Raw genomic sequence first — 222,235 nt, forward strand, 5'->3', positions numbered from 1 at the left:
ATGATCCGGAAAAGTGCGAAGCGGTTTTCCGAAAAGATCATGCTCAAACAAGAACATGAAGCGCGATGACGATTCATCTCAATCTCATCGCGCTTTAGGCCGCCTTCGCCTGCACATTGTCGCAAAACTCCGCGAGCCGGTCGGCCAGCCGCAGCGTCGCGGGGCTGGCGCCGGGCGAGGCCATCAGCGCCACCTCGGTCCGGTTGATCGGCGCAAAGCCGTCCTTCGCCGTCAGCACGCGGTGGTCGGACTGGATCGACATTTCCGACAGGATGCTGAGGCCCATGCCGGCGGCGACGGCAGCCTGGATGCCGGCGAGGCTCGATGACGAATAGGCCATGTGCCAGGCGCGGCCTGCGCTTTCCAGCGCGTGGATGGCGCCGGCGCGATAGAGGCAGCCGAGCGGAAATCCGATCAGCGGCACCGACGCGGCGTTGACGTCGATCGGATGGCTCTTGCTGGTGACCCAGTGCACCTGCTCCGGCCACACCGCGATCGCGCCCTTCTCGCCGGCCCCGCGCTTGAACAGCGCCAGATCCAGTTCGCCGCGTTCGAGGTCGCGGGACAGGTTCTTGCTCTGGTCTGCGCGCACGTCGAGCCGCAGCCCCGGATGCGAGCGCGAAAACGCGCCCAGCAGCTTGGCGAGACGATAGGCGGCAAAATCCTCGGGAATGCCGAGCCGGATCGCGCCTTCGCCGCCCGGTTGGCGCAGCACGTCGCGCGCTTCCTCGGCGAGCGAGAGCAGTCGCCGCGCATAGGACAGCAGTCGCTCGCCGGCTTCGGTCGGCCGCACGTCCTTGCCGTCGCGATGCAGCAGCACCTGGCCGACATCCTCCTCCAGCCGCTTGATCTGCTGGCTCACGGTCGATTGCGTGCGGTGGACGCGCTCGCCGGCGCGGGTGAAGCCGCCGGCATCGACCACCGAGACGAAGCTCCGCAGGAGCTCGAGGTCGAGCATGGCTACCTCCATTGGAAAAATCACTGATGGCGAGTTAATCATTTAATTTCCAAATGGCAAGCCTCCTCCCTAAATCGAGGGCTCAGGAGAATGCCCCCATGTCGCTCGCCCCCTCGATTGCCGTTCCCCGCAGCCGCTTCAATACGCTTCCGCTCGCGATCGGCCTGTTCTGCCTGCTCTGGAGCTATGCCTTCGTCGCCGGCAAGATCGGCGTCACCCATTGCCCGCCGCTGATCCTGCTCGCCGCGCGCTTCTCGCTCGCCGGCATCCTGATCCTCGGGGCCACGATGGTTCGTGGCGACTGGTCCTTGTCATGGCGCGACGCCGCCATCTTCGCCGTGCTCGGCATCGCCAACAACGCGCTCTATCTAGGTCTCGGCTACACCGGCCTGCAATCGGTCTCCGCCGGCCTCGGCGGCCTGATCGTGTCGGCCAATCCGGTGTTCACCGCGGCGCTCGCCGCGCTGTTGCTCGGCGAAGGAATGACCTGGCGCAAGGCGGGGGGGCTCCTGCTTGGAATCATCGGCGTCACGCTGATCGTCTGGCACCGCCTGTCGGTCGGTACCGACAGCCTGCACGGCATCGTCTTCACGCTGGCCTCGCTTGCCTCGATCGTCGCCGGCACGATTCTGTTCAAGCTGCTCGCCCCGAAGGGCAGTCTGTGGATCGGAAACGGCGTGCAGAATCTCGCTGCCGGCATCGTGCTGACGCCGGTCGCGCTCACCTTCGCCGACGTCCACGCGATCGATGTCACGCCGAGCCTGATCGGCGCTTTCGCCTTCCTGGTGCTCGGCGGCTCGATCCTCGCCTACTGGCTCTGGTTTCATCTCCTGAAAGTGTGTGGCGCCACCGCCGCCAGTGCCTATCATTTCCTGATGCCGCCGCTCGGCATGCTGTTCGCCTACCTCGTGCTCGGCGAGCATGTCGAGGCCCGCGATCTGCTCGGGATCATTCCAGTGGCGCTCGGCATCTATCTGGTGACGCGGCCCGCAACAAAGCCGGCCGCGTAAGAGGAGTTCATCATGCCCATTTCCATCACCCTGATCGGCGGCCCCACCGCACTGATCGAGATCGACGGTTTCCGCCTGCTCACCGATCCGACCTTCGATGCGCCCGGCGCTTATCAGCTTCCGCATGTGAAGCTGGAGAAGACCACCGGCCCCGCAATGAAGGCCGATGCGATCGGGCCGATCGACGCCGTCCTGCTCAGCCACGACCAGCACTCCGATAATCTCGACAATTCAGGTCGCGAATATCTGCTCAAGGCGAAGCGCGTGCTGACGACCGAGGCCGGCGCCAAACGCCTCGGCGGGCATGTCGAGGGCCTCGTGCCCTGGGGCACCGCACATCTGAAGGATCGTGACGGCAATTCGCTGACGATCACCGCGACGCCCGCGCGTCACGGCCCGGCCGGCATCGAACCGCTGTCGGGCGACGTCATCGGCTTCGTGGTGTCGTCGAGCCGGAAAGACACCAGCCCGGTCTATATCAGCGGCGACACCACCTGGTTCGACGGCGTCGCCGAGGTGGCGCGCCGCTTCAAATGCGGCGTGGTGCTTCCCTTCGCGGGCGCCGCGCAAACGCGCGGGCCGTTCCATCTCACCATGGACACCAACGACACCATCGAGACCGCGCGCGCCTTTCCGGATGCGACGATCGTGCCGGTGCATACCGAGGGCTGGGCGCATTTCCGCCAGAACGGCGAGGACCTGCGCAAGACGTTCGACCTGCTGGGCTTCGGGACGCGGCTGCGGCTGCTGGAGCCCGGCGTGCCGACGGTGCTGGAGGCGCCGTGAACGCGCCACACCGTCGGAGGATGCCTCAATCCTTCCGGAACACGATCGAGGCCATCCATCCCGTCATCAGCGCCATGGCGGCGGTGACGAGGCCGTAGATCAACCCGTTCTGCCGGGCGGTGGTGGCGACGAACTGCTCGAAACCGACCTTGACGATCTCGAACGCGGTCTCGGTCTTGCCGATGAACGCGCCGTCGGCAAACAGCTTGATCTCGACCTCATAGGTGCCGATCGGCACCTCCGCCGGCAGCGGAATGCCGGTGCGGAACAATGTCGGCGTCAGGAACGTCACCGCGCTCGGATCCTCGCGATAGAGACCGCGCTGGGTCCGCAGGCGGATGAAGCCGGAGCGGAACGCGTCGTTCGGTACCACGTCGGCATAATCGCCGCTGACGCGCTGGGTCAGCAGCACGTTGTTGAGCCCGACCTGCTGCCGCCGTGCGATTTCGGGCGAGGTGATCGCCTCGAAGGAGCGGTTGGCGAACAGCGCGAGATAGCTCGGCACCTGCAGGAATTGCCGGTAGTCGGTGTTGATCCAGATCCCGAAGACGCGCTCCTTGCGCCGCGTCACCATGTCGGCGCGCGGGCCCATCACGGTGACGACGAGATCGTAGGTCTTGCGGCCGGCAGGCGTGGCGGTGTCCTTCTCGACCGAGCCGAACAGCACCAGTTCCTCGCCGGAATAGTTCGGGGTGACCGTGACGCGATGGTTGGAGACCGACACGATCAGCCGCTCGGCGCGTGCGGCGGAGCCGAGCAGCAGAACGAGCAGGACCGCGAGGGCTGCGCGCATCATCCGCTCACTCCCATCTCGCGGATGGTGAAGAGATCCTCGGGCCGCATCACCAGCTCGATGGCGAAGCGGACGCCGACCGAGAGGATCAGGAGGCCGAGCAGCAGCCGCAGCTGCTCGCCGCGGATCTTCTGGCCGGCGCGGGCGCCGAACTGCGCGCCGGTGACGCCGCCGACCATCAGGATCAGCGCCAGCACGGCGTCGACGAGGTGATTGGTCACCGCGTGCAGCAAGGTGGCGAACAGCATCGTCACCAGCGTCAGCACCATCGAGGTGCCGATCACCGTCGAGGTCGGCACCCGCAGCAGATAGATCATGATCGGCACCAGGATGAAGCCGCCGCCGATGCCCATGATGGCGCCGATGAAGCCGATCACGATGCCGACGATCACGACCGGAATCACGGACAGGTAGATCTTCGAGCGCTTGAACCGCATCTTCAGCGGCAGGCCGTGGATCCAGTTGTGCGTGCGCCGCGGCGGCACCGCGCCGCGCCGGGTCCGCATCAGGGCGCGCAGGCCTTCCGAAAACATCACGCTGCCGACCGTGGTGAGCAGCACGACATAGGACAGCGCGATCATCAGGTCGAGCTGGCCGAGCGCGCGCAGCTGCGTGAAGGCCCACACCCCGAGCGCCGTCCCGGTCACGCCGCCGCACAATAGCACGCTCGCCAGCGCGGGATCGATCGCGCGTCGCCGCCAATAGGCGAGCGCGCCGGAGAACGAGGACGCCGCGATGTGGCTCGCGACGGAGGCGACCGCGACCGCCGGCGTGATGCCGATGAAGATGAGCAGCGGCGTCATCAGGAAGCCGCCGCCGATTCCGAACATGCCGGAGACGAAGCCGACCGCGGCGCCCATCGCCAGCACCAGGAAGACGTTGACCGGCAGATCGGCGATGGGGAGATAGAGCTGCATCGAAGGACCACGCTCCGGCGAGACGGATCGATTGCGCGGAATGCTCGCAGGAGGGCAGAACGATTGCCGCGTCCCTCAATAGCGGAATTCGCCGCCGGGAGGGACCAGGAATTTCGGGCGTGGTGAATGTGGCGGGTGAGCGCTCGAGCGGAATAAACTTGGTTGCTACGGAGAAGGTGCGCTCCCTCCCCGGCCTGCGGGGGAGGGTTGGGGAGAGGGTGTCTCCTCAATCGAGAACCCCAAGAGGAGAAAGCCCTCACCCGGCGCTACGCGCCGACCTCTCCCGCAAGCGGGAGAGGTGCACCGAGCCCGCGGCCCGCTGGTTTGATCCGACGCTATCAGGTTTTAATGCGCGGCGGAGGCCGCGCGCTTGGTTGCGACCGGCTTGGCCGCCGGTTTTGCGTTCGCCTGCGGCGCGCTGTCCCAGCCACCATTCGGGGCCGGAACATTGACCGCATCATCCGGCTGCGGCTCGGCGCTGAAGGTCTGGATCGCGAGCTTGGCTGCGGCGAGCGATTGCGGGTCCAGACGCTTGGCGACGTCGTCGCGCTTGCCCGCCGCATCCGCATCGCCCTGCGCGGCCGCGAGGGTGAACCATTTGTAGGATTCGGCGAGGTTCTGCTCCACACCGATCCCGCGGGCATAGAGGATGCCGAGGTTGAACTGGCTGTCGGCGACGCCGCGATCGGCCGCCTTGCGGAACCATTGCGCCGCGCTCTTGTAATTGGCGCCGCGTCCGCCGCCATCGGCGTCGAGCACCGCGAGATTGTGCATCGCCTTGGCGTTGCCGCGCTCGGCGGCCTGCGCGTAGTAGCGGCGGGCGATGTCGGCGTCCTTCTTCACGCCGAGGCCCTTCTCGTAGAGCGTACCGAGCCGGAAGGTCGCGGGCACCACGCCGGCCTGCGCCGCGCGATCGTACCATTTGGCGGCTTCGTCGTAATTCGCAGCGACGCCCTTGCCTTCGGCAAAGCGCACGCCGATCTCGTAGGCCGCGGTCGCATCGCCCTTCATCGCAGCGCTGCGCAAGCCCGGGCCGCCGATGGCGTCAGGCAGTTTTTCGCTCGGCGGCACCTGGATCATGGCGAGTTTCGCGCGGCTCGTGCCCGACAGCGCGCCGGTGACGTCGCTGGAGGCAGGCTGCGGGGCTGCGGCAGGCGCCGGCGGAATTTCGACCGAGGCCGAGTTGCCGGCGTTCGCGGGCAGGGCCGGCGCGGCGTTGTTCTGCGATTGCTTTCCGATCGGCGTCGGTGAGGTCATCGACGGTGTGATCTGCTCAGGCGCCGACGGCTTTGTCTCGACCGGCGGCGGTGCCTGCGGCGCGGGCGAGGAATTCTCCATCGCCTGCGGTGCCGGCGGCGCGCTGCCGCCGTCGAGCAGATTCATCGCCATCTTGAAGGTGCCGAGCACGATCACGACCACGCTCGCGCCGACCAGCAGCGAGCGGATCTTCGAGGTGATGGTCGAGCCGCCTTCCTGGCCCTTGTCCTTGGCGCGGGCGATTGCGGCCTTGGCGCCGCGGGCCGGCTTCTCGGGCGGCTGCGCGGCGGCGGCCTGCGCCGCGCGGCGCGCGGCTGCGATGAAGCTCGATGAGGACACCGGCTCCTTCGGCGCGGCGGGAATTTCGCTGATCGCGCTCTCGGAGGCGGCAATCCGCTCCGACGGCGTGGCGACGCGTGCGCCCGGCCGTGTGCCCGGTTCGAGCGGATGATCCGGCGGCAATTCGGGCGCGAGCACGGCGCGTGCGGGCGCCGTATGCGGCTCCAGGATCTCGCTGATCGCGCGCGGCGGCAGAGGCGGCGCGGCTTGCGGCGCCATCGGCATCGGCGGCGGCGCCGCGGGGGCGGCAGCGGCGTGGAATTCGCGCGGCGCAGCGACGAAGGCGCCCGGGGGTGCGTGTTGCGCGGCAGCGGGGTTCGGCAGCTCGGGCTTCGGATCGTATTTCGGCTGCTGCTGCGCTTGCTGCCGCGGCTCGAGCGCCATCGGCGCGGGCTCCAAGGGAGCGGCCAAGGAAGCGGCCATGGGAGCGGCCATCGGCATGGGCATCGGCTGCGGCGCAGGGGCTGACGGCGCCGTGCGCACCGCGCGCAGATCGCCCTCGATCATCGAGAGGCGGTCGACGACGTGGCCGAGTGCGTTGTGAACGGCTTCGAGCGAGTCCTGGGTGGTGCGGTTGGTCTCGGCCTGGCTGAAGCGGATGTCGGAGAGCTCGCGCTTGACGATATCCACCACGCCGGAATCGGAAGGCGGGGTGGAGTTGCGGCTCTCGGCCAGCGCGGAATAGGTCGCCTGCTGGCGTTCCAGGTGCCGCAGGATGTCATGCAGCCCGTCCTCGACGCGGCTGAGATTGCCGTTGCGCGGATCGGAGGCGGCCTCGATCCGCTCCAGCAGATACGACACCCGCTGTTCGAGATGCGCGAACGTCGATGCGGAATCGTTGCCGACCTGCATGCGGTCGAAACGGTCCGACAGCGCACGGATCGCGCCTTCCAGATGCTCGGTGCTCTCGGATGGCTGAGGCCGCTCGCGCGTTTCCAGAGCGGCGGTGAGCGCCGCGATGCGCTGCTCCAGCACGGCAAAACTGTCGCCGTTGCCGGACGAACGGGTGACCTGGTCGACCTTGGACGACAACAGCTGTACGTCTTCCGAGAGCCGAGCCAGCGCTTCGTTGGAGGCGACGTTGGACACGATGCTGCGCAGCGCCGAGATCGCGCCTTCGAGCTGGCGTACTGTCGACGGATCGTCATTGGCGCGCAGGATCAGATCGAGCTTGGCGCCGAGATTGCGGATCGCCTCGTCATAGCCGGTGAGCTGCTCGGCCGGCGTCAGCGTGCGCAGCACCTGCTTGATGTCGGACAGCGCGTGCTCGATGCCGGACAGGACCTGACCGTCGGTGCCGTTGGAGCGGGTCTCGTCGATGCGCCGGTGCAGCGAGCGAATCTCGTTCTCGATCGATTCGATCGCACGGCGCGGCATCGCCTCGGTGATGGCGTGGCGGATCTCCGCAAGCTCGCTGCGGAAGGCGTTGATCGCCTGCTCGGTATTGTCAGGGCGCTGCAGCGACTCGATCTGGCTCGTGATCTTGAGCAGATGGCGCTCGAGCGCGGAGAAATCCGGCCCCGGCTGCGGTGGCGGCGGCGCGTAGGCAGGCGCGGGCGGTGCCATCGGGGGCACGAAAGGAGCCGCCGCGGGTGCGATCGACGGCGCGGCGCGCGGCGGCATCTGCCGCGGTGCAAAGCCGTCGAGCTCGCTCTGCCGTGCCGTGATCTCGGCGACCGCAACGTCGAAGGAAGCGGGGCTCAGGGGCGGTGAATTGCGATAGACCTGCGCTGCCGCGCGCTCGACCGCGTCGGCCTGGCGCTGGCGCGCGTCGATTGGAGCGGTGCGCGGGGCCTGGGGCTGCTGCGGTTGAGACTGCGGCGGCTTCGAGATCTGCGACAGCCGCGCGTCGAGCCGCGAGATTGCGTCGTTGAGCTGGCGTGCCACGCCCTGCTCGCGCGAGACCTCCTGGCGCGGCGCGGGCTTTGAAATCCGTTCGATCTGCTGGGTGATCGCGTCGAGCCGCTGGTGGATGTCGGCGACTTCGCGGCTTTCCTGACTCGCGGCCTGGCTCGGAACGTTCGGAGGTTGCGGACGCTGGTCGTGAGGTCCGCGAAAGTTCGGCGGGGCAGTCTCGCCGAGCGTGGAGTTCAGCCAATCGTTGAGTGACATGCCGGCACGACGCGCAGCGGCTTCGGCCCGCTCCCGGACGGATGGATCGATGCCGTCAGCACTCCACGATACGCGCGAATTCATGACTCTGTCCGGTTCCGACTCCGGCGCCCCATCCGGCGCCTCCAGTCTCCCCTCGCGTGCCGGTTGCAAGACAATCGGATTTGGCGCGGGTCGTCTGCCTCGAAAACCGACTTTTGTCTGTTACGGTAAATAACGGGTTAAGGAACCGGTTGACGGTGTCTTAAAGTTGGGCGGCGGGAACCCGGGGGGCGTCATCCGGGGTCGGACACCTCTCCCGCTTGCGGGAGAGGGAGCGTCGCGGCATCGCCGAGGCGATCGGGACTGCCCTCAGCCCTTCCCCTCGCGCTTGCCGTCGTCGAGCGGCACCACGGTGCCCTTGCCGCTCATCGCCGACAACGCCTCGAGAGCCTCTTCGCAAAAATCGGCGACCAGCTGCTCATGCCGGGCGCCGAGCTGAAGCAGGAGCAGATTGCCGAGGTCGAGCACGCCCGACGCCGTCCCTTCCGGAAAACGTTTCTTGAGAATCCGCTCGTAATTGTCGTGCCGGTCGCGATGGTGCTCCAGCCGGGCCATCAAATCGGTCCGCATGGGTTCGATCTCGATGCTGTCGAGCGCATGCAGCCGCACCAGGAGGTCGTCCTTGATCGACGGCGGGGTGCTTGGCCGCGCGGCCCAGTGCCGCAGCGCTGTTCGGCCCTCGGGAGTCAGCGTATAGATCAATTTATTGGGTTTGCCCGATTGCACGACCTCGCGACCCTGGATGTAGCCGCGGTCGCGCAGCTTGGAGAGCTCGCGGTAGATCTGCTGGTGGTCGGCCTTCCAGAAGAAGCCGATCGAGGAGTCGAACGTCTTGGCGAGCTCGTAGCCCGTCATCGGCCGTTCCGTCAGGCATGCGAGGATCGCGTCGCCCAGCGCCATGGCATCGGCCTCTCTTCATCGACAATTAACCAACCAGCTTGACTTTATGCGCATCGGCGCATATGCGTCAATGTGCATATGAGTAGCCCCGGAAAGAGGGCCAGCACCGCCCCAACAACCTCAACGGAATCAGACTTCGCGCTACTGTGCATGGGGTTGTTTTCGCGTTTTTTGCCAAGGCCCTTTAGGGAGGCACCCTGACAATGACCGGCCTCGACTCCTGGTACGGGTACATGAAGTCCCACGACCGCGCCGCGTTGTGGGACCTGCTGCATCCCGACGCCGTCTTCGAAAGCCCCGTCGTGCATTCGCCGCAGCGAGGCCGCGACATCACCTTCAAATATCTCGCCAGCGCCGAGAAGGTGCTCGGCGGTCCCGGCTTCACCTATGTCGGGGAATGGAAGAGCACCAGCGGCGCCGTGCTCGAGTTCAAGACCATGATCGACGGCATCGAGATCAACGGTGTCGACATCATCACCTTCGATGCCGAGGGACGCATCACGCATTTCAAGGTGATGGTGCGTCCGCTCAAGGCGATCAACATGCTGCATCGCCTGATGGCGGAGCAGCTTGCCGCCCAATCGTAGAAACCACTTCGAGGCCCAACTACTTCAAGGTTATGCCGGGAGACCACCATGCCGATCTATAAAGCCCCCGTCGAAGACGTGAACTTCCTGCTCAACGACGTCTTCCAGATCGACCGCTACGACAATCTGGCCGGCTTCTCCGATGCGTCGAGCGACGTGCGCGAGGCGATCCTGGGCGAAGCGGCCAAGCTTGCCGAGGAAGTGCTCCAGCCGCTGAATCGTGTGGGCGATCTCGAAGGCTGCAAGCGCGCTGACGACGGCAGCGTCACCACGCCGAAGGGATTCAAGGACGCGTTCAAGCAGGTCGCCGAGGGCGGCTGGCTCGGTCTGTCGGCTCCGACCGAGTTCGGAGGGCAGGGGCTGCCGGTGACGCTGAGCCAGGCGGTCAACGAATTCCAGATCTCCGCCAACATGGCGTTCTCGATGTATGGCGGCCTCACCATGGGCGCGACCGCCGCGCTGATCGTGCACGGCTCGCGGGAGCAGAAGCAGACCTACGTGCCGAAGATGGTGGCGGGCGAGTGGACCGGGACCATGAACCTGACCGAGCCGCATTGCGGCACCGATCTCGGCATGCTCCGCACCAAGGCGGTGCCCCAGGCCGACGGCAGCTACAAGATCACGGGCACCAAGATCTTCATCTCGGCCGGCGAGCATGACCTCGCCCCCAACATCATCCACCTCGTGCTCGCCCGTATCGAGGGCGCGCCGGCCGGCATCAAGGGCGTGTCGCTGTTCGTGGTGCCGAAATTCCTGGTCAATGCCGACGGTTCGGTCGGCGCCCGCAACGGCGTGGTCTGCGGCTCGATCGAGCACAAGATGGGCATCCACGGCAACTCCACCTGCGTGATGAACTACGACAGCGCCACCGGCTGGCTGATCGGCGAAGAGAACAAGGGCATGCAGGGCATGTTCGTGATGATGAACGAGGCCAGGCTCGGCGTCGCCGTGCAGGGCCTCGCGCAGTCCGAGGTGGCCTATCAGAACGCGGTCGCCTATGCCCGCGAGCGCATCCAGGGCCGCTCGCTCACCGGCGTCAAGGCGCCGGACAAGGCGGCCGATCCGATCATCGTGCATCCCGACGTGCGCCGCACGCTGCTGTCGATCCGCGCCTTCAACGAGGCCGCGCGCGCCTTCGTGATGTGGACCGCGCTGAAGAGCGACGTCGCCCATCGCTCCGAGGATCCCAAGGACCGCCAGGCCGCCGACGATCACATGGGCCTGATGACCCCGGTGCTGAAGGGCTTCCTCACCGATTACGGCTTCGCCAACGCGGTGCAGGCGCAGCAGATGTATGGCGGCCACGGCTACATCGCCGAGCACGGCATGGAGCAGTTCGTGCGCGATGCCCGCATCGCGATGATCTACGAAGGCGCCAACGGCATCCAGGCGCTGGACCTCGTCGGCCGCAAGCTGCCGCGCGACGGCGGCCGCGCCATCATGGCCTTCTTCGGCGAGGTCATGGCCTTCGCCAAGGAGAACGGCGGCGACGAGGCGATGAAACCCTTCATCACCCCGCTCTCGGCCTCGCTCGGCCATCTCCAGCAGGCCACCACCTGGCTGATGCAGAACGCGATGGCAAAGCCGGACAATGCCGGCGCCGCCGCAACCGATTACCTGCATTTGTTCGGCTTCGTCGCGCTCGGCTACATGTGGGCGAAGATGGCGAAGGTGACGAATGCCAAGATTGCCGAGAGCGGGGCGACGCCCTATCTCTCCACCAAGCTCGTCACCGGGCGCTTCTTCATGGAGCGGATGCTGCCGGAGACCGCCGCCAATCTTGCGCGCATCCAGGCCGGCTGCGCCACCATCATGGAATTGCCGGCGGAAGCGTTCTGAGGCTTCCCGCTTCACCAATGATTGCGACCGCGCCGCGGTCGCCACCAACATAACTGCAATCAGGAGGCTCCCATGGCAGATGCCTATATCTATGATCACGTCCGCACCCCCCGCGGCCGCGGCAAGGCTGACGGTTCGCTGCACGAAGTCACGGCGCTCGCGCTCGCCACGGTGCCGCTGAAGGCGCTCAAGGACCGCAACAATTTGCCTGAGGATTCCGTCGACGACGTCATCCTCGGCGTGGTCGACCCGGTCGGTGAAGCCGGCAGCGACATCGCGCGCTTTGCCGCGCTCAAGGCAGGCCTCGGCGAAGCCGTGCCCGGCGTGCAGATCAGCCGCTTCTGCGCCTCCGGCCTCGACGCCGTGAACTTCGCCGCCGCGCAAGTGATGAGCGGCCAGCATGATCTGGTGATCGGCGGCGGCGCCGAATCGATGAGCCGCGTCGGCATCGGCGCCTCCGGCGGCGCATGGCCGATGGATCCCTCGATGGCCGTGCCGGCTTACTTCATGCCGCAGGGGGTCTCCGCTGATCTGATCGCCACCAAATACGGCTTCTCGCGTGACGACGTCGATGCCTATGCGGTGCAGAGCCAGCAGCGCGCGGCGAAGTCCTGGGACGAAGGCCGCTTCGACAAGTCGATCGTCCCTGTGAAGGACATCAACGGCCTCACCATCCTCGCCAGGGACGAGCACATGCGTCCCACCACGACGATGCAGTCGCTGGCGCAGCTGCAGCCGTCTTTCACCATGATGGCGCAGATGGGCGGCTTCGACGGCGTCGCGGTGCAGTCGCATCCGGAGATCGAGCGCGTCAATTACGTGCACCACGCCGGCAATTCGTCGGGCATCGTCGACGGCGCCGGCGCCGTGCTGCTCGGCAGCAAGGAGGCGGGCGCGAAATACGGCCTGAAGCCGCGCGCGAAAATCCGCGCCTTTGCGAACGTCGGCTCGGAGCCCGCAATGATGCTGACCGGCCCGGTCGACGTCACCGAAAAGCTGTTCGCGCGCTCCGGCATGAAGAAGTCGGACATCGACCTGTTCGAGCTCAACGAGGCCTTCGCCTCCGTCGTGCTGCGCTACATCCAGGCCTTCGACATCGACAACGCCAAGATCAACGTCAATGGCGGCGCCATCGCGCTCGGCCATCCGCTCGGCGCCACCGGCGCGATGATTTTGGGCACCGTGCTCGACGAGCTCGAGCGCACCAACAAGGCGACCGCACTGGTGACGCTGTGCATCGGCGGCGGCATGGGCACCGCCACCATCATCGAGCGCGTTTAAGGGTAGGGAGCAACCAACATGGCTTACAACAACTTCAAGGTCGAGACCGATGCCGACGGCATCGCGCTCGTCACCTGGGACATCCCGGGCCGTTCGATGAACGTGCTCGACGAGACCTCGACCAGCGAGCTCGACGCGATCGTCAAGGCGACCACGGCCGACGCCGCGGCGAAGGGCGTCGTCATCACCTCGGCCAAGGAGGCGTTCTGCGCCGGCGCCGACCTGTCCATGCTCGAAGGCATGAACCAGGCCTACGCAAAGGTGTTCAAGGAGCAGGGCGAGACCGCGGCGAACCAGATGCTGTTCGACCAGAGCCGCCGCTTCTCGCAGGTGCTGCGCTCGATCGAGACCTCCGGCAAGCCGTGGGCCGCCGCGATCAACGGCCTCGCGCTCGGCGGCGGCTTCGAGATCACGCTGTGCTGCCACTATCGCGTGGCGTCGGAGAATCCCAAGACGCGGCTCGGCCTGCCCGAGGTCAAGGTCGGCCTGTTCCCCGGCGCCGGCGGCACGCAGCGCGTGCCGCGCCTGGTGCCGCCGCAGGACGCCATGACGATCCTGCTCAAGGGCGATCCGGTCACGGTCGAGAAAGCCAAGGCGCTGAATTTGATTCACGCCATCGTTCCGGCTGCCGATCTCGTCAAGGCGGCGAAAGACTGGATCAAGGGCGGCGGCAAGGCCATCGCGCCCTGGGACGAGAAGGGCTTCAAGCTGCCGGGCGGTCCGGTGTTCTCCAAGGCCGGCATGATGATGTTTCCGGCCGGCAACGCCATCTATCGCCGCGAGACCTACGACAATTACCCGGCCGCGCGCGCGATCATGAGCTGCGTCTATGAAGGCCTGCAGTTGCCGATCGACGCTGCGTTGCGCGTGGAGTCGCGCTATTTCACCTCGGTGCTGCGCTCGAAGGAAGCGGCCGCGATGATCCGCAGCCTGTTCCTGTCGATGCAGGAGCTGAACAAGGGCGCGCGCCGTCCGAAGGATGTGCCGCCGACCAAGGTGAAGAAGATCGCCGTGATCGGCGCCGGCTTCATGGGCGCGAGCGTCGGCTACGTCTCGGCCCGCGCCGGCCTCGACGTCGTCCTGATCGACCGCGACCAGGAGAGCGCCGACAAGGGCAAGGCGCATGCGCAGAAGGTGATCGAGGAGCAGATCAAGAAGGGCCGTGCCAAGCCTGGCGACGCGGAAGCCCTGCTCGCGCGCATCACGCCCACCGCCGACTATGCCGCCTTGAAGGACGTCGACCTCGTCATCGAGGCCGTGTTCGAGGACCGCAAGGTCAAGGCAGACACCTTCGCCAAGGCGCAGGAGCACATGAAGCCGGACGTGGTCTTCGCCTCGAACACCTCGACCCTGCCGATCACCTCGCTGGCCGAGAGCTTCAAGGACCAGGGCAAGTTCGTCGGCATCCACTTCTTCTCGCCGGTCGAGAAGATGATGCTGGTCGAGATCATCAAGGGCAAGAACACCGGCGAGGTCGCGCTCGCCACGGCGCTTGATTACGTCCGGCAGATCGGCAAGACGCCGATCGTCGTCAACGACAGCCGCGGCTTCTTCGCCAATCGCTGCGTCGGCCGCTACGTCGCCGAAGGCAACGAGATGTTCCTCGAAGGCGTGCCGCCGGCGATGATCGAGAACTGCGCCAAGATGGCCGGCATGCCGGTCGGCCCGCTCTCGCTGTCGGACGAAGTCGCGCTCGACCTCGGCCTCAAGATCATGAAGGCCACCGAAGCCGACCTCGGCCCGAACGCCATCAACCCCGATCAGAAGAAGCTGATGGTGGAGCTGGTCGAGAAGCAGGGCCGCCTCGGCCGCAAGAACAGCAAGGGCTTCTACGACTATCCCGAGAAGGGCAAGGGCCAGAAGAGCCTGTGGCCGGGCCTCTCGGCGCTGCAGCCGAAGCAGCTCGACCCCGACACGCTCGATGTCGAGGAGCTGAAGCAGCGCTTCCTGGTGGTGCAGGCGGTGGAAGCCGCGCGCACGGTCGAGGGCCACGTCATCACCGATCCGCGCGAGGCCGATGTCGGCTCCATCCTCGGCTTCGGCTTCGCGCCGTTCACCGGCGGCACGCTGTCCTACATCGACTTCATGGGCGCGAAGACATTCGTCGAGCTTTGCCACAAGCTCGAGGCCAAATACGGCTCACGCTTCACGCCGCCGAAGCTTCTCGAGGAGATGGCGGCGAAGGGCGAAACTTTCTACGGCCGCTTCGCGCCGAAGAAGGCTGCGGCCTGAGTCGCAACCTTGGCCCGGATGTCCCGCAGCGGCATCCGGGCTCCGCCTCCGAAATATTGAGGCAACAAATATTGATGCAACAAAGGCCGGATCATCGATCCGGCCTTTTGTCCTTCCAGGCGGTCCCATCACGGTTGCGTCAGGATCATTTCCGCTTTGTGGAACCCGTCACAGAATTCGCGTAGAGACCGTGCCAGAGTTAAAGGCGTCGCGATGTCGCGCAATTGTCATATGCGCGTCAAAGCGGCGCCGTTCTTTTGCTCGGCCTTGGCATTACTTTTGCTCACGGAATGAATCGACTTGGACTGCGAGCCTTGATGGGACACTTGCCGATCCATCGGCGGGTTGAAGACGAAATAAGAAAGTGCGTTTGATGAACTCTTTGGTCCTGCGGAAGACCGCGCTCAGTCGCGATCTCGCCGGGAAGTACGCGGTTGCCTCCGCACGAACATGCCCGCTGCCGATGCAGAAGCCTGCGCGTTTGCGCCGCAAGGGGCCGGTGTTTTGGGCAATGCTGGCGTTAGTCGTTCTGGCCGCGGATCTTGCGCTCGCCCTGCTCGCGTGGCTCGCCGTTGATCTCGTCATGAGCTGAGACGTCCTGCCCATACAGCAGATAAGTCATGGCCAGATAGGCGAGCTGACAGACGGCAAGGCAGGCGGCAATGATGGTCACGCCGACGACCAGGCCGTACTCGTTATATTTGAGGACGCCTGCGGAAAAGATCGCGATCAACGGGGAAATCACCACCAGCGCCCAGATCCTGAAAAAATAACCTGTCGCCATCCCCACCAATGCGCTCGCAACGATCAGGACGAAGGCAATCGTCAAGCTCAACTCCAATGAGAGTGCAAATAATTTTCAATCAATTCTGACAAGCTCGCCCGCTTTGCGAGCAGTGACAAGACTGCACCACTTACTTTTGACGAACAGTAGTTCATAAGTATCATAACGCGCAGGTACGATGATCCGGCGGCATCCGTTGGCGCCGTCGCGAGGCAACAACCTGGGGCAAGAAAAAGGGCCGGATCATGGACCCGGCCCTTGGCAGACATTGTTGCCCTGGCTCAGGCCGCCTGGATCAGCCCTTCCTTCTTCAACGCCTCCTGCACCTGCGGCCGTGCCGCGACGCGGGCCTTGTAGGCGGCGAGATCAGGCATCGCCGAGAAGTCGAACTTCATCCGGTCAGCCCAGGTCAGCATCGTGAAGAGATAGCCGTCGGCCACCGTGAACTGCTTGCCCATGAGGTAGTCGCGGCCGGCGAGCTGACTGTCGATGTATTTCAGCTTGCCCATGACCCGGTCCTTGAAGAACGCCTTGGCCTCGTCGTTCAGGGCCGGGGCGAACAGGGGACCAAAGCTCTTGTGCACCTCCGAGGTGAGGAAATTGAGCCACTCCAGGAGCTTGTAGCGCTCCGAACTGTCGCGGGCCGGCGCCAGCGCCTTGGCCGAGGCCTGATCGGCGATCATCTGGACAATGACCGGGCCTTCGGTCACGATCTCTCCGCTGTCGAGGCCCAGCGCAGGGACCTGGCCCTTGGGGTTCAGCTTCAGATAATCCTCACCATTTTCGAGCTTCTTGGCCCTGATATCGACCTTGACCAACTCATAGGGCAGGCCGGCTTCCAGAAGCGCGATGTGGGGGGACAGCGAGCAGGCACCGGGCGAATAGTACAGCTTCATGGAATTTCCTCCTCTTGATGCTTGGTTCGGGCGAAAGAACGACTACATGCATCTGCTTGAAATAGTCAAGATTGATGCAGCTGCATCGAATGGGGTAAGAGACGGGCGACGAGCTTGAGCGGGACCATGAAACGCAAACCATCGACCGAGGCAACTGCCGCCTGGATCCGCCTGATGCGGGTGCAGAGCCGTGTGCTCGATTGCGTCGAGCAGGACCTGAAGAAGGCGGGATTCCCGCCGCTGGCCTGGTACGACGCGCTGCTCGAACTGTCGCGGGCGCCCTCGGGCGAGCTCCGGCCGGTCGAACTCGAACGGCAGATGCTGATCCCGCAATATTCGACGTCGCGGTTGATCGACCGTCTGGTCGATGAAGGTCTTGCCTCGCGGCGCGAATGCAAGATCGACAAGCGCGGCCAGTTCGTGGAGATCACGGAAGCCGGCCGCGAGCTGCAGAAGCGGATGTGGGGCGCCTATTCGGCCGCAATCGAGAAATATGTCGGTTCGAAACTGTCCGATGCGGATGCCGTCAAGCTCAGCGGACTGCTCGACCGCCTCGGCTGCTCGTGCGGCGAGATGAAGCTGCCGCCGGCCCACGTCAACGAAACCACGCCGTTGCGATGATCGCGCGGCCAACCAGCTCGTCCGCGCAACCGGTGGGTTCGCGGACCATCCCTGCCACCCGCGCGCGTTCGGTCGAAGCGCCTTTGATTAGAGTTTGATATGGCGCGAGACCAGATCGATATGACGCCGCTGCAATCGCGTGACGAGCTCGTCGCGTGGTTCGAGGCCGGCTGCAAGGACCCGTCCGAATTTCGCATGGGCACCGAGCACGAGAAGACGCCGTTCACGCTCGAAGGCCACCGTCCGGTGCCCTACGAAGGCCCGCGCGGTATCGGTGCGCTGCTCGAAGGCATGAAACTCCTGCTCGGCTGGGAGCCGATCATGGAAAAGGGCAACATCATCGGCCTCTACGACGTCACCGGCGGCGGCGCGATCTCGCTCGAGCCCGGCGGACAGTTCGAGCTCTCCGGCGCGCCGGTCGAGAACGTTCACCAGACCCAGAGCGAGCTGATGGCGCATCTCGCCCAGGTGCGCGAGATCGCGACTCCGCTCGGCATCGGCTTCCTCGGCCTCGGCATGACGCCGTCCTGGTCGCGCGCCGACATCCCCGTGATGCCCAAGGGCCGCTACAAGATCATGACCAACTACATGCCGAAGGTCGGTCAGTACGGCCTCGACATGATGTACCGCACCTGCACGGTGCAGACCAATCTCGACTTCTCCTCCGAGGCCGACATGGTCAAGAAGCTGCGCGTCTCGCTCGCGCTCCAGCCGGTCGCGACCGCTTTGTTCGCCAATTCACCGTTCACCGAAGGCAAGCCGAACGGCTTCCTCTCCTTCCGCTCCGAGATCTGGCGCGACACCGACAATGCACGCGCGGGCATGATGCCGTGGGCGTTCGAGGACGGCATGGGCTTCGAGCGCTATGTCGATTACGCGCTCGACGTGCCCATGTATTTCGTCAAGCGCGGTGACGATTACATCGACGTGTCGGGCTCCTCGTTCCGAGCCTTCTTCGATGGCCGCAACAACAATCTGCCGGGCGAGCGTCCGACGCTGTCGGACTGGGCCAACCATCTCTCGACGATTTTCCCGGAGGTGCGCCTCAAGCGCTATCTGGAAATGCGCGGCTCGGACGGTGGCCCGTGGGGCCGTCTGCCGGCGCTGTCGGCGTTCTGGGCCGGGCTGCTCTACGACGATGTGTCGCTCGATGCAGCATGGGACCTTGTGAAGCACTGGAGCGCGCCTGAGCGCCAGGCCCTGCGCGACGACGTGCCGCGCTTCGGCTTCAAGTCGCGGATCAAGGACCGCTATCTGTTCGAGATCGCCAAGGAATGCCTCGTTCTGGCTCATGCCGGCTTGCGCCGGCGCGGCCGGATCGACCAGCTCGGACGCGACGAGACCCGGCATCTGGAGCCGCTTGACCGCATCATCGATTCCGGCCGGACCCCGGCCGAGGAGATGCTCGAAAAGTTCAACGGCCCCTGGGCCGGCTCGGTGGAACCGGCCTACGCGGAATACGCGTTCTAGAGCAGAGGCCGACGATCGGGACCCTGCGCCGTTCATCGCCCATACAGGTTTGCGGCGATCAAATGACCGACTGAAAAACCTGAGCGTCGTCAATAACTCGAAAGCTGTTCCGATGGGGAAGGGCCGCCTGTCCGGGGCCGTCATGGCAAGCGCCGTGGCCTGCGCCGCGCTGCTTTCGCTCGCGGTCGCGAGCGGGCCTGTGCGCGCCCAGACGGCGTTCGACCGCCCGGGCGGCGACTATTTCAGCACGCCGGTCACGTCCGGCGATCCGGAGGACTGCGCGCTGCTGTGCGAGCGCGACCGCCGCTGCCGCTCCTGGAGCTTCAGCTATCCCGATGTCGAAGGCGGCTCGGCGGTGTGCTGGCTGAAGAACACGGTGCCGTTGCGCGTTCCGGGCAGCTGTTGCATTTCCGGCGTGCGTGGCGCCGGCGTGATCGAGCCGCGCGTCGAGGGCGTGGAAACGTCGATCGATCGCCCCGGTGGGGATTTGCGCAATGTCGAGCTCAAGGACGGCGAAGGCGAAGAGGCCTGCAAGGCCGTCTGCACCGCCGACAACAAATGCCGCGCCTTCACCTACGCGCGCCCCGGCTATGCCGGACGCGAGGCCCGCTGCTTCCTGAAAAAGGAAATCAAGCCGCCGCGGCGGAAGGCGGGGTTTACGTCGGGCGTGGTGCGGTAGGCGGCACTTCACTCCGCCGCAATCACCGTGAGTTCCGGCCACAGCGCCTTCCAGCGGGCCGCCTTCGTATCGTAACTGGCGGCGGAAAAATTCGGGCCTGGATTAGGACGCGCGATCAGCTTCGCGATGTCGTCAAAGCCATGCGGTGCGTAGACGTCGTGGCTGTCGCAGGCGCGCCTGACGCCGACCTGGGTGTTTTGGGTGAGGAAGCGGTCGATGCCGTCGGTCGAGGACGACAGAGGCGGATAGGGCAGACCGTGCTTGGCCGAATACCACAGATGCACCCGTGCCTGATTGCGGATCTCGATCTTGGCGCCGAGATGCCCGAGGCGCGCTTGCAGCTCGCGGATCACCGCGTCCTCCGCTTCCCATGACGTGTCGGGATCGAAGTAGAACACGTCGTAGTCGGCGATGCCGTGATCGACGGCGCGGCCCGTGAGGACGTTCCACACCGTCTGTACAAGACATCCCGAGACCAGCCATGCGTCGGGCAGCGCCAGGCGCGCGAGTTCGTCGATGATCGAAACATTGACGGGATTTCTCAGCGCGGATGCGAGGAATTCGTCGCGGTCCATCGTCAGGTGAGTGGCTTCCGCTCAATGCACGGCGGTGAAGAACCGCGCGAGACGGAAACCGGACAGCCAGGTCCACACCGGCTGGCCGCGCATGCCGAGATCCCAGGAGCCGAGCACGGCATCCGCGCGTCCGACCAGATTGTCGATCGGCAGCATGCCGACGCCGCCGGAGCGCAGGGGCACGCGGCTGTCCGCGGAATTGTCGCGGTTGTCGCCGAGCACGAACAGATGGCCGGCCGGCACCGTCACTTCCTGCGTGTTGTCGAGCGGACCGTTGTCGCGCATCTTGAAGATCAGATGCGAGACGCCGTTCGGCAGCGTTTCGACGTAGCGATAGGCGGGCTCGCTGCCGCCATTGTCGTCCTCGGCAGCCCCAACGCCATCCGGCTTCAGCTCGGCGGGACGGTCGTTGACGAAGAGCTGGCCCTGCCGCATCTGGATGCGGTCGCCGGGCAGACCCACGACGCGCTTGACCCAGGCCTGCGAGCGATCGCCGGGCCAGCGGAACACGACGACGTCGCCTTGCTTCGGTGTCTCCGCGAAGACGCGGCCGCTCTCCGGCAGGTTGATCTGGATCGGCAGCGACGAGGTGCCGTAGCCATAGGGGAATTTCGAGGCGATCAATGCGTCGCCGATCAACAGCGTCGGCTCCATCGAGCCGGACGGCACGTAGAACGGCTCGGCCAGCGCGCCCTTGGCGATGAACACGGCGGCGACGATGCCAGCGAGTTGTACGATCTGCCCAGCCCAGCCGCCGCTCTTCCGCTTGGCAGGGACGGTTACCTTGTCGACACTCATGCGCCCGTTCCACCCACCGTAATGCGTTCCATCAGAAGTGACGGCTGGCCGACGCCGACAGGCACGCCCTGGCCGTTCTTGCCGCAAGTGCCGATGCCGGTATCGAGCGCAAGGTCGTTGCCGATCATGCGGATGCGATGCAGATCGGTCGGCCCGTTGCCGATCAGCATGGCGCCCTTCAGCGGCGCGCCGATCTTGCCGTTCTCGATCTTGTACGCCTCGGTGCACTGGAACACGTATTTGCCCGAGGTGATGTCGACCTGGCCGCCGCCGAAATTCGCCGCGAAGACGCCGTTCTTCACCGAGGCGAGGATCTCGGCCGGATCGCGGTCACCGGCGAGCATGTAGGTGTTGGTCATGCGCGGCATCGGCACATGGGCATAGCCCTGGCGGCGGCCGTTGCCGGTCGGCTTCATGTTCATCAGGCGCGCATTCTGGCGGTCCTGCATGTAGCCGACCAGGATGCCGTCCTCGATCAGCACGGTCCGGTTGGTCGGCGTGCCCTCGTCGTCGATCGAGAGCGAGCCGCGGCGCGAGGCAATGGTGCCGTCATCGACCACGGTGACGCCCTTGGCCGCAACCTGCTGGCCCATCAGGCCGGCGAACGCCGAGGTCTTCTTGCGGTTGAAGTCGCCCTCGAGGCCGTGGCCGACCGCCTCATGCAGCATCACGCCCGGCCAGCCGGCGCCGAGCACGACGTCCATCTCGCCGGCGGGGGCCGGAATCGATTCCAGATTGACCAGGGCCTCGCGCAGTGCGCCGTCGGCGGCGTCACGCCAGTTCTTACTTTCGATGAATTCGGCATAGCCGGCGCGGCCGCCATAGCCCTTGCTGCCGCTCTCCTGGCGGTCGCCCTGGCCGGCGACGACCGAAACATTCACGCGCACGAGCGGGCGGATGTCGCGATAGCTTTCGCCGTCGGGCCGCAGGATCTCGACCACCTGCCAGGTCGCGCCCAGGCTGACGCTGACCTGCCGCACGCGCGGGTCCTTGTCGCGCAAATACGCGTCGATCTCGGCGAGCAACTTCACCTTGGTCTCGAAGCCCGGCGCGTCCAGCGGATTGTCGTCGCCATAGAGCCGTACATTGGTGTGCGGCGGCGGCGCGGAAAAGCTGCCGGAATAGCCGCCGCGCACGGCGGCGACCGCGTCGGCGGCGCGAATCAGCGCCGGCAGCGACACGTCGGAGGAATGCGCATAGCCCACCGCATCGTCCTTCACGGCGCGCAGGCCAAAACCCTGCGAGGTGTCGTAGGTCGCCTGCTTCAGCCGCCCATTGTCGAACATCAGCGCTTCGGTCTGGCTGTATTCCAGGAACAATTCGCCGTCGTCGGCGCCGGCAAGCCCGCGCGCGATCTCGTGGCGAACCTGGTCGCGGTCGAGATTGGCGCGGTCGAGCAGGGAGGATGTGGCAGGGTTGGTCATGCGTCCGTCCATTATCGGAGAATGTGGGGCAAGATAATGGTTTCCCGCCGGTTCCGCGAGGGGCGGGCCGTCACATTACGGAAACGATAGGATGAGGTTGCCCGGCGTGACGACACGAGGCGGGGTGGTGCACGCGATCAAATGGCCTGACTTGGCGTGGACGGCGGCCCGTCCGCGTCCTGCGATCGAAAGGGCGAGCCGCCGTCCGAGGCGCTATTTCAGCGGCAGGAAAACCTCCGCGACCGTCTCATGCTCCGGCACCTCAGGAAAGAAGCTCAGCCGCTGGCAATAGATCGGAAAGTCGCGTGCTTCCTCGCCGCTGGCCGGAAGCCAGTCGCGGTAAAGGTAGAGCGCGGCGGGTTCCAGATTGTCGGTGTAGCCGACGACCCGCAGCACCGCGCAGCGTCCGCCGGGGATCTCGCCGGCCTTGATCTCCTCGCCATTCGCCTCGATCGGCCGGTCGGTCCCGACACAGAGATCCGTGCTGTAAGCGGCGGGCGAGGAAGGACGCCGCTCGGACCGCCAGACGTTGAAGGTCGGACTGGTCTTGGGGTGCAGTCCGGCGGCCCTGCGCCACGCGATGAACCGCTGGATGGTGGCGCCGAGCGTCGCCGGGTCGCCCCGATGCTCCATGATCGCCACCTTGGTGGGGGGTACATCGCGTATCGTCACGTCGTCACTGGTAAAGGTCTTCATGAGCTTGCTCCTCGCATTGTCGAGAGGCCCGAAGGCCGCAAGCCACGGCTCCCAGTCGGGAGAGTTGCGGAACGACGACGGCGATTGCCCGAACCGTTGCCGAAAAGCGCGGGCGAAGGCATCCGGGGCATCGTAACCGGCATCCATCGCGATGTCCGTGACGCTTTGGGCGTCCGTGTAGGCCAGCAGGTAGGAAGCACGTTTCATGCGGGCCAGCTGGACATAGCGATGCACGGACAGCCCGAAGGTCGCCGTGAACTGCCGATGGAAATGAAATTTTGAGAAGGCCGCAACGCCGCTCAGCACTTCCAGGTCCAGATCAGCGTCGAGATGCCGGTCGATGTGATCCAGCACGCGCTGCATCCGGGCATGATAGTGTTCGAGTGCCGCCTTCATCGTTCCTTCCTCCGTGGCGAGACCAGTTAGGCGCTCACGGACATCGCGCGCTCGACCGATATTGCGGTTCGGATGGATCAAAGGCGGCTGCCGGCAACCGCTCGCGGGCGGCTCGCGATGACGGGATCGGCTTATCCGGAAAAAGGGCGCCCTACGGCAGCTTGTCGTAACCCTCGCCGAGCCCATTCAGGCTGAGCGGGAAGCCGATGCCTTCTTCGGGGGTCTCGAAGATGATGAAGGTCGCGGTCTTGGCGGTGCGGAGCTGGCCGAGCAGCTTGTCGTCCATGACGACTTCGGCGACGCAGCCATTGGGCAGGCAGCGGACGAAGCCGGCACGGCCGACGTCCTGGTTGTCGAGCTTGAGGCCGAGGCCGGAGGGCAGGAGGACGCCGAGGGGGGCGACCACCCGCATCAGGCGGCTCTTCTGGTCAGCGGTCTTGAGCACGATCACGGTCAGGCCGGCATTGGAGCGGTCTTCGGCCACCACGCTTTGGATCAGGGCGCATTGCTCGGCCTGGGCGCCCGGCGGGGTGTCGCAGCGGATCTGCCAGTCGCCATGGACGGAGCGCACCGCGCCCTGCGCATGGGCAAGGCCAGGGAGCGCCAGGACGACGACCACCGCCAGCAGGGCGGCCAGCATCGCGAGGCTGCTAGCCCGCCTTGCCATGCATTTCGAAAACCCCATCGGGTCGGTCCCTCTGCTCGCCTGGGTCGCTCGCGCCTGGCGGACTGATACGGGAATGACGGCGTCTTGAAGGCAATTCGCAAGCAAATTCCGCGCCGCCCACACCGCCATCGCCCGCACGAATCAAGCTCCTGCGCGGCTATCTGCCAGTGCCTACCGCGGGCAAATCCGCTGTCAAGCCACAGCATCCCGGGAAACGGTATTTTTGTCTGATCTTACTAGGAAATATCTTGCGGGTGATGGCTGACAGACGGGGCTCAAGACTGCATTGCGATATATCAAGAATTATGGTTTGAGAGGCTTGATTTCGGCGTTCTAGCGATCTGGCCCCAATTCCTCTTAGAGGTATTCTTGCGCGGCGGTTTGTCAGACGGGCGGATCGAATAAGCGTTTCCCGGAAATAGGGGAATGCACTTGGGGTGATTTCGTTAGGGGAGCGCGAACGGCATGAAGATGTCGATGGGCCCGGTGGGCCGGCACTTGCTGGGATTGGCCGTGGCGGGTCTGACGCTGGCGACGGGCGGTGCGGCATTCGCCGAGCTCGGGCAACCGGCGCCGTGGGAGTGGAAGCTTCAGGAATCCGGCTCCCCGGTGATGGACAACATCGTCTGGTTCCACAATTTCCTGTTCGTGCTGATCACCCTGATCACGCTGTTCGTTCTGGCGTTGCTGGTGATCGTGGTCATGAAGTTCAATGCGAAGGCCAATCCGGTGCCGTCGCGGACCACGCACAACACGCTGATCGAGGTGGCCTGGACGCTCGTTCCGGTCCTGATCCTGGTTGGTATCTCGGTGCCGTCGTTCCGCCTCCTGTTCCTCGAGCTCGACGTGCCGAAGGCGGACCTGACCATCAAGGCGACCGGCAAGCAGTGGTACTGGTCCTATGCTTATCCGGATAACGGCAAGTTCGAGTTCGATTCGCTGATGGCCCAGGACAAGCAGCCCCGGCTGCTCGGTGTCGACAACGAGATGGTGGTGCCGGTCAACAAGGTGATTCGTGTCCAGGTTACCGGCGCCGACGTCATCCACGCCTTTGCGCTGCCGGCTTTCGGCGTCAAGATCGACGCCATTCCGGGGCGGCTGAACGAGACCTGGTTCAAGGCCACCAAGACCGGCATGTTCTATGGCCAGTGCTCGGAACTCTGCGGCAAGGACCACGCCTTCATGCCGATCGCGATTCGCGTGGTGGAGGACAAGGACTTCGCCTCTTGGGTCGAGACCGCGAAGAAGAAATATGCGAGCGGCGGCACCAGCACTTTCGCCTCCGTGGCCGGCCCGACGCAGTAAGCGTCGGGTGACGGCTGAAGGGGACTGAACGCGACATGAAGGGCGGGACCTCCAAAGGTCCGAATGGGACGCAAGGCAGGATTTGAAAATGGCAACGAGCGCAGCGGCACACGGCGATCACGCCCAGGACCACGGACATGACGAGCACGCCCATCCGACCGGATGGCGGCGCTACGTCTATTCGACCAATCACAAGGACATCGGCACGATGTACCTGATCTTCGCGGTCATCGCCGGCATCATCGGTGCCGCGATGTCGATCGCGATTCGTGCCGAGCTGATGTATCCGGGCGTGCAGATCTTCCACGAGACGCACACCTACAATGTGTTCGTGACCTCCCACGGCCTGATCATGATCTTCTTCATGGTCATGCCCGCGATGATCGGCGGCTTCGGCAACTGGTTCGTGCCGCTGATGATCGGCGCGCCCGACATGGCGTTCCCGCGCATGAACAACATCTCGTTCTGGCTGCTGCCGGCCTCGTTCGGCCTGCTGCTGATGTCGACCTTCGTCGAGGGCGAGCCGGGTGCCAACGGCGTCGGCGCCGGCTGGACCATGTACGTGCCGCTGTCGAGTTCGGGCCATCCGGGCCCGGCCGTCGACTTCGCGATCCTGTCGCTGCATCTGGCCGGCGCCTCGTCGATCCTCGGCGCCATCAACTTCATCACCACCATCTTCAACATGCGCGCGCCGGGCATGACCCTGCACAAGATGCCGCTGTTCGTGTGGTCGATCCTGGTGACGGTGTTCCTGCTGCTGCTGTCGCTGCCGGTGCTCGCCGGTGCGATCACCATGCTGCTCACCGACCGCAATTTCGGCACGACCTTCTTCGCGCCCGACGGCGGCGGCGATCCCGTGCTGTTCCAGCATCTGTTCTGGTTCTTCGGTCACCCCGAAGTGTACATCCTGATCCTGCCCGCCTTCGGCATGATCAGCCAGATCGTCTCCACCTTCTCGCGCAAGCCCGTGTTCGGCTATCTCGGCATGGCCTACGCCATGGTCGCGATCGGCGGCATCGGCTTCGTGGTGTGGGCGCACCACATGTACACGGTCGGCATGTCCAGCGCGACGCAGGCCTATTTCGTCGCCGCCACGATGGTGATCGCGGTTCCGACCGGCGTGAAGATCTTCTCGTGGATCGCCACGATGTGGGGCGGCTCGATCGAGTTCCGCGCCCCGATGCTCTGGGCGGTCGGCTTCATCTTCCTGTTCACCGTCGGCGGCGTCACCGGCGTCGTGCTGGCGAACGCCGGCGTCGACCGCGTGCTCCAGGAGACCTACTACGTCGTCGCGCACTTCCACTACGTGCTGTCGCTCGGTGCGGTGTTCGGGATCTTCGCGGGCTGGTACTACTGGTTCCCGAAGATGTCGGGCTACATGTACAACGAGACGCTCGCGAAGGCGCACTTCTGGGTCACCTTCGTCGGCGTCAATCTGGTGTTCTTCCCGCAGCACTTCCTCGGCCTGTCCGGCATGCCGCGCCGCTACGTCGATTATCCCGACGCCTTCGCGGGCTGGAACCTGGTCTCGTCGGTGGGTTCCTACATCTCCGGCTTCGGCGTGCTGATCTTCCTCTACTGCGTGATCGACGCGTTCGCGAAAAAGGTGCCGGCGGGCGACAATCCTTGGGGTGCGGGTGCGACCACGCTGGAGTGGACGCTGCCCTCGCCGCCGCCGTTCCACCAGTTCGAAGTGCTGCCCCGCGTGCAGTAATCAGTCTCCCGCGGCGCCCATCACGGGCGCCGCGGATCTAGAACAAGCGAGTCAAAGCTAGTGTCCGTCCTCGACCACAACGCCATCGACCTCAATCCCCGCATCTCCGAGGCGGAGGTTGGCGACTACATCGCGCTGCTGAAGCCGCGGGTGATGTCGCTGGTGATCTTCACCGCGTTGGTCGGCATGGCGATGGCGCCCGGGCATTTCCACCCGGTGCTGGCGATCACCTCGCTGCTCTGCATCGCCGTCGGCGCCGGTGCCTCCGGCGCGCTCAACATGGCGCTCGAGGGCGACATCGACGCCAAGATGTCGCGCACGGCGAACCGGCCGATCCCGCGCGGCCGCATCACCCGTCCCGAGGCGATGGCCTTCGGCATGACGCTCGCCTTCTTCTCGGTGATGACGCTCGGCATCCTCGTCAACTGGATCGCGGGCGCGCTGCTCGCCTTCACCATCTTCTTCTACGTCGTGATCTACACGATCGGCCTGAAGCGCTGGACCGCGCAGAACATCGTGATCGGCGGTGCCGCCGGCGCGCTGCCGCCGGTGGTGGCCTGGGCCGCGGTGACGGGCACGGTCGACGTCGAGCCGCTGCTGCTGTTCGCCATCATCTTCTTCTGGACGCCGCCGCACTTCTGGGCGCTGGCGCTGTTCCGCTCGGACGATTACGCGCGTGCCGGCATCCCGATGCTGCCCAACGTCGCCGGTCCCGACGCGACGCGGCTTCAGATCCTGCTCTACACCGTCGTGCTGATCGCGGTCGCCGCGGCGCCCTGGGCGCTGGGCTATTTCGATGCCGTCTATGGCGTCGTCTCGCTGATCCTCGGCGCCGGCATGCTTGTGCTCGCCATCAACGTCTATCTGCGCCGCGAGCGCAGCCAGTCGCTGCGTGCGACCCGCAAGCTGTTTGCCTTCTCCATCCTTTATCTGTTCGCGCTGTTTGCGACCTTGCTGGCCGAGGTCGTGTACCGGGCGCTTGCTCCGATGGCAGGGGGCGCATGATCGCGGTAATGGTCGACAAACCCGAGCCCAATGGAATCGTCCTCACCGAGGCGCAGAAGAAGAGCCGTCGTCAGCGCTCGATCGCGATCGCGCTCGCGCTCGGCGTGCTCGTGGTGCTGTTCTTCGCCGTCACCATGGTCAAGGGTCCGGCCGTGCTAGTCCGGCCGATGTAGGGAAGATGGATCAGAAGCCGACCATATCGCAAAATCGGAACCGAAAGGCCAGGAAGGGCCTCGGTCGCGACGTGCTAGTCGCCTCGATCTGCGGCGGTGTGGTCGCGCTGATGGTCGGCGCGTCCTACGCGGCGGTGCCGTTCTACAACTGGTTCTGCCGCGCCACCGGCTTCAACGGCACGACCCAGGTCGCGACCTCGGCGCCGGCGACCGGTCCGATCGCACGGAAGATCGCGGTGCGCTTCGATTCCAACGTCGCGCCCGGCCTGCCGTGGAAGTTCGAGCCGGAGCAGAGCGAGATCGAGGTCAATATCGGCCAGGTCGTGACCGTCTTCTACACCGTGACCAACCAGGCCGCGCGCACCACCGCAGGCCAGGCCGCCTACAACGTCGCGCCGCTGACGGTCGGATCCTATTTCCAGAAGATCAACTGCTTCTGCTTCACCGAGCAGACCATGGCGCCCGGCGAGAAGCGCGAGATGCCGGTCGTGTTCTACGTCGATCCGTCGATCGCCGACGATCACGAGAACGACGGGCTGAACACGATCACGCTGTCCTACACGTTCTATCCGGTGCGCGATCCGGTGGTGAAGCCGCTTGCAGCCAGCGAAGACGACAAGCGCAAGGGAAATCTCTGATCGCCGGGCTCGCGCCAGGGTGGTTGGACACAAGGGGATAAGTGCCGGACAGGCACGGGATTGAGGAGAGAGACCGCAAATGGCAACGGCGCACACCAAGCAACACGACTACCACCTGGTCGATCCCTCTCCGTGGCCGGCGGTCGGCTCCGTCTCGGCCTTCATCATGGCGGTCGGCGCGATCACCTGGATGCACCACATGTTCTCGGCCGCGCCGATTCTGTTCGGGGTCGGCACGGTCGGCGTGCTCTACACCATGGCGAGCTGGTGGGGCGACGTGATCAAGGAAGCCCAGTACAAGGGCGACCACACCCGCGTCGTGCAGCTCCATCACCGCTACGGCATGATCCTGTTCATCGCCTCCGAGGTGATGTTCTTCGTTGCCTGGTTCTGGGCCTATTTCAACGCGGCGCTGTTTCCCGCCGACGCCGTCCACGCCACCCGCGATGCGATATTCGGCTGCGGCCTCGGCACCGCGGCCGGCGCCTGCGCCGTGCCGGGCACCTGGCCGCCGCATGGCATCGAGACCTTCGATCCCTGGCATCTGCCGCTGCTGAACACGCTGATCCTGCTCACCTCCGGCACCACCGTGACCTGGGCCCATCATGCGTTGCTCGAGAACGATCGTCAGGGCCTCAAATACGGCCTGATCCTCACCGTCGTGCTCGGCGCGCTCTTCACCTGCGTGCAGGCCTATGAGTACAGCCACGCCGCGTTCTCCTTCGGCGGCAACGTCTACGGCGCGACCTTCTTCATGGCGACCGGCTTCCACGGTTTCCACGTGCTGGTCGGCACCATCTTCCTGCTGGTCTGCCTGTTCCGCGCCTATGCCGGCCACTTCACGCCGACCCAGCATCTCGGTTTCGAGTTCGCTGCCTGGTACTGGCACTTCGTCGACGTGGTCTGGCTGTTCCTGTTCCTGTGCATCTACGTCTGGGGACACGGCGCCGAGACCATGGCCCACGGCGCGCACTGAGCTACCTTTGATCGATCAGAAAGGGCGGCCGCAGGGCCGCCCTTTCGCTTTCAGGCCGCCGGAAGCTTTGGCGGAAACTATGCTAGACTCTTTCATCATGAACGATACCTCTGACACCTCCGAGCCCAAGACGACCGTCCTGCAGAGTGCGATGCGGGGGCTCGCCTGCAAATGCCCGCGCTGCGGCCAGGGCAAGCTCTATGCGGGGTTCCTGACGCTGGCGCCTTCCTGCGACCGTTGCGGCCTCGATTACGCCTTCATCGACAGCGGCGATGGCCCTGCCATCTTCATCATCATGCTGGCCGGCGGGATCGTTGTCGCGTGCGCGCTCATCGTCGAGGTCAAATACCAGCCGCCGTACTGGCTGCATGCCGTGCTGTGGCTGCCGCTGATCCTGGCGACCACGCTGTTGCCGTTGCGCGCGATGAAGTCGCTGCTGATCGCGCTGCAATTCCACCACAAGGCGGCGCCGGGCCGGCTGGTCGACCGCGCGAAATGACCGATACGGCGCGCAAGCCTCGCGTGGCCGGCTTCGCGCTGTTCACGCTTTTCCTGATGGCGGTGTTCGTCGCGCTCGGTGTCTGGCAATTGCAGCGCCGCCTCGCCAAGCACGAGCTGATCGCCGCGCTCACCGAGCGTCTTGCGGAGGCACCGGTCGCCCTGCCGTCGCCGGCGCGATGGGCCGCGCTCGATCCCGCGCGCGATGAATTCCGCCGCGTCAGCTTCACCGCGACCTATGCGCCCTTGCCCGATGCGATGGTCTATTCCCCCGGGTCCGCCGTGCGCAAGGACGCCTCCGGTCCCGGCACCTGGGCCTTCCTGCCGGCGCGCCTTACGACCGGCGAGACGGTCGTGATCGATGCGGGATTCGTCGAGAACACGATGCAGGACCGCAGCGTCGAGGATAGAGCGGTCAAGAAGCTCGTCACGGGGCAGGCGGTCGCGCTCACCGGCTATCTGCGCTTCCCCGAGGCGCCGGGCTGGCTGACGCCGGCGGAGAATCGCGACAAGCGGCTCTGGTTCGTGCGCGATCATGCGGCGATCGCAAGCACGCTCGGCTGGGGCGCGGTCGCGCCGTTCTATGTCGATCTCGAGCAACCCGCGCCGGACAACAACATTCCGCGTCCCGGAGCGCTCGACGTGCATCTGAAGGACGATCATTTGCAATACGCCATCACATGGTTTGCGCTTGCCGGTGCGGTGCTGATCGCTTTCGGCGTCTGGGTGAAGGGACGGCGCTCAAGTTGAATTCTCCGTAGGTTCCCGGAAGGAACCCGGTATCGCCCGGGGTATATTATTCGGCGCACATTCACGAGTGTGGTCCGGGGCCGCAGCGCAAAATTTCGCGGCAGACAGGATGTTGCCGTGAGCGATTTCGATCAGATGGGAATTGTCGTCGATTGGGTGGACGCCTGCAGGAAGGGCGACCTCGCGACGCTGCTCGACCTCTATGCGGACGACGCCGAGGTCGAATGCACCTGCAACGGCACGCAGAGCTATCGCGGCCGCTTCGAGCTCGAGACCTATTGGGGGCCGCGGCTCAGCGCATTCTCGTTGGCCGGCTTCGGTCTCGAGGAGATCCATCCCGTGCCGAACGGCGTCGATCTCGAATATTCCGTCGCAGGCTCGCTGCGCGTTCACGCCACGTTTCGCTTCAGTGCGGAAGGCAAGATCCACAGCACGCTGTGCGTGCCGGCGCGACAGCACGCGCATCACGGCTGCGCGTGCTAGCTCTGCGCCGGCCCGTCGCGCGTCGTCTGCACCGGCAGACGGCAACGCACATAGGTTCGTTCATCCGCACGCAGCAATGACAGCGATCCGCTGAGTGCACGCACGCGCTCATGCATGCCGGTCAGGCCCCGGCCGAAGACGTTGTCTTCGGGAAATCCCGCGCCGTCGTCGGAGATCTCGATGACGAGCGCGTCGTCGGAGACGGCGGCCTGGACATGGACATTGCGTGCTGCGGCATGGCGCAGCACGTTGGTCAGCGCCTCCTGGATTACGCGATAGACGGTCTGGGCCAGCGGCCCGTCGATCCCGTTGAGGTCAGGATCGACCGAGGCCGTCAGGCCGATATGCGGGGCCTGCTTGCGAAGGTTCCGGAGCAGCGTCTGCACGCTGGTCTCCAGGCCCAATTCCTCGATATAGAGCGGCCGCAGCCGCTCGAGGATGCGGCGGTTGGTCTGCTGGAGCGCCTCGACCGACTGCAGCACCTCCTGGGCCGAATTGCCGAGATATCCCACCGGCGGTGAGGCCTCGACCAACGCGATCGTGCCGGCGCGGATACTGAACAGCAGCGGGCCGAGCTCGTCGTGCAGATCGCGGGCGAGATCGCGCCGCTCGTCGTCCTGGAGCGACACCAGGCGGTGCAACAGGTCGCGATTGTCCTGGCTCAGTTGCGCGAGCGTCGCGGCGAGCGCATTGGCTTCCTCGCAACTTTGACGTATTTCCGGCGGTCCTGCTATCGGGATCGGCGTTGCGTAGTCGCCGCTTCGTAACCGCGTGAGACCGTCGCCAAGATCTTGCAGGGGGCGTAGCGCCGAGCCCGCAAGGACGTAGGCAATGATCGCCGTCAGTCCGATGAGCGCGAGAACGAAGCCGGAAAGCGCGAGAAAGCCGACCCACTTCTCGAACAAAGCAGCGGACAGATCTGGCGTGAACACGATGTTGCCGGCGTGCTGGCCGTCGACGGTAACGGGAAATGCGATATGCAGGTCCGGGATGGTGAGGAGATCGACGAACCATTTCGGCGGGCCGTGCAGAGGCCTCGGCGCCAACGAGGGTGAACCAGCCCCCACGGGACGGAATTGGATATCCGAGGATGTGTCCAGCATCCGGACGAAGTCGTCCAAGGTCCTGCGCGGGTTACCGGACGAACGCAGGGCGCTGTTCAGGGCCTCCGCCACCGCCCGGGTCGATCGCAGCGCCGGCTCGTTCTCTTCGGCGAGCTGGCCGATCGTGAAGGCATGCAGCAGGACGCCGCCCATGAGCAACGCCGTGATGAACATCACACCGAGAGGGAGAAACAATTGGGCCCTGAACGAGAGTCGCTGCCACATTAGGTCGATTCTAACGCGCATCGGCGGAATTTGCTCTTTCCATTTGTTCCCGTCGGTCTATGAGTCGAAAAACGAGAGAGCGCGCGATGCAAGATACTGCCAGGCCGGCGACAAGGATCCTGATCGTCGACGACCATCCCGTGGTGCTGTCAGGTTGCCGCACCCTGTTCGCTTCCGATCATTCGATCCGGATCGACGAGGCGACCGACGCCAAATCCGGGCATCGCGCCTATGTCAGCAAGCGGCCCGACGTCACGGTGATCGACATCAGCCTGCCCGACGTCTCCGGCTTCGAGCTGATGCGACGCATCCGCAAGGAAGATCCGGACGCCAAGATCATCATGTTCAGCATGAACGAAGACCCGGCCTTCGTGGTGCGGGCGGTCGAGCTGGGGGCGCAGGGCTATGTCTCCAAGGGCGATGATCCCAGGATCCTGCTCAAGGCGGTGCGCAAGGTGGTCGCGGGGGACAATTTCATCTCGCCGCAGCTTGCGGAAGCCGTGACGTTTTCCGGCGCGGCGATCAAGGCCAATCCGGCCTCGCAGATGACGCCGCGCGAACTCGAGATCCTTCGCCTGCTGGGGCGAGGCGACAAGATCGTGGAGGTCGCCGAGGCCCTCGGTATCTCCTACAAGACCGTCGCCAACACCACGTCCCTGCTCAAGCAGAAGCTGGGTGCCAAGAACCATTCCGACCTGATCAGGATCGCGGTGGAAATTGGAATGAACTGATTTTCCGCCGCCGAACCGGCTGCTCCAGGATGCTGCCGGTTCGGCGGGTCGGACAGGTCTCGGCGCTCAGCCGGGCAATGCATGGATCGCGCCGCCACCCAACCGCCGACACAATGGGTTGAGGTGGCATTCGTTCCCTGAATCGCCCGTTGCCTGGGAAATAGCGGCAAGACGCGACGACCGGCTGCACGGAGGCGTTCCCCGGTGCACGACCCGTGACGGGAAAAATAGGAACATCTTCTCGCATTCGCCGTTTTCGCCCTTGACGGTTTCGTGACAGGCGACGAAAGCTTGCGTCCACAGTTTTAGCGGGTCCGCGACCCGCGCCCGGCAAACTGGTCTGCAAACGTCAACGACAGACCTTCCAGGAGAGAGGGCTGCGGCATCGCCGCAGCCCTTTTTCGTTGGGGTGTGGCTTTTTTGTTGACGCGGCCCTTGTCGATGAAAAGGTCTTGGCGCGAAGCGGTTTCCCGATGCCACAAAACACTTTATGGTGGCCCAAAGCCTCTGGCTGTTGACAAGTAATTTCGTAAAATCAAAGGCTTGCGGATCGAGCCCGGCTCGGCCGGCCTTTGGAGGGCAGTTTGACTCGTTATATCTCGACCCGGGGGGAGGCCCCCGAACTCGGCTTCTGCGATGTGATGCTGACCGGGCTTGCCCGTGACGGCGGCCTCTATGTGCCGGCTACCTGGCCGCAACTGTCGACTGAAACCATCGCCGGCTTCTTCGGTCGTCCCTATTGGGAGGTCGCGGTCGACGTGATCCGTCCCTTCGCCGGCGGCGAGATCACGGACGCCGAGCTCGGCCGCATGGCCAACGAGGCCTATGCCACCTTCCGACATCCGGCGGTGGTGCCGCTGCGCCAGATCGCGCCGCACCAGTTCGTGCTGGAGCTGTTCCACGGTCCGACGCTCGCCTTCAAGGACGTGGCGATGCAGCTGATCTCGCGGCTGATGGATCATGTGCTCGCCAAGCGCGGCCAGCGCACCACCATCGTGGTCGCGACCTCCGGCGACACCGGTGGCGCCGCTGTCGATGCGTTTGCCGGGCTGGAGAATGTCGATCTCATCGTGCTGTTCCCGCACGGCCGCATCTCCGAGGTGCAGCAGCGCATGATGACGACGACGGGCGCGGCCAATGTCCACGCGCTCGCCATCGAAGGCAATTTCGACGATTGCCAGGCACTCGTGAAGGCGATGTTCAACAACCATCGCTTCCGCGACGCGACCTCGCTGTCCGGCGTCAATTCCATCAACTGGGCGCGCATCGTCGCCCAGGTGGTTTACTACTTCACCTCCGCCGTTGCCGTCGGGGCGCCGGCGCGCGCGGTGGACTTCGTCGTGCCGACCGGCAATTTCGGCGACATCTTTGCCGGCTATGTCGCCAAGCGCATGGGCCTTCCGGTGCGGACCCTGCGCATCGCCGCCAACGTCAACGACATTCTGGCGCGTACGCTGAAGACCGGCATCTACGAGGTACGGGAGGTACACGCCACGGCGTCGCCTTCGATGGACATCCAGATCTCCTCGAATTTCGAGCGGCTGATGTTCGAGGCCGGCCGGCGCGATGCCGCCGGCGTGCGCCGTCTGATGGATTCGCTGAAGCAGTCGGGGCGCTTCGTGCTGCCCGATGCGACGCTGGCCGCGATCCGCGAGGAGTTCGACGCGGGCCGCGCCGACGAGACCGAGACCTCGGCCGCGATCCGCGCCGCCTGGCGCGAGGCGGGCGAGCTGGTTGATCCCCATACCGCAGTGGCGCTCGCTGTCGCCGACCGCGATACCACCGACACGACGGTTCCCAGCATCGTGCTGTCCACGGCCCATCCGGCGAAATTCCCGGATGCGGTCGAAGCGGCCTGCGGCCAGCGGCCGCAACTGCCGGCCTGGCTCGACGGTTTGATGACCAAATCCGAATACAGGAAGGTGATGAAGAACGATCAGGCCGAGGTCGAGCGGTTCGTGCTGTCGGTCAGCCGCGCCGCAAAACAGGGAGTTGCCGGATGAGCGTCGAGATCTCCAAGCTTGCCTCCGGCCTGACCGTCGTCACCGACAAGATGCCCCATCTCGAGACTGCGGCGCTGGGTGTCTGGGCCGGCGTCGGCGGCCGCGACGAAAAGCCGAACGAGCACGGCATCTCGCACCTTCTGGAACACATGGCGTTCAAGGGCACGACGAAGCGCTCCTCGCGCGAGATCGTCGAGGAGATCGAGGCGGTCGGCGGCGACCTCAACGCCGGCACCTCGACCGAAACCACGTCCTATTACGCGCGGGTGTTGAAGGCCGACGTGCCGCTCGCGCTCGACGTGCTCGCCGACATCCTCGCCAATCCCGCCTTCGAGCCCGACGAACTCGAGCGCGAGAAGAACGTCATCGTACAGGAGATCGGCGCCGCGCAGGACACGCCGGACGATGTCGTGTTCGAGCATCTCAACGAGCTCTGCTATCCCGACCAGCCGATGGGCCGTTCGCTGCTGGGTACGGCCAAGACGTTGCGCGCCTTCAACCGCGACATGCTGCGCGGCTATCTGTCGACGCATTATCGCGGCCCCGACATGGTCGTGGCGGCGGCAGGCGCAGTCGATCACAAGCAGGTGGTTGCCGAGGTCGAGCAGCGCTTTGCGAGTTTCGAGGGGACGCCGGGCCCGAAGCCGCAGACAGCCCAGTTCGGCAAGGGCGGCACCAAGGTGGTGCATCGCGAGCTCGAGCAGGCGCACCTGACGCTGGCGCTGGAAGGCGTGCCGCAGAGCGACTTGTCTCTTTTTTCGCTCCAAGTTTTCACCAACATCCTCGGCGGCGGGATGTCGTCGCGGCTGTTCCAGGAGGTGCGCGAGAAGCGCGGCCTCTGTTACTCCATCTACAGCTTTCACGCCCCCTATACAGATACCGGCTTCTTCGGCCTCTACACCGGCACCGATCCGGCCGACGCGCCGGAGATGATGGAGGTCGTGGTCGACATCATGAACGATTCGGTGGAGACTCTGACCGAGGCGGAGATCGCGCGGGCCAAGGCGCAGATGAAGGCGGGCCTGTTGATGGCGCTGGAGAGCTGCTCTTCGCGGGCCGAGCAGCTCGCCCGCCACGTGCTGGCCTATGGCCGGCCCCAGACGGTCGAGGAGCTGGTGGCCCGGATCGACGCCGTCAGTGTCGAATCGACCCGGGATGCTGCGCGTGCACTGTTATCGCGGAGCCGGCCTGCGGTTGTCGCATTAGGCAGTGGCAGGGGTCTGGACACGGCGGTGTCTTTTGCGGAAGGATTGACGCGGGCACGCGCCAAGGCGCGGCTGCATTAGGAGCCGCCGCGTACGGGCTGACCCGCCTCGGGAAGCATCACCATGGCTCTCTTTCGCCTGCCATCCAGTGGACCCGCCGCCCTCGCGCCGCGCGGCAACGGGCTGCTGCTGCGCGCGCCGCAGATGTCGGACTTCTTGCAGTGGGCGCATTTGCGCGAGTCCAGCCGCGACTACCTCACGCCCTGGGAGCCGATCTGGCCGTCGGACGATCTCACCCGCTCCGGTTTCCGCCGCCGCCTGCGCCGCTATTCCGAAGACATCGCCGGGGACCGCTCCTACCCCTTCCTGATCTTCCGCGAGCTCGACGGCGCCATGGTCGGCGGCATCACGCTTGCCAATGTCCGGCGCGGCATCGTCCAGGCCGGCACCATCGGCTACTGGGTCGGAAAGCCCCATGCCCATCGCGGCTACATGACGGCCGCGCTGCGGGTGCTGCTGCCGACGCTGTTCGGCGAGCTCAATCTGCACCGGGTCGAAGCCGCCTGCATTCCCACCAATGCGCCGTCGATCCGGGTGCTGGAAAAGTGCGGATTCTCCCGTGAGGGCCTGGCGCGCCGCTATCTCTGCATCAACGGGGTCTGGCAGGACCATTTGCTGTTCGGCCTGCTGCACGAGGATTTCCGCGGCTGAGTCCGTCCATTCATGTGAAAGTCTCTTTGGGGCGACCCGGTTGCGCCTTGGGTTCGCCGATTTTGGCGATATAACGCGCAAGCCCGGCCGGCGCTCGGCCGGATAGTTGTCATGGAGTACGGGTGTCGATGGTGAATGAGCTTCGGTCTTCGCGGAATGCGTCGCGTCGGGCAGCGGCCGTGCTGGCGTTGTCGGTCGCGCTCGCCTCGGTCTCGCCGGTGGCGGCCCAGTCCTTGACCGACCGCTTCAAGGGCCTGTTCGGCGGCAGCTCCGACGAGCCGGCCCAGAGCAAGCCGGCGCCTGCGCCCGGCCAGCCGGCGGCCAATGACGACCTCGATTGCCCGCAGGTCACGGTGCGTGCCGGGGCCTCCACCTACGCGGTCGGTGTCACCGGCAAGCCGGCCGTCGGCAATGAGATCCGCTTCCAGGCCACCATCACCAAGATGGCGCGCGAATGCGCCCGCAATGGCGGCGATATCACCGCCCGGATCGGCATCCAGGGCCGCGTCATCGCCGGCCCCGCCGGCGCGCCTGCGACCGTCGAGGTGCCCCTGCGCGTCGCCGTGGTGCAGGGCGGTGTCGGCGAGAAGGTGATCGCCTCCAAGGCCTACCGGACCAAGGTCGAGATGCCGGAGGGCGGCAGCGTGCCCTTCACCTTCGTCGCGGAGGATATGGCCTATCCGATGCCTTCGGCCAAGGACGCTGATTCCTACATCTTCTATGTCGGCTTCGATCCGCAGGCGCTCTCGCCCGAGCCGAAGGCGCGGGCGAAGAAGAAGTAGGGTCGGTCTCGCGTGCGGGACACGAGAACAAGCCCGACAAACAAAGAAGCCGGCGCTCATCGCGCCGGCTTCTTGATTGGTGAAGGCGAAATCCGTCAGTTCAGCTTCTGCCGGACCTCGGTGATGCCCTTGGCGAGCAAATCGTCGGCGACCTGGCCCCTGACCGACTGCGACAGGATCGTGGATGCGGCCTGGACGGCGGCCTCCGCGGCTGCGGCGCGGACATCGGCCAGCGCCTGGGCCTCGGCGAGCGCGATCTTGCTCTCCGCGGTCTTGGTTCTGCGGGCGACGAAATCTTCCACCTTCGCCTTGGCCTCGATCGCGATGCGCTCGGCTTCGCTCCTGGCGTTGGCGATGATGTCGGCGGCCTCGCGCTCGGCCGAAGCGGTGCGCGCCTTGTAGTCGGCGAGCACCTTGGCCGCCTCCTGCTTGAGGCGCGTCGCGTCGTCGAGCTCGGCCTTGATGCGGTCGGCGCGGTGATCGAGCGCTTTCATCGCCGACTTGAAGACCCCAAGATAGCCGAACACGACCATCAGGATTACGAAGGCGATGGCGACCCAGGTTTCAGGATCGAAGAACATCTCGACTAACCTTTCAGCGTCGCATCGACCGCTGCATTGACTGACGCAGCGTCGGGAACGACGCCGGTGAGCTGCTGCACGATCTGGCCTGCCGCATCGGCCGCGATGCCGCGGACGTTGCTCATGGCGGCGGCGCGGGTCGAGGCGATGGTCTTCTCCGCCCCGGCGAGCTTGGCCGCCAGTTGCTCTTCCAGGGCCTTGCGCTCGGCTTCCGCCTGCGCATTCGCCTTGTCGCGGGATTCGTTGCCGATCGCCTGCGCCCGCGAACGCGCCGCAGCGAGTTCGCTTTCATAGGCCTTCAGCGCCGCGGCGGACTGGTCCTTCAGCGCCTGTGCCTCGTTGAGGTCACCCTCGATCTTGTTCTGGCGCGCTTCGATCGCCCCGCCGACCTTCGGCAGAGCGAGCTTGGACACGACCACATAAAGCACGACGAAGAAGATCGCGAGCGACACCAGCTGCGAAGCATAGGTGCTGCTCTCGAACGGCGGAAAGCCGCCACCGTGACCGCCTTCGGCCCCGGTATGGGCGCCCGCCGCTGGACCCTTCGCCCCGCCATGACTCTCAGCCATGGAGTACTCCTGTTGCTGTCATGCGCGCCGCTTCGGTTGAAGCGGCGCGAAGAACGTCGTCCTCAGAGCGGAACGAACAGCAGCAGCAGCGCGATCAGCAGCGAGAAAATGCCGAGCGCTTCGGTCACGGCGAAGCCGAAGATCAGGTTGCCGAACTGGCCCTGAGCGGCCGACGGGTTGCGAACGGCCGCGGCGAGGTAGTTGCCGAAGATCACGCCGACGCCGACGCCCGCGCCGCCCATGCCGATGCATGCGATGCCCGCGCCGATAAGTTTTGCTGCTGCCGGATCCATTTTAGACTCCTTGGAAGAAAGATTGGGTTTTGGGTGGAAATTCCCCGGACTGCTCAGTGTCCCGGATGAATGGCGTCGTTGAGGTAGATGCAGGTCAGGATCGCGAACACATAGGCCTGCAGGAACGCGACCAGAATCTCGAGAGCGTACAGCGCGACCGTGAGCGCCAGCGGCAGCACGCCGCCGACCCAGCCGAGCGCGCCGAGCGAGAAGCCGAGCATGGCCACGAAGCCCGCGAACACCTTCAGCGCGATGTGGCCGGCCAGCATGTTGGCGAACAGACGGACGCTGTGGGAGACCGGCCGCAGGAAGAACGACAGGATCTCGATGAACATCACCAGCGGCAGGATGTAGCCGGGGACGCCGTGGGGCACGAAGATCGAGAAGAATTTCAGGCCGTTCTTGGCAACGCCGTAGATCAGGACCGTGAAGAAGACCAGGAGCGCCAGGGCTGCCGTCACGATCAGATGGCTCGAGATCGTGAAAGTGTAGGGGATGATGCCGACCAGGTTCGAGACGCAGATGAACATGAACAGCGAGAAGATCAGCGGGAAGAACTTCATGCCTTCCGAGCCGGCCGTCGAGCGGATGGTCGAGGCGACGAACTCGTAGGAGATCTCGGCGACCGACTGCAGGCGCCCGGGAACCAGCTGCGTGCCGCTGGCGAGCATCAGGATCGAGATGATCGCGACCGCCACCAGCATGTAGAGCGACGAATTGGTGAAGGCGATCGTTTGATTGCCGATATGGCCCAGGGTGAAGAGAGGCTCGATGTTGAACTGGTGGATCGGGTCGATTTTCATCAGCGCGGCATCTCTTGGTCTGCCGGGCAATGCCGGCGGGTCTCGGTCTGCCGGCCGGGCCGGCCCGTACCGGCGATGCCGGCACGATCATTCCTCTCCGTGCGGATCGCTTAAGAACCACCGCGCCTGTTTTGACCCGCGCCCGCCGTTCTCACCACATTCACCACGCCGGCCACGAAGCCCAGCAGCAGGAACACGATAAATCCGAAAGGCGACGTCGACAGCAAGCGGTCGAACCCCCAGCCAATCCCCGCTCCGACAACGACACCGGCGACCAACTCGGAGGATAACCGGAAACCAAGCGCCATAGCCGAAGCTCTGGCCGCTCTGTCTTCGCCGTCACCTGCGGGTTGCTCGGTCTTGACGTGGCGGCCGCGAAATTCGGACAACCGCTGGTCAAGATTTCCGAGCCGTTCGGAAAGCGCAGCTTCCTCGGACGATCTATCGCGATCTCCATTCTCGCCGTGCCCCGTGCCCTGTGCCATGCAACGAAGACCCGAAACGACGCGGCTGAATGGAAATTACGCCCGCCACCCTCAAAAGCCGCGCGGACCATACTGATGGCCCATAATCAAGTCAAGCCAAGTCACGATTGTGTCGATTTCAATTATGTATCTGATTTATTTGACGATATTGGCGTGCACGGCGGCGCTGTACACGGCGTGACGCCGCACCGCAGCAGCTCTCCGCATGATCGGCGAATGCCATCGCCATTTCGCCCTGCTGCCGGGATCAAAGCGGCCGCCGCGATCGTTCATGTCAGGTGGGGGTTTTGGGCGGCAGATCGTCTCGCCGGGGTGTAGAATCTGCCGGAATGCCACCTGCGCGTCGTGGCGGAGAGCGCGATGAGACCTGCGAATTCATCCACAACTTCATGGCTTGCGGCGGCGGCGTTCGTCGCGGCAATGACCATCAGCGGCGGCCTCGGTGCCGCGCAACCGGCCCCCGACAGCGAAAACGGTCGCTTCAGCATGACTCCCATCCCCGAGGGCGTGCTGCGGCTCGACACGCGCACCGGCACGGTCTCGACCTGTACCAGGAACGGCGCCGGCTGGGCCTGCTACGCGGTGCCCGACGAACGTTCTGCGCTGGACGCCGAGATCGGCAGGCTCCAGGCCGAAGTCGAGAAGTTGAAGGGACAGCTCGCGGCCGGCCCGACCGTATCAGGCAAGATCGACGAGGCGTTGCCCAAATCGGATCCGCTCAAGAAGACGGAGCCGAAGGTTGCGGAGGGCGATCGCAAGATCGAGATTCCGCTGCCGAGCGACCAGGACGTCGATCGCGTGATGTCGTTCCTGGAAAAGGCCTGGCGCCGGCTGATCGACATGGCCAACCGGGTGCAGAAGGACGTGTCGGGCAGGATTTGAGAGTTTGAATGACAACTGAGAAAAGCCTCACACGTTCGGCGCCATCGTCAGTGCAGGCCACTACCATCGCATCGTCGCTGCTGACCGTGCAGACGCCAGGGCGCGGCTTCACCGATCTCACCGCTGAAGCCGCGAAATTCGTCGCCGAGGCCCGCGCGCGCGACGGCGCGCTGACGCTCTTCGTCCGCCATACCTCGGCGTCGTTGACGATCCAGGAGAACGCCGACCCCTCGGTGCTCGTCGACCTCACCACGGCGCTGTCCCGGCTCGCGCCGGAGAACGCCGGATGGACGCATGATACCGAGGGACCCGACGACATGCCGGCGCATGTCAAGACGATGCTGACGGGGGCGTCGCTGCAGGTGCCCGTCCTGAACGGCAAGCTCGCGCTCGGCACCTGGCAGGCGATCTATCTGATCGAGCACCGCAAGCGTCCGCACCGGCGCGAGGTCGTGCTCCAATTCATCGGCAGCAATCAGTAGAGCGTTTTCGAGCGAAGTGGATACCGGTTCGCGTGAAGAAAACGCGTCAAAACAAAGAATCCGGAGCTCAAAACAAAACCGGCCGCGAAAGACCGCGGCCGGTTCGTGTTGTCGATCGGTGCTGTCGATCAGGTCGACTTGATGTCGACGTCCTTGGTCTCGGGCAGGAAGAACAAGCCGATCACGACGGTAATCGAGGCGAAGATGACCGGATACCAGAGGCCTGCATAGATATCGCCGGTCGAGGCCACGATGGCGAAGGCGGTCGCAGGCAAGAGGCCACCGAACCAGCCGTTGCCGATGTGGTAGGGCAGCGACATCGAGGTGTAGCGGATACGGGTCGGGAACAGTTCGACCAGCATGGCGGCGATCGGGCCGTACACCATGGTGACGAAGATCACCAGGATGAACAGCAGCCCGATGACCGCCGCGACCTGCGGACGGAAGATGTCGAACGGATGCGCCATCTTCACGATGCCGGCGTCGCCCGTCTTCGGATAGCCGGCCTCCTGCACGGCGGCGAGAACCGCCGCGTTACCGTCCTTGGCGTTGGCGTAGGCAATTTCCTTGCCGTTGACCATCACCTTCACGCCGGAGCCTGCCGGGCCAGGCGTGGTTGAGTACTTGACCGACGACTGGGACAGATAGGCACGTGCGGTATCGCAAGGTGCAGAGAAGACGCGGGTGCCGACCGGATTGAACAGGTCGCCGCAGCCTTTGGGATCGGCCACCACCTCGACCTTGGTCTGCTCGATGGCCTTTTCCAGCGCCGGGTTGGCGTTGGTGGTGATCATCTTGAAGATCGGGAAGAAGGTCAGCGCCGCGATCAGGCAGCCGCCGAGGATGATCGGCTTGCGGCCGATCTTGTCGGAGAGCATGCCGAACACGATGAAGAAGCCGGTGCCGAACAGCAGCGACCAGGCGATCAGGAGGTTGGCGGTGTAGCCGTCGACCTTCAGGATCGATTGCAGGAAGAACAGCGCATAGAACTGGCCGGTGTACCAGACCACGCCCTGGCCCATCACGCCGCCGAGCAGCGCGAGCAGCACGAGCTTGCCGTTCTGCCAGTTGCCGAAAGCTTCCGTCAGCGGGGCCTTCGAGCTCTTGCCCTCGTCCTTCATCTTCTGGAAGATCGGCGATTCATTCAGCCGCAGCCGGATCCAGACCGAGACGCCGAGCAGCAGCACCGAGACCAGGAACGGAATGCGCCAGCCCCAGGCGGCGAATTCGGGCTCGCCGAGGGCGGAGCGCGTGAACAGGATCACCAGCAGCGACAGGAACAGGCCGAGCGTCGCGGTGGTCTGGATGAAGGAAGTGTAGTAGCCGCGCTTGCCGTTCGGCGCGTGCTCCGCGACGTAGGTCGCCGCCCCGCCATATTCACCGCCGAGCGCCAGGCCCTGGGCAAGGCGCAACGCGATCAGGATGATCGGGGCCGCGATGCCGATCGTTGCCGCGTTGGGCAGCAGGCCGACGATGAAGGTCGACAGACCCATGATCAGGATGGTGACGAGGAAGGTGTATTTGCGGCCGACGATGTCGCCGACGCGGCCGAACACGATCGCGCCGAACGGACGCACCAGGAAGCCCGCGGCGAACGCCAGCAGCGCGAAGATGTCGCGGGTGGCCGGCGGGTAGGCCGAGAAGAACTGCGCGCCGATGATGCCGGCCAGCGAACCGTAGAGGTAGAAATCATACCACTCGAAGACGGTACCAAGCGAGGAGGCGAGAATGACGAATCGTTCGTCCTTCGTCATCCCTCCGGCGCGGGCTTGAGATACAGCCATTGTCGACATGTTGAGTCGCTCCCCGAAAATCGTTTCCTCGCGCCCCGGATGTCCGGCCATGCCAGATCAACCCAGGTCTTGCCCGCAAGGTAACATTGCCGTGAAACCCGCCCCAATACGACTTTCGGCCTTTCGCACTGACGCGCAGCTGAACGTGCGGTATCGGGGGCCGGTCTGATGCGCGATGGCTCGGGATTAACCCCTTTGCAGCAAAGGGATAATGTGCACTTGCATGCCACGGCCGCTCAGGGAAGAATTGAGCTGCCCCCAGCGTTGACTCGCCGCCCGGCGCGAACGACAGCAAGAGAACGATGAGCGCTCCTTCCACACATCTCGTCATTGCCGATGACCATCCTCTGTTCCGCGACGCGCTGCGGCAGGCGGTGGCGGGAGTCCTGACCTCGGCCAGGATCGACGAGGCCGGATCGTTCGAGGATCTGACCGGGCTTTTGGAACAGACCTCCGACGTCGACCTGATCCTGCTCGACCTCTCGATGCCCGGGATCTCCGGCTTTTCCGGCCTGATCTATCTGCGCGCACAATATCCGGCGATCCCGGTGGTGATCGTCTCGGCCTCCGACGACAGCGCCACGATCCGTCGCTCGCTCGATTTCGGGGCTTCGGGCTTCATTCCGAAGCGTTTCGGCGTCGAGACGCTGCGCGACGCCATCCTCAAGGTGATGGAGGGCGACGTCTGGGTTCCCGCCGACACCGACCTGTCGGCCGCCGCCGACCCGGACATGACAAAGCTGCGCGACCGCCTGGTGACGCTGACGCCGCAGCAGGTCCGGGTCCTGATGATGCTGTCGGAGGGGCTGCTCAACAAGCAGATCGCCTATGAGCTCGGCGTCTCCGAGGCCACCATCAAGGCGCATGTCTCGGCCATCCTGCAGAAGCTCGGCGTCGAGAGTCGTACACAGGCGGTGATCGCCGCCGCGAAGATCGCGGGCGGTCAATGGAAGCAGGGCACCCCGACGGGGTAGGGCGTTCACCTTCCAAAGTTGCGGATCTCCGATGCCGAGGGCAGAGCGGAATGATTTCGCTCGTTCGAAATATGAACAGTTTCGCTCGGAGCGATCATCTGGCTGTCCCAATGCGAACTTCAACCTTAAAGGTGACAAATTTCGGACCTTGAGAAGAGCGGACGAGACCTGTTGCATTGAGTCGGAGTGCATGAATGGGCCCTTCCGGATCTTTGATCGCGATCCTCCCGTGTAATGACCTTGATGCGTCGGAGCGGTTCTACAATCGATTGGGCTTCACGCGCCCGGAGAGCCAAAGGCCTGCTCCGGGAGAACCCGACACATATCGCATGCTGTCGAACTCAAAAGGCGGATATCTGCATTTGACGGACGCAGTCGAGGGATGGCTAATACCGGGCAGAAATCCTTTCGGGCTTTATCTCTACCTTGAGAGTGTTGACGCTGCGGCGCGCGAATTTCGGCAATCACCCGAAGACAAGCCGTGGGGGATGTACGAATTTGCCATGTCGGATCCAGATGAAACATTGGTCCGTGTCGGGTGGCCAACCCGTCTCCGCGCCGCAGCTCAATAATTCGTCCGCAGTGGCCCAATCCCGAAGTTGGACGATAAGCGGATGGATTGAGCCGAGCCCCGCGCGATCGCCACGGCGACCGCGGTTTTGCCGACGCCGCCGGGGCCGGTGATCGTGACGAACCGTGAGGTGATCAGCCTGTCCGAGACGGCGGCGATCGCGTCGTCGCGGCCGACCATCCGATGCAGCCGGTTCGGCAGTTTCACGGGCGGCAATTCCGTTTGCGCAACGGGGCGCCGCTCCGCCGGGATTTCCACCTGCGAAATGGGCGCCACGAAGCAATAGCCGCGGCCGGAGAGTGTGGTGATGTAGCGTGCGCCGTCCTTGCCGTCGCCGAGCGCCTTGCGAAGCGCTGCGACGTGAAAGCGCAGATTGGTGTCTTCGACGGTCAGGCCGGGCCACACCAGCGCCATCAGATCCCACTTGCCGACGACCTCGTTCGGCCGCGACATCAGCGCGATCAGGGTATCGAAGGCTTTTGCGCCGAGTTGGAGCGCGACGCCGTCGCGCGTCACGAGCCTTTCATGCGGCGTCACGGTGAATGGCCCGGACGATAATGTTCCCGTTGCGGTGCCGGCCGGCTCGGTCATGGCGAAAACTCGGTCCTTTGACAGGACCGGATAGCCAGATGATCGCGATCGGCAAGGCCGTCGCTGCATCGGCATCAGACCGCGGACGCAGCCCTCGTTAGGCCCTGCAAACCTGGTCCTCACAACTTCTCACAAGTCCAAACGGGTGTGCTGCGCCAGCCGCTGCTAGTCAGTTGCGCGACGGCAAGGAGACCTCCATGACGCAAGCGGCACAATTGCCTTACACGGCCAGGACCCACACCAGCGGCGCGCGACACGACGGCATGTCGCGCAGTTCCGACGGTCGCCTCGACGTCAAGCTGTCGCCGCCGGGCGTCGTAGGCATCGGCACCAATCCCGAGCAATTGTTCGCGGCCGGCTGGTCGGCCTGCTTCGAAGGCGCGATCGAAATCGCGGCCCGCAAGCGGAAGATCGAGCTTCCCAGGAGATGCGCGATCGATGCCGAGATCGATCTCGTGCTCGATCGCGGCGCTTATTCGCTCAGCGCACGCCTCGATGTCAGCCTTCCCGGTCTCGATCGCGAGATCGCGCGCGGTCTCGTCGATGAGGCGCACCAGGCTTGTCCCTATTCCAAGGCCGTCCGCGGCAACATCGACGTCACGGTCGCGCTGATCTGACGTACCACCACCAACCATCAACGAGGTAGCACCATGAAACGGATCATTAATCAGCACCGGCGCCGGTTTTTCGGCGTCGCCGCGGGAACCGTCGCCGCCGGGCTCGGCGTGATCGGCCTCGCTCGCGCGGAATCGGAAGCGCCGCGCGCGTCGGCAACGAATGCGTCGTTTGGCGCGATCAAGCAGATCGATGCCGGCGTCCTCAACGTCGGCTACGCCGAGGCGGGTCCTGCGAACGGTCCCGTCGCGATCCTGCTGCACGGCTGGCCTTACGACATCCATGCCTTCGTCGACGTCGCGCCGATTCTGGCAAAGGCCGGTTATCGCGTCATCATCCCTTATCTGCGCGGCTACGGCTCGACGCATTTCCTGTCCGGCGAGACGCCGCGCAACGGCGAGCCGGCGGCAATGGCTTCCGACATCATCGCGCTGATGGACAAGCTCGACATCAGGAAGGCGGTCGTTGCCGGTTTTGACTGGGGCGCGCGCACCGCGGACATCATCGCCGCGCTGTGGCCCGATCGCTGCCGCGCGCTGGTGTCGGTCAGCGGTTATCTGATCTCCAGCCAGGCCGCAGGCAACGCGCCGCTGCCGCCGCATGCCGAGCTGCAATGGTGGTACCAGTTCTATTTCGCCACCGAGCGCGGCCGGGCCGGCTACGAGAAGTACACGCATGATTTCGCCAAGCTGATCTGGAAGCTCGCCTCGCCGCAGTGGAAGTTCGACGACGCGACTTTCGACCGCAGCGCGGCGGCGCTGGACAACAAGGATCATGTCGCGATCACGATCCATAATTACCGCTGGCGGCTCGGGCTCGCCCAGGGCGAAGCGAAGTACGAGGACCTCGAAAAGAAGCTCGCGGCAGCTCCCGTCATCGACGTGCCGACCATCACGATGGAGGGCGATGCCAATGGCGCGCCGCATCCCGACCCGAGCGCCTATGCGAAGAAGTTCTCCGGCCGGTACGACTATCGCCTGATCACCGGCGGCATCGGCCATAATCTGCCACAGGAAGCACCGCAGGCCTTTGCCAAGGCCGTCATCGACGCCGACGGCGGCGCCTGAGGATTTGTTCGACAGCTCGGTCCGGAACGGGCCGGACCGAGCCCTCGCATGCGACCGTACTTCGATGAAACGAAGACCATGAAATCCGAGACGACCAAATTTCCAACCTATCCGACGATGATCGTGCTGGCGGTGCTGCTCCTCGTCGTTGTCCTGACCTGCGTGCCGTATCTGGTCACGATCGCTTTCGCGGAGGACACGGCGGCTGCTTCGCCGATCTTCGGCGTCACGGTCCCGCCAGGCTACAGGCAGTGGGAATTGATCGCGCCGGCCGAGGAGGCGGCCCCCTTGGACGAGCTGCGCGCCGTCGTCGGCAACCAGATCGCGATCGATGCCTATCAGGCCGGAAGACTTCCGTTTCCGGACGGCACCATTCTGGTCAAACGTGCCTGGAAGCGGAAGCAGTCACCCGAGTTTGCGTCCGCGACGATTCCCGGCGCCGCCACCACCGTCCAGGTGATGGTCAAGGATTCGAAGAAATATGCCGCCACCGGCGGCTGGGGCTTTGGCCGTTTCGTCAACGGCAGGCCGGTCGACGAGGCCCAGCACCGCACCTGCTTCGCCTGCCACGAAGCCCGCGCCAAGGGCCGCGACTACGTGTTTACGAGGCTTGCGCCTTGAGTGCGGAGGTTCATTCCGCCGCCACCATCTGCTGCGTGCGCCACTGGCCGAGCAGGGCGCGGAGCGAAGCCGGCTTCACCGGCTTGTTGAGCACCGCGACCTTTTCATCCCGCGCGGCCATTTGCACGGCGGGGCTGCGGTCGGCGGTGATCAGGATGGCGGGGATGCCGTCGCCGAAGCGGCGGCGGATGTCGCGGATCGCTGCGATGCCGTTGCCGCGGTCGAGGTGATAGTCGACCAGCAGGCCGGTGACGCGGCGGCCGGCAGTTTCGATCGCGGCGATCGCGCCTTCAGGGTCGGCCACCGCAATCACCTCGGCGTCCCAGGCCTTCAGCAGCGTGCGCATGCCGTCGAGAATCGCCGCGTCGTTCTCGATGCAGACAATGAGGGCGCCGGCGATCGGCGTGCGCGCCAGCGGCGTCGCGCTGGTCACGGCGGCGGTGTGGGTGATCGCCTTCGCCGTCGGCACGGTCGCCGAAAACACCGAGCCGCCGCCGACGTTAGAGTCGATGGCGATGCCGTGGTCGAGCACGCGCGCCAGCCGTTCGACGATCGAGAGGCCGAGCCCGAGGCCTCGCGCGATCCGCGCGCCCTGCTCGAGGCGGTGGAATTCCTTGAAGATCTCGTTGCGCTTGGCCGGGGGGATGCCGACGCCGGTATCGTACACGCAGATCTTGAGCGAGGCACCGCGGCGGCGACAGCCGACCAGCACGCGGCCGCGCGGGGTGTATTTGATCGCGTTGGAGATCAGGTTCTGGAGCAGGCGCCGCAGCAGGAGCCGATCCGACTCGACCGGCAGCGAGCACGGCACGAAGACCAGCTCCAGGTTCTTGGCGCGTGCGATCGGCGCGAACTCGATCTCCAGCGAGCGCATCAGATCGGCCATCTTGAAGCTCGAGATCGAGGTCGCCATCGCGCCGGCGTCGAGCCTGGAGATGTCGAGCAGCGCGCCGAGAATCTCCTCGATCGCCTGGAGCGATTCGTCGATGTTCTCGACCAGCCGCGTCTCCTCGCCGCTGTGCTGGCGCTCGACCAGGCTGGTGACGTAGAGCCGCGCCGCGTTGAGCGGCTGCAGAATGTCGTGGCTGGCGGCGGCGAGGAAGCGCGTCTTGGAGATGCTGGCATCTTCCGCGGCGCTCTTGGCCAGCGCCAGCTCGGAATTCAACCGGGTCAATTCCTCGGTGCGGTCGCGCACCCGCTTTTCCAGCGTCGCATTGGCGCGCTCCAGCGCCTCGGCCGCCTCGAACGTGGGCGTGACGTCGGTGAAGGTGATGACGAAGCCGCCGCCGGGCATGCGGTTGGTCAAAATCTCGATCACCATGTGGCGGTCGGGCAGACGCTCGAGATAAGGCTCGCTGTCGGTGGTGTAAGCCGCGAGCCGTTGCTCCAGCATGGCCTCGCGCTGGAGCGGATCGGCCGGCTCGCTCACACCCATGAATTCCAGGATTTCACGGAGCGGCGTACCGAACTGGATGAAATGCGGGGGAACGTTGAGCAGGTCGCCGAACTGCCGGTTGGAGCAGATCAGTTGCAGATCGGCATCGAACACCGCGATGCCCTGGCGCACATGGTTGAGCGCGGTCTGGAGGATCTCGCGGTTGAAATGCAGCGCCGCATGGGAATCGTCGAGCAGTTTCAGCGCGGCCTTGGCCGACACGGTCCGCTTGCGCAGCAGCAGCGACATCACCAGTCGCGAGGAAGCCGCGCCGATCGAGGAGGCGATCAGGTGCTCGGCGTGCTGCAGCAGCTCGAAATCGGCGGGCGCCCCGGGCTCCAGCCGCACATTGCGCCGCGCGGAGAACGCCTCGAACGAATGCCGCGCGCGGTCGGGCCCGAGATATTGCGCAACGGTGGTCTGGATGTCCTGCACCGTGACGGTGGTGCGCCAGCGGCGGAAATTCGGCGAGATCGGCGCCAGCGTGTTGGGCACGAACAGATCGGCCTGCACCAATTCGATGGAGGACGGCCGGCGTGCCAGCGATAGCAGCACATAGGTCAGGATGTTGAGCGACAGCGACCAGATGACGCCGTGCATCAGCGGCGGCAGGTCGGCGCCGAACAGCGCCTGCGGCCGCAGCGCCTCGATCCCGAACGGACCGTGCAGCAGCAGCAGGATGCCCGTCGTCGAGGTATCCATGAAGCTCGGCACGAACAGCGTGTAGAGCCACACCACGAAGCCGACCAGCATGCCGCCGATGGCGCCGCGCGCGGTCGCGCGCCGCCACAGCAGCCCGCCGAAGAAGCTTGGTGCCAGCTGGGCGATGGCGGCAAAGGAGAGCAGGCCGATCGCCGCGAGCTGGGTGTTGCCGAGGGCGCGGTAATAGAAGTAGGCCATCACCATGATGGCGAAGATCGCGAGCCGCCGCGAGCGCAGCAGGAAGTCGCTGAAATCGGCGCCGCCGGTGCGTCCCTCCGGCCGCCGTTGCAGCACCAGCGGCACCACGAGGTCGTTCGAGACCATGATGGAGAGCGCGACGCATTCGACGATCACCATCGCGGTCGCCGCCGACAGGCCGCCGACGAAGACGGCAACGCTGAGCAGGTTCGCGCCGCCCTCCATCGGCAGCGCCAGCACGTACATGTCCGGATCGGCGGCGCCGAACGGGAAGCTGACGAGGCCGGCGAGCGCGATCGGAATCACGAACAGATTGATGGCGACGAGATAGAGCGGGAACAGCCAGCGCGCGCGGCCGACCTCGGCGTCCGAGGAATTCTCCACCACGCTGACGTGGAACTGGCGCGGCAGCAGCATGATCGCGCAAAGCGACAGGAGCGTCATGGTCAGGAAGTTGCCGATCGACGGCGAATAGTTGATGACGCGAACCGCCTCCGGGGTCTTCATCGCGCGCTCGATCAGCTCGTGCGGCGAGAACATCCAGAAGGTGACGAAGATGCCGGCGGTGAGGAAGGCGACCAGCTTGATGATGGATTCGGTCGCCACCGCGAGCATCAGGCCGTGCTGATGCTCGGTGGCGTCGGTCTGCCGCGTGCCGAACAGCACGGCGAAGGCCGCCATCGCCAGCGTCACCATCAGCGCCATGTCGCCGAGGATCGGGATGTGGGAGAAGGCCTGGTCCTCGCTCAGGATGGTTTCGAGCGAGGAGGCGACCGCCTTGAGCTGGAGCGCGATGTAGGGCACCGAGCCGATGATCGCGATCAGCGCCACGGTGGCCGCCACCGCCTGGCTCTTGCCGTAGCGCGCGCCGATGAAGTCGGCGATCGAGGTGATGTTGTGGGCTTTGGCGAGCTGGATCACCCGGCGCAGCACGCCGGCCCCGAGCCCGATCATCAGGATCGGGCCGACATAGATCGCGAGGAAGTCGGTCGAAGTGCGGGTGGCAAAGCCGACCGAGCCGAAGAAGGTCCAGGAGGTGCAGTAGATCGCCAGCGACAGCGGATAGATCAGCCCCGGCGCGCGGCCGCGCCCGGCCGGCGAGCGGCGGTCGCCATGGCTCGCCACCAGGAACAGAAAGCCGATATAGCCGAAAGCGGCGGCGATCACGCCCCAGTCGTGCAGCATGGCGAGCGTGCTTCTCCCAGGGCGCAAACGCGCCCGCTCTCATTTTCTCTGCAAATCTAGCGCGTTGGGCGGGTGGAGGCGACAGCGAAATGCCCCGTCGGGGCAGGAACCGGGGTTGTCGTTAAGGTGAAAACCCCAACGCCAGGACGACCCAGAGCTACTCCGCCGCCATCGACTTCTCGCGGAGCGGCAGGCCGAGGCGGTCCCACACCTGCAGCAGCGCTTCGGCGAGCTGATCGATCAGGCCGTCGTCGTGGTAGGGCGAGGGCGTGATGCGCAGACGTTCGCTGCCCTTGGCGACAGTCGGATAGTTGATCGGCTGGATGTAGATGCCGTGCTGCTCGAGCAGCAGGTCGGAGGCCTGCTTGCACTTCTCGGCATCGCCGATGAACAGCGGGACGATGTGGGTGTCGCTCGACATCACCGGCAGACCGGCGGCGTTGAGGATCGCCTTGACCCGGGCGGCGCGGTCCTGGTGGCGCTCGCGCTCCCAGTTCGAGGTCTTCAGATGCTTGATCGCGGCGGTCGCGGCCGAGCAGATCGCCGGCGGCAGCGCGGTGGTGAAGATGAAGCCCGGCGCGTAGGAGCGCACGGCGTCGATGATCTGGCCGTTGGCGGCGATGTAGCCGCCGAGGCAGCCGAATGCTTTCGCCAGCGTGCCTTCGAGAATGTCGATGCGGTGCATCACGCCGTCGCGCTCGGCGATGCCGCCGCCGCGCGGGCCGTACATGCCGACCGCATGGACCTCGTCGACATAGGTCATCGCACCATACTTCTCGGCGAGGTCGCAGATCTTCGCGAGCGGGGCGACGTCGCCGTCCATGGAATAAAGGCTCTCGCAGGCGATCAGCTTCGGCCGGCTCGGGCCGGCGGCCTTCAACTTCTCCTCGAGATCGGCGAGATCGTTGTGGCGGAATACGACGCGCTCGCAGCCGGACTGGCGGATGCCCTCGATCATGGAATTGTGGTTGAGCTCGTCCGACAGGATCAGGCAGTTCGGGATCAGCTTTGCGATGGTCGCGATGCCGGTCTGGTTCGAGACGTAGCCGGACGTGAAGAGCAGCGAGGCTTCCTTGCCGTGGAGATCGGCGAGTTCGGCCTCGAGCTGCACCAGCGGATGATGCGTGCCGGCGATGTTGCGAGTGCCGCCGGCGCCGGTGCCGACGCGCGTCGCGGTCTCGACCATGGCGCCGACCACCTTCGGGTGCTGGCCCATGCCGAGGTAATCGTTGGAGCACCAGATCACGACGTCGCGCTTGCCCTTGGGCGAGTGCCAGAGCGCATGCGGGAACCGGCCGGCGATGCGTTCGAGATCGGCGAACACGCGGTAGCGCCGCTCGGTGTGGAGACGATCGAGGGCGGAATTGAAGAACTGGGCGTAATCCATCGGCAAAACCTGCAACGGAACCTGACCAAGGGGCGGCATCTTCTTAGAGCTTTTCCAGCTCTAATGTCTATGCGCTACCCCACACTTGGCGCTGTGGGGCATTTGGGCAAAATGCCCTATCGGCCAAAGAGCGATTTGATTCCGATCAAGGCGCTCACGGCTATTTGTATGTTGCTGTGCGGCAGGCCGGTGAAGCGCCGGTCTAGCCGGTCTTCGCCTTCTTGCGCGGCTCGGCGCGGGGCTCTTTGGCCGCGGCCACCGGCTTTAACCAATCCGAATTGCGCAGCGCGTGCGCGACGCAATCGTGGATGTGGGTGTGCAGCACCTTGTTTGCGCCCTTGGCGTCGCGCTTCAGCGCCAGCTCCTTGAGGTCGCGGTGCTCGGCAGCCGCCATCTCGCCGCGGAAGACGACCGCGATCATCTGGTAGCGCAGATAGCGATCATAGACCGCAGCATGCGCATCGAGCAGCACCTTGGAGCCGCAGGCGGCGACGAGTGCGCGGTGAAACTGGAAATCGCACTGTTTCCAGCTCTCGGCGTCGGACCGTTCGCCCGACAACAGCATCCGTTCCATCGCCGCGAGCTTGTGATGCGCCGAGACGATGCGCGCCTCCCAGTCGAGATCGCCGGCGGCAAACGACTTCTCGATCATGTGGCCTTCGAGCAGCTCGCGCAGCTCCGCGATCTCCTGGAATTCGGTCGCCGAGATCGGCGCGACCTCGAAGCCGCGCTGCCCTTCGGCGACGACGAAACCTTCCGAGCACAGCCGGTTCAGCGTCTCGCGCAGCGTCGAGATGCTGGTGCCGTAGGCGGCGCTGATCCGCTCGAGCTTCAGCTTCTGGCCCGGCGCCAGCTTGCCGAAGATCAGGTCGGTGCGGATGCGGCGGTAGGCGCTGTCGCCCACCGTCTCGGCGGTCGTGTCGGGAAGGGTGTCCATGCCTCATCCTAGCGCTTCGGGCGTGCGTTTTGACAAATTTCCCATCTTTATCAAGTGTTTCTAATAATATCGGATGAAGCATAAAATATCAGTTGATTTATAATACGTCCTATAAGATCGTCCCACCCCTAAGAATGAGATCAACAGGGGGAGGGGGCGATGCCCGTTCGATTCAAGGGTCTGGCTGTGATGGCGGCGATCGGAGCGGTCGCCTTGTGCGCGATCGGGCCCGCCTCGGCGCAGGCCATCCAGGAGCGCACCATCCGCTGGGGGCACCTCAACAACACCGACCATCCCGTCAGCAAGGGCGTGCAGAAGTTCGTCGAACTCGTCGCGGCCAAGAGCGGCGGCAAGATCAAGGTGCGCGAATATCCGGCCAATCAGCTCGGCAGCGAGATGCAGCAGCAATCGGCGCTGCGCGCCGGCACCCAGGAGATGCAGTCGCCGGCGACGACGTCGCTGGTCGGCATCGTCAAGGATTATGGTCTGATCGACTTCCCCTTCATCGTGTCGACGCCGCAGCAGGCCGACGCCTTGCTCGACGGTCCGCTCGGCGCGGCGCTGCTGGCAAAACTGCCGGAGAAAGGGCTCGTCGGCCTCGCCTATTGGGATCTCGGCTTCCGCAACGTCACCAACAGCCGTCGTCCGATCACCAAAGGCGAGGACCTCGACGGCATCAAGATCCGCGTGATCCCGAACCCGGTTTATCTGGAGACCTTCAAGGCCTTCAACGCCAATCCGGTGCCGATGAGCTTTTCCGAGCTCTACAGCGCGCTGGAGACCCGCACCGTCGACGGCCAGGAGAATCCGTTCTCGGTGATCCTGTCGAACAAGTTCTTCGAGGTGCAGAAATATCTCAGCGTCACCAACCACACCTATTCGACCAACATCATCCTGGTCAGCAAGAAGTTCTGGGACCAGCTTTCGCCCGACGAGCAGAAGATCCTGCAGGATGCCGCAATCGAGGCGCGCGACTATCAGCGCAAGATCAGCCGCGAGCAGGCCAGGGCCGCGATCGACGAGCTCAAGGCCAAGGGCATGGAGATCAACGAGGTCGCGCCGGCCGAGCTTGATCGCATGCGCGTGAAGACAAAGCCGATCGCGGAAAAATTCTCCGCCGATTACGACCCCGCGCTCGTCAAGCTGTTCAACGGCGAGCTCGACCGCGTGCATGCGCTCAAACCCTGAGCGCGGCGAGCCCGACGCCATGAAAACGATCGTCGATGCCTGTTTCTGGCTGTTGCGCGCAGTCATCGCCGTGCTGCTTGCCGCCATGGTGGTGTTGGTGTTCGGCAACGTGGTGCTGCGCTACGGCTTCAACTCCGGCATCGCCATCTCGGAGGAGCTGTCGCGCTGGCTGTTCGTCTGGATGGTGTTTCTGGGCGCGATCGTCGGCATGAAGGAGCACGCCCATCTCGGCGTCGACACCCTCGTCAAGGTGCTGCCGCCGCTCGGGCGCAAAGCCTGCTACGGCCTCAGCCACGCCCTGATGCTCTACGCCTCGGTGCTGCTGACGGAGGGATCGTGGAAGCAGACGGTGCTGAACTGGGACACGGTGGCCCCGGCTTCGGGCCTCTCCGTCGGACTGTTCTATGCCGCCGGCATCGTGTTCGGCGCCGCCTCCTGCGTGATCATCGTCTACGAGCTCATCCGGCTCATGACCGGGCAGATTGCCGATGTCGATCTCATCGCCATCAGCGAATCCGAGGAGCTCCCGCATTCTCCTGACGCCGCCGGCGGGAAGCTCCAGGGATGACCGTCGCCGTATTCACCTTCTCGCTGCTGGGCGCCATGGCGATCGGCATGCCGATCGCGTTCGCGCTGATCGTCTGCGGCATCGCGCTGATGACCTATCTTGCGATGTTCGACTCCCAGATCATCGCGCAGAACGTCATCAACGGCGTCGATTCCTTTCCGCTGATGGCGGTGCCGTTCTTCATCCTCGCCGGCGAGGTGATGAACACCGGTGGCCTCGCACGCCGCATCCTCAACTTCGCCATCGCCTTGGTCGGGCATTTCCGCGGCGGCCTCGGCTATGTCGCGATCCTGACGTCCTGCATCCTGGCCTCGCTGTCGGGCTCCGCGGTCGCGGACGCCGCAGCGCTCGGTGCGCTGCTGGTGCCGATGATGGCCGCCGCCGGCCACAACCGCGCCAGCGCGGCCGGTCTCGTTGCGGCCGGCGGAATCATCGCCCCGGTGATCCCGCCGTCGATCGGCTTCGTCATCTTCGGTGTCGCCGCCAATGTCTCGATCTCGAAGCTATTCCTGGCAGGCATCGTGCCGGGCCTCCTGCTCGGCGTCGGCCTCTGCTTTGCCTGGTGGTGGGTGGTGCGCAAGGAGAACCCGGCGCGGCTGCCGCGCAAGAGCGTCGCCGAGATCTGGCGCGCGCTGATCGACGGCTTCTGGGCCCTGATGCTGCCGATGATCATCATCTTCGGCCTGCGCTTCGGCATCTTCACGCCGACCGAAGCCGCCGTGGTCGTCGCCGTTTATTCGCTGGTGGTCGCCATGGGAGTCTATCGCGAGCTGAAGCCGTCGCAATTGCCGGCGCTGCTGGTCTCGACCGCCAAGACCACGGCGGTCGTGATGTTCCTGGTTGCCGCCGCCCTGGTCTCGTCCTGGCTGATCACGGTCGCCGAGATCTCCGACCAGATCGTGGCGCTGACACAGCCGTTCGCCGGCAACAAGACGCTCCTCACCATGGCCCTGATGGTCATTGTCGTGATCGTCGGCACCGCGCTCGACATGACGCCGACGATCCTGATCCTGACGCCGATCCTGATGCCCATCGTCAAGCAGGCCGGCATCGATCCGGTCTATTTCGGCGTGCTCTTCATCATCAACAACGCCATCGGCCTGATCACGCCGCCGGTCGGCGTGGTGCTCAACGTCGTCGCCGGCGTCTCCCGCGTCTCGATGGACGATTTGATCCGCGGCGTCTGGCCCTTCATGATTGCGCAGCTGGTCGTGCTAGCCTTGCTGACGCTGTTTCCCGTTCTCGTCACCGGCCCGGCAAAGTGGTTCGGTGGATAACAAAGGACCCGTCCATGAAGCGCGTGATGATCCTCAACGGTCCCAACCTCAACATGCTCGGTATCCGCGAGCCGCACATCTACGGCACGACGACGCTCGCGGAGGTCAATGCCAGCTGCGAGGAAGCTGCCGCCAAGCTCGGGCTCAGGCTCGCCTTCCACCAGTCCAACCATGAGGGCGTGCTGGTCGACCTGATCCAGTCGGCGCGGCAGGATGCCGATGCCGTCATCATCAATCCGGCCGGCTTCTCCTTCACCTCGGTCGCGATCATGGACGCGATCAAGATATTCGAAGGGCCCGTGCTGGAGGTCCACATCTCCAACATCCACGCCCGCGACGAATATCATCGCCACTCCAGGATCTCGTTCGTGGCGACCGGCGTGATCTGCGGGTTGGGGCCGTTCGGCTACATCGCGGCGCTGCACGCGATTGCGAACATGAAGTGAGCCGGTGCCGTCGGGACGGTATGATCCTTCGCCCATGAGAACGGGGCGAGGGAGCAGGACCTCACCCAAAATACCTGGTCAATATCCCGCGATACACCTGCGTCAGCCGCTCCAGATCCTTGACCGGCACACGCTCGTCGACCTGGTGCATGGTCTGGCCGACCAGGCCGAACTCGATCACGGGGCAATAGCTCGAGATGAAGCGTGCATCCGAGGTGCCGCCTGACGTCGACAGCTCCGGCCTGCGGCCCGTCACGTCCTCGATCGCCGACACCGCGAGATCGGTGAACGGGCCGGGCTTGGTGACGAACACGTTCGAGTTCGACGGCTCCCAGACGATGCGGGCGCGGATGCGGTTGCCGCAGGCTTTGGTCAGCCGCGTCTCGACCAGTTCGCGCAGGCTCGCCTGCGTATGGTTGTCGTTGTAGCGGATGTTGAATTTCGCGCGGGCCTGGCCGGGGATGACGTTATTGGCGGTATTGCCGACGTCGACCGAGGTGAATTCGAGATTGGACGCCTGGAACTGCGCGCTGCCATGGTCGAGCGGCTCGTCGGAGATCGCCACGATCAGCCGCGAGATATCGGGCACCGGATTGGCCGCGCGATGCGGATAGGCGACGTGGCCCTGCACACCGTCGACAAAGAGCGTGCCGGATTGCGAGCCGCGGCGGCCGACCTTGATGGTGTCGCCGAGCGTCTCGACATTCGAGGGCTCGCCGAGCACGCAATGGTCGAATTTCTCGCCGCGCTCCGCGGCCCACTTCAAAAGCTTGATGGTGCCGTTGATGGAGACGTCTTCCTCGTCGCCGGTGATCAGGAAGGAGATCGATCCTGTGCCATCCGCGCGCGGCTTGCCGCCGTTCGCGGCGAGATGCTCGAGCACGGCTGCTACCGAGCACGCAATGCCGCCCTTCATGTCGACCGCGCCGCGGCCGTGCAGAAAGCCGTCCTTCACCTCGCCCGAGAACGCGCCGACGCTCCAGGCGCTCTCGTCGCCCGGAGGCACAACGTCGGTGTGGCCGGCAAAGCTGATATGCGGTCCCTCAGTGCCGATCCGCGCATAGAGATTGTCGACGTCGGCGGTGCCGGGCTCGGAGAAGGTCACGCGGTGGCAGGTGAAACCGGCTGCGCTCAAGGCTTTTTCAAGCACGCCGAGCGCGCCGGCGTCGGCCGGGGTTACCGAGGGGCAGCGGATGAGATCGCGGGCAATGGAGAGGGCATTGGTCATGTGCCCCGCTTAACATGCATGCCGCCGGGTGGGCTAGCGCTGGGCGGGACAATTTCGAGCTCGCTCTGTTGCTCCCAGCTTTTCGCCGCGGGCGAGGCGGTCGCGGAGCCGTCTTCGATGTCGGCCAGCGGGTCGGCGCCGAACCGGTTGTCGCCCGAGGTGCCGCGCAGGCAGAACATCTCGACGAGACCCCACAGCCATAGAATGGAGGCTGCCAGGGCGAATGGAAGAACCCAGTTGGAGTTGGGCAGCAGGTCCGAGAACTGGTCGAACAGGCCGGGCACGACGAAGAACGGGATCATCCACCAGCCGCTCCTGTTGCGATCGTGCAGCCGCTTGGTGGCGGTCGCGAGGTAGATCCACAGGAACAGCGGGGTTGCGAACACCTTGAAGATCAGGGCCGGACGGTCTGCGGATGCCAGCAAACGGTAGGACCGGGGGTCGACGGCGTTGAAGAGTTCGTCGAGATTGAAGTCGAGGGAGAAGATGAGGGTGGTGGAGGTGGATTTGTGACCGTTGAAGACGCGGATAACCTCACCGATGATCCCGAGCACGGCGGCCAGCAGCATGACGGCCAGCAGCGCCTGCCACAGCAGAGCGCGGTTGATGCGGCCGTCGAAGCGGAAGAGGTACCAGGTCCAGTCCATACCAAGGGCTCCGGGCGGTCGAGGCCACCCGGTGATTGGTCGCGATGGAGGGAGGGCGGGTTCGATACCGCAGCCGGGCCGTCGCCCTTCGAGGGCCGCCGAAGAGGCGGCCACGTCAGGGTGACGGTGCGGGATGAGGGCTCGTGGCCCGCCAACTAATCCCGCAGTAGCTCGTTGATGCTGGTCTTCGAGCGCGTGCGCTCGTCGACGCGCTTGACGATCACGGCGCAGGCCGTGCTCGGGCCGATCTGGCCGTTCTTCATCGGCTTGCCGGGCAGCGCGCCGGGCACGACGACCGAATATTCCGGCACTTCGCCAATGAAAATCTCGCCGGTCTCGCGGTCGACGATCTTGGTGGAGGCGCCCAGGAACACGCCCATGGACAGCACAGCGCCCTTGCGCACGATCACGCCCTCGGCGACCTCGGAGCGCGCGCCGATGAAGCAATCGTCCTCGATGATGACGGGCTCGGCCTGCAGTGGCTCGAGCACGCCGCCGATACCGACGCCGCCGGAGATGTGCACGCGCTTGCCGATCTGCGCGCAGGAGCCGACCGTCGACCAGGTGTCGATCATGGTGCTTTCATCGACATAGGCGCCGAGATTGACGAAGGACGGCATCAGCACGACGTTGCGGGCGATGAAGGCCGAGCGGCGCACGATGGAGCCGGGAACGGCGCGGAAACCGGCGTCGCGAAAGCGGTTCTCGCCCCAGCCGTCGAACTTCGAGGGTACCTTGTCCCACCAGGTCGCCTTGCCGGGGCCGCCGGGAATGGCGCCCATGTCGTTGAGGCGGAACGACAGCAGCACGGCCTTCTTCAGCCACTGATTGACCTTCCACTTGCCGCTGGCCTCGCGTTCGGCGACGCGCGCCTCGCCCTTGTCCAGAATCTCCAGCGCCTGGTCCACGGCCTCGCGCACCTCGCCCCTGGTCGAGGTCGAGACGCCGTCGCGCGCGTCGAACGCGCTGTTGATGGTGGATTCGAGGGCGGACAGGGACATCGGGATTTCCTCTTCGGAACGGGAATTTTAATGGATTGGGGCGCTTTTTCGGGATTTGGGGGGACGGAGTCAAGGCTGGGTTCGCGATCACCCTCCTTGCTCGACCGTCGTCCGGGCTTTCGCCAGGACGACGGCGGTCAGTGTGGCGACAACTTCGCCAAAAATCCCGTCAGATCATCCGTGACGTGGTCGACATGGGCGGCGTCCCGGCCTTCCAGCTCCCAGTCCTCGCGCACCACCTCCTTGGTGCCGTCGGGCACCACCAGCACCGTGGTCATGCCGAGTTCGTGCGGGACGGTGAGGTTGCGGGCGAGGTCCTCGAACATCGCGGCCCGGGTCGGATCGACCGCATGGTCGCCGAGGAATTTCCGGTAGGTCTGCGGCGCCGGCTTGGGCTCGAACTCCGCCGCGATGATGTCGAACACGCCGTCGAAATGCGTGGCGAGGCCGAGCCGCGCCAGCACCGCATCGACATGACTGACCGAGCCGTTGGTCAGGATCAGTTTCCGCCCCGGCAGTTTTGCGATGGCGGTGCCGAGCGCCGGGTTCGGCTCCAGCGGCGAATGATCGATCTTGTGCACATAGGCAAGATAGTCGTCGGCGGAGACGCCGTGCAGGCTCATCATGCCGCGCATGGTGGTGCCGAAGCGCTGGTAATAATCCTTCTGGATCTTCCGCGCTTCCGCGGGCGTGACGTTCAGCCAGTTGCAGACGAACTCGCCGATCCGCGCATCGACCTGCTGCCACAGATTGACGTGATGTGGATAGAGCGTGTTGTCGAGGTCGAACACCCAGGTGTCGATATGGCTGAAGGCGCGGGGTGGGTTCATCACAATTCTCTCGATCACGGCATCGCAAACCGCAGCGTCTTGCCGCCGCTCGACATGTCCACCGCACCAAAGCCGGTCGCCGCGAATCCGCGCGCGCCGCAATCTGTCTGCTCGTTGGTCTCGAACTTGGTCTCGCGCGTGCAGAGCTGCCTGTCGCCGCCCCAGTTCAGCGGCTTGTCCTTCAGCTTGATGGCGCGGTTGTCGGCGTCGATGGCTTCCGCGAAACTGAAGATCTGTTTCGGCTGGCCGGTCACATCGGGGTGCAGGCAGGTCCTGGGGTCGATGCGATACCAGCCGCGGCTCGTCACCGACTTGCCGTCGTCGGTGGCGACCGCGGCCATCACCTTGTGCGGCGTGTCATTGCACCAGGTGAGGCCGGTCGCGGAGGGCGTCTGCACCGCGTCGACCATGGTCTTGAAGAAGTTCGGCGACGACACGATGTCCGACGGCAGTCCGCGGCTCTTCAGGAACGCAGCCAGCGCGCCTTGCGTCTTCGGTCCGTCGACGCCGTCGATCGGCGCGGCGTCGTAGCCCGCGATCACCAGCAGCCGCTGGATGCCGGCGAGGCGCGCCTGCTCGTCGTCATATTCGGAATCCTCAGCGAGATAGGCGACGAGATTGCCGTCGGCGCCCTGCGTCGGCGTGATCTGGGTGAAGGCAGCCTGGGTCTGGCCGCTGCGGCACTGCCGCGCGGCCGCGATGACGAAATTGTCCTGCGCGACGCACAGCGTGTCGCTGCCGTTCTGCGGGATCGGCGAAGCGCCGTAGACCCCGAGCGCGCGGGCGTTGAGCAGGATGCGGTCGGCGGAGAGCGTGCCCTGCACCACCACGCGGCAGGTGGCTGGATCGATCCTGAACCAGCCGCGCGTCGCGGTCGCCGCCTTGTCGTCGATGCCGATCGCGGCCTCGACGACATAGGACATGCGGTTGCAAATCTTGAGGTCGGCGAAGGCCGGCGCGGAGGAGAAGACGAACGAGACGGCTGCGGCAGGCAGCGTCATCAAAAAGCGCGCCAGGGCCGGGCGGCGGTGCCGCTGAGCTCTGCGCCCCGCCATGACGTCTTTCGTTGTCCGCTCCTGCTTTAGCTCTTGCCTCACTTGTGGATCAGCGTTCCCGTGCCCTGGTTGGTGAAGAGCTCGAGCAGCACCGCGTGCTGCATCTTGCCGTCGATGATGACGACGCCCTCGACGCCCTGCTCGAGCGCGTAGATGCAGGTCTCGACCTTCGGGATCATGCCGCCGGAAATGGTGCCGTCGGCGATCAGCTTTCGCGCGTCCTTGACCGAGAGCTGCGGGATCAGCTTCTTCGACTTGTCGAGCACGCCCGGCACGTCGGTGAGCAGCAGCAGGCGCTTTGCCTTCAGTGCGCCGGCAACCGCGCCGGCAAAAGTGTCGGCGTTGACGTTCAGCGTCTGGCCCTCTTTCGAGGTCGCAAGCGGCGCCAGCACCGGGATCAGCTCATAGCCGATCAACTGGTTGAGCAGCGTGAGGTCGACCTTCTCGGGGTCGCCGACGAAGCCGAGATCGATTGCTTTCTCGATGTTCGAACCCGGATCGATGATGGTGCGCGTCGTCTTCGACGCCTTCACCATGTTGGCGTCCTTGCCCGACAGCCCCACTGCCTTGCCGCCGGCCTCGTTGATGTAGCCGACGATCTGCTTGTTGACGGAACCGGCCAGCACCATCTCGACGATCTCGATGGTCGCGGCGTCGGTGATGCGCAGGCCGGCCGCGAATTCCGAGACGATGCCGAGGCGCTTGAGCATGGTCGCGATCTGCGGCCCGCCGCCATGCACGACCACCGGGTTGATTGCGGTCTGCTCCAGCAGCACGATGTCGCGGGCAAAGTTCTTCGCGGTCTCCTCGTCGCCCATGGCATGGCCGCCATATTTGATGACGATGGTCTCTTCGTCATACTGCTGCATGTGCGGCAGCGCTTCGGACAGGATGCGGGCCTGGTCGAGCGGGGAGATTTCGGTCATGAGGCGGATCTCGCTGGCGGGACTGACGGGCGGCGTTCTATCCGATTGGCGGCCTCGGCGCAAAGTGCTCTTCTGCGGAGGGTCACCATAGCGCGTCGAAGACGCGCGTAATCGCGCTTTGGGTGCCGCACCGCGTCCGGGACACGAACGCTACTTATTCGCCGTCACCGCCGCCAGTGTCACCGCCAGCCAGCTCCCAATCATCACCGTTCCGCCGGTCGGCGCCGCATAGGGAAACAGCGAGTGCCCCGCATATTGCCGCAAGGTGAGGTCGCCTGCGAACAGCGCGGCGCCGATCACGAAGCCGAACGCGGCGATGAGGCCAATTCCGTCGTGCAGAAGGCCGCGCGCGAGCAGGGCTATGGCGGCGAGTATGGCGGTTGCATGAAACAGCAGCATGGCGCTGGCGGAGGCAAGCCGGCTGGCGTCGCCGCCATGGGCGGAGGCCGCGGCCAGCGCCACGCCGGCACTGCCCATCAAACCGGCAAGCCCGATCAGCAGGCGAGGTGTCGCCGTCACTTGGTTCGCTCCTCCAGCAGCTTCGCCATCGCGGCGCGCAAGCTCTCCATGCCGGTCGAGCTCCGCGACGAGGTCGCGAGCACGTTCGGGAATGCGGCCGGATGCTTGGCGAGCGCAGCTTCGGTCTCGGCGATGCGCGACGGAAGCTCGGTGGCCTTCACCTGGTCGGTCTTGGTCAGCACGATCTGGTAGCTGACCGCGGAGCGATCGAGCGTCTTCAGGACCTCGAGATCGACGTCCTTGAGGCCGTGCCGCGCGTCGACCAGCACATAGACGCGCGCGAGAGAGGCGCGTCCCAGCAGGAATTTGTGGATCAGCTCGGTCCAGGATGCGACCTGGCTCTTCGGCGCCTTGGCGTAACCGTAGCCGGGCATGTCGACAAGGCGCAAATCGGTCTTGCCGGGGACCTCGAAGAAGATCAGCTCCTGGGTGCGGCCCGGCGTATGCGAGGTGCGCGCGAGCGCGTTGCGCCCCGTGAGCGCGTTGATCAGGCTGGACTTGCCGACGTTGGAGCGCCCGGCAAAGGCAATCTCCAGCCCTGCCATCGGCGGCAGCGTTTCGATCGAGGGCGAGGCCCAGATGAACTGCCAGTCGCGCGTGAACAGCTTTCGCCCGGCCTCGATCAGCTTCGCATCTTCGTCGTCGGTCATGCGAAGGCTTTCTGTTTCCTCACGTCATTGCGAGCGAAGCGAAGCAAGCCAGACTTTCCTGTGGAAACAGTCTGGATTGCTTCGGAGCTTCGCTCCTCGCAATGACGGGCGCTACGTCGCCTTCTTCGCGAACGTCGCCTTGAGATTGTCGAACAGCTCCACCTTCACGCCGTTGCGGCGCATGATGAAGCTCTGCTGCAGCACCGAGAGCGTGTTGTTCCAGGCCCAGTAGATCACGAGGCCCGCCGGGAAGCCCGCCAGCATGAAGGTGAAGATCAGCGGCATCCAGTTGAAGATCAGCTGCTGGGTCGGATCCGGCGGCGTCGGGTTCAGCTTCATCTGGAACCACATCGTGATGCCCATGATGATCGGCCAGATGCCGAGCGCGAGGTAGTGGCCGAACAGCGGCAGCGTGGTCGGATCGAACGGGATCAGCCCGAACAGGGTGAACAGGTTGGTCGGATCGGGCGCGGAGAGGTCCTTGATCCAGCCGAAGAACGGTGCGTGCCGCATCTCGATGGTGACGAACAGCACCTTGTAGAGCGAGAAGAACACCGGGATCTGGATTACCACGGGAAGACAGCCGGCGACCGGATTGATCTTCTCCTTGCGGTAGATCTCCATCATCTCCTGCTGCTGCTTCACCTTGTCGTCGGGATAGCGCTCCTTGAGCGCCTGAAGCTGCGGCTGGACCGACTTCATCTTCGCCATCGAGGCGTAGGACTTGTTCGCCAGCGGGAAGAACAACAGCTTCACGATCACGGTCACGAGCAGGATCGAGATGCCGAAATTGCCGAAGAAGCGGTAGAAGAAGTCGAGGCCGAGGAACATCGGCTTGGTGATGAAGTAGAACCAGCCCCAGTCGATCAGCAGATCGAAATGGTTGAGGCCGAGCTCCTTGTTGTAGCCGCCGAGGCCGGCGAACGGGAACACACCGACGACGCCGGCTTCCTTGGCACCGGCGAACAGCCGCGCGCTCGCGGTCGCGGAGCCGCCGATCGCGACGGTGACGGGATCGAGCAGATAGTCGGTCTGGTAGGTGTGGACGTTGCCGACCGGGTTCGACGAGAAGCGCGCCTGAAGCTGCGCACTGGTGTCCGGCAGCAGCGCCGAGGCCCAGTACTTGTCGGTCATGCCGAGCCAGCCGTTGGTGGCCTTGAAGTTCACCGTCTTGGATTCGTCGATCTTCTTGTAGGCGTATTCCTGCAGGCCATCGAGATAGCCGATCAGGCCTTCATGCAGGATGTAGTAGCCGGAGACATGCGGCGTGCCGTGACGCGAGATCAGCGCGAACGGATAGAGCGTGACCGGCGCGTTGCCGACATTGCTCACCTCGTCCTTGACGGTGAAGAGATAGTGGTCGTCGACCGCGATGGTGCGGCGGAAGCTGAGGCCCTCGCCATTGTCCCATTTCAGCACCACCGGCGTCGTCGGCGTCAGGCTGCCGCTGCCGTCCTGCTGCCAGACGGTCTGCGCGTCCGGCAGTTTCGCCGTCACGCCCGTCGCCGGCACCCAGCCGAACTCGGCGTAATAAGGCTCCGCCGTGCCCGAGGGCGAATAGAGGATGATCGGCGGCGATTTCGGGTCGACCGTTTCGCGGTACTGCACCAGCGCCAGGTCGTCGATGCGGCCGCCCTTCAGCGAGACGCTGCCGGCGAGCCGCGGCGTGTCGATCTTCACGCGGGGGCTGGCTGCAATCGCGCTGTCGCGCGCAACCACCGGCTGGGCCTGCTGGTTCGCGCTCGGCGTCGACGGCTGGGCCGTGCTGCCGGCCTGCGGGGTTGTGCCCGGCGTCGCGGAGGCCGTCGGCTGCGGCGTGGTCTTCTGCAGCTCGGCCTGCGTCTGCTGCAGGGCGCGCTGCTTCTCCATCGCCGGCACGTTGTAGAAATATTGCCAGGCGATCAGCACCAGGCCGGACAGAATGACGGCGAGGATGGTGTTGCGATTGTCGGTCATCATTCTCTCGTCATCAATCCGGTTTGCGGCCTGTCGCGGGGCCCGGCCTCTGGCCGCGCCCCTTGGCCGTATGACGCAGGGGCCGTGTGAACGCCATGCGCAGATCGTCGAGCATGGTGGCGAAGTCGCGCGAGAGCGCGTCCCTTCGGCCGACCAGCACATAATCATGATGGGGCTGTATCGATACCGGATCGAGCCGCTTCACGAGTTCGCGAAGCCGGCGCCGGATGCGGTTGCGCTCGGGGGCGTTGCCGTTCTTTTTGGTAACGGTGAAGCCGATCCGGATCGGGCCGTCGTCATCGCGGCGGCGGCTTTGCAGGACGAACGCGGCGCTATTCACCCGCGCGCCATTGGCAACGGCGAGGAAATCCGCTCGCTGCCTCAGCCGATCCATGATGAAATCCCAAAAGGGTCAGGCTCAGGCGCTCAGACGCTTGCGGCCGCGGGCGCGGCGGGCGGCGAGAACCTTGCGGCCACCGGCCGTGGCGAGACGGGCACGGAAGCCGTGGCGGCGCTTGCGCACCAGTTTGCTGGGTTGATAAGTCCGCTTCACGGGTTTTTCTCCGCTGACCGGGCAATTTGCCTGTAGAATTAAGGGTAAAGTCCGGAAGATGCGGCCCAAACGGGCCTTTTTCGGCCCCAAGAGAGCCGCTCCCGGCGTCACACCGGGTCATCGCGGACAATTTGGCCGGCTTATAAGCGAGCGCCTTCTTTTCGTCAACGCCGCACTAAGCGCGCGATTCCGGTGAATATCGCTGTTTGTGCGGGGTTTTTAACCCTTGAGGTGGCGACTCGCGATATCCGGGCTTACATCCCACCTTGGCAGATGAGCGATCTGTAATTTGACCGGGCCGGGGGTGGGCCGCATCCTCATGTCCGCCAAATCCTTGACCGGGCCAAACCCTATAAACCGGCAAAAGGCAGCGAGGGCGAATTTCGTGGCAGCGACAGACTTCCAGCCGGTCCAAGATCAGGATCAGCGGGACCCGCCCGCGGCGCGGCCGCGCGGGCCTGCCGGGCTGGGGCTGTCCGGCAAGCTGCTGCTGCTCACCGTCCCCCTGGTGATGATCGCAGCGGTCCTGCTCTACGTGCCCGCCATCGCCAATTTCTGGGTCAACCGGCTCAACGACCGGGTCGCTGCGGCCAACACTGCGGCGCTGGTGCTCGATGCCGCGCCGCTCGGCATGGTTCCCGATTCGCTGTCGCGCCAGATCCTGAAAAGCATCAATGCCCGCGCCGTCGCCATCAAGATGGGCCAGCAGCGCCGGCTGCTCGCCAGCGACAATCTTCCTGCAGCCATCGAGCATGACATCGACCTGCGCGACATGACGGCATGGGAGGCGATCACCGGATCGTTCCGGATGATGCTGGAGACCGGCAACCAGGCCATCCGCATCGTCGGCCCCGGCGTCGGCAACGCCCAGTTCATCGAGATCGTCACCGACGAGCTGCCGCTGCGGCAGTCGATGTACCGCTTCTCCCGCAACGTCGTGGTGGTCGCGCTGATCATCGCGGTGCTGACCGCGGGCCTCGTCTATCTCGCCCTGCATTATCTCTTCGTGCGCCCGATGCGGCGGCTGACCGCGAGCCTGGTCGGCTTCCACGAAAACCCCGAGAGTTCGGTGGGGATCATCGTGCCGAGCCAGCGCAGCGACGAGATCGGGGTCGCCGAGCGCGAATTGTCGGACATGCAGCGCGACCTGATGTCGATGCTGCATCAGAAGAGCCGGCTTGCGGCCCTCGGCCTCGCCGTCTCCAAGATCAACCACGATCTGCGCAATCTGCTGGCCTCGGCGCAGCTCTTGTCGGACCAGCTCGCCAGCGTGCCGGATCCGCGGGTGCAGCGCTTCGCGCCGAAGCTCGTCCGTTCGCTCGAGCGCGCCATCGCCTTCTGCCAGTCGACATTGTCTTACGGCCGCGCCCAGGAAGCCGCGCCCGACCGCCGCATGATCCTGATCGAGCCTGTCGTGCTGGAGGTCCGCGAGACCGCCGGCCTTGCCTCCGATGCGGCGATCGTCTGGGTCGCCGCGATCGAGCGCGGGCTCGCCGTCGATGCCGATCCCGACCAGCTGTTCCGTGTGCTGCTCAACCTCGTCCGCAACGCCGCCCAGGCGCTGGAGAGCCATGCGTCGGCCGAGGGCGGCGCGCAGCAAATTCGGATCACGGGAAAACGCGAGGGCGCCGTCGCCATCCTGGAGGTCTCCGACACCGGCCCCGGCGTCCCCCAGAAGACCCGGGAACATCTGTTCGAGGCGTTCCAGACCTCGGGGCGCCCCGGCGGCAGCGGGCTTGGTCTGGCCATCGCCGCCGAGCTGGTCCGCGCCCATGGTGGCGACATCCATCTGGTCGAAGGCACCATCGGCGCCACCTTCCGGATCGTCATCCCCGACCGCCCCGTGGAACTCCTCTCCATCCGCAACGAGCGGCAGAGGGCGTAGAGCATGATCCGGAAAAGTGCGAAGCGGTTTTCCGAAAAGATCATGCTCAAACAATAACCTAAAGCGCGATGACTTTTCATCCCGACCCTTCGTCGCGCTTTTGTCGGCCAGCGGCCGAGCGCGCAAACTGTCATTTCCCTGCAAAATCTCCCTCACCCGGACCTTGCCAATCGGGGCAAGAGCGGTTAGTCAGAGCGCTCTTTCGCACCCCCTCCGGCGTCGCCGGGGGCTGCCTGCGGGCCAAGCCCGCGCTGTTTGCGAAAAACGCGCCCGTAGCTCAGCTGGATAGAGCATCAGACTACGAATCTGAGGGTCGGACGTTCGAATCGTTCCGGGCGCGCCATTTCTCCACTTTGTGCCCCTTCTTGGCTGCATCTACTGCGCTGGCCGCAATGTCGCCGAGCCGATCGAGCACATTCTCCGATCCAAATCTTTGACGGAAGGCAGAGGCCAAAGGGGCTCGCGCTGCTTTTCGACGGCCGCCGCGTATTCGCGCTTGATCCCTTGACCCGTACGTTTCGCAACGGGCGTTTTCGCCCGAAAGCTATTGTGGCTCGGTTGGCTTATCCCGCTCATGGCTTTCGGCTTCAACGGCCGCGCACGCGTCCATGCCATGGCATTTGCTTGAGTAATACCGAGCGCTCGCGACGATCGAGCAAACGATCACCACGGAAAGCAGCAGGAAGATCATCCACCGTCGATTCGACATTTCATGACCTTCTGCAGTGAGAGCCTTCTACGCCAGCGCGGCCGCTTGGCCGGCCAACCGAGGCGAAAGGAGTGGGGTGCCGAATCAAATCAGGCCTTTGGCTTCGCCTTCGGTCTAGCCTCGCGCTCAAGCCGCTCGGCTTTGAGGCGTTTGAGGTTCTCCCGAAACTCAGGAGTGGCTTGGCTGTCCGCTATGGTCTGCCTCGCCCCCGTCGGATTGAGGCTCCGTCGATCGACTTCGTCCGCAATCTGTTGCTCGGCCGACCGCGTAGGCTTGATCATTTGCTTTTTGCCTTCAGATCGATATCCACCAACGAACGTGGCGTCCATCAGTTCATTTCGATTTGGACGGGCGCGTCGGACGTTCTGGAATTCCCCGGATCCTTTGACGAGCCGCTTACGGCTGACTTGGCCGCTTGAGGTAGCTGTGGAGTCCGTCAGATCGTCTGCCTGCGAGCTCTTAACCTGCGACACTGCCGTGGGCTGAATGATTGGCTGATGGGAGGCGTCGCCGGGCCCGCTTCGCCAGCTCGGCGGCAAGCTAATCGATCTCCGCCTTGGTCTTCAGTCCGGGCAGCACGGTGCGAACGTGCTCGGCCAGCGTTGTCGCCAACAAGGACGGCCTGGCCTCCGAGAATTCCAGCGCGATGCCGATCGTCGGAAGCAGAGGCAATCCGGCCGACACGACGTGAAGATCGAACGGAACGGCGGTTCGCGTCAGGACGCTGATCGCGTGACCGGACCGCGCGATCGCGATCAAGCCGGCGAGACTGTTGCTTGCGTAAGCGACCCTGTAGCGTCGGTTGACCGCGTTCATCGCGGCGCATGCTGCGCGGTAGTCCAGGCTCATCGGCGCCGCTAGGGCCAGAGGCAGGACGTCTTGCGTCAGTATTTTCGGTTCGGCCTCGTTCGCCACCCAGACGAAGCGCTCCTGGCGGATCACATCGCTCGCGCCGGCATCAGACAGCGAGACCAGCGCCATGTCGATCTGGCGCCGCGCCAGCATGGGGCGCAGCTCGGACGTCGGGGCGCAGACCATGCGCAGTTCGACATTGGGATGGAGCGCGCAGAACCCCTTCAGCAGCGCCGGCAGGAAGGCGATCGAGTAGTCCTCCGGGCAGCCCAGGCTCAACGCTCCCTTGAGGCCCTCACCGCTCATGTCGGCCAGAATCTCATCGTGCTGCGCCAGCAGCGTCTCAGCGTGTGCGAGCAGTTTCTCGCCGGCCGCGGTCAACCTCATTCCTGACCCGCTGCGGTGAAACAGCGGTTGCGTGATCGTCTCTTCCAGCCGTTGCATTTGCATGCTGAGCGCGGATTGCGTCCGGCCGATCTGCAAGGCGGCCAGACTGATGGAGCCGACACGGGCCACGACGACGAAATTTCGCAGGAGTGTGAGATCCAGCATCGGTATCAGTCTGATTGATATTCAGCTTGAATAATATCAATTAGCCTGAAGTCAAATGATTGACTAGAGGTCTGACATTCCAAGCGGAGGTGGCCTGTCATGACCTTGAACGCCGATACCGATTTCTGGGCTTCCGCCAACACGCATCTGACCCGCTACGGCCCGAGCTTCGAACCCGTCATTATCGAGCGGGCGGCCGGCAGTTTCGTGTACGACGCCGACGGACGCGCCATCCTCGATTTCACGTCGGGTCAGATGAGCGCCGTGCTGGGGCACACGCACCCCGATATCGTCGCCACCGTCGCGCGGCAAATGGGTGCGGTCGCTCATCTCTTCAGCGGCATGCTCTCGCGCCCGGTGGTGACGTTGGCCGAGCGTCTCGCCGCGCTTGCTCCCGGCCTCGACCGCGTGCAGTTGCTGACGACAGGTGCGGAAGCCAACGAAGCGGCGATCCGAATGGCGAAGCTGGTCACCGGCAGGCACGAGATCGTTGCCTTCGCGCAAAGCTGGCACGGCATGACCGGCGCTGCGGCATCGGCGACCTACAGCGCGGGCCGGCGCGGGTACGGGCCGGCTGCGGTTGGATCGTTCGTCATTCCCGCGCCGAACGCTTATCGGCCACGTTTCAAGACCGCCGATGGCAGCAACGACTGGCAGACCGAGTTGGACGATGCCTTCGTGCTGATCGACAGCCAGTCGACCGGCAATCTGGCGGCCTTCATCGCCGAGCCGATCCTGTCCAGCGGCGGCATTCTGGAACTGCCGCTCGGCTATCTCGCCGCACTGAAGCGAAAATGCGAACAGCGCGGGATGCTGCTGATCCTCGACGAGGCCCAGACCGGAATTGGCCGCACCGGGCACATGTTCGCCTTCGAGCGCGACGGCGTGGTGCCGGACATTCTCACGCTGTCGAAGACGCTCGGTGCCGGCCTGCCGCTCGCCGCCGTCATGACGACCCAGGCCATCGAGCAGGCCGCATTTGAGCGTGGCTTTCTGTTCTACACCACGCATGTCTCCGATCCGCTGCCCGCCGCGGTCGGCGTGACGGTCCTCGACGTCGTCGAGCGCGACGGGCTGGTCGCGCAGGCGACCGCCAGGGGCGACAGGCTCCGACAGGGATTGCTGTCGCTGCAACAAAGGTTCGAATGCGTCGGCGACGTCAGGGGCCGCGGGCTTCTGCTCGGTCTTGAAATCGTCGTCGACCGGCAGTCGAAGGCGCCGGGCTTCGAGCTCGGCGCGCGGATCATGGAGGAAGCCATGCGTCGTGGTCTCAGCATGAATATCGTCAAGCTGCCCAGCATGGGCGGCGTCTTCCGCATCGCGCCGCCGCTCACGGTGTCCGAGGCCGAAATCGATCGCGGTCTTGAGATCATGTCGGAGGCGATCCAGGCCGCAGCGAACGGGCACTGATCGCCGGGAAGCCTGAACAGATGCAACTCGCCAGGACATATGGCCGTCCGACGCTGTTCTCGCGGCACGGCATGGTCGCTGCCGCGCATCCGCTTGCGGCGCAGGCTGGTGCACGGCTCCTGATCCAGGGCGGCAATGCTTTCGATGCGGCCGTTGCCACCGCGGCCGCCCTCAATGTGGTCGAACCGTTCATGTCCGGACTTGCCGGGTTTGGATTGGCAACGATCTGGGCGTCAGACGAGAAGCGCGTTCGCGTGCTCGACTTCACGCCGCCGATGCCCGCGAGCTTTCCGGTTGGAAGATACACCAGCCGCCTCGATCTCGAGCGCGGCCCGCGGGCGGCCTCAACGCCTGGAAATCTCGCGGGCTGGTGTGAGCTGCTCTCGCGCTATGGCCGCAAATCGCTTCCCGACGTCCTGGCCCCGGCGATCACGCTGGCGCACGACGGCTTTGCTCTTTCGGATTTCGGTCGCGATGAGATCAACGAGCAAGTGCCGCTGCTCGAGCCTTGGCCGGAACTATACGGTGCGTTGGTCAAAAACTACCTGCCGTACGGCATGCCGGTGAAGCTCGGCACCATCATCCCTCAGCCTGAACTCGCGCGAACGCTTGCCGAGATCTCCGAACTGGGGCCGGAGCATCTGTATGGCTGCAAGCTCGGCCGACGGATCATAGATCATCTCGGCACGCTCGGCGGCAGCCTGACGCTGGCCGATTTCGTTTCCGTCAAGCCGCATTGGCGCGATCCCCTGACCGTGTCGTATCGAGGGCTTGAGCTTCACGTCCCGGCGTCGCAATGCGGCGGCTTCCAATTGGCCCTGACCCTCAGGATTCTTGAAGGTTACGACCTTGGGCGCCTGCCGAAGGACGGCGCGGATCATCTCGACACGGTCTATCGTGCGATCCGTCTTGCAGCCGGCGAGCGCATCACACACGATCATATGGGGCTGGATCAATCTGACGTCTTGTCCGACGCGGTGATCGCGCGGCTCCGGCAGCGCGTCAGCGACGGCCGGCCGATCACCGGTCCGACCGAGCAGTGGATGCCGCAGGATCGTGCCGACCCCGGGCACACCACCTCGTTCTCGATCGCAGACGCCGAGGGCAATCTGATCTGCATCACGCAAAGTCTAGGCAGCCCGTTCGGCAGCGGCGTCGTGGTGCCGGGGACCGGCGTTTGCCTCAACAACCACCTCCATTGGGCCGATGTGCAGCCGGGAAGCCCCAACCTGGCCAAGCCAGGCGACGCATTGCCGGTGACCCTGGCGCCATCGCTTGCGACGCGGAGCAACCGTCCGGTGCTCGCGCTTGGTACGCCCGGCAGCTACGGCATCCCGCAAACCCAGGCTCAGGCTTTCGTGCAGTATGTCGAGTTCGGCCTTCCGCTGCAGCAGGCTATCGAGGCGCCGCGTGCGCGGCTTTGGGATGGCCGCTTGATTCAAGCAGAGAACCGCATCGCGCCGGAAACGATCGCCGACCTGAAACGCCGCGGCCACGAGATCGAGATCCTGGACACCGGGTGGACCATGCTCTGCGGCGGCATGCAGGCCATCGCGCTCGATCCGGAAACCGGAGTGATGACGGGTGCCGCCGATCCGAGGCGGGACGGGTACGTCGTCGCCCTGTGAACGGGCCGCCGACCCGCGACAACTCGGGTGGCCCCCGTCACGCGCCGCGCCGCCTCCCGGCGAGGTGGGTCGACACTCCGCCGCGCGATCCTGGTGGTTGATTTGAAACAATGATGATCGCGAGCACAAAGTGCTAGGCTCAGCACGTGTTCGAATCCGAGGACCCCATGGGACGACTGCTCAATATCGTGACGCCGCTGCATACTGCGACCAAGCGCGACTACATGGCCCGCATGAACGACGACAAGATCGCCTGCTCGCTGAAGGCGCGGGAATACGAGGCCGATTATTGGGATGGCGACCGCCGCTTCGGCTATGGCGGCTACCGCTTCATCGAAGGGCGCTGGGCGCCGGTCGCCAAGGCGCTGATCGAGACCTATGGTCTGAAGGACGGCTCCAGCGTGCTCGACGTCGGCTGCGGCAAGGGCTTCCTGCTGTACGAGATGCAGAAGATCCTGCCGGGCCTGAAGGTCGCCGGCTTCGACATCTCGAAGCACGGTCTCGAAAATGCGCACGAGCAGGTGAAGCCGTACCTCTTCAGCCATCGCGCCCAGGACGTCTATCCCTATGGCGACGACAGTTTCGACCTCGTCATCTCGCTCGGCACCCTGCACAATCTCCGGCTCTATGAGCTCGATGTGGCGGTCAAGGAGATCGAGCGGGTCGGCAAGAACAAATACATCATGGTCGAGGCCTACCGGAACGTCGCCGAATTGCACAACCTCGAATGCTGGGCGCTGACGGCGGAGTCCATCCTGCACACATCGGAATGGGTCTGGTTGTACGAAAAGCTCGGCTACACCGGCGATTACGAATTCATCTATTTCGAGTGACCGGGCGCTCTGATGGACATCAAGACTGCCAAGGCTGCGATTCTGGTCGAATCGGGCAAGCCGCTGATCGTCGACGAGTTCACCTTGCCTGATACGCTCGAGCACGGCCAGGTGCTTGCGCACGTGCACACCTCGAGCATCTGCGGGGCACAGATCAACGAGATCGACGCCGTCAAGGGCGCCGACAGGTTCCTGCCGCACCTGCTGGGGCACGAAGCGCTGGCGACCATCGTCGAAACCGGGCCCGGCGTCGTCTCCTGCAAGCAGGGCGACACCGTCGTCATGCATTGGCGGCCGGGCAAGGGCGTCCAGTCCAATACGCCGGTCTATTCCTGGCGCGGCAGACGCCTCAACGCGGGCTGGATCACCACCTTCAACGATTATGCCGTGGTGTCGGAGAATCGCGTCACGCCCGTTCCCGCCTCGATCGATCGCAGCAGCGCGCCGCTGCTGGGCTGCGCGGTGACGACCGCGCTCGGTGTCGTCAACAACGATGCGCAGATCGCCATCGGCGAAGCCGTCGTTGTGTTCGGCGTCGGCGGCGTCGGGTTGAACATCGTGCAGTTTGCAGCGATGGTCGGCGCCTGTCCTGTCGTCGCGATCGACCGCCTCGACAACAAGCTCGAGATGGCGAGGCGGTTCGGCGCCACCCACACCATCAACTCCGACGCGGCAACGGATCTGGCCGCCGAGATACGCGCCATCACCGGAGCCGACGGGCCCGACAAGGTGATCGAGACCACCGGCGTCAGGAATTTGATCGAGCTCGCCTACGAGGTCACCGCGAAGAAGGGCCGCTGTATCCTTGTCGGGGTTCCCCGCGAGAAGGTCGAAATCTACACGCTGCCGCTGCACTTCGAGAAAGTGCTGAAGGGCTCGGAAGGCGGGCAATGCCAGCCGGCGCGCGATATCCCGCGTCTCGTTCGCCTCGACGAGGCCGGCAAGGTCAGTTACCGCGGGATCGTGACCGACGCGTTCGCGCTCGATGACATCAATGACGCGCTGGATTTGATGCGCAGCGGCAAATCGGGGCGAATCCTTCTGAACATCAGCTGACCGCTCACGGCTGGCGGCGCCGCACGCAAGTTCAGCTGTAATCTGCTTCACACGCAAAACGCGCCCGATAAGGCTAGATGAAACAGGCCGTGCCTCCGCGCGGCCCGTTCGGAGCTGGCGATGATGGCTGCACTGGCAAAGGCAATATCCCGCGCGACGAGAACCAGCGTTGATGTCGAAACCCTGAAAGTCCTCGTGATCTTCTCGGGCGCGGGCTTGCTGCTCTCTCTCGTGGCCGCAATGATCTACGGACAGGCTGTCAACGCCGCCTTGTTTTGAGCGCGCGGTAGACCGCGTCGGCGCCGGGCGGGCCGGGAATCATCGAAGATGAACCCGCGCGCGGCGGGTGCTCCCCCGTCCTCCGCCTGCCCTCGCTCGCTTCCAGCGTTCGGGGGGAACTCTCGCCCCCCATTGGGCGCATGGCGAGGCTGCGGGCCATGACGGTTCTCGGCGGCCGTAACCGGCGGTTAACCATGGATATTTACGGTGTAGCAAGCCTCTGAGCTTGTGGCGGTCAGTTGATTTCGAGTCCAACCCTATGGCGTTCGGTAGAAGCGCATCTCCGCGAAGCATCGCCCCGACGGAGCCTGCGGCTTCGTGGGAAGCTCCGCGGGCTGCGACGGGCAAGCCCGACAGCGATGGTCCTGCGCTGATCAGGGGATCGCTGACCGTCTCCGGGGCGCTCTCCTTCCTGCGCGAGAATGGCCGCCGCATCCTGACGCTGGCGCTGGCGCTGTTCGCTTTGGGCGTGCTCGTTCTGATGGTTGTTCCGGTTCGATATGCCGCGACGGCGCTGGTCGTGGTCGATCCCCGCGAGCTGCGCGTGACCTCGGATCAGGACGTGCTGCCGGGTATCGGCCAGGATGCCGCGGCGCTTCAGAGCCAGATCGAGATCGCCAAATCGGACGGCTTTCTCCGGCCCCTGATCGAGAAGCTCAAGATCGCGGACGACGAGGACATCGCGGGCGGTCATACCGACATGACCCGCCTGCTCGAAAAATTCCGCAGCCGCCTCGAGATATCCCGCCGCGGGCTCACTTATGTCATCGCCATCTCCTTCACCTCGAACAGTGCGGATCGGGCGGCGTATTACGCCAATGCCATCGCCGATGCGTTCGCCGCGAGCCAGGGCCGCGTCCGCACCGATGCCACGGACGAGGCGGCCGACTGGCTCAAGGACCGGCTGAAGGCGCTGAACGAGCGCCTGCGCGCATCGGAAGACGCGGTCGCGGCCTTCCGCCTCGAGCACAAGATCCTCAATGCCGGCAAGGATTCCACCACCCAGCAATTGCGGGTGACGGATATCAATCAGCAGGTCTCCGCCGCCCGCGCGCGCACCGAGGAAGCCAAGGCGCGTTACGAGCAGGTGCAGCGCGATCTCAAGGCCAATGTCGAAGGTCCCGTGAAGCAGGACCTTCTGAGCATGCTGCGCGCGCAGCGCTCGACCCTGAACGACCAGATTGCGCAGAAGAAAGCGGTCTACGGCGACCGCCACCCCGATCTTGCGATCTCCTACAGCCAGCTTGCCGACATCAACCGGCAGATCGAGGTCGAGCGGAAGAAGAACATCGACACGGCGAAGTCCGAATACGAGTCGCAGCTCGAGCAGCAGAACGCGCTGGAAAAGCAGCTCAAGGCGGTCGAGACCCAGATGCTGGTCGACGGCCAGGCGCTGGTGAAGCTGCAGGAGTTGCAGCGCGACGCCGATGCCAACAAGAACATCTACGAGCAGTTCCTGTCGCGGTTCAAGACCACCAACGAGCAGCGTCAGCTGCAGAGCTCGCAGACCAAGGTCGCGTCGCCCGCGATTCCGCCGCTGCGCTCGACGCGTCCACCGCTCGCTTTGCTGCTCGCCGCCCTCGCGATCGGCTCGCTGCTGACCTCGACCGCCGCCGTTGCGGCGATGGGAAGCATGCCTGACCGGGCCGCGCCTGCGGAGGCTCCTGTTCAAACGCCTGTGGGCACGGAAGCGATCAACGTGCCCCATCGGCAAGCTCCGCCTGCGGCATCTGCCGCGCGCCAGCCCGAGGCGATGCCGAATCTCCCGGTCTGGGCCCGCATTCCCGATCTGGCGTCTGGCGCCGCTCCCAATACTGTCTGGCAAAGACCGGTCGCGGCCACGGCCGAGCTCGATCTCGGCGCTTATCTGCGTCCGCTTCTTGAGAGAATCGATCGCACGCCGGTGCGCGGCTGCAAGGTCGCCCTCGTGCTGTCGGTCGGCAAGAGCGCCGGCGGCAACACCGTTGCGCGCTCGCTGAACCGCGCGGCCGTCAATCGCGGCATGATGAGCGTGCTGATCCGGCTGCAGCCGGAATTCGCCGGTGCCCAGCCTCCCGTCACCGAATGGCAGGATGGCTCGACCACGGCGGGACTTCAGTCGATCGACGAGCTCTTGAGTGCCGGCCGCAAGGCCGATGCGAGGCCGGAGGACGACATTCGCTCGGAATTCGATCTCATCATCGTCCATGCGGGCAATCTCGCCTTGCAGCCGGACGCCATCGCGCTGGCCGCGCATGCCGATCTGATCATCCCGGTGGTTCGCGCCGGCGAGCTCGGTTCGGCGGCGATGCGGCGGGTGACCGCGGCGCTGTCGAGATACAACAATGTGCCGACCGGTCTCGTCGTCAATCATGCGCCCGCGGGTACGGCGGCGCCTCATCCCGAGGGCGGCGCATTGAGCCGGGCGGTGTGACGGTGACGCCGCCGCGCCGTCGCCTGTTCGTCGCCGCGATCTTGCTGTCGATCTCGCCAGGCCCACCGGCGCTGGCTGACAATTGTGTGCCTGTGCCGCAGACGGTCGCGCCGGACAAGCTTGCCGCACTGTCGCGCGGCTTCAATGCCGACGGCTGGATCAACGGGCCGGGATCCGCAGCCCCCCGCCGCGAGTTGCTGCTGCAGCTTCGCAAGGCGGGAATGAGCCATGTCCGGCTGCCGGTACCCGCCGAGCGCGTGATGCTTCGCTTCGCATCAAAGGCGGAGCGCGACGAGACGCTGCGGGCGCTCGACGGCGCATTGAAGCAGCTCATGGCGCTCGGCTATTCCACCTCCGTCGATCTCCATCCCGGCGACCGCTTCAATCGCCTGCACAAGGACGATCCGGACGCGGCGTTGCGCGAGATGGAGGAGGCATGGAGCGGTCTGGCCGGGATCATTCGCGCCTATCCGGCCGATCGCGTCTTCGCCGAGCTGCTCAATGAGCCCGATGTCGAAGCCGACCGGTGGCAAAAGGAGGTCGAAGCGCTTGCCGCCTTCGTGCGCCGATTGCTCCCCGCCACCACACTGGTTGTCGGGCCGGTCAACTGGCAGCGCGCGGACTCGCTTCCGCAATTCCGCCCGTTGCCGGATCCGAACGTCGTCTACGCCATCCACTTCTATGATCCCATGGTGTTCACCCATCAGGGTCACTGGGATGCGCAGGATCCGCTGCACGACATCATCGATCTGCCTTATCCGATCAACGCCGGTGATCCCAAGGTCCAGGCACTCCGCCGGGATTTGCAGGACAGGGGCGCGACCAAGGCGCTCGGCATGCTCGACACCGCGATTGCGGTTGCCAGGGACAAGCCTGATGTCGATCGCTGGCTCGCGCCTGCCGTCGCGTGGCAGCAGCAGTTTTCGCGGCCGATCATCGTCAACGAGTTCGGCGTGCTGAAAGCAGGCGCCCCGCGGGACAGCCGGGTGCGCTGGCTGGCGGCGGTGACCGCCTATGCCAGGGAGCATTGCTGGGGGTGGACGCATTGGGAGCTGCAACAGGGATTCGGCCTCGTCGACAGCAGCACGGGCAGGCCCGATCCCGGCGTGATGCGCGCGTTGCTGGGCGCGACCAGACCGGCCAGGCGCTGACCCTTATCGTTAACGAATCCTTACACATCCCGCCGCTATCGTGGCCCCGCGCTACGCCAAAGGACGACGCCATGGTTGGCGGGACCTCACCGCAATATCAGACCGTGCAGGCTGGCTCTGCCGAGCCTTCGCCGCTGCGCGAGTTGATCCCGACGTTCTGCATCGCCGTGGCGGCGATCGGCTTTGTTCCGATACTGCACGTCGCGAGCCCTGTGCTGTCCCTGACCGTCGAAATCCTCGTCGCGATCGCCATCGTCTTTGCGGTTCCGACCTACGCGCCGGCCGTCGCGATCTTCGTCCTGTTCTTCCAGAACCTGTTCGTCTCGACCCTGTCGCCGCTCATTTCGGTCCCGTCCGATCTGGACTTCATCAAGGGCTACAATTTCCTCCTCTGCTCCGTGATGTGGCTGACGACGTTCGGCCTCTACGTGTTCGGCCGGAGGAATCGGTCGGCCGAGGTCAACCGGATCATGTGCTGGGGTGTCGTCACCCTCGCGGTGGTGGCGCTGTATTTCGCGATCGGTTTCGTCCAGAACGGGCAGGCGGCGTCGGTCTATTTGCGCAACATCGTGCTTCCGCTGTTCCTGTTTCAGCTCTCGCTTCTGACGGCCGCGAGCTATGAGGTTCGCGCCACGCCGTTCCTGGTAACGCTCGGCGTCGCTCTCATCATCTGCGGCTATGTCGAGTTTGCATTCCGCGATTTTTGGCTGGCCATCACCAACGGCTACACGTTCTGGGGCTTCGACGAGCTCAAGGCGACCCATTCGGGCGTCTGGGAAGCCGAAATGCGCGCCACCGGAAACGTGCCCGTCGACCTCAAGGATCGCTTCAGCTTCGACTTCCTGAACACGCCGCTGCTCGAAGGCTTCGGCCTGTCGAAAATCCTGCGCATCCACGGGCCGAACATGAGCGCGATCAGCTTCGGCTACGGCATCGCCTTTTTCGCGCTGTTCCTGTTCTCGGTGGGGCGTCCGTTCCTGGCTCTCGCTGCGTTGCCGCTCCTGATCGTCTGCAGCGTCAAGGGCGCGCTCATCACGCTGGTGTTCGTGATCGCGGCCTGGATCTCGACCCGTCTGCTCGGTGCGGTGGTGACGCTGGTGCTCGGCTTGCTCGGCCTGATGGTGTTCGCGCTCGTCGCGATCCGTGTCGGCTTGCAGATCGGCGACTACCACGTCATCGGCCTAATGGGCGGCCTCAACGGATTTCTCGCGAAGCCGTTTGGCCGCGGTCTCGGCATCGGCGGCAACCTGTCGGACAGCTATTTCTCGATCGACTGGAGCGCCGCGCAGGCTGCCGGGACGATCGACGGCGCGGTCGAGAGCGCGATCGGCGTGCTGATCTACCAGATGGGCATTGCCGCGCTGGTGCCGCTCGGCTTCTATTTCGCCATGGCGCTCAAGGCGTGGCGCCTCTACGCCTCCTCAGGATATCTGACGCAGGGCCTCGCCGGCTTCGGCGTCATGGTCGTGCTGCTCAACGGCCTGTTCCAGGAAGAGGCCCTGTTCGCGCCGCCGGCGCTGGGCCTCATGCTCTCGCTCACCGGACTCGTGATCGGAAGCCAGATCAGGATGCGGGCGGCCGCCGGACAGGATGCCGAGTCTTCGTCGGATCGCTCCATTCCGCGTCCCGTCACCGCCACCCCAGCGCGGGCGCGACATGCGTGAGGATCGCCTCGATCGCATGCGCGCAGTAGTCCACGCCTAGCTGGTTCGGGATCGTCAGCAGCAGCGTATCGGCCTCGGCGATTGCCTCGTCCTGCCGCAACTGCTCGATCAGCGCATCCGGCTCCGCGGCATAGGAGCGGCCGAAGATCGCGCGCGTGCGCGGGTCGATGAAGCCGATCTGGTCCTCGCCGCCGCGCTCCCCGCCGAAATAGGCGCGGTCGCGATCGTTCATCAGCGCGAAGATGCTGCGGCTGACGGATACGCGCGGCTCGCGGCTATGGCCGGCCTCCTTCCACGCGGCGCGATAGGCGCGGATCTGGGCGGCCTGCTGCAGGTGAAATGCCTCGCCGGTCTCGTCGTTCTTCAGCGTCGAGCTCTGCAAATTCATGCCGTGCTGCGCGGCCCACACCGCTGTCGCGTTCGAGCCGGCGCCCCACCAGATTCGGTCGCGCAGGCCTTGCGCATGCGGCTCGAGGCGCAGCAGCCCCGGCGGGTTCGGAAACATCGGCTGCGGATTGGGTTTTGCAAAACCCTCGCCGCGCAGGATGTCGAGAAAGACCTCGGCGTGGCGCCGGCCCATGCCGGCGTCGCTCTCGCCCTCGGCCGGCTGGTAACCGAAATAGCGCCAGCCATCGATCACCTGCTCGGGCGAGCCGCGGCTGATGCCGAGCTGCAGCCGCCCGCCGGCGATGAGGTCGGCGGAGCCTGCATCCTCCGCCATGTAGAGCGGGTTCTCGTAGCGCATGTCGATCACGGCGGTGCCGATCTCGATCGTGCTGGTTTTCGCGCCGACGGCCGCGAGCAGAGGAAAGGGCGAGGCCAGCTGGCGCGCGAAATGATGCACGCGGAAATAGGCGCCGTCGGCGCCGAGCTGTTCGGCTGCGACGGCAAGCTCGATCGATTGCAGCAGCGTGTCCCCGGCCGAGCGGGTCTGCGACTGCGGCGAGGGCGTCCAGTGTCCGAAGGACAGGAATCCGATCTTCTTCATGGAGGTAATCTATGAATGATGAGGAGGCGGGCGTATTCTGACATTCGGTTGAAACCGAAGGTGTGGTCAGGAAAATCCACAGGCGCCCGATGATGCCATCCTGCCCCTGTTTTGCCCGACGGGTCAACCGCTGCACAACAGCGCCTAAGCCATTGATCCCGCTCATGCCGGCTACTGTGCATGGGGTTGTTTTCGATGTTTTTATTGTGCGGGCCGCGAACGCCGGGGGCGCCATGATGATTTGTCACGGTGACGACGCAGCCCGCGAGGGCAACAATCGGCCGGGGCGGCCGTTTGGGCATTTCGCCCGAGACCTTGAGCGGCGCTCGCTTATTCCCAGTCCATTTTCAGGAGGCGCACATGCAGGTTTATAATGTGGTCAGGTTCAAGGTGAAGCTTGGCGAGGAAACCGCCTTCCTCGACGCGCATCGGAACGGCAAGGCCAAATGGCCAGGCCTCGAGCACGGAATCATCATCAAGACCGGCGAGCAGACCTTCTGCCTCATCGGCACATGGTCCAGTCAGGACGCGCTGGTCGAGGCGCGGTCCGCGATGATCAAGACCCTCGACAGTTTCAGGTCCGTGCTCGAGGACCAGGGCAACGGACGCGGTGTGACGGATGCCGTGTCGGGGCCGGTCGTGCTCGATCTCTAGAAGGTGATGCGGCGCGCGGTCACTTCATCACCCGCAGGCCCTTGGTCGTGAACCGCTGCGTCTTGCCGCCGGGGCGGACGGGCCGCCTCGTGCCGGCGGCCTTGCCGGTGCCGGGCGGCTGGTGCGCGGGAACGAGCTGGTCGGGACGGGAGCCGATCAGATCGGCGCGGCCCATCTCCTTCAGCGCCTCGCGCAGCACTGGCCAATTGTCGGGGTCGTGATAGCGCAGGAAGGCCTTGTGCAGGCGGCGCTGGCGCAGGCCCTTGATCGCCTCGACCTTGTCGCTGCCGCCGCGCCGCACGCCGCGCAGCGGATTGACGCCGGTGTGGTACATCGCGGTTGCGGTCGCCATCGGCGAGGGCAGGAAGGTCTGCACCTGATCGGCGCGGTAGCGGTTCTTCTTGAGCCACAGTGCGAGGTTCATCATGTCCTCGTCGGTCGTGCCCGGATGCGCCGCGATGAAATAGGGGATCAGGTAATATTTCTTGCCGGCCTGCTCGGCGGCAGCATCGAACATCCGCTTGAACTGGTTGTAGGCGCCGATGCCCGGCTTCATCATCTTGTCGAGCGGACCGCGCTCGGTGTGCTCCGGCGCGATCTTCAGATAACCGCCGACGTGATGGGTGACGAGCTCCTTGATGTATTCGGGGCTCTCGACCGCGAGGTCGTAGCGCACGCCGGAGGCGACCATCACCTTCTTGATGCCCTTGGTCTCGCGCACCTTGCGATAGAGCCGGATCAGATCGTCATGCGAGGTGTTGAGGTTCGGACAGATCTCCGGGAAGACGCAGGACGGCCGCCGGCACGCCGCCTCGACCTTCGGATCCTTGCACGCCATCCGGTACATGTTGGCGGTGGGACCGCCGATGTCGGAGATCACGCCGGTGAAGCCCGGCGTCTTGTCGCGGATCAGTTCGATCTCGCGCAGGATCGAGCCTTCCGAGCGGTTCTGGATGATGCGGCCCTCATGCTCGGTGATCGAGCAGAAGGTGCAGCCGCCAAAGCAGCCGCGCATGATCGTCACCGAGAACTTGATCATGTCCCAGGCGGGGATTTTTGCCTCGCCATAGGACGGATGCGGCGCGCGCGCATAGGGGAGGTCGTAGACCGCGTCCATCTCGTCGCTGGTGAGCGGGATCGGCGGCGGGTTCAGCCAGAGATCGCGGTCGCCGTGACGCTGCACCAGCGGCCGCGCATTGCCGGGATTGCTCTCCCGATGCAGCACGCGCGAGGCGCGCGCATAGGCTTCCTTGTCCTGCTCGACCTGCTCCAGCGCCGGCAGCCGGATCACGGTCAAGCCTTTCGTCCGCGATGCGCCCTCGTCGGCGGAATCGAGATCGTCGGCGTGCAGCTCCGCATAATCCTCGGGCACGCGGCGGAACAGCGCGACGCCCCTGATGTCGTCGAGCGCGCGCGGCGCTTCGCCGGCGGCAAGCCGCTGCGCCACCTCGACCACGGCACGCTCGGCATTGCCGTAGAGCAGGAGGTCGGCCTTGGCGTCGGCCAGCACCGAGCGGCGCACCTTGTCCGACCAGTAGTCGTAATGCGCGATCCGGCGCAGCGAGGCCTCGATGCCGCCGAGCACGATCGGCACGTCCTTGAACGCCTCGCGGCAGCGCTGGGCGTAGACGACGGTGCAGCGGTCCGGCCGCTTGCCGCCTTCGCCGCCGGCCGTATAGGCATCATCGCTGCGTATGCGGCGGTCCGCGGTGTAGCGGTTCACCATGGAATCCATGTTGCCGCCGGTGACGCCGAAGAACACCTTTGGCTTGCCGAGCACCTTGAACGGTTCGGCCGAATGCCAGTCGGGCTGGGAGATGATGCCGACCCGAAAGCCCTGTGCCTCCAGCAGACGGCCGATGATGGCCATGCCGAAGCTCGGATGGTCGACGTAGGCGTCCCCGGTCACCAGCACGATGTCGCAGGCATCCCAGCCGAGCGCATCCATCTCGGCGCGGCTCATCGGCAGGAACGGCGCCGGCTTGCGCGGGCGCGCCTGCGCCATCAGGGGCTTTTCGGCGGTCATGATCTGGGTGTCCATGCGCTTACGCATAGGACTCCGGCGCCGCGAATACAACCGATCGATGGGCTGTCTTCGCCGATTCCGGTTCCCGCGTGGCGCGCAATTCGGCAACGCCAACCGCGCGCGGGAGCGGCGTTGCCGGACTGTGACACGGTCCACATACGGCCGATACGCGTCGCGTCATCCTCCCCTCAGTTTCGAGGGAGAGATCCATGCTTTTTCTGGTCGACGCACTGCTGATCCTGGCGATGATGTTTTTCCTGCTACTGCCGATCACCGATCGCAGGACGGTGCGGATGAGGCTCTGCATGGTCTGCGCGCTGCTGGCGGTGTTCTCGGTCTCCGTCACCCGCACGCCAATTGTGCCGGCGTTGCTCGCGAGCATTGTCTCGCCGCCCGGAGCACTGCGAGCGCCGCATATGCAGCCCTCATGGGATATGCGCGTGCTCCATGGGCAGGGGAACAGCTGAAGGCGGTCATGAGCCCCGCTGCTGGTTCCGCCGGAAGCATCGTGGTTCAATCGCAGGAACCAACCGTCTCCGCGAACATTCTGATGGAGGGTTTGCGCCGGGCCGGCCTGCGCGCGCTCGCGTCCGGGCCGGGATTCCTCGATGTTCGCCCTCTGGCGATGGGGGAGCTGTGAGCACAGTCATAGAGAACTTGCTGTTGCGAAAGCAGAAGCTCGTGGAGCAGCTCGCGAAGGCGCCGTCGGTCGAGGATCGCGACAAGATCGAGCACCAGCTCGAACAGATCAACACCGCGCTGGATTTTCTGGACAGGCCGGGCTCGAAGGAGCCGCGCTAGAGCACGATCCGGAAAGGTGCGAAGCGGTTTTCCGAAAAGATCATGCTCAAACAAGAACCTAAAGCGCGTTGACGATTCATCCAATCTCATCGTGCTTTAGAAGCGTTCAATCGACCTGCAGCGCCTTTGCATAGACCACGCCCGAATTGGTGATGTGCGTGGTCATCAGCGCTGCGAAGGCGCCGAACTCGCCGCGCGCGAACAGATCGAGCAGCCTGCGATGCTCGTCGAAGGACGTGCGCGTGCGCACGTCGATCGGCGAAGTCAGGTTGGTGCGAAGCGCGGCGACACGGCTGGAGGCGAGCTGATAGGATTCGGCGAGATAGCGGTTGCCGCAATGGGCGAACAACGCCTCGTGGAAGGCGGCATCGGCGCGGCCGTAGGCGATGTTGTCCCTGGCCGCGATCGCCGGCTCCATCGATGCGATCGCCTCGCTCATCGTCGTGATCGCGCCGTCACGGTCGTGGCGGAAGGCGAGTTCGGCGGCCTTGGGCTCCAGCGCGATGCGGAAGGTGCAGAGCGCGGTGATGTCCTCGGCGCTCGGCGTGAACACGAAGCTGCCGACCTGCGGCCGGATCACGACGAGGCCCTGCGCCTGCAGCTGGCCCATCGCCTCGCGCACCGGGGTGCGGCTGACCCCGAAGGAATTTGCCACCATCTCCTCGGAGATCGCGGCGCCGAGCGCGAACTCGCCGTCGATGATGGCCTGGCGCAGCCGCTGCATCACCCGCTGCGACAGCGATTTCGGCACATCGAGCTTCAGCGATCGCATCGGCTTTCTCAGATCACCTTGCCGGGATTGAGCAGATGATCCGGATCGAGCGCGGCCTTCAGCGTCCGCATCAGCGCGATCTCGGCATCGCTGCGGGCATGACCCAGCCACTTCTTCTTCAGCGTGCCGATGCCGTGCTCGGCGGAAACGCTGCCGCCAAGCTCGCGCACGAGATCGTAGATGATCGCGTCCATCTCCTCCTTCGGCTGCTGCTCGACGGCAAGGCCGGTCACCCAGGAGACGAGATGCAGATTGCCGTCGCCGATATGGCCGTAATAGACGCTCTCGCAGCCCTTGATGCCTTTCGCGAGCGCGGCCTTGCAACGCGTCACGAACTCGTCCATCCGCGCCACCGCAAGGCCGATGTCGTAGGAGATGTGCGGGCCCAGCACCTGGCCGAATTCGGCGCAGATGTCGCGCACGCGCCAGAAGCTTTGCGTCTGCGCCAGCGATTGGGCCACGGCGGCATCGGCGAGCAGCCCGCGCTCCATCAGCTCTTCGAGCCAGGCCTGGAAACGCGGCGCATCCAGGCTTTCGTCGGTGCCCTGCGCTTCGACCAGCACGTAGAGGCCATGCCCTGCGGCGACCGGCGGCTTGACGCCAGCGCGATTCGTGATCACGTCCCAGTAATCCGGCCACATCACCTCGAACGCCGACAGCAGCGGGCCGAGCCCGCTTCGCGCGGCGCCGAGCAGCGCGATCACCGCGGCATAGTCCTTCAGCGCGCACAGCGCGGCCATGGTCGAGCGCGGTTTCGGGAACAGCCGCAGCACCACGCGGGTGATGATGCCGAGTGTGCCTTCCGAGCCGATGAACAGATGCTTCAAATCGTAGCCGGCATTGTTCTTCATCAGCTTGTTGAGGCTGGTGATGATGGTGCCGTCAGGCAGCACCACTTCGAGTCCGAGCACCAGCTCACGCGTCATGCCGTATCGGATCACGCGATTGCCGCCGGCATTGGTCGAGAGATTGCCGCCGATCGCGCAGGAGCCGCGCGAACCGAGGTCGAGCGGAAAGAAGAAGCCGGCCTCGTCGGCCGCCTGCTGAATCGTCTGAAGCGGCGTGCCGGCTTTCACCGTCATCGTCGCCGACGCCTGATCGATCTCCTCGATGCCGCTCATGCGCTCCAGCGAGATCGCGACCCAGCCTGCTTCCGGCGAGGCACCGCGGCACAGCCCGGTCAATCCGCCCTGCGGCACGAACGGCAGCTGCGCCTTCCGGCAGGTCGCAATCGCGTCGGCAACGCCTTGGGCGTCGACCGGGCGGATCACCGCGAGCGGGGTTTGCGGCAGGCTCGCGCTCCAGTCGTTGCAATTGCGCGCGGGCACGTCGGCGCCGACAAGCACGGCAGCCGCGCCGAGCCTGTCGCGCAAGGCGCCAAGCAATTGGTCGGGACGCTCGATCGGGGTCACCATGTTCATGTGAGACCTCCCCTTGGAATTGGTCGCGTCCAGGGCGCGCCGCGACAGCGGAAAAGGATTTGCGTCTTCCTTGTATGTAAGGTACAAGATGGAAAGTAAAGCAAAATCAAGACTCGGGAAGCTTCCGAAGATCGTTGGCGATCAGAGGCTTGGTCCGGGGCGCAGCAAAAGGCAGTGAGATGGCGGCGGAGGCAATTCGCGGGTTCTGGGTGGCGTCGGCGACGCCGCTGGCGACGGACGGCAGCGTGGACTCCGCCAAGCTCGCGGCCCACGCCAAGCAACTCTTCGGCAAGGGCGTCGACGGTGTCGTGCTGTTCGGCACGACCGGCGAGGGCACCTCGTTCAATGTCGCCGAGCGCGTCGCGACCATCGAAGCCGTGCTCAAGGCCGGCGTCGCGCCTGACCGCATCGGCATCGGCGGCGGATTTCCCGCCATCACCGACAGCATCGCGCTGACGCGTGCCGTGCTCGGCCTCGGCCTGCGTCACGTGCTGTATCTGCCGCCTTATTTCGACCGCAGCGTCACGCCCGAGGGCATCGAGGATGCCTTTGCAGCGATCCTCGACGGCGTCGCCGACGATCGCCTGCGCGCCTTGCTCTATCATATCCCGCAGGTCTCGGGCGTTGCGATCCCGACCAGCGTGGCTGCCAGTCTGCGCAGGCGCTACGGCAAGGTCGTTGCGGGTCTGAAGGACTCAAGCGGCGACTTCAAGCAATTCCAGGCGTTCCGCGCCGCCGCGCCGGAGCTCGCCATTACCGTCGGCAACGAAGCCGACATTGCCCGCGCGATCGCTGCCGGCGGCGCCGGCACCATCTGCGGCATGGCCAATGTCGCGCCGGAGCTGGTCAAGGGCATGGTCGACGGCAAGGATGTCGAAGCGCGGATGCAGGCTGCGGTCGACGTCGTGCTGAAGACGCCGTCGTTCCTCGTGACGCTGAAGGCCATCCTGGCGGCACAGACCGGTGATGCTGCGTGGTTGCGCGTGCGCCCGCCGCTCCGTGCCTTGTCCGACGGAACCGCGTTCAAGCGGCAGCTCGACGAGCTGATCACTCCCGCCATCGTGTGAGATCGCGCAACACCGCAACACCGTGACACGTTGCCACGAATTCGCGTGCAGCGTGTCGCGGTCGCGACAGCGTCAATCAGTGAGTGACGTTCGGCGCTGCTCTACGCTTAGAACGATTCAACACTAGAGCTATTCAAGCCCGACTACGGTTCTCTTTGATCGCCGCGACTGTTAGACGCGCCAGCTTCTGCGTCTGACTTGGAAGTGAATCGAAAGTGCGTGTCTCTGTGGATGGCCAGCGCGTCAGCGGCCGTCGTCATCGTGCCGGCGAGAGCCGCGCGGGTCTTCTCATCGGCGCAGCCGTGCTGCTCGCCGAATTTCCCTCCGGCACGGCGACCGCGCAGGCGCAATCGGCACTGCCGCCGGTGACGGTGGAAGCGCCGGCGCCGCGGCCGAAAGCGGCGCGCCCATCGGACCAGTCTCCGCGCCGCGCTCAAAGCGTCGCGCGCCAGCGGAGCCGGAACGCCGCTACACCCGCAGCGCCGACGCTCTCGGAGCGCGCCGCCGCCGAGGCCGCCACGCAACAGGCCGCCAAGCTTGGTTATCGCGCGATGCCGAGTTCGACGACGCTGCGCAGCGGCGCCTCGCCGCTCGACACCTCGCAGACCGTCAACGTCGTGCCTGCGCAAGTGCTGAAGGACCAGTTGCCGCGCAACATCGACGATGCGCTGGTCAATATCAGCGGCATCGCCCAGACCAATACGCTCGCCGGCACCCAGGACGCGGTGATCCGCCGTGGCTTCGGCGACAATCGCGACGGCTCGATCATGCGCAACGGCATGCCGCTGGTGCAGGGGCGCAGCCTCAATGCCGCGGTCGAGAGCGTGGAAGTGCTGAAGGGACCGGCTTCGCTGCTCTACGGCATCATGGATCCCGGCGGTATCGTCAACACCATCAGCAAGCGTCCGGAGCTCTACCAGCACGGCTCGGTCACATTGCTCGGCTCGACCTTCGCGAACAACCGCAGCGGCGCCGACGGCACGCTCGACATTACCGGTCCGATCGGCGACGGCGGTCTCGCCTATCGCTTCATCGGCTACGGCGTCAGCGAAGACTATTGGCGCAACTTCGGCCGCCACAGGGAAATGCTGGTGAACCCGTCGCTGGCCTGGTACGGCGACACCACGACGGTCCAGCTCACCTATGAGCACCGCGAATTCATCTATCCATTCGATCGCGGCACTGCCTTCGTCAAGGGCGCTCCGCTGGCGATCCCGAAGACGCGCCGGCTCGACGAACCCTTCAACAACATGTGGGGCACTTCCGACCTGGTGCAGGCCTCGGTCGAGCAGAAGCTGGACGACAATTGGAAGGTCACGGCGGCCTACAGCTACAACACCGAGACCTTCAGCGCCAACCAGCTTCGTATCACCGGCGTCAACGCCACCACCGGCGTCGAGACCCGCAGCAATGACGGTACGCGCAATTCGCTGAGCAACGCCAGCTACGGCACCTCCTATCTTCAGGGCGACGTCTGGATGGGCGGCTTCCGCAACGAGATCCTGTTCGGGGGCGAGGCGCTGTATCGCACGATCGATCGCCACGATTTGATCCGGCAAGCGACCCCGAGCTTCAATTTCTACAACCCGGTCTACGGGCTGATCGTGCCGGGCACGACCGTTTCGGCAACCGATAGCGAACAGACCGACAAGCTCGGCACCCGCGGCTTCTTCGCCCAGGACACGTTCCATCTGACCAACTGGCTCTCCGTGGTCGGAGGTGTGCGCTGGATGGAATACGAGCAGCTCGCAGGGAAAGGCCGGCCTCTCTTCGTCACGAACACTAATCTGGCGGGCGACAAGGTACTGCCGCTCGGCGGCGTCGTCTTCAAGCTGAACGATCAGCTTTCGTATTACGTGAGTTATACGCAGTCGTTGAAGCCGACATCGGTCATCGCGGCGTTCACCACCGGCTTTGTCGTCGATTCCACCATCGCGCCAGAAGAGGGCACGCAGTGGGAGACTGGTTTGAAGTTCGACGTCAGCAAGCGGCTGTCTGGCACATTGGCGTTCTACGATATCCAGAAGAAGAACGTGCTGGTGCTGGACGATATCGGCAACGGCAAATCGGCGGCGCGCACATCCGGCGCAGCCAGGTCGCGCGGCATCGAACTGGACGTGACCGGCAAGTTGAGCGATCAATGGAGTCTGATCGGAAGCTACGGCTATACCGACGCACGCTTGATCAACGATCCCGTCGTCGGCAATGCGAAGCTGTTCAACGCCGCAATGAACACGGCTTCGCTCTATCTCGTCTACGATTTCGGCGACGCGCTCCCCGGCCGTCTGCGGCTCGGCGGCGGTGCGCATTATGTCGGCGACAGGCCGGGCGATTCCGCCAACACGTTCGTCATGCCGGCCTATACCGTCGCGGACGTCTTTGCGACCTACGACACCAAGATCGACAAGCTGCCGGTGACCTATCAGTTCAACGTCAAGAACCTGTTCGACAAGCTCTATTATACGTCCAGCACCGGGAATGCCTTGAACGTTGCGATCGGCGATGCCCGCCGCTTCTCGCTGTCGGCGACAGTGAAGTTTTAGGGATGGTCGCGCGGATCGCCCATGCCGATTTGTGGATCGCGCCGATCATGGAGATCGGGAGCGATGCGTAGGATGGGGCGCGCGATCAAGGCCGGTCTGCTCCAGGTCCATTCAATCGCCGGCCTCGTGCTGGCGCTGATGCTGTCCCTGATCGCGCTGACCGGTGCGATCATGAGTTTTGAGGACGAGATCGGCGACTATCTGAACGGCGGCATCTTGCAGGTCGCGCCGCGTCAGGCGCCGGCGCTGATGCCCGACGAACTGGTGGCACGGCTTAAGGCCGGGCAGGATGCCGGCAAGGTGACAGCCGTCACGCTGTCGAGCGATCCGTCGGCCGCGGTGCATGTTCGCTTCGGCCGCGACGAGCAGGGCGTGCGGCCGGCCTCACTGTATGTCGATCCTTATGACGCTCGCGTGCTGGGATCGCCGCGCGGTGAGGAGTTTTTCGCGACCGTCCGCCGGCTGCATCGCTGGCTCCTGATTCCCGGCGATGCCAAGGGGTGGGGGCGTCAGACCACCGGCATCGCCGCGCTCGGCCTGATCGTCATGCTCATCTCTGGACTTGTGCTGCGCTGGCCGCGTCGCGCCGGCAGCGTGAAGATGTGGCTGAAGCCCAATCTCGGCCTCAGCGGGCGCGGGCTGCACCGGTCGCTGCATGCGGTGATCGGCACCTGGGTTTTGCCGATCTATCTCGTGATGACGCTCACCGGCCTGTGGTACTCGTTCGACTGGTACAAGGACGGCGTCGTCCGGCTGCTATCGCGTCCGCAAGTCGCCGCGGCGAAGATGCAGCCGAAACAGCCGCGTGCACCCGGCCATCCCGAGCCGGCTCAGGCGGTGGGCCTCGATCGTGCGTGGACGACGTTCCAGCGCGAAGAGGGCGACCGTTTCTCCAGGGCGTTGCTGGCGCTTCCCGCCGGCCCGGGCACGGCGATACGGATCCGCTCCTGGGGTAAGGGCTCCACCCTCGACACCACCCGTGACGAATTCCGCGTCGATGCCGCCACCGGCCAATTCGTTTCCGCGGAGCGTTACGCCGACAAGACCCTCGGCGAGAAGACCATCGCAAATCTGCTCGACATCCACCGCGGCGCAATTCTGGGTTGGCCCGGCAAGCTGGCGTTCATGATCGCGGCAGCGCTGATGCCGCTGTTCGCGGTCACCGGCGTGCTGCTTTATCTGTCGCGCCGCAGGCTGCGGCGCCCGGCGCAGCCGCCGCTCGGGCAGCTGGTTCCGGGCGAGTGAACCGGCGCGAAGGCTAGCCAAGCGCGCGACGATCGTTCAAAACCCGTGGCCTGTCCTCGCCAAGGTCTATGCCATGAAGATCACCACCGTCACTCCCGCCGATATCCGCCGCGCGTTGCTGCTCCGCGAGGAGATCGCGTTGCTCGATCTCAGATACGAGGCCGCCTTCGCGACCGGTCATCCGCTGTTTGCCGCCAACATGGCTGCGGACAGGATCGCGGTCGAAGCCGAGGTGAGGCTGCCGCGCAAAGATGTGCCGATCGTGCTCTATGACGACGGCGAGGGACTGGTCGCGCCCGGCGCTGAACGGCTTGCCGCACTCGGTTATACCAACCTCAGCGCGCTCGACGGCGGGCTGAAGGCCTGGCGCGCGGCCGGCTATCAAATGTTCGAGGACGTCAATTCCTATTCCAAGGCCTTTGGCGAGCTGGTCGAGTCGCGCAGGCACACCCCCTCGTTCAGTGCCGATGAGGTGGCAAAACTGATTGCGGACAAGGCCAATATCGCCATCCTCGACGTCCGCCGCTTCGACGAATATGCGACGATGAACATTCCGGGCTCGGTCAGCGTACCCGGCGCGGAGCTGGTGTTGCGGGCAGGCCAGGCGGCGCCCGATCCCGACACCACCATCATCGTCAATTGCGCCGGCCGCACCCGCTCGATCATCGGCACTCAGTCGCTGATCAATGCCGGCGTGCCCAACAAGGTGCGGGCGCTGCGCAACGGCACCATCGGCTGGACGCTGGCGCGGCATACGCTCAACCATGGCGCCGACCGGCGCGGGGCGATCGGACCCTTCGAGGGCGGTCCGGCCAATGCGCGCGACGTCGCCTATCGCGCCGGTGTTCGCCATGTCGGCGCGGGCGAGGCGGGGGCGCTCGCGGCGCAGACGGAGCGCACGCTCTATCGCTTCGACGTGCGCGACGCGGAAGAATATGCGGCCGGCCATCTCCCCGGCTTCCGCCATTATCCTGGCGGGCAGCTGGTCCAGGAAACCGACATGGCCGCGCCTGTGCGCGGCGCGCGTATCCTGCTGAGCGACGACAAGGGCGTCCGGGCCGACATGACGGCATCCTGGCTGGCGCAGATGGGCTGGGAGGTTTACGTGCTCGAGGGCGGCTATGACGGCGCGCTCGAGGTCGGTCCGCCGCGGGTGTTGCCGAAGCCCGACCCGGCCCACCGCTACCGCCGCCCCTATGAGGGCACCGATGTCGCCGAGCGCGCGATGCAGGCCTATCTCGACTGGGAGTACGGTTTGGTCGAACAGCTCCGCCGCGACGGCACGCATGGATTCTACGTCATCTGACTACCGTCCGGTCATCTTGTTCCCATCTCCAAACCCTATTGTGCTGAGTCTGCCCTGCGGTCTATGAGCTGCGGCAAAGTCTACCTATGGAGATTCTATGCCAGCCCCAGGCCAAAGCCCTGAGCGGAACGCGAAGGCGCTGCTGCTCGAAGGCGTCAACGACAGCGCCGTGGACCTGTTCAGAAGCGCGGGCTTCGCCAATGTCGAGCGGCTGACCAAGGCACTGGACGGCGAGGATCTGCGGCGGGCGCTCAAGGGCGTGTCGCTGCTCGGCATCCGCTCGCGCACCCAGATCACCGACGACGTGCTCGCGGCGGCCGACCAGCTTCTCGCAGTCGGCTGCTTCAGCGTCGGCACCAACCAGGTCGATCTCATGGCGGCGCGCAAGCGCGGCATTCCGGTGTTCAACGCGCCGTTCTCCAACACGCGCAGCGTCGCCGAGCTCGTGATCGGCGAGATCGTGATGCTGCTGCGGCGCATCTTCCCTCGCTCGGTGTCGGCTCATGACGGCGGCTGGGACAAATCGGCGACCGGCAGCCGCGAGGTGCGCGGCCGCACGCTCGGCATCGTCGGCTACGGCAATATCGGCTCGCAGCTATCGACGCTGGCCGAGGCCATCGGCATGCGGGTGATCTACTATGATCGCACCGACAAGCTCCGCCACGGCAACACCGAGCCGGTCGAGAAACTGGAAGAGCTGCTGGCGCAGAGCGACGTGGTCAGCCTGCACGTGCCGGAGACGCCCGAGACCGCCGGCATGATCGGCGAGAAGGAGCTGCGCACGATGAAGCCCGGCTCGTTCCTGATCAACAACAGCCGCGGCACCGTGGTCGATCTCGATGCGCTCGCTGCAGCATTGCGCGACGGCCATCTCGCCGGCGCCGCCATCGACGTGTTTCCGGTCGAGCCCTCGTCGAATTCCGATCGCTTCAAGAGCCCGATGCAGGGGCTCGAGAACGTCATCCTCACGCCGCATATCGGCGGCTCGACCGAGGAGGCGCAGGAGCGCATCGGCGGCGAGGTCGCGCGCAAGCTCGTCGACTATTTCATCACCGGCTCGACCATGGGGGCGGTGAATTTCCCGGAGGTGCAGCTGCATCTGCGCCCCGCCGGCGCGCGCTTCAGCCACGTCCATCGCAACGTGCCCGGCATGCTGCGCCGTCTGAACGAGGTCTTCCTCCAGCGCGACATCAACATCGTCGCACAATATCTGGAGACCGCCGGCGACCTCGGCTACGTCGTGCTCGACGCCGACCTCGGCGGCGAGGATTCAGCCGCGCTGCTTGCGCAGATCCGCAGCCTCGAAGGCACGGTCGGCGCGCGGCTGGTGTTCGAGCACTAGCACTGCATTGACGACCGGCCGGAGGTGGCCTTGAATGAGGCCTCCTGACGGAACGAACGAAAACAACAAAGCAGGGGGAAATGATGGCGCGGATGCGTGTGAAGGTCTGTGCGTTGCTTGTGGGGACGGCGGCCGCGCTGGGCGCCGGCGCCGCGTCGGCGGCGACGCTCGCCGAGGATGCGGACACGGTCTGCAAGGGCCTCGCCGGCAGCGCGGACGCCGTGACGATCGATTCCGCGACCTTCCTGGCGCCGTCGCAGATCGCCGTCGCCGAACGCGGGCCGACGCCATCGGGGCGCATCATTCCGGCCAATCCCGGCTTCTGCAAGGTGCTCGGCCATATCGATCCCACCGACCCCAAGGCGCCGCCGATCAGGTTTCAGGTCAATCTTCCCGTCGAATGGAACGGTCGCTCGCTGCAATATGGCGGCGGCGGCTTCAACGGCGTGCTCATCACCGGCCTTGCGCTGCCGCCGGCCTATCCGTTCGACAAGCCGTCGCCGCTCGCGCGCGGCTTCGTCACCTACGGGACCGATTCCGGCCATGAGTCAAAGCCGGGTGAGCCGCCGCAGCTGTTCGCGCTCAACGACGAAGCGTTCGAGAATTTCGCCCATCGCGCCTACAAGAAGGTGCGCGATGCCGCCGTCGGGCTGATGCAGCGCGCCTACGGCAAGAGGCCGGAGAAAATGTACTTCATGGGCTCGTCCGAAGGCGGCCGCGAAGGCCTCACCATGGCGCAGCGCTACCCTGACGATTTCGACGGCATCTTCGCCCGCGTGCCTGTCATCAACTGGGTCGGCCTGCAGCATGCCGGCACGCGCTCGGGTCTCGTGACGATGGGTGACGGCTGGATCAATCCGGCGCAGGTGAAGCTCGTGGGCGATGCTGTGCGCACAGCTTGCGACAAGGCCGACGGCTCCGACGACGCGCTGGTGCAGGATCCCGTGGCGTGCAAGGCCGCGTTCAAGGTCGAGGCGCTGCGCTGCGCGCCTGGTCAGAGTGGCGACCAGTGCCTCACCGATGCGCAGATCGACGCGGTGGACAAGCTGCACGCGACCTACAAATTCCCGTTCGCACTTGCCAATGGTCTCGACGACTATCCGGGCTGGGGCGTCTCGGGTGAGGACACGCCGGCCGTCGGCCCAACCGGCGGCTGGATCGCGTGGTGGCTCGGCACCGCGCCGCCCGCGCAGCCGCCCGCGCCCAAGAATGGCATCGCCTGGATCTACGGCGCCGGCGGCATCCAATACGTGTTCGCACGCGACCCCAAGCTCGACGTCACCACCTACAAGGTCGAGGACCACAAGGCGCGGCTGCTCGAGGTATCGAGCCTGATGGATTCGACCGATCCCGATCTCAGCCGTTTTCGCGCCCGTGGCGGCCGGCTGATCATGCTCGAGCACATGGCGGACTACGCGCAGAGCCCCTATGCCGGCATCCGCTATTTCGAGAGCGTCGAGCGCAAGCTGGGCAAGGCGGAGACGGCGGAGTTCGCGCGGCTCTACACCGCGCCCGGTGTCGATCACGTCGGCTCCGGCGCACCGGCCAATGTCGACATGCTGAGCGTGCTGGTCGACTGGGTCGAGAAGGGCAAGGCGCCCGGCGACCTGGAGGTTGCCGAGCAGAAGGTCGAGGCGCCGTCGTTTGCGACGTTGCGCGCGATGCCGCTATGCCGCTGGCCGGGCTGGCCGCACTACAAGTCGGGTGCGGTGACGGAGGCGTCGAGTTTCACCTGCGCGCCGTGAGACGAATCTGAGCGAACCGCCATGGTGGCGGGTGTCATCCCGCCGCCATCGCCTGCGCGCCACCGAGCAGTTGCGCATTCAGCCGTCCGCCGGAGAACAGCATGTCGTCGAGCGCCTCGTCGATGTTGGCGGAAACGACGGAGTTGCCGCCGTCACGCGCGAGGCTGGCCTGCGCCAAGCGCCGCATCAGCTCCTTGATGAAGGCACAACTCGTGCCCTCGCTACGCCGGGCGGCCTCGGCGACGACGGCCTCATCGAGCGGCAGCCCTTTGCCGTAGAGTCGGACCAGCTTGCTGCGGCCGGTCTCGTCAGGAAGAGGCACCTCGATGGCCTGATCGATACGGCCGGGGCGGCCGGCGAGCGCGCTCTCAAGCTGCTGGGGACGGTTGGTGGTCAGCACGAACAAGATGTCAGCGTCTTGCTTCAAGCCGTCCATTTCGTTGAGGAGCCGGTTGAGCAGCGGTTCCTCGCAGCCGCGAAATTTCAATCGATGGGTGAGGTCCTAATGTGCCGGTCCGCCCGCCGCCTTCACGCGCCGCGTCAGCAGGACCGCGATGGCGGCGATCACGAGCACGATTCCGATCACGGCAAAGGCGTCCGAATAGCCCATCACCAGCGCCTGGCGCTTCACGGTCTTGCCGAGCGCGATGATGGCCTGCTCGCGTGCGGCGTTGGGGTCGGGCACGCCGTGGGCCATGAAGTAGTTCGTCATCTGTGCGATGCGGGCGCGGACCTCCTCGCGGCCGAGCGTGACCGACTGGCCGATGATGTTGGAGTGGAATTGTTCGCGCTTGGTGATGATGGTCGCGAGCGTCGCCGTGCCGATCGCGCCGCCGAGGTTGCGGAACATGTTGCTGATGCCGGAGGCCGCGGCCGCATCCTGCGGAGCGATGCCGCCCGTCAGCACCGAGGTCAGCGGCGTCAGCACCATGGCCTGCCCCACGGCGCGCACGATGTTCGGGATCCAGAGCTGGTCTCCGGCATAGTCCGGCGACATCGCGGTGTTCATGAAGCAGCTATAGGCGAAGATCAGAAGTCCGGTGATGGCGATGTAGCGCGTGTCGAAGCGCTGCATCAGCTTCGGGATCAGCGGAATCAGCACGAGCTGCGGCAGGCCGGTCCAGGCCAGCACGTTGCCGATCTGCTCGGCATTGTAGCCCTGCGCCTGGCCGAGATAGGCAGGCAGGATGTAGACCGAGCCGAACAGCGCGAATCCGACCATGGTCATCGCGACGGTGCCGAAGCCGAAATTGCGTTGCGTGAGCAGGCGCAGCCGGATCAGCGGCTTCTCGATCGTGAGCTCGATCGCGACGAACAACGAGAGGCTCACGGCTGCGATCACAGCCAGCTTGACGATGAAGGGCGAGGAGAACCAGTCGTCCTTGTTGCCTTCCTCGAGCACGGCCTGCAGCGCCGACAGCCCGATCGCCATCGTGAAGATGCCGCCCCAGTCACCCTCTTTCAGCAGGCCAAGCTGCATCTTCTGCCGCTCCAGCGTCAGATAGAGCGCGGCCACCATCACCGCCGTCGGGATCACGTTGACGAAGAAGATGGTGCGCCAGCCGTAGTTCTCGGTGAGATAACCGCCGATGGTCGGGCCGATCGCGGGAGCAAAGGTGACTGACAGCGCGAAGATCGCGAGGCCGACCGGCTGTTGCGGCTTGGGCAGCTTGGTCAGCACCAGCGTGAATGCCATCGGGATCAGCACGCCGCCGGCAAAGCCCTGCAGGCCGCGCATTGCGATCATCGACGGCAAATCATGGGTGAAGGCGCAGGCGACGGAGAAGGCGGCGAACAGCGTCGCGCTCGCCAGCATGTAGCGGCGGAACGAGAACACGCGGCTCATATAATCGGTCAGCGGGATCACGATGATCTCGCCGATCAAATACGACGTCGAGATCCATGAGCCGTTGTCGGCGCCGGTGCCGATGCCGCCTTCGATGTTGAGCAGCGAGGCGTTGGTGATCTGGATGTTCAGGATCGCCATGAACGAGCCGATCATGGCGGCGAGCACGGCGATCCAGGTCGCGGCGCTCGCGCGGTTGGGGTCGCTCGCCGTGCGATCAGGCGTCGCGGCCGGTGTGGCTTGCGTCGAAATTGAGAGGCTGTTTGACATGGCACGACCCTCCAGAAACGAGCTTGGCTTTGGGCGTCGTTGCCGCATTTGCGGTCGGCGCGGCCGAACGTGTTGCAATGGTCGGTATCACCGACATGCCGGGACGGAGCGCAATTGCGGGTCCACGCCCGGCATCGAGCGCGATCCTGACCGGGATGCGCTGCACGACCTTGGTGAAATTGCCGGTCGCGTTGTCCGGCGGCAGCAGCGCGAATTCCTGGCCGCTGGCCGGCGCGATCGAATCGACGTGGCCGTGCATGACCTGGCCCGGGAACGTGTCGACTTCGATATCGACGCTCTGGCCCGGCTGCACATGCGTGAGCTGCGTCTCCTTGAAATTGGCGACGACGTAGGCGCCTTCGGCCGGCACGATCGCCATCAACTGCGTGCCCGCCTGCACGAACTGGCCGACGCGCAAGGAGCGGTTGCCGACCACGCCGTCGATCGGGGAGACGATCGTGGTGTAGCCGAGATTGAGCTCGGCCTGACGCTGGAGCGCGGCTGCGCGGGCGGCCGCGGCCCTGGCCTGCAGGATCTCGGCTTTCAGGAGGTCGACCTGCTTGAGTGCGGAGGTGAGATTGGCGATATCGCGCTGGATCGCCGCGTCGGCGCCGGCATCGCGCGCCTGCGCCTGCTGCGCGTTCTGCACACTGCCAAAGCCCGTTGCGGCAAGATCGGTGTAGCGCTTGTTCTCCTGCCTGGCGAAAAGCTTCGCGGCATTGTCGACATCGATGGTCGCTCTCGCCGCTGCGATCACGGCTTCCTGAACGTCGAGCTGCGCTTCCTTGCTCGTCACCGTCGCGTTCGCGGCGGCGACGTCGGCCTTGGCCTGGTCGAGTGCGACCCGGAAGTCGCGGTCGTCGATTCTGGCCAGCACCTGGCCGGCTTTCACATGCTCGTTATCGCCGACCAGGACACGGTCGAGATAGCCGCTGACCTTCGGCGCGATGGTGGTGTTGTCGGCCTTCACATAGGCGTCATCGGTGGAGACGAGGTACTGACCGACGGTCCAGTAGTCGTAGCCGTACCAGCTCGCGCCGGTCAGCGCGACGATCGCCGCACCCATCAGCAACAGTTTGCGAATGTTGGGCGTTTGCCGGCGGACGACACTCGGCGCGGCGGGCAGGACGCCTTCCGGCGCGGTCGCGGGAATGGCGGTTTGGGCGGCAGCAGAGGGGGTGGTGTGGACGGTCATGGCCGGCTCCCCGGAATTAGGAAACTTGATAATTTCCAAAATGAGACTAGCTTCGGAATTGTCAATGGAATGACAGGCATCATTTAAAGACATGGCTCCGGCAAAATCGGAAAGCGCAAGATCTTCGGGCGAAAGCCGCCCGCGCGGACGGCCGCCGGTGCGCTGCGACGAGGAGACGAAGCGGATCGTCCTCGAGGCCGCGCGGCACGCGTTCGCCGTTGAAGGCTATGCGGCGACCAGCACCGAGGATCTGGCGCGCCACGCCGGCATCTCGACCAGGACGCTGTATCGTCTGTTTCCCAGCAAGGCCGCGCTGTTCGAGGCGATGTGCGCCGACCGGCTCGAGCGGCTGCTCTCCGCCGTCGATCTGCAGGCCAACGACGAGGTCGATATCGAAACCGGCTTGCGCGCCGCGTTGCTCGCCTGCGCCGATCTCGCGCTCGATCCGGAGGTCGTGGCGTTGCAGCGCATGGTGCTGCAGGAATCCGCCGCATTCCCCGAGCTTGCCCTGAATTTCTACAAAAACGGCATTTCCCGCACCGTCAGGGCGCTGGCCGGCTGGCTGCGCGTCCAGGTCAAGCGCAAGCGTATCGCCATCGACGATGCGGAGGAGGTGGCCGGCATGCTGATCGGCATGGTCGCATCGGCGCCGCAGCGCGCTGCGATTTACGGCAGCATGCCTCTGCCGTCGCGCCAGCAGATCGAGCGGCGCGTGCGACGCTGCGCGGCGCTGTTCCTGGATGGCTGTCGCGCCGCGCGGGCCTAGCAATGCGCTTTTGACAATCCGATCCGGCTGGGCTATGTATTTCGCATGCGAAATAATGAGGCTGGCGCGAAGCATCATCGGCTGATCTACCTGTTGAGCGTTGCGCAGCGGCGCTTGCAGCGCTGGATGGCGGCGCAGCCCGAGACCGATGTGACACCCGCGCAGGCGGGGCTCTTGTTCATCCTCGGCAAGCAGGACGGCGTCCTGATGGGCGAGGCGGGCGCGGCGCTCGATTTGGGGCCGGCCGGGATTTCCGGCCTCGTCGATCGCACGGCGGCCGCCAGACTGGTAGAGCGGCGCGCGGACCACGAGGACGGACGCGCTTGGCGCATCTGGCTGACGCCGAAAGGCCGCACGGCGCTGGCGCAGGCGAAAGCCGGCGCTGCCGAAGTCAATGCGGCGTTGACGGAAGGATTTACCAGCGCGGAGATCGACATCGTCGTGCGCTGGCTGACGAGCATCCAGGATAAATTCCCAAGAGGAGCAAACGAATGACTGACCAGGTCCGGATCGAGAACAACGGTGGAATCCTCACGCTCACGCTGGCGCGTCCCGACAAGAAGAACGCGCTGACCGATGCGATGTACGGCAAGCTCGCCGACACCATCGAGTCCGCCGAGTCCGACCCGGCGACGCGCGTGATCCTGATCCGCGGCGAGGGCGACATGTTCACCGCCGGCAACGACGTCGGAGAATTCGCCGCCGTCGCCGCGGGCAAGTCCGAAGGTAGCCGCAACGTCGTGCGCTTCATCCAGTCGCTGGCGCGCTGCACCCGGCCGCTGGTCGCCGCCGTGCAAGGCCGCGCCGTCGGCGTCGGCACAACGATGCTCCTGCATTGCGATCTCGTCGTGCTCGCCGACAATGCGCAATTGTCGACGCCCTTCGTCAGCCTGGCGCTGGTGCCGGAGGCCGCTTCCAGCCTGCTGATGCCGGCGCGCATCGGCTACGCGCGCGCCTACGAGATGTTCGCGCTCGGCGAGACGGTGCCGGCCAGATCCGCGCTGGAATGGGGGCTCGCCAACCGCGTGGTGCCGCTGGGCCAGCTCGACGCCGAGGCGCTCGCGCTGGCGCTGCGCCTAGCCCGTCAGCCGGCCGGCGCGCTCATCGCCACAAAGAAGCTGATGCGCAACGGCGAGGCGCTCGTCGCGCAGATGAACGCCGAAGGCGAGCAGTTCGGACAGCGTCTGCGCACCGCCGAGGCGCGCGAGGCCTTCACCGCTTTCGCCGAGCGGCGCCCGCCGGATTTCACCAAACTCGCGTGACATCGGGCGCTGCGTGGAGGGTCTGTCAGGGCTGAAATTCACGGCAATTCGATTAAAAGCTTAACGAAACATTGGCATGTCCCGGGGCAAGGTGGCGCTCGAAAAAGTAGGCCCCCGGCTCATGACAATGTTTAAGAAATCGGTAAGTTCGCTCCTCCTGACCTTGATGGCCCTGCTCGCCGCCGGTGCGCTGATCTCTACGGCGCTCCAGATGGTCGGGGCGTTCGGCCGCTACAGCGACAGTCTCGAAACCGCGCGGCTCGCCGCCGCCGACAAGGCGATCTTCCACGGCGTTCTGTCGCTGCGAAACAATCGCGGCGATGCCCAGAGCGCGATCCTCGGCGACGACGATCCGCGCACCAAACTCGAAGCAGCGGAGAAGGCCGAGCAGGGCGGCTATGACGCCATTGGCGCTGCGCTCGCAACGATCGAGTTCGCCCGCCGTGACGAGCTCGCCCGCACGCTGAAGCAGCGTTGGGGCGAAGCCGCTCCGCAATTCCAGCTGTTCTACGACGAAGCCAAGCGTCCGCGCGCCGAACGCAAGATCGAGCGGACCAACTCCTGGTACGATGCCGTCACCAAGGTGATCGACACGGCCAACCTCGCCTCCACCGCGGTGTCGAACCGTGCCTGGATGAACGACCCCTTCATCGCCCGCATGATCCAGGTCCGGCGCTTTGCCTGGCAGGTGCGCGACCGTTATGGAATCCATTGTTCGTCCCTTCGCTCGAACGTCAACAGCAGCAAGCCGCTCGACGACAACCAGAAACGGTCGCTGGCGCAATGGGACGGCACCATCGCCTCCGGCTGGGCGGGCATGGCCGAATTGCTGGCTGCGCCCGACGTGGCGGCGGAGCTCGTCACCGCAGCGACGGACGCCAAGGCCAAGACCGATGGTGTCATGAAGCAGATCGGCGAGATCACCAAGAATTTCGACGGCAGCGGCAAGCCCGCGCTTCCCGCCTCGGAGTGGAACACGCTGTGCCAGTCGCCGTTCCCGCTCATCGTCGGGGTCGCGAACAAAGCGCTGGATCAGTCGATCGCGCGCGCCGAGACCGTTCAGGCCAAGGCGCTCTCCAATCTCGTCGTGCAGTCGCTCGCGTTCCTGCTCGCATTGGCCGTTACCCTGGCCGGCGTGTTCGTGGTGCGCAATCGCCTCATGCGCCCGGTGCGCGCCATCCTCGACGCCATCGCCAAGATCAGCGCCCGCGACTACGCAACGCCCGTTCCGCAATCCAGATATCCCGACGAGTTCGGCACCATGGCGGCCGCGCTCGAAAGCCTGCGCGAGAGTGCGGCGACCGCGGAACGGCTGGGCCAGGAACGCGAATCGCAGCAGGCGCTCCAGCTCGCCCGCTCCGGCACAGTCGATGCAGCGTGTCGCAGCTTCGACGACACCGTGCAGGCCGTCATCCAGAGCGTCGCTGCGTCGGCCAGGGAACTCGATGCGACCGCGACCGACGTGCGCTCGCTGGTCTCGGAATCGAGCAGCCAGACCGCGGCGGTCTCCTCCTCCGCCGAGCAGGCCACGAACAATCTCGAGACCATCGCGGCCGCGACCGAGGAACTCTCCGCATCCGTCGGCGAGATTTCCGCCCAGGTGCAGGCCAGCGCGCGTGAGGCGCGCGAGGCCGTGGCGCAGGCCGAGCAGACCAACGCGACGGTCGAGATCCTCGACCAGACGGCAAGCCGCATCGGTGAGGTCGTGAAGATGATCAACGCCATCGCCGGTCAGACCAATCTCCTGGCGCTGAACGCGACCATCGAAGCCGCGCGGGCCGGCGAAGCGGGCCGCGGCTTTGCCGTGGTTGCCGGCGAGGTCAAGAACCTCGCCGCCCAGACCGCAACGGCCACGGAAGAGATCTCGCGCCAGGTCGAGGAGATTCAGGGCGCCACGGGCCAGGCCGTCGCTGCCATCCGGTCGATCGGCGGCGCCATCGGCGGGATCGACGAGAAGATGACGGCGATTGCGGCCGCCGTCGAGGAGCAGCGCGCGGCCACCACCGAGATCTCGCGCAACTTCCAGCAGGCCGCGCAGGGAACCCGCGAGGTCACCGACACCATCGGCAGCGTCGCCAGGCTCAACGAGGAGACCGGCAACGCCGGCACGGTGCTGTTCGAGTCCGTGAAGAAGATGTCGGCCGATTCCGATCGCCTCCGCGTCGCGGTCGAAGGCTTCCTCGGCGCGGTGAAAACGGCGTAATTCGATATCTCTGCATCCCAACGGCGTGCGGATCGGCATTGCCGCCGATCCGCGCGCCGGGTACATCTGTCGTGCTGCACGAGCGCAGCAACTGACGTAATAGCCTATCAGGGATGGAGAGTTCGATGCCGGTTACGCCACACCACAAGGCCCAGCGCCCCTATCGCGGCGTGTTCCCGGTCGCGCCCACCATCTTCGACGAGCGCGGCGAGCTCGACCTCGAGGGCCAGCGCCGCTGCATCGATTTCATGATCGATGCCGGCTCAAACGGTCTCTGCATCCTCGCCAATTTCTCCGAGCAGTTCGTGCTCACCGATGCCGAGCGCGAGACCGTGATGCATGCGGTGCTGGAGCATGTCGCAGGCCGGCTTCCCGTGATCGTCACCACCACCCATTTCAGCTCGGCCGTCTGCGCCGCGCGCAGCCAGCAGGCCGAGGCCGCCGGTGCCGCGATGGTGATGGTCATGCCGCCTTATCACGGCGCGACCTTCCGCGTGCCGGAGAAAGGCGTGGTCGAATTCTTCAAGGTGCTCTCGGGCGCGATCAACATTCCGATCATGATCCAGGACGCGCCAGTGGCGGGCACGCCGCTCTCGGTCGAGCTGCTTGCCCGGCTCGCGCGCGACTTCTCCAACATCCGCTATTTCAAGATCGAGGTGCCGGGCGCGGCCGCAAAGCTGCGCAGCCTGATCGAGGCTGGCAGCAAGGACATCGAGGGTCCCTGGGACGGCGAGGAGGCGATCACGCTCTTGGCCGATCTCGATGCCGGCGCCACCGGCGCCATGACCGGCGGCGGCTATCCCGACGGCATCCGTCAGATCATCGATCCCTATTTCGCGGGCAGGCGCGAGGAGGCGAAAGCCGCCTATGAGCGCTGGCTGCCGCTGATCAACTACGAAAACCGCCAATGCGGCCTGATCGCCTGCAAGGCGATGATGCAGGCGGGCGGCGTGATCAAGTCGGATGCGGTGCGCCATCCGCTCCAGCCGCTGCACCCGGCGACGCGGGCAGGGTTGCTGGAGCTCGCGAAGGAGCGCGATGCGCTGGCGCTGCGGTGGGGGAAGTAGTGTTGCACCCATTCGGTTGTCGCTAGGTCTCTCGGCAACACCGCCTTTGCGCGGGCGAAGCCGAGTGTAAGGTGCGCGCTTGGCCTGTTCCCACCGGCTTCCATGTGATTGAAAGCGTCGAATCAGCGCGGTTCGGGCTGTTTCCCGCAGGCCGACGATGACGTATTATACGCCCGCCAACCAGGTCCGCGGAGCTTCCCAAGACGCCGCCTAGCGGCTCCTCAATATGCCGCTATTCCGGGCCAGGTTGGAGCAAGCCGACGAAACAGGGAGGCAGTGCCATGACGATGAGGCCGGATCCCACCTTTCACGCATCGCCCAAGCTGGCGATGGAAGCGCCTGCGGAGAACTTTGCCTACACGTTGCTGCTCAGTCCGGACTTCTCAAAACCCGATGCTCTCGCGGTCATCGACGTCAAGCCGGGATCGCAGACCTACAGCCAAATCGTCCACACGGTGACGATGCCCAACAAGGGCGATGAGTTTCATCACTTTGGCTGGAATGCCTGCTCGTCCGCCTTGTCGCCGCTCGCCGGACATGCCTTCATCGAGCGACGCTATCTCATCATCCCCGGGATACGCTCGTCCCGGATCTACATCATCGATACCAAGCCCGATCCGACCAAAGCCAAAATCCACAAGATCATCGAGCCCGAAGAAGTCTTCAAAAAGACCGGCTATTCGCGGCCGCATACCATCCATTGCGGGCCGGACGGCATCTATGTGAGCACGCTGGGCGGCGGCGGCAAGGACGGCACCAACGGGCCTCCAGGCGTCTTCATCATGGATTGCGAGACGTTCGAGATCCTTGGACGATGGGAGATCGACCGCGGTCTGCAGACGCTGCACTATGATTTCTGGTGGAACCTGCCGCGCGACTACATGGTGACGAGCGAATGGGCGTTGCCGCCGCAGTTTGAGAACGGGATCGTCCCGGAAGACCTGCTGGCGAACAAGTATGGCCATCGTCTCCACTTCTGGGATCTCCGCGCCCGTCGCAACGTGCAGACCATCGACCTTGGCGCCAATCATCAGATGGCGCTGGAAGTACGGCCGGCGCACGATCCGGTTCGCGAATACGGCTTCGTAGGCGTTGTGGTCGACACCACGAATCTCGAAGCATCGATCTGGACCTGGTGGCGCGAAGGCGGAAGTTTCCATGCGGAGAAGACAGCGACGATCCCGCCCGAGCCCGCGCCAAAGGAGAAGCTCCCGCCGCTGCTCCAGGGCTTTGGTGCCGTGCCACCGCTGGTGACCGATATCGACCTGTCGATGGATGACCGGTTTCTCTATGTCTCGTGCTGGGGCACGGGTGAAATGCGCCAGTACGACGTGAGTGATCCGCGAAAGCCGAAGCTTGCGGGCTCGGTTCACATCGGCGGCATCGCGCGCCGCACCCCCCATCCGAACGGCAAGGCATTTGCGGCCGGTCCGCAGATGGTGGAGATTAGCCGCGACGGCAGGCGCGTGTACTGGACCAATTCGCTCTATTCCACCTGGGATGACCAGTTCTATCCCGACGGCGTTCCGGGTGTGGAGGTCATGGCCAATGTCGGTCGCAATGGCGGCCTCGAGCTCGACAAGAACTACTTCGTGAGCTTCCCCGACGGATATCGTGCGCACCAGATCAGGCTGGAAGGCGGCGATTGTTCGACGGACTCCTTTTGCTACCCGTCGGCCTAGATTGGGCACACGCGAGCCTCGGCTGGCTGTGGCTCGCCCTCGTTGCGAGCGGCCTCTATCACGGGGTCAATCCGGGAATGGGCTGGCCGCTCGCCGTTTCGGCCGGGCTCATGGACAGGAGCCCGCGCGCGCTCTTTCGTGCGTTGTGGGCTCTGGCGGCCGGACATCTCCTGGCAACACTTCTCGTGCTGCTGCCATTCGCGTTCCTGCTCGTGCTGGCCAAGTGGCAGCATTCGATCCAGCTCGGCGCGAGCCTTCTCGTCATCGGCTTCGGCGTCTATCGGCTGGTCGAGCGGCGCCATCCGCGCACGCTGGCACGAATTCCGCCAACGCAATTGGCGCTCTGGTCATTTGCCGTTGCCATTGCTCACGGCGCCGCCTTGATGCTCGTGCCGATCTATCTCGGGCTGTGCCAGGCCTTCGAACTCGATGCCGGCCATGAGGCTGCCGGCGCGCTGATGAAGGCAAGTCTCGGGATGGCGGTGCTGGTGTCTTTGGTGCACGTGGCCGCCATGGTCAGCGCCGGCGGATGTCTGGCGTGGCTGGTCTATCGTCATCTGGGATTAAGGTTCGTCTCGCGAAGCTGGTTCAATCTGGATGTCATCTGGGCGACCAGCCTCGTTCTGGTTGGCGTTGTGGCGCTCGTCTTCAATCTCGCGAGCTGGCACTGACGCCTATCGCGTCAAAGCCCACTCGCCGATGATGCGAAACCTCGCCTTGGCATCGTCCTGCCTGAACAGTGCGATGCGATCGATCGCCAGCGTGTCGAGACCGAGCGTCGCAAACCTCGCCCGCAGCATGTCCAGAATCGGCCCGCGCCGCTCCGCGTCCAGCCGCCCCGTCAGCGTCATGTGGAAGCGGAATTCCTCCATCACGTAAGGGTAGCCCCAGCGATCGAGATTGTCGCGCTGCCGTTCGCTGAGCTTCTCGGGCTTGCGCCGCGCGCGGTCCTCACTGGTGAGAGCGACGCGGAAGGAATCGAAATCGCGAACGCAGTCTGCGGCGAGCTCTTGAAGCGCGTCGACCGGCACGGCCGGGATGACGGCGATGAAGCCGCTGATGGAATCGACGACCGGGCGGATCACGGGAATAGGCCGCGCCTTGCCTGCGAACGCGGCACAGGCCGCCATGAGATCGGCCTCGCTCTTGTCGGGCGCGAGCGCCATCGGCGCCTTCAGCGTGCCGTGAAAGCCGTATTTGCGCGGATCGGCGGTGATGTCGCGCCAGTCCGGCGCGAGATGCGATGCGTCGGCGGGAAAAGGCAGCTCGTCGCCGGTGGTGGCGTCATAACCGAGCAGCTCGGCGCCGAAGCGGGAGAGGGCGCTGTCGGCGTCTGCGGCAAAATAGATCGCGTAGCGGGGAAAACCTGTCATTGCCTCAGCATAACGAATTTAGGCCGCGACGACAGCCTCGCGCGGCGTTGCCACTGCTGCGAGCAGCCGCGTCGCATCGGTAAGATGGACGAGCTTGCCGCCTGATATCACCGCGATCAGACGCGGCCGCAGCAGCACGCTGTCGTCGACCAGCAGAATGTCCGCGCGCCGTCCTTCCGCGAGCACACCGCGATCGGCAAGGCCGGTCGCGCGCGCGGGCGCGGCGGAAACCAGGTCCCAGGCTTGCGTCAGCGGCAGCACGCCGTCGGCGGCTAGACGGAACGCGGCGAGCAGCTGCGCGGGATAGTAATAGTCCGACGCCAGCACCGAGCAGAGGCCCTTGCCGATCATGTCGGATGCCTTGGTCCAGCCGGTGTGGCTGCCGCCGCGTACGACGTTCGGCGCCCCGTAGACGATGGCGTCGCCGTGGCTTGCGGCCTCCCGCGCCGTCTCCTCGTTGATCGGAAACTCCGCGATACCCACCCCCATGGCGCGAAATTCCTGCCGCATCGCCGGCGTCGCATCGTCGTGCGAGAGCATGCGTACCTCCGCTGCCCGGGCCGCGGCGGCGAGCCGGGTGATCGAAGCGGGAACGTCGGCGGCGCGCGAAACGATGTGCGCGACCAGGGTGTCGAAATCCTCGCTCGACAATCCCGTGCGCTCCACCATGCGGTTGCGCTTGCGCGGGTTGGAGATGTCGGCAACGACCCCGTCCATGTGGTCGTTGAAGGCGAACAGGTCGACGCGGCCCTCGGCGAGCCACTGGCTGATCTCGGCTTCGGCCTCGAGATTGTAGGTCTCGTGCCGCAGGTGGAAGCGGGTGTCGGCAGCGAACTGTGGGCGCTGCCGCTCGATCGCCTCCATCAAGCCACGCGCATTTCCGGCGCTGCGCAGGCCCGGCTCCCACGAACAGGTCGTGGCGTGAAACACCGTGGTGATGCCGTTGCTGATCGCCTGGCGGTCGCTGTCGGCGAGCGCCACGTCGATCGGGAAGTCGACGCCGGCGCGCGGCATCATCTGGCGCTCGAAGGCATCGCCGTGCAGATCGACGATGCCCGGCAGCACCAGCAGGTTGCCCGCATCGAGCGCCAGCCGTGCACGGTCGCGCGAGGCATCGACCTGCGCAATGTCCGTTCCGGACACGAGAATCGAAGTCTCGACGAGTTCGGAGCCGATCAGGGCGCGGCCGCCTTCGAGAAAGATGTCTGTCACGCGACCGCGCTTCGCTTGCCGCTGCGGGAGGAGCTTGCCCGTGCTTCGTATGTCGAAAGAAAATCTTCAATCCCGAGCTTGCGGAAATCGGGCAGTGCTTCACGCAATTTGTCGTGATCCCAATCCCACCAGGAGAGCCTGGCAAGCCGCCCTGCGACCTCTTCCGAAAATCGACGCCGCATGATGCGGGCCGGATTGCCGGCGACGATGGCGTAGGCCGGCACGTCCTTGGTGACGATGGCGCCGGCGGCGATCACCGCGCCGGTGCCGATGTTGCGGCCCGGCAGCACGATGGCGCCGTGGCCGATCCAGACGTCATGGCCGATATGGACGTGGTGCTGCCGCCGCCAGCCGAAGAACTCGGTGTCGTCACTCTCGCCGGGGAAGTAGGCGCTGGAGCGATAGGTGAAATGCGCCTGGGTCGCGCGATGCATCGGATGATTGCCGGGGTTGATGCGCGTCATCGCCGCGATCGAGCAGAATTTTCCGATGGTGGCGTAGGTGATCTGCGCGTCGTTTACGACATAGGAATAGTCGCCCATCGTGACTTCATTGAGGATCGTGCGTGCGCCGACTTCGGTATAGGTGCCGAGCCTGGTCTCATGGAGCTTCGCCGTGGAATCGATGGTCGGTTCGACCGAGAGCGCCTTACCGGCCATATGGCATCCGAAAGATCGAGGGCGGGCGTACCTCTTCGAGCGGCTTGATGACAACGTCATGACGATGTGATGACAGGGGAAAGTGTGCATGATCGTCGCACCGCAGCGCGCGTGTCACACAAGTGTCAAGCACCAGCGATAGCGGTTGGTCCCAGCATACTCTGGAGCCCTGCATGCTGGTGGTGGAAGGTCTGACGTGTCGCTTCGGCGTGAAAGCCGCGGTGGACGACGCTTCATTTCAAGTTTCCCCCGGCGGCTTCGTCGGTGTGATCGGGCGCTCCGGCGCTGGCAAGTCGACCATGCTGCGCATGATCAATCGCCTCGCGACGCCGACGCAGGGCCGCATCCTGTTCGACGGCCTCGACGTCACCGCGCTGCGCGGCAAGGAGTTGCGGCAGTGGCGGGCGCGCTCGGCGATGATCTTCCAGCAGTTCAACCTGGTCGGGCGGCTCGATGTTCTCACCAACGTCCTGATGGGGCGCCTCGCGACGATGCCGGCCTGGCGCTCGCTGACGCAGACCTGGCCCGAGACTGACAAGGCGCTGGCGATGTCGGCGCTCGAACAGTTCGACATCGCCTCGCTCGCCGCCCAGCGCGCCGACCAGCTTTCCGGTGGCCAGCAGCAGCGCGTCGCGATCGCCCGCGCGCTGGTGCAGCAACCCGACATCATCCTCGCCGACGAGCCGATCGCCTCGCTCGACCCGCGCAACACCAAGATCGTCATGGATGCGCTGCTGCGCATCAACAAGCACTTCGGCATCACCGTGCTCTGCAACCTGCATTCGCTCGACCTGGCGCGCAGCTATTGCGACCGCCTGATCGGCATGGCGCAGGGCCGCGTGGTGTTCGACGGCGCGCCGGCCGAGCTGACCGACCATGTCGCGCGCGAGCTTTACGATCTCGAAGCCACGGACGTCATGGGCGGCACGCCTGTACCGGCGCCCGAGGGCATTCCAGCGCTTGGAACGGCGGCCGCCGCCTGAGCGGCGCCTCATCTGCTTAGTTGCCAGTTTTGCGTCAACCGACCCCAACCGATGGAGAGGGTACCATGATCACTCGCAGACTAGTTCTCGCCGGCACTGCCGCGCTCGCCTTTGCCGGATCTGCTTCCGCCGAAGACTGGAAGACGAAATATCCGGAGATCACCTTCGCCGTGATCCCGGCCGAGAACGGCTCCGGCGTCACCGAGCGCTACGGGCCTTTCGTCAACTATCTGTCGAAGGAGCTCGGCATCAAGGTGACCCTGCGTGTCGCCAACGACTACGCGGCCGTCATCGAAGGCCAGCGTGCCGGCAACATCCATATCGGCTATTACGGCCCTGCCTCGTTCGCGCGCGCCCGCCTGACCGGCGTCAAGACCGACGCCTTCGTGATCGACGTCAACGCCGACGGCTCGAAGGGCTACTACTCGGTGTTCTACGTGCTGGCGAAGTCGCCGTACCAGAAGGTCGAAGAGCTCAAGGGCAAGAATCTCGGCCTGGTCGATCCGAACTCGACCTCAGGCAACAACATGCCGCGTTTCAAGCTGAACCAGATGGGCATCGATCCCGACGCCTATTTCTCCAAGGTCATCTTCACCGGCAGCCATGAGAACGCCGTGCTGGCCCTGGCTCAGGGCACGGTCGACGTCGCCGCCAACTGGTGGAATGCCGACGACGATTCCAACCTGACCCGCATGCTCAACAAAGGCATGGTGAAGTCGGCTGACGGCACCGTGATGAAGAAGGAAGACTTCCGCATCATCGTGAAGTCCGACCTCATCATCAACTCGCCCTACGCCTATCTCAGCGACCTCCCGGACGACATGAAGGCGGCGATCAAGAAGGCCTTCCTTGAGGCGGCGCAGAAGGATCCCGAGGCGTTCAAGAAGCTCTCCGACGGCAAGAACAAGCCGTGGGAGCCGACCGTCAATGACGATTACAACAAGACCATCGAGCTGATCAAGTTCGTCGACAATCTGCGCAAGAAGGCGTCCTGATCACGTCAGGACGATGCACTGGAGCCGGGTCGATGGACCCGGCTCTTTTTCTTGATGGACCGCCCGACACATGACGCTCGCCGTTTCGATTCTCCCCGAACAGCAGCTCGCGGTGCTGAATGTGGCCTACCGCAAGGCGGTTGCCCGCAAGCGCCTGCGGCTTATGGCAGGTGCAGGGCTGTTTGTTGCTGCGCTGATCGTGGCCTCGATCGGCGCCGAAGTTAACCTGCGCACCTTCTTCACCTATTTCGGCAATTTCATCAGCTATTTCGACCGTATTCTCACGCTCGACAACGGCCAGCGGGTCTGGACCAATTTTGGCGAGTGGTTCTGGGGGTGGCGCAATTGGCTGAAGCTGCTCGCCGAGACCCTGCTGATCAGCTATGTCGGCACGCTGATCGGAGCGGTGTTCGCGTTCGCGCTCAATTTCTTCGCGGCCGAGAATACTTCGCCGGGACCCTGGCTGCGCTTCGTGGTGCGGCGGCTGCTCGAGTTCGCCCGTACCGTGCCGGGCATCGTATTCGCGCTGATCTTCGTGATCGCCTTTGGTCTCGGCCCGATGGCTGGCGTGCTCGCGATTGCGATCCACTCCACAGGCGCGCTCGGAAAGCTGTTTTCCGAGATCGTCGAGAATGCCGACATGAAGCCGGTCGAAGGCATCCGATCGACTGGCGCGAGCTGGCTGTCCTGCATGCGCTTTGCGATCCTGCCCCAGGTCTCGGCCGGCTACGCGAGCTACGCGCTGTTGCGTTTCGAGATCAATGTGCGCGAGGCCTCGGTGATGGGTTTCGTCGGTGCCGGCGGCATCGGACAGGAGCTCATCGTCGCGATCCGCAAGTTCTACTACTCCGATGTCAGTGCCATTCTCGTGACGATCATCGTCACGGTCTTCCTGATCGACATCACGACCGGCTGGGTGCGCGGCCGACTGTTCGGCAAGGAGGCGCGGACGTGAGCAAGCGGCCCGAAGTCGATGCCGCGCAGATGCGCGCGCGCTATCCCGATGTGTTCGGGCGGCCGGCCGCGGCGCGGCTCGCGACGCCGACGATGATCGTCGCGGCGTTCGCGATTTTCGTCTATGGCCTCGTCGACCTCGATTTCTCTCCGTCGCGGCTCTTCAACGGCCTCAGCCAGCTCGGCTGGATCAGCATGATGATGATCCCGCCCGATCCCGGCTCGTCGCTGCCGCTATATCTGAAGGCGATGGGCGAGACGCTCTCGATTGCGCTGCTCGGCACCACGCTGGCTGCGCTGTTCGCGCTTCCGGTCAGCCTGTTTGCCGCGCGCAACGTGGTTCCGTCGAAAATCCTGCGCTTTCCGATCCGCCGTTTCCTCGATTCGATCCGCGGCGTCGACACGCTGATCTGGGCGCTGGTGTGGATCAACGTCGTCGGGCTCGGCCCGTTCGCCGGCGTGCTCGCCATCGCCGTGTCGGATTTCGGCGCCTTCGGCAAGCTGTTCTCCGAGGCGATCGAGGGCGCTGACCAGAAGCAGGTCGAAGGCATCCGCGCCTCCGGCGGCAGCGCGCTGCACGAGATCCGCTTCGGGCTGCTGCCGCAGGTCCTGCCCGTGATCGCCGGCCAGGTGCTCTATTTCATCGAATCCAACACGCGCTCGGCCACCATCATCGGCATCGTCGGCGCCGGCGGCATCGGCCTCCAGCTCGCCGAACAGATTCGCGTGCTGGAGTGGCAGAAGGTGTCGTTCCTGATCCTGATGATCCTTGTCGCAGTCGCCGCGATCGATTTCATCTCGAGCAAGCTGCGTTTTGCCATCATCGGGCGGCGGGCGGTGGCCTGATCATCAATGCGCCTTTGCCCGCCCTACGATTCCGGTTTCGCGGAGAGAGGGGAAGAGCCTACGACTCCACCAGAAACTCCACCCGCTCCGCCGCAAACCGCGAATGCTTCGTCACCAGCGGCTTGTCGTCGAGATCGTGGTCGGTCGCGTCGACCACCAGGATCGGCCGTCCGAGCGGCAGATCAAGCCGTGCGGCGTCCGTCGCATCGACGATGCCGGCGGTGATGCGGGTCGCGCCGCGGCGGTAGTCGCGGACGCCGTAATGCTCGAGCAGCTTGGTCATGGAGCGCGTCGCCGCGAATACGACTCCCGCATTCGGGAACAGCTCGGCCGACAGCCACGTCGTGGAGACACAGATCGGCGTCCGGTCGGCGAGGCGGATCGCCTCGATCCGCACCAGCGGCGCACCGACTTTCAAGCCAAGCTCACGCGCGACCTCGCGGGTTGCGACATCATCGGACGCTTCGATCAGGCGGCCGTGCGGTTCGCGGCCCTCGGCGCCGACGATCTCGGAGAAGCGGGTCCGCGAGCGCAGCGGATAGGCGAGCTTCTGCGCCTCGACATAGGTTCCGCTGCCGCGCTCGGCGCGCACGATGCCGCGTTCGGCAAGCGCCGCCAGCGCCCGCCGCACGGTGTGGCGGTTCACGCGATAGGTTTCGGCAATCTCCATCTCGCCCGGCAGCTTGTCGCCGGTCGCAAAGCGGCCGTCGGCGATGCCGCGCTCGATGCCGTCGGCAACGAGGCGCCACAGCGCGACGCCCGAAGAGGCTGTGTCCTGCATGCTCATATTGCCGGCAAGCTACTCCAGAAATCACATCTTTGTCACGAAACAGTCATGGCGCTCTCGTATCAAGTTGTCTAGTATCATAGACAACTTGGATTCGGCAAGTTCTGCAGAAACATTCGGTGGATTTGGTGACCCAGCACAACAATCAGCAAGCCCAGCGCAAGGCCGCGATGGCCGTGCTGGCGCACGCGGAGGCGGGCGAGATCGCCGCCCGCCTCCGCGCTCTCGCCCTGCCGGCCCATCAGGATCTGCGCGCACCGGAAAACGGCCTCGTCATGCTGCGCGGCCGGGTCGGCGGCGACGGCGCGCCGTTCAATCTCGGCGAAGCCACGGTCTCGCGCGCCGCGGTGCGGCTCGCGAGCGGCGAGGTCGGCTTCGGTTACACGCTCGGGCGCGACGGCGATAAGGCGCGGCTGATCGCGCTGTGCGATGCGCTGGTGCAGTCCAGCGATTTCGGCGCAGCGGTGGAGCGCGAAATTATCGCGCCGTTGCGTGAGCAGCTTATGGTCAGGCGCAGACAGGCGGCGGCCGAGACCGCTGCGACGAAGGTTGATTTCTACACCATGGTGCGCGGTGAGGGGTGAGATCATGACCACGATTGCGGAACTGCCCCCGGGTTTCGCCGACAAGGTGCTGTCGGCGCAATCGACCTTTCGTTCGGTCATGGACGCGATGGCGCGGCCGGGCTCGGTCCAGCGCATCGTGCCGACGGCCGGAACGGCTCATACGATGATGCGCGGCACGGCCGCGATCGCGCTGACGCTGTTCGACCATGACACGCCGCTCTGGCTCGACGCGCGGATGACGGAAGCTTCCGATGTCGTGAAATGGTTGAAGTTTCATACCGGCGCGCCGGTGGTGCAGGATTCCTCGATCGCCGCATTCGCGCTGATCAGTGACGGCGGGTCGCTGCCGGCGCTGGAGCGCTTCGCGCTCGGCACGAACGAATATCCCGACCGCTCGACCACGCTGATCCTCCAGGTCGATAGCCTCGACGCGGGCCGCGGTTTCGAGCTGCGCGGCCCGGGCATCGATGGTGTCGCCACGCTTCATGCGTCGATCAAGCCTTTCGACCTGTTCGAGCGCTTGCGTGTGAACGAGGCACTGTTTCCGCGCGGCATCGATCTGGTGCTGGTCGCCGATGACGCCGTGGTTGCGATCCCGCGCACCACGCGCGTCGTGAACAAGGGAAGCTAGTCGCATGTATGTCGCAGTCAAAGGCGGCGAACGCGCCATCGAGAATGCCCATCGCCTGCTCGCCAACGCGCGTCGAGGCGACCAGGGGGTTCCGGAACTTACGCTCGACCAGATCTCGGAACAGCTCGGCCTCGCCGTGGATCGCGTCATGAGCGAAGGCTCGCTCTATGATCGCGAGCTCGCGGCGCTGGCGATCAAGCAGGCGCGCGGCGACCTGATCGAGGCGATCTTCCTGGTCCGTGCCTTCCGCGCCACGCTGCCGCGTTTCGGCGCGAGCGAGCCGGTCGATAGCAGCGCGATGCGGGTGCAGCGGCGGGTGTCCTCGACCTTCAAGGACATTCCCGGCGGCCAGATCCTCGGGCCAACCTTCGACTACACCCATCGCCTGCTCGATCCGTCTCTTGCCGAGGGCTTTGTACCGGAAACACCGGCAACGGCCGAAGCATCCACGGCGCCGACGCCGCGCGTGACCGACATTCTGGGCCGCGACGGGCTGATCGAATCCTCGCCGCAAGCCGAGGACGGTGCGGGCGTCGGCGATCTCACCCGCGAGCCGCTGAACTTTCCGGCGGATCGCGACCTGCGTCTGCAAAACCTCGCGCGCGGCGACGAAGGCTTTCTGCTGGCGATGGGCTATTCCACCCAGCGCGGCTATGGCCGCAACCATCCCTTCGCCGGCGAGATACGCTTCGGCGAGGTCGAGGTCGAATTCGCAGCTGAGGACGTCGGCTTCGCCGTGCCGCTCGGCTCCATCGAGCTCACCGAGTGCCAGATGGTCAACCAGTTCAAGGGCTCCGCGACGGAAGCCCCGTGCTTCACCCGCGGCTATGGCCTCGCCTTCGGCCAGAGCGAGCGCAAGACGATGTCGATGGCGCTGGTCGACCGCGCGCTGCGCGCCCGCGAACTGGGCGAGGAGGCATTGGCACCGGCGCAAGATGAAGAATTCGTGATGTCGCATTCGGACAACGTCCAGGCGACCGGCTTCGTCGAGCATCTGAAGCTGCCGCACTACGTCGACTTCCAGTCCGAGCTCGGCCTGCTCCGCAAGCTGCGCCAAGAATTTTCTGAAGCGTTTGCGAAGGCCAATGCGCCCGATGCCATGAAGGAGGCCGCGGAATGAACGCGCCCGCCTACAATTTCGCCTATCTCGACGAACAGACCAAGCGGATGATCCGCCGCGCGATCCTCAAGGCGATCGCGATCCCGGGCTATCAGGTGCCGTTCGCCAGCCGCGAAATGCCGATGCCCTATGGCTGGGGCACCGGCGGCGTGCAGGTCACCGCGGCGATCCTCGGGCCCCAGGACGTGCTGAAGGTGATCGACCAGGGCTCCGACGACACCACCAACGCGATCTCGATCCGAAAATTCTTCGCCAAGACGGCCGGCGTCGCGACGACGACGGCAACGATTGATGCGACCGTGATCCAGACTCGTCACCGCATCCCGGAGACGGCGCTGCACGAGAATCAGGTGCTGGTCTACCAGGTGCCGATCCCCGAGCCCTTGCGCTTCCTCGAGCCGCGCGAGACCGAGACGCGGCGCATGCACGCGCTGGCCGAATACGGCCTGATGCACGTCAAGCTCTACGAGGACATCGCCCGCTTCGGCCACATCGCGACGGCCTACGCCTATCCGGTGAAGGTGAACGCGCGCTACGTGATGGATCCGTCGCCGACGCCGAAATTCGACAATCCCAAGATGGACAATTGCCCGGCGCTGCAATTGTTCGGCGCCGGCCGCGAGAAGCGCATCTACGCCATTCCGCCCTATACGCAGGTCGTGTCGCTCGATTTCGAGGATCACCCGTTCGAGCCGTATCGCTTCAACGCGCCCTGCGCGCTGTGCGGCACCGAGAATTCCTATCTCGATGAGATCGTGACCGACGACCAGGGCAGCCGCATGTTCGTCTGCTCGGACACTGATTATTGCGAGGGCCGCCAGGCCGTCGGCCATCACGGCAGCCTCAGCGCCGCGCCGTACAAGGACAAGGCTGGCCCACATGGCTGATCTCGACGTGCTCGAAAACGACCAGCCGCTGCTGGTCGCCGAATCCCTCAGCAAGTCCTATGGCCGCATCGCCGCGTGCCGCGACGTCTCGTTCGCGCTCTATCCCGGCGAGGTGCTGGCGATCGTCGGCGAGTCCGGCTCGGGCAAGTCGACCTTGCTGCAGATGTTGTCAGGACAGCTCACGCCGAGCGCCGGCCAGGTCTCGTACCGGATGCGCGACGGCGTCACCCGCGATCTCACGAGCCTCGGCGAAGCCGAGCGGCGCTTTCTGTTCCGCACCGACTGGGGCTTTGTCCACCAGGATCCGGCGCAGGGCCTGCGCATGGCGGTTTCGGCCGGCGCCAATGTCGGCGAGCGGCTGATGGCGGTCGGCTGGAATCACTACGGCCGCATCCGCGATACCGCCTCCGACTGGCTGAGCCGCGTCGAGATCGACATCACCCGCATCGACGATGCGCCGCGCACCTATTCCGGTGGCATGCGCCAGCGTCTCCAGATCGCGCGCAACCTCGTCACCGAGCCCCGGCTGGTGTTCATGGACGAGCCGACCGGCGGCCTCGACGTCTCGGTGCAGGCCCGCCTGCTCGACCTCGTGCGCAGCCTCGTTGCCGAGTTGCACCTCGCCGTCATCATCGTCACCCACGATCTTGCGGTCGCGCGCCTGCTGTCGCACCGCGTGATGGTGATGAAGGGCGGCCGCGTCATCGAGACCGGTCTCACCGACCAGGTGCTCGACGATCCCCGCGAGCCCTATACCCAACTCCTCGTCTCCTCGATTCTGCCGCCATGAGCCTTCCAGTATGAGCCTCCCAATATGAGCCCTGCAATGACCGCCATGATCGACGTCGCCGACGCCAACAAGACGTTCACGATGCACCTGCAGGGCGGCATCGAATTGCCCGTCGTCAGCGGCGTGACGTTTCGCGTCGACCCTGGCGAGTGCGTCGTGCTGTCGGGCCCGTCCGGCGCCGGCAAATCGTCGATCCTGAAGATGATCTTCGGCAACTATCGCTGCGACTCCGGGCGGATCGGCATCCGCCATCGCGGCGCGCTGATCGATCTTGCCACCGCCGAGCCGCGACAGATCCTCAACGTCCGCCGCGCCACCATCGGCTATGTCAGCCAGTTCCTGCGCGCGGTGCCGCGGGTCGCGACCATCGACGTCGTCGCCGAGCCGCTGATCGCAGGCGGCCTTGCACGTGCGGAGGCGCAAGTCCGCGCCGGCGAATTGCTGCATCGTCTCAACATCCCCGAGCGGCTCTGGCAGCTCCCGCCCGCGACCTTCTCCGGCGGCGAGCAGCAGCGCGTCAACATCGCGCGCGGCTTCATCTCGGAGCTGCCGATCCTTCTACTGGACGAGCCCACCGCTTCGCTGGATGCCGCCAACCGTGCCGTCGTCGTCGAACTGATCGCCGGAAAGAAGCGCCAGGGCGTCGCCATGGTCGCCATTGTCCACGACGACGAAATCCGTCATCTGATTGCCGACCGCATCGTCGACGTCACCAGCTTCGCCGCTGCGGCCTGAAGGGAATGGACATGAACGCCAAGCCGAAGGACACATTGATCGCCAACGCCAGGATCGTGCTGGCCGACCGGGTGATCGAGCAGGGCTGGCTCGCTCTGGCCGACGGACGCATCGCCGAGATCGGCGAGGGCAGGGCGCCTTCGGGCGCTGATGATGCCGGCGGCGACCTGATCATGCCCGGCCTGATCGAGCTCCACACCGACCATCTCGAAGCGCACTACGTGCCGCGGCCAAAAGTGTTCTGGAATCCGGTCGCCGCCGTCGTCTCCTATGACGGCCAGCTCGCCACCTCGGGCATTACCACCGTGTTCGACTCGCTGCGGGTCTGGCGCGAGGACGGCGCCGAGGAAGTCGACGGCCGGGCCGGCACGCTCGCCGCCGCGATCACGACCGCGCGCGACGCTGATTTGTTGCGCGCCGATCACTTCTTGCACCTGCGCTGCGAAATCCCGATGCCGAGCGTGGTCGAGGAGGCCAGGGAGCTGATCGACCGCCCCGACGTCCGCTTGATGTCGCTGATGGACCACACCCCCGGCCAGCGCCAGTTCCGCGACGAAGGCAAGCTGCGCGACTATTACCGCGGCAAGAACGGCGGCAAGACCGATGCCCAGCTCGACGAGCTGTTCGCGCGGCGCTTCGAGTACCAGAAGGCCTATGCCGCCACCAACATGCGCCAGATCGTGGCGCTGGCGCATGAGTACAGGATTCCCCTCGCCAGCCACGACGACACCACGGAGGAGAACGTCGCGGACGCCGTACGCGATCGCGTCTCCGTGGCGGAATTCCCGACCACGCTGGAGGCTGCGCGCGGCCTGCACCAGGCCGGCATCGACATCCTGATGGGCGCGCCGAACGTGGTGCGCGGCGGCTCGCACTCCGGCAACATCGCCGCGGTCGATCTCGCCCGCGAAGGCCTGCTCGACATCCTGTCGTCGGACTACATTCCCTCGAGCCTGCTCATGGCCGCGCTGCAATTGCCCGAGCATGTGCCCGCCATCGGCCTTCCGGCGGCGATCCGCACCGTGACGAAGGCACCCGCGGAGGCGGTCGGCCTGTCCGACCGCGGTGAAATCGCCGTCGGCAAGCGCGCCGATCTGATCCGCGTGCATGTCGCAGGTCACGTCCCCGCGGTCCGCAGCGTCTGGCGCGAAGGGAGCCGTGTCGCATGAGCGAGACCGTGACCGCGGCGGACGAGAGGATCGGCGCGATCGGGCCCGGGCGGCTCGTGCTCGTGGTCGGTCCCAGCGGCGCGGGCAAGGATACGCTGATGCGCCTTGCGCAGGCGGCCTGCGTCGACGATCACGATATCGTCTTTCCGCGCCGCGTCGTGACGCGCGAGCCATCCGCCGACGAGGACAATATCGCGCTGAGCCAGGAGGAATTCGGCCGCGCGCGTGAGCATGGCGATTTCGCCGTCAATTGGCAGGCGCACGGGCATTCCTATGCCCTGCCGCTCGAAATCAACGACGATATCCGGGCGGGCCGCGCCGTCGTCGCCAATGTTTCACGCACGGTGATCGGCGCGTTGCGCCAAGCTTACGCCCATGTCGTGGTGGTCGCGATCACGGCGCCGCCGGACGTGCTGGCGCAGCGGCTTGCCGCCCGGGCGCGGCACAGCGACGGCAACATCGCGGACCGTCTCGGCCGCAGCGTTGACGACGCATCGGCCGGTGCCGATGTCACCATCCTCAATGCGGGTAGTGCGGAGTATCACGGCCGCCAGCTCGTGCGCGTGATCAGGAACGAAGGCTGGCACGAATAGCCAACAAGGAGAACGGAATGTCGGTGATTGAAACGGTCGAGCAGCTAGAGGCCATCTACGGCGCCGTTGGTGATGCCTCGACCGTCAAAGTCGCCGACCACGTCACGCCGCTCTACCGCATCTTCATCGAGAAGGCGCCGTTTGCCGCGCTCGCCACCATCGGGCCCGAAGGCATCGACTGCTCGCCGCGCGGCGATGTGCCCGGCTTCGTCCGCATTCATGACCCCAAGACGCTGATGCTGCCGGATCGGCGCGGCAACAATCGTGTCGACTCCCTGCGCAACATCGTGCGCGATCCCAGGGTGTCGCTGATGTTCCTGATCCCCGGCTCGGGCAATGCGGTCCGTGCCAACGGCCGGGCTCATCTGTCGGTCGATCCGGAGCTGCTGGCGTCGTTCAAGGTCGAGGGCAAGGCGCCGCGCAGCGTGATGGTGATGAATGTGGACGAGATCTACTTCCAGTGCGCCCGCGCCATCGTCCGCTCCGACCTCTGGAATCCCGACAAGCGCGTCGATCCCAAGGCGCTGCCGACGCCGGGGCAGATTCTCGCCGAGATGAGCGAGAACCGGGTCGGCGGCGCCGAATACGACCGCATCTGGCCCGAGCGTGCGGCCGCGACGATGTGGTAATCTCTTCTTCCCCTCTCCCACAAGAGGAGAAGGGAGGGCCACGGTCACCCTCCTAGTTGAACGCCATCCCGCCGCTCAGCGCGATGGTCTGTCCGGTCATGTAGGCATTGTCGACCAGCAGCATCACGGCCTTCGCCACTTCATCCGCTGTGCCGAAACGGCCGAGCGGGATGCGGCTGACGAGTTGCGGCTGCCCGCTCATCATGTCGGTCTCGATCAGCGACGGCGCCACCGCGTTGACGGTGATGCCTTCCTTGACCAGCCGCGCCGCGTAGCCGCGCGTCAGCCCCTCCATGCCCGCCTTGGACGCGTTGTAGTGCGGCCCGATCGAGCCGGCGCCGCGCGCAGCGCCGGAGGAGATGTTGACGATGCGGCCCCACTTTTTCGCGCGCATCCCGGGCAGCACCGCCTGCGTGCACAGAAAGACGGATTTCAAATTGACCAGGATCGTCCGGTCGAAATCCTCTTCGGTGAGATCGTCGATGCCGCGCGTGATCGCGATGCCGGCATTGTTGACAAGGATGTCGATGGGCCCAAGTTCGGCCGCGACGCGCTCGACCATCGCGGCCACGGCGTCGCGCTGCGAGACATCGGCTGCAATTGCAACGGCGCGACCACCGCTTTTGCTGATCTCCCCCGCCAGTTGCTTGGCCTGTCCGATCTGCTCGCGGCAATTGATCGCCACGGCAGCGCCTGATGCGGCCAGAGCACGACAGACGGCTGCACCAATCCCGCGCGAGCCGCCGGTGACGAGCGCCGTGCGCCCCTTCAGATCATCCGTCATCTCCGGACCTCCCGAATTGCCTGCTTTGTGGTTGCTGGAAGCGTACGATGCCGGCCGCATGCCCGTGTTGAACTCATCGCGAGATGAATCCGTCTGTCGGTGCTTGCGACGGGAGAAGCGCCCCGGCGCGCCGGTGCCAAATATGGAGTGCCATTTCATTGACCAATCGCGACAATCGCTCGATATTTGCAGCATCGAAACTGCTCATCGAGCATGATGCCGCGATATGGGAACCGATCACCAGCGTAACCTTGACGACATGCATGCGGGCATGACGCGGCGCTGTTTCTCGGCGGCAACGGGCGCCTGTTGTTGTTGCTGATCGCCTTCCAGCAGCAACTCACCCCACTAAAAATCCGACAGGAACGCCGGGCGAACGAGCAGTGATGTCCCAAACCCAATACAAATCCCGATCGAACGCCTACATCATCGAAATCCACGACCGCGCTGCCGGCATCATCACCCGCGATGAGTGCGGCTACCGCTTCTTCTCCTCGGAGCGACTGCTCGACAGCCTCGAAGGACGGCAATTCCGCTCGGCGCGCGAGGCTGAGCGCGCCGTCCGGGCGGTGCTTTCAGAGCGCCGCCATCGCGCGAATTCCCAACTCTTCGCCATCTGATCGCGAGGACTCAACCCCTCAGCGCCGCCAGCAATTCATCCGGGCGTTCGGCCATGATCATGTGGCCGGCGCCCGGCACCACGACAGTCTTCGCATGCGGCATCGCCGCTGCGAGCGCCTTGCCTGCCTTCGCGGGCGTCATCATGTCCCGTTCGCCGAGGACGAGGGTCGCAGGTACCTTCACGCCAGCGGCCGCGGTGAGTGCGTTCGCGTAAGCATTGCAGGCCGACAAATCCCTGAACAGCACGCCCGGCTCGCAGTGCTTCAACACGGCCTGCGCGCCGCCATGCATCCACAGGCCCGGTGCGAGGCTGCCGCCGAGTTCGGCGTTGAAGCCGAGCCCCCAGATCGACACCATGTCGTTCGCATCCTGCGAGTTGGCCTCGGCGGCCTTCAGCAGATCCGGCCCGACCGTCATGGTCGCAGCGGTGCCGATCAGGCTCAATGCAGAGACCTTGTCGGGATGCCTCGCCGCCGTCTCCAGCGAGATCAGCGATCCCATGGAGTGGCCGATCAGATGCGCCTTCGCAGCTCCGGCGGCATCGATCAGCGCGGCGGTCCAGTCGGCCATGTCGGCGATGCTTGCGAGTGACGGTCCGGGCGAGCGGCCATGGCCGGGCATATCGGGCGCCAGCACACCAAAGCCGTGATGGGCGAACCAGCGCGTATGCAGGGCCCAGGTCGAATGATCGAAGCCGGCGCCATGAATGAAGACGACCGTGGGCAGGGATTTGTCGAAGTCGCGGCCGCCGGTTGCGACAAACACCTCGGCGCCGTTGACGGAGAGCTTCATGGCCTAGACCTTTTGCGAGATGCGCAGCGCTTGCGCGAGATCGTCGATGATGTCGGAGGCGGTCTCGATGCCGACCGACAGCCGCACCAACTCCTCGCCGATGCCGGCGGCCTTGAGCTGTTCGGCGTCCATCTGCTGATGTGTGGTCGAGGCGGGATGGATCACCAGCGTCTTGGCGTCGCCGACATTGGCGAGATGGCTGATCAGGCGCAGCGATTCAATGAACTTGCGCCCGGCGGGCCGGCCGCCCTTGATGCCGAAGGAGACGATCGAGCCCGCGCCGCGCGGCAGCAATTGTTTTGCGAGCTGGTAGTCGGTGTGGTCCTCAAGCGAGGGATGCAGCACCCAGTCGACGGCCTTGTTGGCCTTCAGCGCTTCCAGCACGAGGTGCGTGTTCTGCATGTGGCGGTCCATGCGCACGCCCAGCGTCTCCACGCCCTGGAGAAGCTGGAACGCATTGGTCGGCGACAGGCAGGCACCGAAATCGCGCAGGCCTTCGGTGCGCGCGCGCATGATGAAGGCGGCCGTGCCGAACTGCTCGTCGAAGACGATGCCGTGATAGCCGCCATAGGGCTCGGTCAGCACGCCGAATTTTCCGGATGAACGCCAATCGAAGCGGCCGCCGTCGACGATCGCGCCGCCGATCGCGATACCGTGGCCGCCGATCCATTTGGTCGCCGAATGCATGACGATGTCGGCACCCAGCTCGATGGGGCGGCTGAGATAGGGCGTGGCGAAGGTGTTGTCGATCAGCAGCGGTATCTTCGCGTCATGCGCGATCGCCGCGACCTTGGGAATGTCCAGCACCTCGAGCCCAGGATTGCCGATGGTCTCGCCGATCACGAGTTTCGTGTTCGGCTTGATCGCGGTGCGGAACGCGTCGAGATCGCGCGGCTTGACGAAAGTCGTGGTGATGCCGAAGCGCGGCAGCGTATGCGCCAGCAGGTTGATGGTGCCGCCATAGAGCGAGCTCGATGCCACGATGTGGTCGCCGGCGCTCAGCAGCGTCGCGATGGCCAGATGCAGCGCGGCCATGCCGCTCGCGGTGCAGATCGCGCCGACACCGCCTTCGAGCGCTGCAAGCCGCTCTTCCAATACGCCCGTGGTCGGATTGGAGATGCGCGTATAGATGTGGCCGGCGCGCTCGAGATTGAACAGCGCGGCGGCGTGGTCGGAATCCTGGAACACGTAGGACGTGGTCTGGTAGATCGGCACCGCGCGGGCGCCGGTCGCAGGATCCGGATGCTGGCCGGCATGCAGGCTCAGGGTCTCGAAGGCAGGCGGCTTTGGCGCGGGCATGCGTGGCCTCGTTGGTCGTTCGGCGATGGCGGCTCTTGTGCCACAAAAACGCGGGGCACGTCAGCCCATTGACAGCGCCCCCTAACCGCGGATCGCCTGCTCGATCGTGCGCGCCTCCCGCAACAGGATCTCCGCGACCTCCTGCTCGCGGCGGGGGCCGAGCCTCGTCCGAACGGCGGAGACGGTCATCGCGGCGGCGGGGCGGCCGTCCGGGGTCTTGATCCAGGTGGAAATCGACTTCGTGCCCTGCACGAGACCGATCTCCCTCATGCCGTATCCCAGCCGTCTTGCCGCGGTGACCTCGCCGAGCACCGTTGCGACGTCGGTCCGGTAGGCCTCGAACCTCTTTTCATTGGCCGCGACGATTTTTCGCGCGTCCTGCGCCGGCATCGCGGCGAGGATCGCGACGCCTGCGCTGGAGACGCCGAGCGGCCGGCGCGCGCCGACTTCGATCGACAGCACCTGGAGCGGATAGATTCCGATCCTGCGATCGACGCACAGCGTGTCGTTGCCGGTCCGGACCGTCAGGAACAGCGTGTCGCCGATCTCGGTGGAGGCGCGCCGCAGCGACGGATTGGCGGCGAGCAGCAGCCGGGAGGGCCGCGGCCGCGCCAGCGCCAGCTCCGGCACCTGGTTGCCGATCGCATAGCGGCCGGTTCGCTCGTGCCGCTCGACGATGCCTTCCTCGATCAGCACGTGAACGATGCGATGCACGGTCGGACGGGTGAGGCCGGTCGCCTGCACGACCTCGGCCAGCGGCACGCCGGCTTCGCGCCCTGCGGCAAGAATGCGCAGCACCGCGAGCGCGCGCCGGATCGCCTGCGCGCCCTGTCGCGGTTCTGTCACGCGGGTGGATTTCGATGAGGCCGTCTTGTCCATAATATGGACAAGAACGCCACAATTCACTCGACAGGTAAAGCGCGCATCTGAAGATTGCGCCCCGATCGAGATGCCTTTCGAGCTGCCATCCGCTACGTCTGGGCATTCGACGTTGAATTAAAAGCGCCGCCGGGAGGTTGACATGAGATTAATCTGGATTGCCATAGCTGCCGCAGCGGCGATGTTGGCGGGACCGGCGGCAGGCCAGCAATGGCCGGCGCGCAACGTCAAGCTGATCGTCCCCTATCCCGCCGGCGGCAACGTCGACAGCGCGGCCCGCATCATCGCCGACAAGCTCCAGGAAAAGCTGGGCCAGCCCTTCATCATCGAGAACAAGGCCGGCGCCGGCGGCATGATCGCGGGCGAGGCGTTCGCGAAGTCGGCGCCCGACGGCTACACGCTGTTCGTCGGCGCCAACGGTCCGGTGCTGTTCGCGACCGAGATCAACAAGCGCGACGCCTATAACTGGAAGAAGGATTTTATGCCGATCTCGACCATCTCGATGACGCCGCTGGTGCTCGAGGTGCATCCCTCCGTGCAGGCCAATACCTTCAAGGAGTTCATCGACCTTGCCAAGCGCGAGCCCGGCAAGCTGACGATGGCCTCGCCCGGTCCGGGCACCACCAACCATCTGCTCAGCGAGCTGATGCAGTCCAACCTCGGCCTGCAATGGGTCACGGCGCACTATCGCGGCAATGCGCCTGCCGTCAACGACCTGCTCGGCGGGCAGGTGCAGTTCGCGTTCGACCAGCTCACGGTCAGCCTGCAGCACATCAAGGCCGGCCTGTTCCGCGCGCTCGCCGTCACCAGCCCGCATCGCCTGAAATCGCTGCCCGACGTGCCGACCTTCACCGAGCTCGGCTACAAGGATTTCGACGGCCAGACTTTCACCGGCCTGTTCGCGCCGGCAGGCACGCCGGCGCCTGTGGTCGAGAAGCTGCATGAGGCGCTGAACGCGATCCTGAAAGATCCCGCCGTCGTCGACCGGTTCGAGAAGCTTGGCGGCGAAGCCGTGGCGATGACGCCGGACGAGTTCAGGGCCTATCTCGAGCGCGAGGACGCCAAGTGGATTCCGGTCGTGCGCAAGGCCAACATCAAGGCGGACTGATCGATGCGGATCGACCCCGGCGAGCTCGGCGCGGAGCGCATCTACCGGCTGATGACGGGTATCGTCGTGCCGCGCCCGATCGCCTGGGTGACCAGCCTGTCGCGGAGCGGCGTGCTCAACCTCGCGCCGTTCAGCGCCTTCACCTTCGTCTCGCAGAAGCCGCCGATGCTGGCCATCAGCGTCGGCCGCAAGGGCGCCGACTACAAGGACACCGCCCACAACATCCTCGATACCGAGGAATACGTCATCCATATCGCCGATACCCCGCTGATGTCTGCGGTGCACGACAGCTCGATCGAGCATCCGCCCGAAGTCAGCGAGGTCGCGGAGCTCGGCCTCGAAACGCTGAGCTGCGAGCGCATCAAGGTGCCGCGCCTTGCCGCAGCACCGGTCGCGATGGAATGCCGCTTCCGGCAGTGCCTGGAATTCGGCGACGCGCGCAGCCGGCTCATCGTTGGCGAGGTCGTGATGTTTCACTTCCGCGACGGCCTCGTGACTGACGGCAAGGTCGAGACCAGGGCGCTCGATCCGATCGCGCGCATCGGCGGCCCGCGCTACGCCCGCCTCGGCGAGATCGTGACGCTGAACGCCGTCTTCCAGACCCCCAAATCGAAAGACTGAGCGCGGTCACCTCGCCTGCACCGCGTCAAGATCATTGGAGAGAACGACCATGCGACTCGTGAGCTATCTGTTGGACGGAGAGCCGCGCTATGGTGCTGCCGCTGATGGCGGGGTCGTCGATCTGACGAAGCGCATCGGGCACGACTTCTCCGACGTCAAGGCGCTGATCGCGGCCAACGCGCTGGCCGATGCGCAAGAGGCGGTGGCCGGGCAGCAGCCCGACTACGTGCTTGCGGATCTCGTCCTGCTTCCGCCGGTGCTGGCGCCCGAAAAGCTCTGGTGCATCGGCGTCAACTACGCCGAGCGCAATGCCGAGTACAAGGACAGTTCGGACCTGCCCAAATATCCGAGCCTGTTCGTGCGCAGCATGTCCTCGATGACGGGCTCCGGCCAGCCGATCGAGAAGCCGAAGGTTTCGGATCAGCTCGACTATGAAGGCGAGCTCGTCATCGTGATCGGGCAGGGCGGCCGCCACATCCCGCGCGAAAAGGCCTTCGCCCACATCTTCGGCATGACGCTGTGCAACGAGGGCACGATCCGCGACTGGCTGCGCCACGGCAAGTTCAACGTCACGCAAGGCAAGAACTTCGATCGCTCCGGCAGCATCGGCCCCTGGATCGTCACGGCCGACGAGCTCGACCCGCGCGGACCCCATGACATCGTCACGCGCGTCAACGGCGAGGTGCGGCAGCAGGACACCACCGAGCGGCTGATGTTCCCGTTCGATTTCCTGATCTCCTATCTCTCCACCTTTGCCACGCTGAAGCCCGGCGACATGATCGTGACCGGCACGCCGACCGGGGCCGGCGCCCGCTTCGACCCGCCGCGCTGGCTGAAGGTCGGCGACGTCGTCGAGGTCGAATCCACGCATATCGGCGTGCTGCGCAACAAAGTCGCCGCGGAGAGTTAAGCATGCTGGACGCCGCCACGATCGAACGCCTCGCTGCGCGCCTCGATGAAGCCGAGCGCACCAAGGCGCTGATCCCGATGTTCACCAAGGAATATCCCGATTTCAGCATCGAGGACGCCTATGCCGTCCAACGCGCCTGGACGAAACTCCAGATCAGCCGCGGTCGCATCATCAAGGGCCACAAGATCGGGTTGACCTCGAAGGCGATGCAGAATGCGGTTGGCATCTCCGAGCCGGATTACGGCGTGCTGTTCGCCGACATGTTCTATGCCGACGCCACGCCGATCCCGTTCGACCGCTTCCACGCGCCGCGGATCGAGGTCGAGCTCGCCTTCGTGCTGAAGGCGCCGCTGCGCGGGCCCGACTGCACCATCTTCGACGTGCTCAACGCCACCGACTACGTGACGCCCGCGCTGGAGATTCTGGAGACGCGCATGCACCGCATCGATCCCGAGACCGGCAAGACGCGAAAAGTCATGGACACGATCTCGGACAACGCGGCCAACGCCGCGCTGGTGCTGGGCGGCCGGCCGTTCCGCCCGATGGATGCGGACATGCGCTGGATCGGTGCGCTGCTGTTCCGCAACGGCGAGGTCGAGGAGACCGGGCTTGCCGCCGGCGTGCTCAATCATCCGGCGAACGGCATCGCCTGGCTCGCCAACCGCCTCGCGCCGCATGACGAGCATCTTGCGGCCGGCGAGGTGGTGCTGGCGGGCTCGTTCACGCGTCCCGTCGATATCCGCCGCGGCGACACGTTTCATGCCGACTATGGCGCCTTCGGCTCGGTGTCGTGCCAGTTCGTCTGAACCAACAAAAGAGAGGGAGCGCACCATGACGAGTCAGAAGCGGCGCAAGAGCATCCACATCGGCGGCTTCAAGCACGCCAACCCGATCCCGAACGCCTGCCGCATCGGCAATCTCGTGATGTCGGGCGTCATCCTGGGCCGGGATGCGGCCGGCGCGATGCCGGAGAGTCTCGACGCCCAATGCGCCAACATGTTCGCGCACATGAAGGCGATGGTGGAGGCCGCCGGCGGCACCACCGACGACATCATCAAGATGACGGTGTGGCTGAAGGACCGCTCGCAGCGCGGGCCGGTCAATGTCGAGTGGCTGAAGATGTTTCCGGACGAGCATTCGCGGCCGGCGCGCCACGCGCTGCCGATGGACAACATGGACGGCGGCGCGCTGGTGCAGTGCGACTTCACCGCTGTGATCGACTGAGGGAGTTTTGCGCATGCCGACCTATCTGCCGTTCGATCCCAATCCACGCCGCCCGGTCAAGGCGCCGCCGCCAAAGACCGTGGACAGCCAGTTCCACGTGCTGGGCCCCATCGACAAATATCCGGAGCGTCCCGGTGCGGCCTACCGGATGCCGACCGCCACCTGGGAAGCGGCGCTGCGCGTGCACAAGACGCTCGGCATCGAGCGCGGCATCATCGTGCAGACCACCACCTATGGCGCCGACCATTCCGTCGTGCTCGACGGCCTCGCCGCGATGGGCCCGAACTATCGCGGCTGCGCCAACGCTCTGGTGTTCGCGGAAGCGAACGATTCCTATCTTGCCAGGCTGCACGATGCCGGCGTGCGCGGCGCCCGCTTCAGCTTCCGCCAGGAACTCGGCGCCGTGCTGTCGGACGCCGATTTCGCCCGCGCCATCGCCCGCATCCGCGAGCTCGGCTGGTACGTCAAGATCCAGCCGGAGAAGGACGGCATCGTCTCCAGCGTTGCCAAGTACGAGAATCTCGACGTGCCCGTGCTGATCGACCACATGGCGCGGCCCGATCCGGAAGCCGGCAGCAACGATCCGAATTTGCGCAAGATGCTGGAGCTGCTCGCCAAGGGCAATTTCTGGGTCATGCTGTCGCTTGGCGAGAAGACCTCGAAGCTCGGTGCTCCTTACGACGACGTGATCCCGATCGCGCGCGCCTATATTGAGGCCGCCGTCGACCGCTGCGTCTGGGCCAGCGACTGGCCGCATCCGGTCTCGGTGAAGCAGCCGCCCAACGACGCCGATCTGCTCGAGCTGATGTACCGCTACGCGCCGGACCAGGCCACGCTGGAGAAGATCCTGGTGCACAATCCGGCAAGGCTGTTCGGGTTTCCTGATTAGTCTAGAGGGCTCGAGGCTCGCCACGAGCGCGGTGCGCTCCCTCTCCCGCTTGCGGGAGAGGCGGGGGGAGGGCTCTTACCTCTCGGGGATTCTTCGTTGTTGTGACACCCTCTCCCCAACCCTCCCCCGCAAGCGGGGAGGAAGCGCACCTTCCTGGTCGCTGCCACAATCGAGCCCGATCTCATTCTGCTTCAGGAGGCGCCGCGCTCACCCAGCCAGCCGATCCCGCACGCCGGCTGCGATCTCGAACGAGTGCAGCCGCGCGGCGTGGTCGTAGATCTGGCCAGTGGTCATCAGCTCGTCCGCGCCGGTCTCGGAGATCAGCGTCTTCAGTTTCTGTTCGACCACTTCAGGCGTGCCGACCGCGGAGCAAGACAGCGACTGGCCGACCATGGCCTTCTCCGCGGGCGACCACAGTGCGTCCATGTCGTCCGTGGGCGGCGGCAGCGGGCCCGGCGTGCCGCGGCGCAAATTGATGAACTGCTGCTGCAGCGATGAGAACATGCGCTGCGCCTCCGCGTCGCTGTCGGCCGCGAACACATTGACGCCGACCACCGCGTAGGGCTTGTCGAGCTGCGCCGAGGGCTCGAAGCGCGCACGATACTCGCGCAGCGCCGGCATCATCATCTGGGGCGCGAAATGCGAGGCGAAGGCGAACGGCAGGCCGAGCATGCCTGCAAGCTGCGCGCCGAAGGTGCTAGATCCCAGGATCCACAGCGGCACCTTGGTCCCCATGCCGGGCACGGCGCGGATCGCCTGGTTCGGCTGCACGTCGCCGAGCAGCGCCTGCAATTCCAGCACGTCCTGCGGAAAATTCTCGGACGTGGTGGCAAGGTCGCGCCGCAGCGCCCGTGCCGTGAACTGGTCGGTGCCCGGCGCGCGGCCGAGCCCGAGATCGATCCGCCCGGGATAGAGCGATTCCAGCGTGCCGAACTGCTCGGCGATGACCAGCGGCGAATGGTTCGGCAGCATGATCCCGCCGGAGCCGACGCGGATCGTCTTGGTGCCGCCCGCGATATGTCCGATCACCACCGACGTCGCCGCGCTCGCGATGCCCGTCATGTTGTGATGCTCGGCCAGCCAGAACCGCTTGTAGCCCCAGGCCTCGGCATGCCGGGCCAGATCGAGCGAATTGGCAAACGCCTGCGCCGCATCGCCACCCCTGCGGATGGGAGCGAGGTCGAGCACTGAGAAGGGGATCATGGCGGGTCCGGATGAGGGCGCGCGGGGATGCGCGCCGGGCTCTCACATGTAGTGCCGTCCGGGTCCCGATGTTAGCGCGGCACGGCCACGCAAATGCAGGCGCAAAGATGCCATTCAAAATCGCTGTGCCCGACCGGACGCGGGGTCGGCCGCCAAAAGAAGCCGGGCATGTGGCGCCAGCGTTACAGCGAAGGCCGCGAAACTCAGCTAGGTTCATGAGGATTGCTTGACTTTTGATATCGAGCTGGAGAGCGGTTATGAAGCGCATCCTCAGTGGTATCGTGTGTTTGGCGTCATTGATCGCGGCCGACGCACACGCGGCTCCGCCTGCCGTCTACAATTGGAACGGCTTCTACGCCGGCCTCAATCTCGGCTATAGCTGGGGCAACTCCTCCACCACCCAATCGTTTTCTGACTCGGCAAGCGGAGCGTTGCTGAGTTCAGGCACCAGCGGTTTCGACATGACCGGTGTGATTGGCGGCGGCCAGGCCGGCTACAATTGGCAGCGGATGAACTGGGTGTTTGGCGTCGAGGCCGACTTCCAGGGATCGGGACAAAAGGGCAATAATACTGCCGTTTGCGCCGGCGGAACCCTGGCCGCGGCTCCGTTCAACGGCGCCTGCACGCCGGGCCATATCGGCGACACCGCGCCGTTCAACACTCCGGGCGTGCCGGTCGTTTTCGGTCTCAACCAGAGCCTGGAATGGTTCGGCACCATCCGCGGCCGTGTCGGCACCACTTTCACGCCTGTCATTCTGGGTTATGTGACAGGCGGTCTCGCCTATGGCGAGGTCAGCACCAGCGGCGCCGTCAGCGGCACCAATATCACCGGTCCGCAGGGCACGAACGTTGTCGTTCTGACGTCGGCCGCGACGTCGTTCGGCGATCGCAGCACGCGGGCGGGCTGGACCTTGGGCTGCGGCCTCGAAGGTCTCATCGGCGCGAATTGGTCCGCCAGGGCCGAATATCTCTACATCGACCTCGGCACGGTCTCGGGAACGGCCATCACGCCGGTCACCTCTCCCAGCGGCGCACCGGTGGCAGTGCGGTATTCGTCTCACGTCACCGACAACATCTTCCGCGTCGGCTTCAATTATCGGTTCGGCGGGCTGTGACCGCGATCTGCGGCATGAAGCTGCAGGATAGACAAGGCTCAGCGAAACCCATCCGGTCTTAGCCGTTCACAACGCTGTTATTGCAGCCTGTCGCACCCTTGGTCCCAACTGGGCGTCTTGCGCTTGTTGTTGTACGCTTGGCGGAGCAACTGCGCGCTCGCCGGGAGGAAGCATATGACCATGGTCGTACTCAGCCGCCGCAGCCTCCTAGCCGCCAGTGGCTCCGCTCTCGCAACCGGGGTCCTGGCAACCAGCGTCTCCGGCCTGCTGTTGCCTGCCCGCGCGGACGGGCTCGCACCGACCGACTCGATGTCGGGCGGGGCGAACAACTACCGCAAGGGCGCGCCGGTCGTGGAGCGGATCGGCAAGGGCGGCTTCTGGATGAGCGGCACCGTCCGCCGCGCCGGCGACGGCGCTCCGCTCGCCGGCCAACGCATCCAGATCTGGGCGCACACGGTCGAAGGGCAGGAGCACGAGCCGCAGAGTCACGGCGCCACGCTCACCGACAAGGACGGCAAGTTCCGGCTCGAGATGCCGCAGATCATTCCCATCTTCGGCCAGCCGCATGGCCACCTCGCCTATGACAGCGGCGACTTCAAAACGGTCTTCCTGCGGCCGGTGATGCGGAGCGCAAAGGAAACCAGCCTGGAAGCGCACTTCGTCCTTCAGTCGGCCTGATCGAATTGCGAACCACGCGGTGGAGACTGGCCAAGGTGATCCTGATCTGGGTCGCCCTTGCTTTGGCCGTCTGCGTTCCGATCGCCGCCGCCGCGGGGAGCGAGCAACTCGCATGGCGCGGCCCGGTCTACATCCTGGCCGGCTTCGCGGGGATCATTGCGCTCGGTCTCGTGCTCATTCAGCCCCTGCTGATCGGCGGATACTTACCGGGATTCTCGGCCTATCGCGGCCGGCGCGCCCATCACTGGATCGGCGGCGCGCTTGCTCTGGCGATCGTGATCCATGTCGCCGGCCTCTGGATCACCAGCCCTCCCGACATGATCGACGCCCTGACCTTCTCATCGCCGACGCCCTTCTCCCCCTTCGGCGTGATCGCGATGTGGGCCATCTTCACCGTCGCGCTTCTGGCGCTGCTGCGCCGGCGATTGGGACTTCGACCGCGAACCTGGCGCTTCGTTCACATACCGCTGGCGATCGTCATCGTCGCAGGCAGCGTGGTCCATTGCCTGCTGATCGAGGGGACAATGGAGACGATCTCGAAGGCGGCGCTCTGTGCGCTCATCCTTGGGGTAACCGTAAAAGCCATGGTCGACCTGCAGGTGTGGCGAAAGCGAAGGACGCTCCGTGGGGAGAGTGTTGCGCGGCAGTGAGCCGAGGCGACCAAGTCCCATCCGAGACTTCCCGATCCCATCCTTTATGTGCAGAATGGTAGGAGCCAAGGATCGTCGTCGAGCCGGGAGGATCTGGAAATGGCAGAGCAGACAATTCACTTCGACGACGGTGCCGCCTACGAACAGATGATGGGAATTTGGAGCCGGTTCGCTGGCGAGATATTCCTTGATTGGCTGGCGCCTCCCCGGGGTTTGCGGTGGATCGACATCGGTTGCGGCAACGGGGCCTTTACTGAACTGCTGGTCGAGCGATGCAGCCCCGTCGAGGTCCAGGGCATTGATCCCTCGGCAGAGCAGCTCGCTTATGCGCGTACACGGCCCGCGGCGCGCGTGGCCAGGTTTCGCCAGGGTGATGCCATGGCGCTCCCTTTCGCCGACGGCAGCTTCGATGCGGCGGTGATGGCATTGGTTCTCGTGTTCGTTCCGGATCCCGCCAAGGGCGTCAGCGAGATGGTGCGAGTCGTTGTCCCCGGCGGTGCGGTCGTGACGTACATGTGGGACATGTTGGGTGGCGGCTTTCCGCTTGATCCGATCTACGACGAGATGAAGGCAATGGGCATTGCGGCAACCCGCCCGCCGCGGATGGACGCGTCACGAACGGAAGCGCTGCGAGACCTGTGGACCGGAGCAGGTCTCGAGGATGTGCAAACGCGAGAGATTACAGTGCACCGGACGTTCTCCAGTTTCGATGATTTCTGGGCAACAAATCTGAAATCTCCTGCGGTTCGGCCTGCGGTCGCAGCGATGAAGGCGGGAGACGTCGAGATGCTCATCTCGCGGGTCCGTGCGCGCCTGCCGGCGGATGCCGATGGTCGCATCACCTACAATGCGCGCGCACACGCGATAAAGGGGCGCCGGCCCAGATAGCTTGCAGCGCGGAGGATCGCCATGGCTGTCAGTGCCCCCGATCTGAAAGCATTCCTGCTCGCGACGCCGTTCTTCGGCGGCCTCACGGACGCGAGCCTCGACCTGCTGATGTCGATGCTGGTCGAACGCAGCTTCGATGTCGGCGCGACCGTCGTGGCGGAAGGCGAGCCGGGACGCTCGCTGTTCATCGTCAAATCCGGCCGGCTGGCGGTGAGCAAGCGGACGAATTCGGGCAACGTCATCCCGATTTCCGTTTTGGAGCCCGGCGACTTCTTCGGCGAGATGACGCTGATCGAAATGCAAAATCGATCCGCCACGGTGATCGCGCTGAGTCCGACGGTGCTCTACGAACTGACCGCCCAGAAGCTCTACGCCTGCTACAAGGCCGATATCCACGCCTATGTGATCGTCCTGCAGAACATCAATCGCGAGCTATGCCGCCGGCTGCGCCGGGCGGACGATCGCTTCACCGGGCATCAGGTGGGTGAAGATGAGGCTCCTGCGAGATGAGTGCGCTGTAACTCCCGGCCAAAGCTGACCTTAGCTATTGCTCGCGCGAGGTCGCAGGTGATCCATAGCGGACCTCAGACCATCGAGCTGCCCTGATGTGGTCGACAGGCTCGTTGACATGTCGGCAAGCTCCGCCATATCGCCGTCAATGGCGCGTGATAGCATTCCGCTGAAGTCGGGCTACCGCCGGAAGGCGGTGTACACAACCGACCACGTAGCCTTTAAATCCGGGATCGCCTCTCACAACCCGTAAGCCCATTGCGCGCGCCTCATCCTTGCAGCGCTCGACTTGGGCGCCGAACGCGGGATACTTTGCTACCGCGCAGGCCAATCGCATTCGGCCGGAAAGTGCCGCGCATTCCTGTGCATCGGCCGGCTTGGCGGCCGCGGTCATGCAAAGCAACAAAAGGACTCGGAAAGAGCGATGCATCTCAATTCCCAGAACTTGATTGAGACGGCATGAACTCTAGCTAAACCTTGAGCAGCAAGCGAGTCTCGATGCGCCGACGGCAAAAAACCAGGTTCAGCGCGATCCCACCCCCAGCCGGAAAATTGCCGCTTGAGATGTCCTCCGCAATCATGAAGGGATTGGACTTTGCTGGTCCGCTTGCGCGGTGCAGCTTGAGCCGGCGGCTGCTCATTCCGCAGTCCCGCATCTGGCCCCATAGCGGAAGTCTGCTCGATGTCAGTTTGTGTCCCTTTCCTGTGGTGGGGCGATATACGAGCTTAAGCCCACGATGTGCGCCAATCTGACCCGTCGGGCAAAACACCCGCGCCACCCAAAACCCCGTCAACCCTCCCTCACAAAAATATTCCACTTTACCGAAATTCGGTTTTGCGGCATATAACCGCCATCCCGATCCAGGGAGAGGGGCGATCGTCCGTCGTAACGAAACGTGGATCGGGGTGCGGTGGACGCGGCAGTGCCGGGCACGCGAAGGCGGGACAAGGGCGAGATGAACCTCGTGAGGTCTTGGCTAGCGTGCGGACGAACGGCGCCCAAGTCCTGCGAAGCCCTTCGGGCGAAGCAGGATGAGCTGCGTACGGCAAAATCGTGTGGTCCTGGCCGTCGTTGCTACGGTCAAGCCTTGCGGAGATGGATCGGGGCTCAACCGGGTCTTTGGCCATCGCCAATTCGCAAGGCGACGGTGACAAGAAGGAACTCGTCGCCGGGGAGAGCACGGCATAAGCCGTCAACCCACTGCGCAGGGAAGGCCGAGTGTTCGGCTACACCTGTATGCTGCTGTGCGGTCTCTTTGCGCTACGTTTTCGCGCAGCGGACCGCGGGTGCCAGCCGGCACCCGGTCTTCCCTGCGCCCTCTTCACTTAAGGGGGCAACGGAAACCAGCAAAACTCGGGCCTCCAATGCCGCGAGAAGGCTGCTTCATGCGTGATTCAGCTGAAGAATGGTGCTGCCAGACAGGATTGAACTGTCGACCTCTCCATTACCAATGGAGTGCTCTACCACTGAGCTACGGCAGCATGTGCTGGGATGAGAATCGGCCGCCACAGGGGCCTACCAAGCGGGCCGATATCTGCCACAAGCCCCCCTCCTGTGCAAGCTTGCCGGCCCCGCGAAATCGATAAAATCGGGCCGGTTGCGCGCCGGAATCGGCCATTTCGTCCCGAAATGACCGGTTTTCGGCGATCCGGTTCCGCAAATTCCCAACCAACTGGCCAGTTGGCCGCGGTGCCGGAATCGGCCCATTTTGAGTTTCGCACGATCGGATCGCGCTTGCCTCTTGAGCTGCCGTATTCGCTGGGCATGTTATCGCCGATCGCTGTAATGGACCGGTGATGGCTGACGAGAACGACAACAGCGCGAGGCAGGACGCAAAGCAGGACTCGCGACAGGCGCGAGCGTCCCGGGACGACCGTCTGAAATCGGCGCTGCGCGAAAACCTGAAGCGGCGGAAGCTGCAGGCGCGCGAACGCGCCGCAACCGCCGAGCCCTCGCAAAATGACGATGGTTCCCTAAATGAGGACGTCGCCGGCAAGACCGGTGGCTGAAGACTGGCAGCTAGAATCCGGCGGCTGGAATTTTTTGGAGTGCATGGAAGTGGCAATGGGGCAGGACGAATCGCAACGAACCGACGGTGACGCGCAGATGTCGCGGTTCACCCGCCCTGAGCAGACGTTTCCGGCACTGACATCGGCCGAGATCGAGCGCATGCGGCATTTCGGCGAGGTTCGCACCTACGCAGATGGAGAGCTGCTGTTCGAGACCGGCAAGCCCGGGCCGGGCATGTTCGTCGTGCTCAAGGGCCATGTCGCCATCACCCAGCGTGATGGCCTCGGCAACGTGACGCCGCTGATCGACCAGGGGCCGGGACAATTTTTGGCCGAGCTCAGCCAGTTGTCCGGCCGCCCGGCGCTGGTCGACGGCCGCGCCGAGGGCGATGTCGAGACGCTGCTGCTGCCGCCGGAGCGCCTGCGGGCGCTGCTGGTCGCCGAGGCCGACCTCGGCGAGCGCATCATGCGCGCGCTGATCCTGCGCCGGGTCAATCTGCTCCAGGCCGGCGTCGGCGGCGTGGTGCTGATCGGTCCGTCGCATTCGGCCGGCGTGGTGCGGTTGCAGGGTTTCCTCACCCGCAACGGCCAGCCGCATCATCTGCTCGATCCCGAGCGTGATCGCGACGCCGCGGAAGTGATCGCGCGCTATTCGCCCAAGCCGGAAGACTGGCCGCTGGTCGTCGCCGCCAGCGGCGAGGTGCTGCGCAACCCCGGCGAAACCGAGCTTGCCCGCGCCATCGGCATGATCGGCGGAGCAAAGGACGATCGCATCTACGACGTCGCGGTCGTCGGCTCCGGACCGGCCGGGCTCGCCACCGCGGTCTATGCCGCATCCGAAGGGCTGTCGGTCGCGGTGCTCGACACCCGCGCCTTCGGCGGCCAGGCCGGCGCCAGCGCGCGCATCGAAAACTACCTCGGCTTTCCGACCGGCATTTCCGGCCAGGCATTGACCGCGCGCGCATTCACCCAGGCCCAGAAATTCGGTGCCGAGATCATGATTCCCGTCACGGTGAAGTCGCTCGACTGCACGCGCAGGGATGGCGCATTCTCAGTGGCGCTCGACGGCTGCGACCCCCTGCGCGCGCGCGCGATCGTGGTCGCCAGCGGCGCGCGCTATCGCCGGCCGGAGATCGAGAATCTCGACAGGTTCGAGGGCCGCGGTGTCTGGTACTGGGCCTCCCCGGTCGAGGCGAAGTTGTGCGCCGGCGAGGAGGTCGCGCTGGTCGGCGCCGGCAATTCGGCGGGGCAGGCGGCCGTGTTCCTGTCGGGGCACGCCAGAAAGGTGCTGATGATCATCCGCGGCGGCGGGCTGGGCGCCAGCATGTCGCGCTATCTCATCGAGCGCATCGAAGCGACACCCAACATCGAATTGATGTTCAACACCGAGATCTCCGCGCTCGAGGGCGACGAAGCCTCGCTGCTGCGGCGCATCCGCCTGAAGAGCCGGCTGTCGAACGACGAGGAATCCGCCGACATCCGCAATCTCTTTCTGTTCGTCGGCGCCGATCCCGCCACCGGCTGGCTCGACGGTTGCGGCATCACGCTCGATCGCGGCGGCTTCGTCGTGACAGGCGCCCAGTCCGAGCAGAACCAGGGCCGCCTTGTCGCGCCGCTGGAGACCTCGGTGCCCGGTGTCTACGCCGTCGGCGACGTCCGCTCCGGCTCGGTCAAGCGCGTCGGCGGCGCCATCGGCGAGGGCGCGCAGGTCGTGGCCTCCCTGCACGGCTATCTCGGCGACGCCGCAAAACCGGCGCTTTAGATCATGATCCGGAAAAGTGTGCAGCGGTTTTCCGAAAAGATCATGCTCAAACAATAAGCCTAAGGCGCGATCACGACTGGAACCAACCACGATCGCGCGTTAGTCAAGGAGAAGACGAGGGAACGGCAAGTCGATTGAGGCTTGCCATCTTGCCGTGTCATGCGGGACTATCGCCTCATCCTGAGGAGCCGCGACAGCGGCGTCTCGAAGGATGAAAGGCCCAGCCGCCAAAGCCGGGCCTTCATGGTTCGAGACGCGTGCTTCGCATCATGAGGATCTACAAACAAAACGCTTAAAGGGAGGACTCAATGGCCGAACTCGTCGTGCTCTACAAGACGCCCAAGGATGCTGCCGCCTTCGACAAGCATTATGCCGAGACCCACATTCCGCTCGCCAAGAAACTTCCCGGCCTGAAGAAATACGCAGTCAGCACGGGCCCGGTCGGCTCCCCCGCCGGACCTTCCGGAGTCCACCTCGTCGCCATTCTCAGCTTCGACAACGTAGCCGCCATCCAGGCGGCATTCGGCAGCGAAGCAGGCAAGGCGGCCGCGGGTGACGTGCCGAAATTCGCCAGTGGCGGCGCCGACCTCTTGATCTTCGACACCAAGGACGTGTGAGGCTTCGTCGTGTCGGCCCGCCGACCGCGGGCCGGCGCTGCGGCGATCGATTCAACTTTCGTCGAAAGCCTGCCGTCGTTTGCGACAACGATGCAAAAAATTCAGCCATGCGTTTTTCGATTCGCACGATGACGCATGGCTGCGCACGCATGTGTGACGCCAGCGCATGTGGCAATCTGATGAGGGCCGTAATATCAATCCCCGATCTCAATGCGCAGAGTAGGAGAGATGTCATGGTTCTTGGGTTGAGCTTGCCCGCCTTCACACTGGTCCATGTCATCATCAGCCTGATCGGCATCGCCGCCGGCCTCGTCGCGATGTTCGGCCTGCTCGGCTCCAAGCCGATGCCGGGCCTGACCGCGATCTTCCTGCTGTTCACGATTCTGACCAGCGCCACCGGCTTCCTGTTTCCGTTCAAGGAGCTGCTGCCGTCGCATATCATCGGCATCATCTCGCTGGTCCTGCTCGCGGTCGCCTGCATCGCGCTCTACGGCATGAAGCTCGCCGGCATCTGGCGTCCGGTCTACATCGTGACCGCGATGATCTCGCTCTATTTCAACGTCTTCGTGCTGGTGATCCAGTCGTTCCTGAAAGTGCCGGCGCTCGCCGCGCTCGCACCGGCCGTACCGCCGGCGCCGCCGTCGGGCCCGGTGTTCGCCGTGGTGCAGGGCATCGTGCTGGTGTTCTTCGTGCTGCTCACTATCCGTGCCTGGCGCCGCTTCAGGCCGATGGCGTTTGCCTGATCGCCCGATCTTCGCCACCGCAGGGCGGTGCGCGGCATCGACCTCGAACGCTTGCACAACCATCTCCCGCTTGCCGGCTCGCGCCTCGCGCGCGCCGCACTGAGTCTCACTGAAGGAGCCATTCATGCCCACGATCACCACCAAGGACGGCGTCGAGATCTTCTACAAGGACTGGGGTGCGGGCCAGCCGATCGTGTTCAGCCATGGCTGGCCGCTGTCGGCCGACGACTGGGACGCGCAGATGATTTTCTTCGCTAACCAAGGCTACCGCGTCATCGCCCATGACCGTCGCGGCCATGGCCGCTCCTCGCAGGTCTCCGACGGCCACGACATGGATCACTACGCCGATGATCTTGCGACTGTCACGGCGCATCTCGACTTGAAGAACGCCATCCACGTCGGCCACTCCACCGGTGGCGGCGAGGTCGTGCACTACATCGCGCGCCATGGCGAGAGCCGGGTGGCGAAGGCCGCGATCCTCTCCGCCGTCCCGCCGCTGATGGTGCAGACCGCGGCCAATCCCGGCGGCCTGCCGAAGAGCGTGTTCGACGGTCTCCAGGCTCAGCTCGCCGCCAGCCGCACCGGCTTCTACCGCGACCTCGCCGCCGGTCCGTTCTATGGCTACAACCGCCCCGGCGCACAACCGTCGGAAGCGGTGATCCAGAACTGGTGGCGCCAGGGCATGATGGGCGGTGCGAAGGCGCATTACGACGGCATCGTCGCGTTCTCCCAGACAGACTTCACCGAGGATCTGAAGAAGATCACCGTGCCGGTGCTGGTGATGCACGGCGACGACGACCAGATCGTGCCTTACGCCGATTCCGCGCCGCTGTCGGCCAAGTTGCTCAGGAACGGCACGCTGAAGACCTACAAGGGTTTTCCGCACGGCATGCCGACGACGCACGCCGAGACCATCAACGTGGACCTGCTGGCGTTCTTCAAGGGGTGAGGGCGCTCACTTCAATATCGCCCTGATCGCATCGAAGGTGCGCTTCACGAAAGCTTCCGGCTTCTCCCGCGCGCCTTCGCCGATCCAGCTCTCGCCGCCGACGCGCATCGCGCCGGTGGCGATCATCGCGACGAGCCGCGCGTTCAGCTTGTCCGATTTGCTTCGGGCGCGCTGCGCGAGCCCGTCCGCCAGCGCCCGCTCGATCGTCTCGTATTTGAGCTGGTCGCGGGCCTGAAGCGCGGGATTGTCGCGCTTGAGCCGCGACATCGCCGCAGCCTCCGCCGGATCGATCCGCTTGACCGCCGCCGCGATCGCATTCTCCGCCGCGGTCAGCATGGATTCGTCCGCGGGCCGCGCCACGACCTCCGCGACCAGCGCGGCCGCGGCGCCCTCCTGCCAGGCAGTGACCACGTCCTCTTTCGAGGCGAAATAATGGAAGAAGCTGCGGCGCGACACGTCCGCCGCGGCCGCGATATCGTCGATGGTCGTGGCCTCGAAGCCGCGCTCCAGGAACAGCGCCATCGCCGCGCGGGCCAGCCGCTCGCGGGTGGCCTGCAGCTTGCGTTGGCGCAGGCCGGTACTATCAGGGGATTTGACCCGTGCCGGCAATGGCTTGGCGCGTGTCCTGACCGATATTCTGGCGGGCTTCGAAGCCTTCAAATGATTTCACCTCTTGCAAAGTTGCACCAAGTGCACATTTAGACCGGTCGCGGGCCTCATTCCAGCCCCGAACGGAGACCGGCATGACCGACTGGACCACGGCAGACATCCCCTCTCTGGGCGGCAAGACCGCCGTCGTGACCGGAGCGACGGGCGGCCTCGGCTACGAGACGGCGATGGCGCTGGCGGGCGCCGGTGCCATTGTCATACTCACCGGGCGCAACGACGCAAAGGGCCTGCGAGCGATCGAGGGCATTTGCGAGCGCTTTCCCAACGCATTGATCGCCTACGAGCATCTCGACCTCGCCAGCCTCGCATCCGTCGCCGATTTCACGAGGCGCTTTGCCGCCAGCAACGAGCAGCTCGACCTCCTCGTCAACAATGCCGGCGTGATGGCGCTGCCGAAGCGGCAGCAGACGGAGGATGGTTTCGAGATGCAGCTCGGTACCAATTATTTCGGCCACTACGCGCTGACGGCGCGGCTGTTGCCGCAGCTTCGCCGTGCGAAGGCGTCGCGCGTCGTCAATCTGTCGAGCCTTGCGCACCGCTCCGGCGCGATCAATTTCGAGGATCTGCAAGCCAAGCATTCCTATCGTCCCTGGCGGGCCTATTGCCAGTCCAAGCTTGCGATGCTGATGTTTTCGCTGGAGTTGCAGCGCCGCAGCCTTGCGGCCGGCTGGGGCCTGACGAGCCTTGCCGCCCATCCCGGCTACGCGCGGACCGATCTCATCGCGAATGGCCCGGGCGCCAACACCCTCCAGTCGCGGGTGAGCCGCTGGCTGCAGCCTTTCATCAGCCAGTCTGCCGCAGACGGCGCGCTGCCAACCCTGTTCGCGGCGACCTCGCCGGACGCGGAGCCCGGCGGATATTACGGTCCGGACTGGTTCTACGAATTGAAGGGGCCACCCAGGCCGGCGAAGGTCATGCCGCAGGCGAAGGATCTTGCCGCCGCAGCCATGCTGTGGGATGTCTCGGCAACGTTGACCGGTGTATCCTTCGACGAAATCGCGGCCGCCGCATGAGCCGCGACCTTGGTGGAAGCGTCCCGATGCAAGTCATCGTCTTCGGCGCGACCGGCATGGTCGGGCAGGGCGTCTTGCGCGAATGCCTGATCGATCCCGGCATCGCGCGCGTGGTTGTTGTGGGACGCAGCCCGACCGGCGTGCGCAACCCCAAGCTCACCGAAATCATACACGGCGATTTCACCGACTACGCGGCGATCGCAGCGCAGCTCACGGGCTTCGACGCCTGCTTCTTCTGCCTCGGCGTCTCCTCGATCGGCATGACCGAGGAACGCTACCGCCATCTCACCTACGACCTCACGCTCGCGGCGGCGACGACGCTGGCGAGGCTCAATCCGCGAATGACGTTCGTCTATGTCACCGGCGCCGGCACCGATTCCACCGAGCAGGGATCGCGGATGTGGGCGCGGATCAAGGGCAAGACCGAGAACGATCTGCTCAAGCTGCCGTTCAGGGCCGCCTACATGTTCCGGCCCGGCGCGATCCAACCCCTGCACGGTGCCCGTTCCAAGACCGCCTGGGTGCAGGCCGTATATGCCGCGACCTGGCCACTCTGGTCGGTGCTGCGCCGGCTCTCGCCGCGGCTCGTCACCTCGACCGAGCAGGTCGGCCGCGCCATGATCCGCGTCGCCCGAGAGGGGTATCCGCGGAAGCTGCTGGAGATGGAGGATATCAATAGCCTCTAGTCCGCCGGCCCGCTAGTTTGCGCGGAAATTTCGCGGTCCGCGCGCGTTGAGCCCGGTCCGCCCTGAAGGAGAAGCACCGGCGATGTCTCCCCAGCTCAAATTGATCGCGCTCGATGCCGACGACCTCGCCGTGATCTCGGCCCATGTCCAAGACGCCCGCGTTGAGACCGGCGACATCATCTGGCGGCAAAGCGAAAAGCGGCTTGTGGTCGGGATGAGCCGGCTGGACTGGGAGCAGACGCTGGACGGCGACGCCGCGCCGCGCCGTCTGGTCGCCGCACTTCGCTTCGACCGCGTGCTCGCGTGCAAATCGCGCAACATCGACCTTGCCGCGCCGGACAACGTCCTGGACCTCGTCGGCATCGAGTTTCACCCCCAGGACGGCCGCGACGAGGAGCCAAGCGGCAGCGCCCTGCTGTTGTTCGCCCAAGGCGGCGCCATCCGTCTCGACGTCGAATGCCTGGAATGCGAGCTGACCGACCTCGGGGGCGACGAACTGGGGGCGGGGTTGGAGATCGAGGGGGAGGGGTGAGCTGGCCGGTATACCAGCCAGATTTGCTCGGGCATGGTCCCAGCCTTCGCCGGCACGACACGTCTCAAGGGTTGACGGCGGGGGGCCGCCGCGCCATTGCAGGGGGCCTTGTGACGCCAATCTGCCCCCCAAAGACCAGCCAAAAGACTGTCGTAAAATGCCCGTTCGCCTCGACCGCAGCAGCGCCGATTTTGACCAGCGATTTGCGGGCTTCCTTGCCGCCAAGCGCGAGGTGTCGGCCGACGTCGAGGCTGCCGCGCGCGGTATCGTCGACGATGTGGCGAGGCGCGGCGATGCCGCCCTGCTCGAGGCCACGGCGAAGTTCGACCGGCTGACGCTGGACGCATCCGGGCTTCGGATCACTGCCGCCGAGATCGAGGCTGCGGTCAAGGCCTGCGATGCCGCGACACTGGACGCGCTCAAGCTCGCGCGCGACCGCATCGAGACCTACCACCGCCGCCAATTGCCGAAGGACGAGCGCTTCACCGACCCGCTCGGCGTCGAGCTCGGCTGGCGCTACACCGCGATCGAATCCGCCGGCCTCTACGTCCCTGGCGGCACCGCAGCCTATCCCTCCTCGGTGCTGATGAACGCGGTGCCGGCAAAGGTCGCCGGCGTGGCGCGTCTCGTCATGGTGGTGCCGTCTCCCGACGGTAAGCTCAACCCGCTGGTGCTGGCGGCGGCCTCGCTTGGCGGCGTCACCGAAATCTACCGCGTCGGCGGTGCGCAGGCCGTGGCCGCGCTCGCACACGGCACCGCGACGATCGCGCCGGTGGCCAAGATCGTCGGACCCGGCAATGCCTATGTTGCCGCCGCAAAGCGGCTGGTGTTCGGCAAGGTCGGCATCGACATGATCGCCGGTCCCTCCGAGGTGCTGGTCATCGCCGACGATACCGGCAATGCCGACTGGATCGCTGCCGATCTGTTGGCGCAGGCCGAGCACGATGCCAGCGCGCAATCGATCCTGATCACCGACTCGCCGCGCCTTGCCGCCGATGTCGAAAAGGCGGTCGAGGCGCAGTTGAAGACGCTGCCGCGGGCCGCGATCGCCGGCGCCTCGTGGGCCGATTTCGGCGCCATCATCATGGTGAAGAACCTCGACGACGCCATTCCCCTTGCCGACGCCATTGCCGCCGAGCATCTCGAGATCATGACGACGGATCCCGACGCGCTCTCCGCCAGGATACGCAATGCCGGCGCCGTGTTCCTCGGGCCGCATACGCCGGAAGCGATCGGCGACTATGTCGGCGGCTCCAATCACGTGCTGCCGACGGCGCGCTCGGCACGGTTCTCGTCGGGTCTATCGGTGCACGATTTCCTCAAGCGCACCTCTATCCTGAAATGCGGCCCGGATCAGCTTCGTGCGCTGGGCCCGGCCGCGATGACGCTCGGTAAGGCGGAGGGGCTCGACGCCCATTCGCGCTCGATTGGATTGCGCCTCAATCTGTCATGACCCAGCCGCCCGAACATGACGACTCGACCAATCGCATCGTCGCGGTCACGCTCGATGAGGAGTCGATCGGCCGTTCCGGTCCCGACATCGAGCACGAGCGCGCGATCGCGATCTACGATTTGATCGAGCAGAATTTGTTCGCGCCTGATGGTGCCGACGGGAAGGGCCCGTTCACGCTGCATATCGGCATTACCGGCAGCCGCCTGATGTTCGACATCCGCCGCGAGGACGGCACGCCCGTGGTCGCGCATCTGTTGTCGCTGACGCCGTTCCGTCGGATCGTGAAGGACTATTTCATGATCTGCGACAGCTACTACCAGGCGATCCGCACCGCGACGCCAGACAAGATCGAGGCCATCGACATGGGCCGCCGCGGCATCCATGACGAGGGATCGCGCACGCTGCAGGAGCGGTTGAAGGGCAAGGTGCGGGTCGATTTCGAGACCTCGCGCCGGCTGTTCACCCTCATTACTGTTCTGCACTGGAAGGGCTAAGCGCGATGGCGGGTCCGCCACGCGCACGCGATCCACAATCGGTGCTGTTCGCCTGCGCCATGAACAGCGTGCGCTCGCCGATGGCCGAGAGCCTGCTGCGGCACATGTTTCCTCAAGGACTCTACGTGAAGTCGGCCGGCGCGCGGCGCGGCGAGCTCGATCCGTTCGCGGTCAGCGTGATGGCCGAGCTCGGCCAGGACATCTCCAGCCACAAGCCGCAGACCTTCGAGGAGCTGGAGGATTGGGAGGGGTTGAATTTCGACCTCATCATCACGCTCTCGCCGGAGGCGCACCACAAGGCGCTGGAGCTGACCCGCACGCTCGCCGCCGACGTCGAATACTGGCCGACGCACGATCCCACCACCACCGAAGGCAGCCGCGACCAGAAGCTCGCTGCCTATCGCGAGGTCTGCGACCAGCTCCTGATGCGCATCCGCAGGCGGTTTACGAAGGTCGGCGCGGCGAGCGGCTAGCCGTAACACCCGCGTCACAGACTGAGGGCACACGCATGTCGGAAGCCACGAATCAGTAAAGTCCGGGTTCCGGGTTGTGAAATCAGCCCCCTTCCGATAGGTTCCGCGCGCAATTCACCCCCTGCTTCATCCCCCAAATCACCTGATGCTCGGCCGCCCCAAATTCGTTCTTGCCTCCGGTTCGCCGCGGCGCCTGTCGCTGCTCAACCAGGCCGGCATCGAGCCGGACGCGCTCCGGCCGGCCGACGTCGACGAGACGCCGAAGCGGGGCGAGCTGCCGCGTGCTTGCGCCAACCGCCTCGCGCGGGCCAAGGCCGATGCGGCGCTCAAATCGGTGCAGCTGGACGACGAGCTGCGCGGCGCCTTCATCCTCTCCGCCGATACGGTTGTGGCGGTCGGCCGCCGCATCCTGCCCAAGGCCAACCTCGTCGACGAGGCCGCGCAGTGCCTGCGGCTGCTGTCGGGTCGCAACCACCGGGTCTACACCGCAATCTGCCTCGTCACGCCGCGCGAGGCCTTCCGCCAGCGCCTGGTCGAGACCCGGGTCCGCTTCAAGCGCCTGTCGGAGGATGACATCCAGGCCTATATCGGCTCCGGCGAATGGCGCGGCAAAGCCGGTGGCTACGCCGTGCAGGGCATTGCCGGCTCGTTCGTGGTGAAGATGGTGGGCTCCTACACCAACGTGGTCGGCCTTCCGCTCTACGAGACCACCACGCTGCTTGGCGGCGAGGGTTTTCCGATCCGCTTCGGCTGGCTCAACGCCACCGCGGTGTGAGCGCACTGACAAAAATCTCGAAAACAACCCCATGCAAAGTAGAATGGCCCGACCGGACTCCGGCGGGGAAGCAGGCGCCGCCGCCCGTGGAACCCGTTTGCCGACAGGCTCTTAAACTTCCTCACTCCGTACAAGCTGCCGACATGATCGACGACCACGCCAAAAAGCCCGCCGCGCCCCTCAAAACCTGCCCGATCTGCGGCAAGCCGCAGTCCGAGGCAACCCGCCCGTTCTGTTCGCCGCGCTGCCGCGACGTCGACCTGAACCGCTGGCTGAAAGGCTCCTACGTCATTCCCGGCCGGGATGATGAGGCGGATGGCGAAGAATAATTGAACAATATCAATAATTTATAGGAGTCTCCGGTTTGCCGCGCGCCAGCCGCGGCAACGCCGCCGGATCTTGTGCACAGCCGGGCCGCGCCCGGCGAAGCCTTCAGGCGAAGCCGGGTGGACAGGCAGCTTCCAGCCCACTATAAACCGCCCGCTCGATGGGCCTTGACCATCTCTTTGGCCCTCATGTCGAGCATGCCCAGGTAGCTCAGTTGGTAGAGCATGCGACTGAAAATCGCAGTGTCGGTGGTTCGATTCCGCCCCTGGGCACCATTTCCTCGCTTCCCAAGCCGATGATCGGCCTCCTCCCGGCAGAGGCAGCCGCGGTTCGATGGTCGCATCAGCTTCGGCGCGCGAATACCAGCTGCCGGACATCGATCTTTCCGGCCCTGAACCCTGCCTCGCAGTAGCACAGATAATATTCCCACAGCCGCCGGAAGGGCTCGTCAAACCCGAGCGAGGTCAGGTCCGTCCATGCCTGGCCGAAGCTCGTTCGCCAGACCGCGATCGTCTTTGCATAGTCTTGCCCAAAGACCTGCTCGCGTACCAAAGGCATTTGCACGCGTTCGCCGAGCGAGCGCAGGACATTCGGCGAAGGCAGCATGCCGCCCGGAAAAATGTATCTCTGGATGAAGTCCACGCGCCGACGGTAGCTGTCGAAGAGCTCGTCCCGGACGGTGATCGCCTGGATACCGGCAAGACCACCCGGCTTGAGCCGCTGATGCAATTGATTGAAGTACGTCGGCCAGAATGGCTCGCCGACGGCCTCGATCATCTCGATCGAGGCGATACGGTCGAACTGCCCGTCCTGATCGCGATAATCCTGCAACCGGACCTCGACGTTTTCGCCGAGCCCGGCTTCGTGGATTCGTCGGCTCGCGAATGCGTGCTGCTCCTTGCTGATGGTGAGCGCCAATACCTTTGCGCCGCAAGTCCTGGCGGCATACTCGGCAAAGCCGCCCCAGCCGCAGCCGATCTCGAGTAGGGTATGGCCGGGCCGCAGCTCGATCGCCTTCGCCAGTTGGGCGTATTTGTGCCGTTGAGCGGCGAGCAGGTCGGTCGTCTCGGGCGAGAACAATGCCGACGAGTAGGTCATGCTGGGATCGAGCCAGGCCGCAAAGAACTCGTTCCCGAGATCGTAATGCGCGTGGATGTTCAGCCGCGATCCCTGCCTCGTGTTTCGGCGCAATCGATGAAGCGCCCGCCGGCAAAGCCGGACGAGCGCACTGCCGGCAAAGGCGTTGTCGACCAGGTCGTCGTTGAGACAGAACACGTAAAGAAGCTGGGATAGATCCGGCGTGCTCCAATCGCCGCGAACGTAAGCCTCGGCCATGCCGATATCGCCGCCAAGGACCAGACTTCGCGCGAAGGCGTAGCTGTTGATCTCGACGGTCGCCGACGGACCCGGATGCGTTCCTCGCAACGCGACGGTCCTGCCGTCGGGTAGGCGAACGTCCACGGTGCCAAGCTTGAGCCGCGAAGCAAGCCGCAGGGCGAGCCGCGCGAGGAAGGGAACGTCATCGAAGCGAGCAGTCTGGTGTGTGGCTGCGAGATCCATGGCTTCACATCTGGCGTTGGTTCGGACGGGGAACGTAGGGAACATTCTTCAGCCAAAGCCGGATCGCTTCCCAATGAATGGCCGCGATGACCTTGAAGGTGACAAAGGGCAGGGTGACGAGCGTCGCCAACAGCGAGCGGCTGGTCAGCGGGCGACGTTGCCCGGAGAATGCAGCCGCAAATATTGCGCCATGCTCGTCGGTCTGCACGATCCTGACCTTCAATTGCCGGTCGGGCGGGGAAATGCTGAAGCGATAACGCGTTTGCATGTCCATGAATGGCGAGACGTAGAACTCCTTCGCCTGGCATTGTCGTATGGTACGGCCGGCAGCAGCGTCCTCTACCGGGAGGACGTAGGAATGGATTTCGCCAAAGGTGTTGCGCACCTCGTAGATCAGCAGCGCAAGATTACCGCAACTTCCATAGCAGAAGTAGATCGAAAGCGGATTGAACACGTAGCCGAAGACCCGCGGATAACATAAAAGGAGGATGCGCCCTCCCGACAGATCGATATCGCGTTGTTCGGCCAGGCTTCGCACATGGTCGCTCAAGGATGCGCCGTTGCGCTTCCCGTGATCGGACTCGTGAAAGCTGAAGGCTGAGGCGCGATTGACGCCGAACAGGCGAGACTGGCGATCCGCCTCATCGAGCCGGTCGAGGTCGATCAGCAGGTTCATGACGCGGTAGGTGAACCTGTGGTGCGCAGGCCGCATTCGCGCGTGCATCACCCTGCCCAGGTAGAGCGCGGCTGCAGATGACGTCGCCGTTCGTTCTGGAGCGCTCGTTTGCAACATCTTTCTACTCAGCAGCCTGCGCCAACGCGCCGGATCGTCGCCACGGCACGGCACTGCCGAGTGCCTCGGCGACGGCGATGCCGGAGCGCAAGCCGTCCTCGTGGAATCCATAGCCGGTCCAGGCGCCGCAGAACCAGGTGCGGCGGTGCCCCTGAATTTCGGGAAGACGCCTCTGCGCGGCGAACGCGCCCGCGTCAAATTGTGGATGCGCGAATGTGAACTTGCCGAAAGTGAGATGAGGCGCCGGCTCGCAAGGGGGATTGAGGCTGACGAATAGCGGCTTGCGGTCGTCGATGCCCTGCAGCCGGTTCATCCAATAGGTGACGGCGACGTCGTTCTGGGCAGGCGCTTCGCGTCGCCAGCGCAGGAAGTTCCAGGATGCCCATGCATTGCGGCGTTTCGGCATGAGGTTGAGGTCGCGGTGCAGATAGGCCGTGTTTGGCGCGTACCGGATCGCGCCGAGAATGGATCGCTCGCGCGGGTCGGCGTCCGACAGCATCGCCAGGGTCTGATCGCTGTGACAAGCCATCACGACGGCATCGTAGGCGTCCTCATTGCCGTGACTGTCGCGGATCGTCACACCGTGCTCGGTTCGATGGACCGACGTCACGGCACGGCCGAGCCGGATGCAGCCCTTGAAGCTGGCCGTGAGCTTCTCGACATAGCGCCGGCTGCCGCCCTGGACGGTACGCCAGCGCGGCCGATCCAGATGCAACAGCCGGTGATTGTCGAAAAAGGCGGTGAAGTTTTCCGCGGGAAAGGAGAGGATGTCGGCCGAGGGCGACGACCAGATGGCGGCTCCCATCGGTCCCAGATAATCGCTGAACAAGCGCGGGCTGAATGCTCCCTTGCGCAGATATTCGCCGAGTGTGAGGTTCTGGAGCCGGCCAGCTCGCAAGTCGGAAACGCTTTCCCTGTTGAAGCGGAGGACCTCGGCCAGCATGCGAAAATACGACGGGGAGAAGAGATTACGCGGCTGAGCGAACAGACCGGAGGCGACCTGCAGGAAGGTCTCGCCGCCGCCCCGCCATTCGAATCGGCCATGGTCTGCCGACATCGCGAAGCTCATGCATGTCTCCTCGGTTTTCACGCCCAGATGCGCGAACAGAGACGTCAGTTCCGGGTAGTTTGGCTCGTTGAACACGATGAAGCCGATGTCGACGTCGATCTGTTCGCCATCGTAGTCAACGCGCACAGTATGACTGTGTCCGCCCGGTCGCAATTCGCGTTCGTAGACCGTCACGGCATGACGTTCGGACAGGAGCCATGCGGCGGCGTTGCCGGCAATTCCCGTCCCGATCACCGCCAAACGCATGCTCTGTCGCCCCCACTGTAATACCACCAGCGACGGCCGGAACATCCGGTTTCGGGCCAATGTCGTCCGTCGCCCGGCTCGGGACAGCTCCGATCGCTGACCGGCCACATGCGCACTCAGGAAACGTCGGCACGGACGGCCTGGATCACCCCCTTTCGTCCGGCGCATGGCGGGATATGAAACCGGGGCCTGGGGCGGACGTAATGATCAGAGTTTCCTTGCGGTGAGGGCATGGGTTTCCTGCAAATACTGACCATCGCTGGCATCGCCCTGGCCCTTTCGGTGTTGATGGGGCTGGCCTGGATCGTTCAGCAGCGAACGGGCAATTCCGGGTGGGTCGATACGATCTGGACTTACTCCGTCGGCCTCGTTGGAGCGGTTGCGGCCCTTTTGCCGCTCGCCGGGGCGCTGCCAGCGCGCCAGATGCTCGTGGGTACACTCGTGCTGCTGTGGTCGGCGAGGCTCGGGACGCACATCGCGCGCCGCGCCGCGGCGGGTATCGACGATCCGCGATATGCGAGCTATGCGCAGGAATGGGGCCCACGGGCGCCGCTTCGAATGTTCGCGTTCCTGCAGTCGCAGGCGTTCGCTTCGGTGCCGCTGCCATTCGCGGTCTTCCTGGCTGCACACGCTCCACGGGCCGCCCTGGGAGTTCAGGATTATGCCGGCGCGGCCATCATGCTGGCGGCGATCGCAGGCGAGGCGGTCGCCGACGAGCAATTGCGGCGCTTCAAGCGCAACAAGGCCAACGCGGGCCTCGTCTGCGATGCCGGGCTTTGGCGCTGGTCGCGTCACCCGAACTATTTCTTCGAATGGCTCGGATGGCTCGCCTATCCGATCATCGCGCTGTCGCCGGGCTACCCATGGGGCTGGGCGAGCCTGATCGCGCCGGCGATCATGTACTGGATCCTCGTGCACGTGACCGGAATACCTCCGCTCGAGGTCCAGATGCTTCGATCCCGTGGCCACCGGTATCGGGACTATCAGGCACGAACCAGTGCTTTCTTTCCACGACCGCCAGGACCAGCGCCGGAATGATCGGACTTCGCGCCATGCGATCCGGCTCGCTGGGCCCGACAGGCCGCGCGAGCCGCGCGGAACCAGTGTGCAGCGTGATCCGGCGAGGGACTTGCGTCGTTTAAGCAGGCGTTGCCTTTGTAAAACCGGTTGCGAAGCAACCGGAGGGGAGACCGGACATGAGCTTGCTTTTCACATATCTGTCGGTGGCTGTGACCTTCGTTGCGCTCGACATGATCTGGCTCAAGACCATGGTCGAGAGACTTTACCGGCCGGTGCTGGGCGACATGTTGCGGTCTGAGCCCGACCTCGCCGCCGCTGCAGTGTTTTATCTGGCCTATCCCGTCGGTTTGATCTGGTTCGCGGTGCTGCCGGCTCAGCAAGACGGCAGCGCTCTGCGCGCTTTCACGTCCGGCGTGCTGCTGGGTTGCTTTACCTATGCGACTTACGATCTGACCAACCAGGCAACGCTGCGGAATTGGTCGACGGGGCTAACTCTTGCGGACGTGTGCTGGGGATCGTTCCTCGCCGGTGTCAGTGCCTGGATCGGATTTCTTGTCGCTCAAAGGATGGCGCATTGACCATGCATGGGGCGCACAACGGGGCGCTGGGGCAAGATGGCGAGCGGAAGCGCGGCAGATGGTCCAGATGCGCCGCTTTCCTCTGTCTCGTTCCTGCCGCGGGGCTTCTGATCGGTGTGCTCAACCGTCCGGGAGCGTGGTACGCGGCACTCAACAAGCCGTCCTTCAATCCGCCCGATGCGGTGTTCGCACCCGTCTGGACGATCCTGTTCCTGCTGATCGCCGTGGCGGGATTCCGCACCTTCGAGGCGGAGCCGCGCGGAAAGTCGATGAGATTGTGGGGCCTGCAGATGATCCTGAATTTTGCATGGTCTCCCATCTTCTTTTCGCTTCATCGCATGGACGTGGCGCTCGGCGTCATTGTTGCTTTGCTGGCCGTGATCCTCGCGTTTGTCTGGCGCCGATGGCAGACCGACCGGTTGGCAGCGATGCTTTTCATTCCCTATGCCGGCTGGGTCGGTTTTGCGACCCTGCTGAACATGTCGCTGCTCCGCCTCAATTAGGGTCGACAGCGCAGAGCTGACTTCATCGGCGTCGAGCAGGCGAGCGTGGTTCCGAATTCAAGGATCCCTCGGTGCATCGCACCCGTCAAAGGCGTCCCTGGTCTCCGCGATCTTGTCGGACAGCGACGCGAATGCGATCTGGACTCTCCGCTTTCCATCTTCGTCGAGCACGAGATGCGCGAGGTCGACCAGTCGATCGCCGAGGTGCTCCATGACGCCGAGCAAATGATCGAGGCCTTCCGCGGGCTGATCGGCTGCCAGACGGTCCACCTCTCTCACCATCTGCTCGAGCCTCGCAAGAGAGGACACAAGCGGGTCCACATGTCCACGGTTGGGGAATTCGATGATCTCTGCGGCCACGCGCGGGTTCCTCGCCTGCTTCAGGCTGCGGCCGATGCAGCAAGGCAGTCCTTGCGAACCGCCAGGAGAGTTCGGTGCAGCCAGGTCTTGATGGTGCCGACCGGCACCCCGAAGCGCCTTGACAAGCTCGCGCGGCTTTCGCCCTCGAGGTAGGCCAGAGCCACCAGCCGGCGGCGATCTTCCGGCAGACGAGCCAGCACGCCGCGCGCGATCGGTTCGGCGCGGGCGTAGTCGAAATCGTCAATCCGGGACGGATCAGCGGTGGCCGGAACCAGAAGTGCCTCGTCCAGCGCGTAAGTCGGTAGTCTCCTGGTCCGCAGATGGTCGATGGCGGTATTCCGGACGATGGCGGACATCCAGGTCATCGCTGAAGCACGGCTGCTGTCGAACCGACCCGCGTTGCGCCAGATCTTCAGATAGGTTTCCTGAAGAATGTCCTCGATGTCGTGGGGCGGAGTTCCGACGGCGAGCGCAGTCCTGCGCAGCTTGCTCCGCGTCAGCATATGCAGCTCTGCGAAGGCCCGTGCGTCGCCCGCAGAAACGCATGCCAGCAATTCGAGCAATGTTTCGCTCTGCGCCTGTCGTTCCAGGCTTAGGCCGGCCATGTCCTGTCTCCCTCGCGTTCCTTTCGAAACGCTCCGGGCTCGCCTTCGGATCACCCGGCGGAAAAGGACGCAAGCGGATCAAAGCCGCACGAATGGCCCGATCAGTCTGCCGAGCAGGCCGTTCATGCGCAGGTCGCCCGTCATTGCGACGAGGCAAACACAGGGGCCCTCGTCGCCCACGATCGGTCGATGGTCGGTCTCGTCGTCGCCATAGTCGAAATCACCCGGACCAAACCGGCCGCCTTCGTGGCTGAAGCTGCCCTCGAGCACGAGGGTCAGCTCGGTGCCGGTGTGAGTATGTTCGAGCATGCGCGTCCCCGGCGCGGACCGAAGCAGAAACGCTCGCGCCTTGCCCGAACCGGACAGCTCGATCGATCGCATGCTCAGACCCGGAGCGACGCGCCTGCGCTTGCCGATACGGTAGTTCCGCAGCGCCGCCGGAACATCCTGGTCCCTGCCACGAGCGAGATCGGCAGTCCGCGCCGCTCGTTGTTCAGGAGCGTCGTGAATTCGCGACATCACCTGCTCGAACGCATCCGATGCGACCGGCACCGGCTCGACGTCTTCGAGCGCCAAGCCGCCAAGTTGCTCGATGGCCTGCACGAACCGGCCGCACCGTGCACAACCTGCAACATGCACCCCCACCACCAATTGATGGGCCTCTTCCAACCTGCCGGCCGCAAAGTCGGCCAGAAGATCTTCCGGCGGATGATGGCTGATCGTCATGCTTCTTCGTCCAATATGTCTCTCAGGCGGTTCATCGCCAGTCTGATCCGCGATTTCACCGTTCCGAGCGGAATGCCGAGCAGGCTCGCGATTTCCGGGTGCGGCCTCTCCTCGATGAACGACAGCCGCACCACCATGGATTGCTCCGTCGAGAGCCGCTTGACGGCCGAATTGATCCGCGCGGCATCCTGCACGCGGGACATGACGGCATCCGCGGACTCGGCGGGATCCGGCGCATCGGGAAGCTCCGAAGTGCCCCGCAGTCGGTCCGCCCGCGCTCTGCTGCGGAACAAGTCGATGCGCAAGTTGCGCGCGATGGTGAATATCCATGCCGCGGCCCCTGCCGTCGCAGGATCGAACTGGCTCGCCTTCCGCCAGACGGCGATCATGGCGTTTTGAGCAATCTCCTCTGCCTCGTCGGAACTGCACCCGCCCTTCAGCATCAACCCCTTGATGCGGGGCGCGAAATGCTCGAATAGGCGCTTGAAGGCCTCCCGGTCTCCGGTCGAGGCGACGCGTCCGATCAGATCAGCCCAGTCCACCTTTGTCTTCGGCCCTTTGCTCGCGCCAGTCGACAGCCGCGCTTCAATCCTCCAGGGAAAACCAGCTTTCGCCCGGATTGGCGCATCTAAAGCTCGGATAGCAGCGATCATAGCGCCTCGACAAGCGACCTCTGGGTCTGGGAACGAACGAGGGCAGGCGCTGGATCACCGCGGAATGCTCATCGTGACATTTTCCTGAGCCTGTCGCCGGGCGGGTCCGGCCGACCGCGCCGTCATCCCCGCGCCTCACACCGGGAACGTCAGCGATTTCGCGAGCCTGACCAGGTCGACCTGGCGCCTGCAACCCGTTTTTTCGAAGACGTGAACGAGGTGGCTCTTCACGGTGCTGACGGACACGCCGAGCAATGCCGAGATCGCGTCGCGGGTGTGCCCATCGCAGATTAGCTCGAAGATGCGAATCTCGGCCGGCGTCAGGTCATAGAGTTGGTTGAGCGCATCGTGAGGCAGTCGCGGCGGGCCCGCGGCTGACGTCACGAACAGGGCGGCGGCGGCGCGCTGGACCAGACCGGATCGCATCTGGCTGCGCCGCAGCGGCAGAACGTGGACGACGAGAGGGTCGGCGCCCTGGCGAGGGATCGGAATGCCGATGCCTTTCTGGCCGAGCGTCGCCTCGTCTTTTGCGGCCTGGGCGACGGCCGACTGCAATGTGGCGGTGGTCGCCGCCGATTGAACGGCGATGCGGCCATGCCTTGCCACGATCGGATCGCCGGCCGCGAGCATCGCGGTGGCCGCGGCGTTGGCGTGAACGATGTTCGAATCCTCGTCGGCCAGGACGACGCCGACCGTCAGCGCCTCCACCGTGGCGGCGAATGTGGTGGCTTCGACCGCCTTCATGTCGAACAGGTTGCTGATCGTCACGGCACGGCGGATGTGAGGTGCGAGCAGGCGCAATCCATTGAGCTGCGCTTCGTCGATGGTGCCGGCCGATTCGTGCTGGCTGAAGATCGCATTTCCGACCATCGTCCTGTCGCGAACGAGGCCGACGGCCACGGCGTCGAACAAGCCCTTGGGCATGGCCCATTCGCGATAATAGCGGTTGCCGGCAATGATGTCCTGCCGAACGGCCTGGGATTGAACGATGGGTTCTCCGAGCGGATATTGTTGAATGCGCTCGGCGCCGCCCCAGAGCTCGATGATGTCGGCCCCATAGCCGATGCCGTTCTGTGCCATCTCGGCCAGATCGGACCCGGAGACCGCATTGACGACGGCCTTCATGTTGGTGAGGCTGGCGACCGAGAGCGCGCCGGTGGCAAAGCCGAACTCTGCGCAAATCCCGTCCAGAACTCCGGTCCAGCGTTCAGGCGCGATCACGCAATCATAGATACCGCCGATGAGGTCCGAGAACTTCTCGACCGAAGCCTGCTGCATTCCAAACTGCTCACTTCAAAGTCACTGCCGTCGCTCGACGTCCGCTCGGGCATTATCCGCGCAAGGAGGTCGTCACAATCCCATCAGCCAATGGTCTTAGCATTGCGATTCCGCGGCGCAACGGGAACGCCGAACACAAAAACTTGGGAAGCATCGGCGCCTGATTAAAACTGAGGCAGTTGTGGGCGAGGCGGCAGCGCGTAAGCTGCGATCGGGTTTGTCGGTATCAACTCGAGAAGCCCGGATGAGCGAAGCCACATCCGGGTTCTGATTCAAGGGATGCTCGCGCATGCGGCATTGCTCGTGCCGGCCGCTCGCTGATCACTTGTTCTGGATCTTGACGCCGTTGGGTCCGAGATTGATCTGGAGCCCTTCCGGCTGCTTCTTGTCCTGATAGAGGTTGTAGCCGAGGACGCCGACCACGACGACCAGCGCGCCGATAATGAGAAACAGGATGTTGCGATTGACAGGCATGATGTTTCCGTTGGGCATGGGTTATCGGCGTGCGTGCCGCGCAAGGCCTCGAACCGATGATTCCGAGTCGGCGACCGGTTTCATACGTTGTCCTGGCGGTATTCGCCAGCCGAACACCTGCCCAAAATGCCCGGTTCAGGCCAAGGGGCGTCGCCGTTGATGCCGAAGCTCTGAGATCATGAATCAAGGACCATCTGTGCATGGCTGCAACGCCAGCCGCCGCTTGCGTGGGTCATAGGTGAAGCCATGCCGCCCATCCCCGTGATATGGCTGTTCCCGCAACTTTCCGCGAGGACCCCATGCTTCCCCTTCCCGCCGATATCTTCACCGAGCCGGAGGACGTCTCGCCCGATGGCCTGGCCAATCTCGGCCCGCTTCGCCGCCTCGCCGGCGTCTGGCAGGCCGACAAGGGCGTCGACGTCAATCCGAAGGCGGAGGGGCCGGAGCGGCGGACCTTCATCGAGCATATCCGGATGGACCCGATCGATCCGCAGGCCAACGGGCCGCAGCTGCTTTACGGGCTGCGCTATCACATCCACATCAACACGCCGGAGGAAGACATCACCTTCCACGACCAGGTCGGGTACTGGCTGTGGGAACCGGCGACCGGGCTGATCATGCAGACGCTGGCGATCCCGCGCGGGCAGGTGCTGCTGGCCTCGGGCAAGGCCGGGCCCGACGACAGGAATATCTCCGTCACGGCGAAGCGTGGCGACACCGCTTACGGAATCTGCTCGACCGACTTTCTGGAACAAGCCTTCCGCACCGATGCCTACCGCTGCGACATCACCTTCAACGACGACGGCAGCTGGACCTATCTGATCCAGACCGAGTTGTTCGTGCGCGGCGCGCCGTTCAACCATCGCGACACCAACACGCTGCAGCTCATCGCGCCGCCGAAGCTCAATCCGCTTGCGGTGATCGTGAACGATCGCTCCAAGGGCGGCGGAACGGCGGCCTGACGCGCGGCGCGGAGATTTGCATGAAGCCCTACGTCATCTGTCTGATGCACTCCAGCCTGGACGGACGCACGCATCCGAGCCGCTGGCGCCCGAAGGGCGCGGGCACGGACTGGTTCGAGAAGGTCCACGATGAGCTCGGCGGCGATGCCTGGGTGATCGGCCGCGTCACCGGTTCGGAGTTCGCCAAGGGCAAGCCCTATCTCGAGACGTCGAACGAAAAGCTCCCGCGCCAAAACTGGTTCGCGCGGCGCGATGCCGAGACCTATGGCGTCGTGCTCGACGCGCAGGGCAAGATCGGCTGGGGCCGCTCCGATATCGGCGGCGATCCGATCGTCGTGGTGCTGACCGAGAGCGTGCCGGATTCTCATCTCGTGGGCCTGCGCGGTGAGGGTGTCTCCTACATCTTCGCGGGCAAGTCCGAGATCGACCTGGCACTGGCGCTCGACATTCTCGCCCGCGAGCTCGGGGTGAAGCGTCTGCTGGTGGAAGGCGGCGGCGTCGCCAATGGCGCGTTCCTGCGCGCCGGCCTGATCGACGAGTTCAACCTGATCCTCAGTCCCGCGATCGATGGCGCCAGGGGCGCGCCCTTCGTGTTCGACTCCTCCGACTCCGACAGCGACCATCGTGCGCCGCTGACTGCGATGACGCTGGAGAGCGTGCGGGAGCTCGGCGGCGGTGTCCTGCTGCTGCGGTATCTGATCGACAACGACGCGCAAGCTGCGAGCCGGTAAGAGCGCGGCATGTTAGATACGTCAGAGCACATCGTCATCGTCGGCGCCGGCGCGGCCGGCCTGATGGCGGCGCGCGAGCTGGCGCGTGCCGGCCGCAAGGTGACGATCCTGGAGGCGCGCGAGCGTTGCGGCGGACGCATCCATCCGCTGCCGGCGTCGGAGTTCGGCTATCCCGCCGACGGCGGCGCCGAATTCGTCCATGGCGAGGCGCCGGTCACGCGCGCTTTGCTGCGCGAGGCCGGGCTGTCCCTGCAGAGGATCGACGGCGAGCAGTGGAGTTTCGACGGTGCGAACATCTTGCGCGAGGATCGCCACGATCCGCACGTGGCGGAGCTGCAAGCCGCGCTTCGGGACCTCAAGGACGACCTCACCGTCGCCGATTTCCTGCGCCGGCATTTTGCCGGAGATGATTACGCGCCGATGCGCCATTCGATCGAGCGCATGGTCGAGGGCTACGATGCGGCCGACCCCGAGCGCGCCTCGACGCTGGCGCTGCGCGAGGAATGGATGGATGGCGGGCACTCTGCGCAGGCGCGCATCGATGGCGGCTATGGTGCGCTGATCGGCTTCCTGGCGGCCGAGTGCCGCAGGCGCGGGGTTGCGATCCGGCTTGGTCGTGCGGTGTCGGCGATCGAGGAGGCGAGCGGCGCGATTGCCGTGCGCTGCGCCGGCGGCGATGTGCTTACCTGCGATCGCGTGATCCTCACCGTGCCGCTGCCGCTGCTGCGCGAGATCGCGCTGCCGGGCGGCGCGCGCGCGAAGGCGGCGGCTGCCGCCGATATCGGCTTCGGCAATGTCGTCAAGATCCTGCTGCGCTTCGGACGGCCGTGGTGGCGCGAACGCAGGCAGGAGCTCGCGGGCATGACCTTCCTGCTGTCGGACCAGACGATCCCGGTGTGGTGGACGCAAAATCCGAACCAGCATCACGTGCTCACCGGCTGGTCCGGCGGCCCGGGCACGGCGACGCTGTCGCAACTCGATCCGCAAGGGCTGATCGATGCCGGGATCGATTCGCTCGCGGCCGTCTTCAAGCGGCCACGCGAGGACATCGCGGGCGATCTCGTGGCGGCCGCCGCGACCAATTGGGCGCACGATCCATTCGCCGGCGGCGCCTATTCCTGGGCAACGCCGCGGACGCGCGAGGCGCAAACGATCCTCGCGCGTGCCGACGGCGCGGTGCTGTTCTCCGGGGAGGCGCTCTATCGCGGAGCCGACATGGGCACGGTCGAGGCGGCGCTGGCGAGCGGTCTGGGGACCGCGGGGACGATCTTGCGAGGATAGTGCCTCGTGAGCGAGTATCGGAAAAAAGGCCCGCATTGCGCGGGCCTTTCATCTTACCAGCGGCTGCCGCCGAAGCCGAAACTCACGCTGGGACCGCCGCCGTAATATCCGTACGGTCCCCCGCCGTAATAGCCGTGGTGGCGCGGGTAATAGCCGTAGCTCCGGTAGTGCGGACGGTAATAGCCGTGATGATGGCGAGGACGCCAGTGATGGCGATAGCCGTGATGGTGGTGCCTGTGCTGCGCACTGATGTCGGTCGATTGGCCGGCCTGCGCGTTCTGCCTCGCGCTCGAATTATTGGCCGCGTTCGCCGCCGAACCGCCGGCAAGCGCCGCCGCACCGATGGCCATCGCGACTATGAGATACTTCATGTCATCACTCCAGTTGAATGTCGTGTGACAACACATGGGCATCCGGCGCGTTCCGGCGAGTGCGGGCGTCGAAACGACGCAGATGTCAGTTCCGATTCGCGCGTGAAGGGTGGAACGTCGGGCGATCTATCGTCGCATGGCCGCGGTCGCCATGTAATCGCCTTGCAATCGCCTTGCTGTTACGCCGCTCCGAGCGCAGCGATGACCTCGCCCGCGGTGACGATGCGGGCGAACTCTCCGTCGAGGTTCGACAGCGTCATCGCATGGATCGCCTCGGCCGAATGCGCATCGCCATCGGGGCCGACGCGATCGAACGTCCAGGTCGCGTCGCGCACGAGCCTGGTGTCGAAGCCGAGATTGCCGGCCATGCGTGTCGTCGTCTCGACGCAATGATTGGTGGTGGCGCCGCAGATGACGACCGTCGCGATGTTGCCTGCGCGCAGGCGCTGTTCGAGGTCGGTGCCGATGAAGGCGCTGTTGACGCGCTTGACGATCACGGCTTCGCCGGGCTGTTCGCGCGCCTCGTCCTTGACGACGTAGCCGGGGTCCGTCGGCAGGAATGACGAGGACGGCTTGGTACCCTCATGGCGGATGTGGAAGACGGGCGCGCCGCTCGCCCTGAACGCCTTCAGGAGATCGGCGATGCGCGCGGCCGCGTCCGGATTGTTGCGACGCTTGCCCGCCGCCTCCCACTGGTCGAACGCGCACTGGACGTCGACGACGATGAGGGCAGGGAGGGAGCTGGTCATGGAGAGCGGATTCCGATTTGTCGCGCCGAGTATGCGAGGCGCCGGCTGGCGCAGGCAACGCCGAATTTCCCTCGTTTCGTGACGGCGCGAAACCGCTCACGGATGCGGGTGGGGGAAGCCGTGGCGCTCGGACAGCGCGGTGAGGATCGCGTCCTTGTCGGCGATGAGGGCGCGGCCGTGATGGCTGCCGGTCTGGTTCGGCGAGGTCGTCCCCCTCGATCAGCGCGCAATGCCTGCGAGCGGCAGGCTGATATGAAAGACGGCGCCTCCTGTCGGCGCGTTCTCGGCCCAGATGCGCCCGCCATGTGCCTCGATGATCGTGCGCGTGATCGAGAGGCCGATGCCCATGCCCTGCGTCTTGGTCGTGAAAAACGGCTTGAAGATTTCGGCCACCTTTTCCGTAGAGATGCCGTCGCCGGCATCCGCGATGGAGACCATGGCCTGATTGTCGCTTGCGAGGCTGGTTCGACCGACGATGCGTCGCCGATCCTCCGGCAGGTCGGTCACCGCATCGATGGCATTCATGACCAGGTTCAGAATGGCCTGCTGCAGCTGCACCTTGTCGGCATTGACGCGGATATCCGAGGACGATGGGTCGGTCGCGAGCGCGACGTCGTAGGTCAGGGCCTGGATCGATAGGAACCGAAACACCTCGCCGACCGTCGCGTTGAGGTCGAGCTCGCGGCGTTCTGTGGGGACTCTCTTCAGAAACGAGCGCAGCCGAACCACGATCTCGCTTGCGCGCCGATCGTCGCGGCGAATATCACCCAGTATATCCCTGACGACGCCGAGGTCAGGAGCCGGCGCCTGCAACACCTGCTCGGCGGTCTCAGCATTGATCAGAATGGCGGCGAGCGGCTGGCTCAGCTCGTGCGCGATCGAGGCAGACATCTCGCCTGCGGTCGCACGGCGGTTCATGTGGGCAAGCTCCGACATGCGCTGGCGTGCCTCGACCTCCGCCAGAAATCTCAGCCTGCGCTCGCGCAGGAGGATGGCGATCATCATCGTCTGCGCCAGCACCACGCCTGCGCTGATCATGACGCGCCAGTAATACTGCTCCCAGAAGCTCGGTTCCCGGAAACGCACCTGGCTACCCGGGGGCAGATGGGCTTCGTCCACATTCCAGAGCTTGAGCTGTCGCCAGTCGAAGATCGGCTTCACGTTGTCTCCGGCAACGGGCGGGATGCTCGACGGCGCTTCGCCGCCGAGAATCCGCATGGCCACTTGGCCGGCTTCCCGTCCAATGGTTTCGGGCAGCAGCAGGAAGCCGCCAACTCCCGTCCGCCCAAGAAATGTATCGGAGGTGATGATGATCGGGCGGTTCGCGTGCTCGGCGACGCGCGCAAGCGCCGCGGCCGGCAGATAGTAGGTGCCTTCGCCGTCGGAATACATCGCCGAGGTCAGGATTGCAGAGCGCGGGGGCAGGGAGCGGACCCGTTCGCGCACCTCCCGCATCACCCTGTCGGACAGATCGATAACCTCGAGATCCGGCATCGCGGCCGCGAATTCTTGCTTCCAGTGGCCGTATGTCAGCGGATTTTTCCATGCCTCGCCCACGAGGACGACGCTAGTCAGGTCGGGGACGACAGCGCGTGCCGCAGTCAGCAACTGCGTCGGTAGCACCTTGGCGAAGATCGCGGTCGTGCCGGGCAGAAACAGCGCGCGCACCTCGGGCAGATCGGGCACGAAGCCGTAAACCACGGGTGCGGCGGGCCAGATGTCGTGCTTGCGTCCCTGAAGGAATTTCGCCGATGCGACGCCGATCGAGACGATGACGTCGATCGACCGGTGCGCGTATTTGGTCTTGAGATGACCGACCAGGCTCTCCTCGTAGTCCGGTCCCGGGAAACGGGCGAGATCGAGGCTTTCGCCGTAGATCACGGTATGGATATGTCCATTGTCCTTCGCGGCGGTGCGGATACCGGCAAAAATCTCCGAATAGAACGGCGAACGAAAGTCGGCGTCTTCCAGCACCAGGATCGAGCGCTGCCCCGGACCGTCGGCTGCAGCGCATTCATGCGCCAGGCTTGCGAACAGGCAGACGATCAGGATCCGCTTGATCGCGATGATCGTTCGCATTGCTGGGTTGGCCTGTGGTTTGCTGCCGGCGCCTCCTCGAGGAGGACGCATCCGAGCATACCTGCCGGTCCCATAGTTTCAACGAAAGGATGTGATCCGGCGGTGCCGCGCAGGCGGCAGTTCGCCTCGCCCGCATGCAGAGCGGTAAGGAAGGACCGTTACTTGAACGGATCCTGGATCGACGGCGCCGATTGCCTGATACGGCGCACGCTCACCGGCGTACCGTCGGAGACGAACAGCAGTTCGTAGCGGCGGCCCTCGCTGTCGGTGGCAGAGCAGGTGACATCAGTCACCTTCCTGGCGGCAAAATTGCCGGTCTGGCGGCAGATGCCGGTGGAGGTCTGCTCCGCCGGCACCGGCAGGCCGTCGACCTTGGGGCGGTCCTTGGAATTGAGCAGCATGCGGTCGATCGGCAGCTCGTAGGAATTGTCGTCGGCGCGCTTGCCGTTCTCGCCGGAGAACGACACGACGTGATTCTCGTCTGTGGGGTCGTCGACCGCGACCGCGAAATTGACCCGCCCCCCGTCACCATGGGCGTAGGCGACCGTCTTGCAGGCGAACGTGCGCCCGGCCACCTTCAGCGTCTTGCAGTGGCCGGACATCAGCGCCAGCAGGTCGACGAAAGCGTTTGGGGCCGGAGGGTTGTTGACGGGAATCGGCAAGGAAGACTCGCCAAAACAAGGGCTTGCGAGAGCGATGAGTGTTGCAGCCAGGACCGGTCGGCGGAGGCGCATCGTCAGGCTCGTATGCCAGGGGCCACGGAAAAGGTCCGTCCAACAACCATTGAACCGCAAATTGGTTGCGATCCCGTTCGTCCGGCCATGCCTCTCTGGAATACCACCGTGCCACCCATCGGCGATCAGACCGATCGCGCCAACCCCGCCCTAGCAGGCACTTGCCGCCAGGCCGATGTTTTTTTCGTGGCAAACTAGCCCATCGCCGCCTGCCAGCGCGTATCCCGGAGCGAGGGCCGGCGGTGCAGGCGGGCATCGAGCAGCGCGCGGGCGCGGGGCAACTCGCCGCTGCGCATGAGGGCGACGACAAAAGTGTCCTCGATCAGCTCGCGCTGGGCGTGGCTGCCGCCGATGCGCACGACGTCAGCGAGAACCGGCGTGAGCATTTGCACGCATGCCGCGTAATCCTCGTCGGCAAAGGCCGCCAGCGCGCGGCAGATCGCCGGCACCACGGGGCCGGCCGGCAGCTTGCCGTCAGCGAGCCGTTGCTCGATCACGGTGAGCCGCGCGGCGAGCGCCTCGCGGTTTTGCGTTGCCGCGGCGAACAGCGCCATGTGGACGTCGGCAAAGGGCAGGCTCGATTTCGGAAACAGTCTTTGCGCGGTGGCATCGGCATCGCGCCAAAGTGCCTCCGGCACCGTGTGGCCGTAAGCCGACAGGCGCCACAAAAGCGACGCGCCATCGGTGATGACGTTGAGCGGCGGCGCTTGCGTGGCGGAAGGCTGGAGCACGTCGGCATAGATCGCAAGCGCGCGGGCCGCATCGCCATGCTCGAGCGCGCCGAGCGCCTGATGCCAGCGGATGTGGCCGTGCAGGATTCCGGCGCGGTCGTAGGAGGGGATCCATTCGTCGACGAGCCGGTCGGCCGCCTCGATCGAGCCGTCCTCGAACATCGCATGCAACACCGCGTGCGCGGCATGGGCGTTCTGACGTCGCAGGTCGAAGCCGCGCTCGGTGACGCCGCGGCCGCGCGCGACGTCGCCGTTCTCGGTCATCGCCCAGCCGGACATGGTCAGAAACCACCAGTCCTCGCCATAGTGATGCGCAAGGCGCTCGCACAGTTCGTGCCGCGCGCGGTCGTGATCGGCCATGCCGGAAAAGGCGAACAGGCCGAACGCGCCGAGCGGCAGCGACAGCACCACGGCATCGCGCGGCCACGCCTCGATGTGCTGCATCGTCGCCGCGACCGCCTCGGGCAGCCGGCCCTCGATCGCCAGCGCCAGCGCCTCGACATGCGAGCGTTCGCGATCGGTGCCGCGTCTTGCCGCGAGCTCGCGCGCGAGCGCCGCCTTCTGCCGTGCCAGATCGCCCTGCTGATAGAAGGCATGGACGCGGGCGCGGGCGATATGGGCCAGCGCAAAATCCGGATCGGCCGCGATCGTGCGCTCCAGCGTCTCCGCCGTGCCGGTCCAGCCAGCGAGCATGTGGTCGACACCTTCGCGATAGGCGTTTGCTGCCTCATCCGAAGAGGTGGAGAGCGGCAGGCCGTAGCGGTCTTCAAGCGCCATCGTCGTCTCCGCGATTCAAGCCGTCCGTGCGCGGCGGCCCTCGATCGGATAGGCCGGGTCGTTATAGCCAGGCGTCGAGGGATGACCCGGAACGACCAGCCTGTCGATCAGCGCTTCGTCGTCCGCCGTGAAGCGATAGTCGAGCGCGCCCGTGTAGCCGTTCCATTGCTCCTCCGTGCGCGGGCCGGCGACGATCGAGGAGACAAAGGCGGAGTTCAGCACCCAGGCGACCGCGAACTGACCGGCGGTGATGCCCTTCTTCTCGGCGTGGGTCTTGATCTCCTGCGCGAGCTGGAGCGATTCCGGCCGCCATTCGGTCTGCATCATGCGGGTGTCGTTACGGCCCGCGCGCGTCTCCTTGTCCGGGACTGCATCCGGCTTGTATTTGCCGGTGAGCACGCCGCGCGCCAGCGGGCTGTAGGGCACGATGCCGAGGCCGTAATAGGAACAGGCCGGAAAGTGCTCGACCTCCGGCATGCGGTTCATCGCGTTGTAATAGGGCTGGCTCACCGCGGGTCTGTCGATGCCGAGCCGGTCACAGATGTTGCAGATCTCGGCGACGCGCCAGGCGCGGTAGTTCGAGACGCCGAAATAGCGCACCTTGCCGGCGCGGATCAAATCGCCCATCGCGCGCACCGTCTCTTCCAGCGGCGTCGCATGATCTTCCTTGTGCAGATAATAGACGTCGATGTGATCGGTGCCGAGCCGCTTCAGGCTTTCGTCGGCGGCCTGCAGCACCCAGCGCCGCGACAGGCCGGCGCGGTTGGGATCGTTGCCCGCACCATTGTTCATGGGATTGGCGAGCTTGGTGGCGAGCACCCAGGCGTGACGGTTGCCGGCGATGGCGCGTCCCACCACCTCCTCGGATCCACCTTTCGAATAGGCGTCCGCCGTGTCGATGAAATTGATGCCTGCCTCGTGCGCCTTCGCGATGATCCGCTTCGACGTGGCTTCATCCGTCGGCCCGCCGAACATCATGGTGCCCAAACAGATTGGCGACACTTTCAGGCCGCTGCGGCCGAGTTGGCGGTATTGCATGGGCTGTTTCCTCGACTTTATCGGAAGCTTCAGCATAGCCGCCCGGTTCGGTCATTGCGAGCGCAGCGAAGCAGTCCAGGAATGCGTCATCTCTCGTCGTCCCGGCCTTCGCCGGGACGACAGCTGTGGGTGGGGAGCGCGGTGGCAGTATGACCGGCCGCCTACTCCGGCCCCTTCAATATCTTGAAGACGCCATTCGCCATCACCACGCAGCGGTCTTCAACCAACACCTCCGTGCTCATGAAGATCAGGCTGCGCGTCGTCCGCACCACGCGCGGGCGGGAGATCAGGATGTCGCCGATCTTGCCGGCTTCGACGAAATGGGTGTCGAGCTGCACCGTCGCCATGTAGTGCTTGCCTGTCTCGTAGCGGGCGGTCATGCCGCAGGTGCGGTCGGCGAAGGTCATCATCACGCCGCCCTGGACCATGCCGCGGCGGTTGTGGTGCTTGTCCTCGGTGGCCAGCGCGAACTCGTAGTGGCCATCGACCTTGCGTTCCCAGAGCGGGCCGATGAGGTGAATGAAACCGCTGGTGTCGACGATCGTCCAGCCGTCTGATTTGAGCTTTGCGGCGGTCTTGTCGATCATCGCCCAGTCCATCCTTGCACGCGTCTTTCTCCTCGTTTCATCAGATGCAGTCCTGGTGTAGTCAAGCATCATGAGAGCTTTCGATGATGCCACCAGACGGAATATCGCAGACGCCTGCGCGTCCTTCGCGCGGCTGCCTGACGAGGCCGAGCCGTCCAAGTTGAAGCGTGCTGCGGTGGTGCTTGCGCTGACCGCATCCGATGAAGGCGACGACACCGCCTTCCTGCTCACGCTGCGCGCATCGCATCTACGTGCCCATCGCGGCCAATGGGCCTTGCCGGGCGGACGCTGCGACGCCGGCGAGACACCGGTCGAGGCGGCGCTGCGCGAGCTCGACGAGGAGCTTGGCCTTCGCCTCACCGGCGCAGAGGTACTCGGCACGCTCGACGATTATCCGACCCGCTCGGGCTATCTGATCACACCGGTCGTGGTCTGGGCCGCCGATAGCGCGGCGATCAAGCCAAACCCGGACGAGGTGGCTTCGGTCCACCGCATCGCGCTCGCGACGATCGAACGCACTGAGGCCTTCGATTTCGTCGCGATCCCCGAGAGCACGCGCCGCGTCATCCGTTTCCATCACCAGGCGAGCCTGATCCACGCGCCGACGGCGGCGCTGATCTACCAGTTCCGCGAGGTGCTGGCGGGACGGCATACCCGTGTCACCGAGCTGGAACAGCCGGTGTTCGCCTGGAAGTGACGATGGTAAACGGCGCGTTAACGTGACGGTTACCGGATGCCTGCTAAGAGGGCGGCATGCGTCATTCGATTCGAAATGCCGTGAGGCTGGTTCCACTCGCGCTCGTTCTGCTCGCGCCCGCCGCGCGTGGTGGCGGGGCCGACGCGCTGGCGCCCGCCGTCCGCGATGCCAAGGCGCAGTTGCTGTCGCAGTTTTTTGCGCAAGGTGGGGCGTCGCCCGCCGTGCTCGAATATCGCCGCAAGCTGCAGGAATATCAGGCCGCCCGCGCGGCCTTCGACGAGGAGGCCGGCGCCTATTGGAGCCAGATCTCCGAGAAGCGGAAAGGTCGCAACGCCAAGCGGCGCAGCGGGCAGCAGATCACGCTCGACGACTATGTGCTGGAGCATCCGCCGCTCTACAGCGGGCCGAAGCGGCCGGCGAACCCGGAGCCGGAGGAAACGCCGGATCGCCCGACCAGGAAGCCGATACCCGTCGTCGCCGATCTCCTCCGCGCGGCGCAAGACCTCTACCATTTCACGCCGCAGCGGCCGGCCAGCGAGATCGAGTTCAAGCGTGCCTATGCGCGCTACGCGCTCGCTTCGGGCCTGACGCGCGAGCAGGCCGTGCGGGTCTATTCGTTCGAGACCGGCGGCACCGGCAGCTACGACGTGCAGGCGGGAATCGAGCATGGCGGCAAGCGCGCGATCTCGACCGCGATGGGCTACAATCAGCTCTTGACCACCAACAGCGTCGAGCTGCTGGCCGAGCAGGGCCATGAATTCATTCGTGCGCTGAGTGAAAAGGTCGCACGGACCTCAGGGCCGGCGCGCCAATCGCTCGAGCACAAGCTCACTGTCCTGAAGAAAATGGTGGCGCATGCGAAGTCGGTGCCCGACTCCTGGTCGGAGCACGAGAAGATCGGCAACACCGCGCAGGGCTGGGCCATGCATGCGATGGTGCTCGACATCGATATCGGTCCGATGTTGCAAACCCACAAGCTGCTGACGTCGGTGCTGTTCGCGCGCGCCAAGGGCTACACCCGCCCGCTCAGCGCGGCCGAGCTCGAGATGATGAACCTCACCGGCGACGGCACCGGCCTCGACATGGTGACGATGCCGCAGGCGATGCGCGAGCAGGTGCCGACCTCGAACTTCTTCCAGCGCGGCGGCTATGAGCGCAACCCGGTCGCGATCCGGCACAACACGGTGGCCAAGCTGCTCGCGGTGACGGACACGCGGATGGACAGCAATGGCAAAAATGCCGGCGCGCGGGAGCTGGCGGGGGCGTTTTGACGGCAGCGCTATGAAAGGTGACGCCCCCTCCTTCCGGGACGACGCCGAACGCGTGGCGCCGCGCCGCCCGCCTGCTAATTCGACCCGAACTTGAACTTGCCGTCGCCTTCCAGATACGGGCCGCTGCGCATGTAGAGCTGGCCGTTCTGGCCGATGAAGAACAGCGTGCCCTTTGGCACCTTCTTGGCACCCTTCAGCAGCTCGCCGGCATTGTTGGTGCCCATCTTGTAGGAGAGGGTCTTGCCTTCCTTGTCATAGGCATAGCCGGTGTCGGATTTGAGCTCCCACGGCGTGGCTGTGGTCTGCGCGAATGCCGGCGCGGCGAACGCGCCGAGCGCCGTTACGAGTGCAACCGAAACAAGTGCAAATGTCTTTGTTGAAAATGCCATCATCCATCCTCCCCGCCATTGGGGTCCGCGACTTGAACAAATCACGAACGATGTGTCCTGGTCAATTTGCGAAAGCGCCGCAGCGCATCACGTCTTTCCCAGCAGTTTGTGATTTTCCCTTCGTCCCCGCGCGACTATGTTCCGCTTTCCGTCTAGAACGCAATTCGACAAAAATATGGGGTAGGGGATGATTCGGATGAACCTCGTCACTAAAGCTTGCTCGGCCGCCGGCCTGTTGCTGACCGCGTTGGCGCCGGCCGCCTGGGCCGATGATTACCAGCTCAGCCACAACCAGCGGATTTCGTGCAGCCGCGGCCTTGCCCCGGGCAAGCTGAACACCGCGACCTGCAAGTCCTACACTTACCTCTTCAACACCAAGACCTCGGAATATTTCCGCTGCCAGGTCTCGCTGGCGCTGACCCGCGACAACAAGGAAGTCATCAACGTCCAGACCGACGGCGGCTGCACCAAGAAGCCGCGCATCTTCGAGGGCGACGGCCATTATGATTTCGACGTGACCGAGACCGAGCCGCCGAACACCAATTCGTTCTTCGGCCCCGGCGGCTACTCGGTCTGGGCCGCCGACGTCAACGCGCAGAAGATCCGCGGCTGCATCACCATCTCCTCGGGCCTCGGCTCCGACATTTCCAAGTGCCTGGACATGACTTTCCAGTAGGGCTTGCCAGTAGGGCATGCCAGTGAGCTGGTCGCGCGCTCGAACCCGATCGGTTCGGGCGCAGCCATCGTCTCCGGCTGCGCCACCTCGCCGCACCCGCCGGGTTCCCCAAAAGCCGAGCCGGATCGGCCGTTTACTGCAGTCCTGTTTTGCCTATTGGATGGGTTGACCCGCACCCCTCATCCGGCCAATTTCGCCGCCGGTTTGGGGAGTACAAAATCATGAAACGGACGATCATCGGCGTGGCCGCGGCTCTTGCTCTGGCGGCGTCGGCACCTTGCGCCCAGGCGCAATCCTTCATCAACGTGCTGACCGGCGGCACCTCCGGCGTCTACTATCCGCTCGGGGTCGCGATCGGGAAGATCTACGGCGACAAGATTCCGAACGTGAAGACGCAGGTGCAGGCCACCAAGGCGTCGGTCGAGAATTTGATCCTGCTCCAGCAGGGCCGCGGCGAACTGGCGTTCACGCTGGGCGACTCGCTCAAGGCCGCCTGGGATGGCGACGAGGAGGCGGGCTTCAAGACCAAGCTCGACAAGCTGCGCACCATCGGCGCGATCTACCCGAACTACATCCAGATCGTCGCGACCGCCGAGAGCGGCATCAAGACGCTGGCCGATCTCAAGGGCAAGAGCCTGTCGGTCGGTGCGCCGAAGTCGGGCACCGAGCTCAATTCGCGCGCGATCCTCGCGGCGGCCGGCATGAGCTACAAGGACCTCGGCAAGGTCGAGTATCTGCCGTTCGCCGAATCCGTCGACCTCATGAAGAACCGGCAGCTCGCAGCGACGCTGCAATCGGCCGGCCTCGGCGTCGCCTCGCTGAAGGATCTCTCGACGTCCAGCCCGATCACGGTGGTGTCGGTGCCGAAGGAGACCGTCGACAAGATCGGCCCTCCGTTCATCGCTGCGATCATTCCGGCCAACACCTATGCCGGCCAGGACAAGGACGTTCCGACCGCAGCCGTCGTGAACTACCTCGTCACCAGCTCGGCGGTGTCGGACGATCTCGCCTACCAGATGACGAAACTGGTCTACGAGTCGCTGCCGGAATTGCAGAACGCGCACGTGGCCGGCAAGGAGATCAAGCTCGAGACGGCCGCCAATGGCAGTCCGGTTCCGCTGCACCCCGGCGCGATCCGCTATTACAAGGAAAAAGGGCTGATCAAGTAGGACAGGTGTCATGGCCGGGCTTGACCCGGCCATCCATCCTCAAACAATCGCCTTTCGATGGATGCCCGGGTCTACGCGAAGACGCGCTTCGCGCTTTGGCCCGGGCATGACGTATTCAGGGCGCAGCGCGAATGCTGTAAGAACGCCCCAGCAGGGCGCGGGGACATATCGATGTTGCAGGCAGAGGGTAGCCAAGCGGCGCCCATCAAGGTCGAGTTCGACAATTTCGAGCATGGGTTCCCGGAAGGGTTCGGTCCGGGCTGGTGGGGCCATCTCGCCTACTGGATCGGCATCGCGTTCGCGACCTTCCAGCTCTATGTCGCCGCCTTCAACTATCTGCCGAGCCAGGTGGTGCGCGGGGTCCATGTCGGCTTCCTCGTTCTCCTCACCTTCGGCCTGATCGGCAACTTCACCGCGAAGAGCGCGGCCGGCCGCGCGCTCGGCTGGGTGATCGGCGGCGCCGGCTTCTTATGTGGTCTCTATCAGTGGATCTTCTACGCGGATCTGATCGCGCGCGACGGTGATCCGACCCGCCTCGATCTCGTGGTCGGCACACTGCTCGCGGTGCTGATCTTCGAGGGCACACGGCGCCTGATGGGCGCGGCGCTGCCGCTGATGTGCGGCGCCTGCCTCGTCTACTGGTTCTTCGGGCAGTATCTGCCGTCGCCGCTCAACCATCGCGGCTACGATTTCGACCAGATCATCACGCATCTGTCGTTCGGCACCGAAGGTTTCTACGGCGTGCCGATCTACGTCTCGGCGACCTACATCTTCCTGTTCATCCTGTTCGGCTCGTTCCTGGAGCGCGCCGGCATGATCCAGCTGTTCACCGACGTTTCTCTTGGGCTATTCGGCAGGACCCGCGGCGGCCCGGCCAAGGTCGCGGTGTTCGCCTCGGGGATGATGGGCACGATCTCCGGCTCGGGCGTCGCCAATGTCGTCACCGTCGGCCAGTTCACCATTCCGCTGATGATCAGGTTCGGTTACCGCCGCGCCTTCGCCGCCGGCGTCGAGGCCACGGCCTCGATGGGCGGGCAGATCATGCCGCCGGTGATGGGCGCGGTCGCCTTCATCATGGCGGAGACGCTCGGCGTCCAGTATTCGGAGATCGTGAAGGCGGCCGCGATTCCCGCGATCCTCTATTTCGCCTCCGCCTTCTGGATGGTGCATCTGGAAGCCGGCAAGCACGGTCTCACCGGCATGAAGCGCTCGGAGATACCGAGCGCCTGGAAGGCGCTGGTGACACGCTGGTATCTCGTGCTGCCGCTCGCCGCGCTGGTCTACATGCTGTTCGAAGGCTTCACGCCGCTCTATGCCGGCAGCATGGGCCTCGCGCTCACGGTGGCGTTAATCCTGGGCGCCAGCATCACGGCGGGCGTCTCTCACACGGCGATCCGCACCATCTTCTGGATCGGGCTTGCGCTCGTCGTCGCGGCGCTGTCGCGTGACGGCCTTCAGATCGTGCCGGTTGCAGGCGTCGTCGTCGGCTTGATCGTCATCACCGCGTTCGTGCGCGGCGGGTTTGCCGCCCTGCGCGCCTGCCGCGATGCGCTGGCCGAAAGCGCCAAATCCGCCATCACCGTCGGCATGGCCTGCGCCATCGTCGGCGTCATCATCGGCATGATGTCGCAGACCGGCGTCGGCACCATCTTCGGCGGCTGGGTGATCGGTCTCGGCGAGAAGAGCCTGTTCCTGGCGCTGATCATGACCATGCTGCTGTCGATCCTGCTCGGCACCGGCATTCCGACCATCCCGACCTACATCATCACCGCTGCGCTCGCCGCGCCCGCGCTGGCGAAACTCGGCGTGCCCCTGATCGCGAGCCACATGTTCGCGTTCTATTACGGCATCATGGCCGACCTCTCGCCGCCGGTGGCGCTGGCAGCGCTCGCGGCGGCTCCGATCGCGAAGGAGAACCCTGACAAGATCGGCTGGGAGGCGATGCGCATCGCGCTCGCCGGCTACGTCATTCCCTTCATCTTCGTCTATTCGCCGGCCCTGATGCTGCAGGCCGGCGATCCCATGGCGGCCAAGCTCGGGTTCTACGGCGCGGTGGCGCTCGCGAGTTTCAAGGCGCTGGTGGCGATTGCGCTGTTCGGCATGGTGGCGATCGGCTTCCTGTTCACGCGCCTGACGCTGCTCGAACGCCTGGTCGCGCTCGGCGCCGCGCTCTGCCTGCTCGGCGACTTCCCGTTCAGCGACACCGCAGGCTTTCTGCTCTCTGCCGCGGTGGCGCTGTGGCAGTGGCGGCAGCGTCCGCCGGCAACGGTCGAGGCGGTGTGAGCCTCTGTCTTGCGACAGCCTCGGGCGTGAAGGCGCTGGCGCTGACCGCCTTCACGCTGGTGTGGACGCATTCGATCGCAAGGGTCGACTGGCAGGAGGACTGGCGCGTCACCCCCGCCGGTCTCGAACTGGTGCAGGCGCGGGTGAAGGGCACCGGCCCCGGCATGGAGCCGCCGCCCGAGGCGCGGCTGGTCGACGGCTGGTTTCAGTGGAGGCCTGAGCGAGCGCCGATGCCGGAGGTCGTGCTCGGCAATTCCGGCGCGGCGGGGGAATGGCGGCTCTGCCATGACGGCACGTGCCGGACGTTGTCGGAGATTGTCGGTCATCCCATTGGTGCTAACGTCACCACGATGAAGGTCTGCGAAGAACAGCAGAAATAAGGGAGACACGCGATGGATCGGCTCAAGGGCAAGGTTGCGATGGTGGTGGGCGCCGGTTCGATCGGACCGGGCTGGGGCAACGGCAAGGCTACCGCGGTGACCTTTGCGCGCGAGGGCGCGCAGGTGTTTTGCGTCGACCGCAACGGCGCGGCGGCCGAGGAGACCGCGAAGCTCATCACGGATGAAGGTGGCAACGCGACCGCTTTCACCGCCGACGTCTCGCGGCCTGCCGAGATCGAGGCGATGGTCGCGGCGTGCCTGAAGGCCTATGGCCGCGTCGACGTGCTCGACAACAATGTCGGCATCGCCGAAATGGGTAGCGTGGTCGAGGTGACCGAGGAGAGCTGGGACCGCGTCTTCAGCGTCAATCTCAAGAGTGCCTATTTCGCCATGAAGCATGTCATTCCTGTCATGGTGAAGCAGGGCGGCGGCTCGATCATCAACATCTCCTCGATCGCCTCGATCCGCCACATGGGCATCTCCTACGTCACCTACGGCACCTCGAAGGCGGCGATGAACCAGATGACCCGCACCACCGCGATCGAGTTCGCGCGCCATCATGTGCGCGTCAACGCGATCCTGCCCGGCTTGATGAAGACGCCGATGGTGGAGCATTCCGCCGGACTTGCGAACAGCTACGCCAAGGGCGACGTCGAGGCGATGTGGCGCGCGCGCGATGCGCAGGTGCCGATGGGCCACATGGGCGACGCCTTCGACGTCGCCAACGCCGCGCTGTTCCTGGCGTCGGACGAGTCGAAATATGTGACGGGGATCGAGCTGGTGGTCGACGGCGGGATCACCTGCAAGGCGGGCGCGTAAGCCGTCTCATACTCCGCTGTCGCCCCGGGGCGCGCAGAGCGCGAACCCGGGACCCATAGCCACAGGGTAGAGTTGTTTTGCTGAGTAGTCACTCCGAGAATTCGTAAACACGGCGTCCTGTGGTTATGGGTCGCCGATCGGCGCTGCGCTTGTCCGGGACGACGGTGGAGTGTCTGGCTGCTACTGCGCCAGCGCCAGAATCCCGCCGGCGAATGAATGCCACGCCGTCGTCTCGCTGATCGGCCAGTTCAAGACCTTCACCGCGAGCAGCGCGAGCGTTCCGGTGATGTAGACCGGATGCACGCGGCCCTCGGTGCGCCAGTCGCGCACCATGGCGACGACGAGCAGCAGCGAGGCGACCACGGCCGGCGCGATCGTGACCGGCACCGGCGGCGGGCCGGGTGGTCCCGGAGGCGCGAGGAAGGTGAGGAACCAGCGCGCGATCGCGGCATCGAGGATCGAGACCGCTGCGAGCAGCATCAGGCGCTTGTGAATATCGGGCTTCCGCGTGTTCATGATCGCGAGCACGAACGCACCTGCGAAGAACGCGATCCCGCTCATCGGCACGATCGAGAAGGCGATGCCGGCGTCTTTCTGCCCGAGCGCGGCGGAATGCTGCATCACATGCACGGAGGCGAGGAAACCGAAGATCGTCATCGCGGTCGCGAGCGAGACGCCGGCGATGCCGAGCGCCCGGTGATTGACCACGCGGCCTGAGGCTGCGAGCCAGGTCTGGATCACGAAATAGAGAGACCAGGTGAAGAACAAGAGTCCGTGAAAATGGATCACCGGGCTTGCGGAAAATGTCCGGTGGGCGAGCGGCACAAAATAGGTCGGTGCAAAGCCGAGAAATGCGGTGGCAGCACAGGCCAGGGACATGTGGAAATAAAAATATCGTGCAGGCGACGCATCACGCGCGCGTACACGACGGTCGTCGATCAGGGTCGTCATGAGTGATGAGTCTGGACAGGCGGCGTTTGGTTCAAACGCCAATGTCGTCCCGGATCGGCGCGTGCCTGTCCGGGACGACGAGCCTCATCCCCCCGCGCTCAATTCCGCGCGATCGAGCTCCTCCTCGATCCGGTGAAAGGCGTCGTCACCGATCACCTCGGTGGCACGCAGGCTGAAGATCGATTTGCGCGCGGCTTGGATGGCGCGGCGGCGCAGGGGATCGGCGGGCAATTCGCCGTTGGTGATGCCGCCGTTCGGATCGTCGTCCGCCTGCATCAGGATGGCGCGATATTCGAGCCGCAGGATCTCCGCTTCTTCCGACGGATCGTCCTCGATCGCGTCGAGCGCGGCGCGATAGGCCGCCGCGCGAGCGCGCGCGACCTCGATGCCGACGGGATCGTCGTCCTTGAGGTTGAAGGCGAGGATCAGCGGCCGCAGCGTCAGGCCCTGGATCACCAGCGACCCCAGCACCACCGCAAAGGCGATGAAGACGATGAAGTCGCGATAGGGAAAGTTCTCCGGCAGGGCAAAGGCAGTCGCGAGCGTGACGAGGCCGCGCATGCCGCACCAGGAGATGATGAGGCCGCCCTTCGGCGAGGCGACGGCCTTGGGATCCTTCGGATGATAGATCTCGCGCGCGATCAGCACGCGCAGCGTGGTGCGGTAGAATGTGATCCAGAGCAGCCGCACCAGCACTACGGTGAGCAGGATCCAGCCCGCCGCCACGCAATATTCCCAGCGTACCTCCGCGTCCAGCCGGGTCCAGATCGGGCGCATCTGCATGCCGATCAGCATGAAGGCGAGCACGTTGAGCACGAACACCATCGTCTCCCAGACCGCGTAGGACGGCACCCGAAGCCGTGCCGGCATGCGCTCGCCCGCCGTGCGTGCGATGGTGATGGCGTAGACCACGATGGTGAGGATGCCGGAGAGGCCGAGATGCTCGGCGGCGATCCAGACCATGAAGGTGGTGGCGAACTGCACGATGATCGCGCTCGGCGCTTCCTTCACGCGCTCCATGAACAGCGGGATGATGCGCCCCGCGACAAGACCCGCCACGACGCTGCCGACCAACCCCAGCGCAATCGTCGGCGCGACCTCGCTCCATTTGAGGTGCTCCATGACGACGGCGCCGACCGCGATCCGATAGATCAGGAGCGCGCTGGCGTCGTTGAGCAGGCTCTCACCCTCCAGCACCTTCACCATGCGGTGGGGCAGCTTGACTTGGCTCAGGATCGCGACGGCGGCCGCGGCGTCCGGTGGCGCCACAATGGCGCCGAGCGCGATTGCGGCGGCCCAGGGCATGTCAGGCATCAGCCGGTGCGCGACATAGGCCACGCCGACCGTGGTCAGGCCGACAGCGGCCACCACCAGGGTCGAGACCGGAACCCAATTCTTGCGCAGATCGCGCAGCGAGGTGTCGAAGGCGGCATCCAGCAGCACCGGTGCGACAAAAAGGGCCAATGCCAGGTCGGGTTCGAGCGTCCAGGACGGGCTGTTCGGCACGAAGGCGATCAGCGCCCCGCCGATGGCAAGAAAGGTCGGGTAGGGGACCTTGATCCGCCGGGCCAGCGCCGATAATGCAACGGCGCCGAGCAGCAAAGCGATGATCCATTCGAATGTCGACACGTCAATCCCCGAAACCGATTTGACCGGCGCCACAAGCTAGCACCAATCCGGCCGTATGATGGATAGTGCGGCCCAAAGGCAAGACCCCAAAGGCAAGATCCGAGGCAAGACTTTCCGACTGTGATCAGCATGCGTTCCTTTCTCGTTCAGTTGCCCGGCGCCGCACTGCTCTGCGCGCTCTCGCTCGTCGCGGCCCAAGGCGCGGCCCATGGCGCGACCGGCGGCGAGCCGGTTGCGGCGGCGCCGCAGGTCGACGTCGCGCCATGCCTCACGGCTGCCGCGGCCGACGACGTCGACAAGGCGGCCACCGCCTGCGCGGTCGTGATCGACAACGAGAAGACGGCCAAGGCTGACCTGATCAAGGCGCTGATCGCGCGCGGCGCGCTGTATGCGCGGCACGACCAGACCGACCGGGCGATCGCCGACGACAGCCGTGCTCTTTTGCTCGATTCCAGCCTCGCCGATATCTTCAACGCGCGCGGCGAACTCTGGCTGAAGAAGGGAGACAGGCCCAAGGCGGTACAGGATTTCGGTGCGGCGCTGAAGATCGACCCAAACCACGAAAAGGCCAAGGCCAACCACAAGGCGATGGCGCGTGAGCTCGAGCGGATCGGGGCGCAGATGGCGGTCGCCGGCAAGCCCAGCTTCAATTGCAGGAGTGCGCGCCGCGCGGTGGAGAAGGCGATCTGCGCCAACCGCGAACTCGCCGACCTCGATCGCGAGGTCTTTGCATCCCATGCGCGTGCCGTCCGCGAGGCGCAAAGCATGCGGAACCCCAACCCCGACGCGCGAACGCTCCAGCGCGAGCAGGACGACTTCGTCGCGCGCCGCAACGCCGAATTCGGGCGTCCCGGCTACGATCTGAAGAAGGCAATGCAGGAGCGCTTGCTGCGGCTGAACGGGGTGGATGGGTATTGAGATTCTTCGCCTCTCCCCGCAGGCGGGTGAGGAGAGCAGGCACCGTCCGCCTCTGATGACGGGCCCGGTTTTGAACCGATTCTTTGCTCCCCGCGACAATGGTGAAAACCTGACGTCATGGAGCCCTCTGTCATGTGCGGCACGCAACCTTCCGCGCAAACCTTGCCATTTACCGGGTCGCCGCTGCGCGCCCTGCTGCTCGGCGCGGCGATGAGCCTTGTCCTGGCGGCGCCAGCGTCGGCCGCCGTCGATTGCGCGCTGGGCAGCAAGGCCGCGCCCGCCGAGTTGATCCCTGCATGCAGTGCCATCATTGATCAGGCTGCCAATCCAGCTTCCGGCCGCGCCGGGGCACTGCTGGTTCGCGCCGACGCCAATGCGCGGACTTCGGGGGGCCTCACGCAGGCGCTGCGTGATATCGACCGCGCCATCGCGCTCGACGGCAGGAATGCAAAGGCCTGGCGCCTGCGCGGCGATCTGCTGCGCGAGGCCGGCGGCGATCTCAACCGCGCCGCGGCGGACCTCGGCAAGGCGATCGAGCTCGATCCGCAGGATGCGGAGTCCTACGAGCTGCGCGGCGTGGTCTACACCAATCAGCGCCGGCTCGACCGCGCGCTCGCCGACTACGACCAGGCGATCAAGCTGAAGCCGGACTATGCGCAGGCCTGGTCCGATCGCGGCGTTACCTACTATCTCGGCGGCGACAACGAAAAGGCGATCCGCGATCTCTGCGAGGCGCTGCGGCTCGATCCGAACCGGCCGCGGAGCTACACCAATCGCGGCGCCGCCTACAAGAAGCTCGGCCAGCTCGACAAGTCGGTCGCCGATGACGGCGAGGCGATCAGGCTCGATCCGAAAGTGCCTGAGTATTACGACAATCGCGGCCTGTCGCTGGCTGCGATGGGCGAGTACGACAAGGCGATTGCCGACTACGATCGGGCGTTGCGGCTCGCGCCGAAGCCGAATTTCTTCACCAACCGCGGCGATTCCTATCACCTCAAGGGAGAACTGGGTGCGGCGCTGAGCGATTACGACGCCGCGCTGAAGCTCGACCCGAATTTCGCACAGACCTACAACAATCGCGCCGTGCTCTACAAGAAGATGGGCGAGCGCAGGAAGGCGCTGGCCGATTACGAGACCGCGTTGAAGCTCGATCCCGGCAATGACAACGCCGCCGCCGGCCGCCGCACCATGATCGCGGAGATCGCCAAATTCGGCGCCGAACCGCTGCGGCCGCTCGCGGCGAATTCCGGCAGCGGCCCGTCGTTCGATTGTGCCACGGCTAGGCGCGAGGTCGAGAAGGTGATCTGCGCCGACCCGCAGCTCGGCGTGCTCGACCGCCAGATCGCCGAGACCTACGAGCGGCTGCTGAAGGCGACGAAAGGGCGCCCGGCGAGCGACCTGCGCAAAACACAGCGCGATTTCCTCACGACGCGCAATGCGAGCTTCGGCCGGCCGGGCTATGATCTGAGGAGGGTCATGCAGGAGCGGTTGCAGCGGCTGAACGGGATGGAGAGCTAGCCGTCTGCTCGCCTCTACCCGCAAGAACGGGAGAGGGAGAAGATTCGTTCTTTCAGCTTGAACCGCAGCCCGTTCCCGGGAAAATACCTCCCAAACGAGGCCGGCACTTGATCCGGGTCATGGCGGGACTTTTGTCCTGCCGTCAGGTCAAGGCCAAGCCAATAAAGGGAACGGGAGCGCGGGACATGAGCATCCAGGGGAAGAGCAGCTATCACGAGGTCCATGCGCGGTCGCTGGCCGATCCCCAGGGCTTTTGGGCCGAGGCGGCGACGGAGATCGACTGGATCGAGCCGCCGAAGACCATCTTCGATGCCTCGCAGGGCGTCTACGGCCGCTGGTTCAGCGGCGGCGTCGTCAACACCTGCTACAACGCGCTCGATCGCCATGTCGAACGCGGCCGCGCCGACCAGGTCGCGCTGATCCATGATTCGCCGCTGACGAACAGCGTCACCAAGTTCACCTATGCCGAGCTGCTCAGCGAGGTGCAGGCGCTCGCCGCCGTCATGCAGGATTTCGGCGTCGCCAAGGGTGACCGCGTCATCCTTTACATGCCGATGGTGCCGGAGGCGGTGGTCGCGATGCTCGCCTGCGCGCGTATCGGCGTGGTGCATTCCGTCGTGTTCGGCGGCTTTGCCGCCAAGGAGCTCGCCACTCGCATCGACGATGCGCAGCCGAAGCTGATCCTGTCGGCGAGCTGCGGCATCGAGCCCGGCCGTATCGTGCAGTACAAGCCGCTGCTCGACGAGGCGATCAGGCTTGCCGGCAGCAAGCCGAAGGCCTGCATCGTGCTGCAGCGTCCGCAGCTCACCTGCGACCTCACGCGGGGCCGCGACTACGATTGGGCGAGCCTGCGCCGCAAGGCGATGAACGACAGCAAGAAAGCGCCTTGCGTGCCGGTTGCCGCCACCGATCCGCTTTACATTCTCTACACCTCGGGCACCACGGGCATTCCCAAGGGCGTGGTGCGCGACAATGGCGGGCATCTCGTCGCGGTGAAATGGTCGATGTTCAACCTCTATGGCGTCAAGCCCGGCGAGGTCTGGTGGTGCGGCTCCGACATCGGCTGGGTGGTCGGCCACAGCTACATCGTCTATGGCCCGCTGCTGCATGGTGCGACCTCGATCATGTATGAGGGCAAGCCGATCGGCACGCCCGATGCCGGCGCATTCTGGCGCGTCATCAGCGAGCACAAGGCGGTCGCACTCTTCACCGCGCCGACCGCGTTCCGGGCGATTCGCAAGGAGGATCCGGAAGGCAAGTTCATCCGGCAATACGATCTCTCCCAATTCCGCACGCTGTTCCTCGCCGGAGAACGCGCCGACCCGCCGACGGTGGAATGGGCGGAGCAGCAGCTGAAGGTGCCTGTCATCGACCATTGGTGGCAGACCGAGACCGGCTGGTGCATCGCCGGCAATCCGGTCGGTCTCGGCATGTTGCCGGTGAAGCACGGCTCGCCGACGGTGCCGATGCCGGGCTATCAGGTCGACGTGGTGGACGAAGCCGCAAAGCCGGTCGGGCCCAACACCATGGGCTCGATCGTCATCAAGCTGCCGATGCCGCCGGGCTGTCTGCCGACGTTGTGGAATCAGGATTCGCGCTTCAAGGAAGCCTACCTCAGCGAATTCCCCGGCTACTACAAGACCTCCGACGCAGGCTACAAGGACGAGGACGGCTATGTCTTCGTCATGGGCCGTACCGACGACATCATCAACGTCGCCGGCCACCGGCTCTCCACCGGTGGCATGGAGGAGATCCTGGCTTCGCATCCGGATGTCGCCGAATGCGCCGTGCTCGGCGTCAAGGACGCGATCAAGGGCGAGGTGCCCTGCGGCTTCCTGGTGCTCAAGGCCGGCGTGAAGCGCGCGCCTGCCGAGATCGAGAAGGAGATCATCGCGCTGGTGCGCGACAAGCTCGGTCCCGTTGCCGCGTTCAAGCTTGCGATCACCGTCGGCCGCCTGCCCAAGACGCGCTCCGGAAAGATCCTGCGCGGCACCATCAAGAAGATCGCCGACGGCGAATCCTGGACCATGCCTGCGACGATCGAGGACCCCAAGGTGCTCGACGAGATCGGCGAGGCGCTGAAGGGGCGGGTGTGACGGTCGCGATGGGGCTTGAATAGGCCGCATTTTTCCGCTCAACCCTCATCCTGAGCCGCGCGCCTGGCGCGCGTCTCGAAGGATGAAGGGCCTGCCATGAATTCGAAGCCGTTTCTTGCGATTGCGTTTGCGGGCCTCGTCCTTTCCGCCTGCTCCGCGCGCTATCAGACGCCGGTGGCGATGGGCGGCGATGATGACGATGCGGTCTGCCAGGGTCGTGGCTATGCGGCCGGCTCTCCCGAATACGTGGCCTGTCGCAAGGACCGCGACGTCCAGCGCAGCGCCGCCACCGCACGCTCCGACCGCCGCCAGCGTGATCTCGGCGAGTACATGCTGAACCATCCCGATCGGCCGTAAGGCATTGAGACCTGTAGCCCGGATTGCGCTGCGCCCCATCCGGGCCACGTCGTGCCCCGACGGATTGCGGGGCTCGTTCAGAAGCCGAAATAAAAACGCGGCAGGTTTCCCCGCCGCGTCCAAATCTCATCCGATGGTAAACGAAGAAGCGGAGCTCTACTCCTCGTCTTCGTCCTGCTTCTTGCCGCCGAGCGTCTTCAGCTTGGCGAACACGGCGTCGACGTTGAGGTCGTCGCTCGATCGCTCCGCCGGCTCGAACTCGTCCTTCTTGGTGGTCTCGGAGGCCGGCAACAGGGTCGCGCCGCCATAGGCTGTGTCGATCGGCTTTTCCTTGGCTGCGCGCGCGACCTCGAAATCCAGTTCGATCTGCGAGCAGAGACCGAGGGTGACCGGATCGATCGGGGTCAGCGACGACGTATTCCAGTGGGTGCGATCGCGGACGCTGGCGATCGTGCTCTTGGTGGTGCCCACTAGGCGCATGATCTGGGCGTCCTTGAGCTCGGCATGGTTGCGCAGCAGCCAGAGGATGGCGCTCGGGCGTTCATGGCGGCGCGAGACCGGGGTGTAGCGCGGGCCCTTGCGCTTGGGCTGGGGGGGCAGCACCACCTTGCTCTCCTGGAGGCGGAGCCTGTAGTCCGGGTTCTTCTCGCCCTTCTCGATCTCCTCACGGGTCAGCTGGCCGTTGGAGAGGGGGTCCATGCCCTTGATGCCCTGGGCCGCGTCGCCGTCGGCGATCGCGCGCACCTCGAGGGGGTGCATTTTGGTGAAATCGGCGACCTGGTCGAAGGTCAGCGCGGTGTTGTCGAGCAGCCAGACGGCGGTCGCCTTGGGCATCAGAGGTGCGTTGCTCATGGCAAATCTCCTTTGTGCTTCGCCCACCCCTCAGGAGGCGAAACCGGTAGTCATCAGCGATGACAGGGAATTGGCGCTATATAAGCCCGGAGGGGGTAGCCACGCAATGGTTCTGCTATAGATAGTGCCTTGACAGCGCCCGAAAGGGGGCCCAATTCCCTCTCAGGTCGCCGTAAGCTCGTACCTTAGCCCTATTCCATCCATCGACCGCTTCCCGCCATTTGGCGAGGTGATTCGGTCCCGAGATCGCTCAATGTCAGCCAAACCAGACCTCAAGATCGTGCTTTGTTCTCCCCGCGGCTTCTGCGCCGGGGTGGTCCGGGCGATCGACACCGTGGAACGGGCGCTCGATAAATACGGCGCCCCCGTCTATGTTCGCCACGAGATTGTGCACAATAAATACGTCGTCGACGGGTTGAAGAAAAAGGGCGCGATCTTCGTCGAGGAGCTCGCCGAGATCCCGGAAAATACCACCGCGCCGGTGGTATTCTCGGCCCATGGCGTGCCGAAATCGGTTCCGGCCGACGCGACGTCCCGCAATCTGTTCTCGCTGGATGCGACCTGCCCGCTGGTGACCAAGGTGCACCGCGAGGCCGCGATCCATTTCAAGCGCGGCCGCGAGATCTTCCTGATCGGCCATTCCCATCACCCCGAGGTGGTGGGCACGCTCGGCCAGCTTCCGGTCGGCGCCGTGACGCTCATCGAGACCGCCGAGGACGCCAAGACCATCTCCCCGAAGGATCCGAACAATCTCGCCTTCGTGACCCAGACCACACTGTCGATCGATGACACCGCGGAGATCGTGGCGCTCCTGAAGGAGCGCTTCCCGAACATCAACGGGCCGCACAAGGAAGACATCTGCTACGCCACCACCAACCGCCAGCTCGCGGTGAAGAAGGTGGCGCCGGTGGTCGACGCGCTGATCGTGGTCGGTGCGCCGAACTCGTCGAACTCGCAGCGCCTGCGCGAGGTCGCCGAGCGTGAAGGCTGCCCGATCGCAGTGCTGGCGCAGCGCGCCACCGAGATCGACTGGAAGCGGTTCGAAAACATCACCAGCCTCGGCATCACCGCGGGCGCCTCGGCACCGGAAGTGATCGTCGAGGAGATCATGGACGCGTTCGCCGAACGCTTCACGCTGCATGTGGAGACGGTCTCGGCCGCGGAAGAGAACGAGTTCTTCCCGCTGCCGCGCCAGGTGCGCCCCGAAGCCGCCGCCGAGTAGACCTTCATGGCGGTCTACACCGACGTTGCCGCCGACGAACTTGCGGACTTTCTGAAACAATACGATCTCGGCGAATTGCTCTCCTACAAGGGCATCGCCGAGGGTGTCGAAAATTCCAACTTCCTGCTGCATACGACCAAGGGGTCGTTCATCCTCACGCTCTATGAGAAGCGCGTGGCGAAGAACGATCTGCCGTTCTTCCTCGCGCTGATGACGCATCTGGCCGAGCACGGCGTCAACTGCCCGCTGCCGGTGAAAGGAACAGACGGCGAGGCGCTGCGCGAGCTGTCGGGCCGGCCGGCCGCGATCATCACGTTTCTCGAAGGCGTCTGGCCGCGCAAGCCGAACGCCGCCCATTGCGCCGGCGTCGGCGAGGGGCTCGCCAGGATGCATCTGGCCGGCGCCAATTTCGCGATCGAGCGGGCGAACGCGCTGTCGGTCTTGGGCTGGCGGCCGCTGTTCGATACGGCGTCGCCCCGGGCCGACGAGGTTCAGCCGGGTCTGCGCGCGTTTCTTGCGGCCGAGCTCGACTATCTCGCGAGCGGAATCTGGCCGACCGATCTGCCGGAGGGCGTGATCCACGCCGACCTCTTCAACGACAACGTCTTTTTCCTTGGCGACAAGCTCTCGGGGATCATCGACTTCACCTTCGCCTGCAACGACATGCTGGCCTATGACGTCGCGATCTGCCTCAACGCCTGGTGCTTCGAGCCGGATCACTCCTTCAATGTCACCAAGGCGCGCGCCTTCCTCAACGCCTATGGCCGGGTGCGCAAGCTCTCGGAGGCGGAAGAGGCCGCGCTGCCGCTGCTGGCGCGCGGCGCCGCGATCCGCTTCCTGCTGACGCGGTTGGTCGATTGGCTCAACGTGCCGCCCGGCGCGCTGGTTCGCCCGAAGGATCCGCTGGAATATTTTCGCAAGCTGCGTTTCCACCAGAGCGTTTCGAGCGTGCGCGACTACGGGCTGATGCCGTCAGGACTGGTCGCGTGAGCGAGCTTCCCAATGTCACGATCTATACGGATGGCGCGTGCTCGGGAAATCCCGGGCCCGGCGGCTGGGGCGCGATCCTGAAGTTCGGCGACAAGGAAAAAGAGCTGAACGGCGGCGAGCGCCACACCACCAACAACCAGATGGAATTGATGGCGGCGATCTCCGCGCTCGAAGCGCTGAAGAAGCCGTGCACCGTCGATCTCTACACCGACAGCCAATATGTCCGTCAGGGCATCACCGGCTGGATCCACGGCTGGAAGCGCAACGGCTGGCGCACCGCCGACAAGAAGCCGGTGAAGAATGTCGAGCTATGGCAGCGCCTCGACGCCGCGCTGAAAGCACACGAGGTCCGCTGGCACTGGGTCAAGGGCCACGCCGGCCACCCGGAGAATGAGCGGGCAGATCAGCTCGCACGCGACGGGATCGTGAAGGCGCGGCTGCAGCAGCGGGTGGCGGAGTAGGCGCATTGCGCCCACTTACTACCGTCATCCCGGCCTTCGCCGGGACGACACGGAGGATATGGCTGATAGCAGGGGTCGTGTTACAGCTGCCCCAGCAGCGTATCGCCGCCGGACACTTCGACCTTGCCGGGCATCGCCTCGAGGTTCAGTTTCTTGACCACGCCGTCCTCGACCAGCATCGAATAGCGCTTCGAGCGGATGCCGAGGCCGTTGCCGGAAGCATCCAGCTCCATGCCGATCGCCTTGGCGAATTCGGCATTGCCGTCGGCGAGGAAGATGGCCTCGTCGCGCTGGTCGGTATCGCGCTTCCAGGCGTTCATGACGAAAGCGTCGTTGACGGAAACGATGGCGATGGTGTCGACGCCCTTGTCCTTCATGGCGTAGGCGTTGAGGAAGATGCTCGGCAGATGCATCTTGTGGCAGGTGCCGGTATAGGCGCCGGGCACCGCGAACAGCGCCACCTTCTTGCCCTTGAAGATATCGTCGGTGGTCTTCACCTGCGGGCCTTCCGCCGTCATTACGCGGAATTTGGCCTCGGGCAGCTTGTCGCCAGTCTGGATCGCCATCGTCAGTCTCCCTGAAAATCGGTCCCGCTTTTTAGACCGTGCGGCGGGCCTGCACAATATTGCCGGCAGGGAAAGCGGCGACGGATGCCGCCCTTCACCTTGATGTCATCAGCCGGAAAAGCCGCCATTGTCGAGGAAGGCCTGTTCTTCCTCGGTGGTCGGGCGTCCGAGGAGGCGGTTGCGGTGGGGGAAGCGGCCAAATCGCCGGATGATGTCGGCGTGCTCGCGCGCGTATTTCAGGTTTTCGGCATTCTCGGTGCTTTGAAACAGCGCGACGCAGTGCATCTGGTCGGGCAGGTGCTCGGAATGCATGAAGGGCATATAGAGGAATTCGAGCAGGACCGGATCGATCCTTTGATCTGCGCCGCGCTCAATGGCGCAACGGGCGACGTCGCGCGCCAACGCATCGCTGGCAAAGGCCTGCGTTGTACCGCGAAACATGTTGCGGGGAAACTGATCGAGCACGATGACGAGCGCAAGCGCGCCGTCGTCGGTCGCCTCCCATGACGCGAGTTCGCCGGCGGCCGCCGTCTGCCACAGCGCGAGAAAGCGGCGCCTGACTTCCGCGTCGAAAGCGTCGTTGCGCTTGTACCAGGCATCGCGGCCGGCCTCGCGCCAGAAGGCGAGGATGCCGGCCGGGCCGATGTTGCCGACGTCAGTCATGAACGAAAGAGGCGCTTACGCCGCCTCCGCCTTCTTCTCGTCGCGCAGCTGCCGGCGCAGGATCTTGCCGACATTGGTCTTCGGCAGGTCGGCGCGGAATTCGATGTGCTTGGGCACCTTGTAGCCGGTCAGCTGCTCGTGACAGAACTTGATCAAGGCCTCCGCCGTGAGGTTCGGGTCCTTCTTGACCACGAACGCCTTCACCGCCTCGCCCGACTTGGAATCGGGGATGCCGATCACGGCGCATTCGAGCACGCCCGGATGGCTCGCGATCACTTCCTCGATCTCGTTGGGATAGACGTTGAAGCCGGAGACCAGGATCATGTCCTTCTTGCGGTCGACGATCTTGGTGTAGCCCTTCTCGTCCATCACACCGATGTCGCCGGTGCGGAAGTAGCCGTCCGATGTCATCACCTTGGCGGTCTCCTCCGGCCTGTTCCAGTAACCCGACATCACCTGCGGGCCCTTGGCGCAGATCTCGCCGGGCTGGCCGAGCGGCATCTCGTTGCCGTCGTCGTCGCGGATCGAGATCCAGGTCGAGGGCACGGGAATGCCGATCGATCCCGAGAATTCGGTCGTGGTCGCGGGATTGCAGGTCAGGGTCGGCGAAGTCTCCGACAGGCCGTAGCCTTCGGCGATGAAGCAGCCGGTCACCGCCTTCCACTGCTCGGCCACGGGGCGCTGTACCGCCATGCCGCCGCCGTTGGAGATCTTGAGCTTGGAGAAGTCCAGCTTCTTGAAGTCGGGATGATGCATCAGGCCGTTGTAGAGCGTGTTCACCGCCGGGAAGCTGTTGACCTGGTACTTCGCCAGCTCCTTGACGAAGCCCGCGATGTCGCGCGGATTGGGGATCAGCAGATTGCAGCCGCCGGCGCGCACGGCGAGCAGGTAGCAGGCCGTCAGCGCGAAGATGTGATAGAGCGGCAACGCGCAGACGATCATGAGCTGATCGACATGCGGCGGCGAGGCGAGCGCCGGCTGCAGCCACGCGTCGTTCTGCAACACGTTGGCGACGATGTTGCGGTGGAGCAGCGTGGCGCCCTTGGAGACGCCGGTGGTGCCGCCGGTATATTGCAGGAACGCGACATCGCCGGGCGACAGCTTGGGCTTGTTGAAGCTCAGAGAGCGGCCGGCCGAGATCGCGTCGTTGAAGGACACCGCGCCCGGCAACGACCAGGCCGGTACCATCTTCTTGACGCGGCGGACGACGAGATTGACGATCACGCCCTTGAATCCGAGCAGATCGCCCATGCTGCCGACGATGACGTGCTTCACTTGCGTCTTCGCGATCACCTGCTCGACGGTGTGGGCGAAATTCTCCAGCACGATGATGGCTTCGGCGCCGGAATCCTTGAGCTGATGCTCGAGCTCGCGCGGCGTGTAGAGCGGGTTGACATTGACCACCGCGAAACCGGCGCGCAGCACGGCGGCGGTGGCAACAGGATATTGCAGCACGTTCGGCATCATGATCGCGACGCGGGCGCCACGCTGCAGACCGCGGCCTTGCAAATAGGCCGCCATCGCCAGCGACATCTGGTCGAGATCGCGATAGCTGATCGACTTGTCCATGCAGATGAACGCCCTGCGGTCGGCGAACTTGGTGAAGCTCTCCTCCAGGAGGTCGACCAGCGATGCGTATTGCGTCGGCTCGATATCGGCGGGGACGCCGGGCGGATATTGCTTGAGCCAGATGCGCTCCATGGAAAACTCCCCTCATCTACCAGAGCCCGTTGTGTCTCGGGCTTGCCTCATTGCAGACAGTATCGAGCCTGCCGGAACGGGTGGCAAGCCGTCGAGGCTTAGGACAAAGGTCAGGGAGTGGCTACTGGAATCCTCGCAAGCGGCGCCGCCGCAAGTGCGAAGTGCGCCGCGGTCTCGCCTCGCCGGGGCCGCTAACTATTGTTGGCCGGCTTGGCGGCGGGCTTGGTCGCTGCCTTGGGCTTGGCGGGCTTGGGCGCCCGATCGCCGGCCGCCGCAGGTTTTGCCGACGCATCGGGCTTGGCCGCGGCATGCTTGGTGCCGGCCGGCTTGGCTGCGGACTTGCCGTCGGTCTTGACGTCGGCCGGCTTGGCATCCGGTTTCGCCGCCGCCGTCTTGGCATCCGCCGTCTTGGCATCCTTCGGCTTGTCGGCCGTCTTGTCTGCTGCGTCAGGCTTCTTGGCGACGCGCGACTTCTTGCCACGCGGCTTTGGCGTGGCCTGCTGGTCGGCATCGGCCGCGACCGCCGCGATCAGGGCGGTGCCCGTGCGTGTCGGGCCGGTATAGACCAGCACGGGCTCGGCCGCCGCCGGGGCCGAGGCCATCAGCTCGGAGGCTTTCATCAGGGGCGGCTGGAGGCCGGCTGTGAAGAAGGTGACCTGGGCTTCGCCGCCGGTGGCGGAGGCCGATCCGGACGTGCCGCCATTGGTCGCGATCAGCGCGTCGTCATCGTCGCTGGCCGGCCGCTTGCGATGGCCGCCGCACATGTCCTCGCGCAGGTTGGGCGGCGAGGCGTCGACCGGCACGAGATTCTCGACGGTGCCGAGCGAGGGGCGCAGCCACGACAGAGTGTCCTGGCTGAAGCCGCGCTCCAGGAGCTGCGCTGCCTTGATGGCGCGCGCGGTGCCGGAACTGGCGCCGAGCACCACCGCGATCAACCGGCGGCCGTTGCGCGTGGCGGAGGCGACGAGGTTGTAGCCGGAGGCGCAGATGAAGCCGGTCTTGAAACCGTCGGCGCCGGGATAGCGGCCGATCAGCTTGTTGAAATTCCCTGTGACGCGCTTGCCGAAGCGGATCGCCGGGATGTGCACGAAGTACTCGTATTCCGGCAGGTCGCGCAGGAAGGAGCGCGCCAAAATTCCGAGATCGCGCGCGGACGTGATCTGGCCGTCGGCAGGCAGGCCGTTCGGATTGACGTAGCTCGTCTGCGTCATGCCGAGCTTCCTCGCGGTGTCGTTCATCATCACCGAGAAGCCATCGATCGAGCCGCCAACGCCTTCGGCGAGTACCACGGCCATGTCATTCGCCGACTTGACCATCATCATCTTCAGCGCGTTGTCGACGGTAAGCTGCGTTCCCGGGCGGAACCCCATCTTCGAGGGCGATTGCGAGGCTGCCGTCGGCGACACCGTGAGCAGCGTGTCCAGCGTAAGCTTGCCGTCCTTGACCGCCTTCAGCGTCACATAGGCGGTCATGATCTTGGTGACGGAAGCCGGATACCAGGGAATGGTCGCGTTATCCGCCTGCAACACCTTGCCGCTGTCGGCCTCGATCAGGAGCAGTGCTTCCGCGCTCGCCGCGCGCGGGGTGAGCAATGCGGCGCATGCGAGGATCGCAGCGAACAGGTTGAACAGCGATTTGCGAAGCAGCGGGCGAATGGCGTGCACTATCCGATTCCGGTCCTTGGAGACCCGCCGGTTCCGGAGGGCTTCTCGTGATCTGATGTTCGGTTCTGAAATCCAGCGTCGCCGCTTGCGGCGTCGCAAACCTATACCGGCTCGCGCGCCGGGAATAGGGGCTTCCAGCCGGTATTCCGCAATGAAATAGGCCGAATTTCGACGGTCCTGTGAGGACTTGCTAGGGAGACTTGGCAGCAGTCGCAGCAGCCTCAGCCGCCGTCACGCTGGCCCGTGCGTTCTCCTGAACCATGAACTGGGCCCTGGCGAGCTCGGCGAAATGCCCGCCTTTGGCCACGAGTTCATCGAAAGTTCCGCTTTCGATCACACGCCCGTTCTCGAACACCAGGATCCGCGTGGCATTGCGGATCGTGGAGAGACGATGGGCGATCACGAAAGTGGTGCGGCCCTTCATCACTTCGTCGAGAGCGGCATTCACCTTGGCCTCGGTGACGGCGTCGAGCGCGCTGGTGGCCTCGTCCAGGATCAGGATCGGCGGGTCCTTCAGCAGCGCCCTGGCGATCGACAGCCGCTGCCGCTCGCCGCCGGACAGCATGCGGCCGCGTTCGCCGGCATTGGTCTCGAAGCCGCCGCTGCGGTCGATGAAGTCGATGGCCTGCGCGCGCTCGGCTGCCTTGCGCATTTCGGCCTCGGTCGCGTCCGGCTTGCCGACGCGAAGATTCTCCGCGATCGAGCGGTTGAACAGCAGCGCCTCCTGGAACACCACGCCGATGTTCCGCCGCAGCGATGTCAGCGTCACCCCACGCACGTCCATGCCGTCGATCCTGATGAAGCCGGACTGCGGATCGAAGGCGCGATGCAACAGCGCAATCGCGGTGGACTTGCCGGCGCCGGTCGCGCCGACCAGAGCGATGGTCTGGCCGGGCAGTGCGGAGAAGGAGAGATCCTCGATCGCCGGCCGTTTGCCGTCGTAGGAGAAGGTGACGTCGTTGAATTCGACGAGACCGGAGAGCCGCCCCGCGTCGATCGCGTCGGGCCGGTCGTGCACGGCCGGTACGGCATCGAGCACGTTGAAGAATTCGCGCAGGCGCGGGGCTTCCATGAACACGCTGTTGATGAAGCTCACGACCTGCTCGAGCTTCTGGATCAGAAGCGTCGCGAAGCTCACGAACATCACGATTTCGCCGACCGATGTCAGTCCCTGGTCGTGCAGCGCGATGCCCAGCGTGAAGATCGCGAGCACCGTGATGGTGGTTGAGGCGCGCGTGATCACGGTGACGAGCGCCCACCACGACAGCACCGGCATCTGTGCGGCCAGCAACTGGTCGGCGACGGAGCGCAGACCCTGCACCTCGGATTCGACGCGGACGAAGCTCTGCACCAGTGCGACATTGCCGAGCGCATCGGAGGCGCGGGCGGAAAGCTCGCTATATTGCTCCTCGACCGCCATCTGCATGCCGAACGTCTTGCGCACGACGAAGGTGGTCAGCGCGGTGAAGACGATGCAGAGCACGAACAGCAGGATCGCGAGCCGCCAGTTCAGATAGAGCGACAGCGGCAGCAGCACGACGACCGAGAGGATCGCGGCAAAGTGCTCGCGGAAGAAGCCCAGCCACAGCCGCCATAGCGCATCGGTGCCGTTGAGCATCACCTTCATCAGCCGGCCCGAATGGGTGCCGGAGTGGAAGGTCAGTGGCAGTTGCAAAATGTGCTCGAAATAGTCGGTGAGCACCGCCTGGCGCTGGCGATGGGAGAGCCGGTCGGCTTGCAGCGCCACGATTGCGCTGCAGGCGATGGTGAACAGCCCGAACGCGACCCAGGCCATCAGGAACGGCCAGGCCGAGCTGGAGCCTGCGACCGTCTTGCCCGAGAGCACGTCGACGATCCGGCCGAACAGCACGGGCTCGGCGAATTGCGAGGCGGCGAGCAGGAGATTGGCGAACGCCAACAGCCAGCCCAGCCGCGCCTCCTTGCCGAGCAGCTCGAGGACGCGGGTATAGAGGCTGAAAATGGACATGCGGGCGAGGTGCTCGGGCTCAAAGCAGAAAGGTGGGCCTATATTCTAAACAGGGATTGCCAGCGAGATACAGCGGAAGCTGTCAGTTTTACTCAGTTGATCAGCCGCGCCGCGACCGGCGGAAGGAACCGGTCGTCGAAGATATCTCCTGCCGCGGGCCGCTTGCGGAATTTGAAGTCCCGGGCGATCTGGTCGATCGAGCGATCCAGGCGCGCCGGGTCGACGCCGCCGAGGCCGTTGCGGCGGACCTCGTCGGTCAGGATGTTGTCGACGAGGACGGTGCGCAGGCGTGCCAGCTCCAGGTCGCGGTCGCCGTCGTCGATGCGGCTTGCGGCCTCGTCCGCCGCGCGTGCCGGCTCTTTGACGGTTGCGTTGACGCCGGCGATCAATGCGCGGACGAATCCCTTCACCGCGTCCGGCTTCGCCGCGGCGAAGGCGGGATTGACTACCACGGCAAAGCCATAGGCCTCGCAGCCATAGTCGGCGTAACGCAGCACGACGAGATCGGCTCCGGGCACGCCGCGGTCGCGCAGGTTCACTGCCGAGAGATAGCTGAAGCCGGCGACCGCATCGACCTGTCCCGCGGACAGGATCGGTTCGCGCACTGCAGCGCTCATCTTGTGGAATTTCACATGCGATGCGTCGATGCCGTTTTGCTTCGCCAGCGCCGGCCACAGCCGCATCGACAGATCGCCATCGGCAACGCCGACGGTCTTGCCGTCGAGATCGGGCAGGAGGTGGATGCCCCGGCTCCTGCGCGCAATGATGGCGTAGGGCGCGCTGTTGAACAGCACGAACACCGCCTTGACCGGTGCCGCATCGTCCCTGTCGCGGAAGCGGATCAACTCGTTGATGTCGACCAGTGCGAGTTCGCTGTCGCCCTTGGCGACGCGCGCGAGCGCTTCCGGCGATCCGGCCGTGCTGCTGAAGGAGACGTTGAGGCGTTCGGTGCCGAAGCTGCCGTCCTTTGCGGCAAGGAAGAACGGCGCCATGCTCGCATCGATCGGGCGGTCGAAGGTGAAGCGGATCGCAATCGAGGGGCCGGCGGTCTCAGCCGCCGTGACGTCGCGTGCGGCCAGCGCGGCAAGCGAGATTGCAAGGGCCAACAGGCCGCGAAGGGCGATCGTCCTGAATCCTGACATCAGTCGCGCCGGTCCCGCATTGTTATGATTTGGTGACGCTCGCAGCGCCGGCTGACGAGCAGTCTGTCCGCGCCATTATGAACGGCGGATGAGCGGCAGTTGCGTCATGATCACGCAACCCCGTTCAGCTTGTGTTGGGGTTGGGGAACCCAACATGGGATACGGGTGTTTGAAAGACATGAGCCTGTCGTCAGGCACCATTCGAGGTCCCAAGGAGGGTCCAGGACATGTTTGACAGATTTTCGAGATTTGCCGGCCGCAAGGCCGTTCTTGCCACCGCCGCGGTGCTGGCGTTGACCGCAATGACCCCGACCGCTTCATACGCAGGCGGCCGTCACTGGCATGGCGGTGGCGGCGGAGCGGCGGCTGCCGCAGCCTTTGCCGGCATCGTCGGTACCGGTCTTGCGATCGCCGCAAGCCGCGACGCCTACGCGTATGACAACGGTCCGGGCTATTATTACGGCGGCGGCCCGGTCTACTACAGCAGCCCCGGCTACTACGGCCCGAGCTATCCGCAAGAGCGCTATGGCGGTTACGACAAGGTTTGCGCTCACGGCTATTCCGGCTACGGTTGCTATTAACCGATCCGCCCTGAGCCATCGACCAACAGGCCGTCGCGCTTGCCGCGGCGGCCTGTTTTCTGCTTTTATTGCCGTGCGTTAACACGCTTACAATGTGTTTCGAGTAGTTTGAGTACCATGAGTGATTCGCTTGAGCGGCTATATCTGGCTGTGCTCGCGGCCAGGGATCTTGATCCGGCAACATCGCGCACTGCGCGGCTGTTTCAGCGTGGTCCATCCAAAATGGCGAAGAAGCTGGCCGAAGAGGCGATCGAGGTCGTCATCGACGCGGTCAATCGCGATAGCGAAGCCGTGATCCGGGAAAGCGCCGACCTGCTCTACAATCTCACCGTATTGTGGGCCTCGGCCGGCGTTCGCCCCGAGGATGTCTGGCGCGAGATGTCGCGACGGGAAGACATGCTCGGCATCGCGGAAAAGCTGCCGAAGTCGCCGATGAAGCTGCCCAAAGTCGCGTCACCGCGCGTTGCCGCCAGGCGGCCAATTGTCGCGATCGAGGGCCGGGTGGCGCGCAAGCGCCACTAAAAGCGTCACAAAACGCTCAAAAACTCGCGATGGACAAATCCGTCCCATGGTGCTTCATCGCGGCGCCATGCTGAAACGTATCTACGACTGGTGCATCGACGCCGCCCACAAGCCCTACGCGCTCTGGATCATGGGAGCCGTGGCTTTCGCAGAAAGCTCTTTCTTTCCGGTCCCACCGGATGTGATGCTGATCCCGATGTCGCTGGCGCGCCCGCAGCGCGCCTGGCTCTATGCCGCGGTCTGCACCGCCACTTCGGTGGTGGGCGGTCTGCTCGGCTACGCCATCGGCGCGCTGCTGTTCGACTCGGTCGGCCACTGGCTGATCCAGGTCTATGGCCTCGGCGACAAGGTCGATGCGTTTCGCGCCTCCTACGCGGAGTGGGGCGCGGTGATTATCCTGCTCAAGGGACTGACGCCGATCCCCTACAAGCTCGTCACCATCACCTCGGGCTTTGCCGGCTACAATCTCGTCCTGTTCATCCTGTGCTCGATCGTTGCGCGCGGCGGGCGCTTCTTCATCGTCGCGATCCTGCTCAACCGTTATGGCGACTGGATCCGGGTCAGGATCGAGAAGCATCTTGGTCTCTGGGTGGCACTTGGAGCCGCGGTGCTGGTGCTCGGCTTTGTCGTTGCGATCAAGTTGATCTAGGGCTGCGGCGGCTTTGCCGCTGCGCCGGCTTCGGCTACGGTTGCCTCCATGATGGTTCAATCCGGCAATCCGGCCGTCCGGCTGGGGACGCTGACTTCAGCGGTGCTGCTGCTCCTGCTTGGCTCCGGCACAACCGGATGGCCGCAATCCGCGCCGCCCGCGCTCGGCCTGCAGGAGCAGGGGCCGCCGGCCGCGCCGCCGCCATCGACACCCGCTCCGCCGACAGGTGAGGAAAATCCCGGGCTGATCAACGAAATGGGCAAGCTGTTCGACAAGCTGCCCGCGATCCTCCCTCCGATCAAAAGCCCGAGCGAGACCTTGAACGATTTGTCGCGGCTGGCGAAGCCGTCGAGCATGGTGTCGGGTCGCATGGCTTGTCCGGCCTCGTCGAATGGCGCGCCGGATTGCAAGCAGGCAGCCGACCAGCTTTGCCAGAGCAAGGGCTACCGGGAAGGCAAGAGCCTGAATGCCGATTCCGCGGAAAAATGCTCGGCCAAGGTTCTGATCCCGGGCCGGCAACGCAAGCCAGATGACTGCCGGACTGACACCTTCGTCACCAGCGCGCTGTGCCAGAACTGAGGACGTCGCGCGAGCAAGCAAGGAGCGCCCATGAGCCGTACGGAGCAGGACTTCCTCGGACAGCGTGAGATCGCGGACGACATCTACTACGGCGTCCAGACCATCCGCGGGAAGGAGAACTTCCACATCACCGGCATTCCGATGAACCAGGAGCCTTACTTCGTGAAGGCGCTCGGTTACGTGAAGAAGGCCGCCGCCATGGCCAATCGCGACCTCGGCGCTGTCGACACCAAGGTCGCCGAGGCGATCATCACGGGCTGCGACCGTGTCATTGCCGGCGACATGATGGACCAGTTCGTCACCGACTTCATCCAGGGCGGCGCTGGCACCTCCACCAACATGAACGCCAACGAGGTGATCGCCAATCTCGCGCTGGAATCGCTCGGCTTCGCCAAAGGTGACTATCAGCACGTCAGCCCCAACGATCACGTCAATTACGGCCAGTCGACCAACGACACCTATCCGACCGCTTTTCGGCTGGCACTGATCCTGCGGCTCGAGAGCTATATGACGGCGCTGCGCCAGCTCCAGGAGGCCTTCTTCGCCAAGGGCCGCGAGTTCGAGCGGGTGCTGAAGATGGGCCGCACCCATTTGCAGGACGCGGTGCCGATGTCGCTCGGCGCGGAATTCCGGGGATGGGGCACCACGATCGGCGAGGAGGTCGACCGCATCTCGGAAGCGCGCGCGCTGCTGCGCGAGATCAATCTCGGCGCCACCGCGATCGGCACCTCCGTCACGGCGGCCCACGGCTATCCCAAGCTCGCGGTCCGGCATTTGAGCGCGCTCACCGGCGTCGACTTCATCCTCGCAGGCGATCTCGTCGAGGCGACCTCGGATACCGGCGCCTATGTGCAGCTCTCCGGCGTCCTCAAGCGCACTGCGAGCAAGCTGACGAAAATCTGCAACGACATCCGTCTGCTCGCCTCGGGCCCGCGTGCCGGTTTCAACGAGATCAACCTGCCGCAGCTCCAGCCGGGCTCCTCGATCATGCCCGGCAAGGTCAACCCTGTGATCCCCGAGGTCGTGAACCAGACCAGCTTCCTCGTCATCGGGCTCGACACCACGGTCACGCTTGCCGCAAGCGCCGGCCAGCTCCAGCTCAACGTGATGGAGCCGGTGATCTCATTCGCGCTGTTCTTCTCGATCCGCACCATGGAGCGCGCAGTCAACAGTCTGCGCGAGAACTGCGTGGTGGGCATCACTGCCAACGAGGAGCACACCCGCAACATGGTGCTCAACTCGCTCGGTATCGTGACGGTGTTGAAGCCGTTGCTCGGCTACAAGCAATGCGCCGAGATCGCGCGCGAGGGCTACAAGAGCGGCAAGTCGCTGCACCAGATCGTCGTGGTCGAGCGCAAGCTGCTGACGCAGGAGAAATGGGACGAGATGTTCTCGTTCGAGCGTCTGATCAATCCGGACCTGATTGCGTAGCTATTGCTCATCCGCAGCTTTCAACTCGTCATTGCGGAGGAAACGGAAAGGAGCGAATTCCGCGGCTTGGAATTGCGGTCGCGGCATCCGCAATGGCGTCAGGACGCAATACTTGACAGTGGAAAGATTTGCCTTGTTGGTATGGTCCCCAACCTTCGATTTGCTCGTCAACAAAGGATCGTTCCGCAATGTCCATACCTGCCTTGTTCAAGGGACGCCTGTCGATCCCCGTGATCGGTTCGCCGCTCTTCATCATCTCGGTGCCCGATCTCGTGATCGCGCAGTGCAAGGCGGGCGTGGTCGGCTCGTTTCCGTCGCTGAACGCGCGTCCGCCGGAGCTGCTCGACGAATGGCTGGCGCGGATCACCGAAGAGCTCGCCGCCTATGACCGCGCGCATCCCGACAAGCCGTCGGCGCCGTTCGCGGTCAACCAGATCGTGCACAAGTCGAACAATCGGCTCGACCACGACATGCAGCTCTGCGCCAAGTACAAGGTGCCGATGATCATCTCCTCGCTCGGCGCGCGCGAGGAACTGAACCAGGCCGTGCACGGCTGGGGCGGCATCGTCTTCCACGACGTGATCAACCAGAAATTCGCGCACAAGGCGATCGAGAAAGGCGCCGACGGCCTGATCCTGGTCGCTGCCGGCGCCGGCGGCCATGCCGGCACGATCTCGCCGCTGGCGTTCGTCGCGGAAACGCGAAAATGGTTCGACGGGCCGATCGCGTTGTCGGGCGCCATCGGCAACGGCAAGGCGATCCGCGCCGCGCGCATCCTCGGCGCCGACTTTGCCTATATCGGCTCGGCCTTCATTGCCACCAAGGAAGCCAACGCGGTCGAGCGCTACAAGGAGATGATCGCAGGTTCGACGGCCGACGACATCGTCTATTCCAACCTTTTCACCGGCGTGCACGGCAATTACCTGAAACCCTCGATCCTCGCCGCCGGCATGGATCCGGAAAACCTGCCGACCTCCGATCCGTCCAAGATGAATTTCGGCACCGATGCCTCCGGTGAGCGTGCCAAGCCCAAGGCCTGGAAGGAGATCTGGGGCTCCGGCCAGGGCATCGGCAGCGTCGACGGCATCCTGCCCGCCGCAGAACTGATCGCGCGCTTCAAGAAGGAATATGAGGAAGCGATCGATCCGCCGTTGTGAACCATGCTGTCGTCCCGGCCTTCGCCGGGACGACACTTTTTGTTTAACTCCGAATGTGCACCACGGAGAAGCGATGACCGCGATCTACCGCGTCGACGGCAACAGCGTCGTCACCAGCCCGGATGCGGCGGGTCCGTGGGACCGACGCATGCAGCACGGCTCGGCGCCGGCTTCGCTGGTGACGTGGGCGGCCGAACGCATTCCGACCCCGGTGCCGATGGATATCGCGCGCGTCACCATCGATCTGATGCGCCCCGTTCCGGTGGCGCCGCTGACGATTGCGACCGAGGTCTTGCGCGAGGGTCGCAAGATCCAGCTCTGCGAAATCAAGCTGCTTGCCGACGGCGTGCAGGTGGTCGGCGCCACCGTGCTCAAGATCAAGCGCCAGGCGCTGACGCTGCCCGACGACATCAGGGCGCTGCCGGTCGAGTTGCCCGCGCCCGAGGATTCGCTGGTCGAGGATGGTCATGCCGCCACCAGCCCGTTCGTGCGTTCGGTCTCGATGCGTGCTGCGCGCGGCCGCTTCGGCCAGGCTGGGGCCGGCGCGATCTGGTTTCGCGTCGACCATCCCCTGATCGAGGGCGAAGCGGTCTCGCGGGCGATGCGCGCCGTGGTCGCGGCCGATTTTTCCAACGGCACCGCCTCGACGCTCGACTTTCGCGCCTGGACCTACATCAACGCCGACCTTACCGTGAGCTTTTCACGCCAGCCGATCGGCGAATGGGTCCTGCTCGACGGGGACTCCTGGATCGGTCCGGATGGCGCCGGGCTCGCGATGTCGCGGCTTGCAGACAGGCAAGGCTATTTCGGCCGGGCCGTGCAGAGTCTGGTGATCGAGAAGCGGTGAGCGTGACGGCTTTGGCCGCGCCCAGTCCCGGTGCCATTTGAATGGCAGGCTTTGAATGGCAGACTTCCGCCGCCGCGGAAGGGATGCCCTGGTCGCGAACCCCTTCTTGTCCGGAGGCTCTCTTGTTCGACGCCAGCGTCCTGCCAGTTCACATGCCGTAGAAGATCTTGATCTCCCACAGCACCACAACGATAGCCGTGATCAACGTGACCGCAGCCACCGCACTTTCCAAGGAAGCGACTCTCATTTGATACTCCGCTTCCCAGCCCCGTTCAGCGATCTAGTTGATTCGTAGATTCGCCGGCAATTGCCCGCGCACCGCCTCTTCACGCTCTGTGGCGCGCTGTTGTTTGCGGGCCACAACAACCCGTAAAATCCCGGGTGAGAACGCTGCGGCGCGTCGACTTTCCCGCGGCATGTGTGCAGGCAGGAGAGTGGGCTTCGGCCCCGAGTACAGTTAATCCCGCATACCTTCGGTCCGCTGCGTTTAACGGCAGATTAACCATCGCCAGCCCAGAATCCCCCTCACGGCCGCCAATCGGGGCCGAGAGGGACAGGCGATGGACTTCGATTTTCTCAACGCCAAGACGGCAGCTTCGCTGGACGAAATCCGCGTTCGCGTGGCGCATGCGCTGGCCCGCCACCCGTTGTGCCGCAATGTGCGCTTCGACATCCTCAGTGTCCCCCGCACCCGCCGGGGCGGCAATTGGACGGTGACGCTGCAATCGGTCGAGCCGCGCGCGGTCTGGGAGGCCTCGGAGATCGTAGCGGACATCCAGGACGCCTACGATCTCGCGTTAGCCGCCTGATTTCGTTGGATTTTTCTGATCATGTCGCGGCAGTCCGCGCGATTGCCGCCGCAATGGCACGCTTAAGCCTTAATTTTCGCCCAGTTTCCGGGCACTGATCACATGGACTTGAAGTCGGACGCGGAGAGACGTTTGTCCAGAGCCATCACCATCCTCGTGCTGACCTGTTTCCTCGTCCTCGGCGCTGCCACAACCGCCATTCTCGGCCGCGACAGCGTGCCCGATGTCAGCGCAGAAATGATCTCGCAGACGCCGCCCAAGCCGCTCGCGACCAACCGCGCAGCCAAGGCCGACCGCCTGGTTCCGACGCTGGCGCTGGCCTCGGCCGCGATCGACCCGGTGCAGGTTCCCGCGGACAAGCTGTCACGGATGCCGGTGCTGACCGAGCCGCTGCGCCAGGCGTTCGCTGCCGCGTCGCCGACGGATTTCCCGATGCCCAAGGCGAATGTGAACGAGGCACCCGCGGCGGCGGAGGTTCCGGCGGTCGAAGTCCCGGCCAAGCCCAAGGTCGTGGCCAAGCCGCAGCCGCAGAAATCCTATTCGCTGCTCTCCGACGTTCAGATATCGGGCATCAAGGATCGCCTGAAACTGTCGTCGTCGCAGGAATATTACTGGCCCTCGGTCGAGGCCGCGCTGCGTAATGTCGTCCGCAAGATTTCGGCCAACAAGCTCTCCAATCCACATGGGCAGGCCGTGCCGATCGATCCCAATTGCGACGAGGTCCAGCAGTTGAAGTCGGCGGCGATGCCGCTGCTGTTCCAGTTGCGTGACGACCAGAAAGAGGAAGTGCGCAAGCTCGCCCGCATCATCGGGCTCGAGAAGGTCGCGCAGCAGATCTGACGCGCAGGTTCCTCCGGAAACTGCACCGGTATCAGGAACATCCGGCAATCGACAAGCGTTGCTCGCTCCAAAGAGGGAGTGGACCAATGCGCGCCTCGACAGCCTATTTCGTCGGTGCCGGAACCATCGTCATGGCCATCGCCATCGGTCTCGGCGGCGGCATTGTCGCCGGCAATATCATGAATCCGGTCTCGCCCAAGCAAGGTCCGGACACGAGCAAGCTGGCGCAGCGCGCTGAAGCCGCCAAACCCGCAACGACGGACGCGCCATCCGAACGCCTGCAATATCTCACCGGTTCGCAAGCCTTCGGCACCATGATCGCCCCGCTGGCGCAGGCCGAAGCCAAGTCTGACAAGAAGTCCGAAGAAAAGTCCGAAGCCGCCAAAACCGAAGCCGCAAAGCCCGACACGCAGACCACTCAGGCGAACGCGGAGCCCCCGGCGCCACAGCCTTCGCAAGCGGCCGCAGTGGAGCCGCCCAGGCCGGCACCGGCATCGCATCCGCAAGTCGAAAAGCCTGCCGAGCGGCAGGCATCGACCGAGCCGTCATCCTCCCCCGACAACGCTTACGCTAAAGCCAGGGATTCTGACGTGAAGCGTGCCGCGTCCGAACGGCGCCGGACGGAGCGCCGCGACCGTTGGGCAGAGCGCCGTCACTATGATTCCCGCGAGCCGCGAAGTATGCGCGACCGCACGGATTGGGACGACGTCGCGCGCAACATCCGCGAGGATTCCGATGCGCGCGATGTCGCAAGCCGTCCGCGCGGCGGCTTCCCGCAGATCAGGCTATTCGGGTCTGACGACGACTAGCCCGCAAGGTCGCGCGACCCCGATACCATGAGCCGTACCATGACCTGAAGCTGCGCTCGGCCCCGTCCCGTGGTCGCGTAGAAGCGTTGAGCCGAAAAGCCTTGAGCCGTGCGTCAGCCGAGAATCGCTGCCGCCGCGCGTTCGGCGATCAGGATGGTCGGCGTCTGGATGTTGCCGGAGATCATGATCGGGATCGCCGAGGCGTCGGCGACATGCAGGCCATCGATGCCGCGCACCTGCAAGCGCTGCGGATCGACGACGGCCATGGCATCCGTGCCCATCCGGCAGGTCGAGGCGGCGTGATAGAGTGTCGTGCAATGACCGCGAATATAGTCGGCGATTTCGCTGTCGCTCACCGCTTCCGCGCTCGGCGTCACCTCGCTTGCGATCATCTCCTTGAGCGGTGATTGCGCGGCGATGCGGCGATTGAGGCGCACGCCTTCGATCATGGTCGCGAGGTCGTTGCCGCCGGCGTCCGACGAAAAATAGCCGGGATCGATCGCGGGATGCTCGATCGGGTCCGACGAGCGCAGCGTGATCTGGCCGCGGCTGTTCGGCCGCTGCAAGGTCGCATGCAGCGTGATGCCCGGCTTGGACGACAGGAAACGAACATAGTCGCGGTGCGGGCTGATCGCGCCGTAGAGCTGAAGGTCGGGCTCGACGCCGGGACGGCTCCGCACATGTGCGCCGGCGGCGACCCAGGGAGACGTGCGCGGGCCGCTGCGGTGCGCCTGCCATTCCGCAAGGCTCGCGGCGAGACTCTGGTCGGTCCAGGCACCGACGCCGATCTTCTCCTTCGTGTAGAAGGTGATGGGAATGTTGATGTGGTCCTGGAGATCCTTGCCGACGCCTGCCAGCTCATTCACGACGTCGACGCCGACGGCCTTCAATTCGTCAGCCGGGCCGACGCCCGACAGCAACAATTGTTGTGCCGAGCCGATGGCCCCGGAGGCGAGCACCACCTCGCTGGTTGCGAAGGCGCTCTTCGGCTGCCCGTCCTCGAGATATTCGACGCCGATAGCGCGGGAGTGCTCGATGATGATGCGGGTGACGCGCACGCTTGTCTTCAGCGTGAGATTGGCCCGCGTCAGCGCCGGCCGCAGATAGGCCTTGCCGGTGCCGAAGCGCTCGCCGTCCTTGATGACGAACTGGAACAAGCCGGCGCCTTCCTGGGTCGTGCCGTTGAAATCGGGATTGTACGGGAGCCCTGCGGCCCGTGCCGCCTCGAGCCATTTCAGTTCGTTCGGGTCGACATGGGGAACGTCGGCGACGTGCAGCGGCCCGCTCGTGCCGTGCAGGGGATCGTCGATGAAGCGCGCATTGTTCTCGAACGCGATGAACTTCGGCAGCACGTCGCGCCACGCCCAGCCGGCGCAGCCTGCCTTCGCCCAGCCGTCGTAATCGGAGGGCAGGCCGCGGATATAGATCATCGCGTTCATCGCGCCGGAGCCGCCGACCATCTTGCCGCGCGGCCAGAAGATCCGCCGGCCGCGGCAGCCGGCTTGCGGTTCGGTGTAATAGCCCCAGTCGACCGCGGTGTTGAACATCGTCGGCCAGTCCGACGGAATGTCGGACGCCAGCGGCGCCGCACGGCCTGCCTCCAGCACCAGCACCTTGCGGTGCGGATCGGCCGACAGCCGGTTGGCCAGCACGCAGCCGGCCGAGCCGGCGCCTACGATGATCGTGTCGTACATTGGGAAACGCTCCGCGAAGACCTTCATCCCGCGGAGCGCTTGCAAGATTTGTGCTTCGGAAACGATCGTACGCTCTCACCCTTCCCTCCAGAGGAGGGTGAAACCGTGCTCATCCCCCACGCGACTCGACGACCTTGCGGCAGGCATCGGAGAGCTTCGACTTGTTCTCGCGCAGGCAAGCGTTCATCTGCGGCGGCTTGCCGACATGTTCAGCGCAGAATTTGCTAGCGTCGCCGCGGCAGGCCATCTGCTCCTGCAGCGTCGGGCCGGATTGCGCCGCGGCGCGCAGGGCGGTGGCGGCGAGCAGCAGCGCGGCAAGAACCGAAATCTTCATAGAGCACCTCATTGGGAATGTCGTTGGTCCCGCTTGGGATCGAACGAGCCGGACCATCTCGCGAAGGCCGGGCGCAGGTCCATGCCATGTTCATGGCGTCGGCCGGTCCATCAGGCTGCCGTACCCCCATTTTCATGGCATGTATCTGTCCGCCGTCTTTTGCCATTCAGGCTGCACGTCGGCTGCGAGACCCGGTGATTGCATCGGGACGCCGAACGGGAAGCAGGAGAGCAAGATGTCGAAAAGAGCGGGAGCGCTGAGCGCCGGGCTGACGATCATGGCGCTGGCGGGTGCGGCGATGGTGTCGATGGGCACGAGCCCTGCGCAAGCGGTGGTCTATTGCAAGACGGTCGGCGTGCCAAAGGGCTGCGTGGTGCGGCCGACCGCGGCGGTGGTGGTCGCGCCGGTTGCGGCGGTCGCGGTCGCGACACCCGGTGTCGGTGCGCCCGGTGTTGGCGTGCGCGCGGGCACGCCGATGAATCGCGGTGGTCCGGTCAATCGCGTCGGCGTGCGCTGAGCTTGTCTTCACCTCGTCCCGCTCTTGTCCGCCGAAGCTTTGGCGAACGCGGATGCGGGATGAGGGATGAGGGAGAAGAGTTCGGGCGAAGGAGCCTTGCGGACGAACCCCCCGTCCTCCGCGGGCAAAACATCCGGCCCGTCCCTCTCTCCGCGCGTCCCACACGTTCGGAGAGGGGGCTTTTCAGCTCGCGGCGGCATCGCTGTCGGGAAAAATCTGCGGCAGTTGCAGCCGCACGCGCGTCCCCGAGGAATCCGAATGCAGATCGAACGCCGCCCCGCAGCGCGCGGCGCGGCTCCTCATGTTGCGCAGGCCGCGCGCGGTCTGGCCTGCGCTCGCAACCTCGCCGGCGAGCGCGAAACCCTTGCCGTCGTCGGCAACGCTGATCACGCCATACGGCCCACGACCACCATGACCACCCGCTTGACCATCCCCATGGCCATCGCCACGCGTCTCGATGGTGACGGTGATGTGGCGGGCCTGGGCGTGCTTGACCGCATTGGTCACGGCTTCGTCGAGGATGCGCACGATCTGGATGACGTGCCATGGCCTGAGCTCGGGATGCAGCGGCAGCCCCTGTGGCGTCGCCACGTGCCAGTCGAGCGCGATGTCGTGCGGTCGCAACTGCGCGGTCGCACGTTCGCGCCAGGAACCGAGTGCAAGCATCAGGTCGCCGCCGATGTCGTCCATGGAATCTATGACGAGGCGGAGGTCCTTCAGCGCGGCGCGGGCGGCGTCAGTGATGGTCGGGCCCTCATGGCCGCGCTCGGAGAGTGCGACGATGCTGACCAGCTGGCCGCCGAGGCCGTCATGCAGGTCCCGCATCAGCCGCGTGCGCTCATCGGCGAGCGCGGCGGCGCGGGCGCGCGCCTCCTCGCGGACGAAGCTCGCCTTCAGCCGCTCCTCGACCTCTCGCACGCGCGTCACGAGCTGGCCTGCAAAACTGTCGACCTGGTTCAACGCGCGGGCGAAGCGCCAGGTCAGGCCGGCGCCGATCGCGACCAGCATCGCCGAATAGGACAGGCGCGAGACGAAGATGCGCTCGTTGGACATGATCTCGAACACCGACAGCATGTCGTGGACCCAACAGGTCAGCACGATCGACACCGCGCAGCCGAGCGTGAAGCTGGCCGCGTCCTGCCGCCGCACCACCGCGGCCGCGGTCACGCAGGCCATCAGGAACAAGCAGACCCCGACCGTCGGGATGCCGAGAACGAGAAAGAGAATGCGCGGCAGCGGCGGGCCGGCGATCAGTCCGACGACGAACACGACAATCCCCGGCGCGAACAGCAGTGTGCCGTAGCGCGGCCAGCGCCAGCCGAAGAACAGCACGCCGAACACCACGATCAGCGCACTCTCCATCGGAGCGGACGCCAGCAGCACGGCGGCGAGCCGGGATACCGTGGCCGGCGGCACCGGCGGCGGCGAGAAGGCCTGGATGACGCCGAGCACCATTGCCGCGGCCAGCACGCCATAGACCGGCTCGCGGCGGCGCATCAGCCACATGATGGCGAGGATGACGGCGAGGATCGACTGCCAGGCGGAGAACACCACGGGCAATGTGACGAACAGCAGCGTGCGTGTTTCATAGGCGGGCCGCAAGGCGGCATCCGGGCCGACATAGACGGTGTCGAGAAAGCCCTTGAGCGGTCCCCACACCAGCAGCCGCACCGTGATCTCGTTCGCCCCCTCGCGCAGCAGCGAGGACGGGATCGCTGCGATCTGGGGTGTGTTCCGGTCGGGCCGGTTGGCATTGGCATCGCGCCGGGAATCCAGGACGACGACGCCGTTGACGGCGACCTCCACCGCGTTGCTGAAGCGCGGCAGGAATACCGACCATCCGGGCGCTGCATCGCCGCGGCGGAACGTGAAGGCGCCGGTGTAGAGCGGTGGGTCGGCGAGCGAATAGCGTGACGAGGTGAAATGCGGCAGCATCACGGGGCGCGCCACGCCGTCCTCCCGCAGCGAGAATTCGCCCAACGCAAAAGCGTCGGGATCGCTGGGCTGGAGCAGCCGCAGCCCGAGGATGGTGGCGACCACGATCAGCGCCTGGATCAGCAGATAAGGCACAAGGCGCGAGGCCAGCAGCCGGCGCCGCGCGGGTTTGACCGCTGCCTTTGCCGCGATCTCGCTCACAGCTTGATCAGGCCCTGCTGCACCGCCTCGAACACCGCTTCGCTACGGGTGTGCACTTCGAGCTTGCGATAGATGTTCTTGATGTGGCCGGGTACGGTCTGCCTGGAAAGGCCGAGATGGCTCGCGATCTCGGCGTAGCTGAACCCTTTTGCGATGCCCCAGAGGATGTCGATCTCGCGTGGAGTGAGTCTGGCGGTATTGAGCACGGGACCCGGCGGAGGCTCGGCCGAATTCTGCGCGGCACCTTGCGTTCTGCGCACGATGAAGCGGGCAATCGAGGCCGAGATCGGCGAATGGCCGGCGACCAGATCGCGCACGGTGGTGGCGATATCGGTGGGGAACGCATCCTTCAGGAGATAGCCGGTGGCGCCGACCGTGATCGCGGAGATGACACTCTCCTCGTCGCCGAGCGCCGAGATCACCATGATCTCGGTGTCGGGAAAGCGCTGCCTTGTCTCGCGGATCAGCTCGACGCCATGGCCGTCGGGCAGCCGCAGATCGGTCAGCAGCACGCGCGGCGCACGCTCGCCGAGTCCGGTGCGGGCCTCGGCGAGCGTGCCGGCGCTGCGCACCTCGTAGCCGGCCTTGACCAGCGCGTCCTGGAGCCGCCAGCAGGTCGGCGCGTCGTCCTCGACGAGGAGGATGGTGATGGCTTCACCCGTCTCGCCCTGTTCGCTCATGTTCATCGTCCTGCACCGCGTGTCCCCCGCGGCGCAAGGCCAACTTTAGCGGCGGCGCGGACGCCGCGACACCCATAATCATGGGGGCCGAATAATCAGGGGGGCCAAGGCGGCGACACCGGAAACCGCTGCATCGTGATGTGCATGGTGTCGCTGGTCATGGGCCTGGCCTCTACCTGCCATTGCCGCGGCACGCGCCGCCGGGGCCGATATGGTAGCCGCGCGGGCAGGCATGCGCGGCCGGGTTGGCGTAATTTCTGAGGCAGCCGCCATTGGGGCCGCGGTGCCAGCCGGGGCCGCAGCCGCCGGCGACCGCGATGACGTCGCCATTCGCGCTCCCGCCGGGCGAGGCGAGCGGCATGGCCTCGGCAGAGCCCGTGATTGCGCCGAGCGCGAGGGCTGCGGCGAACATGGTTCGCATCATGTCTTGTGCTCCCGAATGCCGTTGCTTCAATGGCCGGCGGCGAACGCAATGCCGGCGCGCACCTCGGCGATCGCCTGGTCGATCAGCCCGAGCGCCTTCTCGCGATGGCCGCCCTTGTTCGGCTCGGCCTTGCCGAGCTCGGCGCGGGCGGATTGCAGGATCGCGATGGCTTGGTCCATGTGCGGCTGCGCGCCCAGCGCGTAACCGACGCAGAGGCTGGTCGCGATGCCGCCGCCGAGCACGAGGCTGCGGGGTAGAGAGGTTCGCATGTCTTCTTCTCCTCCAGCGGGCGTCAGGCTGAGGCCGCCCGTTTGCCCGGACGCAGTCCGTCATGTCGCGGAATGCCGCATCCGCCGCTTGAATAGGGCTCGCCCGTGCAGTCAGTCTTGGACTGTCCGGCGCCGGCGGCGTCGAGGCTTGGACTGACCGGCGCAGCTTGATTCACGTTGGCGTGCTGATACCCTGCGCTCGCCGGGCTTCAACAGGCGTTCGTTTCAGGCCTGACAGACTTCGGCACGCTTTCGTGCACGAGCTTTTCCCAAAAGTCTTTCTTGGAAATTCTTTCGATGTCCGTCATCAGGAAGGCGCTCTCGACAGACATGCTGCCGCAGGACCTGTCCGACCGGCAGCGCTTCATCCGCTTCGCGGAGCTGTTCGAGCATTTCTCCAACACCGGCGAGCTCGATCCGGCCTCCGACGTGCCGTTCCGCGCCACGATGAACTCGATCCACATCGGCACCACCATGCTCGGGCGCTGCGACGGCAGCTTCGTGACGGTTCGGCGGGAAAAACGCCAGGTGCTCGAGACCGGCGACGACCGCTTTTGCCTCGCGCGCAACACGGGCGACCGCTCTTCGCAGGTGGTTCATCGCGGCCGCGAATTCACCATGCGGCCGGGATCGATGGTGCTGCTCAAGCTCGACGAGCCGTTCTTTGCCGCCGACGGCGCAAGCCACAAGCGCTTCACCAACGTGCATCTGCCGGTCGATACGCTGCGTGCGATGGTCGCCGACGTCGACGATCTTGTCGGCTGCGAGCTCGAGCCCGGCGGAGCATTGTCGCTGGCCATGGACTACAGCGATCTCCTGCTGCGTCATTCAACGGCGGCGGACGAAGCCGGAATGGCAATCGCTGCGCACCTGCTCGACCTCGCCGCGATCGGTCTCGGTGCCCGCAGCGATATCGCGACTGCGGCGCGACGCCGGGGCCTGCGCGCCGTACGGCTCAAGGCCGTGCTGACGATCCTCGAGGCGCGCTTCCACGAACCGGATTTTTCCGCGCAGAGGTTAGCCGCCGCAGCCGGTCTCTCCGAACGGTACGTCAACGAGTTGCTGTTCGAGGCCGGCGCCAGCTTCACCACGCGCCTCAACGAGCTCCGCCTGCGCAAGGCGGCCGATCTTCTCGCCCATCGCGAAGGTCGCATCAGCGACATTGCCTTCGCCTGCGGCTTCAACGACCTCTCTTATTTCAACCGCTGCTTCCGCCGGAGGTTCGGCCTGACGCCGACGGCGGCACGCGGGAAGTAGCGAGACCGCACTCTATGAACTTTCCACCCTTGGCGGCGGATAGCGCCGGGCCAGCATCGACAGCGACAGTTGCCGTTCGTCCTCGGGCAGCGCCAGAAAGGCCAGCACCAGCGGCCGCTTCCAGTCGCCGACGCCGAAATCCATCGCCCTCCATTTCTGCGGCTCGGGGCCTTCGAGACCCCGGACCCAGACGAAATAGCGGGGAAGGTCGTCGGCGTCCGCTTGCGTCGTGCGTCCCCTGGCCATCCAAGCTGCTCACTGCATCGATCTGAATTGCCACACGATATAGGGATAGGCGCGGCGAAGTCGAACCCGGCGAGGGAGGCTCGTGCCGGGAAGTACGCGGCTCTCTGCTGGCGAAGTGTCTCGGGACCCGGATGCGGGCCGTACGGCCGCACGCGCCGTCAGTGCCAGAGTTCGCAGGTTGCAACCCGATTGATGTCGGCGAGCCGCCGGCTGGGGTCGCCCTCGAGATCGAGGCTCGCGACCAGCGTCAGCAGGCGATGATAGGCGCCGTCAGCGATTTCGACGGGCAGCGGGGCTTCGTCGAACGTCTCGACATAGCTGCCGACGAGACCGCTCAACAGGCGGCACAGGCCGCGCTGTTCGGGATCGTCCCGGCCGAGCGTCTCGAGCTTTTGCTGGAAGATACGGAAGGTCCGCAAACCGTGGTGCTGCTGTGAAAGCCACGCGTGCAGGTCGTTCATATGAGCTCCTTCGAATGAGAGAAGAAGCTACCGGCTTATACAGTGCAGGTGTGACGATTGCCAGGGAGGGGAGGGGCTGGATTCGTTGAACCAGTCCGCCTTCGCCAAGGCTTCGGCGGGACAGCCTTCACCGCTTCGCATGGATAGGATTGCGCCTGGCTTGCCAAGCCGTAGCTGCGAAGCAGCGAAGGCTGGTGCCCCTGGCCGGAATCGAACCAGCACTCCTTGCGGAACTCGATTTTGAGTCGAGCGCGTCTACCAGTTCCGCCACAGGGGCCCTCGGTCGGCCCCAAACAGGGCGTCGCGAAGCCGGCGGACTATAGCTATGGACAAAGCGGGGTCAACCCGCGCCAAAGTGATCCCGGCTGTTCTCGACAGCCGCATGGGCCGGGGCTAGAGGCTTGGGAGCGCGACCCATCCGAAGAGGCTGCCGTGACGACCCAGAGTGCCGCAATACCTGCGTTCAAACCGGCGGCCACGAACCCCGCGCTGACCGCTTCGCTGCTCGTCACGCTGATTGCGGCAGCCACGATCGCGGGCGCCTGGTTCTTCCAGCTCGTGCTGGAGATCCTGCCCTGTCCGCTCTGCCTCGAGCAGCGTTACGCCTATTATCTCGCGATCCCGCTTGGCGCGCTCACGGCGCTTGCGGCGCGGAGCGGCGCGCCGCGGCCGCTGCTGCTCGCGGCCCTCGCGATCCTGGCGCTGGCGACCCTCGCCAATGCCGGGCTCGGCACCTATCACTCCGGCGTCGAATGGGGTTTCTGGAAGGGACCGACCGACTGCTCCGGTCCCGTCGTCAAGCTCGGCAATGCCGCCGATCTCCTGTCGAAGCTCGACACCGTGAAGGTGGTGCGCTGCGACGAGGTGCAGTGGCGCTTCCTCGGGCTCTCCCTCGCCGGTTACAACGTGCTGATCTCGCTGCTCATGGCCGCGACCGCCGCTTGGGGATTCGTGGCAACGGCGAAGCGCTAGAGCTTAGTCGTCCACGTCGTCCTGCGTGCGCCCGAACAGGTGCACGATACCCGGCGTCGCGATCGTCACGAACACGAAGCGCGACAGATGATGGGCGCCGACGAAGATCGGGTCGATGTGCAGCGTCAGGGCCAGTGCCAGCATGGCGTCCATCGCGCCCGGCGCGTAGGCGACCACGACGTCCGAGAACTTCACCTGCGTGGTGAGCGCCACGATGCCGACGAAGATCGCGGAGACGGCGATGGCCACCGCAAACGAGCCCAGCGCCGCGTTGATGTGGCCGGCGAGCGTCCTGATCCGCATCCGCGCGAAGCGGCTGCCGATCAGGGCGCCGATGCCGACCAGCGCCACGCCGCGCACCCAGTCCGGCAGGCCGCCCTCGACCCAGCCTGCGCCATGCAGCACGCTGGAGCCGATCATCGCGCCGAACATCCAGCTCGCCGGAAACCTGATCAGGCGCAGCAGGAGTGCCGCGGCCAGTGAGGCCGCGACCAGTTCGACGAGGTCGAGCGGCGAGGCAATCGTCGTCGTCAGCGATGGCGCGACGGAGGGCGCCACGCCGGCGAGCGCCAGCACCAGTGGCAGCGCCGCGGTGAGGATGATGACGCGCATGGTCTGCACCACCGCAATGCCCGGCAGGTCGGCGCCGCGCTCGACCGCCAAAATCGTGATCTGCGACAGCGCGCCGGGACTGCCGGCGAGGAAGGCCGAGGTGCGGTCCCAGCCGTGGACACGCTGGAGGTAATAGCTCGAGCCGAAGGTCGAGCAGAAGGTCGCGAGCGCAAGCAGGCCGATGGTGAGCGGATAGGCGCTGACCTGTTGCAGCAGGTGGCGCGAGACGACCGATCCCAGCGAGATGCCGAGCAGCACCAGCACGGTCTGGGTCAGGATCGGCGGCAGCGCCAGCTGGCGGCCGGCGACCGCGGCGATCCCGACCGCGATCATCGAGCCCGAGATCAACCCGCCGGGCAGGCCCGCGAGCAGAAACACGAGGCCTCCGGCAGAGCCGATGACGAGCGTCTCCACCGTGCTCAAGATCTTGGCACGGCTCGGCCATTCGAACGGCAGGGAGGCGGTGATTTGCTTCACGCCACCTTATCGCAAATCAGCGAGAGGCGCACAATTGCAGGCTCGTCATGCCGCAATGCGCGCGCCACTCGCCGACCCTCGCGAACCGTATTGTGCCGGATTTACTTCTTGTCGGCCGCGGGGGCGGCGGTGCCGGCCTTCGCTTCCTTCTTGCACTCGCGGCGGAATTTCTTGCGCTCCTTGCCCTTCAGCCCCTTGGCGTCCGCCTGCTTCGAGCATTCGAGCGACTCGGCCGAGCGCTCCTTCGTTACCTTCTTGTCGGCGGTGGTAGCCGCGTCGGTCTTGGCCGCCGGCGCGGCGGTCTGCGCGAAGGCAGTGCCGGTGGCGAGCAGGGAGGCGAGGGCGACGACGGCGAGGCGAGACGTGAAGGTCATGGTGTTGCACTCATCTTGCGAGAATGGCGAAGGGTTGGGACCGTCGGCTCGCCTTGCTGAACGCGACATGAATAATCCGAACCGGCGGGATCACTATATTTTGGCGGCAGGAGCCATCGCTTCCTTGTCGCCAATCGCCGGCACGCTAGGATAGCAATCCTCGTTTCACTTCCCCGGGGGGAAGACCAAGGAGGAGACCCAAGGATGACCATTCGATCAAAATTGCTGTGTGCGGTGGCTTTGTCGGGCTTCGCGGCGCTGGTGGTGAGCGCGCCGGCGCAGGCTCTGACCTCGCAGGAGTGCAGCGCGAAATACCAGGCCGCCAAGAAGGACGGCTCGCTCGGCACCACGAAGTGGAATGACTTCCGCAAGGCCCAGTGCGGTGCGGACGCGACGCCTGCGGCTGCGCCGACCGCGGCCGCTCCTGCTGCGCCTGCCGCTCCCGCCGAGCCGAAGCAGGCGAAGAAGGAGGCCGCCCCCGCTGCCGCGCCGACCCTGCCGGCCGGCCCCGCGATCTATCCGAACGCGGTCGATCCGAAATATGCCAAGGAGACCGCCGGCAAGGCGCGCCTCCACACCTGCGTCGACCAGTACAACGCCAACAAGACCACCAATGGCAATGGCGGCATGAAGTGGATCGAGAAGGGCGGCGGCTATTACAGCGAATGCAACAAGAAGCTGAAGGGCGCCGCCTGAGCTTCGGCCTGATGCGATGGCCGGAGCAAAGCTCCGGCCATTTCGCTTGATCCGATGGCCTAGCCCAACAGCTTCTCGGCCGATTTCGCCACCAGCTGCGTGCGCTTGCGCCGGCTGCGCTCGACGAACAGCAGGCTCTGGCCGAAGATGAAGCAGTAGAACAGGAAGGCCTGTGCTTCCGCCTCGTCGGCTTCGAGGCCAGTCGCGCGATAGAGCTCAGCGACATGCTTGAGCCGCGCCGCGTCCACGTTCGCTACCGCTGCTGCGGCGCTCTCGTCCGAGCGGGCCCATTGCCGGATCGCCAGCTCGATCGCCATGCCCTCCGGATTGAGCCGCTCGGAATAAAGCTGGATCACGGCCCTCAGCCGATCGCGGGGTTTCTGCCCGTCGAGGCTCGTCTGCTGAGCGATCGCCGCCGAGCGCCCCTCGCGCCAGCGCTCCAGCATGGCGCCGAGTAGCGCGGCACGGTCGGCGAAGCGGCGGTAGAAGCCGCCCTTGGTGACGCCGAGGTTCTTGGCCAGCACCTCGACCCGCACCCCCTCGACTCCCGAGCGCGCGAGTTCGGTAAACCCCGCCTCGACCCAGACGTCACCCTTGCCGTCGCTCATGAAGGAAGCCTCACCGGTTCTTGATACGGTGCCGTATTGCTAACGCGAGGGCACCTTGATACGCTACCGTATCAAAGATCGAAGGGCGGAAAAGAACAAGGGAGGACTGGCGATGGCGCAGGAGGCGACCTATCGCGGCACGGTCTATCCGTGGCAATGCGATCACGTCGGCCACATGAACATCATGTGGTATGTCGGCAAATTCGACGAGGCCAACTGGAATCTGTTCGCCCGCCTCGGACTGACGCCGAGCTATCTGCGCAGCTCCGGCCGCGGCATGGCCGCCGTGCAGCAGAACATCACCTACAGGCGCGAGCTCCTCGCCGGCGACATCGTCGAGATCCGCAGCCATCTGCTCGAGCTTCGCGACAAGTCGATCTGCTTCCGGCACGACATGGCCAACGCCGAGACCGGCGAGATCGCCGCGTTTTGCGAGATCACGGGCGTGCACATGGATCGCAGCCAGCGCAAATCGGTGCCGTTCATGGATGCCATCCGCGAGATCGCCTCGAGGCATCTCGCTGCACCCGCCGAGGTCTGAACCATGGCCGCATTCGAGCCGAAAAACCCGGGCTATCGCGCGGCGGCCATCGCCATGTTCGACGGCCAGACGGCGATGCACACGCTCGGCATCGTGATCGTCCGCCTTGCGCCGGGCGAGGTCGAACTGGCAATGCTGCACTCGAGGGCTTTCACGCAGCAGAACGGCTTTGTTCATGCCGGCATCATCACGGCGGGGCTCGACAACGCCTGCGGCGTTGCCGCCTTCACCTTGATGCCGCGCGAGGCGGATATCCTTACCGTCGAGTTCAAGACCACGCTGCTCGCGCCAGCCCGCGGCGAGCGTTTCGTTTTCAAGGCCGAAGTCGTCAAGCCAGGCCGTACGCTGACCTTCTGCGAGGCCAGGGCGTTTGCCGAGCATGACGGCAAGACCACGCTGATTGCCACCATGGCCGGAACGCTGATGGCGATGCTGCCCCGGGCTACGGCATCGCAGGTGGCGGCCCCGGTCCGCGCATAGCATCGCGGTGACATCGCGCCCGCAACGCTCTATATGACCCGTAACATTTCCCGGTCCCGAACCGTATTTGCGGCGATGGGACCGAAACGGGACGAGATATGGCTGAATTCAGGAACAAGGGCCTTGTGCCGACGCGGCGCGCGGCGCTGACGCTGATCGGGGCGGGCGCTCTCGCCGCGACCGGCGGGATTACCTTGGCGCGTGCGGCTACCGACGATGACGAGGTGCTGACCGAAGCCAAGGTGCTGCGCGATCCCGATGTTCCTGTCGCCGGAAATCCCGACGGCAATATCAGCATCATCGAATGGTCCGACTACAATTGTCCCTATTGCCGCAAGCTCGAGCCCGAGCTGCGCCAGGTCGTCCAGGACGACGGCAAGGTCAGGCTGGTGATGAAGGACTGGCCGATCCTCGGACCGGTCTCGGTCACGGCGGCGCGGATCGCGCTCGCGGCCAAATATCAAGACAAGTACCATCAGGCCCATGACGCCATGATGGCTGTGAGCTCGCGCCTGACCGAGCCGCGTATCAACGAGCTGCTCGCGTCTGCCGGTGTCGACATGAATCGCCTGAAGCGCGACCTTGCCGATCGCGCCAAGGACATCGATGCCGTGCTCAAGCGCAACAACGACCAGGCTGAAGCCTTCGGCTTCCGCGGCACACCGTCCTTTATCGTCGGCAAGTACCGCGTACCGGGCGTTCTGAGCATGACCGAGTTCGAACAGGTCATCGCCGACGCCCGCAAGGCCAAGATGAACTGACGCGCCGATCGCCAGCAACGCAAAGGCGCCGCCGCGAGCCGCGACGGCGCCTTGTTCATTGGTCGGTGGCGTTACTTCGAGAAGTTATTTGGACGAGATGCGGACCCAGTCCTTGTGCGCGCGATCCTGCAGCGCGTTCCAGTCGGCCTTGGCGACGTCCCAGTTCACGATGGTGCGATTGGCCGTCGCGACCTCGCCGTTGGCGACCGACGATGTTTGCATCGAGTCATACACGTACACGCCGCAGCCGAGCAGCAGCGCTCCCAAGATCATTCCGAAAAAAGTCTGCATGGCGAACCTCCGGTGACGGGCGATAACGTCGGCCCGGAGTGATGGTTCCGCGGCAGTACGGCGCAGGCAAGGAGAGGTTGTTCATTCTCCATTCAGCCACTCCACCAGCTCCACGTTGATCTCGCGCGGATAGGTGTGGCTGAGGTCGTCGATTTCGCGATAGACGACATCGGCGCCGGCGGCGGAGAGGGCCGCCTGCGTCTGCCGCGCGGTCTGCACCGGAAACATCCAGTCGAGCTTGCCGTGGGTGATGTAGATCGGCAGGCGCTGCAGGCGTGCGGCGTCGGCCATTTCGGCCATCAACGGATGGAAGGTCGCCGACACCGGCGCGAGATGCGTGAAAGGCGAGGCGCCATCGAGCCCGGTGACGTAGCAGAAGGTGCCGCCGTCGCTCATGCCGGTCAGCAGCATGCGCGAGGCGTCGATGGTCCAGCGGCCGCGCACGGTTTCGAGAATCCGCATGAGGTTGGGTGTGTCGGAATCGTCACCCATCAGCGCCCAGGTCGGGCCGGTCGCGGTCGGCGTCACCAGGATCGCGCCCAGGGTGCGGGCGTCGCGCAGCCAGCTCCACAGAAAACCGCGGCCGTTGCCGCTGCCGCCATGCAGCGCCATCACCAGCGGCATGGCGCGGTCGGGCGTGTAATATTCGGGCACGTAGACCGAAAAGCCGCCGCGGGTGCCGGGCTCGTTGTGATCTTGGAAGATTCCGGTGTGCTCGCCTTGGACTGCTTCCAGCCGCGACAGCAGGTCGGTATTCTCGCGATTGGCGGCGTTGAGGAAGAAGCTGCTCACCGGCGGAAACTGCACCGCCAGCGGATAGAGTGCCTCCTGGGCGCGCGGCACGTGGCGCAGCGCGCGGAAGACGGCGACGAGATCGCCGTTGCCGCGCTCGACCTCGCGGATGCCGGCAAAGGCGGCGAGCGTCTCGTCGCAGGCGCGATCGAGCCGCTCGCGCAGTCCGGCGAACTGCTCCGGCCAGGCGCCGATCGCCGTGCGCGCCGTTTGCAGCGTCTCGTCCGGCGTGCCGATCGCATTCATCACCGAGCCAAAGGCCGGCGGATGCAGATGCCGGGCGAAGAAGCCGAGTGCTTCCAGTGCATTGAGCAGCCGCGGCAGCACGGTCACGATGTCGTCAATGACGGCCTCGCTCATCGCCGCTTGTCCTTGCCTTGGTTCGGTTTGTCAGTGCAGCTTCGGCGCCTTCAAGAGCTTGAAGCGATCGGTCGAGGTCACGGTGACGTCGAAGGTGACGCCCTCATGGTGCACGGTCAGCGGCACGTCGACACCGGCGGCGCCGAGCCCCCACAGCTTCTTGTAAAAGCCGGTCTGGCTCGTAACCTTCTCGCCGTCGACAGCGAGGATGACGTCGCCGGTCTTGAGCTCGGCACGAGCGGCCGGGCCGTTGGCGGAGATCCCGATCACCACCACGCGGTTGTCGATCTCGGTCGAAAACAGTCCGAGCCACGGCCGCGCCGGCTTGTTGACGCGGCCGAACCTGCGCAGATCGTCAAGGATGGGTTTCAACAGGTCGATCGGCACGATCATGTTGACGTGCTCGGCCTTGCCGTCGCGTTCGCGTTCGAGCTGGAGCGAGCCGATGCCGATCAACTCGCCGCGCTCGTTGAGGAGCGCCGTGCCGCCCCAGTTCGGGTGCGCGGGATGGGTGAAGATGGCCTCGTCCAGCAGATATTCCCAGTAGCCTGCGAATTCCTGCTTGGCCACGATCTGGCTCGCGACCGAGCGCGTGCGTCCGCCGGCGCCGCCGACCACGACGCGGTCGCCGAGCCGGGTCTCGGCCGAGATGCCGAGCGGCAAGGGTTCGACGTCGAGCCGGCCGAGCGCCTGCACCAGGCCAAAGCCGGTGACGGAATCGAAGCCGAGCACATGTCCCTCCACCACGCGCCCGTCGCCGACATGCAGCCACACGGACTCGGCTTCGGTGATGAGATAACCGATGGTGAGCACCAGCCCCTCGTCGATCACGACGCCATTGCCGGCGCGTTCGGTGCCCAGCGTCTCGGCGCTGAAGGCGTCTGGTGGGATGATGGCGTGCAGGCCGACGACGGAGGCTAGCGCGCGGTCGAGATCGAAACCGTAATCGCTCGCACGCGGCTGATTGGCCGGCGGCACTCTCCATTCGGTCAGGGCGGGCATGGAGTTCTCCTGGCTGAGTGCATCGCCCGCCGCGGCTAGCGGAAAGACGCGCGAAGCACGCATAATTTAGGCCGGTGGAGGCCGTCTTGAAAGCCTCGTCCCCCAACTATTCCGGAGAACGCCGCGTGAAATATTCGAAATGTACGGGGCGGTTCGCGCGCGGTCGGCAAGCAGGTGGTCGTTCGATCCGGCATCCGCCGCATGGCTGGTGTCCGGCGAGGTGCTAGGCGCCATGCAGTGAAGCTGCTAACCATTGCCGCTTCGTTTGACCCAGGGATCACGGACCGAAGCATGGACAATCGCAGCGACATCTGGCGTGGCATCGACACGATCAAGGCACGTTTCATCGACCTCAGCGACAAGGTCTGGGGCATGCCGGAGGTCTGCTACACCGAAGCGCGGTCCGCCGCCGAGCATCTCGCCGAGCTCCGCCACCAGGGTTTCCGCATCACCGAGCAGGTCGCGGGCATTCCGACCGCGGTGATGGGCGAATGGGGTGAGGGCGGACCGGTCATTGCCTTCATGGGTGAATATGACGCGCTGCCGGGCCTCAGCCAGGAGGCCGGCGTTGCCGAGCACCGTCCGGTCGAGACCGGCGGCCACGGCCATGGCTGCGGTCACAATCTGCTCGGTTCCGCGGCGCTGCTCGCCGCCACCGCGGTGAAGGACTGGCTCGCCGAGAACAAGGTGCCGGGCCGCGTGCGCTATTACGGCTGCCCGGCCGAAGAGGGCGGCGCGGCAAAAGCGTTCATGGTGCGCTCCGGTGCATTCGAGGATGCCGACATCGCCATCACCTGGCATCCGCACAGCTTCTGGGAAGTGGCGGTGACGCCGTCGCTCGCCAACACGCGCGCAGACTTCATCTTTACCGGCCGCACCTCGCATGCCGCGGCTTCCCCGCATCTCGGCCGCTCCGCGCTCGACGCGGTGGAATTGATGAATGTCGGCGTGAACTACATGCGCGAGCACATGCCGAGCGATGCGCGCGTGCATTACGCGTTGCTGGACACCGGCGGCATTGCCCCCAACGTGGTGCAGGCGCATGCGCGCGTGCGCTACTCGATCCGCGCCCGCGATCTGCCCGGCATGAACGAGCTCGTCGGACGCGTGAGCAAGATCGCAGATGGCGCAGCGTTGATGACCGAGACCAAGGTCGAGATGAAGATCATCTCCGCGGTCTCCAACATCCTGCCGAACACGCCGCTGGAGCAGGCGCTGCATCGGGTCATGGAAGAGCTCGGACCGCCGCATTTCGACGACGCGGACAAGGGTTTTGCCAGCCAGATCCGCGCGACGCTGAGCGACAAGGACATCGCGTCGGTCTATTACGCGATCGGCATGGAGCCGACCGATCGGCCGCTGGCCGACTTCCTGGTGCCGCTCGATGCCAAGCGCAACCCGCTGGTCGGCTCGACCGACGTCGGCGATGTGAGCTGGGTCGTGCCGACCGTGCAGGTTCACGCACCGACGGTTGCAATCGGCACGCCGTTCCACACCTGGCAGGTGGTGGCGCAGGGCAAGAGCGGACACGCCCACAAGGCGATGGTGCAGGCTGCCAAGGCGATGGCGGGTATCGGCATCAAGGCGCTGACGGATCCGGAGCTGATCAAGGCCGCCAAGGCTGACCTCAAGAAGCGGACTGCCAAGACACCTTATGTCTGCCCGCTGCCGGACCACGTGGCGCCGCCGCTCAACATGTCCGTGGCGTAGAATTTCGCCTCAATACTTCGTCTGATGTGGCGAACAAATTTTCTGCAGTGCAACGCGGAATCCGGCGTGTTTTAGCGCCGGATTGCCGAACGCTTGGGCTGCGGAACATGGTTTTGCCCAACAGACAGCCACAACACTGTTTGCATACACACGGTCGCAGTTGACGCGCGGCCCATTCGGTGTGCCATCTACCGCGAGCCAAAACCCGGCGGCCGCCCCGCGGCTGCCTTCATCCATACGGGAACCAGACGGGGGACAACCATGCTGGATAAAGAACTGCGTTCGATGATCGGCGACGTGAAGGACGGGCGAATGGATCGCCGCGCCTTCATCAAGCGCATGGCCGCTGTCGGTCTCACCGCTCCCCTCGCCAATCAGATCCTCGCGCTCGGCGGCGTT

Annotated in this window: 231 protein-coding genes and 4 tRNA genes (1 of these 235 cut by a window edge); 139 read left to right on the forward strand and 96 right to left on the reverse strand. The window is 65.1% G+C overall.

Features of this window, described 5'->3' with window-relative positions:
* Positions 1–94: 94 nt before the first annotated feature.
* Entirely contained in the window at positions 95–958 is an 864-nt protein-coding gene (locus OC450_RS23200) for a LysR family transcriptional regulator (protein ID WP_211381000.1), read from the reverse strand.
* 98 nt (positions 959–1,056) lie between these two features.
* On the opposite strand from OC450_RS23200, the gene OC450_RS23205 reads away from it, so the two are divergent.
* Together OC450_RS23205 and OC450_RS23210 are read left to right on the forward strand one after the other, a co-directional pair.
* Positions 1,057–1,968, forward strand: coding sequence for a DMT family transporter (locus tag OC450_RS23205; protein ID WP_262048754.1), 912 nt, complete (start codon positions 1,057–1,059; stop codon positions 1,966–1,968).
* A 12-nt stretch (positions 1,969–1,980) separates the two neighbouring features.
* Positions 1,981–2,754, forward strand: coding sequence for an MBL fold metallo-hydrolase (locus tag OC450_RS23210; protein ID WP_211381002.1), 774 nt, complete (start codon positions 1,981–1,983; stop codon positions 2,752–2,754).
* A 25-nt stretch (positions 2,755–2,779) separates the two neighbouring features.
* Here the strand turns inward: OC450_RS23210 and OC450_RS23215 are convergent, their stop codons facing one another.
* From OC450_RS23215 to OC450_RS23230, 4 genes are all read right to left on the reverse strand, one after another.
* A complete protein-coding gene (locus tag OC450_RS23215; RefSeq protein ID WP_211381003.1) occupies positions 2,780–3,550 on the reverse strand; it encodes a TIGR02186 family protein in 771 nt (256 codons plus the stop codon).
* On the reverse strand, positions 3,547–4,464 hold the full coding sequence (locus tag OC450_RS23220) for a sulfite exporter TauE/SafE family protein (RefSeq protein ID WP_262048755.1): 918 nt from the start codon (positions 4,462–4,464) through the stop codon (positions 3,547–3,549). The genes OC450_RS23215 and OC450_RS23220 overlap by 4 nt, the downstream gene beginning before the upstream one ends.
* A gap of 345 nt (positions 4,465–4,809) precedes the next feature.
* On the reverse strand, positions 4,810–8,256 hold the full coding sequence (locus OC450_RS23225; protein WP_262048756.1) for a tetratricopeptide repeat protein: 3,447 nt from the start codon (positions 8,254–8,256) through the stop codon (positions 4,810–4,812).
* Between the two features lie 267 nt (positions 8,257–8,523).
* A complete protein-coding gene (locus OC450_RS23230; RefSeq protein WP_211381006.1) occupies positions 8,524–9,114 on the reverse strand; it encodes a PadR family transcriptional regulator in 591 nt (196 codons plus the stop codon).
* A gap of 203 nt (positions 9,115–9,317) precedes the next feature.
* Here OC450_RS23230 and OC450_RS23235 point away from each other — a divergent pair, with 203 nt between their 5' ends.
* The 4 genes from OC450_RS23235 (at position 9,318) to OC450_RS23250 (ending at position 15,053) form a co-directional block, all read left to right on the forward strand.
* Positions 9,318–9,701, forward strand: a complete 384-nt coding sequence (locus OC450_RS23235) for a nuclear transport factor 2 family protein (RefSeq protein ID WP_211381007.1) — start codon at positions 9,318–9,320, stop codon at positions 9,699–9,701.
* A 48-nt stretch (positions 9,702–9,749) separates the two neighbouring features.
* Entirely contained in the window at positions 9,750–11,540 is a 1,791-nt protein-coding gene (locus OC450_RS23240; protein WP_262048757.1) for an acyl-CoA dehydrogenase C-terminal domain-containing protein, read from the forward strand.
* 72 nt (positions 11,541–11,612) lie between these two features.
* Entirely contained in the window at positions 11,613–12,821 is a 1,209-nt protein-coding gene (locus OC450_RS23245; protein WP_211381009.1) for an acetyl-CoA C-acetyltransferase, read from the forward strand.
* An 18-nt stretch (positions 12,822–12,839) separates the two neighbouring features.
* Positions 12,840–15,053 (forward strand): FAD-dependent oxidoreductase, encoded by a 2,214-nt coding sequence (locus tag OC450_RS23250; protein WP_262048758.1) that lies wholly within the window; start codon positions 12,840–12,842, stop codon positions 15,051–15,053.
* A gap of 520 nt (positions 15,054–15,573) precedes the next feature.
* On the opposite strand, the gene OC450_RS23255 is transcribed toward OC450_RS23250, so the two are convergent.
* Both OC450_RS23255 and gstA read right to left on the reverse strand, forming a co-directional pair.
* Positions 15,574–15,882 carry a hypothetical protein gene (locus OC450_RS23255; protein WP_211381011.1) on the reverse strand — a complete coding sequence of 103 codons (309 nt, stop codon included), beginning with the start codon at positions 15,880–15,882 and terminating at the stop codon, positions 15,574–15,576.
* A gap of 236 nt (positions 15,883–16,118) precedes the next feature.
* Complete coding sequence (gene gstA / locus OC450_RS23260; protein ID WP_211381012.1) at positions 16,119–16,733, reverse strand: glutathione transferase GstA; 615 nt, start codon at positions 16,731–16,733, stop codon at positions 16,119–16,121.
* Positions 16,734–16,859: 126 nt separating this feature from the next.
* Here gstA and OC450_RS23265 point away from each other — a divergent pair, with 126 nt between their 5' ends.
* From OC450_RS23265 to OC450_RS23275, 3 genes are all read left to right on the forward strand, one after another.
* On the forward strand, positions 16,860–17,354 hold the full coding sequence (locus OC450_RS23265) for a MarR family winged helix-turn-helix transcriptional regulator (protein ID WP_211381013.1): 495 nt from the start codon (positions 16,860–16,862) through the stop codon (positions 17,352–17,354).
* A 99-nt stretch (positions 17,355–17,453) separates the two neighbouring features.
* Positions 17,454–18,824, forward strand: coding sequence for a glutamate--cysteine ligase (locus OC450_RS23270; RefSeq protein WP_211381014.1), 1,371 nt, complete (start codon positions 17,454–17,456; stop codon positions 18,822–18,824).
* Positions 18,825–18,936: 112 nt separating this feature from the next.
* The gene (locus tag OC450_RS23275) at positions 18,937–19,503 is read left to right on the forward strand and encodes a PAN domain-containing protein (RefSeq protein WP_211381015.1); all 567 of its coding nucleotides are present in this window, start codon (positions 18,937–18,939) and stop codon (positions 19,501–19,503) included.
* An 8-nt stretch (positions 19,504–19,511) separates the two neighbouring features.
* Here OC450_RS23275 and OC450_RS23280 read toward each other — a convergent pair whose 3' ends face one another.
* The 5 genes from OC450_RS23280 to OC450_RS23300 form a co-directional block, all read right to left on the reverse strand.
* A complete protein-coding gene (locus tag OC450_RS23280) occupies positions 19,512–20,078 on the reverse strand; it encodes a nucleotidyltransferase family protein (RefSeq protein WP_256807383.1) in 567 nt (188 codons plus the stop codon).
* Positions 20,079–20,099: 21 nt separating this feature from the next.
* A complete protein-coding gene (gene lepB / locus OC450_RS23285) occupies positions 20,100–20,876 on the reverse strand; it encodes a signal peptidase I (protein WP_211381017.1) in 777 nt (258 codons plus the stop codon).
* Positions 20,873–22,300 (reverse strand): metalloprotease TldD, encoded by a 1,428-nt coding sequence (gene tldD / locus OC450_RS23290; protein ID WP_211381018.1) that lies wholly within the window; start codon positions 22,298–22,300, stop codon positions 20,873–20,875. The genes lepB and tldD overlap by 4 nt, the downstream gene beginning before the upstream one ends.
* Positions 22,301–22,513: 213 nt before the next feature.
* Entirely contained in the window at positions 22,514–23,392 is an 879-nt protein-coding gene (locus OC450_RS23295) for a GyrI-like domain-containing protein (RefSeq protein WP_256807380.1), read from the reverse strand.
* A 151-nt stretch (positions 23,393–23,543) separates the two neighbouring features.
* Positions 23,544–24,077, reverse strand: a complete 534-nt coding sequence (locus OC450_RS23300) for an invasion associated locus B family protein (protein WP_211381020.1) — start codon at positions 24,075–24,077, stop codon at positions 23,544–23,546.
* A 447-nt stretch (positions 24,078–24,524) separates the two neighbouring features.
* On the opposite strand from OC450_RS23300, the gene coxB reads away from it, so the two are divergent.
* From coxB to OC450_RS23345, 9 genes are all read left to right on the forward strand, one after another.
* Positions 24,525–25,364, forward strand: coding sequence for a cytochrome c oxidase subunit II (coxB, locus tag OC450_RS23305; RefSeq protein ID WP_211381021.1), 840 nt, complete (start codon positions 24,525–24,527; stop codon positions 25,362–25,364).
* Positions 25,365–25,452: 88 nt separating this feature from the next.
* Entirely contained in the window at positions 25,453–27,078 is a 1,626-nt protein-coding gene (gene ctaD, locus OC450_RS23310; protein WP_211381022.1) for a cytochrome c oxidase subunit I, read from the forward strand.
* A gap of 60 nt (positions 27,079–27,138) precedes the next feature.
* Complete coding sequence (locus OC450_RS23315; RefSeq protein ID WP_211381023.1) at positions 27,139–28,083, forward strand: heme o synthase; 945 nt, start codon at positions 27,139–27,141, stop codon at positions 28,081–28,083.
* A complete protein-coding gene (locus OC450_RS23320; RefSeq protein ID WP_211381024.1) occupies positions 28,080–28,256 on the forward strand; it encodes a CoxF protein in 177 nt (58 codons plus the stop codon). The genes OC450_RS23315 and OC450_RS23320 overlap by 4 nt, the downstream gene beginning before the upstream one ends.
* Before the next feature lie 5 nt (positions 28,257–28,261).
* The gene (locus tag OC450_RS23325) at positions 28,262–28,894 is read left to right on the forward strand and encodes a cytochrome c oxidase assembly protein (RefSeq protein ID WP_211381025.1); all 633 of its coding nucleotides are present in this window, start codon (positions 28,262–28,264) and stop codon (positions 28,892–28,894) included.
* 79 nt (positions 28,895–28,973) lie between these two features.
* Positions 28,974–29,870: a cytochrome c oxidase subunit 3 gene (locus tag OC450_RS23330; RefSeq protein ID WP_211381026.1), complete on the forward strand. Its 897-nt coding sequence runs from the start codon at positions 28,974–28,976 to the stop codon at positions 29,868–29,870.
* Positions 29,871–29,967: 97 nt separating this feature from the next.
* The gene (locus OC450_RS23335; RefSeq protein ID WP_211381027.1) at positions 29,968–30,369 is read left to right on the forward strand and encodes a DUF983 domain-containing protein; all 402 of its coding nucleotides are present in this window, start codon (positions 29,968–29,970) and stop codon (positions 30,367–30,369) included.
* Positions 30,366–31,118, forward strand: a complete 753-nt coding sequence (locus OC450_RS23340; RefSeq protein WP_262048759.1) for an SURF1 family protein — start codon at positions 30,366–30,368, stop codon at positions 31,116–31,118. Before OC450_RS23335 ends, OC450_RS23340 begins: the two co-directional genes overlap by 4 nt.
* Before the next feature lie 117 nt (positions 31,119–31,235).
* Positions 31,236–31,601 carry a nuclear transport factor 2 family protein gene (locus OC450_RS23345; protein ID WP_211381029.1) on the forward strand — a complete coding sequence of 122 codons (366 nt, stop codon included), beginning with the start codon at positions 31,236–31,238 and terminating at the stop codon, positions 31,599–31,601.
* Here the strand turns inward: OC450_RS23345 and OC450_RS23350 are convergent.
* On the reverse strand, positions 31,598–32,929 hold the full coding sequence (locus OC450_RS23350) for a histidine kinase (protein WP_262048760.1): 1,332 nt from the start codon (positions 32,927–32,929) through the stop codon (positions 31,598–31,600). The genes OC450_RS23345 and OC450_RS23350 overlap by 4 nt on opposite strands.
* 86 nt (positions 32,930–33,015) lie before the next feature.
* Between OC450_RS23350 and OC450_RS23355 the strand changes: the two genes are divergently transcribed.
* The 5 genes from OC450_RS23355 to OC450_RS23375 all read left to right on the forward strand — a co-directional run bounded on the left by OC450_RS23355 (position 33,016) and on the right by OC450_RS23375 (position 38,361).
* Entirely contained in the window at positions 33,016–33,660 is a 645-nt protein-coding gene (locus OC450_RS23355) for a response regulator transcription factor (RefSeq protein ID WP_211381031.1), read from the forward strand.
* A gap of 584 nt (positions 33,661–34,244) precedes the next feature.
* Positions 34,245–35,663 (forward strand): threonine synthase, encoded by a 1,419-nt coding sequence (gene thrC, locus OC450_RS23360; protein WP_262048761.1) that lies wholly within the window; start codon positions 34,245–34,247, stop codon positions 35,661–35,663.
* Positions 35,660–36,949 (forward strand): M16 family metallopeptidase, encoded by a 1,290-nt coding sequence (locus tag OC450_RS23365; protein ID WP_211381033.1) that lies wholly within the window; start codon positions 35,660–35,662, stop codon positions 36,947–36,949. The genes thrC and OC450_RS23365 overlap by 4 nt, the downstream gene beginning before the upstream one ends.
* Positions 36,950–36,991: 42 nt before the next feature.
* Positions 36,992–37,579, forward strand: a complete 588-nt coding sequence (locus OC450_RS23370; RefSeq protein ID WP_211381034.1) for a GNAT family N-acetyltransferase — start codon at positions 36,992–36,994, stop codon at positions 37,577–37,579.
* 128 nt (positions 37,580–37,707) lie between these two features.
* Positions 37,708–38,361 (forward strand): hypothetical protein, encoded by a 654-nt coding sequence (locus OC450_RS23375; RefSeq protein ID WP_211382366.1) that lies wholly within the window; start codon positions 37,708–37,710, stop codon positions 38,359–38,361.
* Positions 38,362–38,456: 95 nt separating this feature from the next.
* On the opposite strand, the gene OC450_RS23380 is transcribed toward OC450_RS23375, so the two are convergent.
* From OC450_RS23380 to OC450_RS23400, 5 genes are all read right to left on the reverse strand, one after another.
* Positions 38,457–38,942, reverse strand: coding sequence for an ATP F0F1 synthase subunit B (locus OC450_RS23380; protein ID WP_211381035.1), 486 nt, complete (start codon positions 38,940–38,942; stop codon positions 38,457–38,459).
* 5 nt (positions 38,943–38,947) lie between these two features.
* Positions 38,948–39,511 (reverse strand): F0F1 ATP synthase subunit B', encoded by a 564-nt coding sequence (locus OC450_RS23385; protein ID WP_211381036.1) that lies wholly within the window; start codon positions 39,509–39,511, stop codon positions 38,948–38,950.
* Between the two features lie 62 nt (positions 39,512–39,573).
* Positions 39,574–39,804: a F0F1 ATP synthase subunit C gene (locus OC450_RS23390; protein ID WP_007599451.1), complete on the reverse strand. Its 231-nt coding sequence runs from the start codon at positions 39,802–39,804 to the stop codon at positions 39,574–39,576.
* A gap of 53 nt (positions 39,805–39,857) precedes the next feature.
* Positions 39,858–40,607 carry a F0F1 ATP synthase subunit A gene (locus OC450_RS23395; RefSeq protein WP_211381037.1) on the reverse strand — a complete coding sequence of 250 codons (750 nt, stop codon included), beginning with the start codon at positions 40,605–40,607 and terminating at the stop codon, positions 39,858–39,860.
* 110 nt (positions 40,608–40,717) lie between these two features.
* Entirely contained in the window at positions 40,718–41,092 is a 375-nt protein-coding gene (locus OC450_RS23400) for an AtpZ/AtpI family protein (RefSeq protein ID WP_211381038.1), read from the reverse strand.
* A 360-nt stretch (positions 41,093–41,452) separates the two neighbouring features.
* Between OC450_RS23400 and OC450_RS23405 the strand changes: the two genes are divergently transcribed.
* Both OC450_RS23405 and OC450_RS23410 read left to right on the forward strand, forming a co-directional pair.
* A complete protein-coding gene (locus OC450_RS23405; RefSeq protein WP_211381040.1) occupies positions 41,453–41,974 on the forward strand; it encodes a hypothetical protein in 522 nt (173 codons plus the stop codon).
* Between the two features lie 8 nt (positions 41,975–41,982).
* Positions 41,983–42,456: a secondary thiamine-phosphate synthase enzyme YjbQ gene (locus OC450_RS23410; protein WP_211381041.1), complete on the forward strand. Its 474-nt coding sequence runs from the start codon at positions 41,983–41,985 to the stop codon at positions 42,454–42,456.
* A 128-nt stretch (positions 42,457–42,584) separates the two neighbouring features.
* Here the strand turns inward: OC450_RS23410 and OC450_RS23415 are convergent, their stop codons facing one another.
* Positions 42,585–44,210, reverse strand: a complete 1,626-nt coding sequence (locus tag OC450_RS23415; protein WP_211382367.1) for an MFS transporter — start codon at positions 44,208–44,210, stop codon at positions 42,585–42,587.
* A gap of 341 nt (positions 44,211–44,551) precedes the next feature.
* Here OC450_RS23415 and OC450_RS23420 point away from each other — a divergent pair, with 341 nt between their 5' ends.
* A complete protein-coding gene (locus OC450_RS23420) occupies positions 44,552–45,223 on the forward strand; it encodes a response regulator (protein WP_211381042.1) in 672 nt (223 codons plus the stop codon).
* 194 nt (positions 45,224–45,417) lie between these two features.
* A complete protein-coding gene (locus tag OC450_RS34450) occupies positions 45,418–45,795 on the forward strand; it encodes a VOC family protein (RefSeq protein WP_349643079.1) in 378 nt (125 codons plus the stop codon).
* On the opposite strand, the gene OC450_RS23425 is transcribed toward OC450_RS34450, so the two are convergent.
* Positions 45,789–46,385 carry a transcriptional regulator gene (locus tag OC450_RS23425; protein ID WP_249128782.1) on the reverse strand — a complete coding sequence of 199 codons (597 nt, stop codon included), beginning with the start codon at positions 46,383–46,385 and terminating at the stop codon, positions 45,789–45,791. The genes OC450_RS34450 and OC450_RS23425 overlap by 7 nt on opposite strands.
* A 197-nt stretch (positions 46,386–46,582) precedes the next feature.
* Between OC450_RS23425 and OC450_RS23430 the strand changes: the two genes are divergently transcribed.
* The 3 genes from OC450_RS23430 (at position 46,583) to OC450_RS23440 (ending at position 48,688) form a co-directional block, all read left to right on the forward strand.
* Positions 46,583–47,002: an organic hydroperoxide resistance protein gene (locus tag OC450_RS23430; RefSeq protein ID WP_211381043.1), complete on the forward strand. Its 420-nt coding sequence runs from the start codon at positions 46,583–46,585 to the stop codon at positions 47,000–47,002.
* Positions 47,003–47,035: 33 nt separating this feature from the next.
* Positions 47,036–48,067, forward strand: coding sequence for an alpha/beta fold hydrolase (locus OC450_RS23435; protein WP_211381044.1), 1,032 nt, complete (start codon positions 47,036–47,038; stop codon positions 48,065–48,067).
* 117 nt (positions 48,068–48,184) lie between these two features.
* Entirely contained in the window at positions 48,185–48,688 is a 504-nt protein-coding gene (locus tag OC450_RS23440; RefSeq protein WP_262048837.1) for a cytochrome P460 family protein, read from the forward strand.
* Between the two features lie 10 nt (positions 48,689–48,698).
* Here OC450_RS23440 and OC450_RS23445 read toward each other — a convergent pair whose 3' ends face one another.
* The 3 genes from OC450_RS23445 to OC450_RS23455 all read right to left on the reverse strand — a co-directional run bounded on the left by OC450_RS23445 (position 48,699) and on the right by OC450_RS23455 (position 54,532).
* A complete protein-coding gene (locus tag OC450_RS23445) occupies positions 48,699–52,208 on the reverse strand; it encodes a PAS domain-containing hybrid sensor histidine kinase/response regulator (protein WP_262048762.1) in 3,510 nt (1,169 codons plus the stop codon).
* A 157-nt stretch (positions 52,209–52,365) separates the two neighbouring features.
* Positions 52,366–53,595 (reverse strand): 5-aminolevulinate synthase, encoded by a 1,230-nt coding sequence (hemA, locus tag OC450_RS23450; protein ID WP_262048763.1) that lies wholly within the window; start codon positions 53,593–53,595, stop codon positions 52,366–52,368.
* Positions 53,596–53,797: 202 nt separating this feature from the next.
* Positions 53,798–54,532 carry a GntR family transcriptional regulator gene (locus OC450_RS23455; RefSeq protein ID WP_262048764.1) on the reverse strand — a complete coding sequence of 245 codons (735 nt, stop codon included), beginning with the start codon at positions 54,530–54,532 and terminating at the stop codon, positions 53,798–53,800.
* A 159-nt stretch (positions 54,533–54,691) separates the two neighbouring features.
* On the opposite strand from OC450_RS23455, the gene OC450_RS23460 reads away from it, so the two are divergent.
* The 4 genes from OC450_RS23460 to aroQ are packed head-to-tail and all read left to right on the forward strand — an operon-like array spanning position 54,692 to position 58,011.
* Entirely contained in the window at positions 54,692–55,720 is a 1,029-nt protein-coding gene (locus OC450_RS23460) for a TRAP transporter substrate-binding protein (RefSeq protein WP_256807372.1), read from the forward strand.
* A gap of 19 nt (positions 55,721–55,739) precedes the next feature.
* A complete protein-coding gene (locus tag OC450_RS23465) occupies positions 55,740–56,288 on the forward strand; it encodes a TRAP transporter small permease (protein WP_211381049.1) in 549 nt (182 codons plus the stop codon).
* Positions 56,285–57,565, forward strand: coding sequence for a TRAP transporter large permease (locus OC450_RS23470; protein WP_256807371.1), 1,281 nt, complete (start codon positions 56,285–56,287; stop codon positions 57,563–57,565). The genes OC450_RS23465 and OC450_RS23470 overlap by 4 nt, the downstream gene beginning before the upstream one ends.
* A gap of 14 nt (positions 57,566–57,579) precedes the next feature.
* On the forward strand, positions 57,580–58,011 hold the full coding sequence (aroQ, locus tag OC450_RS23475; protein ID WP_211381051.1) for a type II 3-dehydroquinate dehydratase: 432 nt from the start codon (positions 57,580–57,582) through the stop codon (positions 58,009–58,011).
* 61 nt (positions 58,012–58,072) lie between these two features.
* Here the strand turns inward: aroQ and dapE are convergent, their stop codons facing one another.
* The 11 genes from dapE to rpmH all read right to left on the reverse strand — a co-directional run bounded on the left by dapE (position 58,073) and on the right by rpmH (position 67,376).
* Positions 58,073–59,239 (reverse strand): succinyl-diaminopimelate desuccinylase, encoded by a 1,167-nt coding sequence (gene dapE / locus OC450_RS23480; RefSeq protein ID WP_211381052.1) that lies wholly within the window; start codon positions 59,237–59,239, stop codon positions 58,073–58,075.
* Positions 59,236–59,886: a DUF805 domain-containing protein gene (locus OC450_RS23485; protein WP_211381053.1), complete on the reverse strand. Its 651-nt coding sequence runs from the start codon at positions 59,884–59,886 to the stop codon at positions 59,236–59,238. The genes dapE and OC450_RS23485 overlap by 4 nt, the downstream gene beginning before the upstream one ends.
* A 155-nt stretch (positions 59,887–60,041) precedes the next feature.
* The gene (dapD, locus tag OC450_RS23490) at positions 60,042–60,887 is read right to left on the reverse strand and encodes a 2,3,4,5-tetrahydropyridine-2,6-dicarboxylate N-succinyltransferase (protein ID WP_256807370.1); all 846 of its coding nucleotides are present in this window, start codon (positions 60,885–60,887) and stop codon (positions 60,042–60,044) included.
* A 137-nt stretch (positions 60,888–61,024) separates the two neighbouring features.
* Entirely contained in the window at positions 61,025–61,717 is a 693-nt protein-coding gene (locus tag OC450_RS23495; RefSeq protein WP_211381055.1) for a pyrimidine 5'-nucleotidase, read from the reverse strand.
* Positions 61,718–61,731: 14 nt separating this feature from the next.
* Positions 61,732–62,718 (reverse strand): DUF1036 domain-containing protein, encoded by a 987-nt coding sequence (locus tag OC450_RS23500; RefSeq protein WP_211382369.1) that lies wholly within the window; start codon positions 62,716–62,718, stop codon positions 61,732–61,734.
* Positions 62,719–62,810: 92 nt separating this feature from the next.
* Positions 62,811–63,698, reverse strand: a complete 888-nt coding sequence (gene argB, locus OC450_RS23505) for an acetylglutamate kinase (protein WP_211381056.1) — start codon at positions 63,696–63,698, stop codon at positions 62,811–62,813.
* Between the two features lie 150 nt (positions 63,699–63,848).
* Positions 63,849–64,175 carry a DUF423 domain-containing protein gene (locus tag OC450_RS23510; RefSeq protein ID WP_211382370.1) on the reverse strand — a complete coding sequence of 109 codons (327 nt, stop codon included), beginning with the start codon at positions 64,173–64,175 and terminating at the stop codon, positions 63,849–63,851.
* Between the two features lie 38 nt (positions 64,176–64,213).
* The gene (yihA, locus tag OC450_RS23515) at positions 64,214–64,867 is read right to left on the reverse strand and encodes a ribosome biogenesis GTP-binding protein YihA/YsxC (RefSeq protein WP_211381057.1); all 654 of its coding nucleotides are present in this window, start codon (positions 64,865–64,867) and stop codon (positions 64,214–64,216) included.
* Positions 64,868–64,978: 111 nt separating this feature from the next.
* Positions 64,979–66,823: a membrane protein insertase YidC gene (yidC, locus tag OC450_RS23520; RefSeq protein WP_211381058.1), complete on the reverse strand. Its 1,845-nt coding sequence runs from the start codon at positions 66,821–66,823 to the stop codon at positions 64,979–64,981.
* Between the two features lie 13 nt (positions 66,824–66,836).
* Entirely contained in the window at positions 66,837–67,217 is a 381-nt protein-coding gene (gene rnpA / locus OC450_RS23525) for a ribonuclease P protein component (RefSeq protein WP_211381059.1), read from the reverse strand.
* Between the two features lie 24 nt (positions 67,218–67,241).
* Entirely contained in the window at positions 67,242–67,376 is a 135-nt protein-coding gene (rpmH, locus tag OC450_RS23530; protein ID WP_008542748.1) for a 50S ribosomal protein L34, read from the reverse strand.
* Positions 67,377–67,761: 385 nt separating this feature from the next.
* On the opposite strand from rpmH, the gene OC450_RS23535 reads away from it, so the two are divergent.
* Together OC450_RS23535 and OC450_RS23540 are read left to right on the forward strand one after the other, a co-directional pair.
* Positions 67,762–69,261 carry a sensor histidine kinase gene (locus tag OC450_RS23535; RefSeq protein WP_211381060.1) on the forward strand — a complete coding sequence of 500 codons (1,500 nt, stop codon included), beginning with the start codon at positions 67,762–67,764 and terminating at the stop codon, positions 69,259–69,261.
* Positions 69,262–69,527: 266 nt separating this feature from the next.
* Positions 69,528–69,604: transfer RNA gene (locus tag OC450_RS23540), tRNA-Arg, on the forward strand.
* 455 nt (positions 69,605–70,059) lie between these two features.
* Here OC450_RS23540 and OC450_RS23545 read toward each other — a convergent pair.
* Both OC450_RS23545 and OC450_RS23550 read right to left on the reverse strand, forming a co-directional pair.
* Complete coding sequence (locus OC450_RS23545; RefSeq protein ID WP_249128784.1) at positions 70,060–70,299, reverse strand: hypothetical protein; 240 nt, start codon at positions 70,297–70,299, stop codon at positions 70,060–70,062.
* Positions 70,300–70,510: 211 nt separating this feature from the next.
* The gene (locus OC450_RS23550; protein ID WP_262048765.1) at positions 70,511–71,374 is read right to left on the reverse strand and encodes a LysR family transcriptional regulator; all 864 of its coding nucleotides are present in this window, start codon (positions 71,372–71,374) and stop codon (positions 70,511–70,513) included.
* A 99-nt stretch (positions 71,375–71,473) separates the two neighbouring features.
* Between OC450_RS23550 and OC450_RS23555 the strand changes: the two genes are divergently transcribed.
* The 8 genes from OC450_RS23555 (at position 71,474) to OC450_RS23590 (ending at position 81,808) form a co-directional block, all read left to right on the forward strand.
* Entirely contained in the window at positions 71,474–72,784 is a 1,311-nt protein-coding gene (locus tag OC450_RS23555; RefSeq protein ID WP_262048766.1) for an aspartate aminotransferase family protein, read from the forward strand.
* 71 nt (positions 72,785–72,855) lie between these two features.
* Positions 72,856–74,412, forward strand: a complete 1,557-nt coding sequence (locus OC450_RS23560; protein WP_262048767.1) for a gamma-glutamyltransferase family protein — start codon at positions 72,856–72,858, stop codon at positions 74,410–74,412.
* A gap of 167 nt (positions 74,413–74,579) precedes the next feature.
* The gene (locus OC450_RS23565) at positions 74,580–75,245 is read left to right on the forward strand and encodes a class I SAM-dependent methyltransferase (RefSeq protein WP_249128785.1); all 666 of its coding nucleotides are present in this window, start codon (positions 74,580–74,582) and stop codon (positions 75,243–75,245) included.
* A gap of 12 nt (positions 75,246–75,257) precedes the next feature.
* Complete coding sequence (locus tag OC450_RS23570) at positions 75,258–76,301, forward strand: zinc-binding dehydrogenase (protein ID WP_211381065.1); 1,044 nt, start codon at positions 75,258–75,260, stop codon at positions 76,299–76,301.
* Positions 76,302–76,421: 120 nt separating this feature from the next.
* Positions 76,422–76,580, forward strand: coding sequence for a hypothetical protein (locus OC450_RS23575; RefSeq protein WP_211381066.1), 159 nt, complete (start codon positions 76,422–76,424; stop codon positions 76,578–76,580).
* Positions 76,581–76,839: 259 nt separating this feature from the next.
* The gene (locus OC450_RS23580; protein WP_262048768.1) at positions 76,840–78,993 is read left to right on the forward strand and encodes a GumC family protein; all 2,154 of its coding nucleotides are present in this window, start codon (positions 76,840–76,842) and stop codon (positions 78,991–78,993) included.
* The gene (locus OC450_RS23585) at positions 78,990–80,144 is read left to right on the forward strand and encodes a glycoside hydrolase family 5 protein (RefSeq protein WP_262048769.1); all 1,155 of its coding nucleotides are present in this window, start codon (positions 78,990–78,992) and stop codon (positions 80,142–80,144) included. The genes OC450_RS23580 and OC450_RS23585 overlap by 4 nt, the downstream gene beginning before the upstream one ends.
* A 71-nt stretch (positions 80,145–80,215) precedes the next feature.
* Complete coding sequence (locus tag OC450_RS23590; protein WP_262048770.1) at positions 80,216–81,808, forward strand: hypothetical protein; 1,593 nt, start codon at positions 80,216–80,218, stop codon at positions 81,806–81,808.
* Here OC450_RS23590 and OC450_RS23595 read toward each other — a convergent pair.
* The gene (locus tag OC450_RS23595) at positions 81,774–82,796 is read right to left on the reverse strand and encodes an LLM class flavin-dependent oxidoreductase (RefSeq protein ID WP_262048771.1); all 1,023 of its coding nucleotides are present in this window, start codon (positions 82,794–82,796) and stop codon (positions 81,774–81,776) included. The two genes, OC450_RS23590 and OC450_RS23595, sit on opposite strands and share 35 nt — an antisense overlap.
* A 360-nt stretch (positions 82,797–83,156) precedes the next feature.
* Between OC450_RS23595 and OC450_RS23600 the strand changes: the two genes are divergently transcribed.
* A complete protein-coding gene (locus tag OC450_RS23600) occupies positions 83,157–83,450 on the forward strand; it encodes a DUF718 domain-containing protein (protein WP_211381068.1) in 294 nt (97 codons plus the stop codon).
* 19 nt (positions 83,451–83,469) lie between these two features.
* Here the strand turns inward: OC450_RS23600 and OC450_RS23605 are convergent, their stop codons facing one another.
* Positions 83,470–85,491, reverse strand: a complete 2,022-nt coding sequence (locus OC450_RS23605) for a YgiQ family radical SAM protein (RefSeq protein WP_211382375.1) — start codon at positions 85,489–85,491, stop codon at positions 83,470–83,472.
* Positions 85,492–85,685: 194 nt separating this feature from the next.
* Between OC450_RS23605 and OC450_RS23610 the strand changes: the two genes are divergently transcribed.
* Genes OC450_RS23610 through OC450_RS23620 form a run of 3 tightly spaced genes read left to right on the forward strand, consistent with a single transcriptional unit; the run spans position 85,686 to position 86,277 of the window.
* A complete protein-coding gene (locus tag OC450_RS23610; protein WP_211381069.1) occupies positions 85,686–85,943 on the forward strand; it encodes a hypothetical protein in 258 nt (85 codons plus the stop codon).
* Positions 85,944–85,951: 8 nt separating this feature from the next.
* The gene (locus OC450_RS23615) at positions 85,952–86,116 is read left to right on the forward strand and encodes a hypothetical protein (RefSeq protein WP_211381070.1); all 165 of its coding nucleotides are present in this window, start codon (positions 85,952–85,954) and stop codon (positions 86,114–86,116) included.
* Positions 86,113–86,277, forward strand: a complete 165-nt coding sequence (locus OC450_RS23620; RefSeq protein WP_262048772.1) for a hypothetical protein — start codon at positions 86,113–86,115, stop codon at positions 86,275–86,277. The genes OC450_RS23615 and OC450_RS23620 overlap by 4 nt, the downstream gene beginning before the upstream one ends.
* A 106-nt stretch (positions 86,278–86,383) precedes the next feature.
* Here the strand turns inward: OC450_RS23620 and OC450_RS23625 are convergent, their stop codons facing one another.
* Positions 86,384–87,049 (reverse strand): GntR family transcriptional regulator, encoded by a 666-nt coding sequence (locus tag OC450_RS23625; protein ID WP_211381071.1) that lies wholly within the window; start codon positions 87,047–87,049, stop codon positions 86,384–86,386.
* A gap of 8 nt (positions 87,050–87,057) precedes the next feature.
* Positions 87,058–88,470, reverse strand: coding sequence for an FAD-binding oxidoreductase (locus OC450_RS23630; RefSeq protein ID WP_256807357.1), 1,413 nt, complete (start codon positions 88,468–88,470; stop codon positions 87,058–87,060).
* A gap of 179 nt (positions 88,471–88,649) precedes the next feature.
* Here OC450_RS23630 and OC450_RS23635 point away from each other — a divergent pair, with 179 nt between their 5' ends.
* From OC450_RS23635 to OC450_RS23660, 6 genes are all read left to right on the forward strand, one after another.
* Entirely contained in the window at positions 88,650–89,537 is an 888-nt protein-coding gene (locus OC450_RS23635; RefSeq protein WP_256807356.1) for a dihydrodipicolinate synthase family protein, read from the forward strand.
* A gap of 215 nt (positions 89,538–89,752) precedes the next feature.
* Positions 89,753–92,080 carry a TonB-dependent siderophore receptor gene (locus tag OC450_RS23640; RefSeq protein WP_262048773.1) on the forward strand — a complete coding sequence of 776 codons (2,328 nt, stop codon included), beginning with the start codon at positions 89,753–89,755 and terminating at the stop codon, positions 92,078–92,080.
* A gap of 63 nt (positions 92,081–92,143) precedes the next feature.
* Complete coding sequence (locus tag OC450_RS23645; RefSeq protein ID WP_262048774.1) at positions 92,144–93,325, forward strand: PepSY-associated TM helix domain-containing protein; 1,182 nt, start codon at positions 92,144–92,146, stop codon at positions 93,323–93,325.
* Positions 93,326–93,398: 73 nt separating this feature from the next.
* Positions 93,399–94,631 (forward strand): rhodanese-like domain-containing protein, encoded by a 1,233-nt coding sequence (locus OC450_RS23650; RefSeq protein ID WP_262048775.1) that lies wholly within the window; start codon positions 93,399–93,401, stop codon positions 94,629–94,631.
* A 97-nt stretch (positions 94,632–94,728) separates the two neighbouring features.
* Positions 94,729–95,973 carry a phosphoglycerate dehydrogenase gene (gene serA / locus OC450_RS23655; protein WP_211381077.1) on the forward strand — a complete coding sequence of 415 codons (1,245 nt, stop codon included), beginning with the start codon at positions 94,729–94,731 and terminating at the stop codon, positions 95,971–95,973.
* Between the two features lie 83 nt (positions 95,974–96,056).
* Entirely contained in the window at positions 96,057–97,718 is a 1,662-nt protein-coding gene (locus OC450_RS23660; protein ID WP_262048776.1) for a tannase/feruloyl esterase family alpha/beta hydrolase, read from the forward strand.
* Positions 97,719–97,752: 34 nt separating this feature from the next.
* Here OC450_RS23660 and OC450_RS23665 read toward each other — a convergent pair whose 3' ends face one another.
* The 3 genes from OC450_RS23665 to OC450_RS23675 are packed head-to-tail and all read right to left on the reverse strand — an operon-like array spanning position 97,753 to position 101,029.
* Complete coding sequence (locus OC450_RS23665; protein WP_410050523.1) at positions 97,753–98,205, reverse strand: AAA family ATPase; 453 nt, start codon at positions 98,203–98,205, stop codon at positions 97,753–97,755.
* Between the two features lie 15 nt (positions 98,206–98,220).
* Positions 98,221–99,834 (reverse strand): MDR family MFS transporter, encoded by a 1,614-nt coding sequence (locus tag OC450_RS23670; protein ID WP_262048777.1) that lies wholly within the window; start codon positions 99,832–99,834, stop codon positions 98,221–98,223.
* The gene (locus OC450_RS23675; RefSeq protein ID WP_211381080.1) at positions 99,782–101,029 is read right to left on the reverse strand and encodes an HlyD family secretion protein; all 1,248 of its coding nucleotides are present in this window, start codon (positions 101,027–101,029) and stop codon (positions 99,782–99,784) included. The genes OC450_RS23670 and OC450_RS23675 overlap by 53 nt, the downstream gene beginning before the upstream one ends.
* A 157-nt stretch (positions 101,030–101,186) precedes the next feature.
* Here OC450_RS23675 and OC450_RS23680 point away from each other — a divergent pair, with 157 nt between their 5' ends.
* From OC450_RS23680 to OC450_RS23710, 7 genes are all read left to right on the forward strand, one after another.
* Positions 101,187–101,795 carry a TetR/AcrR family transcriptional regulator gene (locus OC450_RS23680; protein WP_315986397.1) on the forward strand — a complete coding sequence of 203 codons (609 nt, stop codon included), beginning with the start codon at positions 101,187–101,189 and terminating at the stop codon, positions 101,793–101,795.
* A gap of 45 nt (positions 101,796–101,840) precedes the next feature.
* Positions 101,841–102,290: a MarR family winged helix-turn-helix transcriptional regulator gene (locus tag OC450_RS23685; protein WP_262048779.1), complete on the forward strand. Its 450-nt coding sequence runs from the start codon at positions 101,841–101,843 to the stop codon at positions 102,288–102,290.
* Positions 102,287–103,057 carry an enoyl-CoA hydratase gene (locus OC450_RS23690; protein WP_211381083.1) on the forward strand — a complete coding sequence of 257 codons (771 nt, stop codon included), beginning with the start codon at positions 102,287–102,289 and terminating at the stop codon, positions 103,055–103,057. The genes OC450_RS23685 and OC450_RS23690 overlap by 4 nt, the downstream gene beginning before the upstream one ends.
* Before the next feature lie 121 nt (positions 103,058–103,178).
* On the forward strand, positions 103,179–105,260 hold the full coding sequence (locus tag OC450_RS23695; protein WP_262048780.1) for a methyl-accepting chemotaxis protein: 2,082 nt from the start codon (positions 103,179–103,181) through the stop codon (positions 105,258–105,260).
* Between the two features lie 125 nt (positions 105,261–105,385).
* Positions 105,386–106,327 (forward strand): dihydrodipicolinate synthase family protein, encoded by a 942-nt coding sequence (locus OC450_RS23700; protein ID WP_262048781.1) that lies wholly within the window; start codon positions 105,386–105,388, stop codon positions 106,325–106,327.
* Between the two features lie 281 nt (positions 106,328–106,608).
* Positions 106,609–108,009, forward strand: a complete 1,401-nt coding sequence (locus OC450_RS23705; RefSeq protein ID WP_262048782.1) for a selenium-binding family protein — start codon at positions 106,609–106,611, stop codon at positions 108,007–108,009.
* 77 nt (positions 108,010–108,086) lie between these two features.
* The gene (locus OC450_RS23710) at positions 108,087–108,680 is read left to right on the forward strand and encodes a hypothetical protein (protein WP_249128846.1); all 594 of its coding nucleotides are present in this window, start codon (positions 108,087–108,089) and stop codon (positions 108,678–108,680) included.
* Positions 108,681–108,683: 3 nt separating this feature from the next.
* Here the strand turns inward: OC450_RS23710 and OC450_RS23715 are convergent, their stop codons facing one another.
* From OC450_RS23715 to OC450_RS23725, 3 genes are read right to left on the reverse strand one after another with little or no spacing between them, the layout of a single operon-like run.
* The gene (locus tag OC450_RS23715; protein ID WP_256807347.1) at positions 108,684–109,382 is read right to left on the reverse strand and encodes a DUF1045 domain-containing protein; all 699 of its coding nucleotides are present in this window, start codon (positions 109,380–109,382) and stop codon (positions 108,684–108,686) included.
* Positions 109,383–109,400: 18 nt separating this feature from the next.
* A complete protein-coding gene (locus tag OC450_RS23720; protein ID WP_211381089.1) occupies positions 109,401–110,594 on the reverse strand; it encodes an alpha-D-ribose 1-methylphosphonate 5-triphosphate diphosphatase in 1,194 nt (397 codons plus the stop codon).
* Positions 110,591–111,253, reverse strand: coding sequence for a chloramphenicol acetyltransferase (locus OC450_RS23725; protein WP_262048783.1), 663 nt, complete (start codon positions 111,251–111,253; stop codon positions 110,591–110,593). Before OC450_RS23725 ends, OC450_RS23720 begins: the two co-directional genes overlap by 4 nt.
* Before the next feature lie 173 nt (positions 111,254–111,426).
* Here OC450_RS23725 and phnC point away from each other — a divergent pair, with 173 nt between their 5' ends.
* From phnC to phnE (OC450_RS23745), 4 genes are all read left to right on the forward strand, one after another.
* On the forward strand, positions 111,427–112,236 hold the full coding sequence (gene phnC, locus OC450_RS23730; protein WP_211381091.1) for a phosphonate ABC transporter ATP-binding protein: 810 nt from the start codon (positions 111,427–111,429) through the stop codon (positions 112,234–112,236).
* A 65-nt stretch (positions 112,237–112,301) separates the two neighbouring features.
* Positions 112,302–113,231, forward strand: coding sequence for a phosphonate ABC transporter substrate-binding protein (gene phnD, locus OC450_RS23735; protein ID WP_211381092.1), 930 nt, complete (start codon positions 112,302–112,304; stop codon positions 113,229–113,231).
* A 70-nt stretch (positions 113,232–113,301) separates the two neighbouring features.
* Positions 113,302–114,186: a phosphonate ABC transporter, permease protein PhnE gene (phnE, locus tag OC450_RS23740; protein ID WP_262048784.1), complete on the forward strand. Its 885-nt coding sequence runs from the start codon at positions 113,302–113,304 to the stop codon at positions 114,184–114,186.
* Between the two features lie 29 nt (positions 114,187–114,215).
* Positions 114,216–115,031 (forward strand): phosphonate ABC transporter, permease protein PhnE, encoded by an 816-nt coding sequence (gene phnE / locus OC450_RS23745; protein WP_306235671.1) that lies wholly within the window; start codon positions 114,216–114,218, stop codon positions 115,029–115,031.
* A gap of 58 nt (positions 115,032–115,089) precedes the next feature.
* On the opposite strand, the gene phnF is transcribed toward phnE (OC450_RS23745), so the two are convergent.
* Complete coding sequence (gene phnF / locus OC450_RS23750; protein ID WP_211381095.1) at positions 115,090–115,818, reverse strand: phosphonate metabolism transcriptional regulator PhnF; 729 nt, start codon at positions 115,816–115,818, stop codon at positions 115,090–115,092.
* A 119-nt stretch (positions 115,819–115,937) separates the two neighbouring features.
* Between phnF and phnG the strand changes: the two genes are divergently transcribed.
* Genes phnG through OC450_RS23795 form a run of 9 tightly spaced genes read left to right on the forward strand, consistent with a single transcriptional unit; the run spans position 115,938 to position 122,938 of the window.
* Positions 115,938–116,402: a phosphonate C-P lyase system protein PhnG gene (phnG, locus tag OC450_RS23755; RefSeq protein ID WP_262048785.1), complete on the forward strand. Its 465-nt coding sequence runs from the start codon at positions 115,938–115,940 to the stop codon at positions 116,400–116,402.
* A gap of 4 nt (positions 116,403–116,406) precedes the next feature.
* Positions 116,407–117,015: a phosphonate C-P lyase system protein PhnH gene (phnH, locus tag OC450_RS23760; protein WP_262048786.1), complete on the forward strand. Its 609-nt coding sequence runs from the start codon at positions 116,407–116,409 to the stop codon at positions 117,013–117,015.
* Between the two features lie 4 nt (positions 117,016–117,019).
* A complete protein-coding gene (locus OC450_RS23765; RefSeq protein WP_262048787.1) occupies positions 117,020–118,135 on the forward strand; it encodes a carbon-phosphorus lyase complex subunit PhnI in 1,116 nt (371 codons plus the stop codon).
* On the forward strand, positions 118,132–119,022 hold the full coding sequence (locus OC450_RS23770) for an alpha-D-ribose 1-methylphosphonate 5-phosphate C-P-lyase PhnJ (RefSeq protein WP_211381099.1): 891 nt from the start codon (positions 118,132–118,134) through the stop codon (positions 119,020–119,022). The genes OC450_RS23765 and OC450_RS23770 overlap by 4 nt, the downstream gene beginning before the upstream one ends.
* Positions 119,015–119,812 (forward strand): phosphonate C-P lyase system protein PhnK, encoded by a 798-nt coding sequence (gene phnK, locus OC450_RS23775; RefSeq protein ID WP_211381100.1) that lies wholly within the window; start codon positions 119,015–119,017, stop codon positions 119,810–119,812. The genes OC450_RS23770 and phnK overlap by 8 nt, the downstream gene beginning before the upstream one ends.
* Positions 119,813–119,848: 36 nt before the next feature.
* Positions 119,849–120,547: a phosphonate C-P lyase system protein PhnL gene (gene phnL / locus OC450_RS23780; protein ID WP_256807340.1), complete on the forward strand. Its 699-nt coding sequence runs from the start codon at positions 119,849–119,851 to the stop codon at positions 120,545–120,547.
* Between the two features lie 11 nt (positions 120,548–120,558).
* A complete protein-coding gene (locus OC450_RS23785; RefSeq protein ID WP_211381102.1) occupies positions 120,559–121,716 on the forward strand; it encodes an alpha-D-ribose 1-methylphosphonate 5-triphosphate diphosphatase in 1,158 nt (385 codons plus the stop codon).
* Positions 121,713–122,309 (forward strand): phosphonate metabolism protein/1,5-bisphosphokinase (PRPP-forming) PhnN, encoded by a 597-nt coding sequence (phnN, locus tag OC450_RS23790; protein WP_211381103.1) that lies wholly within the window; start codon positions 121,713–121,715, stop codon positions 122,307–122,309. Before OC450_RS23785 ends, phnN begins: the two co-directional genes overlap by 4 nt.
* Positions 122,310–122,326: 17 nt before the next feature.
* Positions 122,327–122,938, forward strand: a complete 612-nt coding sequence (locus tag OC450_RS23795; RefSeq protein ID WP_211381104.1) for a pyridoxamine 5'-phosphate oxidase family protein — start codon at positions 122,327–122,329, stop codon at positions 122,936–122,938.
* 52 nt (positions 122,939–122,990) lie between these two features.
* Here the strand turns inward: OC450_RS23795 and OC450_RS23800 are convergent, their stop codons facing one another.
* Positions 122,991–123,722 (reverse strand): SDR family NAD(P)-dependent oxidoreductase, encoded by a 732-nt coding sequence (locus tag OC450_RS23800; RefSeq protein ID WP_262048788.1) that lies wholly within the window; start codon positions 123,720–123,722, stop codon positions 122,991–122,993.
* 386 nt (positions 123,723–124,108) lie between these two features.
* On the opposite strand from OC450_RS23800, the gene OC450_RS23805 reads away from it, so the two are divergent.
* Entirely contained in the window at positions 124,109–124,342 is a 234-nt protein-coding gene (locus OC450_RS23805) for a hypothetical protein (RefSeq protein WP_211381106.1), read from the forward strand.
* 10 nt (positions 124,343–124,352) lie between these two features.
* Here OC450_RS23805 and OC450_RS23810 read toward each other — a convergent pair whose 3' ends face one another.
* The 3 genes from OC450_RS23810 to OC450_RS23820 form a co-directional block, all read right to left on the reverse strand.
* A complete protein-coding gene (locus OC450_RS23810) occupies positions 124,353–125,135 on the reverse strand; it encodes an alpha/beta fold hydrolase (protein ID WP_211381107.1) in 783 nt (260 codons plus the stop codon).
* Positions 125,136–125,138: 3 nt separating this feature from the next.
* A complete protein-coding gene (locus OC450_RS23815; RefSeq protein WP_211381108.1) occupies positions 125,139–126,434 on the reverse strand; it encodes an O-acetylhomoserine aminocarboxypropyltransferase in 1,296 nt (431 codons plus the stop codon).
* An 81-nt stretch (positions 126,435–126,515) separates the two neighbouring features.
* Complete coding sequence (locus OC450_RS23820) at positions 126,516–127,313, reverse strand: IclR family transcriptional regulator (protein ID WP_256807332.1); 798 nt, start codon at positions 127,311–127,313, stop codon at positions 126,516–126,518.
* Positions 127,314–127,455: 142 nt separating this feature from the next.
* Here OC450_RS23820 and OC450_RS23825 point away from each other — a divergent pair, with 142 nt between their 5' ends.
* Genes OC450_RS23825 through OC450_RS23850 form a run of 6 tightly spaced genes read left to right on the forward strand, consistent with a single transcriptional unit; the run spans position 127,456 to position 132,065 of the window.
* Positions 127,456–128,421 (forward strand): Bug family tripartite tricarboxylate transporter substrate binding protein, encoded by a 966-nt coding sequence (locus OC450_RS23825; protein WP_211381110.1) that lies wholly within the window; start codon positions 127,456–127,458, stop codon positions 128,419–128,421.
* A 3-nt stretch (positions 128,422–128,424) separates the two neighbouring features.
* Complete coding sequence (locus OC450_RS23830; RefSeq protein WP_211381111.1) at positions 128,425–129,042, forward strand: flavin reductase family protein; 618 nt, start codon at positions 128,425–128,427, stop codon at positions 129,040–129,042.
* A 49-nt stretch (positions 129,043–129,091) separates the two neighbouring features.
* Positions 129,092–129,952: a fumarylacetoacetate hydrolase family protein gene (locus OC450_RS23835; RefSeq protein WP_211381112.1), complete on the forward strand. Its 861-nt coding sequence runs from the start codon at positions 129,092–129,094 to the stop codon at positions 129,950–129,952.
* A gap of 2 nt (positions 129,953–129,954) precedes the next feature.
* Positions 129,955–130,758 carry a 2-oxo-hept-4-ene-1,7-dioate hydratase gene (gene hpaH, locus OC450_RS23840; protein WP_211381113.1) on the forward strand — a complete coding sequence of 268 codons (804 nt, stop codon included), beginning with the start codon at positions 129,955–129,957 and terminating at the stop codon, positions 130,756–130,758.
* A gap of 25 nt (positions 130,759–130,783) precedes the next feature.
* A complete protein-coding gene (locus OC450_RS23845; RefSeq protein WP_211381114.1) occupies positions 130,784–131,176 on the forward strand; it encodes a RidA family protein in 393 nt (130 codons plus the stop codon).
* Positions 131,177–131,189: 13 nt separating this feature from the next.
* The gene (locus OC450_RS23850; RefSeq protein WP_211381115.1) at positions 131,190–132,065 is read left to right on the forward strand and encodes an amidohydrolase family protein; all 876 of its coding nucleotides are present in this window, start codon (positions 131,190–131,192) and stop codon (positions 132,063–132,065) included.
* Positions 132,066–132,272: 207 nt separating this feature from the next.
* Here OC450_RS23850 and OC450_RS23855 read toward each other — a convergent pair whose 3' ends face one another.
* The gene (locus tag OC450_RS23855; RefSeq protein WP_211381116.1) at positions 132,273–133,268 is read right to left on the reverse strand and encodes an LLM class flavin-dependent oxidoreductase; all 996 of its coding nucleotides are present in this window, start codon (positions 133,266–133,268) and stop codon (positions 132,273–132,275) included.
* Between the two features lie 257 nt (positions 133,269–133,525).
* Between OC450_RS23855 and OC450_RS23860 the strand changes: the two genes are divergently transcribed.
* The 5 genes from OC450_RS23860 (at position 133,526) to OC450_RS23880 (ending at position 137,109) form a co-directional block, all read left to right on the forward strand.
* Positions 133,526–134,383, forward strand: coding sequence for an outer membrane protein (locus OC450_RS23860; protein WP_262048789.1), 858 nt, complete (start codon positions 133,526–133,528; stop codon positions 134,381–134,383).
* Between the two features lie 174 nt (positions 134,384–134,557).
* Complete coding sequence (locus tag OC450_RS23865) at positions 134,558–135,061, forward strand: Twin-arginine translocation pathway signal (protein WP_211381118.1); 504 nt, start codon at positions 134,558–134,560, stop codon at positions 135,059–135,061.
* A gap of 35 nt (positions 135,062–135,096) precedes the next feature.
* Entirely contained in the window at positions 135,097–135,711 is a 615-nt protein-coding gene (locus OC450_RS23870; protein ID WP_211381119.1) for a ferric reductase-like transmembrane domain-containing protein, read from the forward strand.
* Between the two features lie 99 nt (positions 135,712–135,810).
* Complete coding sequence (locus OC450_RS23875; protein WP_262048790.1) at positions 135,811–136,599, forward strand: class I SAM-dependent methyltransferase; 789 nt, start codon at positions 135,811–135,813, stop codon at positions 136,597–136,599.
* Between the two features lie 21 nt (positions 136,600–136,620).
* Complete coding sequence (locus OC450_RS23880) at positions 136,621–137,109, forward strand: Crp/Fnr family transcriptional regulator (protein WP_256807326.1); 489 nt, start codon at positions 136,621–136,623, stop codon at positions 137,107–137,109.
* Positions 137,110–137,579: 470 nt separating this feature from the next.
* On the opposite strand, the gene OC450_RS23885 is transcribed toward OC450_RS23880, so the two are convergent.
* Both OC450_RS23885 and OC450_RS23890 read right to left on the reverse strand, forming a co-directional pair.
* Complete coding sequence (locus OC450_RS23885) at positions 137,580–137,750, reverse strand: hypothetical protein (RefSeq protein ID WP_256807325.1); 171 nt, start codon at positions 137,748–137,750, stop codon at positions 137,580–137,582.
* A 766-nt stretch (positions 137,751–138,516) separates the two neighbouring features.
* Positions 138,517–138,591, reverse strand: a tRNA-Thr gene (locus OC450_RS23890).
* 315 nt (positions 138,592–138,906) lie between these two features.
* On the opposite strand from OC450_RS23890, the gene OC450_RS23895 reads away from it, so the two are divergent.
* From OC450_RS23895 to OC450_RS23915, 5 genes are all read left to right on the forward strand, one after another.
* Entirely contained in the window at positions 138,907–139,119 is a 213-nt protein-coding gene (locus OC450_RS23895) for a hypothetical protein (RefSeq protein ID WP_211381123.1), read from the forward strand.
* 55 nt (positions 139,120–139,174) lie between these two features.
* Positions 139,175–140,881 (forward strand): FAD-dependent oxidoreductase, encoded by a 1,707-nt coding sequence (locus OC450_RS23900; protein ID WP_211381124.1) that lies wholly within the window; start codon positions 139,175–139,177, stop codon positions 140,879–140,881.
* 308 nt (positions 140,882–141,189) lie between these two features.
* Entirely contained in the window at positions 141,190–141,498 is a 309-nt protein-coding gene (locus tag OC450_RS23905; RefSeq protein ID WP_211381125.1) for an EthD family reductase, read from the forward strand.
* Between the two features lie 233 nt (positions 141,499–141,731).
* On the forward strand, positions 141,732–142,241 hold the full coding sequence (locus OC450_RS23910; protein WP_262048791.1) for a hypothetical protein: 510 nt from the start codon (positions 141,732–141,734) through the stop codon (positions 142,239–142,241).
* A gap of 124 nt (positions 142,242–142,365) precedes the next feature.
* Positions 142,366–143,190, forward strand: coding sequence for an alpha/beta fold hydrolase (locus OC450_RS23915; protein WP_211381127.1), 825 nt, complete (start codon positions 142,366–142,368; stop codon positions 143,188–143,190).
* Between the two features lie 6 nt (positions 143,191–143,196).
* Here the strand turns inward: OC450_RS23915 and OC450_RS23920 are convergent, their stop codons facing one another.
* Entirely contained in the window at positions 143,197–143,850 is a 654-nt protein-coding gene (locus OC450_RS23920) for a TetR/AcrR family transcriptional regulator (RefSeq protein WP_262048792.1), read from the reverse strand.
* Positions 143,851–143,933: 83 nt separating this feature from the next.
* On the opposite strand from OC450_RS23920, the gene OC450_RS23925 reads away from it, so the two are divergent.
* The 9 genes from OC450_RS23925 to OC450_RS23965 all read left to right on the forward strand — a co-directional run bounded on the left by OC450_RS23925 (position 143,934) and on the right by OC450_RS23965 (position 149,887).
* Positions 143,934–144,872 carry an SDR family oxidoreductase gene (locus OC450_RS23925; RefSeq protein WP_211381129.1) on the forward strand — a complete coding sequence of 313 codons (939 nt, stop codon included), beginning with the start codon at positions 143,934–143,936 and terminating at the stop codon, positions 144,870–144,872.
* A gap of 26 nt (positions 144,873–144,898) precedes the next feature.
* Positions 144,899–145,558 (forward strand): NAD(P)H-binding protein, encoded by a 660-nt coding sequence (locus tag OC450_RS23930; RefSeq protein ID WP_262048793.1) that lies wholly within the window; start codon positions 144,899–144,901, stop codon positions 145,556–145,558.
* An 82-nt stretch (positions 145,559–145,640) separates the two neighbouring features.
* A complete protein-coding gene (locus OC450_RS23935) occupies positions 145,641–146,090 on the forward strand; it encodes a DUF2948 family protein (protein ID WP_211381131.1) in 450 nt (149 codons plus the stop codon).
* A 157-nt stretch (positions 146,091–146,247) separates the two neighbouring features.
* A complete protein-coding gene (gene hisD / locus OC450_RS23940) occupies positions 146,248–147,543 on the forward strand; it encodes a histidinol dehydrogenase (RefSeq protein WP_262048794.1) in 1,296 nt (431 codons plus the stop codon).
* Positions 147,540–148,037 (forward strand): UPF0262 family protein, encoded by a 498-nt coding sequence (locus OC450_RS23945; protein ID WP_211381133.1) that lies wholly within the window; start codon positions 147,540–147,542, stop codon positions 148,035–148,037. The genes hisD and OC450_RS23945 overlap by 4 nt, the downstream gene beginning before the upstream one ends.
* Before the next feature lie 5 nt (positions 148,038–148,042).
* Complete coding sequence (locus tag OC450_RS23950; RefSeq protein WP_256807323.1) at positions 148,043–148,510, forward strand: low molecular weight phosphatase family protein; 468 nt, start codon at positions 148,043–148,045, stop codon at positions 148,508–148,510.
* A gap of 145 nt (positions 148,511–148,655) precedes the next feature.
* The gene (locus tag OC450_RS23955) at positions 148,656–149,285 is read left to right on the forward strand and encodes a Maf-like protein (protein WP_211381135.1); all 630 of its coding nucleotides are present in this window, start codon (positions 148,656–148,658) and stop codon (positions 149,283–149,285) included.
* Between the two features lie 146 nt (positions 149,286–149,431).
* Positions 149,432–149,614: a DNA gyrase inhibitor YacG gene (gene yacG / locus OC450_RS23960; RefSeq protein ID WP_211382376.1), complete on the forward strand. Its 183-nt coding sequence runs from the start codon at positions 149,432–149,434 to the stop codon at positions 149,612–149,614.
* A 197-nt stretch (positions 149,615–149,811) separates the two neighbouring features.
* Positions 149,812–149,887: transfer RNA gene (locus tag OC450_RS23965), tRNA-Phe, on the forward strand.
* Between the two features lie 67 nt (positions 149,888–149,954).
* Here the strand turns inward: OC450_RS23965 and OC450_RS23970 are convergent.
* Genes OC450_RS23970 through OC450_RS23980 form a run of 3 tightly spaced genes read right to left on the reverse strand, consistent with a single transcriptional unit; the run spans position 149,955 to position 153,280 of the window.
* Complete coding sequence (locus OC450_RS23970) at positions 149,955–151,172, reverse strand: SAM-dependent methyltransferase (protein WP_211382377.1); 1,218 nt, start codon at positions 151,170–151,172, stop codon at positions 149,955–149,957.
* 4 nt (positions 151,173–151,176) lie between these two features.
* The gene (locus OC450_RS23975) at positions 151,177–151,965 is read right to left on the reverse strand and encodes a DUF1365 domain-containing protein (protein ID WP_211381136.1); all 789 of its coding nucleotides are present in this window, start codon (positions 151,963–151,965) and stop codon (positions 151,177–151,179) included.
* Positions 151,966–151,969: 4 nt separating this feature from the next.
* Positions 151,970–153,280: an NAD(P)/FAD-dependent oxidoreductase gene (locus tag OC450_RS23980; protein WP_262048838.1), complete on the reverse strand. Its 1,311-nt coding sequence runs from the start codon at positions 153,278–153,280 to the stop codon at positions 151,970–151,972.
* A 231-nt stretch (positions 153,281–153,511) separates the two neighbouring features.
* On the opposite strand from OC450_RS23980, the gene OC450_RS23985 reads away from it, so the two are divergent.
* From OC450_RS23985 to OC450_RS23995, 3 genes are all read left to right on the forward strand, one after another.
* On the forward strand, positions 153,512–154,318 hold the full coding sequence (locus OC450_RS23985; protein ID WP_262048795.1) for a DUF1295 domain-containing protein: 807 nt from the start codon (positions 153,512–153,514) through the stop codon (positions 154,316–154,318).
* Between the two features lie 158 nt (positions 154,319–154,476).
* Positions 154,477–154,878: a DUF2177 family protein gene (locus OC450_RS23990; RefSeq protein ID WP_211381138.1), complete on the forward strand. Its 402-nt coding sequence runs from the start codon at positions 154,477–154,479 to the stop codon at positions 154,876–154,878.
* Positions 154,806–155,381, forward strand: a complete 576-nt coding sequence (locus OC450_RS23995; protein ID WP_315986399.1) for a TspO/MBR family protein — start codon at positions 154,806–154,808, stop codon at positions 155,379–155,381. The genes OC450_RS23990 and OC450_RS23995 overlap by 73 nt, the downstream gene beginning before the upstream one ends.
* A 57-nt stretch (positions 155,382–155,438) precedes the next feature.
* On the opposite strand, the gene OC450_RS24000 is transcribed toward OC450_RS23995, so the two are convergent.
* From OC450_RS24000 to OC450_RS24025, 6 genes are all read right to left on the reverse strand, one after another.
* Positions 155,439–155,741 (reverse strand): hypothetical protein, encoded by a 303-nt coding sequence (locus tag OC450_RS24000; RefSeq protein WP_211381139.1) that lies wholly within the window; start codon positions 155,739–155,741, stop codon positions 155,439–155,441.
* Positions 155,742–155,761: 20 nt separating this feature from the next.
* Positions 155,762–156,346 (reverse strand): RNA polymerase sigma factor, encoded by a 585-nt coding sequence (locus OC450_RS24005; protein WP_211381140.1) that lies wholly within the window; start codon positions 156,344–156,346, stop codon positions 155,762–155,764.
* 78 nt (positions 156,347–156,424) lie between these two features.
* Entirely contained in the window at positions 156,425–157,072 is a 648-nt protein-coding gene (locus OC450_RS24010; RefSeq protein WP_211381141.1) for a ChrR family anti-sigma-E factor, read from the reverse strand.
* Positions 157,069–157,614, reverse strand: a complete 546-nt coding sequence (locus OC450_RS24015) for a sigma-70 family RNA polymerase sigma factor (protein WP_256807388.1) — start codon at positions 157,612–157,614, stop codon at positions 157,069–157,071. The genes OC450_RS24010 and OC450_RS24015 overlap by 4 nt, the downstream gene beginning before the upstream one ends.
* A gap of 246 nt (positions 157,615–157,860) precedes the next feature.
* The gene (locus OC450_RS24020) at positions 157,861–159,003 is read right to left on the reverse strand and encodes a helix-turn-helix transcriptional regulator (protein ID WP_256807322.1); all 1,143 of its coding nucleotides are present in this window, start codon (positions 159,001–159,003) and stop codon (positions 157,861–157,863) included.
* Between the two features lie 321 nt (positions 159,004–159,324).
* Positions 159,325–159,477: a hypothetical protein gene (locus tag OC450_RS24025; protein WP_211381143.1), complete on the reverse strand. Its 153-nt coding sequence runs from the start codon at positions 159,475–159,477 to the stop codon at positions 159,325–159,327.
* A gap of 299 nt (positions 159,478–159,776) precedes the next feature.
* Between OC450_RS24025 and OC450_RS24030 the strand changes: the two genes are divergently transcribed.
* Genes OC450_RS24030 through OC450_RS24040 form a run of 3 tightly spaced genes read left to right on the forward strand, consistent with a single transcriptional unit; the run spans position 159,777 to position 162,451 of the window.
* Complete coding sequence (locus OC450_RS24030) at positions 159,777–160,439, forward strand: FABP family protein (protein ID WP_211381144.1); 663 nt, start codon at positions 159,777–159,779, stop codon at positions 160,437–160,439.
* A 20-nt stretch (positions 160,440–160,459) separates the two neighbouring features.
* Entirely contained in the window at positions 160,460–161,170 is a 711-nt protein-coding gene (locus OC450_RS24035) for a RibD family protein (RefSeq protein WP_211381145.1), read from the forward strand.
* A gap of 9 nt (positions 161,171–161,179) precedes the next feature.
* A complete protein-coding gene (locus OC450_RS24040; RefSeq protein ID WP_262048796.1) occupies positions 161,180–162,451 on the forward strand; it encodes a flavin monoamine oxidase family protein in 1,272 nt (423 codons plus the stop codon).
* A 53-nt stretch (positions 162,452–162,504) separates the two neighbouring features.
* On the opposite strand, the gene OC450_RS24045 is transcribed toward OC450_RS24040, so the two are convergent.
* From OC450_RS24045 to OC450_RS24075, 7 genes are all read right to left on the reverse strand, one after another.
* Positions 162,505–162,822 carry a hypothetical protein gene (locus OC450_RS24045; RefSeq protein WP_211381147.1) on the reverse strand — a complete coding sequence of 106 codons (318 nt, stop codon included), beginning with the start codon at positions 162,820–162,822 and terminating at the stop codon, positions 162,505–162,507.
* 179 nt (positions 162,823–163,001) lie between these two features.
* Positions 163,002–163,571, reverse strand: a complete 570-nt coding sequence (locus OC450_RS24050; protein ID WP_256807320.1) for a cysteine hydrolase family protein — start codon at positions 163,569–163,571, stop codon at positions 163,002–163,004.
* 219 nt (positions 163,572–163,790) lie between these two features.
* Positions 163,791–165,650 carry an ATP-binding protein gene (locus tag OC450_RS34335; RefSeq protein WP_256807319.1) on the reverse strand — a complete coding sequence of 620 codons (1,860 nt, stop codon included), beginning with the start codon at positions 165,648–165,650 and terminating at the stop codon, positions 163,791–163,793.
* Between the two features lie 158 nt (positions 165,651–165,808).
* A complete protein-coding gene (locus OC450_RS24060) occupies positions 165,809–166,384 on the reverse strand; it encodes a hypothetical protein (protein ID WP_211381150.1) in 576 nt (191 codons plus the stop codon).
* A 194-nt stretch (positions 166,385–166,578) separates the two neighbouring features.
* Positions 166,579–167,892, reverse strand: coding sequence for a tetratricopeptide repeat protein (locus tag OC450_RS24065; protein ID WP_262048797.1), 1,314 nt, complete (start codon positions 167,890–167,892; stop codon positions 166,579–166,581).
* A gap of 15 nt (positions 167,893–167,907) precedes the next feature.
* Entirely contained in the window at positions 167,908–168,930 is a 1,023-nt protein-coding gene (locus OC450_RS24070; RefSeq protein WP_211381152.1) for an aldo/keto reductase, read from the reverse strand.
* 161 nt (positions 168,931–169,091) lie between these two features.
* Positions 169,092–169,517 (reverse strand): PaaI family thioesterase, encoded by a 426-nt coding sequence (locus OC450_RS24075; protein WP_249128789.1) that lies wholly within the window; start codon positions 169,515–169,517, stop codon positions 169,092–169,094.
* A gap of 67 nt (positions 169,518–169,584) precedes the next feature.
* Here OC450_RS24075 and OC450_RS24080 point away from each other — a divergent pair, with 67 nt between their 5' ends.
* Together OC450_RS24080 and OC450_RS24085 are read left to right on the forward strand one after the other, a co-directional pair.
* Complete coding sequence (locus OC450_RS24080; protein WP_372703222.1) at positions 169,585–170,214, forward strand: NUDIX hydrolase; 630 nt, start codon at positions 169,585–169,587, stop codon at positions 170,212–170,214.
* Between the two features lie 56 nt (positions 170,215–170,270).
* Positions 170,271–171,485 (forward strand): hypothetical protein, encoded by a 1,215-nt coding sequence (locus OC450_RS24085; RefSeq protein WP_262048798.1) that lies wholly within the window; start codon positions 170,271–170,273, stop codon positions 171,483–171,485.
* Between the two features lie 74 nt (positions 171,486–171,559).
* Here OC450_RS24085 and OC450_RS24090 read toward each other — a convergent pair whose 3' ends face one another.
* Entirely contained in the window at positions 171,560–171,874 is a 315-nt protein-coding gene (locus tag OC450_RS24090) for a hypothetical protein (RefSeq protein ID WP_211381156.1), read from the reverse strand.
* A 196-nt stretch (positions 171,875–172,070) separates the two neighbouring features.
* On the opposite strand from OC450_RS24090, the gene OC450_RS24095 reads away from it, so the two are divergent.
* From OC450_RS24095 to OC450_RS24115, 5 genes are all read left to right on the forward strand, one after another.
* The gene (locus tag OC450_RS24095) at positions 172,071–172,550 is read left to right on the forward strand and encodes a hypothetical protein (protein WP_211381157.1); all 480 of its coding nucleotides are present in this window, start codon (positions 172,071–172,073) and stop codon (positions 172,548–172,550) included.
* 221 nt (positions 172,551–172,771) lie between these two features.
* Positions 172,772–173,719: a TAXI family TRAP transporter solute-binding subunit gene (locus OC450_RS24100; RefSeq protein ID WP_211381158.1), complete on the forward strand. Its 948-nt coding sequence runs from the start codon at positions 172,772–172,774 to the stop codon at positions 173,717–173,719.
* Between the two features lie 171 nt (positions 173,720–173,890).
* Complete coding sequence (locus OC450_RS24105; protein ID WP_211381159.1) at positions 173,891–176,002, forward strand: TRAP transporter permease; 2,112 nt, start codon at positions 173,891–173,893, stop codon at positions 176,000–176,002.
* Complete coding sequence (locus tag OC450_RS24110) at positions 175,999–176,382, forward strand: DUF1850 domain-containing protein (protein ID WP_256807318.1); 384 nt, start codon at positions 175,999–176,001, stop codon at positions 176,380–176,382. Before OC450_RS24105 ends, OC450_RS24110 begins: the two co-directional genes overlap by 4 nt.
* A 12-nt stretch (positions 176,383–176,394) precedes the next feature.
* Positions 176,395–177,201, forward strand: a complete 807-nt coding sequence (locus OC450_RS24115) for an SDR family NAD(P)-dependent oxidoreductase (RefSeq protein ID WP_211381161.1) — start codon at positions 176,395–176,397, stop codon at positions 177,199–177,201.
* Between the two features lie 180 nt (positions 177,202–177,381).
* On the opposite strand, the gene OC450_RS24120 is transcribed toward OC450_RS24115, so the two are convergent.
* Positions 177,382–178,152: a hypothetical protein gene (locus OC450_RS24120; protein WP_211381162.1), complete on the reverse strand. Its 771-nt coding sequence runs from the start codon at positions 178,150–178,152 to the stop codon at positions 177,382–177,384.
* 84 nt (positions 178,153–178,236) lie between these two features.
* Positions 178,237–179,814, reverse strand: a complete 1,578-nt coding sequence (locus tag OC450_RS24125) for a cation:proton antiporter (RefSeq protein ID WP_262048799.1) — start codon at positions 179,812–179,814, stop codon at positions 178,237–178,239.
* A gap of 96 nt (positions 179,815–179,910) precedes the next feature.
* On the opposite strand from OC450_RS24125, the gene OC450_RS24130 reads away from it, so the two are divergent.
* The 4 genes from OC450_RS24130 to OC450_RS24145 all read left to right on the forward strand — a co-directional run bounded on the left by OC450_RS24130 (position 179,911) and on the right by OC450_RS24145 (position 184,670).
* Positions 179,911–180,699: a tetratricopeptide repeat protein gene (locus tag OC450_RS24130; protein WP_211381164.1), complete on the forward strand. Its 789-nt coding sequence runs from the start codon at positions 179,911–179,913 to the stop codon at positions 180,697–180,699.
* 132 nt (positions 180,700–180,831) lie between these two features.
* A complete protein-coding gene (locus OC450_RS24135) occupies positions 180,832–182,217 on the forward strand; it encodes a tetratricopeptide repeat protein (protein ID WP_262048839.1) in 1,386 nt (461 codons plus the stop codon).
* Between the two features lie 185 nt (positions 182,218–182,402).
* Entirely contained in the window at positions 182,403–184,313 is a 1,911-nt protein-coding gene (locus OC450_RS24140; protein ID WP_262048800.1) for a propionyl-CoA synthetase, read from the forward strand.
* 96 nt (positions 184,314–184,409) lie between these two features.
* Positions 184,410–184,670, forward strand: a complete 261-nt coding sequence (locus tag OC450_RS24145; protein WP_211381167.1) for a hypothetical protein — start codon at positions 184,410–184,412, stop codon at positions 184,668–184,670.
* Positions 184,671–184,826: 156 nt separating this feature from the next.
* On the opposite strand, the gene OC450_RS24150 is transcribed toward OC450_RS24145, so the two are convergent.
* The gene (locus OC450_RS24150) at positions 184,827–185,522 is read right to left on the reverse strand and encodes a DUF1013 domain-containing protein (RefSeq protein WP_211381168.1); all 696 of its coding nucleotides are present in this window, start codon (positions 185,520–185,522) and stop codon (positions 184,827–184,829) included.
* Positions 185,523–185,775: 253 nt separating this feature from the next.
* Here OC450_RS24150 and ispH point away from each other — a divergent pair, with 253 nt between their 5' ends.
* From ispH to rnhA, 3 genes are read left to right on the forward strand one after another with little or no spacing between them, the layout of a single operon-like run.
* Positions 185,776–186,744: a 4-hydroxy-3-methylbut-2-enyl diphosphate reductase gene (gene ispH, locus OC450_RS24155; protein ID WP_211381169.1), complete on the forward strand. Its 969-nt coding sequence runs from the start codon at positions 185,776–185,778 to the stop codon at positions 186,742–186,744.
* Positions 186,745–186,750: 6 nt separating this feature from the next.
* Entirely contained in the window at positions 186,751–187,734 is a 984-nt protein-coding gene (locus OC450_RS24160; protein WP_262048801.1) for a homoserine kinase, read from the forward strand.
* Positions 187,731–188,195, forward strand: a complete 465-nt coding sequence (rnhA, locus tag OC450_RS24165) for a ribonuclease HI (RefSeq protein ID WP_097662137.1) — start codon at positions 187,731–187,733, stop codon at positions 188,193–188,195. The genes OC450_RS24160 and rnhA overlap by 4 nt, the downstream gene beginning before the upstream one ends.
* 80 nt (positions 188,196–188,275) lie before the next feature.
* Here the strand turns inward: rnhA and OC450_RS24170 are convergent, their stop codons facing one another.
* From OC450_RS24170 to OC450_RS24195, 6 genes are all read right to left on the reverse strand, one after another.
* Positions 188,276–188,761 (reverse strand): peroxiredoxin, encoded by a 486-nt coding sequence (locus OC450_RS24170; RefSeq protein ID WP_200514829.1) that lies wholly within the window; start codon positions 188,759–188,761, stop codon positions 188,276–188,278.
* A 108-nt stretch (positions 188,762–188,869) separates the two neighbouring features.
* A complete protein-coding gene (locus OC450_RS24175) occupies positions 188,870–189,424 on the reverse strand; it encodes a DUF924 family protein (RefSeq protein WP_262048802.1) in 555 nt (184 codons plus the stop codon).
* Between the two features lie 15 nt (positions 189,425–189,439).
* Positions 189,440–191,125 carry a long-chain fatty acid--CoA ligase gene (locus OC450_RS24180; protein WP_262048803.1) on the reverse strand — a complete coding sequence of 562 codons (1,686 nt, stop codon included), beginning with the start codon at positions 191,123–191,125 and terminating at the stop codon, positions 189,440–189,442.
* Between the two features lie 191 nt (positions 191,126–191,316).
* Positions 191,317–192,789, reverse strand: coding sequence for a D-alanyl-D-alanine carboxypeptidase family protein (locus tag OC450_RS24185; RefSeq protein ID WP_262048804.1), 1,473 nt, complete (start codon positions 192,787–192,789; stop codon positions 191,317–191,319).
* 190 nt (positions 192,790–192,979) lie between these two features.
* Positions 192,980–194,776, reverse strand: coding sequence for a glucan ABC transporter ATP-binding protein/ permease (locus tag OC450_RS24190; protein WP_262048805.1), 1,797 nt, complete (start codon positions 194,774–194,776; stop codon positions 192,980–192,982).
* Positions 194,777–194,868: 92 nt separating this feature from the next.
* Entirely contained in the window at positions 194,869–195,918 is a 1,050-nt protein-coding gene (locus OC450_RS24195) for an ABC transporter substrate-binding protein (RefSeq protein ID WP_211381175.1), read from the reverse strand.
* A gap of 227 nt (positions 195,919–196,145) precedes the next feature.
* Between OC450_RS24195 and OC450_RS24200 the strand changes: the two genes are divergently transcribed.
* The 10 genes from OC450_RS24200 to OC450_RS24245 all read left to right on the forward strand — a co-directional run bounded on the left by OC450_RS24200 (position 196,146) and on the right by OC450_RS24245 (position 204,142).
* Positions 196,146–196,499, forward strand: coding sequence for a hypothetical protein (locus OC450_RS24200; protein ID WP_211381176.1), 354 nt, complete (start codon positions 196,146–196,148; stop codon positions 196,497–196,499).
* A 117-nt stretch (positions 196,500–196,616) separates the two neighbouring features.
* The gene (gene hisE, locus OC450_RS24205; protein ID WP_211381177.1) at positions 196,617–197,021 is read left to right on the forward strand and encodes a phosphoribosyl-ATP diphosphatase; all 405 of its coding nucleotides are present in this window, start codon (positions 196,617–196,619) and stop codon (positions 197,019–197,021) included.
* Positions 197,022–197,067: 46 nt separating this feature from the next.
* Positions 197,068–197,670, forward strand: a complete 603-nt coding sequence (locus OC450_RS24210) for a YqaA family protein (RefSeq protein WP_211381178.1) — start codon at positions 197,068–197,070, stop codon at positions 197,668–197,670.
* 48 nt (positions 197,671–197,718) lie between these two features.
* Positions 197,719–198,249 carry a hypothetical protein gene (locus OC450_RS24215; protein WP_211381179.1) on the forward strand — a complete coding sequence of 177 codons (531 nt, stop codon included), beginning with the start codon at positions 197,719–197,721 and terminating at the stop codon, positions 198,247–198,249.
* A gap of 30 nt (positions 198,250–198,279) precedes the next feature.
* Complete coding sequence (locus OC450_RS24220) at positions 198,280–199,680, forward strand: aspartate ammonia-lyase (protein ID WP_211381180.1); 1,401 nt, start codon at positions 198,280–198,282, stop codon at positions 199,678–199,680.
* A gap of 188 nt (positions 199,681–199,868) precedes the next feature.
* Positions 199,869–200,837, forward strand: a complete 969-nt coding sequence (locus tag OC450_RS24225; protein ID WP_262048806.1) for an NAD(P)H-dependent flavin oxidoreductase — start codon at positions 199,869–199,871, stop codon at positions 200,835–200,837.
* A 73-nt stretch (positions 200,838–200,910) separates the two neighbouring features.
* Positions 200,911–201,684, forward strand: coding sequence for a thioesterase family protein (locus OC450_RS24230; RefSeq protein ID WP_262048807.1), 774 nt, complete (start codon positions 200,911–200,913; stop codon positions 201,682–201,684).
* 560 nt (positions 201,685–202,244) lie between these two features.
* The gene (locus OC450_RS24235) at positions 202,245–202,493 is read left to right on the forward strand and encodes a hypothetical protein (protein WP_211381183.1); all 249 of its coding nucleotides are present in this window, start codon (positions 202,245–202,247) and stop codon (positions 202,491–202,493) included.
* A gap of 132 nt (positions 202,494–202,625) precedes the next feature.
* Positions 202,626–203,333 carry a hypothetical protein gene (locus OC450_RS24240; RefSeq protein WP_211381184.1) on the forward strand — a complete coding sequence of 236 codons (708 nt, stop codon included), beginning with the start codon at positions 202,626–202,628 and terminating at the stop codon, positions 203,331–203,333.
* Positions 203,334–203,419: 86 nt separating this feature from the next.
* On the forward strand, positions 203,420–204,142 hold the full coding sequence (locus OC450_RS24245; protein ID WP_262048808.1) for a hypothetical protein: 723 nt from the start codon (positions 203,420–203,422) through the stop codon (positions 204,140–204,142).
* A 113-nt stretch (positions 204,143–204,255) separates the two neighbouring features.
* Here the strand turns inward: OC450_RS24245 and OC450_RS24250 are convergent, their stop codons facing one another.
* Together OC450_RS24250 and OC450_RS24255 are read right to left on the reverse strand one after the other, a co-directional pair.
* Positions 204,256–205,836, reverse strand: a complete 1,581-nt coding sequence (locus tag OC450_RS24250) for a GMC family oxidoreductase (protein WP_262048809.1) — start codon at positions 205,834–205,836, stop codon at positions 204,256–204,258.
* A 109-nt stretch (positions 205,837–205,945) separates the two neighbouring features.
* Entirely contained in the window at positions 205,946–206,170 is a 225-nt protein-coding gene (locus OC450_RS24255) for a cysteine rich repeat-containing protein (protein ID WP_211381187.1), read from the reverse strand.
* A 235-nt stretch (positions 206,171–206,405) separates the two neighbouring features.
* Between OC450_RS24255 and OC450_RS24260 the strand changes: the two genes are divergently transcribed.
* A complete protein-coding gene (locus OC450_RS24260; RefSeq protein ID WP_262048810.1) occupies positions 206,406–206,687 on the forward strand; it encodes a hypothetical protein in 282 nt (93 codons plus the stop codon).
* A 183-nt stretch (positions 206,688–206,870) separates the two neighbouring features.
* On the opposite strand, the gene OC450_RS24265 is transcribed toward OC450_RS24260, so the two are convergent.
* The 4 genes from OC450_RS24265 to OC450_RS24280 form a co-directional block, all read right to left on the reverse strand.
* Positions 206,871–208,823, reverse strand: coding sequence for a sensor histidine kinase (locus tag OC450_RS24265; protein ID WP_262048811.1), 1,953 nt, complete (start codon positions 208,821–208,823; stop codon positions 206,871–206,873).
* The gene (locus OC450_RS24270) at positions 208,820–209,503 is read right to left on the reverse strand and encodes a response regulator (RefSeq protein ID WP_262048812.1); all 684 of its coding nucleotides are present in this window, start codon (positions 209,501–209,503) and stop codon (positions 208,820–208,822) included. The genes OC450_RS24265 and OC450_RS24270 overlap by 4 nt, the downstream gene beginning before the upstream one ends.
* 172 nt (positions 209,504–209,675) lie before the next feature.
* Positions 209,676–209,927 (reverse strand): GCG_CRPN prefix-to-repeats domain-containing protein, encoded by a 252-nt coding sequence (locus OC450_RS24275; protein WP_372703193.1) that lies wholly within the window; start codon positions 209,925–209,927, stop codon positions 209,676–209,678.
* Positions 209,928–209,953: 26 nt separating this feature from the next.
* Positions 209,954–210,196, reverse strand: coding sequence for a hypothetical protein (locus OC450_RS24280; RefSeq protein ID WP_211381191.1), 243 nt, complete (start codon positions 210,194–210,196; stop codon positions 209,954–209,956).
* Between the two features lie 297 nt (positions 210,197–210,493).
* Here OC450_RS24280 and OC450_RS24285 point away from each other — a divergent pair, with 297 nt between their 5' ends.
* Positions 210,494–211,453, forward strand: a complete 960-nt coding sequence (locus OC450_RS24285; RefSeq protein ID WP_262048813.1) for a helix-turn-helix transcriptional regulator — start codon at positions 210,494–210,496, stop codon at positions 211,451–211,453.
* Positions 211,454–211,465: 12 nt separating this feature from the next.
* Here the strand turns inward: OC450_RS24285 and OC450_RS24290 are convergent, their stop codons facing one another.
* From OC450_RS24290 to OC450_RS24300, 3 genes are all read right to left on the reverse strand, one after another.
* A complete protein-coding gene (locus tag OC450_RS24290) occupies positions 211,466–211,699 on the reverse strand; it encodes a hypothetical protein (protein ID WP_211381193.1) in 234 nt (77 codons plus the stop codon).
* Between the two features lie 158 nt (positions 211,700–211,857).
* Positions 211,858–212,160: a hypothetical protein gene (locus tag OC450_RS24295; RefSeq protein ID WP_211381194.1), complete on the reverse strand. Its 303-nt coding sequence runs from the start codon at positions 212,158–212,160 to the stop codon at positions 211,858–211,860.
* A 192-nt stretch (positions 212,161–212,352) separates the two neighbouring features.
* A tRNA-Leu gene (locus OC450_RS24300) sits at positions 212,353–212,437 on the reverse strand.
* A gap of 155 nt (positions 212,438–212,592) precedes the next feature.
* On the opposite strand from OC450_RS24300, the gene OC450_RS24305 reads away from it, so the two are divergent.
* Positions 212,593–213,132, forward strand: a complete 540-nt coding sequence (locus tag OC450_RS24305; protein WP_211381195.1) for a disulfide bond formation protein B — start codon at positions 212,593–212,595, stop codon at positions 213,130–213,132.
* A gap of 3 nt (positions 213,133–213,135) precedes the next feature.
* Here OC450_RS24305 and OC450_RS24310 read toward each other — a convergent pair whose 3' ends face one another.
* Together OC450_RS24310 and OC450_RS24315 are read right to left on the reverse strand one after the other, a co-directional pair.
* A complete protein-coding gene (locus OC450_RS24310; protein WP_211381196.1) occupies positions 213,136–214,221 on the reverse strand; it encodes an AbrB family transcriptional regulator in 1,086 nt (361 codons plus the stop codon).
* Positions 214,222–214,322: 101 nt separating this feature from the next.
* Complete coding sequence (locus OC450_RS24315) at positions 214,323–214,595, reverse strand: PsiF family protein (protein ID WP_211381197.1); 273 nt, start codon at positions 214,593–214,595, stop codon at positions 214,323–214,325.
* 204 nt (positions 214,596–214,799) lie between these two features.
* Between OC450_RS24315 and OC450_RS24320 the strand changes: the two genes are divergently transcribed.
* The gene (locus OC450_RS24320; protein WP_262048814.1) at positions 214,800–215,291 is read left to right on the forward strand and encodes a hypothetical protein; all 492 of its coding nucleotides are present in this window, start codon (positions 214,800–214,802) and stop codon (positions 215,289–215,291) included.
* A gap of 59 nt (positions 215,292–215,350) precedes the next feature.
* Here OC450_RS24320 and OC450_RS24325 read toward each other — a convergent pair whose 3' ends face one another.
* On the reverse strand, positions 215,351–215,899 hold the full coding sequence (locus tag OC450_RS24325; protein WP_262048815.1) for a TetR/AcrR family transcriptional regulator: 549 nt from the start codon (positions 215,897–215,899) through the stop codon (positions 215,351–215,353).
* 112 nt (positions 215,900–216,011) lie between these two features.
* On the opposite strand from OC450_RS24325, the gene OC450_RS24330 reads away from it, so the two are divergent.
* The 3 genes from OC450_RS24330 to OC450_RS24340 all read left to right on the forward strand — a co-directional run bounded on the left by OC450_RS24330 (position 216,012) and on the right by OC450_RS24340 (position 217,681).
* Complete coding sequence (locus OC450_RS24330; RefSeq protein WP_262048816.1) at positions 216,012–216,440, forward strand: acyl-CoA thioesterase; 429 nt, start codon at positions 216,012–216,014, stop codon at positions 216,438–216,440.
* A 3-nt stretch (positions 216,441–216,443) separates the two neighbouring features.
* Positions 216,444–216,920 carry a PaaI family thioesterase gene (locus OC450_RS24335; protein ID WP_262048817.1) on the forward strand — a complete coding sequence of 159 codons (477 nt, stop codon included), beginning with the start codon at positions 216,444–216,446 and terminating at the stop codon, positions 216,918–216,920.
* Between the two features lie 98 nt (positions 216,921–217,018).
* Positions 217,019–217,681 carry a DsbA family protein gene (locus OC450_RS24340; protein ID WP_262048818.1) on the forward strand — a complete coding sequence of 221 codons (663 nt, stop codon included), beginning with the start codon at positions 217,019–217,021 and terminating at the stop codon, positions 217,679–217,681.
* A gap of 84 nt (positions 217,682–217,765) precedes the next feature.
* Here OC450_RS24340 and OC450_RS24345 read toward each other — a convergent pair whose 3' ends face one another.
* From OC450_RS24345 to OC450_RS24355, 3 genes are all read right to left on the reverse strand, one after another.
* Positions 217,766–217,972 (reverse strand): hypothetical protein, encoded by a 207-nt coding sequence (locus tag OC450_RS24345; protein WP_045005422.1) that lies wholly within the window; start codon positions 217,970–217,972, stop codon positions 217,766–217,768.
* Between the two features lie 81 nt (positions 217,973–218,053).
* Complete coding sequence (locus tag OC450_RS24350; protein ID WP_262048819.1) at positions 218,054–219,124, reverse strand: phospholipase; 1,071 nt, start codon at positions 219,122–219,124, stop codon at positions 218,054–218,056.
* 30 nt (positions 219,125–219,154) lie between these two features.
* Positions 219,155–220,126, reverse strand: coding sequence for a S1C family serine protease (locus OC450_RS24355; RefSeq protein WP_211381204.1), 972 nt, complete (start codon positions 220,124–220,126; stop codon positions 219,155–219,157).
* A gap of 291 nt (positions 220,127–220,417) precedes the next feature.
* On the opposite strand from OC450_RS24355, the gene OC450_RS24360 reads away from it, so the two are divergent.
* Together OC450_RS24360 and OC450_RS24365 are read left to right on the forward strand one after the other, a co-directional pair.
* Positions 220,418–221,836, forward strand: a complete 1,419-nt coding sequence (locus OC450_RS24360) for a M20 family metallopeptidase (protein WP_262048820.1) — start codon at positions 220,418–220,420, stop codon at positions 221,834–221,836.
* 261 nt (positions 221,837–222,097) lie between these two features.
* Positions 222,098–222,235, forward strand: the start of a protein-coding gene (locus OC450_RS24365) for a peptide ABC transporter substrate-binding protein (RefSeq protein ID WP_262048821.1). Its footprint extends 1,653 nt past the window's final position; 138 of the gene's 1,791 nt are visible here — the first part of the coding sequence; the start codon lies at positions 222,098–222,100; the stop codon falls past the right edge of the window.

The sequence above is a fragment of the Bradyrhizobium sp. Bra78 genome, from assembly GCF_024519855.1.
Lineage (GTDB): Bacteria > Pseudomonadota > Alphaproteobacteria > Rhizobiales > Xanthobacteraceae > Bradyrhizobium > Bradyrhizobium japonicum_G.

Excerpts from the sequence above, each read along its gene's own strand:
- OC450_RS24325 (WP_262048815.1), bottom strand. The coding sequence starts at position 215,899 with ATGAGCGACGGCAAGGGTGACGTCTGGGTCGAGGCGGGGTTTACCGAA.
- OC450_RS23355 (WP_211381031.1), top strand. The coding sequence starts at position 33,016 with ATGCAAGATACTGCCAGGCCGGCGACAAGGATCCTGATCGTCGACGAC.
- OC450_RS23205 (WP_262048754.1), top strand. The coding sequence starts at position 1,057 with ATGTCGCTCGCCCCCTCGATTGCCGTTCCCCGCAGCCGCTTCAATACG.
- OC450_RS23845 (WP_211381114.1), top strand. The coding sequence starts at position 130,784 with ATGACGAGTCAGAAGCGGCGCAAGAGCATCCACATCGGCGGCTTCAAG.
- OC450_RS23985 (WP_262048795.1), top strand. The coding sequence starts at position 153,512 with ATGGGTTTCCTGCAAATACTGACCATCGCTGGCATCGCCCTGGCCCTT.
- OC450_RS24050 (WP_256807320.1), bottom strand. The coding sequence starts at position 163,571 with ATGACCAGCTCCCTCCCTGCCCTCATCGTCGTCGACGTCCAGTGCGCG.
- OC450_RS24085 (WP_262048798.1), top strand. The coding sequence starts at position 170,271 with ATGCGTCATTCGATTCGAAATGCCGTGAGGCTGGTTCCACTCGCGCTC.
- OC450_RS24235 (WP_211381183.1), top strand. The coding sequence starts at position 202,245 with ATGGACTTCGATTTTCTCAACGCCAAGACGGCAGCTTCGCTGGACGAA.
- OC450_RS23565 (WP_249128785.1), top strand. The coding sequence starts at position 74,580 with ATGGGACGACTGCTCAATATCGTGACGCCGCTGCATACTGCGACCAAG.
- OC450_RS23295 (WP_256807380.1), bottom strand. The coding sequence starts at position 23,392 with ATGAAGGCGGCACTCGAACACTATCATGCCCGGATGCAGCGCGTGCTG.
- OC450_RS23370 (WP_211381034.1), top strand. The coding sequence starts at position 36,992 with ATGGCTCTCTTTCGCCTGCCATCCAGTGGACCCGCCGCCCTCGCGCCG.
- OC450_RS24195 (WP_211381175.1), bottom strand. The coding sequence starts at position 195,918 with ATGTCAGGATTCAGGACGATCGCCCTTCGCGGCCTGTTGGCCCTTGCA.
- OC450_RS24010 (WP_211381141.1), bottom strand. The coding sequence starts at position 157,072 with ATGACGATCAGCCATCATCCGCCGGAAGATCTTCTGGCCGACTTTGCG.
- OC450_RS23905 (WP_211381125.1), top strand. The coding sequence starts at position 141,190 with ATGGCCGAACTCGTCGTGCTCTACAAGACGCCCAAGGATGCTGCCGCC.
- OC450_RS23910 (WP_262048791.1), top strand. The coding sequence starts at position 141,732 with ATGGTTCTTGGGTTGAGCTTGCCCGCCTTCACACTGGTCCATGTCATC.
- OC450_RS23815 (WP_211381108.1), bottom strand. The coding sequence starts at position 126,434 with ATGCCCGCGCCAAAGCCGCCTGCCTTCGAGACCCTGAGCCTGCATGCC.
- phnC (WP_211381091.1), top strand. The coding sequence starts at position 111,427 with ATGCTGGTGGTGGAAGGTCTGACGTGTCGCTTCGGCGTGAAAGCCGCG.
- OC450_RS24020 (WP_256807322.1), bottom strand. The coding sequence starts at position 159,003 with ATGCAGCAGGCTTCGGTCGAGAAGTTCTCGGACCTCATCGGCGGTATC.
- OC450_RS24025 (WP_211381143.1), bottom strand. The coding sequence starts at position 159,477 with ATGCCTGTCAATCGCAACATCCTGTTTCTCATTATCGGCGCGCTGGTC.
- OC450_RS23765 (WP_262048787.1), top strand. The coding sequence starts at position 117,020 with ATGTATGTCGCAGTCAAAGGCGGCGAACGCGCCATCGAGAATGCCCAT.
- OC450_RS23425 (WP_249128782.1), bottom strand. The coding sequence starts at position 46,385 with ATGACCGAGCCGGCCGGCACCGCAACGGGAACATTATCGTCCGGGCCA.
- OC450_RS23825 (WP_211381110.1), top strand. The coding sequence starts at position 127,456 with ATGAGATTAATCTGGATTGCCATAGCTGCCGCAGCGGCGATGTTGGCG.
- OC450_RS23435 (WP_211381044.1), top strand. The coding sequence starts at position 47,036 with ATGAAACGGATCATTAATCAGCACCGGCGCCGGTTTTTCGGCGTCGCC.
- OC450_RS24075 (WP_249128789.1), bottom strand. The coding sequence starts at position 169,517 with ATGATCGACAAGACCGCCGCAAAGCTCAAATCAGACGGCTGGACGATC.
- OC450_RS23340 (WP_262048759.1), top strand. The coding sequence starts at position 30,366 with ATGACCGATACGGCGCGCAAGCCTCGCGTGGCCGGCTTCGCGCTGTTC.
- OC450_RS23380 (WP_211381035.1), bottom strand. The coding sequence starts at position 38,942 with ATGTTCTTCGATCCTGAAACCTGGGTCGCCATCGCCTTCGTAATCCTG.
- OC450_RS23230 (WP_211381006.1), bottom strand. The coding sequence starts at position 9,114 with ATGGCGCTGGGCGACGCGATCCTCGCATGCCTGACGGAACGGCCGATG.
- OC450_RS23210 (WP_211381002.1), top strand. The coding sequence starts at position 1,981 with ATGCCCATTTCCATCACCCTGATCGGCGGCCCCACCGCACTGATCGAG.
- OC450_RS24135 (WP_262048839.1), top strand. The coding sequence starts at position 180,832 with ATGTGCGGCACGCAACCTTCCGCGCAAACCTTGCCATTTACCGGGTCG.
- OC450_RS23265 (WP_211381013.1), top strand. The coding sequence starts at position 16,860 with ATGAAACGCAAACCATCGACCGAGGCAACTGCCGCCTGGATCCGCCTG.
- OC450_RS24160 (WP_262048801.1), top strand. The coding sequence starts at position 186,751 with ATGGCGGTCTACACCGACGTTGCCGCCGACGAACTTGCGGACTTTCTG.
- OC450_RS23570 (WP_211381065.1), top strand. The coding sequence starts at position 75,258 with ATGGACATCAAGACTGCCAAGGCTGCGATTCTGGTCGAATCGGGCAAG.
- OC450_RS23275 (WP_211381015.1), top strand. The coding sequence starts at position 18,937 with ATGGGGAAGGGCCGCCTGTCCGGGGCCGTCATGGCAAGCGCCGTGGCC.
- OC450_RS24350 (WP_262048819.1), bottom strand. The coding sequence starts at position 219,124 with ATGAGCGAGGCCGTCATTGACGACATCGTGACCGTGCTGCCGCGGCTG.
- OC450_RS24225 (WP_262048806.1), top strand. The coding sequence starts at position 199,869 with ATGTCCATACCTGCCTTGTTCAAGGGACGCCTGTCGATCCCCGTGATC.
- OC450_RS23590 (WP_262048770.1), top strand. The coding sequence starts at position 80,216 with ATGGTTGGCGGGACCTCACCGCAATATCAGACCGTGCAGGCTGGCTCT.
- OC450_RS23705 (WP_262048782.1), top strand. The coding sequence starts at position 106,609 with ATGACGATGAGGCCGGATCCCACCTTTCACGCATCGCCCAAGCTGGCG.
- OC450_RS24295 (WP_211381194.1), bottom strand. The coding sequence starts at position 212,160 with ATGAACGACCTGCACGCGTGGCTTTCACAGCAGCACCACGGTTTGCGG.
- OC450_RS24200 (WP_211381176.1), top strand. The coding sequence starts at position 196,146 with ATGTTTGACAGATTTTCGAGATTTGCCGGCCGCAAGGCCGTTCTTGCC.
- OC450_RS24175 (WP_262048802.1), bottom strand. The coding sequence starts at position 189,424 with ATGACTGACGTCGGCAACATCGGCCCGGCCGGCATCCTCGCCTTCTGG.
- OC450_RS24255 (WP_211381187.1), bottom strand. The coding sequence starts at position 206,170 with ATGAAGATTTCGGTTCTTGCCGCGCTGCTGCTCGCCGCCACCGCCCTG.
- OC450_RS23550 (WP_262048765.1), bottom strand. The coding sequence starts at position 71,374 with ATGCTGGATCTCACACTCCTGCGAAATTTCGTCGTCGTGGCCCGTGTC.
- OC450_RS23420 (WP_211381042.1), top strand. The coding sequence starts at position 44,552 with ATGAGCGCTCCTTCCACACATCTCGTCATTGCCGATGACCATCCTCTG.
- hisE (WP_211381177.1), top strand. The coding sequence starts at position 196,617 with ATGAGTGATTCGCTTGAGCGGCTATATCTGGCTGTGCTCGCGGCCAGG.
- OC450_RS23390 (WP_007599451.1), bottom strand. The coding sequence starts at position 39,804 with ATGGATCCGGCAGCAGCAAAACTTATCGGCGCGGGCATCGCATGCATC.
- OC450_RS23440 (WP_262048837.1), top strand. The coding sequence starts at position 48,185 with ATGATCGTGCTGGCGGTGCTGCTCCTCGTCGTTGTCCTGACCTGCGTG.
- OC450_RS24095 (WP_211381157.1), top strand. The coding sequence starts at position 172,071 with ATGAACCTCGTCACTAAAGCTTGCTCGGCCGCCGGCCTGTTGCTGACC.
- OC450_RS24030 (WP_211381144.1), top strand. The coding sequence starts at position 159,777 with ATGCTTCCCCTTCCCGCCGATATCTTCACCGAGCCGGAGGACGTCTCG.
- OC450_RS23445 (WP_262048762.1), bottom strand. The coding sequence starts at position 52,208 with ATGCTGCACGACTGGGGCGTGATCGCCGCCGCTTTCGGCTATATCGGC.
- ispH (WP_211381169.1), top strand. The coding sequence starts at position 185,776 with ATGTCAGCCAAACCAGACCTCAAGATCGTGCTTTGTTCTCCCCGCGGC.
- OC450_RS23950 (WP_256807323.1), top strand. The coding sequence starts at position 148,043 with ATGGCGGGTCCGCCACGCGCACGCGATCCACAATCGGTGCTGTTCGCC.
- aroQ (WP_211381051.1), top strand. The coding sequence starts at position 57,580 with ATGAAGCGCGTGATGATCCTCAACGGTCCCAACCTCAACATGCTCGGT.
- OC450_RS23865 (WP_211381118.1), top strand. The coding sequence starts at position 134,558 with ATGACCATGGTCGTACTCAGCCGCCGCAGCCTCCTAGCCGCCAGTGGC.
- OC450_RS24090 (WP_211381156.1), bottom strand. The coding sequence starts at position 171,874 with ATGGCATTTTCAACAAAGACATTTGCACTTGTTTCGGTTGCACTCGTA.
- phnF (WP_211381095.1), bottom strand. The coding sequence starts at position 115,818 with ATGAGCATGCAGGACACAGCCTCTTCGGGCGTCGCGCTGTGGCGCCTC.
- OC450_RS24170 (WP_200514829.1), bottom strand. The coding sequence starts at position 188,761 with ATGGCGATCCAGACTGGCGACAAGCTGCCCGAGGCCAAATTCCGCGTA.
- OC450_RS24250 (WP_262048809.1), bottom strand. The coding sequence starts at position 205,836 with ATGTACGACACGATCATCGTAGGCGCCGGCTCGGCCGGCTGCGTGCTG.
- phnN (WP_211381103.1), top strand. The coding sequence starts at position 121,713 with ATGAGCGAGACCGTGACCGCGGCGGACGAGAGGATCGGCGCGATCGGG.
- ctaD (WP_211381022.1), top strand. The coding sequence starts at position 25,453 with ATGGCAACGAGCGCAGCGGCACACGGCGATCACGCCCAGGACCACGGA.
- dapD (WP_256807370.1), bottom strand. The coding sequence starts at position 60,887 with ATGTCCCTGTCCGCCCTCGAATCCACCATCAACAGCGCGTTCGACGCG.
- OC450_RS23955 (WP_211381135.1), top strand. The coding sequence starts at position 148,656 with ATGCTCGGCCGCCCCAAATTCGTTCTTGCCTCCGGTTCGCCGCGGCGC.
- OC450_RS23880 (WP_256807326.1), top strand. The coding sequence starts at position 136,621 with ATGGCTGTCAGTGCCCCCGATCTGAAAGCATTCCTGCTCGCGACGCCG.
- hemA (WP_262048763.1), bottom strand. The coding sequence starts at position 53,595 with ATGGATTACGCCCAGTTCTTCAATTCCGCCCTCGATCGTCTCCACACC.
- OC450_RS24345 (WP_045005422.1), bottom strand. The coding sequence starts at position 217,972 with ATGCAGACTTTTTTCGGAATGATCTTGGGAGCGCTGCTGCTCGGCTGC.
- yidC (WP_211381058.1), bottom strand. The coding sequence starts at position 66,823 with ATGACCGACAATCGCAACACCATCCTCGCCGTCATTCTGTCCGGCCTG.
- OC450_RS23675 (WP_211381080.1), bottom strand. The coding sequence starts at position 101,029 with ATGACCGTCCACACCACCCCCTCTGCTGCCGCCCAAACCGCCATTCCC.
- OC450_RS23945 (WP_211381133.1), top strand. The coding sequence starts at position 147,540 with ATGACCCAGCCGCCCGAACATGACGACTCGACCAATCGCATCGTCGCG.
- OC450_RS34450 (WP_349643079.1), top strand. The coding sequence starts at position 45,418 with ATGGGCCCTTCCGGATCTTTGATCGCGATCCTCCCGTGTAATGACCTT.
- OC450_RS24315 (WP_211381197.1), bottom strand. The coding sequence starts at position 214,595 with ATGACCTTCACGTCTCGCCTCGCCGTCGTCGCCCTCGCCTCCCTGCTC.
- OC450_RS23215 (WP_211381003.1), bottom strand. The coding sequence starts at position 3,550 with ATGATGCGCGCAGCCCTCGCGGTCCTGCTCGTTCTGCTGCTCGGCTCC.
- OC450_RS24190 (WP_262048805.1), bottom strand. The coding sequence starts at position 194,776 with ATGTCCATTTTCAGCCTCTATACCCGCGTCCTCGAGCTGCTCGGCAAG.
- OC450_RS23375 (WP_211382366.1), top strand. The coding sequence starts at position 37,708 with ATGGTGAATGAGCTTCGGTCTTCGCGGAATGCGTCGCGTCGGGCAGCG.
- OC450_RS24245 (WP_262048808.1), top strand. The coding sequence starts at position 203,420 with ATGCGCGCCTCGACAGCCTATTTCGTCGGTGCCGGAACCATCGTCATG.
- serA (WP_211381077.1), top strand. The coding sequence starts at position 94,729 with ATGCCAGCCCCAGGCCAAAGCCCTGAGCGGAACGCGAAGGCGCTGCTG.
- OC450_RS23875 (WP_262048790.1), top strand. The coding sequence starts at position 135,811 with ATGGCAGAGCAGACAATTCACTTCGACGACGGTGCCGCCTACGAACAG.
- OC450_RS23245 (WP_211381009.1), top strand. The coding sequence starts at position 11,613 with ATGGCAGATGCCTATATCTATGATCACGTCCGCACCCCCCGCGGCCGC.
- OC450_RS23615 (WP_211381070.1), top strand. The coding sequence starts at position 85,952 with ATGAGCCCCGCTGCTGGTTCCGCCGGAAGCATCGTGGTTCAATCGCAG.
- OC450_RS23580 (WP_262048768.1), top strand. The coding sequence starts at position 76,840 with ATGGCGTTCGGTAGAAGCGCATCTCCGCGAAGCATCGCCCCGACGGAG.
- OC450_RS24285 (WP_262048813.1), top strand. The coding sequence starts at position 210,494 with ATGTCCGTCATCAGGAAGGCGCTCTCGACAGACATGCTGCCGCAGGAC.
- OC450_RS23725 (WP_262048783.1), bottom strand. The coding sequence starts at position 111,253 with ATGGCCGGTAAGGCGCTCTCGGTCGAACCGACCATCGATTCCACGGCG.
- OC450_RS23970 (WP_211382377.1), bottom strand. The coding sequence starts at position 151,172 with ATGGATCTCGCAGCCACACACCAGACTGCTCGCTTCGATGACGTTCCC.
- OC450_RS23365 (WP_211381033.1), top strand. The coding sequence starts at position 35,660 with ATGAGCGTCGAGATCTCCAAGCTTGCCTCCGGCCTGACCGTCGTCACC.
- gstA (WP_211381012.1), bottom strand. The coding sequence starts at position 16,733 with ATGAAGCTGTACTATTCGCCCGGTGCCTGCTCGCTGTCCCCCCACATC.
- OC450_RS23795 (WP_211381104.1), top strand. The coding sequence starts at position 122,327 with ATGTCGGTGATTGAAACGGTCGAGCAGCTAGAGGCCATCTACGGCGCC.
- OC450_RS23635 (WP_256807356.1), top strand. The coding sequence starts at position 88,650 with ATGGCGGCGGAGGCAATTCGCGGGTTCTGGGTGGCGTCGGCGACGCCG.
- OC450_RS23600 (WP_211381068.1), top strand. The coding sequence starts at position 83,157 with ATGCAGGTTTATAATGTGGTCAGGTTCAAGGTGAAGCTTGGCGAGGAA.
- OC450_RS23250 (WP_262048758.1), top strand. The coding sequence starts at position 12,840 with ATGGCTTACAACAACTTCAAGGTCGAGACCGATGCCGACGGCATCGCG.
- phnE (WP_306235671.1), top strand. The coding sequence starts at position 114,216 with ATGCGCGCGCGCTATCCCGATGTGTTCGGGCGGCCGGCCGCGGCGCGG.
- phnL (WP_256807340.1), top strand. The coding sequence starts at position 119,849 with ATGACCGCCATGATCGACGTCGCCGACGCCAACAAGACGTTCACGATG.
- phnD (WP_211381092.1), top strand. The coding sequence starts at position 112,302 with ATGATCACTCGCAGACTAGTTCTCGCCGGCACTGCCGCGCTCGCCTTT.
- OC450_RS23925 (WP_211381129.1), top strand. The coding sequence starts at position 143,934 with ATGACCGACTGGACCACGGCAGACATCCCCTCTCTGGGCGGCAAGACC.
- OC450_RS23830 (WP_211381111.1), top strand. The coding sequence starts at position 128,425 with ATGCGGATCGACCCCGGCGAGCTCGGCGCGGAGCGCATCTACCGGCTG.
- OC450_RS23695 (WP_262048780.1), top strand. The coding sequence starts at position 103,179 with ATGACAATGTTTAAGAAATCGGTAAGTTCGCTCCTCCTGACCTTGATG.
- OC450_RS23835 (WP_211381112.1), top strand. The coding sequence starts at position 129,092 with ATGCGACTCGTGAGCTATCTGTTGGACGGAGAGCCGCGCTATGGTGCT.
- OC450_RS23935 (WP_211381131.1), top strand. The coding sequence starts at position 145,641 with ATGTCTCCCCAGCTCAAATTGATCGCGCTCGATGCCGACGACCTCGCC.
- OC450_RS24130 (WP_211381164.1), top strand. The coding sequence starts at position 179,911 with ATGCGTTCCTTTCTCGTTCAGTTGCCCGGCGCCGCACTGCTCTGCGCG.
- OC450_RS23455 (WP_262048764.1), bottom strand. The coding sequence starts at position 54,532 with ATGGACACCCTTCCCGACACGACCGCCGAGACGGTGGGCGACAGCGCC.
- OC450_RS24145 (WP_211381167.1), top strand. The coding sequence starts at position 184,410 with ATGAATTCGAAGCCGTTTCTTGCGATTGCGTTTGCGGGCCTCGTCCTT.
- tldD (WP_211381018.1), bottom strand. The coding sequence starts at position 22,300 with ATGACCAACCCTGCCACATCCTCCCTGCTCGACCGCGCCAATCTCGAC.
- hisD (WP_262048794.1), top strand. The coding sequence starts at position 146,248 with ATGCCCGTTCGCCTCGACCGCAGCAGCGCCGATTTTGACCAGCGATTT.
- OC450_RS24065 (WP_262048797.1), bottom strand. The coding sequence starts at position 167,892 with ATGGCGCTTGAAGACCGCTACGGCCTGCCGCTCTCCACCTCTTCGGAT.
- OC450_RS23545 (WP_249128784.1), bottom strand. The coding sequence starts at position 70,299 with ATGGACGCCACGTTCGTTGGTGGATATCGATCTGAAGGCAAAAAGCAA.
- OC450_RS23850 (WP_211381115.1), top strand. The coding sequence starts at position 131,190 with ATGCCGACCTATCTGCCGTTCGATCCCAATCCACGCCGCCCGGTCAAG.
- rnpA (WP_211381059.1), bottom strand. The coding sequence starts at position 67,217 with ATGGATCGGCTGAGGCAGCGAGCGGATTTCCTCGCCGTTGCCAATGGC.
- OC450_RS23330 (WP_211381026.1), top strand. The coding sequence starts at position 28,974 with ATGGCAACGGCGCACACCAAGCAACACGACTACCACCTGGTCGATCCC.
- OC450_RS23555 (WP_262048766.1), top strand. The coding sequence starts at position 71,474 with ATGACCTTGAACGCCGATACCGATTTCTGGGCTTCCGCCAACACGCAT.
- OC450_RS23670 (WP_262048777.1), bottom strand. The coding sequence starts at position 99,834 with ATGTCAAACAGCCTCTCAATTTCGACGCAAGCCACACCGGCCGCGACG.
- OC450_RS23300 (WP_211381020.1), bottom strand. The coding sequence starts at position 24,077 with ATGGGGTTTTCGAAATGCATGGCAAGGCGGGCTAGCAGCCTCGCGATG.
- OC450_RS23350 (WP_262048760.1), bottom strand. The coding sequence starts at position 32,929 with ATGTGGCAGCGACTCTCGTTCAGGGCCCAATTGTTTCTCCCTCTCGGT.
- OC450_RS23900 (WP_211381124.1), top strand. The coding sequence starts at position 139,175 with ATGGGGCAGGACGAATCGCAACGAACCGACGGTGACGCGCAGATGTCG.
- OC450_RS23325 (WP_211381025.1), top strand. The coding sequence starts at position 28,262 with ATGGATCAGAAGCCGACCATATCGCAAAATCGGAACCGAAAGGCCAGG.
- OC450_RS24280 (WP_211381191.1), bottom strand. The coding sequence starts at position 210,196 with ATGCGAACCTCTCTACCCCGCAGCCTCGTGCTCGGCGGCGGCATCGCG.
- OC450_RS23575 (WP_211381066.1), top strand. The coding sequence starts at position 76,422 with ATGATGGCTGCACTGGCAAAGGCAATATCCCGCGCGACGAGAACCAGC.
- OC450_RS23430 (WP_211381043.1), top strand. The coding sequence starts at position 46,583 with ATGACGCAAGCGGCACAATTGCCTTACACGGCCAGGACCCACACCAGC.
- OC450_RS24100 (WP_211381158.1), top strand. The coding sequence starts at position 172,772 with ATGAAACGGACGATCATCGGCGTGGCCGCGGCTCTTGCTCTGGCGGCG.
- OC450_RS23645 (WP_262048774.1), top strand. The coding sequence starts at position 92,144 with ATGCGTAGGATGGGGCGCGCGATCAAGGCCGGTCTGCTCCAGGTCCAT.
- OC450_RS24335 (WP_262048817.1), top strand. The coding sequence starts at position 216,444 with ATGGCCGCATTCGAGCCGAAAAACCCGGGCTATCGCGCGGCGGCCATC.
- OC450_RS23895 (WP_211381123.1), top strand. The coding sequence starts at position 138,907 with ATGGCTGACGAGAACGACAACAGCGCGAGGCAGGACGCAAAGCAGGAC.
- OC450_RS23715 (WP_256807347.1), bottom strand. The coding sequence starts at position 109,382 with ATGACAGGTTTTCCCCGCTACGCGATCTATTTTGCCGCAGACGCCGAC.
- OC450_RS24330 (WP_262048816.1), top strand. The coding sequence starts at position 216,012 with ATGGCGCAGGAGGCGACCTATCGCGGCACGGTCTATCCGTGGCAATGC.
- OC450_RS23405 (WP_211381040.1), top strand. The coding sequence starts at position 41,453 with ATGAGACCTGCGAATTCATCCACAACTTCATGGCTTGCGGCGGCGGCG.
- OC450_RS24115 (WP_211381161.1), top strand. The coding sequence starts at position 176,395 with ATGGATCGGCTCAAGGGCAAGGTTGCGATGGTGGTGGGCGCCGGTTCG.
- OC450_RS24260 (WP_262048810.1), top strand. The coding sequence starts at position 206,406 with ATGTCGAAAAGAGCGGGAGCGCTGAGCGCCGGGCTGACGATCATGGCG.
- OC450_RS23235 (WP_211381007.1), top strand. The coding sequence starts at position 9,318 with ATGACCGGCCTCGACTCCTGGTACGGGTACATGAAGTCCCACGACCGC.
- OC450_RS23495 (WP_211381055.1), bottom strand. The coding sequence starts at position 61,717 with ATGAACCCACCCCGCGCCTTCAGCCATATCGACACCTGGGTGTTCGAC.
- OC450_RS23975 (WP_211381136.1), bottom strand. The coding sequence starts at position 151,965 with ATGTTGCAAACGAGCGCTCCAGAACGAACGGCGACGTCATCTGCAGCC.
- OC450_RS23820 (WP_256807332.1), bottom strand. The coding sequence starts at position 127,313 with ATGGACAAGACGGCCTCATCGAAATCCACCCGCGTGACAGAACCGCGA.
- phnK (WP_211381100.1), top strand. The coding sequence starts at position 119,015 with ATGGCTGATCTCGACGTGCTCGAAAACGACCAGCCGCTGCTGGTCGCC.
- OC450_RS24140 (WP_262048800.1), top strand. The coding sequence starts at position 182,403 with ATGAGCATCCAGGGGAAGAGCAGCTATCACGAGGTCCATGCGCGGTCG.
- OC450_RS23395 (WP_211381037.1), bottom strand. The coding sequence starts at position 40,607 with ATGAAAATCGACCCGATCCACCAGTTCAACATCGAGCCTCTCTTCACC.
- OC450_RS24120 (WP_211381162.1), bottom strand. The coding sequence starts at position 178,152 with ATGACGACCCTGATCGACGACCGTCGTGTACGCGCGCGTGATGCGTCG.
- OC450_RS23560 (WP_262048767.1), top strand. The coding sequence starts at position 72,856 with ATGGTCGCTGCCGCGCATCCGCTTGCGGCGCAGGCTGGTGCACGGCTC.
- OC450_RS23415 (WP_211382367.1), bottom strand. The coding sequence starts at position 44,210 with ATGACGAAGGACGAACGATTCGTCATTCTCGCCTCCTCGCTTGGTACC.
- phnH (WP_262048786.1), top strand. The coding sequence starts at position 116,407 with ATGACCACGATTGCGGAACTGCCCCCGGGTTTCGCCGACAAGGTGCTG.
- OC450_RS24040 (WP_262048796.1), top strand. The coding sequence starts at position 161,180 with ATGTTAGATACGTCAGAGCACATCGTCATCGTCGGCGCCGGCGCGGCC.
- phnE (WP_262048784.1), top strand. The coding sequence starts at position 113,302 with ATGACGCTCGCCGTTTCGATTCTCCCCGAACAGCAGCTCGCGGTGCTG.
- OC450_RS24210 (WP_211381178.1), top strand. The coding sequence starts at position 197,068 with ATGGTGCTTCATCGCGGCGCCATGCTGAAACGTATCTACGACTGGTGC.
- OC450_RS24105 (WP_211381159.1), top strand. The coding sequence starts at position 173,891 with ATGTTGCAGGCAGAGGGTAGCCAAGCGGCGCCCATCAAGGTCGAGTTC.
- OC450_RS23220 (WP_262048755.1), bottom strand. The coding sequence starts at position 4,464 with ATGCAGCTCTATCTCCCCATCGCCGATCTGCCGGTCAACGTCTTCCTG.
- OC450_RS23485 (WP_211381053.1), bottom strand. The coding sequence starts at position 59,886 with ATGGACTGGACCTGGTACCTCTTCCGCTTCGACGGCCGCATCAACCGC.
- OC450_RS23630 (WP_256807357.1), bottom strand. The coding sequence starts at position 88,470 with ATGAACATGGTGACCCCGATCGAGCGTCCCGACCAATTGCTTGGCGCC.
- OC450_RS23770 (WP_211381099.1), top strand. The coding sequence starts at position 118,132 with ATGAACGCGCCCGCCTACAATTTCGCCTATCTCGACGAACAGACCAAG.
- OC450_RS23685 (WP_262048779.1), top strand. The coding sequence starts at position 101,841 with ATGCGAAATAATGAGGCTGGCGCGAAGCATCATCGGCTGATCTACCTG.
- OC450_RS23915 (WP_211381127.1), top strand. The coding sequence starts at position 142,366 with ATGCCCACGATCACCACCAAGGACGGCGTCGAGATCTTCTACAAGGAC.
- argB (WP_211381056.1), bottom strand. The coding sequence starts at position 63,698 with ATGACCGAAATCTCCCCGCTCGACCAGGCCCGCATCCTGTCCGAAGCG.
- OC450_RS24320 (WP_262048814.1), top strand. The coding sequence starts at position 214,800 with ATGACCATTCGATCAAAATTGCTGTGTGCGGTGGCTTTGTCGGGCTTC.
- OC450_RS24230 (WP_262048807.1), top strand. The coding sequence starts at position 200,911 with ATGACCGCGATCTACCGCGTCGACGGCAACAGCGTCGTCACCAGCCCG.
- OC450_RS23410 (WP_211381041.1), top strand. The coding sequence starts at position 41,983 with ATGACAACTGAGAAAAGCCTCACACGTTCGGCGCCATCGTCAGTGCAG.
- OC450_RS23855 (WP_211381116.1), bottom strand. The coding sequence starts at position 133,268 with ATGATCCCCTTCTCAGTGCTCGACCTCGCTCCCATCCGCAGGGGTGGC.
- OC450_RS24275 (WP_372703193.1), bottom strand. The coding sequence starts at position 209,927 with ATGATGCGAACCATGTTCGCCGCAGCCCTCGCGCTCGGCGCAATCACG.
- OC450_RS23270 (WP_211381014.1), top strand. The coding sequence starts at position 17,454 with ATGGCGCGAGACCAGATCGATATGACGCCGCTGCAATCGCGTGACGAG.
- OC450_RS23805 (WP_211381106.1), top strand. The coding sequence starts at position 124,109 with ATGTCCCAAACCCAATACAAATCCCGATCGAACGCCTACATCATCGAA.
- OC450_RS23700 (WP_262048781.1), top strand. The coding sequence starts at position 105,386 with ATGCCGGTTACGCCACACCACAAGGCCCAGCGCCCCTATCGCGGCGTG.
- lepB (WP_211381017.1), bottom strand. The coding sequence starts at position 20,876 with ATGAGTGTCGACAAGGTAACCGTCCCTGCCAAGCGGAAGAGCGGCGGC.
- OC450_RS23800 (WP_262048788.1), bottom strand. The coding sequence starts at position 123,722 with ATGACGGATGATCTGAAGGGGCGCACGGCGCTCGTCACCGGCGGCTCG.
- OC450_RS24005 (WP_211381140.1), bottom strand. The coding sequence starts at position 156,346 with ATGGCCGGCCTAAGCCTGGAACGACAGGCGCAGAGCGAAACATTGCTC.
- OC450_RS23225 (WP_262048756.1), bottom strand. The coding sequence starts at position 8,256 with ATGAATTCGCGCGTATCGTGGAGTGCTGACGGCATCGATCCATCCGTC.
- coxB (WP_211381021.1), top strand. The coding sequence starts at position 24,525 with ATGAAGATGTCGATGGGCCCGGTGGGCCGGCACTTGCTGGGATTGGCC.
- OC450_RS24270 (WP_262048812.1), bottom strand. The coding sequence starts at position 209,503 with ATGAGCGAACAGGGCGAGACGGGTGAAGCCATCACCATCCTCCTCGTC.
- OC450_RS24035 (WP_211381145.1), top strand. The coding sequence starts at position 160,460 with ATGAAGCCCTACGTCATCTGTCTGATGCACTCCAGCCTGGACGGACGC.
- OC450_RS23400 (WP_211381038.1), bottom strand. The coding sequence starts at position 41,092 with ATGGCACAGGGCACGGGGCACGGCGAGAATGGAGATCGCGATAGATCG.
- OC450_RS24360 (WP_262048820.1), top strand. The coding sequence starts at position 220,418 with ATGGACAATCGCAGCGACATCTGGCGTGGCATCGACACGATCAAGGCA.
- OC450_RS23980 (WP_262048838.1), bottom strand. The coding sequence starts at position 153,280 with ATGCGTTTGGCGGTGATCGGGACGGGAATTGCCGGCAACGCCGCCGCA.
- OC450_RS23605 (WP_211382375.1), bottom strand. The coding sequence starts at position 85,491 with ATGGACACCCAGATCATGACCGCCGAAAAGCCCCTGATGGCGCAGGCG.
- OC450_RS23885 (WP_256807325.1), bottom strand. The coding sequence starts at position 137,750 with ATGAGCAGCCGCCGGCTCAAGCTGCACCGCGCAAGCGGACCAGCAAAG.
- OC450_RS24150 (WP_211381168.1), bottom strand. The coding sequence starts at position 185,522 with ATGAGCAACGCACCTCTGATGCCCAAGGCGACCGCCGTCTGGCTGCTC.
- OC450_RS24070 (WP_211381152.1), bottom strand. The coding sequence starts at position 168,930 with ATGCAATACCGCCAACTCGGCCGCAGCGGCCTGAAAGTGTCGCCAATC.
- OC450_RS24340 (WP_262048818.1), top strand. The coding sequence starts at position 217,019 with ATGGCTGAATTCAGGAACAAGGGCCTTGTGCCGACGCGGCGCGCGGCG.
- OC450_RS24290 (WP_211381193.1), bottom strand. The coding sequence starts at position 211,699 with ATGGCCAGGGGACGCACGACGCAAGCGGACGCCGACGACCTTCCCCGC.
- OC450_RS23810 (WP_211381107.1), bottom strand. The coding sequence starts at position 125,135 with ATGAAGCTCTCCGTCAACGGCGCCGAGGTGTTTGTCGCAACCGGCGGC.
- OC450_RS23240 (WP_262048757.1), top strand. The coding sequence starts at position 9,750 with ATGCCGATCTATAAAGCCCCCGTCGAAGACGTGAACTTCCTGCTCAAC.
- OC450_RS23470 (WP_256807371.1), top strand. The coding sequence starts at position 56,285 with ATGACCGTCGCCGTATTCACCTTCTCGCTGCTGGGCGCCATGGCGATC.
- OC450_RS24215 (WP_211381179.1), top strand. The coding sequence starts at position 197,719 with ATGATGGTTCAATCCGGCAATCCGGCCGTCCGGCTGGGGACGCTGACT.
- OC450_RS23335 (WP_211381027.1), top strand. The coding sequence starts at position 29,968 with ATGAACGATACCTCTGACACCTCCGAGCCCAAGACGACCGTCCTGCAG.
- OC450_RS24180 (WP_262048803.1), bottom strand. The coding sequence starts at position 191,125 with ATGGAGCGCATCTGGCTCAAGCAATATCCGCCCGGCGTCCCCGCCGAT.
- yihA (WP_211381057.1), bottom strand. The coding sequence starts at position 64,867 with ATGACCGACGACGAAGATGCGAAGCTGATCGAGGCCGGGCGAAAGCTG.
- OC450_RS23860 (WP_262048789.1), top strand. The coding sequence starts at position 133,526 with ATGAAGCGCATCCTCAGTGGTATCGTGTGTTTGGCGTCATTGATCGCG.
- OC450_RS23785 (WP_211381102.1), top strand. The coding sequence starts at position 120,559 with ATGAACGCCAAGCCGAAGGACACATTGATCGCCAACGCCAGGATCGTG.
- OC450_RS23280 (WP_256807383.1), bottom strand. The coding sequence starts at position 20,078 with ATGGACCGCGACGAATTCCTCGCATCCGCGCTGAGAAATCCCGTCAAT.
- OC450_RS23660 (WP_262048776.1), top strand. The coding sequence starts at position 96,057 with ATGGCGCGGATGCGTGTGAAGGTCTGTGCGTTGCTTGTGGGGACGGCG.
- OC450_RS24220 (WP_211381180.1), top strand. The coding sequence starts at position 198,280 with ATGAGCCGTACGGAGCAGGACTTCCTCGGACAGCGTGAGATCGCGGAC.
- OC450_RS23710 (WP_249128846.1), top strand. The coding sequence starts at position 108,087 with ATGGGCTGGCCGCTCGCCGTTTCGGCCGGGCTCATGGACAGGAGCCCG.
- OC450_RS24060 (WP_211381150.1), bottom strand. The coding sequence starts at position 166,384 with ATGCGCCTCCGCCGACCGGTCCTGGCTGCAACACTCATCGCTCTCGCA.
- OC450_RS23510 (WP_211382370.1), bottom strand. The coding sequence starts at position 64,175 with ATGGGCAGTGCCGGCGTGGCGCTGGCCGCGGCCTCCGCCCATGGCGGC.
- OC450_RS23465 (WP_211381049.1), top strand. The coding sequence starts at position 55,740 with ATGAAAACGATCGTCGATGCCTGTTTCTGGCTGTTGCGCGCAGTCATC.
- OC450_RS23460 (WP_256807372.1), top strand. The coding sequence starts at position 54,692 with ATGCCCGTTCGATTCAAGGGTCTGGCTGTGATGGCGGCGATCGGAGCG.
- OC450_RS23990 (WP_211381138.1), top strand. The coding sequence starts at position 154,477 with ATGAGCTTGCTTTTCACATATCTGTCGGTGGCTGTGACCTTCGTTGCG.
- hpaH (WP_211381113.1), top strand. The coding sequence starts at position 129,955 with ATGCTGGACGCCGCCACGATCGAACGCCTCGCTGCGCGCCTCGATGAA.
- OC450_RS23610 (WP_211381069.1), top strand. The coding sequence starts at position 85,686 with ATGCTTTTTCTGGTCGACGCACTGCTGATCCTGGCGATGATGTTTTTC.
- OC450_RS34335 (WP_256807319.1), bottom strand. The coding sequence starts at position 165,650 with ATGCGAACGATCATCGCGATCAAGCGGATCCTGATCGTCTGCCTGTTC.
- OC450_RS23690 (WP_211381083.1), top strand. The coding sequence starts at position 102,287 with ATGACTGACCAGGTCCGGATCGAGAACAACGGTGGAATCCTCACGCTC.
- dapE (WP_211381052.1), bottom strand. The coding sequence starts at position 59,239 with ATGACCAATGCCCTCTCCATTGCCCGCGATCTCATCCGCTGCCCCTCG.
- OC450_RS23595 (WP_262048771.1), bottom strand. The coding sequence starts at position 82,796 with ATGAAGAAGATCGGATTCCTGTCCTTCGGACACTGGACGCCCTCGCCG.
- OC450_RS23320 (WP_211381024.1), top strand. The coding sequence starts at position 28,080 with ATGATCGCGGTAATGGTCGACAAACCCGAGCCCAATGGAATCGTCCTC.
- OC450_RS23500 (WP_211382369.1), bottom strand. The coding sequence starts at position 62,718 with ATGACGCTGCCTGCCGCAGCCGTCTCGTTCGTCTTCTCCTCCGCGCCG.
- OC450_RS23650 (WP_262048775.1), top strand. The coding sequence starts at position 93,399 with ATGAAGATCACCACCGTCACTCCCGCCGATATCCGCCGCGCGTTGCTG.
- OC450_RS23385 (WP_211381036.1), bottom strand. The coding sequence starts at position 39,511 with ATGGCTGAGAGTCATGGCGGGGCGAAGGGTCCAGCGGCGGGCGCCCAT.
- OC450_RS24355 (WP_211381204.1), bottom strand. The coding sequence starts at position 220,126 with ATGCCCGCCCTGACCGAATGGAGAGTGCCGCCGGCCAATCAGCCGCGT.
- OC450_RS24045 (WP_211381147.1), bottom strand. The coding sequence starts at position 162,822 with ATGAAGTATCTCATAGTCGCGATGGCCATCGGTGCGGCGGCGCTTGCC.
- OC450_RS23200 (WP_211381000.1), bottom strand. The coding sequence starts at position 958 with ATGCTCGACCTCGAGCTCCTGCGGAGCTTCGTCTCGGTGGTCGATGCC.
- OC450_RS23930 (WP_262048793.1), top strand. The coding sequence starts at position 144,899 with ATGCAAGTCATCGTCTTCGGCGCGACCGGCATGGTCGGGCAGGGCGTC.
- OC450_RS23625 (WP_211381071.1), bottom strand. The coding sequence starts at position 87,049 with ATGCGATCGCTGAAGCTCGATGTGCCGAAATCGCTGTCGCAGCGGGTG.